A 224245-nucleotide genomic window follows, 5' to 3' on the forward strand; every position below is an offset into this window, starting at 1 on the left:
GAACCAGGCGGGTGAAGGTGCCACGCTCGGGGAAGTCACCGAGAAGGAAAGCCTCGACCGCCGAGATGTCGGTCTCCGAGGCAGATTCGACCCAATCACGGAACTCGTCCACTCCGAAGCCGGCCGAGGAGACGCCTTCCTGCGAGAAAAGCGACTTGTAGCCGTTGGTGACGAGTTCGCGGTTATCAACAACTACAATCATCTGGCCCCACCGAGTGTCTTGCGTTTCGTTAGGGAAAAGTTATCCGCCGGGGCCGAATCGGACTATCCCCAAAAATCACTATAGGGTTAACGGTTCCCAAAGGCGTTGCATAAAAGTCGCCTTGTTTTCAGGACGTTAACCATTTTGGCCGCGTTCCATCCACTTTGCTGCCATGCAAAAAGGCGGAAAGGGTTCCCCCTTCCCGCCTTTTCGATTTTTCCTGCGTCGTGAGGTCAGAGATAGGTGGAGGATCGGCGGCGCGACGGCGCTTCCTCGCGCTCGGCGCGGGAGCCTGCCTGATCCTGGGGCCTGCGATCCCCACGATCGCCCTCGCGGGCCGAAGACTCGTCCCTTGCGGTCTGCCCGGACGGCGAGCCCGACCCGGAATTGTCGCCGCCACCCGTGGAGGCGGAGCTGTCGGAGGCGCGAATGCCGTTCGGCTGCATGTCCTTAGCGACGACAGTGATCGACGCGTCGTCCACCGAGAAGCCGGCGCGCTCCAGAAGCTGACGCAGCGCGCCGCGATCTTCCGAGAGCAGCACCGCCGTGTCGGCGCGGCTGGCCGCGAGTTCCACGGTCAGGCGCCCTTCGGACAAGCGCATGGAAACGTCGAGCGTACCAAGATGCTCGGGCTTGAGCTGGATCGTGAGGGTCTTCAGCGCCGCGCCGCCAGCGCGCATGCGAAGATGCTCCTGGCTGTCCTGCGAGGCGTTGGCGGCCGGGCGCGGAGCCGGCTCGCCAAGAACTTCGAGCATCCGGTCCGCGATCTGCGTGGCCAGCCCAAGGCCCCCCGCCCCGCCCACGCCGAGCGCGCTCGCGCCATCGATGCTTGCCGCCTTGGCGGAGCCGGTCGCATCGGCCGCGCGGGCCGAAGCATCCGTTGCCGCCGATCGATCGGCGTCACCGCGCCGATCACCCCGTCGCTCGTCCGACCCAGACCTTGCCCCGTCGCGACCCGACAGGCGAGCCAGGGCTTCGTCGAAGCGAACGGGCAGCGCGGCTTCGTCGCCCGCAGCCTTGTCGGCAGCGGCGGCATCGCCCGCCGATTTCGCCGACGCGGCGGTCACGCGCTCGCCTGCCGCCGCAAGCTTGGCGGCCTTCTTGTCGGCGAGCCCGGCCAGAACGGCGGCCGTGTCGCTCGCCTTGCCGGCAGCCGCGAGATCCTCGCCCTCCCCGGCTTTGACCTTCGCCTCGCGTTCGGCGTCGGATCGCACGAGAACCATTCCGTCCTGATGTGGCTCGAAATGGGTTTCCATCTTCAGAACGTCGAGCCGTACGGCCTTGCCGCCCGACAGCGCGTCGGCGGCCGTGGGCTGCCCGTCCTTGGTCTCGTTCTCAGGAACGAGCGTCCGCACGAGCGCCTTTTCGTCGGATTGGGTCGACTTGTCCGCCGCACCCGCGACAGCGGTCTGCGTCAGGATACCGAGAAGCGTCTGAAGCGGACGCGGGTCGCTGCTTTCGGCCGGATCGGCCTCGTTACCATCGTCCTGCCCGTCCGCCGGCTTCGCCTTGGCGGGTGTGGTCGATCCGTCGTCAGTCGCGGTTGCGGATCTGGCCGATGAGGGCGCGTCGGGCTTCGACGTGTCGTCGGACTTAAGCGCGTCCTTCTGGGCCGGTTTGGCGTCGCGGATCGCGGCGTCGAAAGCGCGCCCCTGGTCGCGATGGGAATCATCGTCGCGCGGGGCCGTCTTGAAGGCCGGCTCGCGATCCAGAGGCGGCGGAGTGAAATCGATCTTCATGAGCGTCAGGGCTTCAAAACTTGAGAGGATTGGGCAAGCGCGGCTTCGGCGCGAGCGAGAACGGCAGGCACGGCCTCGGCCGGGGCGGCGCTCTCAGCGCCCGCCGGCATCTCGGCCAGCGTCGCGTCGATGGAATCGAGAACGGAATAGGCCGCGTCGAGAAGCTTCACATCTTCGGGGTGGAGCCTCGTGCGGTCGATCGCGTCCAGCGTGCGCCGCGCGTCGGCGGTCTTGAGGGACCCCAGCGCTGACGCCGTCTCGTAGAGTTCGGCCCGGTCGCGGTCGGCGTCGCCGAGACCAGGGATCGCCAGTGCGGCGTCGGCCGCTGCTTGCGCGAAATGCAGGTTGCCTTCCACCAGCGAGCGACGCGACGCCGCAAGATACAGCGTCTGGCGGCGCGGGTCGGGCAGGCTGGCGATGATGTCCGACATGTCGGCCAGCGTCTCGTCGGCCTTCTCCGCGGCGCGGCTCGTCACCATGGCCGTGAAGCGGGCTTCGAAATTGCCGGCATAGGCGCTGTTGGAGAAACGGTCGAAATAGCGGCGAGCCAGCTGATCGGCGCGGCCATGGTCGCCCGAGTCATCCACCAAGGTCGCGCCAAGCCGCAGCGATGCCTCCTCGATCAGCGTTCCCGGCGCGAGAAGCCGCGCCCGGTCGAGATGCGGAATGGCCACCTCGGGGTGGTCGACCTGGTTGATCTGGCCGAGCACCAGACTGAGCTGCGCGGCGAGAACCGGCTCCATGCCTTCGAGCTCGACGCCGCTGAGGCGCTTGCGCGCCTTTTCCAGATCGTTGCTGACATAGGCCAGCGTTCCCTCCAGAAGCGGCGTCTGCGCCTCGTCCAGAAGCTTTTCGCGCATCAGACGCTGGAGCACTTCGGGCGTGCCGCCGCTCAGCGCGAACAGCACTGCCGCGCGGAAATTTCGCGGGTCCTGCCACACGGCGGGGTCGGCTTCCAGAAAAGTCCGGCCGAAGCGGCGTAGGATGAGCGCCTGGACCCGGATCGCCCGGTCGTTGCCGCGCGCCACCTGATCCTGCAGGAACTGCACCGATCGCATGACGTCGAAAGGCATGGGCGTGCGCGTCTTGGCCCAGGCTGCCCCGGCCTCCTCGCCCTCCGCGCCGGGCGTTGCAGCCGCCGGTTCGGCGGCGACCTCATGGCCGCTCGAAGCGGCTGTCGCGTCATGTCCGCTCTCCTCGGCCCGGAGGGCTCCGGAACCGAGGATCAAGGCGCACAGGGCCACTCCGAGGACTGTCTTCACGCCGCTGGCTCTTTCAGAAGGATCTCGATGCGCCGGTTGCTAGCCGCTTCCGGGTCGGACTCATTGCTGGGTTTGCGGTCGGCAACGCCTTCGATCGCCTCGACGCGCTTGTCGTCGAGCCCGCCGCGCATCAGCATGTAGTAGGCCATGTGGGCGCGGTCGGTCGAAAGGCGCCAATTGTCGAGTTCGCCGCTCGAACGCGCATAGGGGCGCGCGTCCGTATGGCCGCGAATGACGATCGTGCCGGGCCGCGACTTCAGGATGCCGGCGATCTTCTCCATCAGGCGGATCGCATCGGCCGTTGGCCGGGCGGAGCCGATCTGGAACATGCCGGTGTCCAGCGTGTCGGCGAGCGAAATCGTCACCGTGCCCGAGCCTGGGTCTCCGGCCTTCACGGCGACATCGGCGGCGGCGCCTGGCGCGCTGGCCTCGATCTCGCGTTCCAGCTTGGCGGCGTCGAGTTCCTGCGCGGTGCGCGGCGCGGCCGTGGGGGCCGGTGCCGGGGGAACGTTCGCCGTTGCCACCGTCTTGAACTCGTCGGCGGCCGGGGGCGGCAGGTTGTCGCTCAGTGGCTTGTCGGTGAGATCGGACGCGCTCGCCACGGTGTTGGGCTGGAGCTGCCAGGAGGTCGGGTCGAACGGGTCGCGATAGGCGTCGCCGCCGTTCAGGCCCGGTAGCCCGCTGCCATCGGGCTTGCCCTTGATCGTGCCGTTCTGGGTCGCCGGACCGCCTTCGGCCACGATCTCGGCCAAAACCGCGTAGGGATCGCGGAACAGGGCCTGGTCCTCGCCGCCCTCGGCCGTGCCGCCGACGGGCTTGCCGCCCGGCTGGCCGGGCTGCGAGTTCGGGCCCGTCGCGGTTTCCGGCGTGCCCTTGGGCGCGTTGTCGGTCTTCGTCAGCCCGTCCGTCGGCGGAACGTCACTGTTCAGCTCGATCGGGTTGAAATACTGGGCGATCTGCTTCTTCGTGGACTGGTCGGACACGGCCGTCAGCCACATCACCAGGAAGAACGCCATCATGGCCGTCATGAAGTCGGCGAAGGCGATCTTCCACGCGCCGCCGTGATGGCCGTCCTCGTGCCCGCCACCGCGACGGACGATGATGATGCTCTGGTGCTCGTGGGCGGGATCGGATGCGCTCACGACAAAGCCTCTTCAACCGCCTTCAGCCAAGCCGCGAGGCGCGTTTCGATCACGGTCTGGTTGGCGTCGATGCGCACGTCCGTGTCGCTCTCGTTGGCGTCGAACGAGACGTGCCGCGCATGATCGCCCAGCTTGGTTTCCAAAGCCTGAAGAAGGTCGCTCGGGCCTGAGGCCGCGATCTTCACAGAGGCGCCATCGAAGGCGATCGTCTTCACCGCGCCGGCCAGCTCGTCCACCGTCTGGCGCTTGCGCGCGTCGAGAACGAGCGGACGGAGCAGTCCGTTCAGCGTCGATTTCAGCGCGTCCTCGAACACGGCCATCTGCAGGATCACAAGATCGGCCAGCCGGTCGCCCTCGTTGTCCACCCAGTGGCGACGCGTGTCGGAGAGCGTCGTCGCCTGCTCGGCGGCAAGCCGGCGACGAAGCTCCTCGATGCGCTCGGCCGACACGCGCTCCAGATCCTGGCGCAGCGTTTCGGTTTCCTCGGCGGCGAGGCGCCGGGCTTCCTCGAGCGCCGCCTCGCGCTGCTCGATCAGGGCCTCGCGCTCGGCCGCCCAGGCCTGGCGCTCGGCTTCGAGCTCGCGCAGGGGAACGCGCGGCTCGGTGACGGGGCGCAGCGGCGCCTGCTGGCGAGCCACCGGCGCGCCCATGGCGGGCGCCGCGAGAGCCCGGCCCGGCGTGGAGCCGCCGATGCGCGGCAGGGCGTTTTCCAAGGGGCGGGTGGCGGGCTTGGCGGGCGCGGCCTGGGCCGGGCGGCGCACCGGGGCGCGGAAGGGGACGAATTCGTCGTCGGACTGGTCGGCCAGGAGTTGAGCGAGAGGGATCATGGATTAGGCCGCTTCTTTCTCGTGGATCCACTGCTTCAGGATGGCCGCCGCTTGGGCTTCGTCGAACTCGACGAGCTTCTCCAGGCGGACCTTGGGCGAGTTGGCGCGGTTGCGTGTCAGTTCGTCGAGCAGGTCGTCGGAGTTGGACGGATCGCCGAAGCCGAGCGAGTTGGCGAAGTCTTCCGAGAAGGTCATGGCGCCAGGAATTCCCGTGATTTCGGGGACATCGAGCGAGGGGTTCTGGAGTTCGATCGACCCGTCGGAGCCGATCTGGACATTGTCGTTGGAGGCGGCGCCCGGGCCGGCGATGGCGCGGATGGCGGGCTTCAGGCCGAACCAGATGACCAGCACCGCGACCACGAGGATGGTGAGGGCGTTGACCACCGTGCCGGACTGCTTGAGCAGCATCTCGGCGTATCCGGGGGCCGGCACGGGCTCCAGATCCTGGCCGTTGGAGACGAAGTCCACCGCCGTGACCTCGAGCTGGTCGCCGCGCGTTTCGGAAATGCCGGCGGCGGAGGCGACGAGCTTGCGCACTTCGGCGAGCTTGGCGTCGATCTGTTCGGGCGTGGCGTTCTCGCCGATCGTGGCGGCGAGGCGCGCCCGGTTCACCACCACGGCGACCGAGAGCTTCTTCACGTCGTAGCCGTCGGAAACGGTCTGCGTCGTGGTTTCGTTGATCTCGTAGTTGGTGAGTTCCTCGCGGCGCTCCTTGGCCTCGGAGGAATTGTTGCCCGCAGCATTGGCCTGGGGCTGCGCCTGCGGCACGTTCTGCGCGGCGGTTGCCGGGTTGCTGCCAGAGGTGTCGTTGGACTGGCCGGTTTCCTTGACCGTGCGGGTCGAGCGCTCGACGCGGCCTTCCGGGTCGAAGGTGCGGGCGCTGGTCTGCTTGCGGTCGGTGTCGAGCCGGGCGATGACGGAGGACTGGAAGTTGCCGACGCCGAGATAGGGGGCGAGCGTGCGGCGGATCGAGTCCTCGACCGAGGAGGAGACAATCGACTCCATCCCGAGCTGCTTGGTGGAATTGGCGTTGCTGGAATCGTCGCCCGAGGCGAGAAGCCGCCCGTCGGTGTTGAGCACCGTCACCTGATCGACCTTCATACCGGGAATGGCGGAGGCGACGAGATGGCGGATGGCCTGTGCGTTGGCGAAGTCCTCGAAATTGTCGGTGCGGATCACGACGCTGGCGGACGGCGGCTGCTGTTCGCGGCGGAACGAGCCCTGCTCGGGCAGGACGATATGCACCCGGGCGGCGCGCACGTCCTTCAGCGTCTGGATGGTGCGGGCAAGCTCGCCTTCCAGCGCGCGAACCTTGGTCACCTCCTGCATGAAGGTGGTCAGACCCATCGAGCCCATCGTGTCGAAAAGCTCGTAGCCGGCCTTGTCGGAGCGCGGCAGGCTCTTTTCGGCCAGCAACATGCGCGCCGAGGCGGTCTGGGAGAAGTTGGTGGAGACCGTGTCGCCGGTGGCGTTCACGTCGAAGGGAATGCCGGCTTCCGTCAGCGCCGCGCCGATTCGCGCGACGTCCTGCCGATCGAGGCCGGAATAAAGGACCTCCATCGTAGGCTTGGACAGGGTCCAGGCCGCCAGGGTGACGAGGGCGATCGCCACGACGCCGACCATCGCCAGCGCGCCGAGCTTTCGGCCGCCGAGCGCCTGAAGGTTGGACAGGAGTTTCTGGGCCTCGGCCCGAGCGACCATCGCCATATACGTTCGCCTGCGGATGCGGGAAAGTGATGCGGCATCATTGGGCGACCAAGCTTGTGCGGGCGTGATGGTCTTAACGCGCCGGCAAGGTTTGGGGCAGCCGTGGCAAGCCTGCATCCCCTCCCCTGTCGAGGCGCCGATCCGGCACCCCGAAACCGAAAACGCCCCCCGGACCGCGAGGTCCGAGAGGCGCTTGGATTTTGGAGTGAACCGGCGGAGCGATCCGCCGGCCCTTGTTGCGTCGATCGATTAGCTGCGGAAGAGCGAGAGGACGCTCTGCGCCGACTGGTTGGCGATCGAGAGCGACTGCGTGCCGAGCTGCTGCTTGACCTGCAGGGCCTGGAGCTTGGTGGACTCTTCGGTCATGTCGGCGTCGATGAGGTTGCCGACGCCCTTGTCGATCGTGTCCATCAGCGTGTTGACGAAGGACTTCTGCATGTCGATGCGCGAAGCGACCGAGCCGAGGTTCGAAGCGGCGGTCGTGACCTTATTGATCGCCGTGTTGACCAGACTGATGTACGCGCTGAGCACGGTCTTGATCTTATCGCCCGAGTCAGCACCGACAGCGGCGAGACCGCTGGTGGAGATGTCAAGCTTGTCTAGCGAGATGGCGTTCGCACCAGCGCTGGCCACCAAACCGGACACCGCCACCGAGGCAGAGGAACCAGCGTTGACGGAGCTGATCGACAGCTTCCCGCCAGACATCGATGCAGTCACGCCAGACACGCCAGCCTGACCCATAGCGGCGTTGAGCACACGAGCATACTGATCTGCGTTCGAGATGGTGCCATTGGCCGATGCTACAGCGTCCTGACCGAACACCGTACCGCTCGCCTGGATACCAGCCGAACCTGCGTACGGGTTGGTGTTGGAAACGTCGTACACCTTGACAGTATGAGCCGCACCAGCTGTCTTGGCAGTGAACACAATCCGACCATTTTCGACCGAAGCCGTGCCCTTGCTGTTCAGCGCACCTGCAGCACCTGCAGTAGCCGTGGCCGCATTGAGCTTAACAACCACATCATCGATCGAGTTGTTCTTCGACAGACCAGTGATCTGGTAGGTCGATGCGGCCCCGTCCCAATCAACCGTGAAGTTGATCTTGTCAGTCGTGCTCAGGCCCGAAACATCGAACTGACCCATCACCGCCTTGGCGCTGGTGGCCGTAGCAAGCGTGGAGTTTACGAGCGCTGCATCGTAAGCGCTGTCCTCAGGCCACGGCTGCGAGCGCAGTCTCAGCGGATTTGAACCGCCACGGCATGAGTTCGTCGATGCCGCGGTTGGGATGGGCCTGAACGATGCGGGTGATGACATCGGCTAGGTAGACCTGTGGATCGACGCCGTTGAGTTTGCAGGTCTCGACGAGTGAGGCGATGACGGCCCAGTGTCGAGCGCCTGCGTCGGATCCAGCAAAGAGGGCGTTCTTTCGCGTCAGGGCGAGCGGACGGATCGAGCGCTCGACAACGTTGTTGTCCAGCTCGACGCGCCCGTCGTCGAGGAAGCGGGACAGGCCTTCCCAGCGTGAGAGCGCGTAGCGGATGGCCTCAGCGAGCTTGGTCTTCTGGCTGATCAGCGTGAGCTTCTCGCGCAGCAGGGCTTCGAGTGCGTCGAGAAGCGGCCGGGTGAGGTCCTGGCGCACGAGGCGACGCACCTCGGCGGATCGTCCGCGGATCTCGGTCTCGATCCGGTAGAGCGCAGCGATGCGCTCCAGCGCCTCCGATGCGATCGGTGCGGGACCGGCAGCGGCGAGTTCGTAGAACTTGCGTCGCACGTGCGCCCAGCAGAAGGCGAGCTTCACCTCGCCCTTGTCGGCCAACGCCCGATAGCCGGCATAACCGTCGACCTGCAGCGTGCCGGTGAAGCCCTGCAGATGCTCGACCGGACGCTCGGCCTTGCGGTCGGGGGCATAGACGAAGACAACGGCAGGCGGATCGGCTCCCTGCCAGGGGCGATCGTCGCGGGCATAGGCGAAGAGTTGGCCGGTTTTGGTCCGGCCGAGGCCGGGATCGAGCACCGGCGCCGTGGTCTCGTCGGCGAAGAGCTTGGAAGAGGCCTTCAGATGACCGAGCAGCCGTTCGTGGACGGGCCGCAGCAGGAAGGCGGCACGCCCGACCCAGTCGGCCAACGTCGAACGATCGAGATGGACACCCTGCCGGGCGTAGATCTGAGCCTGGCGGTAGAGCGGCAGGTGGTCGGCGAACTTGGAGACGAGCACCTGCGCAACGGTCGCTTCGGTGGGCATACCGCCCTCGATCAGCCGTGCCGGCGCGGGAGCCTGGACCACGACGCCCTCGCAGGCCCGGCAGCCGTAGCGCGGGCGCCGCGTCACCAGCACCCGGAACTGGGCTGGGACGATGTCGAGACGCTCGGCGACATCTTCGCCGATCACGTGCAGCGCATGCCGGCAGCAGGGACAGACCTTGTCCTCGATGTCGACGACGGTCTCGATCCGCGGCAGATGAGCGGGCAGCGAACCCCGGTTCGCCCGGCGGCGGACGGCCCGTTCGGCCTTCGCCTTCGGAGCGGAAGCTTCTTCGGCCGCTTCGTCGTCGGCCACGCCCTGCTCGACGTCTTCCAGCCCGAGCAGGAGCTGGTCCTCGGGCAGCGTCTCGGCGCGGCGGCCGAAGCGGTGACGCTGCAACTCCTTGATGATCTGCTCGAGCCGCTCGGCGCGCAGCCGCTCGGCGATCAGCATCGCCTTGAGCGTGCTGGGATCGTCGGGAAGCGTGTCGGCCGCTAGGGTCATAGAGCCAGTGAATCACCTCCCAATCCCAGCGGCAACAGGCTTTGCCGCTCCTACGTCAGCCTGGCAGAGCCGGCACACGGGTCTCCCGCACGGCATGGACGCGGCGCCAGTCGAGGCCTTCCAGGAGCGCCGAGAGCTGGGCCGCTGTCAGATGCAGCACGGCGTCCTGCGCCTTCGGCCAGCGGAACTCGCCGTCCTCCAGGCGTTTGGCGACGAGGACGACGCCCGTGCCGTCCCAGAACACCAGCTTGATCCGATCGGCCCGCTTGGCGCGGAACACGTAGACCGCGCCCGAGAAGGGATCGGCGCCCATCGTGTCGCGCACCAGGGCCGCCAGCCCTTCGGCGCCCTTGCGGAAGTCCACCGGCTTGGTCGCCACCATCACCCGGACCGAGCCCGAGGGGCCGATCACGATGAGCCCTTCAACGCCTGTATCACCGCCGTGATCGTGCGCGGGTCGGTGCCATTGGGGATCCGCACCGAGACGCCGTCGATCTCCAGTTCGATCGTTGGGCCTGCCTTGCCGGCGGAGCGCGGACGTCGCTTGCGCGCCGGACCCTTAGTCTCCACGCTCGCCGCCGCGACCACCACCGGCACGAAGCGTTGCTCGATGACCGGTGAGGGCAAAAGCGGCGAAGCTCGATCGGCGTCATTCATCGGTCCGCGAAGCTGGCGGCGCCAGGTGAAGAGCTGGGAATGGCCGAGCCCATGGCGGCGAGCCACCGCGCTCACGCTCTCCAGGCCCGAATAGCTCTCGGCAACGATCGCAGCCTTCACCTCATCGCTCCATTCGCGCCGACGGCCCGCGCCCGTGAACACCTCGAACCGCCGAACCGGCTCCGGGCCAGCATCGGCACATGACATCGACATAGCTCCAAGCCCTCCTGCAACGCGAAGGGCTCAGACTCGACGCCTACCTCGCCCTCAGCAAGGTGCGGTCGGGACGACGCTTACGCTGCATCGATCTTGACGTTCTTAGAAGAACCAGTTCCGACGGCGATGTCGAAGGAAATGTTGTCGTCAGCGTCGAGCGCGATGCCACCGACGGGAAGAGAAATCGTGTTGGCCGCCGAAGCTTCGACCGCGTTGGTGCCCTGCTTGATACCAGCCGCCTTGGTCAGACCAAAGGTGCTCGCGATTGCGGACGAAGGATCAACTGCCGTCAGCGAATTCACGATCAAGAGATCTTGACCAGCCACGCCTGGGCCGTTGCGCGTCAGCGTCAACGTAGTGGTGTTGCTGGAGACGGTGTAGTTACCGAAGATCGAGTTGGTCGCAGCCTGACGCGTAAACGCGGCAGAGAGCGCCTTCTGCATATCGCTCGCAGAGGTGCCACCATCAATGGTGAAGTTCGACAAACCAGCCGTCTGAAGATCCGCGCGGGTGATTTCGACCGTCTGAGTCGTGCCACCACCCACAAGGCTGTCCGTGAACTGGAACAGGATCTTGTCGTCCGCATCTGCGAAGACTGCGGTCGCACCACCACCGATGGTCAGGGTATCCTTCGCACCATTTGCCACATAGGCTTGAGCATCAACAGCCGTCGCAGTCGAATTTGCAGCCGTCGAGTTGATGGTGGTCGCTGTGGCCGTGCTAACCATCGTCGCGGACGGCTTATCACCAGCCGTCTTGTAGGTCAGCGTCAGAACGCCAGCGCCGTCATCGCTGGCAGTTACAAGCGCGCTGAGCGTGCTATTGCCATTGATGAAGGCTTTCACCTTCTGAGCTTGCACGATGGCTGTGTCGGCATTGGCAATAGCTACTGTTGCGCCGCCAGTCTCGCCGGTGCCAAGCGTGAACGTCAGAGTGCCGGCCGCGCTAGCAGTGGTAGCAAACGTGAAGGTTTGGGTTTCAGCCGTGAAAGCCTGACCTTGCGTGCCAGCAGCAGCCGTTACTGTCAACGCTCCCAAATCAAACGTCTTATCGGCGCCAGAGAACGCAGTGACTTCAACGGTCTTGTTCAGACCACCATCGGTGCGCTGCAGCGCAAAGCTGTTGCCGTCCTTGACAGCGGCAACGTTCGTGATGCCATTGCTCTTCAGAACGTTGTTGACGACGGTGGCGAGTTCGTCAACCGAGCCGATCGTCCCAGCCTTCGCGATGCCAGCGCCGGCAACATCGCCAACTTTGATCTTGACCGTCGTAGCGGAAGCAGCGTTGTCAGCCTTGAACGACAGGGTCAGTTCGTCATCGAGGTCGAGCGTCGTCGCCGTGAACGCACCGGTGAACGTGCTGGTCGCCTTGGTCGCGTCCGAACCCGTGACGGTAGCCTCAGTTAGACCGCCTGCGCTCTTGTTACCGGTCATCGCGGCACCACCGAAAGACAGGTCCTTGCCCTTGGCATCCTTCAGGGACACCGAAGCATCAATGATGCCGGACTTCGTCGTGTCAGCGTTCGCATCAAACAGGGCGGCGTTCGAAGCATCGAGCTTGATCGTGCCGATCGTGAGCGCGCCATTCGAATCGCGAGAGGCAGACGCCACGATGGTCTTGGTGGCGCTGTAGCCAGCGGCCGAACTATCCACCGAAAGCAGGTTTTCACCGGCAAACACGGAAGTGCTGGCAATCGACTTAAGCTGTTCCTGAAGCTGCTTGATCTCAGCCTGAATCGTATCGCGGTTAACGCCGTCCTGCGAAGCAGCCGTAAGCTTGGACTTGATCTCGTCGAGAACGTCCTTGGCTTTGGTAAGACCCTGATAGGCGGTATCGACGGTCGCAGCGCCAAGGCCAAGCGCGTCCTTGACGGTCGAGAGCGACTTGTTGTCGGACTTCAGCGTGGTGGAGATCGACCAGTAAGCCGCGTTGTCCTTGGCCTCACCGATCTTCAGACCCGTCGAAATGCGGCCCTGAACGGCTTCAAGCTGCTGGTTCGTGTTCTGGAGGGTACGCAGCGCGGTGAGAGCGGCGGCGTTCGTGTTCACGGAGGTCATGAGATTGTCCCGAAAAGAATTCGATGGGACAGACCGGATCGGGCCGGCATAGGAGCTCGGCATCATGCCTTTGATCGCGACTCCTTGGAGCGTTTCGGCGATCAATCTCCTATGCCGTCGAAATTAGGTCGTGACCTTTAAAACAAGGTAAAACGAGGCGAGAGAAAGACGATCATTTCTTGGCGGATGCTGGCGGAAGATCAGCAGGACTTTCTACATGAACGAGCGCACCAGGCTTCCCGTCAGCATGTTCCAACCGTCGATCAGCACGAAGAACAGGATCTTGAAGGGCAGCGAGATGACGGTGGGGGGGAGCATCATCATGCCCATAGACATGGTGAGCGTCGCCACGATCAGGTCGATCACAAGGAAGGGCAGAACGATCAGGAAACCGATCTCGAAGCCCCGGCGCAGTTCCGAGATCATGAAGGCGGGGACGAGGACGCGGAAGTCCACGGTGTCGCCCTCGCCGTCGCCTTGCTGCACTTCCGGCAGGCGGCTGCGGTTGGCCGTCTGGCTGAAGTCGGAAAACAGCGCCAGATCCTGCTTGCGCACCTGATCCAGCATGAACTCGCGGAACGGCTCGGCAATGCGCGGCAGCGCTTCCTCTTCTGTGATCTGCCCCTTCATCAAGGGCTGCAACCCGTCGCGCCAGCTTTGGTCGAAGGTCGGCATCATCACGAAGAAGGTGATAAAGAGCGATAGCGAGATGATGATGAGATTGGCCGGCGTCGTCTGCAGGCCAAGGCCCGAGCGCAGGATCGACAGGGCGATGACGACGCGCGTGAAGGCGGTGACCATAACCAGAAGGCCTGGCGCGACCGAGAGAACGGTGACGATGCCGAAAAGCTGTACGATGCGCCCCGACACCGCGCCGTCGCCGGCCGGAATCAGCGAGGCCAGATCGTTCGCCGCATTCGCCACCGCATCCTGCGCCTGAGCGGGGAGCGCGGCGGCGGCCGCCAACAGAACGCCGAGAAGAAGGGCGCGCTTCACTTCACCACCAGCGAGCGGACGGTGACGTCGACCACCGCGGGCGAGCGAAGGCGGGCGCGCTCCAGAAGGTCTTCCTTCAGGTGGAGAAGGCCGCGCGAGCCCTCGATTTGCGCCAGTTCCAGCGTACGCAGGAAGACCAGCGTGTCGGCCTGGATCTGCGAGCCGAGAACCGTCTCGTCCACCTTCTCCTCGCTGCGCAGAACGAGGCCCATCTCGAGGCGGACCTGCGCGCCCACGGGCGAGGCGAGATCGGTGAGAATCGCGGGGATGGTCACGAAGGATTCCTTGGGCGGCTGGCCCTTGGCTTCCTTGTTGGCGAGCGAGCCCCCCTCGCCCGTTTCCGCCTTGGCGGAATGCTCGCCCGGCTTGGCTTCGCCGTGCGCGGCGGCGGCCGCCGGATCGCTCGCCGCTGTCTCCGTCGCGGGCGCCGGCGCCGGCGCGGGCGCGGGCTTCAGGAGAAAGCCGAGGGCCGCCCCGCCGCCGCCGGCCAGAAGCGTCAGCCCCGCCACCACGGCAATGGTCTGCATCCGCCCGCCCTTCTTGGCTTGCGGATCGCCGCCCGCGAGAATGGCGAGCGCTTCGGGGGTCAGGTCGGTCATAGGCCGCTCCGGCGGGAAGGAATGCGCGAAAAATCAATTGGCCAGCATGCGGCCGCCCGGGGGCGGCCTGCCCTTTGGCAGCCTTAAGCGCCGCCGCGTTCGCCCAGGGGCGTGCGCGGAAGCACCGGGCCAAGTGTTAAGAAATCGTGCTGGCCCGAGCCTTGCGATCCGTCCAAACGCGAAAAAACGGGCCGGCAAGCCGGCCCGTTCTGTCGGGAAGCGGAGAAAGGGAAGCGCTGTGGGCCGGACGAGCCGGCCCCTGCCGCGAAGGCGTCAGTAGGGCAGCGCGTTGTCCAGGACCTGCTGGCCCCAGCCCGGCTGCTGCACCTCGGAGAGGCGACCGCGACCACCGTAGGAAATGCGCGCTTCGGCGATCTTCTCGTAGGAGATCGTGTTGTTGGGCAGGATGTCGCCCGGCCGGATGATGCCGGCGATCGACAGGACGCGGACCTCGAAATTGACCCGGATCTCCTGCTGGCCGGCAATATAGAGATTGCCGTTAGGCAGAACCTGCGTGACCACGGCGGCGACGGAGACGTTGATCTCCTCCTTGCGGTCCACGGTTCCCTTGCCGGTCGTCTTGGTGCCGTTCTTGAGGCCGAGCGTCGTGCCGACGGTGGGAAGGCCGTAGGAGCCGATCGAACCCTTGAGGTCGGCGCCGACGCTGACACCCGAATCGCGCGAGCGCTTGGTGTTGTTGTCGAGCGTCGCCTTGTCGTCGATCTTGATCTTGACCGTGACGATGTCGCCGACATTGAGCGCGCGCGTATCGCGGAAGAAGTCCGCATTGCGCCCGGTCCAAAGCGAGTTCACGTGGCGCGGCGGCTCGGCCGAATAGGCCGCCGTCGGCTGGACCACGGGCGGGAACTGGTGCAGGCCGGTGCCGACCGGGGTCAGGATCGGCTCCTTCATCAGGTCTTCGCGCGACGTGGTGCAGCCGGCGAGAACGCCGGTGGCGAGAAGGCAGGCGAGAAGTCTCACGATTTTTGTCCCCCGGCGGCGGGAGCCGCGCCGGCATTGTCCGCCTGGGCCGCTCGGTCTGTCTTCTGGGTGATGATGTTGGCGAGCTCGGCGGCGACGGGCGCCGACATCTCGGCGAGAATCGCGCTGGCCTGGCGCGACTTGAGGCGCGCCAGGAGCGAGGCCGCGACCGGGCGCTCCATGCCGGCGAGCTGGCCGGCGGCCGCGTCGGGCTTCATGCCGGAATAGATCTGGATCATCGTCTCGGACGTGGAGTCGATGAACTCCTTGCGCGCGGCGAGCCAGGTCTCGACCTCCTGGCGCTTGGTCTCCAGCTCGGCGATGCGGGCGCTGAGCTGATCCTCGGCTTCCTTGACCTTGGCGAGCTGCAGCGCGTTGCGCGCGTCCAGCGCGGGGTCGGCGATGTTGGAGCAGTAGCGCTGCACGTCCGTCACCGGCTGCACCGGCACGGAGGATTCGCTCCCGTCCGCGCCGATCACCCGCAGCTTGGCCGGCGTCGTCGGCGGGCCGACCGGCTCCTTGCCGCCGCCCTCGGCCGCCGCGCCGTGAAGACCGGCGAAGAGCAGCGCGCCGGCTAGAAGCGCGGTCGACAGGGAGGAGCGGCGGGCGATGGGCGAAAGGGTCATGGCGGGTCTCACTGAACCACGAGGTCGGCCTGAAGCGCGCCTGAGGTCTTGATGGCCTGGAGAATGGCGATGATGCCGGTGGGCTTCAGGCCTAGCCTGTTGAGCCCGCGCACCACGGCATCGAGATTGGCGCCCTGCACGATGGCGAGATTGCCGCCCTCCTGCTGGGCGTCCACCGTCGTGTCCTTGGTGACCACGGTCTGCCCGTTGGAAAGCGGGCCGGGCTGCGAGACGTTGGGTGTGTCGGTGATGCGCACGGTCAGGCTGCCGTGGGTGACGGCCACCGTCGAGATCTTGACGTCCTGCCCGATCACCACCGTTCCCGTGCGCTCGTCGATCACCACTTTCGCCGCCTGGTCGGGCGCGATCTGCAGATCGCCGAGATCGGCGATAAAGCGCGTGGAGGAAAGCTTGGCGGGCTTGGTCAGCGTGATGTTGCGGAAATCCTGCTCGCGCGCCACCGGCCGCCCATAGGCGCTGACGGAGAAAGCGTTGATCGCGTCCACGACGCGGATCGCCGTGCGATAGTCGGGGTTGCGCAGTTCCATCGTGATGGTCGGTGTTTCCACTGTGGCGCGCGGCACTTCGCGCTCGATCAGCGCGCCGCCGGCGATGCGCCCGGTGGTGGGCGTGCCCTGCGTCAGACTCTCGTTGGTGCCCTCGGACGAGAAGCCGCTGACCGCAAGCGCGCCCTGGCCGACGGCGTAGATCTCGCCGTCCGGGCCATAGAGCGGGGTCATCACGAGCGTGCCGCCCATCAGCGAGGAGGCGTCGCCGAGCGAGGACACGTTGACGTCGATGCGCGAGCCGATGCCGGAAAAGGCCGGCAGATCGGCCGTCACCACCACGGCCGCGACGTTGCGGGTGCGCGGGTTGGCCGAGCGCACGTTGACGCCCATCCGGTCCAGCATGGACTGGAGCGACTGTTCGGTGAAGGGCGAGTTGCGCAAACTATCGCCCGTGCCCTGAAGGCCGATCACCAGACCGTAGCCGACGAGCTGGTTGTCGCGCACGCCCTTGATCGTGGTGATGTCCTTGATGCGCACGCCGCCCGAAGTGCGCACGCGCGGAACCACGACGTTGAAACGCTCCTGCGCGCCGATGCCGGCCTGTCCGTAGGAGCCGGCGCCGTAATCGGCGGCGAAGGCCGTGGTGAGGCTGAGCGAGGCAGCAGTGGCTAACCCGAGAAGGCGAAGGTAACGGCTCATTGCGCGGACACCTCGATCGAGCCGTCTTCCATGGCGACGCCGGAAATCGTGACGCCGCTGTCGATATTGCGCACGCGCACCGCCTGCCCCGTGCCGGCGGACTGGAGCGGCGTGCCCATGCCGGTGATGAGAAGCCCCTCTTCCCGGTAGATCAGCTTGGCCGGCACGCCCGCCGTCACCGTGTCGGGAGACTTCAGGTCCGACAGAAGGATGGGCTGGTTGGGCAGGAGTGTGCGCCGCGCCAGGCGGTTGCGCAGCATGCCTTCCTCCACGACGTAGGCGGACAACTGCTCGCCCGGCACGGTGAAGCGCATGGGCATGACGCCTTTGTCGAGAACGCTCTGGCCGGGATAGACCACGGCGGTCGGCACCGGCAGGTTGAGATCCGCCGCCAGCGAGGGCGACGGCAGGAGTGATGGAGCGAGCCCCGCGCCCAGCGAAGCCGCGAGGAAGAGACGGCGGAGAAGCGAGGCTGCAAGCATGGCTTAGCGGAGGCCCTTGGAGACGACGCCGGCCATTTCGTCGGCGGCCTGGATGACCTTGGAGTTCATCTCGTAGGCGCGCTGCGCCGAGATCAGCTCGGAGATTTCCTTCACCGGATCGACGTTGGAGTTTTCCAGATAGGCCTGCTTGATGACGCCGTAGCCGGGGTCGCCCGGAATGCCGGCGATCGGCGCGCCGGACGCGGCGGTCTCGCGGAACAGGTTGTTGCCCTGCGCGGCGAGGCCCGGCTCGTTGGCGAAGTTGACGAGCGTGAGCTGGCCGATCAGCTGATCGGTGCCCTCGACCTTGGCATAGACCTCGCCGGTGTTGTTGACGCTGACCTGCGTGGTGTTCTGGGGAATGGTGAGGCCGGGGTCGACGGTGAAGCCGTCCAGCGTCACGATCTGGCCCGTGGCGCTTTTGTTGAAGGCGCCGTCGCGGGTGTAGAGCACCTCGCCGCCCGGGCCCTGGATCTGGAAGTAGCCCTGGCCGTTGATGGCCAGATCCAGATCGTTGCCGGTCTGCTCCAGAGCGCCCTGGATGTGCACCGAGCGAACCGCCGCCGTGCGCACGCCGAGGCCGATCTGCACGCCTTCGGGAACGACGTTCTCGCCGCCGCGCGCCGGAACGCCCTGGGCCCGCTCGACCTGATAGAGAAGGTCGGTGAACTCGGCGCGGGCGCGCTTGAAGCCGGTGGTGTTGATGTTCGCGATGTTGTTCGCGATCACTTCGACATTGGTCTGCTGGGCGTTCATGCCGGTCGCGGCGATCGCAAGGGCGCGCATTGGCTGATACTTTCGTTAGATCGACATGCGGGAAAGTTCGAGATAGGCGGAGACGACCTTGTCGCGGATAGCGATGGCCGTCTGGAGCGTGCGTTCGGCGCCCATCACCGCGTCCACCACGGCCTGGGTCGAGGCCTTGCCGTTGACGCCCTGGATCGAGGTCGCCTCGGCGCCTTTCATCGTGTGGCTGGCCTCGCGGGCCATGTCGGCCATGGCGGCGGCGAAGCCCTGCCCGGCGGAGGCGGCGCTGGATTCGGACGGGCCGGAGGTCAGCGCGGGGGCGAGCCCATCCAGGCGAAAGGTGTCGACGCGCGCGGCCGCGCTTCCGATGGCGGGGATCATGGCGTTCAGCCTCTCATGAGATCGATGGTCAGGTTGATCAGCTCGCGCGCCTGCTTGATGACCTGCAGGTTCGCTTCGTAGGAGCGGTTGGCCTCGCGCATGTCGGCCATTTCGACGAGCGGGCTGACATTGGGCATCTTGACGTAGCCGTCGGCATCCGCCGCCGGATTGCCCGGGTCGTATTCCGACTTGAACTCGGACCGGTCGACGCCGACGTCCTTCACATGGACGATCTCGGCGCCGGTCAGGCGGTCGATCTCGGAGGTGAAGGTCACGGTCTTGCGGCGATAGGGATCGGAGCCCGGCGTCTCGCCAGTCGAGCGCGAGTTGGCGACGTTTTCGGAAACGACGCGCAGGCGGGTCGACTGGGCTTCGAGGCCGCTGGCGGCGATGCGAAGCGCGGAGGAAATGGCGTCGGTCATCGCCCGTCAGCCTTTCACGGTCGAGAGATACATGCGGTGAAAGGCCTTGGCGATCGACGTGTCGAGCGCGTAGTCGCGCGAGATCTCGCCCGCCTTCAGCATTTCCTGCTCAAGGCTCACCGAGTTGCCGGAATGGGTGATGTCCCAAGGAGTCTGGCGGGCCTCGTCGACGCCGAAATCCTTGCCCGCCGAGGCCACGAGGTGGCTCGGGTTGGAGGCGGCCAGATCCAGCTTGGTGGTTTCCAAGACCGTCGTGAAGGCCGACACGTCCTTGGCCCGGTAGCCCGGCGTGTTGGCGTTGGCGACGTTTTCGGCGACCACGGCCTGGCGCTGCGAAAGCCAGTCGGCGCGCGTGGAGGAAAGGCCGAAGAGATAAAGATCGCTCATGGGGGGCGTTCATCCTCGAGAAACATCTCGTAACGCCGTTTTAAGAAAATCCACTTGTCCGAAACTGGTGAACGGAACAAAAACGCCTTATTAATCAATCGTTAACCGCGGTTAACGCACGTTAATACTTAAAGACAAAATAAAAGGCCCCGCCTTGCGGCAGGGCCTGGATTGGAACCGGGTGGTGCGAGAGGGCTCAGACGCGCGGCGCGGTGCGCATCCTGGCGCCCTCGATCGCGCGCGCCAGGCGCTGCGTGTTGACGCTGGGGTCGGTGTCCGGCTCGGAAAACGCGATGTAGTTGATATGGACGGAGGCCCGCGTCGAGGACAGGCTTAGGCGGAAATGGACGCTGACCTCGGGCAGGCGAAGCTCCATGTCGAGATCGATGGTCGGGGCCGAGCCCCAGGTCAGCTGCACTTCGCCTGAGTCCGCGAAGCGCAGCGCGCCGGGCTGGAGGTAGAGCTGCGCCGAGGATTCCATGATGTCGGCGATGTTGCCGTAGGCTTCCATACGCAGGAAGGCGACATAGTCGATCGCTTCCACCAGTCGCAGTTCCGCGACGACTTCGCGGATGCCGTTCGCCACCAGCCGTTCCCGATCCGCTGCGTGCTTGTTGCGAACGTTAAGCATGACTTGGGCGCCCATGGAGAACCTTTACTCGGGAAGAAGAACATGTCGGTCCGGACGCATGACGGTGTGCCACGGTCCGCTTAGGCGACCCCAATTTCCATGCGCGTGCCTGACCGCTCATGGAGATAGTAGATAACCTCGGCGACAGCTTTGAAGAACTGCGGCGGAATCATCTGATCGACTTCGACATGATCGTACATCGACCTTGCCAAGAGCTTGTCCTCCACTACGGGAATGTCATGCGTCTCGGCAATCTCGCGAATTTTCAAGGCCATGGCGTCGACGCCCTTGGCGACGACGAGCGGCGCGCCGCCTTCCTCGCGCACATAGCGCAGGGCGATGGCGTAGTGGGTCGGGTTGGCGATCACGACCGTGGCCTTGGGAACCGAGGCCATCATGCGCCGGCGGTTGCGCTCGCGGGCGATCTGGCGCTGGCGCGCCTTGACCATCGGATCGCCTTCCGACTGCTTCATCTCGTCCTTGATTTCCTGCTTGGACATGCGCAGGTCGCGCCGCCACAGGATGCGGGAGAAGAGAAGGTCGGCCGCCACGAGCAGGATCGTAGCCACCGACACGGCGGCCAGGAGCCGCATCGCCAAGCCGAGGATGGTTTCCGGCAACTGAAGAGGATCTGAGAACATCGTCGTCAACAAGAGGGGTAATTCCTCGGAAAGAATCCATCCGACGATGATTGTTACGCCAAAGAACTTGAACAAGGACTTAGCGAACTCGGTGAAGCCGCGCTTGCCGAACATGCGACCCCAACCTTGGCTTAACGAAACATTCGAAGCCTTGGGTCGAATTCGCTCAAGATTGATCTGCGGCGGATTCTGCAGGAGCGAGGCGAGAATGCCGGCCACGACAAAGAGGCCGGTGGCCGGCAGCACGAAATGGGCTGCCTGAAGCGTCGTGGCATGAAGAAAGCCGAGCGCGTCGTAGCCGTTGCGCAGCGGCCATTGCGTCGGGTTCTCGAAGGTGACCTTCAGATCGCTGAACAGCTGGGCGGCGTTGTTGCGCGCCTGGAAGATGACGACGCAGATGGACGCCAGGAGCGAGGCGAGGATCGGCGCCTCGCGCGAGACGGGAAGGTTGCCCTTCTCCACCGTGTCGCGAATGCGCTTCTCTGTCGGGTCTTCTGTTTGGGACTCTTTGTCCGCGCCGTCCGCCATGGTCCGCCCGCTCCCGATCGCGCATGAGAAAACGCCGGGAGAGGACCCTCATGGTCCCCGCCCGGCGTCCTTGGTTCACTCGCCCTTTTCGGTGAGGTCGAGACGACCTTCGGCCGAAAGGCGAAGGGCGGCCGCGGCGATGGAGCGCCGCGCGTCGTGGACGAGGTTCGCAGCCACCGCCTCGTTGCGGCCGAGCTCGGCTTCGACCATGCGCCGGGCGCGGGCGCCGAGCGCTGCCAGAACGGCCTCGCGCATGGTTTCGTCGGTGCCCGACAGGGCCTGCGTGACCGTTTCGGTCGGGATCGCGTCGAACAGGAGCAGGCGGGACTTCTTGGGAAGACCCGGAATGTCCTCGAAGGCGAAGAGCAGCTTGCGCAGCTCCTTGGCCTCTTCCGGCTCGCTGCTCTCGATCGATTCCAGGAGATCGTCGGTCTGCCGCTTTTCCATGCGGTTGACGATCTCGGCGAGCGTGGCGTGCCGGGCCTTGCGCTCGGCACCGTTGCCGGCCGCCACGAAGGACTCGCGGAAGCGGTGCTCGATGAGCCGCGCCATCTGCTCGGTCGGCGGCTTGGCCGAGAGCATGCGTCGCACCACGTCGTTGCGCAGCGGCCCGTCCAGCGCGGCGACGACCTGGGCGGCCACCTCCGCCTTCAGGCGCTGCACGGCATAGGCGATGATCTGCGGATGCTCCTTGAGAAGAAGCGCGGTGATGGCCTGCGCGCCGAGCTGTTCCAGCTCGTACCAGACCGGCAGCGCGTTCTCGTCCTCGAGACCTTCGTCGCGATCGAAGACCAGCGCCAGTTCCTCGCTCGACAGCGACGAGCGCAGGAGCTTGGACAGTTCGCTGTCGAGGGCGGCAAGGCCCGGACCGCTGCGGAAGGCGTCCTGGAAATCGGCGACGATGGCGTCGAGCTCGATCGCGGTCACCGGCTTCTGGTGCGAGGCGCCTTGGCGCAGGGTGCGGATCTCGTCGGGGGTAAAGTGCTTCAGGAGCTTGGCTGCGCCTTCGCCGCCAAGCGTGAGCAGCAGGATCGCCGCGCGAGCTGCGCCGGACTTGTTCGGTCCTTCGAGCTCCAAAGGTGAGTAGGCACCCAACATGGCGAGGCCGTCAGATGGCGCCGGCGGACTTCGAGCGCGGCTGGCGCACGGCCGGCGACACGATCTCCGTCAGCGTGATGCCGAACCGTTGGTCCTCGTTCTCGAGCACCACCACCTCGCCGCGCGCCACGATGCGGCCGTTGACCATCAGGTCCACCGGGTCGGACACGTTGGTGTCGAGCTTCACCACGGCGCCGCGCCCGAGCTTCATCAGGTTGGCGACCGGCATCACGGTGGAGCCGAGCACGACCTGCATGGTCACGGGGATGTTCATGATGACGTCGAGATTGGGCTGGGCCGGGGGCAGGTCCGCCGCGGCCGGCGCCATCTCCTCGTAGCCTTCCGCCATGAAGCCGTTTTCGGTGCCGAACTCGGTTTCGGTCTCTTCGGCGAACTCGGTGGCCTCCATGCCGAAATTGGGCGTGAAGGTCGTTTCGGTCTCGAGGTCGATCGTCTGGTTGGGCATGGAAGACAGGTCCTTCGAAATGTCGCCGGGTCGAAGCGACCCCATTTATTAACGAATAGCTGCTGGAACTGACGCGAAGCGGGACAGGGCGTCCACATCGTTGGCGGGCTGGGCGCGTCGGCGCTCGTAGCTGTCCAGGATGATGTCGAGGCGTTCGGTGAGCTCCTGGGCCTCGCCCATGCGCTCCTCGAGGCTGCGCAGCGTCTGCACGCCCTCGGTCTTCAGGAGGATCACGGCGTTGGCCGCCCGGTTGATCGACTGGTCGGCCTCCACCAGCGCCGCGCGCAGGGCCGACTCGTCGCCGCGCAGGCGGCGCAGCTCGCGATACATCGAGCCCGTGCGCCAGCTGGTAACGAGAAGGGCGCCGACCAGAACCGCGTCAATCAGAAAGGATGTCATCGATGAACTCCTCCGTCGGGTCGACCGATTCCTCGATCCGCACCATGTAGCTGTCGCGCGAGCGGCCCATATGGCCGCGGAACAGGCGCTGGCCCTCGCATTCGAGAACGAGCAGGCTTTCCATCGTCACATTGAGCGAAAGGGTCTGGCCGACCTGGAAGCAGGCGACCTCGCCGAGCGTCGTCGGGTGCTCGGCCAAAAGCGCGCTGACGCGCATGTCCGCCTTCTGGAAGCCCGCTTCCAGATCCTTGGTCCAGCTTTCGTCGACGATCGAGGGGCCGGCGTCCGGGATCACGGCGAGCGCGCGCTTGTGGAGCGAGAGCACCGCTTCGGGCACCGCGATCCTGAGCGCCGCCAGACAGCGGCCGATCGAGACCTCGAAGCGGAATTCCACGAACTGGCGCGCGTCCTTGAGCAGCAGCGCGTCGAGCTTTGGACCGATCTCCTCGGTGACGAGCCGGTCAGGCGCCATCTGCATCGGGGCGATGTCGCCGAACACGGCGTTGCCCGTATCGACAAAGGCGCGCAGGGCGTTGTCGGCGAAGAACTTGCCGACGCTGGTGAGCGGGCGGCCGAGCTCGGGCTTGTTGCGCCCGTCGCCGCCGAAGGCCGCTTCCGCCACTGTGTCGACGAAGAGCGGGCCGCCGGCCACCAGAACCGTCTCGCGCCATTTGGGTGAGCGCACGGTGAGCGCGATCTGCGTTTCGGCTTGCTCCATCGCCTTGGCGTCGAAGACGAAGTTCGAAAGGTCCGCGAACTCGATCTTCAGCTCGGAGGCGTAGGTCGCGTTCAGCTTGGCGCTCGCGGCCTCGGCCCAGGCGGCGCCGATGACCTTGAGGCGGGGGTAGCGGTCCGGCTCGATCCGGGCCGCCGAGCGAAGCCGCTCTCCGATGCGGCGGTCGGTGACGGTGTCCATGAAGCCTCCTTATGCCGCTGCCGGTGCGCCGCCGCCGATCGTCTCGGCCTCGACCTGATCGATCGTCGGGCGATCATGGGCGGAGATCGCCTTGCGGCCGTATTCGAGAGCGACCTGCGGAAGGGCGCCGTTCATGTAGGCGATGAGCGTCTGCTTGATGATGATGTACATGCGCATCTGCTTCTCGCGCACGCTCTTGATTTTGGCGGCCAGCGGGGCGAACACGCCGTAGGAGAAGAAGATGCCGGCGAAGGTGCCGACCAGCGCGGCGCCCACGAGATGGCCCAGCACTTCGGGCGACTGGTCCAGCGCGCCCATGGCGTGCACGATACCTAGAACGGCGGCGACGATGCCGAGCGCGGGAAGACCGTCGGCGACTTCCTGTACGGCATGCTTGGGCTTCAGCTTGTCGTGCTGGACGGTGTGGATTTCCTCGTCCATCAGCGCCTCGATCTCGTGCGGACGGGCGTTGCCGATGATGATGAGGCGGCAATAGTCGCAGATGAAGTTGGTCATCGCCTGGTTCTTCAGGATGTTCGGAAACGCGCTGAAGATCGCCGACTCGGCGGGGTTGTCGACATGAGCTTCCACTTCCGAGCGCGACTTGGAGCGCATCTCGCGCATCAGGGAGTGGAGGAGGCTGAGAAGGTCGAGATAGTCGCGCTGCTTGGGAACGGCGTCCTTGAACGCCTCGCCCATCGCCTTGCCCGTGTCCTTCACCACCTTCATGTTGTTGGCGATCAGGAAGGTGCCCAGCGAGGCGCCCAGAATGATCAGCAGTTCGTAGGGCTGCCAGAGGACGTAGAGATGGCCGCCCGAAGCGACGTAGCCGCCCAGCACGCAACCGATCGTGACGAGAAGGCCGAGAATGATACCCATCGGGTGCCCCTGGTGAGGAAAGAATTGGTTAACGCATAGGGGGGCCGACTTGCGCGAGACTGTGCGCTGCGGAAGGTTCCATGGGCCGCACGAAAGGGTCAGCTTCGATCCATTTGCTTAGGGTTATGGTGGGCTCGAAGGGAGGCATCCGCCACGTGCGGGGGCCGCCCGCCCGCTTCCCTCCGGGACCGGCACCCTCTCGCGATTCCCAAGGCCTCTCCCCCATGCAGACATCGCTCCCCGTCGCTCTTTCCGGCCAGCTCGCCACGGAAAAGCGCCTCGACACGATCGCCAACAATCTGGCCAACCTGCGCACGGCGGGCTTTCGCGCCGAAGAGGTGAAGTTCGAGAGCTTCCTGTCGCGCACCGCGCCCGAGACCGTGGCCTTCACCTCCGGCGGCGAGCGCTACCTGTCCACCCGCGCCGGCGAGATGACGCAGACCGGCAACGCGCTCGACATCGCGGTGGGCGGCGACGCCTTCTTCGCGATCCAGACGCCCAAGGGCACCGTCTATACCCGCGACGGCCGCATGCAGATGCGCAATACGGGCGAGCTCGTGACCGTGAACGGCGAGCCGTTCCTCGACGTCGGCGGCGCGCCCCTGCTGATCGACCCGGCGGGCGGCCCGGTCTCCATCGCGCGCGACGGCATGCTGACCCAGAAGAACGTGCAGGTCGGCGCGGTGGGCCTGTTCGAGATGCCGGTGGGCGCCAATCTGCAGCGCGCCGGAACCTCCGGCGTGGTGCCCGACAAGGCGGCCGTGCCCGTGGTGGACTTCGAGAAGACCTCGGTGCTCCAGGGCTATGTGGAAGGCTCCAACGTCAACCCGATCCTTGAGATGACGCGCCTCATCGAGGTGCAGCGCGCCTTCGAGCAGGCCGCCAATATGATCCAGACCTCCGAATCCTCGCTCAACAACGCCGTCACCCAGCTCGGAGCCGTGAAGTGACGGCAGGCCCGAGGCAGAAGGTCGATCTGTCCGGCTTGAGCGAGCCCCTGATCCGCGTCAGCGGCCATATCGTGGACGTGTCGGCGCAGGCCTTCCGCGTTGCAGGCCTCAGCCCCTATGTGAAGCTCGGCGACTGCGTGGTCTGCGACGGGCCCGAGGGCGAGGAGCTGGGCGAAGTGGTGCGCGTCGAGGAAGCGGCCGCGACCGTCAAGCCCTTCGCCGTGCGCTTCCAGAGCGGCGTGCGCTCGCTCGCCTGGCGCACCGGCCCGGTCACCGTCTCGCCCGCGGCCAGCTGGCGCGGGCGCACGGTGAACGCCTTCGGCCGCCCCTGCGACGATCTCGGCCCCCTTGAGCAAGGTCCCGTCGCCTATCTCACCGACACGCTGCCGGACGCGGCCATGCGTCGTGGCCGCGTCACCGCGCCGGTCCAGACCGGCGTCAAGGCGATCGACATCTTCACGCCCCTGATCCGGGGCCAGCGCATGGGCATCTTCGCCGGTTCGGGCGTCGGCAAATCGACCCTGATGGGCATGTTGGCGCGGGCCAAGGGCTTCGACACGGTGGTCGTGGCGCTGGTCGGCGAGCGCGGCCGCGAGGTGCGCGAGTTCCTCGAAGTCACCATGCAGGGCGAGCTGTCGCGCGTGGTGACCATCGTCGCCACCGGCGACGAGAGCGCCATGATGCGCCGCCTCGCGCCCAAGACCGCGATGACGGTGGCCGAATATTTCCGCGACCAGGGCGACCATGTGCTCCTGATCGTCGACTCGGTGACGCGCCTTGCCCACGCCGCGCGCGACGTGGCGCTGGCGGCTGGCGAGCCACCCGTGGCGCGCGGCTATCCGCCCAGCGTCTTTTCCGAGCTGCCGCGCCTTCTGGAGCGCGCCGGCCCCGGCGCTCCCAACAGCGGCACGATCACCGGGCTCTTCGCGGTGCTGGTGGACGGCGACGACCACAATGAGCCGGTGGCCGATTCCATTCGCGGCACGCTGGACGGCCATATCGTGCTCAGCCGCTCGATCGCCGAGGAAGGCCGCTTTCCGGCCGTGGACGTTTTGAAATCCATCTCGCGTCTGGCGGACCTGTCTTGGAGCACGGAGGAGCGCGAGCTCGTCTCACGCCTTCGCTCGATGATCTCCCGCTTCGAGGACACACGCGATCTTCGCCTGCTCGGCGGCTACCAGCGCGGCGCCGACGCCACGCTCGATCAGGCGGTGGATCTCGTACCGCATGTCTATGGCGCCCTGTTGCAGGGCCCGGCGGACGGGCCGACCGATCAGCCGTTCGAAGACCTCTCGCGCCGGCTGAAGGCCGGCATGACGCCCGGCTAATCTCGAACCGCCCCTCTCCTTGAGACCGCCGCTCAGGCCGACTTGCGCGGCCGGGTGGCGGGCGGGCGGCTCCAACCTTCCACCACGGCGCGCGGCGCATCGGCCGGCCCATCCCGCCAACCGATATCCCGCTTCAGCCAGTCCGGCATCTCCTCTTCCTGCAGGACGCAGACATGCTGCGCGAGACGCTGCCTGACCGAGCTGATCCATAAGCTGAGTTTGGCGAGAAGACCGGATGCAGTCCGACTCCTCGCCCGTTCGATCGATCTCGTCCGCATGGCCTGATCCTCCTGTTTGCGATGGAAGAGATCGCGCCGGAAGGCTTGCGGGTCCAATCGAAGCTCGGGCATGATGCAAAAGGAGGTTTTATGCATCATGTCGCGATCTCTGCCGCCGCTCGCTGCCCTACGCGCCTTCGAGGCCGCCGCGCGCCATCTGAGCTTCACCCGCGCCGCCGCCGAGCTCGGCATGACGCAGGCCGCCGTCAGCTATCAGATCCGCGTTCTGGAAGAGCGCGTTGGCACGCCGCTCTTCCTGCGCGGCAAGCGGCCGATTTCGCTGACCGACGCTGGCCGGCGCCTCGGCACGGACACGACCGGCGCCTTCGATCTCATCGCCGCCGCCTTCGAAGCGGCCAAAGGCGGAGCGTCCGGCGTCCTCACCATCAGCGTCATTCCGACCTTCGCCACTGGCTGGCTGGCGCGGCATCTCTATGCTTTCCAACTCGCCCATCCCGAGATCGCGGTGCGCCTCCATGCGACGCGCGACGTCAGCGATTTCGAGCGCGAACCGGTGGACCTCGCCATTCGGGGTGGCCCGCCTCCCTCCCCCGCGCTCGTCTCTCACAAGCTCCTGTCCGCCGACTTCACGCCCATGCTGAGCCCGGCGCTGGAAGCGAAGATCGGCTTGGCCCTGCGCGAGCCCGCCGATCTCCTGCGCTATCCCCTGATCGACCCGACAGATCCCTGGTGGAACGAATGGTTCGCCCATGCCGGCGTCAAGCGGCCGGGGTTCGACAAGGACGACGGCCACAAGATGGGCGGGCAGGATCTGGAGGCCATCGCCGCCATCTCGGGGCACGGCGTTGCGATCCTCACGCCCTTCTTCTATCGGGACGATGTCGCCGCCGGGCGGCTGCGCCCGCCCTTCGACCTTCTCTGCCCCAGTTCGCGCGGCTATTGGCTGTGCTATCCGCCCGGCCGGCGCAACGCGCCGAAGATCCGCCTTTTCCGCGAATGGCTGCTCGGCCACTTCCCCGAGGAGGACGGCGATCTTTCAAGCCGGAAAGGGATCGGCTAGAAGCCGGCCATGGCTCCTCCCCCGCTTCTTCGTCTCGACGGCGTGCGCCTCACCTTCGGCGGCACCCCCCTTCTCACCCATGTCGAACTCGGCGTCCTACCGGGAGACCGGATCGCATTGGTCGGCCGCAACGGCTCCGGCAAGTCGACCCTCCTGAAGATCGCGGCCGGCATCGTCGAGCCCGATGGCGGCGAGGTGTTTCGCCAGCCCGGTGCGACGATCCGCTATCTCGCGCAGGAGCCTGATTTCGGCGCGGCCGAGACGGTGGAGGCCTATGTCCTGGCCGGGCTCGGGCCGGCTGATGAGCCCTATCGCGTCACCCGCCTGATCGAGGGCCTCGGGCTTCGCGCCGACGCGCGGCCGGGCGATCTGTCGGGCGGCGAGGCGCGCCGCGCCGCGCTCGCCCGCGTTCTGGCGCCCGAGCCCGACATCGTGCTTCTGGACGAGCCCACCAACCACTTGGACCTTCCGACCATCGAATGGCTGGAAGAGGAAATCCGGGGCATGCGCTCGGCGGTCGTCACGATCAGCCACGACCGGCGCTTCCTTGAGCGCGTGACGGAGGCCACCGTCTGGCTCGACCGCGGCTCGGTGCGCCGGCTGAACGAGGGCTTTTCCGGCTTCGAGGCCTGGCGCGACAAGGTGCTGGAGGAAGAGGAGCGCGACCTTCAGAAGCTCGACCGCAAGATCGTTCGCGAGGAGCACTGGCTGCGCTACGGCGTCACCGCCCGGCGCACGCGCAACGAGCGGCGCCTCGCCGGCCTTCACCAATTGCGCGCCGACCGCAAGAACGCCCGGCGCGCCGTCGGCACGGTGGAGATGGCGGTCGGCGAGACGCGCGAAAGCGGCAAGCTGGTGATCGAGGCGAAGGCCATCTCCAAGCGCTATGACGAGCGCGTCCTGATCGACGGGTTCTCCACCCGCATCCAGCGGGGAGACCGGGTCGGCCTCGTCGGGCCGAACGGCGCGGGCAAGACGACGCTGCTCAAGATCCTGATCGGCGAGGCCGAGCCCGACAGCGGCACCGTGCGCCTTGGCACCAATCTGGATCTCGCCTTTCTCGACCAGAAGCGCGCCAGCCTGAGGGACGATCTGTCCGTGTCCGACGCGCTGACCGACGGGCGCGGCGATCAGGTCATGGTGAACGGCGAGCCGCGCCATGTCGCGGGCTATCTCAAGGACTTCCTGTTCCAGGCCGAGCAGATCCGCACCCCGGTCGGCAACCTGTCGGGCGGCGAGCGGGCGCGGCTGCTTCTGGCCAAGACCTTGGCGACGCCCGCCAACATCCTGGTGCTGGACGAGCCGACCAACGATCTCGACATGGAGACGCTGGATCTCCTGCAGGAGCTCATCGCCAACTATCCCGGCACCGTGCTTCTCGTCAGCCACGACCGCGACTTTCTCGACCGCACGGTGACGAGCGTCATCTCACCGGAAGAAAACGGCCATTGGCTGGAATATGCCGGCGGCTACTCCGACATGGCCTCGCAGAAGCGCGGCGCGCTGAAGGAAGCGCGCAAGGCCGACAAGCCCAAGGCAGCGGCCGGTTCGGGCGCGGAGAGCAAGGCCCCGGCGAAGACAGCCGCCGCCACGACCAAGCTGTCCTTCAAGCAGAAGTTCGCACTTGAGAACCTGCCCAAGGAAATCGCCAAGCTGGAAGCGGCGATCGCCAAGGCCGAAGCGGAGATGGCCGATCCCGCTCTCTTCACCAAGAACCCCGACCGTTTCGCCAAGCTCGCCGCCAGCAGCGAGAAGGACCGCGCTGCCCTCGCCAAGGCCGAGGACGAATGGTTGGAGCTGGAAATGCTCAAGGCCGAGATGGAGAGTTGAGAGGAAAGACGGGGCTCAGCGCCCCGTCACCGCCTTCCAGGCCGGGGCGAGCAGCTTGCCGACGATCGGGATCAGCGCGAAGCCGACGAGGAGGCCGACGATGCCGGAGCCGATCGCCGTGACGAGCCAGCCGAGGAACCCACCGAGCGCCGGCACGAGGGCGGACACCGCGACGCTGGCGTCGTGGATGACGTGTTCGATCCCCGTCAGGCCGTAGCCAGCCAAGCCATGGACGATGATGCCGCCGCCGACCCAGACCATGGCGGCGGTGCCGACCAGCGCTAGGAGGCGCAGGAAATGCGGCATGAAGCGCACGAGGCCGCGCCCGAAGGCCGCCGCCGCTCCGTTGCTCTGCCTTGCCAGGGCGACGCCCACATCGTCGGCCTTCACGATCAGCGCCACCGCGCCGTAGACCACCGCCGTGATGCCGACCGCGACGATCGCCATGACCACCGCCTTGGTCCAGATTCCGCTCTCTGGCAGGCCGGCCAGGGTGATCGCCATGATCTCGGCCGACAGGATGAAATCGGTCTTCACGGCGCTCGCGACCCGCTCGTCCTCCAGCGCCTGCGGCGCCTTGGCGGCCACCGTCGGCAGCGCCGCCTCGTGCCCATGGGCCTCGTGGGGCACCAGCTTCTCGTAGATCTTTTCCGCCCCCTCGTAGGAGAGATAGGCGCCGCCCAGCATCAGGAGCGGGGTGATGGCCCAGGGCGCGAAGGCGCCGAGCACGAGCGCGATCGGCAGGAGAAACAGGAGCTTGTTGCGCACCGAGCCCTTGGCGATGCGCCAAACGATCGGCAGTTCGCGCTCGGCCGCGAAGCCCACGACATAGCGAGGCGTCACAGCCGCATCGTCGATCACGACGCCGGCGGCCTTGGCGCCAGCCTTGGCCGCCTGCGCGCCGACATCGTCCAGCGAAGCGGCGGCGACTTTCGAAATCGCGGCGACATCGTCCAGAAGGGCGATCAATCCGATGCTCATGGTCTCTTAACATCCCCTCGAATGCACCCGGCGCGATCTCCAGCCCACCCCATGAGACCCCGCTTGCCGCTGGTTAAGCTGCGGCCTTGATGCCACTCATACACAGCCAACGTCTCTCCAACGAGATCGTGCGCGAAGAGTGCTTTCCTTTTCCGTTCGGCGATGCACTCTTTCGGTTCGAAGCCGCCCGCACGGGGCGGCTGGATGCGGCCGTGAGGGGGGAGACAGCCATGAGCTTCAGCGCAACGATCGAATCGCCGCGTGGGGCGAAGCGGGTCCTTGCTCTCGCGGCCCTCGTCCTGGCGCTCGCCCAGCCCGCGCTGGCGCTGGAAACCACCGCCCGAGCCGCTCTCATGGTTGATCTCGGCAGCGGCACGCTTCTGTTCGAAAAGAACGCCGACCAGGAAATCCCGCCCGCCAGCCTGTCGAAGCTGATGACGCTGGCGGTGATCTTCGACGAGCTGCGCAAGGGTTCGGTGCGGCTGGACGAGAGCTTTCCCGTGTCCGAAAACGCCTGGCGCACGGGCGGCGCGGCGTCCGGCGGCTCCACCATGTTCCTGCCGCTGAATTCGCAGGTCACCCTTGCCGACCTCATCAAGGGCATCGCCATCCAGTCCGGCAACGACGCGACGATCGTCGCCGCCGAGGGCATTGCCGGCAGCGTTCCGGCCTTTGCCGAGATGATGAACCGCAAGGCACGCGAGCTGGGGCTGACCCATTCGCATTTCGTCAATCCGCACGGCCTGCCCGACCCCCAGCAATATGTCTCCGCGCGCGATCTGGTGACCCTGGCAAGCTATCTCATCCGCGAGTTTCCCGAGCAGTACCCGCTCTTCTCGGAGGAGGAGTTCACCTTCAACGGCATTACGCAACGCTCGCGCAACCCGCTCCTGCCGCTCGGCGCGGACGGGCTGAAGACCGGCCACACGGCCGAGGCGGGCTACGGGCTCGTCGCCTCGGTGAAGGACGACACGGGCCGGCGCATCGTCTTCGCGCTGACGGGGATGAAGAGCGTGCAGGAGCGCGCCGAGCAGGCGCGCGCCATGATGACGGCGGGCCTGCGCGGCTTTGAATCCATCGTCGTGGCGAAGGCGGGGGAATCGCTCGGCGAGGTGCCGGTGCGCAACGGGGCGGAGGAGAGCGTGCCGGTGCGCCCGGGCGGCGAGATCCGCTTTCTCCAGCCGCGCGGCGAAGGCGGCGGGCCGGTGACCCACGAGATCGTGCCGCTCGGCATCGTGGACGCGCCGGTGCCCGAGGGGCGCCGCGTGGCGCAGCTGCGCGTCCTGCAGGGTGGGAAGGTGCTGCGCGAGGAGCCGCTTTTCGCCGCCCGCGCGGTCGAGGAGGCGAGCCTGCTGCAGCGCATCCAGAACACCGTGCTCGGGCATTTCCGCTGATGCGCGAGGCTTAAGGCGGCGCGTCGCCCGCGCCGCCGGCTTTGCCTCTCAGACCGTCGCCTGCGCCATGGCGCTCATCACGGCCTGATGGGGATAGGGCTTGAAGAAGAACAGGCTGTCTTCAGGCAGTTCGTCGCCGGCGGGCGGCCGCACGCCTGACGTCACCAGAATACGCACGTTCGGCCAGCGGCTGCGCACCGTGGCGGCAAGCCGGTAGCCGTCCATCGAGCCCGACATCTGCACGTCGGTGAAGAGGATACGGATATCGGGCTGGGCTTCCAGAAGGCGGATGGCCTCGTCGGCATTGCGCGCCCCATAAGCCACGAGCCCCGCCTCTTCCGCGATGTCCATTGCATCCATCATCAGAAGCGTGTTGTCATCGACAATCACGGCACCATGGCGTTGCGGAAAGCGAGAACGACCCAAGGGAAGCATCCTTTGATACGAAGAGGGTCGGCCTCGGCCGCCCGTTCGTATGACTATGATACTATAATCTTGCGCTCACCTTTCCATTCAACGTGAACACTAGACCTTGGGTTGCATAATCCAGCTTTGCTACACCTTGGAAATAGGGTGCCACGATCCGCTGGACGAGGCGCGTTCCAAAGCCTGACCGGACGGGAACCTCGACGCTGGGGCCGCCCGACTCCTGCCACCGGAAGGTGAAATCTCCGTCCGATTTGGCATCCCATTCTATCTCGACCTGACCCGTATCGTTCGAAAGCGCCCCGTATTTGACGGCGTTGGTGGCGAGTTCGTGCAGCGCCAGCGATAGGCCGAGCGCCTTCTGGCTGCTGAGCGTGACCGGGCCGCCGGAAATGCGGAACCGCCCGCGCGCATGGTCGAGCACGCTCAAGGCGGCATCCACCACCTCGCGAATGTCGGCGCTGTCCCAGTCCACCCTTGTCAGGATGTCCTGCGCGCGGGCCAGCGCGGCGATGCGGCCGGAAATGGCCTCCCGCCCCTCTTCCACGGTCTTCACCTGCCGCAGCGTCTGCGTGGCGATGGCCTGCACCATGGCCATGGAGTTCTTCATGCGATGGGCCATCTCGCGCATCAGCTCGATGCGCTGCTGCTCGGCCATGATACGCGATGTGACGTCGTAGCCCTCCACCAGAATGCCGACCACGGCATTCGCCTCGTCACGAACCGGCTGGTAGACGAAGTCGAGGAAGCGCTCCACCTGAGGCCCACCAGGCTCGTTTTGGGTCACGAAGCGCGCCCCGCTCTGCGCGTGCGCCTCGCCGCTGGCGAAGGCCTCGGCCAGAAGCGCGCCATAGCCCTGCTCCATCGCCTCCGGCAGCGCCTCGCCGATCGTGCGGCCAATGAGGTCACGATCGCCGACGAGCCTGAGATAGGCCGGATTGGCCCATTCGAACCGATGCTCCGGCCCGTTCATCATGGCCATGAAGCTCGGCGCCTGCTGGAACATCTGCTGAAACCGGGCGCGCTCGGCCGCCATCCGGCGCCGCGCGATGACCTCGCCCGTGGTTTCCGTGCAGGCGCAGAACATGCCCCCGACCTCGCCGTTTTCGACGCGCACCGGCGTATAGGAGAAGGCGAAATGCGTCTCCTCGGGATAGCCGTTGCGGTGCATCGTGAACTCGATGTCGTCCATATGCGTGGACACGCCGGCATAGGCCCGGTCCAGAATCGGCTTCACGACATCCCACAGGTCGAACCAGAGATCGTGGAACGGACGCCCCAGCGCGCGCGGATGGCGCTGGCCGCACATGGCGGCATAGCCGTCGTTATAGAGGGTGATCTGCTCGCGCCCCCAGACCACGAGCATGGGCTGGCGCGAACCGAGCATGATGCCGACGACCGTGCGCAGGCTCTGCGGCCACGCCTCCACCGCGCCGAGCGCGGTGGCGGACCAGTCGGTCTGCCGCATCAGCTCGCCGCATTCTCCGCCTCCCTCCAGAAACGAAAAGCCCACGTCGCCTGCGGCGCGCAGCACCGTTTCCCCTGACAAATCAGCTCGCCTTTCCCTATGTCCCCCTTTTGTTCATATCGGAGAGGCCCGCCGGAAATCCAACGGAAAAAAGGGGGCATGATTGTCAGGCTGGTGTCTTTCTGCATGGCTGGCAATCGCTGGCGCGCGCCGAAATGCCTTGACGCCCGGTCCGCATGCGCCGATATGGGAGCCACATACCCGCGTTTGCGCAGTGCCCGCTTCCCCCGACTATTTGGGGTCAGGCCATCGGGCGCCTGCTGGCTGCAATGTTTGCCAGCCGCGGTCCGTGCTGATCTGCTCCCGCGCAGGAACGGTCAGCCGTTTATCGGCCTCCACAGGCCGAAGCCAGTCAAAGGCACTCCTTGACCCAGACGAACTTCCAGGCGCTCGGCCTTGCCGACGCGCTTCTGTCCGCCCTTGCGGCGATGGACTTCACCGTGCCCACGCCGATCCAGGCGCAGGCCATTCCCGCCGTTCTGAAGAATCGCGACGTTCTCGGCATCGCGCAGACCGGCACCGGCAAGACCGCCGCCTTCTCGCTTCCCATCATCGACGCGCTGCTGCGCCAGGGCGCCCGGCCGAAGTCCGGCTCCGCCAAGGTTCTCGTGCTCGCCCCGACGCGTGAGCTCGCGATCCAGATCGCCGAGAACGTGAAGGGCTTCACGGCCGGCACACCGATCCGCCACATGACCGTCTTCGGCGGCGTTTCCATCCGTCCGCAGATGGAAGCGGCCCGTCGCGGCGTCGACATCGTGATCGCGACCCCCGGTCGCCTTCTCGACCTGATCGACCAGCGCGGCCTGACCCTGTCCGACATCAGCCACGTCGTGTTCGACGAGGCGGACCGGATGCTCGACATGGGCTTCATCCGCGACATAACCCGCATCGTGAAGATGCTGCCCTCCGACCGACAGTCGCTCCTGTTCTCGGCCACCATGCCGGACAACATCGCCTCGCTGGCCGCCAAGCTCCTGAAGAACCCGGTTCGCGTCGAAGTGACGCCGGAAGTCGTGACGGTCGAGAAGATCGAGCAGAGCGTCTTCCTGGTGCCGCAGAAGATGAAGAAGCACTGGCTGATCAAGCATCTGCCGGGCTTCGACAAGGCGGTGATCTTCACCCGCACCAAGCATGGCGCCAACCGCCTGTCGGAAGACCTGGAAAAGGCCGGTATCGGCGCGCTGGCGATCCATGGCAACAAGAGCCAGGGCGCGCGTCAGCGGGCACTGTCCGAGTTCCATGCCGGCAAGCTGAAGGTTCTCGTCGCCACCGACATCGTGGCGCGCGGCATCCATGTCGATGACATCAGCCATGTCGTGAATTTCGACCTGCCGGAAGAGCCGGAAAGCTATGTGCACCGCATCGGCCGCACGGCCCGCGCCGGCAAGTCCGGCATCGCGGTCACCCTGTGCGATCCGTCCGAGCGCTCCAAGCTGCGCCAGGTCGAGAAGCTGACGGGCCTTCGCTTCGACGTGCAGTCGAACGAGTTCTCCGACGCCTCCGGCGCCCCGGACGAGCCGCGCGGCGAGCGCGGCCCCCGGCCGCAGCGCTCCGGCCGCCCCGGCGGCGGACGCAGCGAAGCCGGTCGTGGCGGCGGTGGTGGTCGCGGCGGCCAGTCCGGCGAGCGCCGTCCGCATGGTGAGCATCAGCGCGGCGCTCAGCGCAGCGAGAATGCCGCGCCGCGTGGCGACGAGCGCGACGGCCAGCCGAACCGCAACCGCACCCGTCGGCGCAGCCCGCGCCCGCAGGGCGGGACTCGCGTCGCCGGCTGAGCCGGACCGCCATCCATCCGACAAGCGAAAGGGGCCGAAAGGCCCCTTTTTTCGTGTCCGCGCCGGGGCCGAGCCGGCAAGGTTGCGCGTCTGCCCCTGCCCCCCATATGCAGGGGCGAAGCAAACGCCAATCGAAAGACGGTGACATGGCCGAGACGGTGAAGGTCGACATCCCCCACAAGCTGACGCGCGAGGCGGCGCGGCAGCGGATCAACGAGGGGTTCGACCGCATTCGGTCCGAGGCCACCGGCGGCATGCTGAAGTTCGAGGACCAATGGTCGGGCGACCATCTCGACTTTCGCGCCGGAATGCTCGGCCAGCGCATCGTCGGCCGGCTCGACATTCTGGACGACCATGTCCATGTCGAGCTCGACCTGCCCGGCTTCCTCGCCTCGCTCGCCAACAAGGTGACGGGCAAGATCCGTTCGGAAGGAACCCTCCTGCTGGACAGCAAGAAGGCCTGAGGCCGCTAGCCGTCAGCGCGTAGCGGGCGCGCCGTGCAGAGTGGCGTTCTCGGCTACCACGGTCGGGCTTCCCGCCTCCGTGTCGATGGTGCGGACCAGTCCGAGCCCCGGCACGATCGAGCCCACCTTGACGCGCATCAGCTCGTTGCGCGTCGCCAGCAGCGCCTCGTTGTTGAACACCATCACGATCTGATAGTCCGCCGGCGTCGGCTCGCTCAGGCGCACGATCTGCGGCACCGGCATGGCGTTCTCCACGTCGATCGAGCCGGTTTCGATTCGGTCGAGCTTCGGCGGCATATTGGCGAGCGCGGCCTGCTGGAAATAGTCCGGCGACTTCATCGACACGACGAAGGACCAGCCGAAGAAGCCGGCGGACGCGATCGCCAGCAGGACCGAGGCCGAGCCGACAATCCAGTCCGCCGCCGTCCATTCGTCGGAAAAAGGCCCGAGCGACAGGCGTTCGCGCAAAGGTCGCGGCGCCTGCCCGCTCGCTTCGTCCAGTTCCATTGCCGTCATATCAGACATGGCGAAATCCTCGGTGCGTGGTTAGCCGAGGGTTGCGCCGAGCCCGTTAACGAAGATCGAGCATGGCGCATTGGCGCCGGGCGTATCTCTGCGTAGGGTTAGCCAAGTCTGAATCGACGCCGCCCGATGCGGCGTCCCGCCTCGGAGGTGATGGCCTGTGATGCACGATCGACGCCGGGAAGCGCGGCGCAGGACGCGCCTCAGACCCGCCAAGCTCCTGAGTCAGGCGGGGCGGTTCCTCTGCGACTGCACGATGGTGGAGCGCTCGCCCCATGGCGCGCGCGTGCGCGCTTTCGCGCCGGTTCAAACCGCGATCCCGGACGAGCTGTTTCTGTTCGACGAGGTCGAATCGCACAAGCATCGCGCGCGCATCGTCTGGGCGAACGGCGCCGAACTCGGCCTCGTTTTCGACTCGCTCGCGCTCGCGGTGGAAACGCAGGAGCGCCACCGCATTGCCGGGCGCTTCTACGCCGTCTCGCCCTGATGCGCGCGAGAGCGTGATGATCGGGCATCTGGCCGCGTCCGCCCGCTGCCGCATGTAAAAGGACTTGTTCTCCGACGCATCGAGGCCTTGCGGGTTTGATTCGAGTTCTGTTGCTGCTTCTCGGCCTGCTTGTCGTGGCTGGCCTCGCCTTTCTGGCCTATGCGCTGAGCCCGAAGGCCATGGAGCCCGTGCCGCGCCAGAGTCGCGCCGCCTTCTCGGAACTGGCGATCGAGCGCGGCCAGCGCGTGGCGCGGATCGGCAATTGCCAGGTCTGCCACACGGCGAAGGGTGGCCCCTCCTATGCCGGCGGCTACGGCGTCGAGACGCCCTTCGGCACGATCTACGGCACCAACATCACGCCCGACGAGGAGACCGGCATCGGCTCCTGGTCGCTCGAGGCCTTTTCGCGCGCCCTGCGCGAAGGCATCGGCCAGCGCGGCGAGCATCTCTATCCCGCCTTTCCCTACGACCATTTCACCAAGCTGTCGGACGGCGACGTTTCGGCGCTCTACGCCTTCCTGATGACGCGCGAGCCGGTGCGCCGCGCGGCGCCCGAAAACGACCTGCCCGCCCTTCTGCGCTTTCGCCCGCTTCTGGCGGGCTGGAAGCTGCTCGGCTTCTCCGAAGGGCGTTTCGAGCCCGACCCCGCCTCTGACGAGCGGGTGGACTATGGCCGCTATCTCGTGGAAGGGCCGGGCCATTGCGGCGCCTGCCACACGCCGCGCAATCTCATCCAGGCCGAGAAGAGCTCGCAGGCGCTGGAAGGGGGCCTATCCGCCGGCTGGTCCGCCCCGGCCATCGCAGGCCGGATCGAGGTCGCCGTGCCCTGGACGCAAGGCACGCTCGAAACCTACCTGCGCGACGGCTACTCGGTCGACCACGGCGCGGCGGCGGGGCCGATGCAGCCGGTCGGCGTCAATCTGGCCCGCACGCCTGGGGAGGATGCCGGGGCGATCGCGGCCTATCTTCTATCGGTGATGAATCAAGACGTGCGTCGGCAGGTGGAGCCGTCACAGGCGGAGGCCGCCGAGCGGCTGCCCGGCGCGGCGCTCTTTGCCGGCGCCTGCGCCCAGTGCCATGGCGGGGGCGCATCCGCGAGTGCGCAGGGCCTCCCCCTGGAGAGGAGCGGCGCGACCCATGCCGAAACGCCGCGCAATCTCGTGAACTTCATTCTGCATGGGCGCCAGCCCTCAGCCAGCGCGATCGGCCCGGCCATGCCCGGCTTCGCCGCGATCCTGACGCCGGCACAGGTGGCGGAGATCGCAGCTTATGTGCGCGCCCGCTATTCCAGCGAGCCGCCCTTCGCCAAGCTGGGCGAGACCGTGGACGAACTTGTCGCCAAGGCGGCGCGGCCGTGAAGCATAAGGAAACCGGGGCCATGGTGAGCTTCACCGTCAATGGACGGCGCGTCGAGACGGATGCCGATCCCGCCATGCCGCTTCTCTATCTCCTGCGGGGCGAACTGAAGCTGAACGGCGCGAAATATGGTTGCGGCGTCGGCCAGTGCGGCTCCTGCGCCGTGCTTGTGGACGGGCGCTCCACTTTTTCCTGCCTCCTGCCGCTGGCCGCGCTGGCGGGTCGCGAGGTGGTGACGCTGGAGGGGCTGGGCGCCGGCGACAAGCCAGGGCCGGTGCAGGCCGCCTTCATCGCCGAGCAAGCCGCGCAATGCGGCTATTGCATTCCCGGCATGATCGTCGCCGTGGAAGGGCTTCTGCGCCGGGATGCCTCGCCCGACGAGGCGGCGATCCGCGAGGCGCTGCAACCCCATCTCTGCCGTTGCGGAACGCATGCCCGCATCCTGCGCGCCGCCTTGCGCGTGACGACGCCACGCGCGCCCGCAGCCACGCCGGAGCCCAAGCGATGAGCGCCGGCCTGTCGCGCCGGGCGCTCCTGAAAGGCGGCAGCCTGACGCTCGCCTTTGCCCTCGTGCCCCGGCGGCTGCTGGCGCAGGAGGGCGATCCCGGCGGCGAAAGCAGGACGGCCGGCGGCGCACTTCCCGGCAGCCTGGAGGACACGCCGCGCCTCGACAGCTGGATCCGCATCGAGGCGGACGGCACGGCCACTGTCTTCACCGGCAAGGCCGAGTTGGGCCAGGGCGTGCGCACCGCGCTCTGGCAAATCGCGGCCGAGCAGCTCGCCATGGCGCCCGCCACGGTGCGGCTTCGAACCGCCGACACCGCCGAGACGCCCAATGAGGGGTTCACCGCCGGCAGCCAGTCGATCAGCGAAAGCGGCATCGCCATCGGTCATGCTGCGGCGGAGGTTCGCCAGAAGCTCCTCGCGCTGGCGGCGGACCGGCTCGGCGTCCCGGCCGAGACCCTGACGGCCGAGAACGGCGCGATCCTTGCGCCGGACGGGCGAACACTCGCCTATGGCGCGCTGGTGGAAGGGCTGGATCTCGCGGTGGAGGCGACACAAGGCGCGCCGCTCATCGCGGGCGCCGCCCGCCGCCTCGTCGGCCAGCCCCTGCCCCGGCTCGACATTCCCGCCAAGCTCACCGGCCGCGAGGCCTATGTGCAGGATATGCGCCCGGAGGGCATGGTGCATGGCCGCATCGTGCGCCCGCCCGTGCAGGGCGCCCGCCTGCGCGCGGTTGCCAGCGCCCAAGTCGAGGCGATGCCCGGCGTTCTCGCGGTGGTGCGCAATGGCAGCTTTCTCGGCGTCGTGGCGGAGACGGAATGGCAGGCGATCGCGGCGCGCCGCACGCTCGCAAGCCTTGCCGAATGGGATGCGCCGCCCGCCCGTCCTTCGCTCGCCTCCATCCACGACTGGCTGCGCCTCGCCCCGGCCGAGACGAGCGAGATCGCGGCTACGGGCGGTCCCGAGCCGGTGGGCGACCTCGTCACCGCGACCTATCGCCGGGCCTATCAGATGCACGGCTCGATCGGCCCGTCCTGCGCGCTTGCCGAAGCGCGAGACGGGCAGCTGACGGTCTGGACCCACACGCAAGGCGTCTTTCCCGACCGGGACGCCATTGCCGAGTTGACGCGCCTTCCGACTGGGCGAGTGCGCGTGATCCATGTCGAAGGGTCTGGCTGCTACGGCCACAACGGGGCCGACGACGCGGCAGGCGATGCCGCCCTCTTGGCGCTCGCCCTGCCCGGCCGGCCGGTGCGCCTGCAATGGATGCGCGAGGACGAGCACGGGTTCGAGCCCTATGGCTCGGCCATGATCTCACAGCTCGGCGCGCGGCTTTCGGCCGAGGGACGGATCACCAGCTGGCGCTACGACGTATGGTCCATGCCGCACTCGACGCGGCCGGGCACGGCCGGCAACCTTCTGGCGGGCCAGCTGGTGGAGCCGCCCTTCGCCCCGGAGGAGCCGCGCCCCATCCCGCAGCCGACGGGCGGCGGCGACCGCAACGCCATTCCCGGCTACGACCTGCCGAACCTTTCCGTGCAAAACCATTTCGTCGCCGAGATGCCGGTGCGGGTGTCCGCCCTGCGCTCGCTCGGCGCCTATCACAACGTCTTCTCGATCGAGAGCTTCATGGACGAGCTCGCGCTGCGCGCGAGCGTCGATCCCGTCGCCTTTCGCCTGGCGCATCTGGCCGACCCGCGCGGGCGCGCGGTCATAGAGGCGGCGGCAAAGCGCTTCGGCTGGGAACATTGGGCGGCAAAGGGCGAGATGGCCGGCCGGGGCTTCGGTTATGCCCGCTACAAGAACCTAGCGGCCTATTGCGCGGTGGCGGTCGAACTCGGGCTCGACCGAGACACGGGGCGGGTGCGGCTCGGCCGCGTGGTCGCGGCCTGCGACAGCGGCGAGGCGGTGAACCCGGATGGCATCCGCAACCAGATCGAGGGCGGGCTCGTCCAGGCCGCGAGTTGGACCCTGTTCGAGGAAGTGGCCTTCGACGCCGCCGGCCCCGCCTCGCGCGACTGGTCGAGCTATCCCATCCTGCGCTTTGCCGACGTGCCGGCCTCCGTCGAGGTGCATGTGATCGACCGCGTCGGCGAGCCCTTCCTCGGCACGGGCGAAGCCGCGCAGGGGCCGATGGCCGCCGCGATCGGCAACGCCCTGGCGCACGCTGCAGGGACCCGCATCCGCGACCTGCCGCTGCGGCCGGACCGGATCACCGCCGCGCTCGGCGCCTGACGATCCCTTCAAACGAAAAAGGCCCACCCCGATCGCTCGGGGCGGGCCTCGTCTTTTGGGTCGAGCCGTCCGCTCAGGCGGCGGGCGCGGCCTGGACCGTGCCGGTCTCGGCCGTCGCGGGGCCGATCGGCTTGATCTGGCCGTTCAGCGCGGCATGCAGACGATCGGTGTCGAGCTCGCCTTCCCAGCGGGCGACGACGAGCGTGGCGACCGCGTTGCCGACGAGGTTGGTCAGCGCACGGCATTCCGACATGAAGCGGTCGATGCCGAGGATCAGCGCCATGCCGGCGACCGGAACCGAGGGCACAACCGAGAGCGTGGCGGCGAGCGTGATGAAGCCGGCGCCCGTGATGCCCGCCGCGCCCTTGGACGAGAGCATGGCGACGAGGAGCAGGAGAACCTGTTCGCCCAGCGAGAGATGGATGTTGGTGGCCTGGGCGATGAACAAAGCCGCCAGCGTCATGTAGATGTTGGTGCCGTCGAGATTGAAGGAATAGCCGGTCGGGATCACGAGACCGACCACCGACTTCTTGGCGCCGGCCGCTTCCATCTTCTCCATCAGGGTCGGCAGCGCGGCCTCGGAGGAGGACGTGCCAAGCACCAGCAGCAGCTCTTCCTTGATGTAGCGGATCAGCGCCACGATCGAGAAGCCGTTGTAGCGGCAGACCGCGCCGAGCACGACGAAGACGAAGAGGAAGGCGGTGATGTAGAACGTGCCGACCAGCATGGCCAGGTTGGCGACCGAGGAGACGCCGTACTTGCCGATGGTGAAGGCCATGGCACCGAAAGCGCCGATCGGAGCGGCCTTCATCAGGATGCCGACGAGCTTGAACATCGGGGCCGAGACGGCCTGCAGGAAGTTGAGGACAGGCTCGCCCTTCTCGCCGACCATGCCGAGCGCGATGCCGAACAGGACGGAGAAGAACAAGACCTGGAGAATGTCGCCCGATGCGAAGGCGCCGACGATCGTGGTCGGAATGATGTTCTGCAGGAAGCCGGTGATGGTCTGCTCGTGCGCCTTCGTGGCGTAGTCGGCGACCGCCTTGCCGTCGAGCGTGGCGGGGTCGATGTTGAGGCCGGCGCCCGGCTGGATCAGATTGCCGACGATGAGGCCGACGATCAGCGCGAGCGTCGAGAAGGTGATGAAGTAGAGCATCGCCTTGCCGGCGACGCGGCCGACCTTCTTCAGATCGCTCATGCCGGCGATGCCGGTGACGATGGTCAGGAAGATGACGGGCGCGATGATCATCTTGACGAGCTTGATGAAGGCGTCGCCCAGCGGCTTCATCGCCTCGCCGGTCTGCGGATAGAAATGGCCGAGCAGGATGCCGATCGCGATCGCGGTCAGCACCTGAACGTAAAGCTGCGCGTAGAGCGGCTTGCGAGGAGCGGGCTCGCTCCGCACGACGGGTATGGATGCCATGAATGCCTCCCCAAAAGGTTTTCTTCGCGATCCATCCCGATCGCGTTGCAGAAGCTGGCGAACCCCGCAAAGCCTCTTGAGAACTGCATCTGCAAGCCGCGTGCCAACCGCTCTGCGCAAACGACATGCCGGCCATGCAAGGGCCCTTGGAACCTTTCGAAGCCGGCCCAACGGCGATTTGTGCGAATTTCCACTCACCTCGGGACCCGATTTGTGCGATAAACCGCACAGATGAACAGTGCCACCGTCTCTCTCGCTTCCGGCCCCCCCTTGTCGATCCGCAGGGCGATGGTTCTCCTGGCCGGCGCCGGGCTGCTCGTTCTCGTCTGGGCGGGCGCGGGTGAGGTCGGGCGGCGGCAGGCGGACGCGCAGCTTGCGAACCGCGCCGACAGCGCGCTCGCCTCCGCGCTTTCGGTGCTGCGCAGCGAGATCGCCAAGCAGCGCGCCGTGCCAAGCGTCCTGGCCGAGGACCCGGAAGTCGCGAGCGTGCTGCGCCAGCCGACCGAGGCCGGGCTCGACCGGGTGAACCGGCGGCTGAAGACCCTCGCCGACACGACCGGCGCGAGCGTCATCTATCTCGTGTCGCGGTCCGGCTTTGCCGTCGCCTCCAGCAATTATGCCGAACCGCAGAGCTTCGTCGGCAACGACTATCGCTTCCGTCGCTATTTCACCGCCTCGCTCAAGGATGGCGAGGCCGAGCAATATGCGCTGGGCTCCGTCAGCCGACGGCCGGGCCTCTATATCGCGCGCCGGGTCGGCGGAGCGGAGGCGCCGCTCGGCGTCGTGGTGCTGAAGGTCGAGCTCGACGCGGTGGAAGAAACCTGGCGGGCCGGTGGCTCGACGCTATTCGCGACCGACGAGCAGGGCGTCATCCTCGCCACGACCCGGCCGGACTGGCGCTTTCGCACGCTCACCCCCCTTCCCCCGAATGAGCGCGCCGCGATCCGCGAAACGCTGCAGTTCGGCGAGGCGCCGTTGACGCCGCTGGACGCGCTCGCCGCGCGCGGCGGCGCCTATTGGGAGTTGAACGAACGGCGCTCGGACGGGCTGGTCTTCGAGGCCGCCCGCCCCATCGCGGACCCGGCCCTGCCCTGGCGCCTTACGCTTCTGCTGCCGGCGGGGGACAGTTTGAGCGAAAGCCTGCGCTCCGCGCGGCTCGCCGGCTTCGCGCTGCTTCTGGCCGTCGCCGGCCCCGCCATCGCGCTTTATCGCAGGCGCGAGCGCTCGCATCGGCGCCAGCGCGAGCTGCGCGCCACGGCGGCCGAGTTGGAACGGCGCGTCGCCGAGCGCACCGCCGAGATCGCCGAGGCGAACCAGCGCCTGCGCGAGGAGATGGAAGCGCGCGAGCGCTCCGAGCGCCGGGCCGGCGAGTTGCGCGAGGAATTGGATCAGGCCGGGCGTCTCGCCACGCTCGGTCAGATCGCCGCCGGCGTCGCGCACGAGATCAACCAGCCGCTCGCGGCCATCCGCACCTATGGAGAGAATGCCGGCCTGTTCCTCGAAAGGGGCGACACGGCCCGCACGTCGGACAATCTGAAGCTCGTGGTGGGGCTGACCGAGCGGATCGGCGCCATCACCGGCACCTTGCGCAATTTCTCCCGGCGCGGCTCGCAGGCGCTCGGCCCCGTCTCGCTGCAGAGCGCGGCGGAAGGCGCCGAGATGCTCCTGCACAACCGCCTTTCCGTCGTGGCCGCCGCGCTGGCACGAGAGGGCGACGCCTGGGAGACGAGCGTCCTGGCCGAGCCGATCCGGCTGGAACAGGTGCTGGTGAACCTCCTGCAGAACGCGCTCGACGCGGTGGCCGAGCGGCCGGAGCCGCGCATTATCCTCGCCGCCGAATGCGACGGCGAGACCGTGCGCCTGTCGGTGTCCGACAACGGGCCGGGCATCGACCCGGCCGTCCTGCCTCGCCTCTTCGCGCCGTTTTCCACCGCCAAGCCGCGCGGCCTCGGCCTCGGCCTCGTGATCTCGCGCGACATCCTGGCCGAATGGGGCGGCGATCTCACCGCGAGCAACGATCCCGGGCGCGGCGCGCGCTTCACCGCGCGGCTGAAACTTGCGCCCGCAACGAGGAGCCCTTCATGAGCGACGCCCCGAGCCTGCCCGTCGCTTTCGTCGACGACGAGCCCGACCTTCGCGCCGCCAACGAGCAGTCGCTGCTTCTGGCGGGCTATCGCCCGCTCCTGTTCGACCGCGCCGAAGCCGCGCTCGCCGCGGTCGATGCCGGCTTCGAGGGCGTCGTCGTCACCGACCTGCGCATGCCCGGCCTCAGCGGGCTCGACCTGTTTCGCCGTCTGCGCGCGCTGGACGCCGATCTGCCGGTGATCCTCGTCACCGGGCACGGCGACGTCGCCACCGCCGTCGATGCGCTGCACGAAGGCGTCTACGACTTCATCGCCAAGCCCTATCCCGCCGCGCGGCTGATGGACGCCGTGCGCCGGGCGGGCGAGAAGCGCCGGCTCGTTCTGGAAAACCGCCGACTGCGCGCGCTGGCCGCGCAAGGCAGCGAGGCCGACGCGCCGCTGATTGGCGACAGCCCCTCCATGCAGCGCCTGCGCCGCACGCTGCGCCAGATCGCCGACGCCGATGTCGACGTTCTCGTGGAAGGCGAAACGGGCTCGGGCAAGGAGGTGGTGGCGAGCGCGCTGCATGGCTGGAGCCGCCGCGCGGCCCATCCCTTCGTGGCGCTCAACTGCGGCGCTCTGCCCGAGACGGTGATCGAGAGCGAACTCTTCGGGCACGAGAGCGGCGCCTTCACGGGCGCGGCCAAGCGGCGCGTCGGGCGCATCGAGCATTCCAGCGGCGGAACGCTGTTTCTGGACGAGATCGAGTCCATGCCGCTGGCATTGCAGGTCAAGCTCCTGCGAGTCCTGGAAACGCGCGAGGTGGAGCCGCTCGGCACCAACGAGCGCCGGCCGGTGGACCTGCGCGTCGTCGCGGCCGCCAAGGTCGATCTCGGCGGGGCCGAAGCGCGAGCCTATTTCCGCGAGGATCTGTTCTACCGGCTGAACGTCGTGACCGTGCAGATCCCGCCCCTGCGCGAGCGGCGGGGCGATGTGCCGCTGCTCTTCGCCACCTTTCTGGAGCGGGCGGCCAAGCGGTTCCGTCGCGAACCGCCGGCCCTTTCGCCCTCCGTCGCCCGGCATCTGCGCGAGCACGACTGGCCGGGCAATGTGCGCGAACTCGTTCATTTCGCCGAGCGCGTGGCGCTGGGCATCGAGGAACCGGCGGAGCCTGCCGATTGCGCTCGAACCGGCATGACCCTGCCGGAGCGGGTGGACGCCTTCGAGGCCGACGCGATCCGCGCAGCCCTCGAAGGGAGCAATGGAGACGTGAAGCGGACGATCGAAGCGCTCGGCATTCCGCGCAAGACCTTCTACGACAAGCTCCAGCGACACGGCATAAGCCGCCGCGACTTCGCGGGCGAGAGCTAGATCACCTCTGAATTGTCCGACAGCTAAGCGTGTCCGCTTTACCGTCGCAGGATGCTCTAGGCGCCCTGCCGAATGGCATCGAGCACCTTGCCGAGATGCTGCGAGCCGGCTTCGGTCAGCGTGCCCCGATCGCCTTCGGCCTCCAGGAGCCCGGCCTTTTCGAGTTCCTCGACGCCGGCCGAATCCGCCTTGTGCCCCTTGCCGTCGTCGAGCACGACGCGCGTCACCACCTCGCCGCTGACGAGCGAATGATAGGCCGCGAAGGTGAGGATGGAGAGGGCGTGGTCGCTGAGTTTCGTCTGGCTCATGTCGGCTTTCCCAAGCTGAGGTTCTGTCTCCAAAACCCAATGGAACGGGCGCCCGATGGCTCCGCCGGAGCGGCAAATTCACGCGCCCCGGGCAGGCCGTTCTGCTGCGAAAAAAGTCCCTCTCCCCTTTCTCGACAGCGCCACGATCCGTCGTTACCTCTGCCCGCGGAACTGCAAGGCATCGCATATGACGAAGATCGTAGACCCCGAGTTGAACGCCCTGATTCGCGAGGTGATCGACGCCCGGCTCATCAAGCCCGGCTCGCCCGAGCAGATCGTGGCCGCGCGCGTGGCGAGCGAAGGTCTGGGCGCTCTGGCGCCCGACGAGCGGGAACTGTTCGAAACGAGGGTGCTGCCCATTCTGGCCAAGCCGATCCGGGAGCAACTGGCGATCGCCTCGATCGTGCAGCGCGGCGGCTACGTGCCCCGCAAGATCGAATTCTAAGCCCATCATATTTTGGCGAGGCGGGCGGTTGCGCCCGCCTCGCCCCGTGGAAACCGGACGAGACGATCCTAGATTCAAAGGGATATCTGTTTCGGAGTGTTTCGATGCGTGCCGACCCCGAATTGTCGCAATTGATCGCCGACGTCATCGACGCCGGGCTTTTGAAAGCGGGGTCGCGCGAGATCGAGATCGCCCAGCTCGTGGCCCGTCAGGGCCAGCGTCGGCTGACGCCGGAGGACCGGCATATTTGGGAAAACGGCGTGTTGCCGGTCCTGGCGAAGCCCATCGACATCCAGATCGCCGTCCGCTCGCTGGAGCGACGCTCCTACGGCTTGGCGCCCAGACCGTTGGCCTGAGGGTGCGGTCTCAGGCGTGGTCGGGCGGGCGAGCGCGGGATCACGGCGTGTCCTTCTCATCGCCGTCCAGCGCGGAGAAATCCGCCGAGAGGCCGAGGGCGGGCGCGACTTCAGTGGTGAGAACCGTTTCCACCGTTTGGATGCGTGCCATGGCATCGCGCAGCACGGCCTCGCCCTCCGCCGTGCCGGCGGCCTGACCGAGATCGGGGCCGAGCGCGCGGATCGACACGGCGATGGCACCGAGCTCCTGCGCCGGGTCGAGCGACGTGCCGGGCTTGAGCGCCAGCAACCCCGAGTCCGCCAGGAGCGCCCGCAGCCCGTCGAGATCGGCCACCAGCATGGCGGTCGCGTGATCGCTGCGCCCGAACAGGAAGAGATTGGTCTTGGTCTCGCCGGGCAGCGCGTTGAGGCCCGGCAGGATGCGCAGCTCGCGGACCGCCGTCAGTCCGCGAACCACGGTGGCGAAGAGTTCCTGCAGCGAATCCTGCGTCGAGCGATAGGTCGGGTCGGAGGGTTTGGGCTTGGTCAGGCGCTCGACTATGCCGTGCGGATGGCGCCATTGCTCGGCCACCGCATCGGAAATCTGGCCGAGATTGCCGACGATCGTCGCGCCGTAGCGGCAGCGGAACGCGCCGGCCTGGCTCGCCAGCGCATCCGAGCCATTGCCGAACAGAACATATTCCAGCGCCGTCAGCCCCTGCACGGCGACGCTCTTGCGCGGCAGGAGATCGCTCGTCGCCGCGTCCGCGTCGCGCCGGTTGACGATGATCTGCGCCTGACGCTGGGCCGCGCCGCGCCGGTCGGGCCAGAACAGGTAGCGCTCGAAGCGACTGCCTTCGGTGATCGGCCCGAAGCGGATGAACTCCACCGCACCGAAGGCCTGCGCCAGATCGGCAAAGCCCTGGCGCGCCGCCTTCAACTTGGCTTCGTCGGGCTTGGCGCAAAGCTCGGTGAAGGCCTTGGCCTCGACCTCGCCGGCCTTGTCCAGTCGCTCGTAGCCCGGCCGGATCACGCTTTCGATCGCCCGCGCCACCACCGCTTCGCGCGTCGGCGCGGCAGGAGCGGTCTGCGCCAATGCCGCGCTGCCCGTGGAGAGAACGAGACAGGCCGCGATCGAGGCCCTGAAACTGTGCCGCATCTGCAAGGACTCCCGAAAGCGAAGCAGTGCGGCGCGATCCTCGGCCGACAGGGCCGCGCGCACCCACGCCGCCATGCCAGCGGATCGCCTCCGCTAAGCTTCTGGCGCGGCCATCATGAAGACACAGCGTGTGGCCGCCCACGGTCTGCGCCAGACCGATACCCCATAGCGTCGGCCTGCGCCACATTGCGAAGGGCCGACATCACTCATAGGCGGATGGTCGGCCAGCCCCCCGCCCCTGTCGAACAGCGGGAGGTCGGAAGAAGGCGGGATCGGTTGGAAGGCACGGTGCCTGTCGGTCTGACGGTTGGTGACGAGATCGAGCACCGGGTCCGGCGCCTCCCCCGGCCCAAGCTCTCTAGAACGCCGCTGCACGGAGAGGCAGCCAGCATCGGCCTGCGTGCAGGCGCGCGAGAGGCCGGCGGACACGGAAAATCGAAGGCGGGGCTTCGGCCGCGCAACGTGTTGAACATTGGCCCCAAAGCCACCGGTGGCAAAGTGGTGAATCTCGGGTTCGCCTCGGATCTCCAAGTTTGCGCAAGTGCGCTTTCCGTCTGAAATCGTTCCGAGATTCACGCCATTCGAGACGAGGCGCCAGGGCCGGCGATCGAGGCGAACACACTTGGATTCGGAGCCGTGCCGACGCGGCGAGGCCGACCTTGCGAAGAATCAATCTTCACGCGCTGGAACCGCCACAATTCGTCGCACATCTCTTCTCTCGTCCACCTAGATTCGGCTTCGAATCCGCGGCCGAGGACAAGCGAAGGCCGCCGCAGTGGCCTGTGAACGAGGGACCGAGATGAACAGCGACGAACGTCAGATGCTGCAAAGCCTCTTCACCCGCCTGGGGGACGCGGAACGGGGCGCCCCGCCCCGCGACGGCGAGGCGGAAAGCTTCATTCGCGACCGCGTTTCCAGCGCGCCGCACGTGCCCTACTACATGGCGCAGACGATCATCGTGCAGGAAGAGGCGTTGAAGGCGGCCCACGCCCGCATCGAGGAACTGGAGCGCGCCGAGCGCGAGCGCCCGGCCCAGAGCAGCGGCGGCGGCGGCTTCCTCAGCGGGCTCTTCGGCGGCGGCGGTTCCGCGTCGCGCGACAGCCAGTCCAATTCCCGCGACAGCCAGCCGATGGGCGTGCCGCAGGGCTATCGCGGCGGGCAGGATGCCGGCTACGGGCAGGCGCAGCCCGCGCGCGGCCCCTGGGGCGCCAGCCCCCCGCAGCAGGGCGGCGGCTACGCGCAAGCCCCGATGCCTCCGCAAGGCGGGTACGGCGCGCAGCCCGGCTATGGCCAGCCCGCCGCCTACCAGCCGCCCGCGCAGGGCGGGCGCGGCGGCGGCTTCCTGGCCGGCGCGGCGCAGACGGCGGTGGGCGTGGCCGGCGGCGTGGTGCTCGGCAACATGCTGGGCAACATGTTCGGCGGCTCGCATTCCTTTCTCAATCCTGGCGGCGCGGGCGGGGTCGTGGAGAACACCACGATCGAGAACACCGAGATCATCAACGAGGCGCCCGGCGCGCAGGACGTGTCGGCATCCGACTCGGGCGATAATTCCTATGACGACGGCGGGATGCAGGACGCCGACTACGACGATCCCGGCTTCGGCGGCGGCGACGATTTCGAGGACATCTGAGCCCTTTGCGGAACGGTTGAAACGAAGAAGGCCCGCCGGTCTCCGGCGGGCCTTCTTCGTGAGGCGTCGGACTTTCAGGAGCGCCTCAGTTGGCGCCTTCGCTTTCCAGGAAGGCGTCGATGCGCCCTTCCCGGCCCGCGCCGGTCGCGAAATACAGAAGCACGATGCCGAGGAGCAGGCTGCCGGCGATGATCGGGGCGGCCCAGTCTCCTTCCGCGATGCGCACGACGATCAGCGTGGCGCAAAGCGCGGCGCCCAGGATCGGCACGAGGCTCGGGATTTCGAACCGCCCCTTGGCCTCGCCCTTGCGGCGCTGGAGCACGAGAAGCGCGACATTGACCACGGTGAAGACCGTGAGAAGCAGGAGCACGGTGGAGGCGGCGAGCGCGCCGATATTGCCGACCAGCGACAGCGCGACGACGATCACCAGCAGCACGCCGATCGCGACATAGGGCGTGTGGCGCGTCTTGTGCACGCGCCCGAAAGCCTCGGGCAGGAGCCCCTGACGCGACATGCCGTAGAGCAGCCGCGAGGCCATGACGTAGTTGACCAGTGCCGTGTTGGCGACCGCGAAAATGGTGATGCCGGCATAGATGCCAGTCGGGAACCAGGGCGCGGCGCGCTCCACCACGAGAATGAGCGGCCCGGGCGCTTCGGCGAGTTCCCGCCAGGGCACGACGGACACCGCCGTCACCGCCACGGCGATATAGATCGCGGTGGCCGCCAGCATGGCGGCGAGGATGGCGATGGGCATGGTGCGCTCGGGCTCGCGCACTTCCTCCGAGACGTTCAGCATGTCCTCGAAGCCGATGAAGGAGAAGAAGGTCAGCACCGCGCCTTGCGCGACGAGCAGCATGACGGAGCCGCCCAGCGGCTCACCTCCCTCGCCGGTCGGAAACTCCAGGAGATTGGTCTCGCCCCAATAGGAGATGCCGACGGCGATGACGAGGATAAGGCCGAAGGCCTCGATCACGGTGCAGAGCGCGTTCAGCCAGAGCGATTCCGAAATGCCCCGGAACAGAACGCCGGCGAGCAGCACGAGGAAGCCGATGGCGAGAACGCTTTGCGGCGTGTCGATGCCGACGACGCTGGCGAAATTGCGCGCCACGACATTGCTTTGCGTGGCGATGGAGGTGAGGCCCGAGCACACGACGGCGAGGCCCACGACATAGGAGAGCATGGGCCGGCCATAGGCGCGCTGCGTGACATAGGCCGCCCCGCCGGCGCGCGGATAGCGCGAGGCGATCGAGGCATAGGACAGGCCCGTGAGCAGCGCCGCCACCATGGAGACAAGGAAAGCCATCCAAATGGCGCTGCCGAGTTCCTTCGCCGCCTCGCCGACTAGCCCGTAGATGCCCGCGCCGAGCATGGAACCGAGGCCGAACAGGGCGACCTGCGGCAGGCCCACCGCCCGCTTGAGCTTCGCTTCGCCATCCGTCTGCGTCATCGCGGCCCGTTCCTTTCCCGTGACTTCATCCGGGGAACGATAGCGGCGAGCGGTCGCATGGCGAGGGGGATTGCGGCGAAAAAGCGGCTGGACTAGCCCTTAAGCCCGGCGAGGCGGCCCGGAATCTCGTCCAGCCGGTCGAGCACGAGATCGGCGCCGAGTGCTTCGGCCGCATGCACGGTATAGCCGCCGCGCAGCGCGATCGCCTTCATGCCGGCGGCCTTTGCGGCATCCACGTCGTTTTCCGAGTCGCCGACGAAGACGACATCCGCCGGCTCCAGGCCAAGCTCCCGGGCGGCGAAGAGGAGGAGATCGGGCGCGGGCTTCTTGCGCGGGCCGGCATCGCCGCCGACCACGATCTCCATCCGCTCCAAAACGCCGAAATGCTTCAGGATCTCGTCGGTCTCGGCGCGCGGCTTGTTGGTGACGACGCCGAGCCGAAAGCCGCCCTCGCCGAGGAAGCGCAGCGCGTCGCTGGCGCCGGCGTTCAGCGTGGTCAGCTCTGTGGCGCGCGGGCCGTAGATCGAGAGGTAGCGGGCGACGACCTTGTCGCGCGTCGCCGGGTCGATCGCCTTGCCGAGCGCGGCATAGGCCCGCTCGATCAGGGCCTGCACGCCAGCGCCCACCATGGCGGCGACGGCCTCGGGCATGAAGGGCGGCTCGCCGTAGCTCGCCAGCGTCTCGTTCAGCGCGGCGTGAATGTCGGGCAGCGAGTCGATCAGCGTGCCGTCGAGATCGAACAGCACGGCCTTCGGCCAGGTTGCGTCTTGCATGGAACGGGTCTCCTCAGGCGGCGGGCGGCTCGATCACGGCGAGCGTGATCCAATGGGCGGTGAGCGCGGGCTTGGTCACGTTCTCGATCTCGATCGAGGCGTCCCAGGCGGACTGCACGGAAACGGCCCGCTCGGTGAGCCCGATCAGCCGGAAGCGCCCGCGCACTCGCGCGCCGGATTTGACCGGCGTCAGGAAGCGCACTTTCTCGAACCCGTAATTGATGCCCATCTTGGTGCCCTCGACGCCAGGCATGGCGCCATAGGCGAGGATCGACAGAAGCGAGAGCGTCAGGAACCCATGCGCGATCGTTCCGCCGAAGGGCGCCTCGGCCGCTGCGCGCGCGGGATCGACATGGATGAACTGGTGGTCGTGCGTGGCGTCGGCGAACGTGTCGATCATGCGCTGGTCCACCACCAGCCAGTCCGACACGAAGGCCTCGCCGTCGAGATGCGCGCGATAGACGTCCATCGGCACGAGGGTTGGGCCCTTGGGGCTCGTCGCGGTCATGATGCGTCCTGAAACGGTTCCAGACCCCCGCTCATAGAGAAGTCCGGCCGTCCTGACCACGGCAGGAGGTCACTTTGCCGGAGAGGCGGGCTTCCCTTCGCGTTCGGCCTTTTTGCTGGGATGCAGCAAAGGCCGCCCTAGCTAACGAACCCGACCCCGAACCCAAGACATCCCTGGAAAGGAAAACCATGTGCGGAATCTGCGGTGAAGTCCGCTTCGACGGCGGGTTCGCTTCGCCGGACCGGATCGGTGCCATGGCCACCTGCCTCGCCCCGCGTGGGCCGGACGGCGCGGGCCTCGTGGTGCGCGGGCGCGTCGGGCTCGGCCATCGCCGGCTGAAGATCATCGATCTCACCGAAAACTCCGCCCAGCCTATGGAAGACCCCGAGCTCGGCCTGACGCTCGCCTTCAACGGCTGTATCTACAATTATCCCGAGCTGCGCCGCGAGCTGCAGGGCATGGGCTATCGCTTCTTCTCGCATGGCGACACGGAAGTGATCCTCAAGAGCTACCACGCCTGGGGCCGGGACTGCGTGAAGCGCTTCCACGGCATGTTCGCCTTCGCCATCCACGAGCGCGAGACCGGGCGCGTGTGCCTGGCGCGAGACCGGTTCGGCATCAAGCCGCTCTATCTCGCTCAGGACAAGGACCGGCTCCTGATCGCCTCCTCCCTGCCCTCGATCGTGGCGGCCGGCGGCGTCGACACGTCGATCGACCCGGAAGCCCTGCACCACTACATGAGCTTCCACGCCGTCGTGCCGGCGCCGCTCACCATCCTGAAAGGCGTGCGCAAGCTGCCGCCGGCCACCACGCGCATGGTGGAGCCGGACGGTCGCTTCGACGACGTGACCTATTGGGCGCCCGCCTTCGGGCCGCAAGCGGGCGACGTGGGCAAGACGACGCGCGACTGGGAGGACGAGCTGCTCGCTCATCTTCGCCGCGCGGTGGAGCGGCGCATGGTGGCGGACGTGCCGGTCGGCGTGCTCCTGTCGGGCGGCGTCGACTCCTCCGTCATCGTCGGCCTCCTGGCCGAGGCCGGGCAGACCGGTCTCTCCACCTTCTCGATCGGCTTCGAGGACGCCAATGGCGAGGTCGGCAACGAGTTCGAATATTCCGACCTGATCGCCAAACATTACGGCACGAAGCACCACCGCATCTTCGTGCCCGGAGCGGAGCTTCTCCAGAACCTGCCGGCGGCGATCCGCGCCATGTCGGAGCCGATGGTCTCCTACGACAATATCGGCTTCTTCCTCCTGTCGCGGGAAGTGTCGAAGCACATCAAGGTCGTGCAGAGCGGCCAGGGCGCGGACGAGATCCTGGCCGGCTACCATTGGTATCCGCCGATGCAGGGCGCGGCCGATCCGCTCAAGGCCTATTCCGGCGCCTTCTTCGACCGCTCGCACGAGACCCTGCAAAGCCAGCTCGGCCCCAAATGGCGCGGCGGATCGAACGTGAGCCTCGACTTCGTGCGCCGACATTTCGAGCTGCCTGGCGCCGAGGACCCCGTCGCCAAGGCGCTGCGCATCGACAGCCAGATCATGCTGGTGGACGACCCGGTGAAGCGTGTCGACAACATGACCATGGCCTGGGGCCTGGAAGCGCGCGTGCCCTTCCTCGACCATGAATTCGCCGAGCTGGCCGCGCGCATTCCCTCGTCGGAAAAGCTGAAGGGCGGCGGCAAGGGCATTCTGAAGGACGTGGCGCGGCGGATCATCCCGTCCGAAGTGATCGACCGCAAGAAGGGCTATTTTCCGGTTCCGCAGCTAAAATATCTCGCTGGGCCGACGCTCGACATGGTGCGCGACACGATGGGCTCAGCCCGAGCGCGCGAGCGCGGTCTGTTCGACCCCGCCTATCTCGACCGGCTCTTCGCCGACCCCGCCGGCCACATCACGCCGCTCCAGGGCTCCGAGCTTTGGCAGGTGGCGCTTCTGGAACTTTGGCTGGGCGAACAGGGGCTTTGACCATGGCCGCACAAACCCCCATTGAGACCCCTGGCGAGCCCGCCGTGGACGTGTCCTTCGACTGCGGCTGGGGCCGGCTCTGCTTCGCGCAGACCTTCGCCGATCCCGCTCATCTCGCGCGCTCGCTGGAGGAGGAAGGGCCGGCGCGGCGCGACATCGCCTTCTACGTGTCGGAGCCGCACGTGCTTCTGGCGCAGGCGCCGATCGAGCTGTTTCTCGATCCCTCCCACACGTTCCGCTTGGATCTCGCCGCGCTCAAGCCCTCGCTGCGCCACCCCACCGGCTTTCGCATCCGCCCGATCGAGCGGGAAAGCGACGCGGCGGCGATCAACCGGATCTACCGCACGCGCCACATGGTGGAGATCGACCCCGACTTCCTCTGGCGCCACCGCGAGGGCACGGCGCTGACCTATCTCGTGGCCGAGGACGAGCGCACCGGCGCGGTGATCGGCACGGTGACGGGGATCGACCATGTCATGGCCTTCGGCGACAAGGAGAACGGCGCCTCGCTCTGGTGCCTCGCCATCGACGCGCAGGCCGTCTATCCCGGCCTCGGGGAGGCGCTTGTGCGCGCGCTGGCCGGCCGGCTGCGCGACGAGGGACGGCAGACGCTCGACCTGTCCGTCATGCACGACAATTCAGCCGCGATCGGCCTCTACGAGCGGCTTGGCTTCGAGCGCCTGCCGCTCTTTGCGGTCAAGCGCCGCAACCCGATCAACGAGCGTCTCTTCACCGGCACGGCCAGCGCCGACGAGGCGCTGAACCCCTATGCCCGCATCATCGTGGACGAGGCGCGAAGGCGCGGCATCCATGCCGAGATCGTGGATGCGGCCGGTGGCTTCTTCCGCCTGACCTATGGGGGCAGGAGCCTTCGCTGCCGCGAGAGCCTGTCCGACCTCACCTCAGCCGTCGCGCTGTCCATCTGCGACGACAAGAGCGTGACGCGCCGGCTGGTGGCCGATGCCGGCGTCGCGGTCCCTGAGCAGATCCTGGCCGGCGACGAGGCGGAGCTGGCCGGCTTCATCGAGCGGCACGGGCAGATCGTGGTGAAGCCTGCGCGCGGCGAACAGGGGCGCGGCATCGCCGTCGGCGTGGAAACGCTGGAGGATGCGAAAGCCGCGATCGAGACGGCGCGGCGCGAATGCGACCGGGTGCTGGTGGAAAGCTGCTTCCGGGGCAAGGACCTGCGCCTCGTGGTGATCGACTTCCGGCTCGTGGCGGCCGCGATCCGCGAGCCGCCGGTGATTACCGGCAACGGCACGGACGACGTGCGAACGCTGATCGAGCAACTGTCGCGCCGCCGCCAGAGTGCGACATCAGGCGAGAGTTCCGTTCCGCTGGATGCCGAGACCGAGCGCACCGTGCGCGCGGCGGGCTTTGCCATGGACGTGGTGCTGCCGGAGGGCGAACGGCTGACCGTGCGCCGCACCGCCAATCTTCACACCGGCGGCACGATCCACGACGTCACCGACATCGTGCATCCCCGCCTCGTTGATGCGGCGGTCGCGGCGGCGCGCGCCATCGACATTCCGGTCTGCGGCATCGACCTGATGGTGGAGGACCCCTCGCGCGAGTCTTACGTCTTCATCGAGGCGAACGAGCGGCCGGGCCTTGCCAATCACGAGCCACAGCCGACGGCCGAGCGCTTCGTCGATCTCCTGTTTCCGCTGTCCATTCCCTCCTCCGTTCGCACCGCGCGCTTGAAGCGCCGCCTGGACTAGAAGCCTCATGGCCCGCCATTCCATCGACACCGCCTATCTCGACGCGCAGCTGCGCGCCCTTCTCGCGATCCCGAGCCCGACCGGCTACACCGACACTGTGGTGCGCCACGTCACCGAGGAGTTGCAGCGCCTTGGGCTTGAAGTGGAGCTGACGCGGCGCGGCGCCATCCGGGCCATCCGCCAGGGCTCGCGCCGGGCGGCGGCCCGCGCCATCGTCAGCCATGTCGATACGCTGGGCGCGCAGGTGAAGGCGCTGAAGTCCAACGGGCGGCTCGAGCTCGTGCCGATCGGCACCTGGTCGGCGCGTTTTGCGGAAGGCGCGCGGGCCACGATCTTCGCCGAGGAGACCGCCTATCGCGGTACCATCCTGCCGCTCAAGGCCTCTGGCCACACGTTCAACGAGGAGATCGACACCGCGCCGATCGGCTGGTCGCATGTGGAGCTTCGCATCGACGAGATCGTGCGGAGCGAGGCCGACGTCGTGCGGCTCGGCATCGATGTCGGCGACACGGTGGCGATCGACCCGCAGCCGGAATTCATGGACAACGGCTTCATCGTCTCGCGTCATCTCGACAACAAGGCCGGCGTCGCGGTCATGCTGGCCGCGATCGAGGCCATGGAGCGCGCGGGCTCGGCAACGCCGGTCGACATCCACTGGCTTTTCACCATCGCGGAGGAAGTCGGCGTCGGCGCCGCCTCGATCCTCAAGCCCGAGGTCGCCTCCATGGTGGCGGTGGACAATGGAACCAGCGCGCCGGGCCAGAACTCCTCGGAATTCGGCGTCACCGTCGCCATGGCCGACCAGACCGGCCCGTTCGACTACCACCTGACGCGAAAGCTCGTGCGGCTTTGCCGCGAGGAGGAGATCCGCTTCCAGAAGGACGTCTTTCGCTATTATCGCTCGGATTCGGCCTCGGCCGTGGAGGCGGGCCACGACGTGCGCACGGCGCTCGTCACCTTCGGCGTCGACGCCTCGCACGGCTGGGAGCGCATCCACATGCACGCCCTGCGCTCGCTGGCCGAGCTTCTGACCGCCTATGCCGTTTCGCCGCTGGAAATCGAGCGCGACATGAAGCAGAGCGGCGATCTCGCGGGCTTCACCCGCCAACCGCTGGCTGAAGCATCCGAGGAATAATTTCGCGGCTATTTATAAGGACGAGGCAGGATTTATTTCCAATCCTACCCGCCACAACCTTGTCGTTCAGGGGAATGTAACCAGAGCGGGAGCGTTATTGAAACAAGGTCCGAACTATTAGCTAGGACTTATAATTTTCGATGAAGGTTTCTTATGCTTCGCTTTCCCCGAATGACTGTTCGCTTGAAAATGACGATGCTGCTGCTCGTCGGCCTGCTCGCGCTTTCGATGGTCAATTTCTGGCAGGTGCGGGACACGATGCTGCGCGATGCCGACCGAAAGGCGCAGACGCAGCAGGAAGCCAATCTGCGCGTCGCTTGGGAAGTTCTGGAGCGCTACGGCAAGGACTTCAGCCTCGTGAACGGCGAACTCTTCGTCGGCCAGCAGAAGCTGAACGGCTTCGTCGAGCCGGTGGACAAGGTGAAGGAACTGGTCGGCGGCGTCGCCACGATCTTTGCCGGCGACACGCGCATCACCACCAATGTCGTGAAGCCGGACGGCAGCCGCGCGATCGGCACCAAGCTGACGACAGCGCCCGTGATCGAGGCCGTCCTGAAGAAGGGCGTCAGCTTCCATGGCAAGGCCGATATTCTCGACAAGCCGTATTACACTGCCTACGACCCGATCAAGAACGCGGCCGGCGAGACGATCGGCGTAGTGTTCGTCGGCGTCGAGCAAGCTCAGTTCATGGCCGGCGTCCATGATCTCCTAATGCAGATGGCCGTGACGAACGGGGTGATCCTCTTGGGCGTCGGCCTTCTCGCCTATGTCGGGATGGGCCCGATGCTGCGCCCGCTCCGCATCCTGCGTGAGGACGTCCTGCACATGGCGGCCGGCGATCTGGCGCGCGGGGTGCGCCTCTCCAAGGGTCGGGACGAGATCGCCGAACTCCAGCGCGCCATGGGCGACATGACCACCAAGCTCTCCGAGATCGTCTCGGGCGTGCGCGCCTCCTCCTCGCTGGTGGCCGCCGGCTCGGCCCGCTCGGCCGAAACCGCCGACCGCCTGTCGTCGGGCTCGACGGAACAGGCCGCCGCCTCCGAGCAAGCCTCGGCCGCGATCGAGGAGATGACCGCCAACATCCGCCAGAACGCCGACAACGCCTCCACCACCGAGAAGATCGCCGCCCAGGCCGCCGAGCATGCCGGCACCACGGGCGCAGCGGTGGCGCAGTCCACCGAGGCGATGCGCGCCATTGCCGAGAAGATCGCCGTGGTGCAGGAGATCGCCCGCCAGACCGACCTCCTCGCGCTGAACGCCGCGATCGAAGCCGCCCGCGCCGGCCAGCACGGCAAGGGGTTCGCGGTGGTGGCCTCGGAAGTGCGCAAGCTCGCCGAGCGCAGCCAGGCGGCGGCGGCCGAGATCGGTGACTTGTCGAGCCGCACGCTGGTGGTGGCGGAGGATGCCGGGGCGCGGCTGGAGCGGTTGGTTCCGGACATTCGCAAGACGGCGGAGCTAGTGTCGGAGATTTCGGCGGCGTGCCGGGAGCAGTCGATCGGCATCGAGCAGATCAACCAAGCGATCGGGCAGCTGGATCAGGTGACGCAGTCGAACGCCGGTGCGGCCAACGAGATGGCGGCCACCGCCGACCAGCTGTCCACCGAGGCGGGCCGTCTGGAAGAGCGGGCGGGGTTCTTTCGCTTGTCGGACTCCGAACGCGAACGGCTTCGCCAGGCGGAGGCGGTGGAGATCGAAGCCACCAACCGCCGGCTCACAGCGCAGGGCGCCAAGGCCGCGAAGGGCAAGCCGCAGGACGCCTCGGCCCCTACCCGTGCCAGCGCCCGGTCCTCTTCGGCCAAACGCAGCCGGCCGAGCGCGACCAATCTCAATCTGGACCGTTCCGAGGAGGCGGCGGAAGACCAGTCCGGGTTCCAGAAACTCAGCGCCTGAGAACGGTGCGACCCACCGTTTCGTTCTCAGCGGGCCGCCCTTTTGGCGGCCCGTTCCGTTTAGGGCCGCTCAGCCCTGCCGCACGTCGCCGGTCACATGGGGATTGCCGTCGCCCTTGGGCTCGACGCGGCCGCGCTCGTCCTTCGGCTTGAGATCGCCCGACGCCGTGGAGCCCGGCGGCTTCTCGATCTGGCTTTCTCGCGACTCGTCCTCGGGACCGACACGCTTGATCTGTTCGTTCATGGGACTCACCCGTCTCCGTTTGAGGCCATAATCGGCATGGCGGCTCGGCGGTTCCGATCCAGCCTTTCGCCAGGCTTGCCGTGTGGGGATCGTCCCGACAGGGCGCGGCTGGACTTGGGCCCCCTCGCCGCCCATGTTCAGCACGCGAAGTCCTCCCACAGGATCGGCTCCTGCCGCGGCTCCCGACTGATCTGTCAGGGTCCCGCGACAGACCCACCATCGTCCGATCATCCACAGACACATCGCGCTTTGGCATCAAAATGTCATTTTGCGATTGCCCCGCCCGGTCTTCTTTGGTAACAGCGCGTCATTCCCCGGTAGCTCAGTGGTAGAGCAATCGACTGTTAATCGATCGGTCGCTGGTTCGAATCCGGCCCGGGGAGCCACCTTTCAAATTCTGATCGTTTGCCAGGTCATCGCAGGCCTAGACCGTTTGTGTCTGCACACTCAAAGCACTCTGGTCCGGGCTCGCGCGAGCCCTATGGAACGCTGACGAGCACGATGACGTTTCCCTTCGACAAGGCTCGGAGGATCGCCAACATGACGTCGCATAGCGTGGAAGAAGATCGCGTAATCTCGCACAACAAGCCGATGGGGCCGAAGCTGCGCATCGCGATCGGCGTCTTTCTGCTGGTCCTGCTCACGGCCATGATCAGCACGCTCGTGATCGGTGGCCCGACGGCCGACCCGGCCACCGCCAAGATTTCGCTGCAGCAGCAGGGAACGATCCCGACCAATCCCGGCGCCACGCCCAACGGCAGCCCCAGCGCCAATCCTTGACGCCAAGCGGCCGACGCCCTCAGCGTCGGCCTTCAGAGCGCCCAACCGGCCCGTCCAGCGCCCGCCGACAAGCTCGCGCCCACGAACCTCCTCGCAACCGCCTAGCGCTGAAAGCACGCTTCGACCGTGCTCTGCCCTTCCTCCGGCGAGCCTTCGATCCAGCGATTTTCGAGCGAGTTTATTCACCAAGTCTTAACCAGCCTGGGGCGAGGTTGGGGCATGTCGCCTCCGCTCGCCCGCGCCTTTGCCCGGATCGCCAGCACGCTCTTCGCCTTCGCGGCGTTGGTGCTGATCGGTTTCGTGACATCGCCGGCCGGGTTTGCCGCAAGCGATCTGCCGCCCACTCTTCTGGTCCATCAGGACGCTGCCACCCCGGACGATTCCGGCGCGCCGCAGGTCGCCGGGGATCAGGACGAGCCCTCGTCCTTCGAGGCCATGATGCCGGGAACCTGGCAGATCGCCGAGCGCCCGCAGTCCTCTTGGACGATGGCCGGTGCGCGTCTTGGTGCAGCCACCGACCTTTCCGGACCCGACAGGCCCCCTCCCCGCCACCGCTCCGATCTTCGGAGCGGATCGCTCGGGATGCTCTAGCTAGCCCCGCGAACCCGAAAGGTCGAAGCCGGCCGCCCGCTCCTCGCATCCGCGCCGCCGGCGCGAGCGGGGCCAGGGCGCGATCGGCTCGCCCAGCCGGCAGGCGCCCATAGTCCCTGCCCCTTCGGTTCGCCCAGCCGGCTTGTCTCGCCCGCGCCCCTCTCCGCGAACGCCCAGCGGCCGATTTCGGCCGGAAAGTTCCAGACGCGGACGACCCACCCATGCGCTTTCCCAACATTCGACGCCTGCTATCCGCCGCGCCCGCGCCCGAGCTCCTGTCGCGCCGTCCGGCCTATGTCCGCCTTCGCACCGGGCTGATCCTCGGGCTCTTCGCCGGCATCTACTGCGTCATCGGCGGCCGGCTGGTGATGCTCGGCGCGGTGGAGGAGCCGACGCCCGTCGCCTGGCCCTCGCCGCCCTCCAAGGCGCGGCCGAACATTCTGGACCGCAACGGCCAGGTGCTCGCCATGGATATCCCCAGCGCCTCGGTTTATGCCGAGCCACGCCGCATGGTGGACGTGGACGAGGCGATCGAGGGTCTGACGCGCGTCTTCCCCGATCTCGACCCGGCCGATCTGCGCAAGCGCCTGTCGAGCCGCTCGGCCTTCACCTGGATCAAGCGCACCACGACGCGCGCAGAGCGCGACGCGCTCTGGGCGCTGGGCATTCCTGGCGTCGGCTTCCGCGACGAACTGCGCCGGCTCTATCCCAATGGCCGCGCGGCGGCGCATGTCCTGGGCGCGGTCAATGTCGACAATATTGGCATCGCGGGCATGGAAAGCTGGGTGGACCGGCAGGGACTGCAGGTGCTGCGCGGCGCGGGTCTGGATCTCGACAGCGAGAACCTGGAGCCGATCCGCCTCAGCCTCGACCTGCGCGCGCAGCACGCGCTGACGGTGGAACTCTCCGAGGCGGTCAATAAGTTCAGCGCGATCGCGGGCGCAGGGCTTGTGATGGACGTGACGAACGGCGAGGTCATCGCCCTCGCCTCGCTGCCCGATTTCGACCCCAACGTGCCGACCGACGCCCTGAAGCCGGACCGCATCAACCGCGTCAATGTCGGCACCTACGAGATGGGCTCGACCTTCAAGGCCATGACCACGGCCATGGCGCTGGATTCCGGCCTGTTCGACCTGCGCTCGGTGGTGGACGCCAGCGCCCCCTTGCGCTTCGGCCGCTTCTCCATCCGCGACTATCGCGGCCAGAACCGGCCTCTGAACATTCCCGAATCCTTCATCCACTCCTCCAACATCGTCATGGGCAAGATGGCGATGGCGGTCGGCCCGGAGCATCACCGCTCCTTCCTCAAGCGGCTCGGCCAGCTCGACCGGCTGAAGACCGAACTGCCGGAAAGCGCCAGCCCGCTTTTCCCCGCCAAATGGGGCGATCTCAATACGGCGACGATTTCCTTCGGCCACGGCATCGCGGTGACGCCGCTTCAGGCGAGCATGGGCATCGCCGCCGTGGTGAATGGCGGCCGCCTCCTGCGCCCGACCTTCGTCAAGGGCGCCGACGTGGCGGAGCGGGTCGTGTCGGAAGGCGTCGTGTCGGAGCGCACCGGCGAGGCGCTGCGCTTCCTGATGCGGCTGAACGCCCGCGTCGGCTCGGCCGGCAAGGCGGATGTCGACGGCTATTTCGTCGGCGGCAAGACCGGCACGGCGGAGAAGGTCGTGAACGGGCGCTACGACAGCGGCACGGTGCTCACCGCCTTCATGGGCATCGCGCCAGCCCATGCGCCGCGCTATCTCTTCATGACGGTTCTGGACGAGCCCAAGCCCCTGCCCGAGACCTACGGCTTCCGCACCTCGGGCTGGAACGTGGTGCCGACCACGGGCAAGATCATCGCGCGCATCCTGCCGATTTTGGGCGTCGCGCCGACCGCCACACCCCCGGCCTCCCCCTTCCCCGCCATGGTCTCCGCCCGCGCCTGGGGCTCGAACCTCTTCGACGGACAGCGGCAGGTCGCGATCAATCAGCCTTAAGAGGCTCTCAGCCAGCGGGCGGGCGCGAGGCGCGCCCGCTGGTTCGGCCCGGACAATGGTGCTGGGTTAAAGACTCAGACGATCATAGGCGAAGACGCCGACGCAAAGTGGCAACGCCGTCAGGCATGGAGCATCGCCGCGATGTGCAACGCCCGTCGAACGGCCAACAGCTCGACGCGACAAAGCCACCGGCTCGAACGTGGAGAATTTGAATGTCTTGAGAAAACTGGAGCGGGCGATGGGATTCGAACCCACGACCCCAACCTTGGCAAGGTTGTGCTCTACCACTGAGCTACGCCCGCCCGCTCTTGTCTCCGCCGCCCCGTGAGGCGCTGCGGATGGGCGGCTTATGAGCCATCCCGAGGGGGAATGCAAGAGGGTTCGATTGGAAAAAGCGGCTGACGGCTTTCGATCGTCGCAGCCCAAGGCTGGCCCGTCTTCGGTCCTCCCTCGCCAGCCGAAACCGCGAGCCGAAGCCCGTTCGAATATCGAAAATCGGAAGGGAGATATTGGAGCGGGCGATGGGGATCGAACCCACGACATCCAGCTTGGGAAGCTGGCGTTCTACCGCTGAACTACGCCCGCGCTCACGCCCAACACGTAGCGGAACGGCGGTTTCCTGGCAAGAGCCGGCTGGCGGGAGGAAGGAGCATGCGGCGCTATCTCCGCCAGCGCGGCCCCGCCCCGTCTGGGCGCCCCGCCTCGGCGCACGCGCCGTCCGTCAGAAGGCGAAGGATCTCCGCCTTGCCGGCACCGGCCGGCACTTCTACCAGCGGAATGCCGACGCGCTCCAGCACGAGGCGCTTGACCGCCATGCGGTCCGCCGCATCCTCCGAAAGGTCGTGGCCGGTCCCGTGATATTCCACCACAAGCCGAGGCTGGCCGAAGCGGTCGATCAGCAGGAAATCCACCCGCTTGCTGTTGAAGGAGCTGAAGGCGGCCCGCAGGCGGCGATCGGAAGGGTCGTAGGCCGTCTTCACGAAGGCGCCCATGGCGACCTCGAAGGACAGACGCCAGTCCGGCCGCTGGTCGCGCACCCATTCGTCCAGCGCGTAGAGAACGCGCGAGGCTTCCTTATTCACGGGGCAGACGGCGCGCAGCTCAGCGCTCGCGATGAAGCGAAGCTGGTTCGCGGAGCGCGAGACGTCGTTCTCCTCGAAATATTGCCGGCGCCGCTCGGCCTCCTCCTCGCGGGCCGCCTCTTCGACGCGGAGAGCATCGATCTCGCGCCTCGCCTCGCGCGCGATGCGCCGGGCGCGGCGCGCGAAGAGCGCCAAAGCGATCGTGAAAGCGACCAGAAGCCCGATCAGCGCCGGCTGCATTCCGCTTCCCACCATGTCTCACTCGCGCTGCGCGTCAGACGAAATGCTTGGAAAGCTTAAGCCCCTGGGCCTGGTAGTTGGAATTGAGGTCGATGCCGTAGAGCCGGCTCGGCAGCGAGGCCATGCGCTCGTAGACGAGGCGGCCGACGATCTGGCCGTGCTCCAGAATGAAGGGCACGTCGTGGCTGCGCACTTCCAGCACCGCGCGGCTGCCCGTGCCGCCGGCCAGACTGTGGCCGAAGCCGGGGTCGAAAAAGCCGGCGTAGTGAACGCGGAACTCGCCGACCAGCGGGTCGAACGGCGTCATCTCGGCGGCATAGGCGGGGGGGACATGCACCGCCTCTTCGGACACGAGAATGTAGAACTCGTCGGGATCGAGCACGAGTTCGCCCGTGCCGGAGCGATGGATCGGCTCCCAGAAGTCGAGCACGGGCTGTGCGGCGCGCTTGTCCACGTCCACCACGCCCGTGTGGCGCTTGCCGCGATAGCCGACGAGACCGTCGGCATTGCCCAGGAGATCGATCGAGAGGGCGATGCCGCCACCCGAAATGTTGGCGTCCGCCGTGCTGGTCAGCCGTTCGCTGGCGTGAAGCGCGGCCAGCTCCGCTTCGCCGAGCTGCGCGTCTCCGGTGCGAAAGCGGATCTGGCTGAGGCGCGAGCCGGGCCGCACCACGATCGGAAAGGTGCGCGGGCTGATCTCGATGAAGAGCGGACCACGATAGCCGGCCGGCACCTTGTCGAACTCCTGCGCGCCGTCGACCATCACGCGGGTGAAGATGTCGAGCCGGCCCGTGGAGGATTTCGGATTGGCCGCCGCGCGAACCTCGGGCGGCAGCGCCAGGGCCTCCTGCAGCGGCACGACATAAACGCAGCCCGTTTCCAGAACGGCGCCGCCCGTCAGGTCGATCTCGTGCATGGAGAAGCGCGCGAGCTTGTCGGCGACGCAGGCGCCCCGCCCCGGCAGGAAGCTGGCGCGCACGCGGTAGGCCCTGGAGCCGAGCCGAAGGTCCAGGCTCGCTGGCTGAATCTGGTCGGCGTCGAAGACCCGATCGGCCGTGATGCCGCCCGCCTCGAACAGCGCCGCAATGTCTCGATCAGGAAGAATACCGCCGGTCATGCACGGGTCCTACAGGCGTCGCGGGGAAAAATCGAGATGGATCGACGCCCGACCTTGGCGTCACGGTAAAAATCCCGTCCCGCTGCGGCATGGCGGCGATTGATTTGTGGCCGGTCGCGGCTTATGCGTCTTGCCGTGGTGATTTTGCCGGCCGGCTTGCAGCCACGTTAAACAACTCGCTAAAGGGCCGTTTCTCGAGTTCTCCCGAGCGGTTCCGAAGGCGTAGCCCTTCATGAAGTCGGCCCTCGGAGTGATCCTCATGTCCAAGCCCGACGAGACATCGCGCCTGCGGCCCGCCACCCAGATGGTCCACGGAGGCACGATGCGCTCCGGGTTCGGCGAGACGTCCGAGGCGCTGTTCCTGACGCAAGGCTTCGTCTACCCCACCGCCGAGGCCGCCGAGGCGCGCTTCAAGGGCGAAGAGCCGGGCTATGTCTATTCCCGCTACGCCAACCCGACGACGCGCATGTTCGAAGAGCGGATGATGGCGCTGGAAGGCGCCGAGGACGCGCGCGCCACCGCCTCCGGCATGGCCGCGATCTCGACCGCGCTGCAATGCGCGGTGAAGGCGGGAGACCATGTGGTCGCCGCGCGCGCCTTGTTCGGCTCCTGCCGCTACATCATCGAGACCGTGCTCGGCCGCGCCGGCGTGTCCTCGACCCTGGTGGACGGGCGCGATCTCGACCAGTGGCGCGCCGCCGTGCGACCCGAGACCAAGCTCTTCTTCCTGGAAAGCCCGACCAACCCCACGCTGGAACTGGTCGATATCCGGGCCGTCGCCGAGATCGCCCATGCGGCGGGCGCGGTTCTGGTGGTCGACAACGTCTTCGCAACGCCCCTGCAGCAGAAGCCTCTGGAGCTCGGTGCAGACGTCGTCGTCTATTCCGCCACCAAACATATCGACGGCCAGGGCCGGTGCCTGGGCGGCGTCATCCTGTCCTCGGCCGAGTGGATCGAGAAGAACGTCCAGGACTTCTTCCGCCACACCGGCCCCTCGCTCTCGCCCTTCAACGCCTGGACGCTGCTGAAGGGCCTCGAGACCCTGCCGCTGCGCGTCGCGCAGCAAACGGCCAACGCCGCGCGCATGGCCGATGCTCTCGCCGCATCGCCCAAGGTTGCGCGCGTGCTCTATCCCGGCCGCGCCGACCATCCGCAGGCCGAGCTGGTGAAGCGGCAGATGACGGGCGGCTCGACGCTGATCGCGGTGGAGCTGGCGGGCGGCAAGGAGGCGGCCTTCCGATTTTCCAACGCGCTCCAGATCATCAAGCTGTCCAACAATCTGGGCGATGCCAAGAGCCTCATCACCCACCCCGCCACCACGACGCACAAGAGCCTGACCGACGAGGCGCGCGCGGAACTGGGCATCGGCCCCGGCCTCCTGCGCCTCTCGGCGGGGATCGAGGACGGCGCCGATCTGGTGGAGGACCTGGAGCGGGCGCTCGCCGCCGTCTAAAAACGCAGGCAGCACCTTCCCTGCCCTTCGCCTCGGCTTCGCCTTGGTCGGAAGGCAGAGAGGGCTTCGACAAATCCCATCGCGGGCCGCTTCGGCGGCCCGCCACCCGGCAGGCAAACGTTCAGACATGTACAAGGCGACGACGCGGCACATCACGGTTTGCGTGAGCCCGAGCTTTCTTCCCGACCAGTCCGACCCCGAAGACGGACGCTGGGTCTTCGCCTATCGCATCGAGATCGAGAACGGTTCGCGCGAGACGGTGCAGCTGCGCTCGCGCTATTGGCACATCACCAACGGGCGCGGGCAGGTGGAGGAAGTGCGCGGGCCGGGCGTGGTGGGCGAGGAGCCGATCCTCTCGCCGGGCGACAGCTTCACCTATACGTCGGGCTGCCCGCTGGGCACGCCGTCCGGCATCATGCGCGGCTCGTTCCGCATGGAAACGGCGGACGGACGGGCCTTCGACATCGAAGTGCCCGCCTTTTCGCTGGATGCCCCGGAGGGCGTGCGCGTCCTCAACTGACGCGGCGCCAACCGATCAGTGCTTGTCGCCGCGGCTCTGACCGTGGCTATGGCCCTGCTCGCTCTCCCGGCCATGATCGTGGTCGTGGTCGTGATGGAATTCGTCCGGCGAGAACGTGTAGGCCTCGCCGCAGAATTCGCAGGTCACGTTGATCGCCCCGTCCTCGACGCTTTCGGCGATGTCCTCGGGCGAGAAGTTCTCGAGCACGCCGCGGATCTTCTCGCGCGTGCAGGAGCAGTCGTCGCGCACCGGCACGCCGGGAAAGACGCGCACGCCGCGCTCGTGGAACAGGCGGAAGAGCAGCCGCTCGACGCCGACCTCGGGGTCCGCGAGCTCGGAGGGCTCGATCGTGCCGACAAGCGCCTGAACCTCGGTCCAAGCGTCGTCCTCGTCGAACTGAGGCTCCTGCGTCCCCTCCGGCGCATCGCCGCCCGGCAGATCGCGCAGGCGCATGCGCTCGGGCGAGGAGGGCAGGAACTGCGCGATCAAGCCGCCGGCGCGCCAGCTTTCCCGGAACCCGCCCGCCTCGGCGCGGCGCGCGATGCGCGCCACGGCCAGACGAATGGTGGTTGGGATCTGCTCGGACTGGCGGAAGTAGTTTTCCGCCACGCTTTCCAGCGAGTCCCCGTTCAGCTCCACGATGCCCTGGTAGCGCTGCGTGTGCGCGCCCTGGTCGATGGTCAGCGCCAGGATGCCCGAGCCGAGCAGCGAGGGCGGATCGGCCTGATGCGCCGCCACGGCTTCCGCCAGACGCTCGGCGTCGAAGCGGGCATAGGCGCGCACGCTGGAGGGCGCGGTGTAGTCCACCACCAGGAGATCGACGGGACCGTCGGTCTGGGTCTGGGCGATGAACTTGCCGTCGAACTTCAGCGAGGTGCCGAGCAGCACGGTGAGAACGATCATCTCGGCCAAAAGCTGAGCGACCGGGGCGGGATAGTCGTGGCGGGCCAGAATCTGGTCCACCATGGCGCCGAGTTGCACGGCGCGGCCGCGCGCGTCCAGCGCCTCGACCGCATAGGGCACGACCGCGTCGTCGCCGGCGAAACCGAATTCGCCGAGTTCCAGATGATCTTCAGCCATGCGTCGCCACGTTCCCGAACACCCAGGCAAGGATCGACTTCTGGGCATGAAGTCGGTTCTCGGCCTCGTCGAAGACCACGGACTGAGGCCCGTCGATCACCTCGTCCGTCACCTCCTCGCCGCGATGAGCGGGCAGGCAGTGCATGAAGAGGGCCTGCGGATCGGCATGTGCCATCAGCCGCTCGTTCACCTGATAGGGCATGAAGACATTGTGCCCGCGCGCCTGATCCTCGCGGCCCATCGACACCCAGGTGTCGGTGACGACGCAGTCGGCGCCCGACACGGCTTCCAGGGCGTCATGCGTGAGGTGCAGACGCGTGCCCGCAGCGCGCGCCGCCTCGACATAGCGCGGATCGGGCTCGGAGCCTTCGGGCGTCGCCACGCGCAGCGCGAAGTCGAACCGCCCCGCCGCTTCGATCAGGGAGTTCAGGACATTGTTGCCGTCGCCCGTCCAGGCGAAGGTCTTGCCCTTCACCGGGCCGCGATGCTCCTCGAAGGTCAGGAGATCGGCCATGATCTGGCAGGGATGCGTGTCGTCGGTCAGCGCGTTGATGACGGGCACGGTCGCCGCTTCCGCCATTTCCAGAAGGCGCGAATGATCCGTGGTGCGGATCATGATCGCGTCGACATAGCGCGACAGGACGCGCGCCGTGTCGGCGATCGTCTCGGCCCGGCCGAGCTGCATTTCCGAGCCCGACAGAAACAGCGTCTCGCCGCCGAGCTGGCGCATGCCGACGTCGAACGACACGCGGGTTCGCGTCGAGGGCTTCTCGAAGATCATGGCGAGCATGCGCCCTTCGAGCGGGCGCGGGCCCTGGCGGCCGAGCGCCTTGCGCTCCCGCGCGTCGTCCAGAATGGCGCGCAGATCCCCGCCCTTCATGGTGGACAGATCGATGAAGTGCCGGACGGCCGAAACGGCCGGCGGCGCGGAGGCGAGAACTTGGCTCATGCCGCGCTGCTTTCGGGATGGGACTGGGACAGGTCGGCGACGGCGGCCTCCAGCCGCTCCATCGCCTCGCGGATTTCACTCTCGGTGACGGTGAGCGGCGGCAGGAAGCGCACGACATTGTCGCCGGCGGGTGCCGCCAGCATCGAATGATCGCGCAGCGCCTCGATCAGCTTCGTGTTGGGCACCACGGCCTTGAGGCCGATCAGGAGCCCCTCGCCGCGAACTTCCGAGACCACGGCGGGATAGCGATCGGCCAGCGAGGCAAGGCTCTGCTTGAACAGAAGCGCGTTGTGGCGCACCTGGTCGAGGAAGCCCTCTCCCAGGACCACGTCTAGGACGGCATTGCCCACCGCCATGGCGAGCGGGTTGCCGCCGAATGTCGTGCCGTGCGTGCCGGGCGTCATGCCCTTGGCGGCCTCGTCCGTGGCAAGGCACGCGCCGAGCGGGAAGCCGCCGCCGATACCCTTGGCCGAGGCCAGGATGTCAGGCGTGACGCCGGTGATCTCATAGGCGAAGAAGCGCCCGGTGCGCCCGACGCCGGTCTGCACCTCGTCGAAGATCAGGAGCAGGCCGTGCTCGTCGCAGAGATCGCGGATCAGCTTCAGGAAGCCGGCGTCGGGCGCGCGGATGCCGCCCTCGCCCTGGATCGGCTCGATCAGGATCGCGGCCGTCTCGGCGCCGATCGCCGCGCGCAGCGCCGCCACGTCGCCGAAGGGAACCTGGTCGAAGCCCTCGACCTTCGGGCCGAAGCCTTCGAGATACTTGGCCTGACCGCCAGCGGCGATGGTGGCCAGCGTGCGGCCGTGAAAGGCGCCCTCGAAGGTCACGATGCGGAAGCGCTCGGGATGCCCTGAGACATACTGGTAGCGCCGCGCCGTCTTGATGGCGCATTCCAGCGCCTCGGCGCCGGAATTGGTGAAGAACACCTTATCGGCGAAGGACGCCTCGACCAGCCGGCCGGCGAGCTTTTCCTGCCCAGGCACGTGGAAGAGGTTGGACGTGTGCCAGAGCTTGCCCGCCTGCTCGGTGAGCGCCGCCACGAGATGGGGATGGGCGTGGCCGAGCGAGTTCACCGCGATGCCGCCGGTGAAGTCCAGAAACTTGCGCCCGTCCGACATGTGCAGCCAGACCCCCTCGCCTCGCTCCACTCGAAGGTCCGCGCGCGCGAAGGTGGCAAACAGCGGATTGTCGTGGGTCTCGGCCATGGCGATACTTCTCGTTGGCATGGACAATGGAGGGAACGGCGGCGCGAAGGCGGCCGGAGCGGCAGGCACAATAAGCCCGCGCGCAACGCGCTGCCTATACCATGGCCGGGGCGCGAATTGTCAACGAAAGCCGAAGTTTCGCCTTTTGCGAGCCTCTATGCTTCCGTAAACGTCGCTCCGCACCCATAAGCTGTTGAAAAGGGGGCGAAACGATTCGCCCGGCGGCGCCCACTCTTGCCGCCCTTCGCACTCGCGTTCTAGAACCCTCTCAGACACCAGATTTCGTGTGGGAAGTCCCGTCGATCCGCAAGGGGTCGACAGGGGCTATGGATGACGGCACCGGCCGCCCTCCCGCAGCGACAGAGTACGAGGAGTCTGTTCATGAGTTGGACCGAGGAGCGCATCGAGCTGCTCACCCGCCTTTGGGGCGAAGGTCGAAGCGCCAGCCAGATCGCGGCGGAGCTCGGCGGCGTGACGCGCAACGCCGTGATCGGCAAGGTTCACCGGCTGAAGCTGGACAACCGCCCCAAGGGCGGCGCGGACGAGAGCCCCGCCGAGGCCGCCCCCGTGGCGCCGATGCGCGTCGCGCCAGCCTTCGAGCCCGCGCCCCAGCCCGTGCCGGTCGCCGCCGCGCCCGTGCCGGAGCCGGTGGCCGCGCCGTCGATCGCGGCGGTGGAGCCGCCCGCCCCGCGCCGCGAGTTCGCGCCTGCGCCCGTCGCGGCTCCGGTGGCAACGCCCACCTCGGCCCCCATGCCGACGCCGAGCGCCGCGCCGCGCATCCTGACGCCCTCCATGCCCACTTCCGCCCCGCCGCGCGCGCCCATGCCGCTCCGCCAGCCGATGATCCATTCGGTGGGCGCCACGGCCCTTAAGATGGACCCGGACGCCGGCGCCTTCGAGGAGGCCCAGCCGTTCGGTCATTCCGAAGGCGGCGAGGTCGTGCCCATGTCGCGCAACCTGACGCTGGTGCAGCTTTCCGACCGCACCTGCAAATGGCCGCTGGGCGACCCGCTGAGCCCGGACTTCCGCTTCTGCGGAAACCATTCCCAGGACTCCTCGCCCTATTGCAAGCACCACGCGCGCATCGCCTTCCAGCCGATGTCGGAGCGCCGCCGCGTTCGCTAAGGGCGTTCCCCGGCAAGGCGGAAACGCTTTTCCGAGACATGAGACGAAATCGTGGACCTTGCAGCGTTCCGGCAAGCCGGAATGCTTCAGGCGCTTTCCATCCATCGCGGTTTAGAGCCCGGCCTTCGCGCCGGGCTTTTCTTTGCGCCGGCCGCTCCCCCGGCCTTCCTGCCAGAAAGCGTCTCCCGCTCGCGCCTGTCCTGCGTTATGAGGCAGGCCATGCGAGCGGAAGACGCTTTCTGATCTGGGCGCCGGTCCGGCCGGCGCGCGAGGCCCCTTTCGAAAAGGCTATGACATGACCGATACCCCCGCCCTTCCCGACCGTCTGGCGATCGACCCGGACAGCCCGTTCCATGACGAGGCGCTGCTGGCGCGCGGCATCGGCATCCGCTTCAACGGTAACGAGAAGACCAATGTCGAGGAATATTGCGTCAGCGAAGGCTGGGTGCGCGTGGCCGCCGGCAAGGCCAAGGACCGCCAGGGCAAGCCGCTCTTGATGAAGCTGAAGGGCACGGTCGAGCCCTATCTGAAGGACGAGAGCGCCGAGGGCTGATCGCCCTCGTCCGCCAAACGAAAACGCCGCGAGCAGCCGTTTGGCTCTCGCGGCGTTTTCGTTTTGGAAGGACGGCTGAGCCTCAGCTCGCCTCGGCCCGTTGCTGCACGGGCCGCGCGGCGGCGGTGAAGTTCTCGTCCAGCGAATAGCCCGCCCCGCGCACGGTGCGGATCGGGTCGCGCTGGCGGCCCCGGTTGATGGCCTTGCGCAGACGCCCGACATGGACGTCCACGGTGCGCTCGTCGACATAGATGTCGCGACCCCAGACGCCGTCCAACAGTTGCTCGCGCGAGAAGACGCGGCCGGGCGACTGCATGAGGAACTCCAGGAGGCGGAACTCGGTGGGTCCGAGCTTGACCTCGCGGCCGGCGCGGCGCACGCGATGCGTCTCGCGGTCGAGGTCGAGATCGCCCGCCACGAGCTGGCTGGAGATGCGCTCGGGCTTCACCCGACGCAGCATGGCGCGCACGCGGGCCATGAGCTCGGGAGTCGAGAAGGGCTTCACGACATAGTCGTCCGCCCCGACCGAAAGGCCGCGCACCCGCTCGCTTTCCTCGCCGCGCGCCGTCAGCATGATGATCGGCAGGCGTTCGGTCTCGGGCCGCGTGCGCAGGCGCCGGCAAAGCTCGACGCCGGACAGGCCGGGCAGCATCCAGTCCAGCAGAAGAAGGTCGGGCACGCCCTCTTTCAGCCGCAGGTCGGCCTCGTCGCCACGCGCGATCACGTCGACGTCGTAACCCTCGGCCTCAAGATTGTAGCGAAGGAGGACGCCCAGCGCCTCCTCGTCCTCGACGACGGTGATCCGGGCGCCCATGCGACTTACCCGTTCAGGCCGGAAGAGGGCGAGGCGATCGAGGGCGTCGAGTCGCTCTTGGGCCGCTCGACCTCCATCTGTTTGCCGGTCTTGATGTAGTAGACCGTCTCGGCGATGTTGGTCGCGTGGTCGCCGATGCGCTCGATGTTCTTGGCCGAGAAGAGAAGATGCGTGCAGGCCGTGATGTTGCGCGGATCTTCCATCATGTAGGTCAGGAGTTCGCGGAAGAGCGAGGTGTAGAGCGCGTCGATCTCGGCGTCCTGGGCGCGGATTTCCAGTGCCCGCACGTCGTCGCGCGTGGCATAGACGTCGAGCACGTTCTTCAGCTGGCCCAGCGCCAGTTCCGACATGTGCTCGATGCCGCGCACCAGCTGCACCGGCTGCTTGTGGTCGGTCACCGCGATCACGCGCTTGGCGATGTTCTTGCCGAGATCGCCGATGCGCTCGAGATCGTTGGAGATGCGGATGGCGCCGACGATCTCGCGCAGGTCGTGCGCCATCGGCTGGCGCTTGCCGATCGTGAGGACCGCGCGTTCGTCCACTTCGCGCTGCAGCGTGTCGAGAAGGATGTCGTCGGCAACGACGGACTGCGCCAGACCCCAATCGGAGCGGATCAGGGCGGAGACCGCCTGCTCGACCATGCGCTCGGCCTGGCCGCCCATTTCGGAAATGCGACGAAGGATGAATTTCAGTTCGTCGTCGTAGGACGAGACGATGTGATGTTCCATGAAACGAACTCTCCCTGTTTCGCGGAGAACGACTCCCGGCCCGATAAGGCTGCGGGAGCCGGGAGCGAGGTCAGCCGAAGCGGCCGGTGATGTAGTCCTGCGTGCGCTTGTCGTCGGGGTTCTGGAACATCTTTTCCGTGGAACCGACCTCGACGATCTTGCCGAGGTGGAACATCGCCGTGCGCTGCGAGACGCGGGCCGCCTGCTGCATCGAGTGGGTGACGATGACGATGGTGAAGTTCTGCTTCAGCTCGTCGATCAGTTCCTCGACCGTGGCGGTCGCGATCGGATCGAGGGCCGAGCAGGGCTCGTCCATCAGGATCACCTCGGGCGAAACGGCGATGGCGCGAGCGATGCACAGGCGCTGCTGCTGGCCGCCGGACAGACCCGTGCCGGCGTCATGGAGGCGATCCTTCACCTCCTCGAACAGGCCGGCCTTGCGCAGCGAGGTCACGACGACCTCCTCCAGGTCCGTCTTCGACTTGGCCAGACCGTGGATCTTCGGGCCATAGGCGACGTTCTCGAAGATCGACTTCGGGAACGGGTTGGGCTTCTGAAACACCATGCCGACCCGGGCGCGCAGTTCCACCACGTCGATCTGCGGGTTGTAAATGTCCTCGCCGTCGAGCGTGATGAGGCCCTTGACCTTGGCGCCCTCGACCGTGTCGTTCATGCGGTTGAGCGAGCGCAGGAAGGTAGACTTGCCGCAGCCCGAAGGGCCGATCAGCGCCGTCACCTGCCGCTCGTAGACGTCGAGATTGACCTCGAACAAGGCCTGCTTCGCGCCGTAGAAGACCGAGACGTTCTCGCCCTTCATCTTGGTGGCGAGGACGGGCGCGTTGGTCTTCGGGGCGGCGGTCAAATGAAGATTGTCCATCATAAGAAATCCGTTCTTTCCTACCAGCGACGCTCGAAGCGACGACGAAGCAGAATGGCGGTGATGTTCATGACCGCCAGGAAAAGGAGAAGCACGATGATCGCGCCCGACGTGCGCTCCACGAAGGCGCGCTCGGCCTCGTTGGCCCACATGTAGATCTGCACGGGCAGAGCGGTGGCGGGGTCCATCGGCGTCGCGGGGTAGTTGGCGACGAAGGCGACCATGCCGATCAGGAGCAGCGGCGCGGTTTCGCCGAGCGCGTGGGCAAGGCCGATGATCGTGCCGGTGAGAATGCCCGGCATCGCCAGCGGCAGAACGTGGTGGAACACCATCTGCATCTTGGAGGCGCCGAGGCCGAGCGCGGCGGCACGGATCGAAGGCGGCACGGCTTTCAGCGCGGCGCGCGTCGCGATGATGATGGTCGGCAGCGTCATCAGCGTCAGCACGAGGCCGCCGACCAGCGAGGCCGAGCGCGGCAGGCCGAACCAGTTGACGAAGACCGCGAGGCCGAGAAGGCCGTAGACGATCGAGGGGACGGCCGCCAGATTGTTGATGTTCACCTCGATCAGGTCGGTGAAGCGGTTCTTGGGCGCGAACTCCTCGAGATAGATCGAGGCGGCGACGCCGATCGGCAGCGCAAGGGCGAGAACGATCGCCATCATGTAGAGCGAGCCGATCAGCGCCACGCCGACGCCGGCCGTCTCGGCGCGCGAGGAGGCGCCGAAAGTGAAGAGGCCGGTGTTGAAGCGCTGGGTCAGCTCGCCACGGCTTTCCAGCTGGCGGATCCATTCCAGCTGCTGGTCCTTGATCGGCCGGCGCGCTTCGGGGATCGACAGGTCGAACTGGCCCTTCACCGCCGAGTCCACGGTGGAGTTGGCGTAGATCCAGATCTCCTGCGTGGTGCCGATGATCGAGAGATCGTCCATCACCATGTTGGCGAGCTGCGCGCGCACGCCCTGCGACAGGAGCTGCGAAGCGGCGGTGATGGCGGCGCGGTTGTTCGGGTCGATGCCGAGTTCCTTCACCAGCGCGTCCTGCACCAGGCGAGGATAGTTCGCCGTGCGCAGCACCGCCGGGTCGGCCTTGGCCCGGTCGTTCGGATCGATCACGCTCTTGGAGAAGGTGATCGGCAGACGGATCTCGGTCTGGAAGAAGGCGGTGTAGCCCTGCCCGATCACCGTCCAGAGCAGGATGGCGAGGAAGATCAGGCCGACGCCGATGGCCGAAAGGCCGTAGAGGCGGAAGCGGCGCTCGGAAGCGTAGCGGCGGCGCAGGCCGATGTCGCGACGGGCCGGACGGGCCGAGGTCGGGACGGCCGACCCTTGGGAAATCGTCGTATCGCTCATCAGTCGTACTGCTCCCGATACTTGCGCACGATGGCAAGGGCGATGATGTTGAGGATCAGCGTCAGCACGAAGAGCGTGATGCCGAGCGCGAAGGCCACCAGACTCTGCGGCGAGGTGAAGTCGAGATCACCGGTGAGCTGCGAGACGATCTTGACGGTGACTGTAGTCATCGCCTCGAACGGGTTGAGCGTGATGTTGGCGGCGATACCGGCGGCCAGAACCACGATCATGGTCTCGCCGATGGCGCGCGAGGCCGTCAGCAGCAGCGCCGACACGATGCCCGGCAGGGCGGCGGGCAGCACCACCTTCTTCACCGTCTCGGACGGCGTGGCGCCGAGCCCCATCGAGCCGTCGCGCAGAGAGCGCGGCACGGCGGTGATGATGTCGTCCGACAAGGAGGACACGAAGGGGATGAGCATGATGCCCATCACCAGACCCGCCGTCAGGATCGACTGCGCCTGGATGAAGCCGACATAATTGCCGGTGAGCAGGCCGTTGATGCTGGCCGAGATGTCGCGAAGGAAGGGGCCGACGGTGATGAGCGCGAAGAAGCCGTAGACGATGGTCGGAATGCCGGCCAGGAGTTCGAGCAGCGGCTTCACCACCGAGCGCACGCGGCTGGAGGCGTATTCGGCCATGTAGATGGCGGCGAAGAGGCCGACCGGCACGGCGAAGAGCATGGCCACGAAGGCGATGTAGAGCGTGCCCGCCAGAAGCGGGATCAGGCCGAACTGACCGGCGGCCTCGGAACCGGCGGCTGCGAAGCGAGGCTCCCAGACCGTTCCGAAGAAGAAGTCGACCGGGCGGATGCGGCTGAAGAAGTCGAGGGACTCGAACAGCATCGAGCAGACGATGCCGACGGTGGTGAGAATGGCGATCGAGGAGCAGACCACGAGGAAGGTCTTGACCACCCGCTCGACTTGGTTGCGGGCGCGAAGCCGGACCGCGATACGCGACAGGCCGAAGAGAAGGCCGCCGATCGCGAGAACCAGGGTCACGCCTGTCAGGGCGAGCCGGCTCATGTCCTCCATGTGGTTCTTTTCGAGCGCGATGGGGATCATCGCGTCGGTCGCGCCGCCCGGCAGCGGAATGCCGCGGCGCTCGAACAAAGGCTGGATGTCGGCGATGCGAGCGCTGGAAAGACCGGCCTGCTCGTCCGACGGCAAGGCGCGGATGCCCTGGCCGAGGGAGCGCACGAGCGAGCGGCCGAGCGAGACCGAGGCGGCCTGCGTGTCGGCCTCGAGGCGGCGCTCGACGGTGGCGAAGATCACCGCCGGCGAGATCGACAGCCAAAGCACCATGACGATCAGGGCGGGCACAACGGCCCAGCAGAAGACGAAGGACCCGTGATAGGTCGGGCGCGAATGCACCTTGGCGCCCGGCGAATCCGGCAGCGCGGCGCCCTTGCGGCGGCCAAGCCCATAGCCGACCAGACCGATCGCCAGGACAATCAGAATCAGAGCAAATGCGGACACCGTTCGCCGTCTCCCGGGAGAATCATGAGCAGGCGCCCGTTTCACGGGATGGCCGGCTCGCGGTGAATGTGAAGAAGCCGGCCCTTGTCGGGCCGGCCTCCGTCAAAGCTGAGAGATCAGCCCTTGATCGTGGTGCCGGCCTCGAAAGCCTTGCGGGCTTCCTCGCGCTGCGCATCCGGCGCCGGCACGAGACCGTACTGGGCGAGCGGGCCGCCGGGGCCGACCATCTGGTCGTCGAGGAAGAAGTTGACGAACTCCTTCAGGCCCGGAACGACGCCGAGATGCGCCTTCTTGACGTAGAAGAAGAGCGGACGCGACACCGGATACTTGCCGGAAGCGACGGTCTCGACCGACGGCGTAACGCCGGAAACGGTGGCGACCTTCAGCTTGTCCTGGTTCTGCTCGTAGAAGGCCAGACCGAACACGCCGACGCCCTGCGGGTTGGCGGCGATGCGGGCGAGCGTCTCGGTGTAGTCGCCAGCGATGTCCACCGCCTTGCCGTCGTTGCGGATCTGATGGCACTGCTTCTCGGCGGCCTTGTCGTCGAGGCCCGAGGTCTTGAAGGCTTCGAGCGCGCCCGAGGCCTTGCAGCCGGCGACGACGGTCTTCTCTTCGAAGACTTCGCGCGTGCCGTGGTTCTCGGCCGGGATGAAGGCGATGATGTCCTGGTTCGGCAGCGAGGCGTCGACGTCGGACCACTTGGCGGCGGTGTTGTCGACGACCTTGCCGTCCTTCACGACCTTGCCGGCGAGCGCCTTAAAGACCTGCTCGGGGGTCAGCGCGAAGCTCGGGCCCGAAGCGGCGGAGGCGAAGACGATGCCGTCATAGCCGAAACGCACTTCCTGGATCTCGGTGACGCCGGCGCCGGTGCAGGCCTTCTTCTCGGACTCCGAGATCGGGCGCGAGGCGTTGGCGATGTCGACCGTCTCCGGGCCAACGCCCGAGCAGAACTGGCGGAAGCCGCCGGAGGTGCCGCCGGACTCGACCACCGGGGTCGGGAAGTCGGGGAAGATCTCGCCGAAGTTCTGCGCCACGATCTGCGCATAGGGCAGAACCGTGGACGAACCGGCCGAATGGACGGGCTGCGCGCTCTGCGCGAAAGCGGCGCCCGTCGTCATGACGGCAGCGCCCAGGGCAAGGCTGGCGAGAAGGGATTTGCTCACAGGCGTTTCTCCATCGAAACGTTTCGAATGCGAACCGCCGGGCGAACTCGATTCCGCGGCGCTGTTCATGATCGGTCTAGCGGGCCGACGCAACCTATCTATGACAAATCCACATCCGATTTATGACAGCATAACCCTATGATTTATATTGAGATTTTTCGAAGGCCCCCGGAACGCGCAAACGGAAGCGGACCGAGAAGGTCGATCCCTGGCCGGGAATCGAGCTGATCGACAGCCGCGTGTTGTGCCGTATCAGGACGTTTCGCACGATGCTGAGGCCGAGCCCGGTGCCGCGCACGCGCCCGCTTCCGTCTTCCACGCGGTAGAATCGCTCGGTGAGGCGGGGCACGTGTTCCGGCGGAATTCCCTGCCCGAAATCGCGCACGAAGGCCTCCACCGTCTCGTCCGTTCGCGTCAGGCCGATCTGGATTCGCCCGCCCGCGTCGCCGTATTTCAGGGCGTTCTCGGCGAGGTTGCCGAAGACCTGAACCAGCTCGTCATGGTCGCCGTTCACCAGCGCCTCGCCCTCCTCCAGCCCGGTCAGTTCCAGGGCCAGGTTCTTCTCGGCGGCCGTGGGAGCGGCCTGCTGGGCGACGACGCGCATGACCGACACGAGATCGGTCAGCTCGTTCGCTTCCAACCGCCGGCGCATTTCGATGCGCGACAGGGACAGAAGATCGTCGATCAGGCGCGACATGCGCCGGGCCTGATCCTGCATGATGTCGAGAAACTGGGCACGCGCCTTGGGATCGTCGCGCGCCGGCCCTTTCAGCGTCTCGATGAAGCCGGAGAGCGAGGCGAGCGGCGTGCGCAGCTCGTGGCTGGCATTGGCGACGAAGTCGGTGCGGATGCGCTCCAGGCGGCGCATCTGCGTGCGGTCGCGAAACAGCGCCAGAAAGAAGACCGGCCGCGCCTCGCCGGGCATCGGCATGGGCAGGATGTCCACCGCCCAGGCGCGCTCGGAGGGCGCGCGCTCGGCATATTCGGTCATCTGCGCCTCGCCGCTCTCGATCGACTCGGCCATGGCGGCAATCAGCTCGGGCGCGCGAAAGCGCATCGCGATCGGATCGCCCAGCGCCATATTGCCGAAGGTCTGGATGCCGACCGCGTTGGAAAAGCGCAAAGCGAGGTTGCGGTCGAGCACGAAGGCGGGCTCGCGCATGGCGTCCACCACGCTCTTGACGCTGGCGTTCGGCCAGAGCGGCGAGGACGCGTCGGTCTTTACCGCGTTGCGCTGGCGCGAGGCGCGCGCGCCTCGCTGGATCAAGCCGACCAGGGCGGCCAGTGCCAGCGCACCGAGCGCCGGGGGCCGCGCATCGGGCACGAGATAGGCGACCAGCGCGAGGCCGATCGCCAGGGCGATGAGCGGGAGTGAGACGGCGGCGCGGCGGCGCGAGCCTTCGAAAGGAGGGGCTGTGTCGGCCATGCCGCTGCGATTCACCGCTTCGTTTCCGCATTCGAATGGGACAAGCGACACGCTTCGCACGTTCCCTCGTCAAACGCATGACAGCGACGGCCGACAGCCGAAAGAAGCCGCGGCCGGCCGGCGAAAGATGGCCTCAGCCGAGATCCCGCAGGCGCACGGAATAGATGTCGACGTCGCTCGCCCCGGCGCCCAAACCCGGCGCGATGGCTAGGCTCGTCACGTTGCTGGCCACCGCCGGCACGGTCACGTCGAAGACGAAGGCCTCTTCCGGCATGTCGGTGCTGAAGCGCTGCCGGTCGCAGATGCTCTGCTGGCCGACGAGGCAGCGCACGCCGAACTCACGCGGGCTGCCGTCCGGCGAGCCGGCGACGACCTCGATGCGCACCTGCCGGCCGGCGATCTGGCGCAGCGTGCCGGGGCCGATCGTCAGAAGCGCCTCGTTCTGGCTGCCGACGGGCGCGGAAATGCGCACGGCCTCCCGCTCGTCCGACTTGGCGACCGCCTCTATGCGCCCGCCCGCCGGGGTGGAAAGCGTTTCCAGGTCGTTGCCATCGAACACGTCGATCCAGGCGAGCTTGGGCAGGCCGTCGTCGCTTTCGATCGAGCCCGTCGTCGCCGGCGCCGTGTCGCCGCCGCGCAGGGCGCCGGTGATCGCATAGGCCAGAAGCGCAAGGCCGAGCGCCAGGAGAACCGCGAAGGCGGGAACCTTCCAACTGGGCTTCCGCGCGGCGACCTCACCCGGCGTGCGCACGCCGCCGGGCGTCCAGCCGTCCTCGTGCCGCGTTTCCTCACCCGCCTCGCCCGTCGGGGCATGGGGCGCGTCGTCATAGGGGGCGTCGAAGACCTCAGGCGCGGGCTCGGCGGGATAGCTGTTCGCAGCGAAGTCCGCTTCGACGCGGTTGATCGTCTCGGCCAGGCGCGTGCGCTGGTCCAGCGCGCTCGCCTCGTCCGCCCCGCGCGTCTCCAGCATGCGCTCCAGCGCGCGCTCGGACGCGGCATAGATGCTTTCGCGAAAGGCGGGATCGCGCGTGTCGCCGCCTTCAAGCGCCCGTCGCAGGCTGTCTTCCATCGCGCTCATGATGTCTCCGAACTGGGCAGACAGCGGAATAAGGCAGGCTTAATTCCGCCGCTTCGAACCGTGTGGATACTGCAAAGCAGGCCGATGGAGCAATTGAAAGGCGAGCGGGGCCGACGGGAAATCTCTTCTCGGCCACTCGCCCCGCTTCATCCTCTCTGAGTCCGGAGACGGGACGGCGCCGGCTTTACTTCCCGCCGGAGCGACCAATCTCCCAGCGCTGTCAGACGAACAGGCCCCGCCATGCAGTCCTCCGCCTCACCTCCCGCGCCCAATCCGATCTCGAACCATGGCGTCATCGGCGACATGAACACGCTCGCGCTCGTGGCGCAGGATGGGCGGATCGACTTCTTCTGCCATCCCAGTCTCGACTCGCCCTCGCTTTTCGCCGGGCTGCTCGACCCTGAAAAAGCCGGCGAGTTCCGCCTTTGGGCCGACGCCGACGGGCTGACCTGCCGGCAGATCTACCTGCCCGACACCAACATCCTTCTGACCCGCTTTCTCGGGCAGGATGGGATCGGCGAACTTACCGACTTCATGCCCACCGACGGGTCGGGCCGCATCGTGCGCCGCGCCAAGGCGATCATGGGGCCGGTGCGCTTTCGCGTTCTGATCCGCCCGCGCCCCGAATATGGCGCGGCCGAGCCAAGCTTCCGCGCTGTTGCCGGCGGCTTCGCGGCGAGTTGGACGCGGGCCTCGGACGGCGGGCAGGAGGAGGTCTTCTTCTATTCGTCCATCCCCTTGCGCGTGGAGGACGGCAGCATTCTGGGCGAGGCGGACCTTGCCGAGGACCAATCCATCTACGTCGTCTTCTGCCCCGGACGGGCGGACGCGCCGCCGATCCAGCCGGGCTATGCCCGCTCGGCCTTCTTCCAGACGCGCGAGTTCTGGCATCGCTGGGTGCGGCAGGGCCGCTACCCCACCTTCTGGCGCGAGCTCGTGGTGCGCTCGGCGTTGACGCTGAAGCTCCTGACCTCGGCGCGGCACGGCTCGATCGCGGCGGCCGGCACGTTCGGCCTGCCGGAAGTGGTGGGCGGCGAGCGCAACTGGGACTATCGGTTCTGCTGGGTGCGCGACAGCGCCTTCACGCTCTACGCCCTGTCGCGGCTCAACTATTTCGACGAGGCGGAGGCCTTCATCCACTTCCTGATGGAGCGGATCGTCGAGCCGCACGAGGACGTGCAGTCCGGCCTGCAAATCATGTATGCGATGGACGGCGCCGACAAGCTGCCCGAGGTCTCGCTCGACCACCTGTCGGGCTATCGCGGCTCGCGCCCCGTGCGCGTCGGCAACGCCGCCTACAGCCAGCGGCAGATGGACATCTACGGCGAGTTCATGGACGCGGTCTATATCGCGACCAAGGCGCGGGGAAAGCCGGCCTACGCCGTCTGGGCCAAACTTTCGCGGCTGATGGACTGGCTCTGCGACCACTGGCACCTACCAGACAAGGGCATCTGGGAAAGCCGGGGCGAGGACCGCGAATATCTCTCCTCGCGCCTGATGTGCTGGGTGGCGCTCGACCGCGGCATGAAGATCGCGAGCCGCGAGTCGCTGCCCGCCGACATCGCGCGCTGGCGCTCGGAGCGCGACGCCATCCAGCGCAGCATCCTGGAGGAGTTCTGGAACAAGGATCTCGGCGCCTTCACGCAGTTCAAGGGCTCCACGACGCTGGACGCGGTGGTCCTGCTCATGCCGCTGGTGAAGTTCATCAACCCGCGCGACCAGATGTGGACCTCGACGCTGAAGGCCGTGCAGGCCAATCTCGTCCATGACTGCCTGGTGAAGCGCTACATCAACACCGACGAGAACCATGACGGGCTGGAGGGCGAGGAAGGCTTCTTCACCATCTGCTCGTTCTGGTATGTCGAGGCGCTCGCCCGGTCCGGCTTCGTGTCGGAGGCGCGGCTCCTGTTCGAGAAGCTGCACAGCTACAGCAACCATCTCGGGCTCTACTCGGAGGAGCTTTCCTCCTCCGGCGACCATCTCGGCAATTTCCCGCAAGGGCTCACCCATCTGTCGCTGATCTCGGCCGCGATCTGGCTCGACCGCGCCCTGACCTCGACCAGCGGCGACCCCGCCAACGCCTCCCATCAAATGATCGAGGACCCCGATGGAATCTACTGACGCTTCGCCCTTTGCCGGCCTCCTCTCATTGAAAGGGCAAACCGCGCTCGTCACCGGCTCGTCTTCGGGCATCGGCGAGGCGATCGCCGTGGAACTGGCGCGCAGCGGGGCGGACGTCGTCGTCAACTATCACGGCTCGGCCGAAAAGGCGCTGGGTACGGTGGAGCGGATCGAGGCGCTCGGCCGGCGCGCCGTGGCCATCCAGGCCGATGTGGCGACGGAGGCCGACGTCGCGCGCCTGTTCGACGAGGGCGAGGCGGCGCTCGGGACCTTCGACATCGTGGTGTCGAATGCCGGGCTGCAGCGCGACGCCGCGATCTCGGACATGAGCCTCGACGACTGGAACAAGGTGATCGAGACCAACCTGACCGGCGGCTTCCTGGTGGGGCGCGAGGCGATCCGCCGCTTCCGCCGCAAGGGTCTGCGGGAAGAGGTCAGCCGGGCGCTCGGCAAGCTCCTGTTCGACAATTCCGTCCACCAGCGCATTCCCTGGGCCTTCCGCGCCAATTACGCGGCGTCCAAGGGCGGGCTGAAGCTTCTGATGGAATCGCTGGCGCAGGAGGTGGCGCCCGAGAAGATCCGGGTCAACGCGGTGGCGCCCGGCGCCATTGCCACGGCGATCAACGAGATCGAGCGCGACAAGCCGGGCGGCGTCGATGCCATGCTGAAGCTCATTCCCTATGGGCGGATCGGCGAACCCGCCGATATCGGCCGCGCCGCGGCCTTTCTCGTGTCGGACGCGGCGGACTACATCACCGGCCAGACCCTCTTCGTCGACGGCGGCATGACGCTCTATCCCGAGTTTCGCGGCAACGGTTGAGCTTGAACGAAAAAAGGCGGCCCGAGGGCCGCCCTGATTGGGTTCGCGAAGAAAGATCGGATCAGACGATCTCGTCTTCCTCGCCCTCTTCCGGCTCCTTGCGGCGCATGGAGGAGAGCTTGGCGAAGACGGCGGCGGCGTCGAGTTCCTCGTCCTCCTCGCGCGGGGCGGGGCGGTAGTTCTGGGTCTGCGCGGCCGAGAGCAGGCGCTCCTCCTCGGCCAGTTCCTCGGGTCGGGGCATGCCGCGCGAGGCCTTCTCGACTTCGAGGTCGAGGTCGATCTGCGAGCAGAGACCCAGCGTCACCGGGTCCATCGGCTGAAGATTGGCCGAGTTCCAGTGCGTGCGCTCGCGGATCTGCTCGATCGTGTGCTTGGTCGTGCCGACCAGGCGCGAGATGGCGTTGTCCTTCAGCTCGGGATGGTTGCGCACCAGCCAGAGGATGGCGTTGGGCCGATCCTGCCGCTTGGAAACCGGCGTGTAGCGCGGTCCCTTGCGCTTGGCCTCGGGCACGCGGACCTTCGGCGGCGCCAGCTTCAGCCTGTGGCGCCCGTCCTTCTCGGCGCGAACGATCTCGTCGCGCGTCAGCTGCCCGGTGATGATCGGGTCCATGCCCTTGATGCCCTGCGCCGCCTCGCCGTCGGCAATCGCCTTCACTTCGAGCGGGTGCAAGGTGCAGAACTCGGCGATCTGCTCGAACGACAGCGATGTGTTGTCCACCAGCCAGACGGCCGTGGCCTTCGGCATCAGGAGCTGCTGAGCCATGGGTAATAGTCTCCTAGTGGCCCACCCGGAGGAGCAGGCTGTGGTCATGCCACGAATGCGGGAATTGAAGGCGAACTATAGGGGCTACTTTCCGCAATCGCAAGGAAGTCTCCCTGGCCGGCGAGACGATCTATCGCCCGTCCCGCCTATCGCGCGTCCGGCAGCAGCACGATCTTGCCGATGTGATCGCGCTCCATGTGCCGGTGCGCCTCCGCCGCTTCGTGCAGCGGGTAGGTCGCCTCGATCAGCGGTTTCACCCGGCCGGCCTCCAGAAGCGGCCAGACATGGTGCTGGAGATCGGCCGCCAGCGCCGCCTTGAAGGCGTGGTCGCGGGCGCGAAGGGTCGAGCCGGTGAGATGCAGGCGCTTCTGCATCACGAGGTTGAGGTCGATCTCCGCCTTGTTGCCCCGCAGAAAGGCGATCTGCACGATCCGCCCGTCGGGGGCGGCCGCCTTCAGGTTGCGGTTGGCGTAGTCGCCGCCCACCATGTCGAGCGTGACGTCGGCGCCCCTCCCCTCGCGCCAACCGTGCATCGCGGCCACGAAATCCTCCTGGCGATAGTCGATGGCGAGATCGGCCCCCAGGCGGCGCGCGGCCTCGGCCTTGTCCGGGCTGCCGACCGTCGTCGCCACATGCGCGCCGAAGGCGTGGGCGAGCTGGATGGCGGTCGTGCCGATGCCGGATGTACCGCCATGGACGAGAAAGGTCTCGCCCTCGCGCAAGCCCCCGCGCTGAAAGACGTTGTGCCAGACGGTCAGGAAGGTTTCAGGGATCGCCGCAGCCTCGGGAAAGCCCAGGCCCGCCGGCACGGGCAACGCGCTGCCGGCGTCGGCCAGCGCGTACTCGGCGTATCCGCCGCCCGGCAGAAGCGCCATCACCGCGTCGCCCAAAGCCCAGGTCGTGACGCCCTCGCCCAGCGCCGCGACGAGACCCGAGACCTCCAGGCCCGGCCAATCCGGCGCGCCGGTGGGCGGGGGATAAACGCCCTGGCGCTGCAGCAGATCGGGCCGGTTGACCCCGGCAGCATGCACCTCGATGAGGATCTGGCCGGGGCCAGGCCGGGGCACCTCGGCCTCGCGCGGCACCAGAACCTCCGGCCCTCCATGGCCATCGAGGCCGACAAGCTTCATCCGGGTGGGCAGGCTCATGCTCGGCGACCTTTCTCGGGAATGGTTCCAGCCAAACTAGGGCAAGGCCAAAATTTTCCGAGAGTCGCTAACCCCGCATTTACCGAGTTCGCACAAAGCTGTGGGTGTCCAATTCGTTGGATGGCGACCCCTATGGTTGTCGACGTCTCCCTGTTGAAACTTGATAGAGCCGCCTCCGCGCGGCTCTCTTTTTCCCGTTCGAGGCCATCTCGGGACGGCCAACAAGGCGAACGGACGTTAACCAAATCGGCGCGAAGCGACTTGCGCGGGGCGAGGCTTGCGTAGAGGATTCCGGCATCAGGTTCGTCCGGCATTTCGCTGCATGGACCGTGCAACGATTCTTGCCCAGGCTGGTTGTCCCCGCATGTCACAAAAACCATCCGATCGAAGCGACTTCCAGACCGTGCGGATCGCAGAACGCCTCGCCTTCTCGGCGTCGTTCCAGCCGATCTTCGACGCTGGAATGAACTTGGTCGATGAAACCGCCGCCTATCTCGACGGCGAGGGACGGCGTGACGTGAAGACGCTGTCCAAGGGTGCGGCGACGCTTTACGCCGCCGAGTCCATGCGCTTGACGACCCGCCTCATGCAGGTCGCCTCCTGGCTGCTGCTCCAGCGCGCGGCCAACCAGGGCGACATGTCGCGATCCCAGGTCGAAGCCGAGAAGACCAAGGTGCGCCTCGACGGCAGCGCCGAGGGCGTCGATTCGCCCTTCTACGAGGAACTGCCGGCCAGCTTCCGCGGCCTCGTGGAGCGCGCCCTGCTTCTGGAGCGGCGCATCGCCATGCTGGATCGCGAAATCTACGGCTCCGCCGCCCCCTTGCAGACGATCGTGCCCAATCCGGTCGGCCAGCAGATCGACCTCCTGCGGACCGCCTTCGCGATCTGACCGCTCTTTCCCATTTGTAAGCCGACCGACGCCGCTGGAGCTTCTCCGGCGGCGTTTTTCGTTTGCCCGGCAGTAATGCGCACAACAAAAAGCCCGGCGCGAGGGCCGGGCTTTTTGCGAGTCGAAATCGGAGGCGATGGCTTAGATGCCGAGGCCTTCGTAGCGCTTGTTGAAGCGCGACACGCGGCCGCCGCGATCCAGCATCTGCTGGTTGCCGCCGGTCCAGGCCGGGTGGCTGGTCGGGTCGATGTCGAGGTTCAGCTTGTCGCCGGCCGAGCCGTAGGTCGAGCGGGTCTGATACTCGGTGCCGTTCGTCATCACGATGGTGATCGTGTGATAGTCGGGATGGATGTTCTGCTTCATGATGCCCTCACAGACAGTAACGCGCTCGCACTCACCAAGCCCGATGGGCCGCCCCGCGAGGGAAGCGGGCCGGTCGGGCCGGAATGAGGAGCGCGATCGCTTTCAAATTCAAGGGCGAGCCTATACATGAGGGGCCGATAGCGCACAAGGCCGCAAAGGCGATCCAATCTTGGCACGTTCCGACCGCACGAGCGCGAGCGAAAAATCGTCCCGCACGCTGAAGCCCCTCGCCCGCCTCTGGCCCTATGTCCGGCGCCAGCGCGGGCTGGTGGCGGGAGCGCTGGTGTTTCTCCTTCTCGCCTCAGTCACCACCCTGTCCTTCCCGCTGGCGGTGCGGCGCGTGGTGGATCACGGCTTCATGTCGGGCGACACGGGCTTCGTGGACACCTATTTCGCCATGCTGGCGGTGCTCAGCATCGTGCTCGCGCTGGCCAGCGCCGGGCGCTACTATTTCGTCATCACGATCGGGGAGCGCATCGTCGCCGAACTGCGCAAGGACGTGTTCACCCATGTGATGCGCCTATCGCCCGGCTTCTACGACCGCAACCTGTCGGGCGAGATCGTCTCGCGCCTCACCGCCGACACGACGCAGATCAAGTCCGCCGTCGGCGCCACCGCCTCGCTGGCCCTTCGCAACGTCATCCTCTTCGTCGGCGCCGTGGCGATGATGGCCTATACCAGCCCCAGCCTGTCGCTGATCGTGATCCTCGCCATTCCGCTCATCGTTCTGCCGCTCGTCGCCTTCGGCCGCTCCGTGCGCCGCCGCTCGCGCGCCGCGCAGGACCGGCTGGCCGGCGCCAGCGCCTATGCCGGCGAAGCCATCTCGGCGGTGCGCGCGGTGCAGGCCTTCACCGCCGAGCCCGCCGCGAACCGGCGCTTCGGCGCGGCGGTGGACGAGGCCTTCGAGGCCGCCCGTCGCTCGGTCAGCGCGCGCGCCTTTCTCACCGCCTTTGCGATCTTCCTGATCACCGTGTCGATCATCCTGGTTCTGTGGATCGGCGCGCACCGCGTGGTGGACGGCACGATGACCGCCGGCACGCTCGGCCAGTTCCTGCTCTATGCCGTGTTCGCCGCGTCGAGCCTGGGGCAGTTGTCGGAGGTCTGGGGCGATCTTACGGCGGCCTCCGGCGCCACCGAGCGCCTGTCGGAACTTCTGGACGAGACGCCCACCATCGCCTCTCCGACGAGCCCCAGCGCCCTCCGCTCGCCGCCTGAAGGAGCGCTCCGCTTCGAGCGCGTCTCTTTCCGCTATCCCGGCGCGCCGGAGCGCCCGACATTGAGCGGGATCGATCTCGACATCCGGCCGGGCGAAACGGTGGCGCTGGTCGGCGCTTCGGGCGCGGGCAAGTCCACCCTCTTCGCCCTGATCGAGCGATTCTACGATCCGAGCGAGGGGCGCATCCTCCTCGACGGCGTGGACATTCGCGATGTCGCCCTGGACGCGCTGCGTGGGCGCATCGCCTTCGTGCCGCAGGATTCCAGCATCTTCGCCGGCACGGTGGCCGAGAATATCGCCTTCGGCGCCGACGACGCGCCCCGCGCGGCAATCGTGGAGGCGGCACGAGCCGCGCAGGTCGACGGGTTCGTCAGCGCCCTGCCGGAGGGCTACGACACGTCCATCGGCGAGCGCGGGGTCACCCTGTCGGGCGGCCAGCGCCAGCGCATCGCCATCGCCCGCGCCATCCTGCGCGACGCGCCGATCCTGCTTCTGGACGAGGCGACCTCGGCGCTCGATGCCGAAAGCGAGGTTCTGGTGCAGCGCGCGCTGGAAGGGCTGATGGGCCATCGTACGACGCTGGTGATCGCCCATCGTCTGGCGACCATCCTAAAGGCCGATCGCATTCTGGTGCTGGATGGCGGACGCGTGGTCGAGGAAGGCACTCACGCCACGCTGATCGCCCGCGGCGGCCTCTACTCCCGCCTCGCCCGACTTCAGTTCGACGCGGGCCGCGAAGCCTTGGCTCCGGCGGCAGCGGAATAAAGCGAGGGCGGGACGCAAAACCCCGCCCCGATCGCTCGATTGCGCCGGCTTCGAGGGCATCGGCTACCGAGCGCCGCCGGCCTCTCCCAGCCTGGGCTCCTATCGCTCCGTGAGCTTCAGCTCGATGCGGCGGTTGCGAGCACGGGCCTCGGCATCGTCGCCCGCCGCCAGCGGCTGGAACTCGCCGAAGCCCGTGGCCGCCAGGCGCTGCGGCGGGACGCCGGCTGCCACGAGAAAGCGCACCACGGCGGCGGCGCGGGCGGTGGAAAGCTGCCAATTGTCGGCGAAGCGTCCGCTGCTCACCGGCACATTGTCCGTGTGCCCGTCGACGCGAATGATCCAGTTGATGTCGGAGGGGATTTCGCGGTTCAGCTGGATGATGGCGTCCGCCAGCTTGCGCATCTCGTCCTGGCCCGCCGGCTGCAACACGTCGGCGCCCGATGGAAAGAGCACCTCGGACTGGAACACGAAGCGATCGCCGACGATGCGGATGTTGTCGCGATCGGCCAGAATCTCGCGCAGGCGCCCGAAGAAGTCGGAGCGATAGCGCGCCAGTTCCTGCACGCGCTGCGCCAGCGCCACGTTGAGCCGGCGGCCGAGATCGGAAATCTGCGTCTGCGATTCGCGGTCGCGCTGCTCGGAAGCGCCGAGCGCGTCCTCCAGCGCGGCGATCTGCTGGCGCAGAGCCGACAATTGCTGGTTCAACAGGTCGATCTGGGCGCGCGCCTGGGCCGAAACGCGCTGCTCGCTCTGCACCTTCGCCTGAAGATCCCCCACCGACGCGCCGGCGACGGGCGCGGCGGACCGTCCCTCGTCCAGCGCCGTCTGGAGCCGCGAGCGCTCGGTCTCGGCGCCGGCCAGCGAAGCGCGGAGTGCGGCGATCTGATCCTGGAAATCGCCGGAATGCGAGCGCTCCAGCGCCAGAAGCTGGTTCAGCTCGGCGATCTGCGCATTGAGCCGGTCGAGGACATTGTCGCGCCCCGACAGGTCGCGGCTGAGAAGGAACTGCGCGATCACGAAGACCGACAAGAGAAACATGATGGCGAGAAGCAGGGTCGACAGCGCGTCGACGAAGCCCGGCCAATAGTCGATCTCGCGGCGGTGGCGGCGGCGCGACAGGGCCATCCGTCAGTTCCGCTCGATGTCGGACAGGGAGTGGTTCAAGCGATCCAGAGCCCGGCGCATCTCGCGCTGCTCGTCGGCCTGCGCTTCCACGAAATCTCGCAGCATCTGCTGCTCGCCGCGCATGTGCTGGACGAGGCCCTGGATGCTTTCGGCGAGACTTGCCATGGCCGCGCTGGTGCGCGGCGCGTTGCTCTGCTCCAGCACCAGCCGATTGATCCGGTCGGCCAGCACCCGGAACTCCTCGGCGCCGTTCGGCAGGTTCGGCATGTTGGGAAGCAGGGCGAGCGAGGTGGAGGTTTCGGCCTCGAAGGACAGGAGATCCTCCAACTCGGTATAGAAGCGCCCCTGCGCCCGGCCGACCTGCAGATCGAGAAAGCCGAGCACCAGCGAGCCGCTGAGGCCGAACAGCGAGGAGGAGAAGGCCGTGCCCATGCCCGACAAGGGCGCCGAGAGGCCGTTCTTGACCGAGTCCAGAACCGTCGCCGCGTCGCCCGCCGCCGGGTCGAGCGACTGAATCGTGGCGGAGATGGAGCCGATCGTCGTTAGAAGGCCCCAGAACGTGCCGAGCAGGCCGAGAAAGACGAGAAGGCCGACGAGGTAGCGTGCGGTATCGCGTGCCTCGTCGAGGCGCGTCGCGACCGAATCCAGCAGCGTGCGGCCGGAGGCCAGCGGCAGGCGCGGGCGGCCGCGCCGCCCTTGCATCATCGCCTCCATCGGCGCCAGCAGAACGGGATGGCGCGTGCGCCCGCCGCGCGCAGCGGCGTCGCCTTCGCGCAGGAGTCCGTTGACCCAGCGCACCTCGCGCGCGAGCTTCAGGATCTGCCCCAGCGCCAGAAAGATACCGATCGCGAGAACCGCAAGAATCAGCCCGTTCAGGCCGGGATTGGTGGTGAAAGCCTGCTGGACCTGACGGCCGAGGATCAACGCCACGAAGCCGGCCAGGGCCAGGAACACCAGCATCACGCCGAGATAGACCAGCGGACTGCTCAGCGGCTCCGCATGAGCGGGAGCCGCGGGAGGCGGCGCCTCGGGCGAAGGAGAGTGAACCTGCATGACGCCTCATCCGCTTGCCCGGCGGTCAAGCGCCGCGCGGCAGGACCGGAACGGTGGAACCTCCTTCTAACGCGCCAAAGGCGCGAGCGCCAGTCAATGTCGCGCTCGCACAACCCCTTGGTGAATCGGCTCTTGCCGACCCTCGCCGCAGAGGGTCAGGCCTTCTGCGCGGCCACCGGTTCGCCGCCGCCGCGATAGGCCGTGTTGGCCTTCTTCAGCTCGGCCAGAAGCTGGCGATGGATGAACTCGTTGCCGCAGGCGACATCGCCCAGCATCGGGTCGAACTTGTTACCCTCGGTATCGGTGATGAAGCCGCCGGCCTCGCGCACGAGGAGCGAGCCCGCCGCGATGTCCCAGGGCTGCAGCGCGTGCTCCCAGAACCCATCGAAGCGCCCGGCCGCGACATAGGCGAGATCGAGCGAGGCCGCGCCCATGCGGCGCACGCCCGCCGTCTCGGCCATAATCTGGCGCGATTCGAACAGGAAGCGCGCATGGTCGCCATGGCCGAGGAAGGGCATGCCGGTGGCGAGCACGGTCTCGTGCAGCTTGGTGCGCGCGGCGACGCGGATGCGACGGTCGTTCAGGAAAGCGCCGCCGCCCTTCTCGGCGCTGTAGAGTTCGTCCAGCGCCGGGTTGAAGACGATCGCCGCCACGATCTGCCCGTCGCGTTCCAGCGCGATGGAGATGGCGAACATCGGAATGCCGTGGAGAAAGTTGGTGGTGCCGTCCAGCGGATCGACGATCCAGCGGTGCTGGGGGTCGCGCCCCTCGACCGCGCCGCGCTCCTCCATCAGGAAGCCCCATTCCGGGCGGGCGCGGGACAGTTCCTGGAAGACGATCTCCTCGGCCTTGCGGTCGGCGTTCGAGACGAAGTCGGCCGGCCCCTTCATGGAGACCTGAAGGTTCTGGACCTCGCCGAAATCGCGGGTCAGGGAACGGCCGGCCTTCATGGCGGCCTGCGTCATGACGTTCATCAATGCCGAACGGGCCATGGCTGGAACAACTTTCTCTCTGTCGTGAAAAAGAACACGCGGCGCGCCGGGGGGCGCGGTCAGCGGAAGCGAAAACCGGCCGAGACCCGTCTGGGCGTCGGCCGGGCATGGAATGCGTCAGTCCGCGCGGCGGACGTAGGTGATCTCGTTCGTGTCCACCACGATGCGCTCGCCGGCGCCGACGAAGGGCGGCACCAGGACGCGCAGCCCGTTTTCGGTGATGGCCGGCTTGTAGGAGGACGCGGCGGTCTGCCCCTTCACCACCGGATCGGCCTCGGCGACAGTAAGCGTCACCTGATCGGGCAGCGAGATACCGATGGGCCGGCTTTCATAGGACTGGACCGTGACCTTCATGCCGTCCTGCAGAAAGGCGGAGCGCTCGCCCACGAAGTCCTTCTGCAGTTCGAGTTGCTCGTAGCTCTCGTTGTCCATGAAGACGAGGTTGTCGCCTTCCTCGTAGAGGAACTGGTAGTCCTTGAGGTCGAGATGGACGCGCTCGACGCTTTCCGAGGCGCGGAAGCGCTCGTTCAGCTTGGTGCCGTCGATGAGGTTCTTCAGCTCGACCTGATTGAACGCGCCGCCCTTGCCCGGCTTCACATGCGCCGTCTTCACGGCGGCCCAAAGCTTGCCGTCATGCTCGACGACATAGCCGGGACGGATATCGCTTCCGTTGATCTTCATGAAACGGGACGGCTTTCGGGACAGGTGCAGGAGGCCGCGAGGGGCGGCCGGAACGGGGTGAGAACCATAAAAGTCCCCCGCATTCAAGTCCGAGCGCGCCAGCCGGGGCGTTTGCGGCGATCTCGAATTGACCGCAAAGTCTCCGCGCCTGCGATTCGGCGGCAGCGTCAGGCGGCAAGGCGTGCCCGCCTCGCCCGCGCTTGCGCTATCCCGCGCGGAACCGGTTGGCCGCCTCCAGCGCGGCCTTCTGCTCGGCCTCCGGCAGACCCCGGAACCAACCGTCGAGGGCTGCGTCGGAGTTCGAGGCGCGGCGGGCCAGAACGGTCCATTTCGCCGCCTCGGCCCGGTCGCGGCTGGTGCCGACGCCGTCCTTGTAGAGATGGGCGATGCGGTTGACGGCGATCGGATTGCCGCGCTCCGCCGCGCCTTTCAGCCAGCGGAAGCCCTCGGCCGGGTCCGCCGCGCCGCCTCTCCCGTTGATGAGCCAGATGCCGAGTTCGATCTGCGCGAGATCGTGGCCCGAGCGCGCGGCCTCCGTCAGCCAGTGGCGCGCCTGCGCGTCGTCCTTCTCCACGCCCTTCCCATAGGCATGGAGCTGCGAAAGCGCGTATTGAGCGTCCGGCACGTTCTTATCCGCCGCCATGCGGAAATAACTCAGCGCCTCGCCGAAGCCGCCGGTGGGCGCGGACTGGATCAGCATCTGCCCGTAGTTGAAGGCCGCCAACGGATTGCCCGCGTCTGCCGCCGCCTTCATCAGGTCGCGGGCCGTCGCGTCGTCGCGCTCCACCGCGCGCCCCTCGATCAGGAGAAGCGCATAGCGAAACTGCGCCTCGGCAACGCCGGACTTGGCGGCGATGCCGTACCAACGCGCCGATTCCTTCTCGTCGCGCGGCACGCCGAGCCCGCGCGCGTAGATCTCGCCGAGCAGGGTCTGCGCCGCCGGATCGCCGAGATTGGCGAGCGGCTCGGCCAGCCGCAGGGCGGACAGGTAGTAGCCGCGCTGGAAGGCGCCATAGGCTTCTTCGGTCGGGGATGCGGGGGCCGCGCCGCTCGGCAGCGCCGGGGCGCTGGAGAGAGTGGCGCCGGCCAGCGCCTGGCCCGGCTCGGGCGTGAGGCCGAGCGGCGTCGGAAGAAAAACGGGAGCGGCGAGCGCGGCGGGCGTCTGCGAAGAGGGCGCTTGGGGGCCCGTCGCATCGCCGGGCGCGGCGGGCGCGAGTGTCGGGGGTAAAAGCGTGCTGGGGGGCAGAACCGCGCCATGCGCCTCGCCAGCGGAGGCGGGCGCGGCCGGCGGCGGAGCGCCACCCGCGTCTTGCGCGAAGGCCGGACCTGCCGCCATCGCGGCGAGAAGCGCGAACAGGGGAACAGGCGAGCCGGCGCGCATGGTCAGGCGGCCTCCCCTTTCGCCGCCGCATCGAACAGGCGGTTGGCCTCGGCGACGCGCGCGCCGACCCCTTCGGCCTCGCCGAAGATGGCGCGCGACAGAAGAATGAACTCGGCGCGCGTCGCGATCGCCAGCGGCAGCGTCGCCAGATCGGCGCCGCCCTGCAGGATGCAGGGAAGCTCGACGATCGAGGCCCACCATTCCGCCAGATCCAGATTGCGGCGATGCGGCTCCGCCTCGCCGTCGGCGCCGAGCTTTCCGAAGAGGATATAGTCGGGCATGCGCTCGCCCGCCTCCAGCGCCTCGTGGCGCGTGTTGAAGCCCGAGGCCCCGACGATGAGGCGCGGCGAGAAGCGCGCCATGGCCTCGCCCAGCGCCTCGATCGTGCCCTCGGGCGCGTGGAACCCGTCGGCCTTCACGCGGCCCGCGCAGCGCGTGTCTTCCACCACGATCGCAGCGGCGCCCGCTTCCTGCACCAGGGGCACGACGGCCTCGCAGAAATCCTGAAAGGCGGCGACTTCGCGGCCGGCGGGGTCGATCAGCACGGAGGCGATGTCGCCCCCTGCGAAGGCCTCGCGAAGCAGCTCAAGCCCGGGCTCGCCGTCGGGAAGCAGCGTCGTGGCGAGAACCAGTCGGGGGCGGATCGGCGCGTCGTCGGTCATGTCGTACTCACGGGCGGGCAGGCCGGGCTTGAGACCCGCGTGGCGGGCCGGGCGCCGGGCCAGGTTTTGGCCTCCTGTAGATACGCATTGCGGCAACACTACAAGAGTTTTGCCCCGCTCGACGCGGCACGCGCGCGAGGCACGACTTCGCCTCTTGAAGCCGCCGAGCGCCAAAAGAGACTACCTTCGATGCGCGCGAGCCGACATGGGCGGCTCGGGGCGCTATGGGCATCGAGAGCCCCGGAATCAGAAGGGCGCGGCCCTGACCGGCCGCGCCCTCCGCTTACGCAAACGTTGGGGTCGTCGTCAGTGAGGGGAGGCGCGCAGGCGCTCCATCTCGTCCTTCAGAAGCAGCTTGCGCCGCTTCAGGTCCTGCAACTCGGCGTCGCTCATGGCGGGCTTCGCCTTCGCGGTTGCCAGTTCCTGCTCCAGCGCGGTGTGGCGCTGCTGCAAAGTCGCAAGATGGGCATCCAAGGACATTCTTGAGCTCCTTCTGACTTCTTTCCTTCCACCGGCTCCAAGGGGTGAAGCCGCCGTGGACGATAGGAAAGTGTCACATAAGCTTTGCACTGTCGAATGAGGATCAAGTGCCGGGTTCCGATTTTCGAGCGGGACTGGTACGAGATTTCGTGAACACCATGCGCCCGGGCGGTCGGGCGCCGCCCGAGCGACCCGGCAACCGGGCCGGCGGGCCGTGTCAAGCGTTCGAGGGGACCCGAGTGGCGGATCAGGAACAGGCCGAGCTCAGACTGCAGTTGGCGCGACTGCGGCAGGAGCACATGGATTTCGACTTGGCGATCAACGCCATGGAATCGACCGGCTGCGACAGGCTCGCCGTCCAGCGCATGAAGAAGAAGAAGCTCGCCATCAAGGACCGGCTTCAGGACATCGAAGACCAGGTCATTCCGGATCTGACCGCGTGAGCGCCGCCCCTGCCCCCGTCGCCATCATCATGGGCAGCCAGTCGGACTGGCCGACCATGAAACACGCCGCCGACACGCTGGCGGCGCTGGACATCGGTTTCGACGCCCGCATCGTCTCGGCCCACCGCACGCCCGAGCGCCTGTTCGACTTCGCCAAGGGCGCTAAGGCGGAAGGCTTTCAGGTCGTCATCGCGGGCGCGGGCGGCGCGGCGCACCTGCCGGGCATGACGGCGTCGATGACGCCGCTGCCCGTGTTCGGCGTTCCCATCGAAAGCCGCGCCCTGTCGGGGCAGGATAGCCTCCTTTCCATCGTCCAGATGCCGGCCGGCATCCCGGTCGGCACGCTCGCCATCGGCCGCGCCGGGGCGGTCAACGCCGCGCTTCTGGCCGCCAGCGTCCTCGCGCTGCACGATCCCGCGCTGGCCGAGCGACTCGACGCCTGGCGTCGGCGCCAGACCGAGGCGGTCGCCGAGCGGCCGAGTTCAGAGCCAGCATCCGAGGTCGCCAAGGCGGGAGCGGCACATTGACGAACCGGTTTCCGCTGCCTCCCGGCGCCGCGATCGGCATGATCGGCGGCGGCCAGCTCGGCCGCATGATGGCATCCGCCGCCGCCCGGCTCGGCTATCGCACGGTCGTGCTCGATCCCGATGCCGGCTGCCCTGCCGCGCAGCTCGCCAGCGAGACGATCACCGCCGCCTATGACGACCGCGAGGCGCTGGCGCGCCTTGCCGGGCGCGTGTCGGTCGTCACCTACGAGTTCGAGAACGTGCCGGTAGAGCCGGTGCGCGCGCTCTCTCGAATCATTCCGGTCTTCCCCCCGCCCGAGGCGCTGGAAGTGGCGCAGGACCGTGTGGTGGAAAAAGCCTTCCTCAACGGCATCGGCATCCGCACCGCACCCTGGCGCGCGGTGGACGATCCGCAGGAGCTCGACCACGCCTTTCTGGATCTCGGCGGCGACTGCATCCTGAAGACCCGGCGCCTCGGCTATGATGGCAAGGGTCAGGCGGTGCTGCGCGAGAACGCCAGCCATGGCGAGGCCTTCGACGGCCTGGGCGGCGTGCCGGCGATTCTGGAAAAGAAGATCCCCTTCGAGCGCGAGATCTCGGTGATCGCCGCGCGCGGGCAGGACGGCAGCTTCGCCGCCTTCGACCCCGCCGAGAACGTCCACGGGCTTGGCATCCTGAAAAGCTCCACGATTCCCGCAGCCATCTCGCCCGAGCAGCGGCAGGCGGCCTGCGACATCGCGCAGAGCATTCTCGACAAGTTGACCTATGTCGGCGTCATCGGGGTCGAGTTCTTCGTGGGCAAGGACGGCGCGCTGCTGGTCAACGAGATCGCGCCGCGCGTCCACAATTCCGGCCACTGGACGGAAGCGGCCTGCACGATCTCCCAGTTCGAGCAGCATATCCGCGCGGTAGCCGGCCTGCCGCTCGGCAACCCGGCGCGCCACAGCGACGCCGTGATGGAGAATCTCATCGGCTCCGAGGTCGAGCGCGCCGCCTCGCTGCTCGGCGAAGCTGGCGTGATGCTGACGCTCTACGGGAAGTCGGAAGCGCGTCCAGGGCGCAAAATGGGCCATTTCACGCGGGTTTCACCCCGTTCCGAGGCGTGATAGCGCGGTTCGGCTCTTGTCGCATGGTTGACAGAAACCGCGACGGCCGTTATCGAACCACCCAGGCAAGCGCGCCCTTCGGGCGCGTTTTTCATTGTGCGGCAGAACGGATTTCCCGATCGTCGCCACCCTCATCGACGGTCAAACCCATGAAGATCAAGAACTCGCTGAAGTCGCTCAAGGGCCGCCACCGCGCCAACCGTCTGGTTCGTCGCAAGGGCCGCATCTACATCATCAACAAGCTGGCCCCGCGCTACAAGGCGCGCCAGGGCTGACGAGACAAAGGCCGGCTCCAGAAGCCGGCCTTTTCTTTTTGCGGCCATGCGGGCCGGATTTCGGGGCCGGCCTTTTCTTCTGCGGGCGATTGACGACGCGGGGAGAGCGCTTACTCTCCCCCGATGCGCACTTTCCTTCGCCTCGCCCTCGCCGCCTGCCTTCTTCCCCTGCCGGCCCTTGCGCAGACGCAAGGCACCGAGCCGGCCGCCCCTGCTCCGACGCCGCCGTCCGCAGCGCCCGCCCTGCCCGTGCCCCCTGCCCCCACAGCGTCAGTTCCCGCACTCCCCGCCGACCACGCCGGGCGTCTCGACGCGCTCTTCGCGCGGCTCAAGAAAGAGAGCGATCCGGCACGCGCGGAGGGAATCGCCAATCAGATCCAGGCCGAATGGCTGCAGAGCGGCAGCGCGACGATCGACCTTCTGATGCAGCGCGCCACGCAGGCCGTCGCGGCCAAGAACACCGCGAGCGCGCTCGATCTCCTCGATCAGGCCATCGTCCTGCGCCCCGACTTTCCCGAGGCCTGGAACCGGCGTGCCACGATTCACTATGCCGACGACCGCTACACGCTGGCGATCGCCGATGTCGAGGAGACGCTGAAACGCGAGCCGCGCCACTTCGCCTCGCTCATGGGCTTGGCCGCGATGCAGGAGGAGGTCGGCCGCAGCCGCGAAGCGCTCTCGACCTATTTGCGCGTGCTCGCCGTTTATCCCGCCTTGAAGGACGCCCAGGACGCCGCACTGAAGCTTTCGGACGCCTTGGCCGGGGACCGCGCCTAACGTGCCGAGGTCGCGCTATCGGCAAAGCCCGGACAGGGCAGAAACCCGGATATCAAAAAGGCCGCGTGGGACGCGGCCTTTCCTTTGTCTCGAGCTTGGCGGGACGCGATCAGGCGGCGTGGACGCCGTCCGAGCCGATCGTCGCGATGCGGATCATGTTGGTGGCGCCCGGCGTGCCCAACGGAACGCCGGCTGTCACGATGATGCGCTCGCCCGGCTGCGCGAAGCCCTGTTCCACGGCGAGACGGCAGGCCTTGTCGACCATGTCTTCCATGTCCACCGCATCCGGCGAGATCACGCAGTGCAGACCCCAGCCGAGGCTGAGACGGCGCACGGTGGCCTCGATCGGCGAGAGCGGCAGGATCGGGATCTGCGGGCGCTCGCGCGCCATGCGCAGGCCCGAATTGCCCGAACCCGTATAGGTCACGATCGCCGCGACCTTCAGCGTTTCGGCGATCTGGCGCGCGGCGAGCGACACGGCGTCCGCCCCGGTCGCCTCGGCCGAGGGGCGCTGCGCGAAAATGATGCCGGGATAGAGCGTGTCCTTCTCCACTTCGACCGCGATGCGATCCATCGTGGCGACGGCCTCGACCGGATACTGGCCGGCAGCCGATTCGGCCGAAAGCATGACGGCATCGGCGCCCTCGAACACGGCGATCGACACGTCGGACACCTCGGCGCGCGTCGGCACCGGGGCGGTGATCATGGATTCCAGCATCTGCGTGGCGACCACGACCGGCTTGCCCGCGCGGCGTGCGGCGCGCGTCATGCGCTTCTGAATGCCAGGCACCTGCTCCAGCGGCATTTCGACGCCGAGATCGCCGCGCGCGACCATGATGGCGTCGGAGAGCTCGATGATCTCGTCCAGCCGCTCCACGGCCTGCGGCTTCTCGATCTTCGACATGATGCCGGCGCGGCCGCGCGCCAGCTTGCGCGCCTCGATCAGGTCCTCGGGCCGCTGGATGAAGGACAGGGCCAGCCAGTCGACATTCTCGGACAGGACGGCTTCGAGATCGCGCCGGTCCTTCTCGGTCAGGGCGCCGCTGGTCAGCAGCGTGTCGGGCAGGCTAACGCCCTTCTTGTCCGAGATGCGCGTGCCGGCGACCACCATGCAGCGGATCGAACGCCCGTCCGATTCCAGCGCGACGAGATGCAGCCGGCCGTCGTCGATCAGAAGCCGGTGGCCGGCGCGGACGGATTCCAAAATCTCGGGATGGGGCAGGTAGACGCGCGTCGCGTCGCCCGGCTCGGGATTGTCGTCCAGCGTGATGATGTCACCCGGGGCGAGATCGACCTTGCCTTCCTTGAACTTGCCGACGCGCAGCTTCGGACCCTGGAGGTCGGCCAGGATGCCGATCGGGCGGCCGACATCGGCCTCGACACTGCGGATGCGCCGCACGAGCTCGCGCATCGCGTCATGCTCGGTGTGGCTCATGTTGATACGGAAGACGTCGGCGCCCGCGTCGAAGAGCTTGCGGATCATCGCCTCTTCGGAAGAGGCAGGGCCGAGCGTGGCGAGAATCTTGACCCGTCGATTGCGTTTCATGGCTTTGGTGTCTCCCCGCGAGGCGATTCGGTGAGCTGAACCATCCAGCTTCCCTGTCCGCCGGTGTCATACTCCCGGAACCCCATCTTCTGGAACCCGCGAGCGAAGCAATCCTTGACCCCGACGATGCGGAATTCATTCTCCGCGATGCACATGTCAACCGTACCGGCCCAGCGGCCGAGCCCCTCGGCATCCTCGGCGTAGAGATAGTAGTAGCGCGAGTGCAACTCCCCCTCGACCACGGAGCGGCACGTCGTCGCCGGGATACGCCACCAGCCCTCGCTGACCCAGCCTTCCGCCGTGCGCTGGCCGACCGCGACGCCGACCAGGGTCTGGGTGCCGTTGCAGACGCGAAAGTCCGCGCGGGCGGGGGAAGACAGCGCCGGGGCACCGAAAAACGAGGCGCCGAAGGCAAGACACAGGGCAACTGCCGGAGCACGCGGGCCCCTGAGCGAACGGAACGACATGGGCGGTCCTTGCGGGGGAGATGGGTCGAATTGTCTTCGTTCTGGCATAAGCGATCGGTCTGTCAACGCAAGGGCCGCGAAGGGGATCTCGAGGGCGGGATGCGCGAGCCGGCTCGCGGACGCGTCCTGCCCCGGCCACCTTGCGATGCCCGGCAGGCGGGCCGATATGCCAGCCAGGACATCTGAGCGCGCCCGCGCCCCAACCTTCAGGAAATTTTCCGATGAGCCTTTCGCGCGAACAGGAAACCGAGATCGAGGCCGCCGTCTTCCGCCGCCTGCGCGACCATCTTCTGGCGCGCGGCGACGTGCAGAACATCGACCTGATGAACCTCGCCGGCTTCTGCCGCAACTGCCTGGCCAACTGGTACCGCGACGCAGCGGAGGCCGGCGGCACGGCGATGACCAAGGAGACTGCCCGCGAGATCGTCTATGGCATGCCCTACGAGGAATGGCGCGCCCTGCACCAGAAGGACGCAACCGGCGACCAGCTCGCCGCCTTCGAGACCAACCGTCCGAAGGACGAGGAGCGGCATCGCTGAAGAGCGGCGATCCCGTCTCTCGCAGGACGCGGCGGGGGCGGGATCGGCGCGCCGGAGCCCGCTCGGTAAGGCTCCGGTAACCATTCCGCGTCATCGAAGAAGGAGGAAACGCGGCCGGCTCGTCCGGCGCCTTTGTCGTGATTTGAGAAGAGGCTCCCATGTCGAACGCCACCGATGACGTCGCCCAGGATCAGCTCCGCTCCTTCGTGGAACGGATCGAGCGCCTGGAAGAGGAAAAGAAGACGATCTCCGACGACATCAAGGACGTCTATGCCGAGGCCAAGGGCAACGGCTTCGACACCAAGGTGCTGCGCAAGGTGATCTCGCTGCGCAAGCAGGACGCGCAGGAGCGGCAGGAGCAGGAGGCCATTCTCGACCTCTATCTCCAGGCCCTCGGCATGGCCGCGAGCGCCTGAGCCGAACCGTCCGAAAATGGGCCGAAATGAATGCGCCGGTTATGCCGGCGTGTTCGATCCGACAGCCGCCCGCCAACTTTGCGAACCGGACCCATCTCGATCAAACCGTCTTGGGATATGTAGCGTCGGCTTCGAGGTCATATGGTGCGAGGGGCAAGACGAAGCCGCATCATCTTCGAGCAACCCGAACCTAAGTTCGAGCGAACGCGATGCAACAAAGCCCAGGCGGAGGGCTTACAAAGCCTGCCCTACCGAACTTGGACCGTCGCGTCGGGAAATTTTGGCGCTGTGTCAGCCGCGCGCGCGACGGCGCGTGTAACCCAGGCCCATCTGCTTCGCGAGGCGCGAGCGCGCCGCAGCATAATTCGGGGCCACCATGGGATAGTCGGCCGGCAGATCCCATTTGTCGCGGTATTCCTCGGGCGACATGTTGTAGTGGGTCATCAAGTGGCGCTTCAGCGACTTGAACTTCTTCCCGTCCTCAAGACAGATGATGTAATCGTCCGTCACCGAACGCTTCACCGACACGGCCGGCTTGGGCTTCTCGGCCTGGGGCGCGGGGGGCGCGACGCCGGCTTGGCTAAGAGCGGAATGGACGTCGAGGATCAGGGCCGGCAAGTCGCCGACCGGTAAAGAGTTCTTGCTGACATAAGCGGCAACCACTTCGGCCGTCAGCTCCATCAACATGTCCGAGTTGTCGACCTGGTCGATCTCGCTCATCTTTTCAACCTGTCTTGAGGCAACCCATCACGCTTGGAACGGCACCCATGCCCTTTACCATTCAAGCGGCTCGAACCAGCAAATATCTAGAAGCAAATCGAATGGCTTCCAGTCTATCAGCACCTGCTTTCGAGAAAAGGTGTCGGTTGCGACACCCAAGTCTTTCAAAGCGGACACGCCGTATTCAGTCAAACTTCACCCAATGTCAACGGGTGGATGACACAGGCAAGAATTTGGGGTGCCGAGCTCATATTACGGATTGGTAATCCACGCACAGCCTGCGAGAGAATTCCACATGCGTAGTGCAGGCGAAGGCCCGACGCCCGCGTTCAACTGCCACGGCGCTGGAACACAATAGAGCCGACGCAGGGTACGTGTCGGATCTTCCTAAGGATGTTAGGGACCAAATATTTCCCTTGCGAGAGAAGATCGCCCTGCCTTCCCACTACGGGCGTTCGGCCGCCCGGTCGTCTCCCTGTCCTGCGACGGTAAAGCGAAGCCTTCCATGCAACGGGAGGTTTCAAGGCGCGCCGCGCGGCGCCAGGGGATGGATCATGGGTGAGCGGCGCGAGCTGCCATTCCACTCTTCGCATTGCAAAACAAAAGGGCACCCCGGGAGGTGCCCTTCGATCCATTCAGACCTCTTACCGAGGCAACGGGGTCGTGCCCCGCAGCCCGGTCGGCGGCCAGAATCGGTTAGTCGATCTTGTGGACCGGCAGGAAGTTCACGGCATTGCCTTCGAAATGCTGAGGCCCTGCCGGCGAACCGCCCTTCTGCGAGAACCCGCGCGAGAAGACGGCGCTGGGAAGATTGCCGATCAGATTGTCGGCGACGGGCCGCGTCAGCTTCTCCTCGATCGCCCGGCGCTCCGGGCTGGTGATCAGGGAAGCGATGGCGATGCGCTTGGCGATCTGATCGGGACTCACCTTTCGCACGGTCTTGCCGACCGCTGCTTCGGCTTCGCCAACGACACGTCCGCCCCTTGCCGTTCGCGCAGTGGACTTGGCGGCCGGCGCGGCGGACATGGCATGGGCGAGGTTCGACCGGCTCGTCGGCGGCTTGGCCTCCAGGGAAGCCACGCGCAGGTTGGCATTCGCCTCCAGCGGCGGACTCGCCGCTTCCGCCGGCCGCGCAAGCGGAGCGGCGATCGCCGATTGCGGCCGGGCGGACGGCGTCGCGACATGCTGCGCCACGGCGATCGTGGCAGCGGCGGGAACCGGGGCGGCGGCCGGCGTTTGCACGGGGGCACTGACCGGCGCTTCCGGCATGGCGGCGGCGATGATGGCTTCCGGCGTCAAGGCGTCGTCTGCCTCGGTGATCAGAGCCTTCTCGCTCGGCACGGCGACCGGGGCGCCTCGCAACACGGCCTCGAAGGGCGGTCGCTCACGCGGCATGGGAACCGCATAGGCAAGCTGGCCCGGGGCAGCCGGCGGCGGCTCCGCCTCTTCCAGCGCGGCGACGAGCGTCGCGTCGAGCGCTTTTGCGGCGGCAGGGCGAGACGGCGCGCTGGAGGGCAAGGGAACGCGGGAGGGCGCCAGCGCGGCCACCTCGACCTCTTCCTCCTCCTCGCGGCGCGGGGGCGTGACGGCGGGAATCGCGGCGGGCGGGGTAGAGCGACGCGGCGCCGAACTATCGAACACGTCGCGCTCGGCCATGGGAACGCCGGCCGGCAAGGCGGCGGGCGCTGCGGGCCGGGTCGGCCGGACGCTCGCCACCTGGACCTCGGGCTCGGGCTGCGGCGCGGCGCGGGCCGGCGCGGGGGCACGGGCGGGCGCGGGCTTGCCGACCTGCGCGGCCTGAGCCTCCGCCTCGTCCTCGGCCTCCTCGTTGCCGCCGCCGAACAGCATGGCGAGCAGCGACCTGCCGCCGCTGGAGCGCGACGAGGCGATCTGGATGTCGTTGGAGCCCTTGCGCTTGTTGTAGGAGGCGAGCGCGGTCTCGTAGCCCGGCAGCGGCTTGCCGTCGGCGGGCAGATGGATCGTGTTGCCCTTCGGGAAGACGGAGGCGAGTTCCTGGCGGCTCATGCGCGGCCAGTAGCGACCCTTGCCGGTGTCGTAGTGGACGAAGGGCGAGCCGGAGCGCGGATAATAGCCGACGCCGCCGATCTGCATGCGAAGGCCGATGTCACGCAGTTTCTTCAGCGGCACGTCGGGCAGATACCAGTCCACCGCCTTACCGGCCATGTGCAGGCTGTTGCCCGCGACGCCGGACGAGCGCGAGCGCAGCATGGCATTGGTGCCGGACGAGCGATAACCGCCGATGATGTGGATGTAGCTGCGCGAGCCGGACTGGCGATACGCTTCCCAAAGCACGTCGAGAAGGTTCGGGTCCATGTTGGTCGGCTTGTTCTCGCGCCAGTCGCGCAGCGCCCAGTTGGCCTTCTTCAGACCGTCGGGCAGGAACTTGCCGTCCTTCTTGTAGGTGATCTCCGTCTTCTCGTTGAGATGGACGTGATAGAGCTTCAGGGTGCGGGTTTCGGCGCGCGCGGCCACCATTCCCGCCGAGGTCATCGCCATCAGGCCGACCAGGAAGACCACGGCGCGCTGAGCGGCGCGTCGCGATACGCATTCGGTCCATCCGAACATGCGGACAAATTCCCCCGGTGTGTGTGTCGACGCCCCTGCTGCGGTTCGTGCGACCTGTCCCCCGACCGGGCAACAGATCACAAGGGACTGCGGCATGAAAATGACACCTCTCCAATTTCTTTGCCACTACACAAGAAAATGGTTAACGACCAGTGAAAATTCTGTCTTGCCAACCCTTCGGGCAGGCTTACGCGGGTGATTCGGGCAGCGACAGCCCGTATTCCTTGAGCTTCCGATAAAGGGTCGTGCGACCGATTCTCAGCAGTCTCGCCGCCTTGGTCGGCTGGCCTTCGCAATGCTGGAGCGCGCGAAGGATATGCGCACGCTCGACTTGCGCGAGCGTTGGGAAGTCCTCGTCGGCCGTCTCCTCCATTGGTGAGGCAATGTCGGCGACCACCGATAGGGGCTTGGCTTTCTCCGGCGACCAGCTGTCCGCAAGCTCGAAATCCTCGGCCTGGAGAACTGCGCCGTCGGCCATCACGGCCGCGCGCCGGATGGCGTTTTCCAACTCGCGGATGTTGCCAGGCCAGCCATGGCGCTCGAGGCGCGCGAGCGCGGCCGGCGTAAGATCGGCGCCGGGCAGATGCTCGGCGGCGAAGCGTCGTGCCAGGGCGGCGATCTCCTCCCGCCGCTCGCGCAGCGGCGGAATCGAGATCGGAAAGACATGGAGGCGGTAGAACAGATCCTCGCGAAAGCGCCCCGCCGCCACGTCGGCGCCGAGGTCACGATGCGTGGCGGCGATGACGCGCACGTCCACCCGCACTGGACCGGTCGAGCCGATCGGGTCGATCTCGCCTTCCTGCAGGGCGCGCAAGAGCTTCACCTGCGTTTCGGGAGCGAGTTCGCCGACCTCGTCCAGAAACAGCGTGCCGCCGTCGGCCTGGGCGAACTTGCCGGGGCGGCTGCGCTCGGCGCCGGTGAAGGCGCCGCGCTCGAAGCCGAAGAGGATACTTTCGGAGAGATCGCGCGGAAGCGCGCCGCAATTGACCGCGACGAAGGGCTTGCTCGCCCGCGCGCTGGCGCGCGCGATGCGCCGGGCCAGCCATTCCTTGCCGACCCCGGTTTCGCCGAGCACCAGCACGGGGACCATGGAGCGCGACACGCGATCGGCCGCGTCGAGCACCGGGCGCATGGCCGGGCTCGGGGCCATCTCGGGCACGTCCGCCCCGCCATCCCTCTCGGCCTGGGCGCGGATCGCCGCCTCGATCGCGGCGCGCACCCTGGCTGGCGAAACCGGCTTCACCAGAAAATCCGTGGCCCCGGCGCGCATGGCCTCCACCGCGCGGTCGAGCCGCCCCTCCCCCGTCTGGACCACGACGGGAACGGAGTCGCCCGCGCCGCGCAACTGGCGCAGGAGATCGAGACCGTCGCCATCGGGCAGACCGAGATCGAGCAGGACGGCGGCAAAGCGCCCGCCGCCGCCTTCCCGCAGCAGCGCGCGCGCCGCCTGGAGGCTGGCGGCGGCGTCCGTCAGGCCGCCGGCGCGCGCCACATGCGCCTCGCTGAGACGCCGCTGCACGGGATCGTCGTCCACGATCAGGACACGAAACGCCCGGTCGGCAGAGGGTTCGCTTTTCACGCTCATCGCACCAATTTGACATGGCAACGATGAAGAGTTTTCTGCCACCCGAAGAGGGCGGGTTCGCCCGCCCTTCGGCTCAAGCGTTTCGCGAGGTGTTCATGACCCGATCGTCCGTTTCCCCGTCGCCCTCCGCATCGCAAGAGGAGGCGGATCTGGGCGCCCTGCCCCGCTGGAATCTGGCCGATCTCTACGCCTCGATCGACAGTCCGCAGATCTCCGCCGATATCGAACGATCCTCGGCGCGCGCCAAGGCCTTCAACGAGCGCTGGCGCGGCCGTCTTGCGGAAGAAGCTGAGAAGCCCGGCGGCGGAGAGCTCGGCGCGGCGATCGCGGAGTTCGAGGAGATCGAGGAGGTGCTCGGCCGCCTCGTCTCCTATGCCGGGCTGGTCTATTCCGGCGACACGTCCGATCCCGCCAATGCCAAGTTCTACGGCGACATCCAGGGCGAGGTGACGGACATCTCCTCCGTGCTGCTCTTCTTCGGGCTGGAGCTGAACCGGGTGGACGACGCGGCGATGGACCGCGCCATGGCGGAGAACCCCGCGCTCGGCCGCTATCGCCCGTGGATCGTGGATCTCAGGCAAGACAAGCCCTACCAGCTGGAAGACCGCGTCGAGGAGCTGTTTCACGAGAAGTCGGTGACCGGCCACGGCGCCTGGAACCGCCTGTTCGACGAGACCATGACCTCGCTGCGCTTCGAGGTGGACGGGCGCACGCTGGCGCTGGAGGAAACGCTGAACCTCCTGCAGGACGCCGACCGCGACGTCCGGCGCAAGGGCGCCGAGGCGCTGGCCAAGGTGTTCGGCGAGAACGTGCGGACCTTCGCGCTCATCACCAACACGCTCGCCAAGGACAAGGAAATCTCCGACCGCTGGCGCGGCTTCGGCGACGTGGCCGATTCACGCCACCTCGCCAACCGGGTGGAGCGCGAGGTGGTGGACGCGCTGGCCAAGGCCGTGTCGGACAGCTACGCCTCGATCTCGCATCGCTACTACGGGCTCAAGGCCCGCTGGCTGGGGCTGGACGCGCTGGAGTTCTACGACCGCAACGCGCCGTTGCCCGGCGCCTCGCGCCGCACCATCCCGTGGCTGGAAGCGCGCGACACCGTGCTTTCCGCCTATCGCGGCTTCGACCCCGAAATGGCCGAGATTGCCGGCCGCTTCTTCCAGGACAATTGGATCGACGCAGGCGTGCGGCCCGGCAAGGCGCCCGGCGCCTTCTCGCACCCGACCGTGCCCTCCGCGCACCCCTATGTCCTGATGAACTATCTCGGCAAACCGCGCGACGTGATGACCCTTGCCCACGAGCTCGGGCATGGCGTGCACCAGGTTCTGGCCGGGCCGCAGGGCGCCCTGATGGCCTCGACGCCGCTGACGCTGGCCGAGACGGCCTCGGTCTTCGGCGAGATGTTGACCTTCCGCTCGCTTCTGGAAAAGGCGCGGGACAAGGCCGAGCGGCGCACCCTCCTTGCCTCCAAGGTCGAGGACATGATCAACACGGTGATCCGCCAGATCGCCTTCTATCTCTTCGAGCGCGAGATCCACACGGAGCGGCGCAAGGGCGAGCTGACGGCCGAGCGGATCGGCCAGATCTGGGTCGAGGTGCAGACCCGGTCGCTCGGCCCCGCCGTGCGGCTCGGGCCGGGATACGAGAGCTTCTGGACCTATGTCCCGCACTTCATCCACTCGCCCTTCTATGTCTATGCCTATGCCTTCGGCGACTGCTTGGTGAACTCGCTCTACTCCGTCTACGAGCAGGCCGAGGAGGGCTTCCAGGAGCGCTACTTCGCCATGCTGCGGGCCGGCGGCACGAAGCACCATTCCGAGCTTCTGAAGCCTTTCGGCCTCGATGCCTCGGACCCGGCCTTCTGGCATCGCGGGCTTTCCATGATCTCCGGCTTCATCGACGAGCTGGAAGCGATGGACTGAGAGACCCCGGCGGGGCGTCAGGCGAGATCGATCGTCTCGCCCCAGTCGGCCCGGCGCGCACGGCGGAAGCTTTCGCCGTCGCGCTTGGTGAGGAGCCGGCGGCGCAGGGCGCCGTCCTCCTCGCAGAGCTTCAGCGAGACCTTGCCGCTGCCGGTGTCCGGCGGCGCAAGGATACGGGCCGGGCGCGGCGCGGCGGGCGCCGCCAACCGCGTCGCCGCCACATAGCTGAACTTCTCGTCCTCCCAGGGCACCTCGGCCGACTTGGTGCGCAGGTGGACGCGCGAGCGCGCCACGCGGCGCGAGAAATGGCACCAGTCCGGCGCCTCGACAGGACACTCGCTCTCGTGCGGACAAGGCGCGGCGATCGCGGCGCCCGCTTCGATCAGCGCCCGGCGCGCCTCCAGGATGCGCGCCCATCCGGCGGGCGTGCCGGGCTCGACGATCAGGAGTACGCCCTGCGTGCGCGCCCAGAGAAGCTCCACCAGTGCCCGGCGCGCGGGCGGTGCCAACTCGTCCAGCACATAGGACAGGGTCACGAGATCGGCGGCGGGCAGATCGGCGCCCGCGCGGTCGATCGTGCCGGCGCGCCAGTCCGGCTCGAAGCCGAACTGCCCCTGCCCCAACCTCTCCCCGAGCGCGCGGATCGGCGCGCTGGCTTCCAGCAGCGTCGCCTCTTGCAAGGTTTCGAACCGCTCGCCGGCCGCCCACAATGCGGTGCCCGGCCCAGCGCCGACGTCGAGCAGCCGTCGCGGCGCGAAATCCGGCAGGGCGCTCGCGGTTTCCGCCAGCGCGTCCGACAGGGCGGCGAAGGTCGCGGGCATGCGCGCGGCGACATAGGCCTTGGCGAAGAGATCGTCGGAAAGATGCAGACGCCCGTCGCGTGTCTCGGCCCGGTAGCGGCCGGACAGAACCTCGGAGGCCGTGCGCAGGGCTTCGGAGGGAACGCCCGACAGCTCGGCGTCGATCGCGGCGCGCAGGGGACGCGGCAGTTCCATCGGGTCGTCCTCCGGGCGGCGGGTGAAAGGCGGGCGAGCGGGCCGCAAAGCCCGGCCTGGGCCCGCAAAATGCAGCCCCGACGGGCTTGCATGGGTGCTCGGCTTCGGCCGACCCCTTTTATTTGACAGCGATCTGCTCTAGCCCGACCCGGAGACCTCAGTCCAGACCGAAAGGATTGCCGAATGGCGAACGAGAACCACCCGATCCATGCCGAGATCACCGGCCCGATCGTGATGATCGGCTTTGGCTCGATCGGGCGCGGCACGCTCCCGCTGATCGAACGTCACTTCACCTACGACAAGTCGCGCTTCACCGTGATCGACCCGCGCGACACGCATCGGCATCTGCTCGACGAGCGCAACGTCCGCTACGTCAAGGAATCCGTCACCAAGTCGAACTATCGCGACCTGCTGACGCCCCTCCTTACCGAAGGCGGCGGCCAGGGCTTCTGCGTCAATCTTTCGGTCGACACCGGCTCGGTCGACCTGATGCGCCTGTGCCGCGAGCTCGGCGTTCTCTACATCGACACCGTGATCGAGCCCTGGCTCGGCTTCTATTTCGACGACAAGCTCTCCAACGCGGACCGCACGAACTACGCGCTGCGCGAGACGCTGCGCAAGGAGAAGCGCAAGAACCCCGGCGGCACCACGGCGGTTTCCACCTGCGGCGCCAATCCGGGCATGGTCTCCTGGTTCGTCAAGCAGGCGCTGGTCGACATCGCGCGCGACACCAATCTCGACTTCGTGGAGCCCGGTCCGAACGACCGCGAGGGCTGGGCGAAGCTGATGAAGAAGGTCGGCGTCAAGGGCATCCACATCGCCGAGCGCGACACGCAGGTTTCTGCCAAGCCCAAGCCCCGCAACGTGTTCTGGAACACCTGGTCGGTGGAAGGCTTCCTGTCGGAAGGCATGCAGCCGGCCGAGCTCGGCTGGGGCACGCACGAGAAGTGGCGCCCGAAGAACGCCAAGGACCACGAGAAGGGCTGCAAGGCGGCGATCTATCTCGACCAGCCCGGCGCCAACACGCGCGTGCGCTCCTGGTGCCCGACGCCCGGCGCCCAGTATGGCTTCCTCGTCACGCACAACGAGGCGATCTCGATCGCCGACTACTTCACGCATCGCAACAAGGAGGATGAGGTCACCTATCGTCCGACCTGCCACTACGCCTACCACCCCGCCAACGACGCGGTTCTCTCGCTGCATGAGCTGTTCGGCGCGGCCGGCAAGATCCAGCCCGAGCATCACGTTCTCGACGAGAACGAGCTGGTGGAAGGCATCGACGAGCTCGGCGTGCTGCTCTACGGCCACGAGAAGAACGCCTACTGGTACGGCTCGCAGCTGTCGCTGGAGGAAACCCGCCGCATCGCGCCCTACCAGAACGCCACCGGCATGCAGGTGACCTCGGCCGTGCTCGCCGGCATGGTCTGGGCGCTGGAAAACCCGGAGGCCGGCATCGTGGAAGCGGACGAGATCGACTATCGCCGCTGCCTGGAAGTGCAGCGTCCCTATCTCGGCCCGGTCAAGGGTTACTACACAGACTGGACGCCGCTGACCGACCGTCCGGGCCTCTTCCCCGAGGACCTGGACGAGAAGGACCCCTGGCAGTTCCGCAACATCCTCGTTCGCTGACACCCGGCCAACGAAAAGTTGGTGAAAAGCCGCGGATTCTTCCGCGGCTTTTTCTTTAGGCGCTGGTCATGACAAGGACATGCACTACCCTTTGGCTTCGGTAACTGCTTGATGCGCCTTGGGAGTTGGTCGTGGGCGAAACGTCGGACGATACCCAGCGCAAGCGGATCGTGGTGAAGGAGATCATGGACGCGGTCATGTCCGGCTCGTCCGGATCGATTTCCCGCCACTTCGCGCCAGGCGCCATCTTCTCGAACAAGAACAACGCGGGCATCTTCGACGCGCCCTGGTTCGACCGGATGGAGGGAGAATACCGCCTGAACGGGGAGGAGGAGGCCAAGTCCTTCCTCAACGAACTCCTGAAACGGGCGAGCTACATCTCCTACAAGCCGCGTGGCACGATCGTGGAGGACGAGAACGCGGCCAGTCGGTGCGACTGGACGCGGCAGGACGAGAACGGCTCGCTGGTCACCGGCACGACCATGTACTGGTTCGGCTTCACCAGCGACGGCCGCATCCGCTCGATCGAGACCATCGCCTCCATCCATTCCGTCATCTCGGCGCGCCGCAACGACGCATCGGTCGCTTGACCGGCAGCGCGCAACGCGGTCTTTCGTCCGCAGTCCCAGTTCGACCTTTCAGCCCAACCTTGATCCCGGAGCTTTCGATCATGCGCCCCGCCCTCGTCCTCGCCAGCCTTGTCGGCGCCGCCAGCGCGCTTTCGGGCTGCCAGCTCGAACCGCAGAGACAGATCGCCCTCGCCCCGCCCCAGGCGGTGATCGAAGGCCAGTGGAACTCGGTCGGAGGCCCCGTCGCCTATATCTCGTCCTTCTCGGCCGGGCGCTTCACCTCCAAGACGGCGGACGGCGCGCGCGTCCTGGCGGACGGCTCCTACACCAAGACCAGCCCGACCCAGGTCGCGATCATCTTCACCTCCACGACGCGCAACACGCGGGAGTCGGTGAACTGCAACCTCATGTCGGCCGAGCGGCTGGCCTGCGTCAATTCCGCCGGCGCCCGCTTCGAGCTGGCCCGCCGCGCCGGAGTCTGATCTCGCGATCATTGCCGGCCGGCAGTCCGGCTCCCATATGCCCGGCGGCGCCTTCCAGAGCGGAAGGCGCCGCCGCTTTGCATTCGTCGGCCGCGCACGGCCCCTGTCCGGACCTTTCATGAACGCACCCGTTTCCCGCGCCGCCAGCACCGAAATCGGCCCCCTTCCCGTCGGCCATCCGCCGGTTCGCCCCAAGAAGATCGGCGTGCTTCTCGTCAATCTCGGCACGCCGGACGGGACCGACTTCAAGCCGATGCGCCGCTATCTCAAGGAGTTCCTGTCGGACAAGCGCGTCATCGAATGGCCGCGCGCCGCTTGGTATCCCATTCTCTACGGCATCGTACTCAATACGCGGCCCAAGAAGTCGGGCCATGCCTACGAGCAGATCTGGAACCACGAGCGCAACGAGAGCCCCTTGCGCACCTTCACCCGCGCGCAGGGCGAGAAGCTCGCCGCGCGCATGGCCGGGGATGCCGGCGTGGTGGTGGACTGGGCGATGCGCTACGGCAATCCGTCCATCGCCGAGCGGATGGACGCGCTGATGAGCCAAGGCTGCGAGCGCATCCTGTGCTACCCGCTCTACCCGCAATATTCCGCCTCGACCACGGCGACGGTGAACGACAAGTTCTTCGAGCACCTGTCGGCGCAACGCTGGATGCCGGCGTCCCGCACCGTGCCCGCCTATCACGACGATCCGGTCTATATCGACGCGCTGGCCCGCTCGATCGAGACGCATCTGGCCTCGCTCGACTTCGAGCCCGAGCGCGTGATCGCCTCCTATCACGGCATTCCGCAGAGCTATTTCCGCAAGGGCGACCCGTACCATTGCCATTGCCAGAAGACCTCCCGCCTCGTGGAGGAACGGCTCGGCTGGGCCAAGGGTCGCTTCATGACGACCTTCCAATCGCGCTTCGGGCCGGAGGAATGGCTGCAGCCCTACACCGACAAGACGGTGGAGGCGCTGGCCAAGGAGGGCGTGAAGCGCATCGCCGTGCTCAATCCCGGCTTCGTTTCGGACTGCCTGGAAACGCTGGAGGAGATCGCGGGCGAGGCCGGCGAAATCTTCCGCGAACATGGCGGCACGCATTTCTCGCACATCCCCTGTCTCAACGATTCCGAGCCGGGTATGGACGTGATCGAGCATATGGTGCGCCGCGAACTGCGCGGCTGGCTCGGCTGAAGCCATTCCCGTGAACCCTGCTTCACGGGAATGGCTTCAGGAAGGCGGGCGGTGGGACGGGATGCCCCGCCGCGCGCAAGCCTTCTTCTAGGCGCGGCGACGCACGGGCTCGGTGGCGGCGATCCAGGCTGGGTCTTCGGCACCTTCCAACGGCGTCGCCTCCTGTGGTGTGCCTGCGCCTTCGGGCGAACGCGCGGCCTGTTCGGTCCGCTCAGGCTCGCCGGTTTCGTTCAAGCGGAAGAAGGTCATGGCGTCCGCGAGCTGGCCGGCCTCGTTGCTGAGGTCGCTGGCCGTCGCGGCCATCTGACCGGCGGCGCCGGCATTGGCCTGCGTCACCTGATCGAGCTGCGTGATCGCGCGCGCGATCTGCTCGATGCCGATCGACTGTTCGTGGCAGGCCGACGAGATTTCCGACACGAGGTCGGCGGTGCGGTTGATCTCGGGCAGAAGCTCGGCGAGGCGGGCCCCCGCCCCTTGCGCGACGCCCAAGGTCTCGACGGAAATCTTCGCGATGCCGGCGGCGGCGATCTGGCTGCGTTCGGCGAGCTTGCGCACCTCCGAAGCCACGACCGCGAAGCCCTTACCGTTCGTCCCGGCGCGGGCCGCCTCGATGGCGGCATTCAGCGCCAGGAGGTCGGTCTGACGCGCGATCTCCTGCACCTCCCGCACCGCCGATGCGATGGTCTTCATCGCCTCGACGGACTGCGAGACCGCCTCGTCGGTGGACACGGCGTGTTCGCGCACCCGCCGCGCGATCGTTTCCGTCACCGCCGCGTTGTCGGCGTTCTGACGGATATTGGCCGTCATTTCCTCGATCGCGGCCGAGGCCTCCTCGGACGCGGCGGCCTGACGCGCCGAGCCGGCCGACAGCGCCTCGGCCGTTTCGGTCGAGCGGTTGGAGCCGGCTGCCACGGACGCCGACGAAGCGCGAACGCCCGCCACGATATCGGCGAGCTTCGCGGTCATGCCGGCCATGGCCTTTTGCAGATCGGCGATCTCATCCCCGCCCCTCGGCTCGACCCGCTGCGTCAGGTCGCCCGCGCCGAGTGCGTCGACGAGGCGCAAGGAGCGGCGCAGGCGCAGGGCGATGGAGCGGGTGAGCCAGATCAGGGTGCCGGTGCCGAACAGAAGCGCCGCGCCGACCAGCACGGCCAGCAGCGCCCGCATCCGGTGATAGGAGGCCTCCGCCTCGGCCTTGAAGCCCTCGGCGGCTTGCTGCGCCTCGCGCGTCAACGCATCGAGCCGGGTCTGAACGCGCTCGGCGGCCGGGCGCTGCACCGTGTCGAGATAGTGCGTCGCCTCCGTCGCACGCGCCTTCATCCCCTCGTCAACGAGCGGCTGCATCTGGGCGAGAGACTGGTTCCAGCTTTCCCCGATCTGGCCGATCAGGCGCTCGGTGCCGATCGGAGCAGCGCTCTTGAGATCGTCAAACTTGCGGGTGGCGAGCTTCTTCAAACTCTCGAACCGCTTGAACGCGGCCTGCCGTGTGTCGGCATCGGCCGTGGCCAGGACATCCACCAGGGAAAGCCGGGTCTCGAACATGTTGGTTTCGATGTCGGACAGGCTTAGGCGCGCGGCGAAGCTCGCGTCGCCTTGGCCCGTCAGCTGGCTGCGCAACATGCGCAGCTTGCCGGTCAGCTCCCTTTCGATCGGCACCAGCGCCTGACGCGCATGGGCGACGGCCCAGAGGTCGGTCACCTCCGCAAAACGGAAGGCTTCGTCGGAGACCGGGCGCAGGGTCCGCACGAGGTCGGCGAGATCCCCGCCGCCCGAGCCCGCCTCGCCGGACTTGGCCGCCTCATACCGCGCCAGTTGCGCCTCGAGCGACGCCCAGGCCGCCTCGTAGTCGGCGCTCATCTCCCCCGTCTGGTCCGAGGAATAGGCGGCGCGGACGATGCGATGGATGCGCTCCAGATCGGCGGAGATTCCGACCGTCGCCTGCACCATTTCGAAGGGTCGGCGGGTGAACTCCGCCATGGTGCGGCTGCTCTGGTCGAGCGAGGTCACGCTCAACAGGCCGACCCCGCCTGTCAGAAGAAGAAGAGTGCCGAACGTCGCGGCGAGCTTGGTGCCAATGGTCAGCTTCATGCGGATTTCCATCGTCTCGGACGGCCCCACGGGCTGGTGACCCGTTGGGATTCGCATGGTGTCTGCTCCCGAAGACTTATCGCGGGATAAAAGCCTTCACCGCATTTGTCGGCATCAATCCAGATGAAATAGCGTGAAACACGTCCGCGCTTCGCGAAATCCCGACGCTTCAATGCCTTGCGGAGCGGGGCGCTGTCATGAAAGTTTAATCATGAAATCTCGGCAGCTTGGTGCCTTTTCAGGCCAAAGCGTCGCCCAAGTGGGTTTAGAACCGGAACAGTTGCACATAACGACACATAGACGCCGTGCGCCTACTCCGCGCGAAACCGCCCGAGCAGGTTGAGCCCGGCGACGCAGAAGAAGGTCATGACCCAGAGCGTGTTGGCCCGCTCGAAAAAGAAGCTTTCCAAGAGCGCGTTGAGCAGCAGGAACAGGAGCGACATCAGGAAGAAGTCGGCGAGCCGTGTGCTTTCGCGCCCCGGACCGACGCCGAGGTAGGAGCGCATCGGCGCCCCGACCAGCACCCAGAGGCCGAGCACGAGGCCGGGCCAGCCGATCGACAGCGCGAGGTCGAGATAGCCTTGGTGCGCGTTCACCGCGCCGCGCGGGTCCCAGGCGAATTCCATCGGCACTTCGTGCTGCACCAGATTGACCGGCGTCCAGAAGGCGCCGAACCCGTAGCCCGTCCAGCCATGGCTGGCCAAGGCATCGAGGGCGAAGCGCCAGAGTTCGAGACGGCCGGTGAAGCTGGTGCCCGGCGCCACCATTTGAACCATGTCGTGCGACCAGGGAAAGATCACCGTTCCGACCGTGAACGCGGCTCCGCCCAGGAGCGCGGCGAGCGAGAGGAGAACGGGCGCGGCGCGCAGGCGCAGGACATGCGCCGACATGACGATGGCGAACACGATGCCCGTCAGGCCGAGCGAGGTCTTGGACCCCGTGCGCAGGATGAACAGGGCTGACAGAACCGCGATCAGCGCGCCGATGGCGTGATTGCCCATGCGAAACAGGTAGATGCCGGCGAAGAAATACACCGCCATGGCCGCGCCGGCGACGTTCTTGTGGCTGTAAACGCCGCGCCAGAGCCCGTCATGCACGTCGCCGACATGGCGCCCGAGGCTCGGCCAGACCACGACGCCGAGATAGGAAAGACCCAGGACCACGAGCACCGAGACGCCGAGCGCGATGCGCAGGGAGCGCCCGTCCGGCGGCAGGCAGAGCGCGCCCGTCGCCGCGATCATGGAAATCGTGGCGAAGACGACGCCGCGTAGCGTGTCCGGCGGATCGGCGGTCTGGAAGGCGGAGAAGGCGAACCAGGCCACCAGCAGGACCCAGCTCGGGCGCAGGAGCGACCGCACCACCCGGCGCTCGGTGAACACGAGATGCCCCACCAGCGCGACCACGGCCAGAAGCCCGTAGCCCAGCTGATTGAAGACGTTGCCACCCGTGTCGCCGGTATAGATGGAGGCGAAGGGGGTCAGGCTGACGAAGCCGACCGTGAGGATCAGGGTCGCCAGAAGCGTGCGCAACGCATAGACGGCTTCGACCGAAGCCTGCGAGCGCGGCGCGGCCGGAACGGCAAGCTCGCTCATGCCGCGCCCCGCGCGGCCCGCGCCGGCCCAATCCACCCCGCGAACGAAGACACTTCGAAAAACCCCTTGCGCGACGGCCCGGCCCGATCGCCGATCTTGGCGCATGAGGGTTAACGGCGCCTCACCGGAGCCTAACCGATGAAGCGGCGTTCGTGAGATCGACCCCGGCCTCGGACGAGCCGAGGCCGGGGTGCGGGACGATCAGTCCTTGGCGCGCTCGACATAGGAGCCGTCGGCGGTCATGACGACGATGCGCGTGCCCGTCGCGATATGCGGGGGAACCAGCGTGCGCACGCCGTTGGAGAGGACGGCCGGCTTGTAGGACGAGGAGGCCGTCTGGCCCTTGGTGGTCGGCTCGGTCTCGACCACTTCGTAGATCGCGCGCTGCGGCAGTTCGATCGAGATGGCGCTGCCGTCATAGACGGACAGCTGAACGGTCATGTTTTCCTGGAGATAGGGCGCGGCGTCGCCGATGACGGATTCGGGCACCGTCAGCTGGTCGAAGGATTGCGGGTTCATGAAGTGGAAGCCGTCGCCATCCGAGTAGAGGAACGTGTGGTCGCTTTCCTCCACGAAGGCGCGCTCGACCTGCTCGGTCGTGCGGTAGCGCTCGGAAACCTTGGTGCCGTCCGAGATGCGGCGCATGTCGAGCTGGGTGACCGGGGTGCCCTTGCCAGGATGGATGTTCTCGGCAAAGAGAATGACATAGAGCTTGCCGTCTTCGCGTTCGACGACGTTCCCCTTGCGGAGCGAGCTGGCGATCACCTTCACGGGTGGTGTTCCTTCGTATGGCTTTGGTTGGGAGCGCCGTAACGCATCTTCGCCCCATCCGCCAGCCGCCATCGCCTTTTCGAGTTCCGAGCCGCCATGACCGACCGATCGCCCTGGTGGGCGCCCCATGTCCATGCCGACCGCCGTCCGCGCCTTTTGCAGCGGGGCAGGATCAAGGCTGCGATCCGCCGCCATTTCGAGACTGACGGCTTCGTGGAGGTGGAGACCGCCGCGCTTCAGGTCTCGCCCGGCAACGAGGCGCATCTCTCCGCCTTCGCCACCGAGATGCTGCGCATCGACGGCGCGCGCCAGCCGCTCTACCTCCACACCTCGCCCGAATTCGCCTGCAAGAAGCTTTTGGCCGCCGGCGAAACACGCCTCTTCACCTTCGCGCCGGTCTATCGCAACCGCGAGCGCGGCGCTCTCCATTCGCCCGAATTCTCGATGCTCGAATGGTATCGCGCCGGCCAAAGCTACGAGTGCCTGATGGCGGACTGCGCCGCGCTCCTGCGCCTTGCCGCGCAAACCGCCGGCACGACGCAGTTCGCGTTCCGGGGGCGCACCGCCGATCCCTTCGCCGAGCCCGAACGGCTGAGCGTGTCGGAGGCGTTTCGCCGTTTCGTCGGCTTCGACATTCTGGACACGGTGGATGAGGCCGGCGCGACGGATCGCGGCGCGTTGGCGGAGGCCATGCGCCAAGCGGGCCTGCGCGCGACCGCCGATGACAGTTGGGCCGATCTGTTCAGCCGCGCCCTGGTGGAGCGGGTCGAGCCAGCGATCGGCAACGGCCGCGCGACGATCCTCGACGAATATCCCGTGGCGGAAGCGGCCCTTGCCCGGCGCTCGCCGCGCGACCCGCGCGTGGCCGAGCGTTTCGAGCTTTATGCCTGCGGCGTGGAACTCGCCAACGCCTTTGGCGAGCTGACGGACGCCGCCGAGCAGCGCCGCCGGCTTCTGGCCGAGATGGACGAGAAACAGCGCGTCTATGGCGAGCGCTATCCGCTGGACGAAGACTTCCTCGCGGCGCTCGCCGTCATGCCCGAGGCGAGCGGCATCGCGCTCGGCTTCGACCGACTGGCCATGCTGGCGCTGGGAGCCGCCCGGGTCGACGACGTGATCTGGACGCCGGTCGCGGAGTTCGACGCGTGAGCCGGGTTCTGCGCTCGGCCGAGGCGCTGGTGGAGGCGGGCCTCGCGCCGGCTGAGCGGCTGGACGCCCTGTCCGCCGTCGCGGCGCGCTATGCCGTTTCGGTGACGGCCGACATGGCCGCCTTGATCGAGGCGCCGGACGATCCGATCGCCCGCCAGTTCCTGCCCGACGAGGCCGAGCTGGTGCAGACGCCAGAGGAAGCGGCCGATCCGATCGGCGACGCCGCGCATTCGCCCGTTCCCGGCATCGTGCATCGCTATCCCGACCGGGTGCTCCTGAAGCCGCTGCACGTCTGCCCGGTCTATTGCCGCTTCTGCTTCCGGCGCGAGATGGTTGGCCCCGAAGGGCTCGGCACCTTGTCGGAGGCCGAGCTCGACGCCGCCTTCGCCTATGTCGCGAGCCGGCCCGAAATCTGGGAAGTGGTGGTGACGGGCGGCGATCCCTTCGCGCTGTCGCCGCGCCGCCTCGCCCATCTCGCCGAGCGGCTGGGCGCGATCGCGCATGTGAAGGTCCTGCGGTTTCACACGCGGGTTCCCGTGGTGGAGCCGGCGCGCGTCTCGGCCGAACTCGTCGCGGCGCTGAAGCGTTTCGGGGGCGCGGTCTTCGTCGCGCTTCACGCCAACCATGCCAGCGAGTTCACCCCCGCCGCCTGCGAGGCCGTGGCGCGTCTGGTGGATGCCGGCATTCCGTTGGTCAGCCAGAGCGTGCTCCTGCGCGGCGTCAACGACGACCCCGACGCCCTCGCCCTCCTGATGCGCCGCTTCGTGGAGAACCGGATCAAGCCCTACTATCTCCACCAGGGGGACCTCGCGCCGGGCACAGGCCATCTGCGCACGGGCCTTGCCGAAGGACAGGCGCTCATGCGCTCCTTGCGCGGGCGCATCTCGGGCCTTTGCCAGCCGACCTACGTGCTCGACATTCCCGGTGGCCACGGCAAGGTACCGGTGGGCCCATCCTACCTGATTGAGGCGCCGGGCGGCTGGCGGGTGGAGGACCCGTCGGGTCTCTTCCACCCCTACCCTCCCAAACCAGTCAAGGCGGACTGACCCGTTTCGCCGCAGCGCCTTGCGAGGGCGGCCCTCGCTTGCCAAATTCGGCCTATGCGCGCACCCGAGCCCACAAGCTGCTGGCTCTGCGCCCGGCCGCTCGGCCGGCGCGTCGAGTGGCACCATCCCCGCCCCAAGAGCCGGGGCGGGCGCGAGACCGTGCCGGTTCATCCGATCTGCCACCGCACCATCCATGCCAATTTCACCAATGTCGAACTGGCGCGTCTGGAGGCGGAGAGCGTGCCGCTGGCAAGCCACCCCAAGCTCGAGCGCTTCCTCGGCTGGATCGGCCGCAAGCCGCCCGATTTCCACGCGCCGACACGCTGACGGGCAATCCAGCCGAGTCGGTTTCGCGCTGGCACGCGCACGTTCCAAGGCAAGTCTCGGCCCGGCGTTTTCCAACGTTTTAACCGTCGCCGCATTGCGATTTAGCCGGGGAAATCCAGGGGCGGGCAAGCCACCTGAGGGCGCTCCATGCGATGGTCTCCCCTATCAGAATCGGAGATCGAGCCATGGCGAATCCCGCCCTTCAGACCCCGGACGACCTCGACCGCACGATCGAACAGGCACTTGCCGAAGTCGACGGCGACACGCTTCAGGCGCTTCGCAATCTCGTGCGCCGCCAGCGCGAGTTGGAATTGGAACTGAGCCGAACCGTTTCGGCCGGCTATGTCCGCCGCCGCCCGGCGGCCTAAGAGTCTGTTTGGAAATTCGGCGGCGGAGGGCCGGCGAGGGATTTTTGGGTGTCGCGAGGCGCCAAACGCAGTCGATGCGAGGGCGCATCGGCGAGGATTGGCAACGAAGTGACAGCGAAAAAGACCCGTCGGACCGACCCGACCGAGTTTCCAAACAGGCTCTAAGCTACACTCCACCCCGCCGAAGGGCGTCAGGCGCCCTTCGGCCCGATCGAGCCGCGCTGTTCAAACCGGCGTGACGGGCCTAAGAGGCGACAAGCGCAACCCGCTCTTCGGGTTTCGGGACGCTCGCAAAGGCCGGCCATGGACACGCCTCTCCTTCCGCTTCGGCATTTCCTTCTCGGCCTCGCGGTGGTCGCCGTGTGGGGGACGAATTTCGTCGTGATCCATGTCGGGCTGCAGCATCTGCCGCCGCTCCTCTTCGCCGCCCTGCGCTTTCTCTTCGCCGCTTTTCCGCTCGTGTTCTTCCTCCCGCGCCCGCCCGTGCCCTGGCGGCATCTGGCGGCCTATGGCGTCTTGATCGGGGCCGGCCAGTTCGGGCTTCTCTTCGTCGCGATGCGAAGCGAGATCTCGCCCGGCCTCGCCTCGCTGGTGGTGCAGGCGCAGGTCTTCTTCACCATCGGCCTCGCCATGCGCCTGTCGGGCGAAACCGTGCGGCCCTACCAAGGTGTCGCGCTGCTCCTGGGCATTGCCGGCCTCGGGGTGATCCTCACGCATACGGACGGCTCGACCACGCCGCTCGGCCTCGTGCTGGTGCTGCTGGCCGCCTTGTCCTGGTCCGGTGGCAACATCGTCGCGCGCGCCAGCGGGGTGACGAACATGCTGCCCTATGTCGTCTGGGCGAGCCTCTTCTCCGCCCCGCCCCTCTTCGCCCTTTCCTTCGCGCTGGAAGGCTGGCCCGCGATGCGCCAGGGGCTGGCGGCGGCCGATGGCGTCACCTGGGCCGCTGTGCTCTGGCAGACGATCGGCAACACGATGTTCGGCTATGCCGCCTGGGGCTGGCTCCTGGCGCGCCACCCTGCCGCGCTGGTCACGCCGCTGGCGCTGCTGGTGCCGCTCTTCGGCATGGGCGCCTCGGCGCTCTGGCTCGGCGAATCCCTGCCGTCCTGGAAGATAGCCGCCGCCCTGCTCGTCATGAGCGGTCTGGTGATCGGCCTGCTTTATCCCCGCTGGAAGTCGGCCCGCGCCTGACACCGCGAGCCGCGCGGACACTTTCGCCGCCCTTGCGCGTTGAGACCGGACAGACGGTCAGAAGGCAGCAAGCATCATGAGCGACGAACCCAAGCTCCAGTCGATCTCCGACGGCCCGAACAGCCGGCCCCGCGACACCAGCATCGCCCAAAGCGCGGGCGGACTGCCCGACGACACGGGCCGCCCGATCCCCCTCAGTGAGGCCGAGGAGCGGCGCATGGCGGACAAACTGGTGGGAAAGGACGAGGACGCCGAGCCGGAGGCTCATCCGTCCTGATCGCCGGGAGCCGAGAAGCCTGCGCTTCAAACTGTTCGAGTCGTGAAAAAGATGGGAAGGGACGGAACCCCGGAGGTCTCGTCCCGTTTGGTCGGGCGAGCCGTCATGGCGTACCCGTGTCGAAGCCTCAGCCGACCATTCGCAGGATGAACTGCGGCAGCGGCGGGAAGGCGAGACATGCGGCGGCGAAGATGCCGGCGGCCGTCAGGGCGAGAGCGGTCATGTCGACGACAAAGGTCATCACGCGATCAAGAAGCATGGTGGTCCATTCCTAGCTGGCGGACCCAAAATTCGGCCGATTCGGTTTAGGAGTGGTTAGGATCGTTGGCGGAAATCCGACATTGTTCCCCCTGTGTTCTCCGCGCCACAAGTTCCGCTCAAGCTCCAGAAATCCTTTGCGTCCGGGCGTTCGACGGGGAGATGCGCGCCCAAAGAGAGCGGACCGCGCCCCAGTCCACACGTGTCTTGGAAAGCGCTTCGGTAGGATATAAAATAAAATGGTCCCGCCGCTTGAAAAGCAGGGGACTGGTCCTCATAGTAATCGCATCGAACGATGGCCGGAAAGTTTGTCCCCGCGCTGCGGCCCAGCGCAAGACCAATCCATTTCTTAGCAGACTTCGATGCAGACGGGTGCACTTCCTGCGCCTTGAACGAACACGCCGATATAGAAAGGTATCCCATGGCTACGGGAACCGTGAAATGGTTTAATACGGACAAGGGTTACGGCTTCATCGCCCCGGACAACGGCGGTCAAGACGCATTCGTCCACATCAGCGCCGTTCAGCGCGCTGGTCTGCAGACCCTGCAGGACGGCCAGAAGGTCAGCTTCGAACTCGTCGCGGACCGTCGTACCGGCAAGATGTCGGCCGACAGCCTCAAGGCGATCTAAATCCCTTCAGGCGTCTATCCAGGTTTCGGCAAGCCGAACCGGATATCCAAGATCATCGCATCCCTCCCGCCGACCACGGATGTACTGGCGGCAGGAGGGGAGTGATAAGGCGGGTCGATCGTAAGATCCTCGCCCCCTGCGAACCCTGCGCTCACGCGAGCCGCAGGGTTTTGCTTTTTGGGCACCCCGTTCGTGTCGGCGCACCGATCCCAGCTCATGGTCTGCGTCCATCGCAGTGCTTCCAGCAGCCCCAGCCTCGCGCTCAAAGACGAGGCAATACGGCTCCGCTTCCAATGGGCCACCTCCCTTCGCACGACTTTGATCGCTGCTTGCCCCTTCACCCGCTTGTCGAAAACACGGCATGTCGGCGCGCCGGTGGTTAACATCTTCGTGAGTCCAGACCGCAGAGGCTCGCGCTTCGGCCTGGATTGCAGGAGCTAAAGCACGCCGATCCCCGCTGAAATGGCATGGGATCGCGCCTCCGAGCCCGGTTCCGCCGCTTTTTCCGTTCTTCGCCGAGCCTCCTTCGCGGCGATCCGTCGATGTCGGCCCGTGGCTGGACAAGCGCATTTGCTTGCCGTCCACTTGGCGCAACGCCGCTCGGCGGAATCGACATTTCTGGGAGGAAACATGTCGTTCTCATTCAAGGGGCTCCTGGCCTCGATCGCTCTCGCGTCCACGATCGCCCTGCCGGCCGGAGCTCAAGGTTCCTATCCCCAGCAGCCCATCACGATCATCGTCCCCTTCTCCGCCGGCGGGCCGACCGACACGGTGACACGCCTCGTCGCGCAGTCCATGTCGGCCGATCTCGGCCAGCAGGTTCTGGTGCAGAATGTCGGCGGCGCCGGCGGCACGCTGGGCGCGGGCCAGGTCGCCAAGGCCAAGCCGGACGGCTACACGCTGCTGCTCCATCATATCGGCATGTCCACCGCGCCGACGCTCTATCGCAATCTCGGCTTCGACCCGCTGAAGGACTTCGCCCCCATCGGGCTCGTCACCTCCGTACCGATGACGGTGGTGGCGCGCAAGGATTTCGCGCCCGCTAACGCCGCCGACCTCGTGGCCTATCTCAAGGAAAACGGCACCAACACAACTTACGCCAATGCCGGCATCGGCTCGGCCTCGCATCTCTGCGGCATGCTGCTGCAGGAAACGCTCGGCGTGCAGATGGTGACGGTGCCCTACCAGGGCGCCGCGCCCGCCATGACCGATATCGTGGGCGGGCAGGTCGATCTCCTGTGCGACCAGACCACCAACACGACCAACCAGATCAAGGCCGGCGAAGTGAAGGCCTATGCCGTGACCTCGCCCGAGCGCCTGGCCTCGCTGCCCGACCTGCCCACCACCAAGGAATCGGGACTGGACAAGCTCGATATCGGCGTCTGGCATGGGCTCTATGCGCCGGCGGGTGTCGATCCCGCCATCGTCGCGCGCCTGGAAGCCTCGTTGAAGAAGGCGCTGGAGAACGAGACGGTGAAGGCGCGCTTCGCCGAACTCGGCACTGCGCCCGTCCCTGCGGATCAGGCCACGCCCGAGGCGCTGAAGGCCGAGCTCACCTCCCAGATCCAGCTGTGGAAGCCGATCATCGAGGCCGCGGGCATCTACGCCAACTGACGCTCGCAAGCCGCTCGAAGGGGTGGGCCTCCGCGCTCGCCCGTCGAGCGGGCGGCCGGCATGACCCTCCGCCTTCGGCTCCTATGGGATCGAGACCGGAACACCCGCACCTTCGCCTTTGCCACGCCATGGTCGATCCATCGCAAAGGTCGGAGCCGATCCCTCGGCTCTCCCTGCCGGCCCAATCGCGGCGCGGCCAACGCTGATCCACCCGCCCCTTCGCCCTCGCAAAAAGGGAAGCTGCTTCCGATGCAGACGAGCGCCGACATCCGCTCCCGCCGCGATCTCTTCGCCGCCGCGATCTTCGTCACGGTCGCCCTCGCCTTCGCGCTGGAAGCCTGGACCTATCCGATGGGCACGGCGCTGCGCATGGGCCCGGGCTTCATTCCGCTGCTCCTGGCCATCCTCCTGGCCATCCTCGGCCTCGTGATCGGCATCACCAGCCTGCGCAAGCACGAACGCGTCGAGCGCACGCCCATTCCCTGGAAGGGCATCGCCCTCGTGTCGCTGGCGCTGATCGTGTTCGGCGAGTTTGGGGCGGCGCTCGGCCTCGTGCCCGTGGTCTTCGTCGGCACCGCCATCGTCGCGCTGGCCTCCGCGCGCAACACGCCGGTCTCCGCGCTCGCCATCGCGGGCGCGATGAGCCTTCTGTGCTGGGTCGTGTTCAAGATCGGGCTCGGCATCACCCTGCCGACCTTCGGTCCCCTCTTTTCCTGACGAGGCCAGCGCATGGAGCTTCTGTCCAATCTCGCCCTCGGCTTCGAGACGGCGCTGACCCTCACCAACATCTTCTGGTGTTTCGTCGGCGTGCTGCTTGGCACGCTGGTCGGCGTCCTGCCTGGCATCGGGCCGACGGCGACGATCGCCATGCTCCTGCCGATCACCTTCACCTTCTCGCCCGTCACCGCGCTGATCATGCTGTCCGGCATCTATTACGGCGCGCAGTATGGCGGCTCGACAACGGCGATCCTGATCAACCTGCCGGGCGAAAGCTCCTCGGCCGTCACCGCCATCGACGGCTACCAGATGGCGCGCCAGGGGCGGGCGGGCGCAGCGCTCGCCACCGCCGCGCTCGGCTCCTTCTTCGCCGGCTCGGTGGCGACGCTGCTTCTGGCCGTCGCCGCCCCGCCGCTGTCGCGCGTCGCGCTGAAGTTCGGCGCGCCGGAATATTTCGCGCTGATCGTGCTCGGGCTCCTCGTCTCGATCTCGCTCGCCCACGGCTCGGTCATCAAGGCGCTCGCCATGATCGTGCTCGGCCTCCTGCTCGGCACGGTCGGCCAGGACATCTACACCGGCACGCCGCGCTTCACGCTCGGCCAGCTCGAACTCTACCAGGGCATCAACTTCGTCTCGATCGCCGTCGGCGTCTTCGGCGTCGCCGAGATCTTCCGCAATCTGGAGAACGAGACGACGCGCGAGGTCGGCGTAAAGAAGGTCTCCGGCCTCTGGCTGACGAAGGCGGACTTCAAACGCATCGCCGCGCCCGTTGTGCGCGGCACCGTGCTGGGCTCGCTGCTGGGCGTCTTGCCGGGCGGCGGGCATGTCCTCTCCTCCTTCGCTTCCTATTCGCTGGAAAAGAACCTCGCCAAGGACAAGTCGGAATTCGGCCATGGCGCGATCGAGGGCGTGGCCGGGCCGGAAAGCGCCAACAACGCCGCCGCCCAGACCTCGTTCATCCCACTCCTGACGCTCGGCATTCCAGCCCATCCCGTGATGGCGCTGATCGTCGGAGCCTTCATCCTCCAGGGCATCACGCCGGGGCCGAACGTCATCAACACCCAGCCCGCGCTCTTCTGGGGCATCATCGCCTCCATGTGGATCGGCAATGTCCTTCTCGTCATCCTCAATCTGCCGCTGATCGGCTTGTGGGTGAAGATGCTGACCATCCCCTATCGCGTGCTGTTTCCCGCCATCGTCCTCTTCGCGGCGATCGGCTGCTATTCCATCAACAACAACCCGTTCGACGTCTATGCCATCGGCGTCTTCGGAATCCTCGGCTATGTCCTCATTCGCCTCGGCTGCGAGCCGGCGCCGCTTCTGCTCGGCTTCGTGCTCGGCCCGCTTCTGGAAGAGCATCTGCGCCGCGCCATGATCATCTCGCGCGGCGACCCCACCGTCTTCGTCTCGCGCCCCATTTCGGCGACGCTTCTGGCGCTAGGTCTGGCCGCCGTCATCGTGGCGCTGCTGCCCGCCATTCGCGCCAAGCGCAAGGAAGTGTTCGTCGAGGACGATTGAGCGTTGGGCCTGAAACGGCAGCCTGCCGCAGCGCAAAAGAAGCAGGCGGGCGCCGACGCGTTCGGCTAGATTGCGCTCGACTCATCCCGCCTGGAGCCCCTCATGTCGGACACGCACAGCATCGGCACGCCCTCCCTTTCCGTCTCGATCAAGGCCGAGGGGGCGGAACTGATCTCGCTGCGGGACGGAGCCGGCGAGGAGCTTCTTTGGCAGGCCGGGCCGGAATGGCCGCGCCATGCGCCGGTGCTCTTCCCGATCGTCGGCCGCCTGCCGGGCGACGCGCTGGAAGTGGACGGGCAGCGCTACGCGATGACCCAGCATGGCTTTGCCCGCGACAGCCTTTTCGAATGGCGCGAGCGGAGCGAAACCCGCGCCCGGCTGGTGCTGAGGGATAGCGAGGCGACACGGGCGCGCTACCCCTTCGCCTTCGAGCTGGAGCTAATCTACGAGGTGGCGGACCAGACGCTCGATGTGACGACGCGGGTGCACAACACGGGAGACCTGCCGCTCCCCTTCGCGGTCGGCGCCCATCCCGCTTTTCGCTGGCCCCTCGTGCCGGGCCTTCCCAAGGAACGCCATGTCCTGCGCTTCGAGGGCGCGGCGCCCAGCAAGGCCTCGGCGCTGGAGGGCGGCTTTCTGTCGGGCGAGCGGGACGTGCCCGTGGAGAAGGATGCGCTCGCCCTCTCCGAGGCGCTGTTCAGCGGCGACGCGCTGGTGTTCGGCGGGATCGGCGAGGGCGCCGTCCGCTTCGAGGCATTGGGTGAAGGCGGCCCGGAACGCGCCCTGCGCGTCGCCTGGAAGGGCTACCACGATCTCGGCGTCTGGTCGAAGCCGCAGGGCGCGCCGTTCCTCTGCATCGAGCCCTGGTTCGGCACCACGCCGCCGCTCGGCTGGAATGGCGACTTCACGCAAAAACCCGGCAACGCCACGCTGCCGGCGGGCGAGTCGCGCGACTATGTCTGGTCGGTAAGCGTCTAGAGCATTTTCAGGCAAGGCGAGACGATCGAAAACATAAGGCATTCCGGTGAATTCTGACTCGCGGGAAATGCTTTAGACGTCCGCGAAAGATCGGGCTAACCACATCACAAGGCTCTTCCTCGGAACGCCACCTGAAGGCGAGCATCACACGCTGTTTTAATGTTCGCAGGCGACACCATTTCGCAGTGCAACATGTGGGGCCGCAGAGATGCTACGTCGCCTGAGAGTGGGTCTGAAAGCCAAGATCATCGGAGGAATCGGACTGGGGCTCGCCATCGGCCTTCTGCCGATGGGAGGCTTCTTGGCCTACCAGACGCAGCAGCACTCCGATGAGGCCGCCGAACAGCTCATGTCGAGCGAGGCCGGCCGTGCCGCCGAATTCGTCAAAGGCGCGCTGGCGGAAATCTCCGCCACGGCTCGCCTTACGGCAGCCAATGTCGGCGAGCGGCATGCTCGGATCGACCTGACCCGCAAGGACATGGTCGAAACCCTGCGGGTCGATCTGGACTCGTCGCCCATGGCCTTCGGCGCCTGGTTCCTGGAAGCGCCCAAAGCCTTCGATGGCCAGCAGGACGAGGTGAAGAACAACACGCCGCAGGGCGCCAACAAGAACGGTTTGTTCTCCCCCTGGTGGCACCGGGTCGCCGGCGACGGGGTCACCTTCCAGACCTTCGACGAGGACTACAAGGCGCCCTGGTGGACCCTGGCCGCCGAAACCGGCAAGAGCGCCGTCACTCCGCCCTATGTCGAAACATCGTCCGGCATGAACAGCCTGCTGACCAGCGTGACGCAACCGGTCTACTCCGCCGGTCAGTTCATCGGCGTGCTCGGAATCGACATGACGCTGAACCAGCTCGGCCAGCATCTCCACGCGATCAAGCCCTTCGGCACCGGCAATCTCAAGCTTCTGTCGAAAGAAGGGCTCTGGCTCTACCATCCAGACCCCAAGCGCCTGGCCAGCCCCTATCTCAACACGTCCGGGAAAGCTGAACTGGCGGCGACCATGGCGGACAAGCAGCCGCGCGTGGTGCCTGGGATCGTCGATCTCGACGGCAACGTCATCCGGCGAATGTTCTATGCGTTCGATGTCCCGTCCTTGAACACGACGTGGATTGCGGTGGTGGACGTGCCGGAAGTGACCTTGGCTCAGCCGATGATGGAGCAGTTTCGCACATTGGCGATCGGCTTCGCGCTGGCGCTTCTGGTGATTCTGGTCGCGGTCTGGCTGACGAGCAATTTCGCCATCGTTCGCCCGCTGCGCCGCTCCGTCGATCTGGCGCGCTTGATCGGCTCGGGTGACTTGACGCACACGATCCGGGCCAAGGGCTCGGACGAGATCGCCGAACTCCAGCGCGCCATGGGCGACATGACCACCAAACTGTCCGAGATCGTCTCGGGCGTGCGCGCCTCCTCCTCGCTGGTGGCCGCCGGCTCGGCCCGCTCGGCCGAAACCGCCGACCGCCTGTCGTCGGGCTCCACCGAACAGGCCGCCGCCTCCGAGCAGGCCTCGGCCGCGATCGAGGAGATGACCGCCAACATCCGCCAGAACGCCGACAACGCCTCCACCACCGAGAAGATCGCCGCCCAGGCCGCCGAGCATGCCGGCACCACGGGCGCGGCGGTGGCGCAGTCCACCGAGGCCATGCGCGCCATTGCCGAGAAGATCGCCGTGGTGCAGGAGATCGCCCGCCAGACCGATCTCTTGGCGCTGAACGCCGCGATCGAGGCCGCCCGAGCCGGACAGCACGGCAAGGGGTTCGCGGTGGTCGCCTCGGAGGTGCGCAAGCTTGCCGAGCGCTCTCAGGCGGCGGCGGCCGAGATCGGCGACTTGTCCTCGCGCACGCTGGTCGTGGCGGAAGATGCCGGGGCGCGTCTTGAGCGGTTGGTTCCGGACATTCGCAAGACGGCGGAGCTGGTGTCGGAGATTTCGGCGGCGTGCCGGGAGCAGTCGATCGGCATCGAGCAGATCAACCAGGCGATCGGGCAGTTGGATCAGGTGACGCAGTCCAACGCCGGGGCTGCGAACGAGATGGCGGCCACCGCCGACCAGCTGTCCACCGAAGCGGGCCGGCTGGAGGAGCGGGCGGGCTATTTCCGCATGACCGACGCCGAGCGCGAGCGCCTGCTGCAGGACGAGGCGGTGGAGATCGAGGCGACCAACCGGCAGGCGGAGCGGCAGAAGACGCGCGCCGCCAGGGCCGAGACGGGTTTCGAGACCGCTGTGACACCGTCGCCCCGCCCTGCGGCGCCCAAACTCTCCGCTGCCAAACTCTCTCCGGTCAAGGCCGGCGGCCCTGCCGGCGCGCCGGAGCCGGCCGCACGCAACAGCGCCAAGGCGCCGGTGGCCGTGGCGACGGGCACGGAGGAAGGCTTGTTCGAAGGCGCGGGCGAGAATCCTGTCCATAGCCTTCAAGCCCAGGCGGCCAGCGCGCTGGCACGCCCGGCGACCGCTGCGGCAAAGGGCGGGTTCTCGCTGGATCTTGGCGGCGACGACAGTTTCGAGCGCATGAGCCGCTAAGCCGAAACCGAATTTCTTCCCCGTTCCGACATTCGAAAGGCCCGTGCGATCCGCGCGGGCCTTTCGCTTTTGCCGGAAGGATGCAAAGGCGAATTTCGGGCGGCAGGCGTGGGCGGACCTTTTCCGCGCCACAGTGCTGTGATCGACGCTCCGGGTTGGAGCATCTCCGAGAGCAAGGCGGGTACGCCCTGCCCTCGAAGATTGCGGCAAAATCAGAACCCTCGAGCCTTTCGGTGAATTCGTTTCGCCGGGAAAGCTCCGGGGACTTGGCGAGAGGGCACGGGCTTCGGCCCGTCTGCGGTGGTGATGGGTTTCTTGCGTCGTTTTTGTCTGATCCTTCCGCTGCTCTGCCTCCTCTTCGCACCGGCGGCGATGGCGCAGGCCCCGATCGCGGCCGGGGCCACGAGCGCCCAGATCATCGCCGATCTCGACAGCAAGAGCGCGGACTACGACGCCGCCAAGGCGGGAATGGGCCAGGCCCAGAAGAGCGAGGACCGCGCAGCCCTGCGCGAGCGCGTGCTCGCCATCCAGGGCTCGGCCGAGCAGACGGTGACGGCGCTCGCTCCCATGCTGGAGGCGATGGACAAGCGGATCGGCGATCTCGGCGAAGCCAGCGAGACCGAGGCGCCCGACATCAAGACGCAGCGCGAGGCGCTGAACAAGGAGCGCACCGATCTCGACTCCGCGATCAAGCGCGCCCGCCTTCTGGCCACCAACGCGCGCGACACGGTCGAGACGATCAACCGGATGCTGGCCGAGGAGTTCAACCGCTCGACCTTCGAGCGCGTCTCCTCTCCCCTCACCGGCCGCTTCTGGAACTCCCTGGCGCTCAGCATGCGCTTCGACGTCTTGCGCGCCACGGGCTTCGGCAGCGACACGTGGGAGGGGCTGAAGCACGGCGTGGAAGGAGCGAGCCCGCTTGTTCTGGTCGCGACGCTCGGTGCCAGCCTCGTCCTGCTCTTTCCCGTGCGCCGGCGGCTTCGCGCGCTCGGGCGGCGCTTCGCCATCTCGCAGGCGCCGGGGACGCGCTTTCGCCGTTCGGGCCTGTCGCTCTGGTTCATCCTCGTCGGCACGCTGACCGCCAGCCTCAGCTTCCTCCTGTTCGGCCAGGGGCTGCGCTGGGCCGGGATGCTGACCGACGAGGCGGACGCCCTCGTCACCGCGCTGGTCGGGGCCGCCTCGTTCGGCGCCTTCATCGTCTCGCTCGGCGGCGGTCTGCTCTTGGTGGACCAGCCGTCCTGGCGCCTCCTGCCGCTCGGCAACGATGCGGCGGCGCGCCTGCGCCCCTATCCCACATTCGCGGCGATTCTGGTGACGATCGGCATCACCGTGGTGGCCTTCAACCGGATCGTCGGCGCCAGCCCCTCCTCGACCGTCGCTGCCAACCTCGCGATCGCCACCGCCTACATGCTGCTGGTTCTTTCGGTGCTCCTGACGCTGCACCGCCTGCGCCGCGAGCAGCGCGAGGAGAACCAGACACCGACCACCCTGCGCAGCGTGGTAACGCTGACGACGCTTCTCTGCTGGCTGGCACTGATCGTCAGCGCCATCGCCGCGCTGCAAGGCTATGTGAACCTTTCGCTCTTCATCGGCCGGCAGACCGTCTGGATCACCGTGGTCTGCGCCTCGGCCTATCTCCTGCTCGTGGTGGTGGACGATCTCTGCACCACGCTTCTCTCGCCCGAGGCCTGGACGGGACGGGCCGCGCACGAAGCGCTGGGGCTGAAGCCCTCGACGGTCGGCCAGCTCGGCGTCGCCATGTCGGCGCTTCTGCGCATCGGGACGGTGCTGCTGGCGCTCGCCATGATCTTCGCGCCCTTCGGCCCGGGCACGGACGCGATCTTCTCGCAGCTTGGCGATCCGCTGCTGATCACCGTCGGCGGCTTCACGCTGGAGCCGGGCGCGGTTCTGCGCGCCCTGATCGCGCTGGCGCTCGGCATCGCCGCCATGCGCCTCGTGCGCCGCTGGCTGAACGAGACCTATCTGCCGACCACCGAACTCGACGCGGGCGCGCGCAACTCCGTTTCGATGATCGTGTCCTATGCCGGCATCATCCTCGCCGGCTTCTGGGCGCTGACCTCGCTCGGCATCGGGCTGGAGCGCATCGCGCTCGTCGTCAGCGCCCTGTCGGTCGGCATCGGCTTCGGCCTACAGGCTATCACGCAGAACTTCGTCTCGGGCCTCATCCTCCTCGCCGAGCGCCCGGTGAAGCTCGGCGACAGCGTGCGCATCGGCACGGACGAAGGCGATGTGCGGCGCATCAGCGTGCGCTCCACGGAGATCCAACTCCCCGACCGCTCGACCCTGATCGTGCCGAACTCGGAATTCATTACCAAGCCGATCCGCAACATGACGCTGGCCGACCCGGTGGGGCGGGTGCAGATCAATTTTTCGGTCGCGCCCTCGGCCGATCTTCTGCTCGTGCGAAAGACCGTCCTGGAGATTTTCGACGAGCATCAGGCCGTGCTGGACGATCCCAAGCCCAGCGTCTTCATCGACGGGATCACCGAGGGCCGGGTCAACTTCAACTGCCTCGCCTTCGTCGCCTCGCCCCGGCAGGCCTATTCGACGCGAAGCGCGCTGTTCTTCACGCTCCTGGAACGCTTCCAGACGCAGGACGTGCGGTTGGCCCCGACTGTCTGAGCGCTCACGTGCCCAGCGCGGGCGCCGGCGCGGCGCGCAGGTCGAAGCGCACCGTGATCTCGCGCCCCAGCCACTGCGCGGCCGGGTCGTTCTTGGTGCCGAGCCCGAAGGCGAGCCGGTCGATCACGCCCGAGCCCGCGACATGGGCGCTGCCGTCGGCCTGCGGCTCGAAGGTGAAGGGCACCTCGATCGGCGCGCTCTGGCCCTTGATGGTGACCGTGCCCTGCGCACGAAAGCCGGTTTCGCTCTTTTCGAAACGGTCCAGCGCGACCGCGAGGCTGGGATGGGCGGCGATGTCGAGCCCGTCCGGGCCCGGCGCGCTGGAGCGCACGAACGGGTCGCCGACCGTGATCGACGCGGCGTCGATCTCGATGCGGGCGGAAGCCTGTGCGAGATCGGCGGGGTCGAAGCGGATCGCGGCCGTCCAGCCGGCGATGTCGCCCGTCATCGGCTTGCCGGAAAAGCTCGCCTCGTAGGTGAAGCGGGAGGCGGCCTTGTCCACCACCCAGCCGCCGGCCTCGGCGGGCTGCGCAGCCGGCGCCTCGCGAGCGGCGAGCGCGGGAGCCTCGGCGCCCTCCCCCTGCCCGGCGGCGAGACCGCCGCCGAGAAAGAGGGTCGCAAGACCCACTGCCAGCGGGATCGCCAGAAGCGCGGTGGACTGGCGCGGCAGATGGCCAACCGGCATCATGCGTCGAAACGAGGCCTGCCGGTCGAGAACCGAATGTTTCAGCGCGCCGGCGACATGCAGGACCAGCAGGGCCAGGGTCGAATAGGCCAGCACCATGTGAAGCGTCGCGGCGACGCTCTCGCCGCCTTCGCTGCGCCAGGCGGCGGGGATCGGCAGGTTCGGCCAGGGCAGATGCTCCGACAGGAAGAGCAGCGTCGGGATCGCGGTCGGCGAAGCCGAGACCACGAACCAGCCCGACAGCGGCACCAGAAGCATCAGCGCATAGAACAGGCCGTGGACGAGATGGGCCGCGCCCGCCTCCACCCGGCTCATCGGCGCGTGGGCCGGCGGCGGGTTCAGCAGCCGCCACGCGATGCGCGCCAGCGTCAGCGTAAGGACGAGGAGGCCGACCGTCTTGTGCCATTGGAAGAAGGCGAAGCGTCCGGCGTCCGGCAGGACGTCCAGCCGCATCATCGCGAAGCCGCCGGCAAGCTGGAAGAGAATGGCAAGCGCAATCGCCCAGTGCAGGAGCATGGCCCCGGCATTGTAGCCCCTCACCTCGGCAGATCCGGTCCGCATGGTCTTCGCCCTTCAGCATGGGAGAGAAAGAAGGCCCGGCAAGCGATGCCGGGCCTCGGTTGGTTCAAATGTGGACGCGTGCCGAGATCAGGACTGCGGAACGAACTCGGTCTCGATCGTGAGCTTCACGTCGTCGCTGACCGGGCCGACCAGCGCCGAGACGCCGAACTCGGAGCGCTTGATCGTGCCGGTGGCGGAGAAGCCGACCACGGGCTTCTGCGTCATCGGATGCGGGTTCAGCGCGGCGTTCATCTTGACGTCGAGCGTGACCGGCTTGGTCACGCCATGGAAGGTCAGGTCGCCCGTCACCTTGCCGGTGTCGGTGCCGGTGGTCTCGATCTTGGTGGAGACGAACTTGATCGTGTCGAACTTGGCGGCGTCGAAGAACATCTCGCCGGCGATCTCGGCGTCGAAATCCTTGTCGTCGGAGGGGTAGTTCGTGTCGACCGACTTCGGATCGATCGTCGCCGTCAGCTTCGACTTGGCGGGGTCGGCAGGATCGAGGGTGAGCGTGGCGTTGATGTCGCCGAAGCGGCCGATATAATTCGAGGTGCCGAAATGGCTCACCGTCCAGAGCACGTTGGTGTGCGTGCGGTCCGCGACATAGGTGCCGGCGGGAACGCCGACGGTCTGCGCCGACGCGGTGCCGAGGCCAGCCAGCAGAACGCCGAGGGTGAGGGCGGATTTCAGAAGCGACATCGAAAGGTCCTTGTTCCGGGATCGGAAGTGGGGCGAACCTACGGGTCCTTTCGCAACCGCGAAATCCCTTCCGACGCGACACACTGTCTACGCGGAAGACCGGATTTTTGCGGCGCACCGCCAACAAAGCGTCGTGAAGCAGATGTGATCGCCGGCTCCGTTCCGGTGATTTTCCCGCTGCGATGCAGCGTCAGAGCGTGGCGAGCCGCCGCCGATTCTCGCGCCACCAGATATAGACACCGCTTCCCACCAGGATCACCGTTCCCGCCATCATGGCCGGGCGCAGCGGATCGCCGAACAGAGCGACGCTGAGGAGGCTCGCGCCCATGACCTGCGAATACAGGAAGGGGGAGAGCAGCGAGGCCGGCGCATGGGCGAAGGCGCGCACCAGGACGAAATGGCCGACCGTGCCGAGCGAGCCGATCGCGACCAGCAGCAGCCCGGTGCCGAGATCGGGCGTCTGCCAGCTCGGGCCGACGATGAGCGTCAGGATCACCGCGCCGGCCGCGGTCGTGTTGAACTGCGTTGCGGCCGCGTCCTCGCGCCCCGCCAGATGCCGCGTGAGCAGGAGATAGACGGCGTTCAGCACCGCGGCGACGAGCACCAGGACGAGCGCGGGGTGGAAAGTGCCGAAGCCCGGCGAGAGGATCAACATCATGCCGAGGAAGCCGGCGAGCACGGCGGCGATCCGATGCGGCCCGATCCGCTCGCCCAGCACCACGACGGACAGGATCGTCACCATGATGGGCGAGAAGAACAGGACCGCCGTCGCGTCCGCCAGCGGAACGCGCTTCAGAGCTTCGTACATGAGGAATGTCGTCGTAAGCAGGATCAGCCCGCGCAGGATCTGAAGGAACGGATGGCGCGTGCGCAGGAAGCCGGTGCCCGTGCGGGCCGAGAGGTAGACGGTGAGGATCACGGTCTGCACGAAATAGCGACCCCAGATGACCTGGATGACCGGAAGCAGCATCGTCAGATGCTTGCCGAGCGCGTCCATGCCCGAGAACATGATGCCGGCGCCGACCGTCAGGAGAATGCCGACGAGGAGCGGATTGTCTTTGTGCAAGGGTCGTGGGTCCCGGTGTCTGGAGGTTGGGCCTTCCGTTCCAGACGAAGCGGCAAAGCAGGGCGGGTCGTGGGTCGTCAGGGAGCCGGCGTCATGGCGAAGCGTCCGCGCCGCTGCGCTCCTCCGCGATATAGGGGAGCGGCGGCGGGCGGGCGCCCGCGCGGTGGCGGCCAAGTCGCTCGCAGCCCTTGTCTCGCGAGGCTCGCAGGTGCCCGGCCAGCGCCTCGGCCGCCACGTCTCCCTCGCCCCGGCCGAGCGCTTCCAGAATGGCGGCGTGCTCGCTGAGAAACGGGTCCACCGTGTCCGGCCCGCAGAGCATGTGCTGGAGATGCTTGCCGCAGACGAAGGAGGCGCGCGCGCGCGCCAGGGCCTCGACGAATTCGCCATTGGGACAGAAGCGCAGGAGCGTGACGTGGACATCCTCCTCCAGCGTGTCGAGCTCGCGCGTCGACAGGCGCGGGAAGCGCCGCTCGGCTCGGCTCAGGCGATCGCGCGCGGCGCCGAGCACGGGGGCCGGCAGCGCCGGGGCGGCAAGGCGCAGGGCGGCGGGCTCCAGAAGAAAGCGCAGGTCGTAGAGATCGGCCAGCCGTCGCTCGTCCAGCGGCACGGTCCACCAATGGGCGTCGCGCTTCTCGGCAAGGCCGGCGGCGCGGGCGCGCAGAAGAAGCTCGCGCGCCGAAGGGCGGCCAATGGCGTGATGGCGGGCCAGCGCCAGTTCGCTGACGCGGAAACGCCCGAACAGGGCGCGTTCCAGAAGCTCGCGCTCGACGCGGTAATAAAGATCGTCGTCGGCCTTGGGCTCGAGCGCATGGGCGCCGACCTGCTCGCCCGTCAGCTCGATGCGGCACGGCCCGCCCGCGCGGCCCGCCAGCACGCCGCGCCCCTCGAAGCGGCGCACCAGCCCTTCCGCCTCGAGTTCGGCCAGGGCCTGGCGCACCGGTTGGCGGCTGGAGCCGAACAGCGCGGCGAGCGGGCCTTCCAGAAGCACCGCGCCTTCCGGCAGGTCGCCGGAGAGGAGCTGCCCGCGCAGCGCCTCGACGATGCGCCGATAGGCCGGTCGCCGCGCGCCGGGCATGGAGCCGGACGAGGGGCCAGTCAGGGGGCCAGTCGCCGGGCCGGAGCCGCCGTCCATCGACCGATCCGTCAGGTGATCGCGCCGATCTGCCAGGGTACGAACTCGTTGTCGCCGTAGTCGTAGATCTCGCTGAGCGTGCGCTGGCCCGAGGCGACCGCCAGAATCGTCTCGAACATGCGCTGGCCGGACTCCTCGATCGACTCCTCGCCGGTGACGATGCCGCCGCAGTTGATGTCCATGTCCTCGGTCATGCGCTCGAACATCTCGGTGTTGGTCGCCACCTTGATGGTCGGCACCGGCTTCCAGCCCGACACGGAACCGCGCCCGGTGGTGAAGACCAGCATGTTGCAGCCGCCGGCGATCTGGCCCGTCACGGCCACGGGGTCGTAGCCCGGCGTGTCCATGAAGACGAAGCCCGAGCGGTCGATCGGCTCGGCATATTCATAGACCGCCTCGAGCGGCATGCTGCCGCCCTTGGCCACCGCGCCGAGCGACTTTTCCAGGATCGTGGTGAGACCGCCCGCCTTGTTGCCGTGGGAGGGATTGTTGTTCAGCTCCGCCCCGTGGCGCGCGGTGTAGCCGCGCCACCACTCGATGCGCTCCATCAGCTTTTCGGCGACGGCCGGCGTCACGGCGCGACGGGTGAGGAGATGCTCGGCGCCGTAGATCTCGGGCGTCTCGGCAAGGCAGGTCGTGCCGCCATGGCGCACCAAGAGGTCCGACGCGTAGCCCAGCGCCGGGTTGGCGGAGATGCCGCTATAGCCGTCCGACCCGCCGCATTCGAGCGCGAGCTTCAGGCCCGACAAGGGCTGCTCCGTGCGCTCGGCCGCGTTCACGGTGGGCAGCATCTCGCGGATGATGGCGGTGGCTTCCTCCACCGTGCGCCGCGTGCCGCCGAGCTGCTGGATCGTCATAGTGCGCAGGAGCGGGCCTTCGGCGAGGCCGTACTTGTCGGTGATGAGCGAGATCTGGTTGGTCTCGCAGCCCAGCCCGATCATCAGGATCGCGCCGAAATTGGGATGCCGGGCATAGCCCGAGAGCGTGCGCGTCAGCACCTCGTAGCCCTCGGTCTTGGTGGAAAGCGCACAGCCCTGGCCGTGCGTCAGCGCCACCACGCCGTCGACATTGGGAAAGCCGTCGAGCCCGCCCTTGTTGTTGAAATGGTCCGCGATGGCGCGCGACACCGTGGCCGAGCAGTTCACCGAGGACACGATGCCGATATAGTTGCGCGTGCCGACCTGCCCGTCCGCCCGGGCGTAGCCCAGGAAGGTGCGGCGCTCGGCCTCCGGCAGAAGCGGCGTCGCGCGCGCGTCGGAGGCGTAGTGATGGTCGGCGTGGCTGTCCTGCATGGCGAGATTGTGCAGGTGGACATGCTCGCCCGGCGCGATGGGCTGCGAAGCGGTGCCAATCACCTGCCCGTATTTCAGGACCGGAGCACCCTGCGCGATGGCGCGCAACGCCACCTTGTGGCCGCTGCCGATCTCGGCCGCCGCCCGAACCCCGCCGCCGATCGGCTCGCCCGCCTGCACGGGGCGGCGGGCGACGGCGACATTGTCCTCGCCGTTCAGGACGATGACGGGCGAAACCTCGGCGATGACGGACATGAAGCCTCCCAGGCGCCGGACGGGGCGGGACCCGAACGATCCCGCCGCCATCCGATAAATGTCTATTGCATGCAATAGTCATTTCATGCCGGACGGGGTTCCGTCAAGCGCCTGGAATGGTTCTCAATAGGCGGGACGCTCGCCGGCGATGACGCCCTTGCGCAGGAGGAAGCAGCCGTAGAAGCGGGGATCTGCCACCTGCACCACGGCGAAGCTCTTCTTGGCCGCCTCGTAGAAGGCATAACGCTCGATGGGCCGGATCAGCGTCTTCTCGCCGGCCGCCTCGATCTCGGCCCGCACCGCCGCGCGCGGCTCGGGCACTTCGTCCGGCTTGCCCACGACTTCCATGCAGCGCACGGGATCGTCCACGAACGCGTCCAGCGGCATGAGGCTGAGAATGGCGCGGGCGGCGCGCTCGATCGGCACGGCGGACAGGTTCACCAGCTTGCCGGACGTGGTTTCGGCGGCCACCGACTCGGCGGGGAAGTTGCCGTCCACGATGGCGATGTCGTCGCCATGGCCCATGGCGGCGAGAACCCAGAGAAGATCGGGGGTCAGAAGCGGGTCGAGGGATTTCAGCATGGCGGGTCTCCCGTTTTTAGCCTTTCCAGGCAAGGCCGACGCGCCTTGCCTGGGATCATGGGGCAGAGTCAAACGCCTGAAGCCTATCCGGCGGATGCGAAGCCGCCGGACACGAGGCGTCAGGCGCGGTGAAGATGGGCTTCGATGGACGCGGGCTTCATCTCGATGGAGAAGCCGGGCGCGCGCGGCGGGAAGTAGCGCCCGCCTCGGACGTCGCAGGGCTCGAAGAAATGCTCGTGCAGGTGATCGACATATTCGGCGACGCGCCCGTCCCAGCTTCCCGAGATGGAGAGATAGTCGATCATCGACAGATGCTGGACATATTCGCAGAGGCCGACGCCGCCGGCATGCGGGCAGACCGGCTTCTCGAACTTGGCGGCCATCAGCATGATGGCCAGGTTCTCGTTGAGGCCGCCGACGCGCGCGGCGTCGATCTGCACCACGTCGATCGCCTCGGCCTGGAGGAACTGCTTGAACAGGATACGGTTCTGGCACATCTCGCCGGTCGCGACCTTGACCGGGGCGACGCCACGACGGATCGCGGCATGGCCGAGAATGTCGTCGGGCGAGGTCGGCTCCTCGATGAACCAGGGGTCGAACTGGGCGAGTTCCTTCACCCAGTCGATCGCCTCGCCGACCTCCCAGATCTGGTTGGCGTCGATCATCAGCATCCGGTCCGGCCCGATCTCCTCGCGCAGGATGCGGCAGCGGCGGATGTCGTCCTCCAGATCGCGCCCGACCTTGAGCTTGAAATGCGACCAGCCCTCGGCAATGCCCTCGCGGCAGAGGCGGCGGATCTTGTCGTCGTCATAGCCGAGCCAGCCGGCCGAGGTCGTGTAGCTGGGATAGCCCTGGCTCGTCAGCTTCTCCAAGCGGGCGGCCTGCCCTTCCTTGGCGCGCTTCAGGATGTCCAGCGCATCGTCCTTGGTCAGCGCGTTGGACAGGTAGCGGAAGTCGATGAGGCGGACGATCTCCTCGGGCTCCATCTCGGAGACGAGCTGCCAGACCGGCTTGCCCGCGGCCTTGGCCCAGAGGTCCCACACCGCGTTGACCACGGCGCCGGTGGCCAGATGCATGACGCCCTTGTCCGGCCCGACCCACCGCAGCTGCGAGTCGCCCGTCACGAAACGCCAGAACTCGCCCATGTCGGCGGTGATCTCGGAGAGCTTCAACTCGTGCAGCTTGGGCGCGAGCAGGTCGATCGCCGCGCGGCAGAGATCGTTGCCCCGGCCGATCGTGAAGGTCAGCCCATGGCCCTGCGGCCCGCCATCGGTCTCGAAGGCGACATAGGCGGCGGAATAGTCGGGGTCCGGGTTCATCGCGTCCGACCCGTCCTTCTGCAAGGACGTGGGAAAGCGGATGTCGTAGGAGCGATGCGATTGGATCGTCCAGTCCTGAACCATGGTTCCTCCCCGAGCGGGCGCCCGACCAATGGACGCGCTCTTTGTTTCTGATATGAAATGGGTAATCATGAGTGAAACGGATCGTCAAGCGACAGGGAGCGAGCGAATGGCGAGGGAGGACAGCGTCGAGGGCTCGGACGGCGGCGACCGCGAGCGGCGCTACACCGCGCCGGCGCTGGAAAAAGGGCTGGATATTCTGGAGCTTCTGTCCGCCTCGCGCGAGGCGCTGACCCTGCAGCAGATCGGCCACGGGGTGGGCCGCACCAAGGGCGAGATCTTTCGCATGGTGAGCGTGTTGCAGGAGCGCCTCTATATCGAGCGCACGGAAAGCGAGGATCGGTTCCGCGTGACCGACCGCCTGTTCCGCCTCGGGCTCAGCCGTCCGGTGAACCGCTCGCTGGTGGAAACCGCCCTGCCCTTCATGAACGCCTTTTCGGACGCGACGGGCTATGCCTGCCACCTCGCCGTGCCCAGCGAAACGCAGATGGTGGTGATCGCGCGGGTGGAAAGCACCAGCCACATCGGCTTCACCGTGCGCATCGGCTATCGCCAGCCGCTGACGCTGACGGGCTCCGGGCGCTGCCTCCTCGCCTTCATGAGCGCGCGCCGCCGCCATCGCACGCTGCTCGACATCCACCGCGAGGAGCCGGCCTTCGACCTCGATGCGCTGGAGCCGGAACTGGCCGCCATTCGCGCGGCCGGCCATGTCGCGCGCCAGAGTGGCCTGTCGGAGGCGGTGGTGGACCTGTCGGTTCCCGTCACCGAGGCGCACGAGGGCGGCGCCATCGCGGCCCTCACCTGCCCCTATCTGCGCATTCGGCTGAACCCGTGGGAGCCAGACGCGCTGCTCGCCGAACTCGCCCAGGCCGCCTCGCGCATCGGCCAGGGTTTGGCGCTGCAGCGGGATTGATTTACCCGCGCATCCATGATGTACCCTTGAAACACTCAACGGGAGGAGACCAGCTGATGGCCGGACGGCTCGCAGGCAAGACGGCTGTGGTGACAGCCGCAGCGCAGGGAATGGGCCGCGCGGCGGCGCTGGAATTCGTGGCCGAGGGCGCGAGCGTTCTGGCGACCGACATCAACGCGGCGGCGCTGGAAGACCTGAAGGCTGATGGGATCGAGACGCAGGTCCTCGACGTGACCGACGCCGAGGCGGTGAAGGCCTTCTGCGCCGGCCGCGCCGCGCCCGACATCCTGTTCAACTGCGCGGGCTATGTCCACGCCGGCACGATCCTCGAATGCGAGGAGAAGGATTTCGACTTCTCCGTCGCGCTCAACGTGCGCTCCATGTACCGGCTCATCAAGGGCTTCCTGCCCGGCATGATCGACAAGGGCGGCGCCTCGATCGTCAACATGGCCTCGGTCGCCTCCAGCGTCATCGCCGCGCCCAACCGTTTCATCTACGGCACCACCAAGGCGGCCGTGGTCGGTCTCACCAAGTCGGTCGCGGCCGACTTCGTGACCAAGGGCATCCGCTGCAACTGCATCTGCCCCGGCACGGTGGAAAGTCCCTCGCTGGGCGACCGGATGCGCGCGCTCGGCGACTACGAGACGGCGCGCGCCGCCTTCATCTCGCGCCAGCCCATGGGCCGGCTCGGCACGCCCGAGGAAATGGCCAAGCTCGCCGTGTTCCTGGCGTCCGACGAGTCCGGCTTCATGACGGGTCAGGCGCTCGTGGTGGACGGCGGCTGGTCCAACATCTGACCGCGCGCCGCACAATTTCGAGAAAAGGGAGACTGCCATGAAACTGCTTCGCCACGGCGCGCCCGGCGCGGAAAAGCCCGGCCTTTTGGACGCGGACGGCCGCATTCGCGACCTCTCGGCCCATGTGAGCGACCTGTCGGGCCGCTGGCTGACGCCGGACGGTCTCGCCGAGATCGCCAAGCTCGACACCGCCTCGCTGCCGCTGGTGGACGGCGATCCGCGCCTCGGCGCCTGCGTCGCCGGCACGGGCAAGTTCATCTGCATCGGCCTCAACTATTCCGACCACGCCGCCGAGACCGGCGCCAGCGTGCCCTCCGAGCCGATCATCTTCATGAAGGCGACCTCGGCCATCGTCGGGCCGAACGACGACATCGAGATCCCGCGCGGGTCCGAGAAGACCGACTGGGAAGTCGAGCTCGGCGTCGTCATCGGCAAGACGGCGAAATACGTCTCGGAAGCCGAGGCGCTGGACCATGTCGCCGGCTATTGCGTCATCAACGACGTGTCGGAGCGCGCCTTCCAGACCGAGCGCCAGGGCCAGTGGACCAAGGGCAAGAGCTGCGACACGTTCGGCCCGACCGGCCCGTGGCTCGTGACCAAGGACGAAGTGGCCGATCCGCAGAATCTCGGCATGTGGCTGGACGTGAACGGCCATCGCTACCAAGACGGCTCCAGCCGCACCATGGTCTACGGCGTCGCCTTCCTCGTCTCGTACCTGTCGCAGTTCATGAGCCTGCAGCCGGGTGACATCATCTCCACCGGCACCCCGCCGGGCGTCGGCCTCGGCCAGAAGCCCAACGTCTTCCTGAAGGCGGGCGACGTGATCGAACTCGGCATCGAAGGCCTGGGCACGCAGCGCCAGACCTGCCGCCAGGGCTGACCCCTGAAGGACGCGGGGCCGGCGACGTCGTCGTCAGTCCCGCGTCCAGCGCTCGCGCGAGGCTTCGAGGTGCATCCGCATGGCCGCCTGCGCCAGGATCGGATCGCCCGAGCCGAGCGCCTCCAGGATCGCCTCGTGCTCGGCCAAGGCGACGCGCCAGGTTTCCGGCGTCTCGAAGCGCACGCGCATCTGCGCTGAGATCGGGCTGTGGCGATCGTCGAACAGCTCACGCACGATGCGCGTCAGCACGGCATTGCCGGTCTGCGCGGCGATCGTGAGATGGAAGAGCCGGTCCTGCTCCAGCGGCTTTCGGCCGGCGTCGATCTCGGCGCCCATGGCATTCAGCGCCTGCCGCAGCTGGGCGAGCGTGTCCGGCGTCATGCGCGCGGCGGCGAGCTGGGCCACTGTGCTCTCGATTGCGGCGCGCGCGCGCATGAGTTCCGACGGGCTTTCGCCGAGCGGACGCGTCGGCGCGTCCGCCTCCTCGCCCGGCGCGCAGACATAGACGCCGGAGCCCATGCGGATCTCGACGCTGCCGTCGATCTCCAGCGCGATCAGCGCCTCGCGCAGCGAAGGGCGCGAGACGCCGAGCTGGACCGCCAGTTCCCGCTCGGCCGGCAGGCGCGAGCCCGGGGGAAACTGGCCGGCGCGGATCAGGGCGCGAATCTGGTCGGCGACCTGCTGGTAGAGCCGGCGACCGTCGAGACCCTTGATGGCTTCGGACATGCATCCCTCCTGATTGGCCTGACCATAGCGACGATCCCGGCGCGTCGGAAGCGGAAATGAGCTCCTTCTTGCGATATGCATTCCTTAAAGTCTGACAAGTTGTGCTCGGCTTTCAAAACTGGCTTGACCAATTCCAAGGAGCATCCTAACCCTAGCTTCATCGGCCGAGAGGCCTGAGACGCCAGCCCGGGAGGAACGGGCGGCGCGGCGCTCTCAACGGGGCGCGGGAGGACAGGATGCAGCAGTCAGGTTCCAGCCCCGCCATGGCGGGTCGCACCGCCACGACCGGTGACGCGCAAACCGGCGCTGCCATGCCGGCTGGCGAAACGATCCTTCGCCTGCACGAGATCACCAAGGAATTTCCCGGCGTGAAGGCGCTCGGCGGCGTGTCCTTCGACCTGCGCCGCGGCGAGGTCCATGCCGTGTGCGGCGAGAACGGCGCCGGCAAGTCGACGCTGATGAAGATCATCAGCGGCCTCTACCAGCCGACCTCGGGCAGCATCGTCTACAAGGGCGAGGAGCGCCATTTCGCCTCCACCACCGAGTCCGAAGCGCTCGGCATCGCCATCATCCACCAGGAACTGAACCTCGTTCCGCACCTGTCGATCGCCGAGAACATCTATCTCGCCCGCGAGCCGCGCGTGGCCGGCCTGTTCGTGGACCGCGCCAAGCTGCGCCGCGACGCGCGCGCCTGCCTGGAGCGCCTGGGCCTTTCGCTCGATCCCGACCGGCAGGTCCGGGGCCTGTCGGTGGCCCAGTGCCAGATGGTGGAGATCGCCAAGGCCCTGTCGCTGAACGCCGAAGTGCTGATCATGGACGAGCCGACCTCTTCGCTCACCGAGAGCGAAACGGCGGTCCTGTTCGGCGTCATCCGCGATCTCAAGCGCTCGGGCGTCGGCATCGTCTACATCTCGCACCGGCTGGACGAGATGGCCGAGATCGTGGACCGCGTGACGATCCTGCGCGACGGGCGCTATGTCTCGACCGACGATTTCGCCGCCCTCTCGGTGGACGACATCGTCGCCCGCATGGTCGGTCGCTCGCTGGAGGAGAAGTTCCCCGACCGCCTTTCCGTGCCGGGCGACGATGTCCTGATGCGCGTCGAAGGGCTGACGCGGGCCGGCACGTTCCAAGACATCGGCTTCACGCTTCGGCGCGGCGAGATCCTGGGCTTTGCCGGCCTCATGGGCGCGGGCCGAACGGAAGTGGCGCGCGCCATCTTCGGCGCCGACCCGCTGGATTCGGGCACGGTGGAGCTGTTCGGCCGCCCCGTTTCGATCGGGTCGCCGCAGGACGCGATCCGCGAAGGGCTCGCCTATCTCTCGGAGGACCGCAAGAGCCACGGGCTCGCGGTCAAGATGCCGGTGGCCGCCAACATGACGCTGGCCCATCTCGGTGGCGTGTCGAAGAACGGCTTCATCGACTTCGCTGAGGAAGAGACGATCGCGCAGCGCTATGTCGATCTTCTCAGCATCCGCACCCCTTCGGTGCATCAGGTGACGCGGCTCCTGTCGGGCGGCAATCAGCAGAAGATCATCATCGGCAAGTGGCTGTTCCGCCAGTCGCGCATCCTGTTCTTCGACGAGCCGACGCGCGGCATCGACGTCGGCGCCAAGTTCCAGATCTACAAGATCATGGACGAGCTGGCCTCGCAGGGGATCGGCGTCATCCTGATCTCGTCCGAACTCCCCGAAATCCTCGGCCTGACCGATCGCGTCGCCGTGTTCCACGAGGGCCGCATCACCGGCATCCTGGAGACGAAGCAGACCTCGCAGGAAGAGATCATGCACTACGCCTCGGGCCACGCCCGCCGGGCGCCCAGTCTTGCGCATTGAGGACGCCATGACCACGATCCCCCAAGACAAGCCGCGCGGGCCCCTCCTCAGCGATCGGCAAAAGGACCTGATCCAGAAGTTCGCCGCGCTCGGCAGCCTCTTCGCCCTGGCCGTCGTCTTCTCGGCCACCTCCAGCGCCTTCCTGACCGTCAACAACGGCATGACGATCGCGCTTCAGGTGACCTCCATCGCGCTGCTCGGCATCGGCGCGACCTGCGTCATCATCACCGGCGGCATCGACCTGTCGGTCGGCTCTGTGCTGGCGTTGGCCGGCGTCGTCGCCGCGCTGGCGGTGAAGGAATGGGGCATGCCCGTGCCGCTCGGCATGCTGCTCGGCATCCTCGTCGGCACGATGTGCGGCGTCGTCAACGGGCTTGCCATCACGCGCGCCAAGCTGCCGCCCTTCATCGCCACGCTCGGCATGATGATGGTAGCGCGCGGTCTCGCGCTCCAGATCACCGGCGCACGCGCCGTCTCGGGCCTCGGCGACAGTTTCGGCGAACTCGGCAACGGCGCCCTGTTCCGCATGGTCGAGATCGGCGACGACGGCTTTCCCACGGTCACCTTCCCCGGCATCCCCTATCCCGTGATCCTCATGGTGGTGATCGCCATCGCGGTGGCCATCATGCTGCGCCGGACCGTGCTCGGCCGTCATATCTATTCCGTCGGCTCCAATGCGGAAGCGGCGCGCCTGTCGGGCGTCAACGTCGCCCGCGTCACGCTCTTCACCTATGTCCTGTCCGGCACGCTGGCCGGGCTCACGGGCTGCGTTCTCATGTCCCGCCTCGTCACCGCCCAGCCGAACGAAGGCGTGATGTACGAGCTCGACGCCATCGCCAGCGCGGTGATCGGCGGCACGTCGCTGATCGGCGGCGTCGGCACGATCTCGGGCACCATGATCGGCGCCTTCGTCATCGGCATCCTGCGCAACGGGCTGAACATGAACGGCGTCTCGGCCTTCACGCAGCAGATCATCATCGGCCTCGTGATCCTGGCGACCGTCTGGATCGACCAGCTCCGCAACCGCCGCTAACCCCATTCCCGCCCGCCCCCGGCGATACGGGGGCGGCGCGGGCGTCAAGCAGACCACTCGGGAGGAAATGTCATGCGCAATCTCGTCGCCGCCTTGGCCGGATCGGCCCTCGCCCTCGTCGCCTTCTCGGCCCAGGCCGCCGAAAAGGAAGTCGCCGTCATCGTGAAGACGGTGAACTCGACCTTCTGGCAGAACGTCCAGAAGGGCGTCGACGCCGCCAAGAAGGATCTGCCGGAAGGCACGACCACGACCTTCAACGGCCCGGCCTCGGAATCGGCCATCGCCGATCAGGTCAACATGGTCGAGAACGCGGTGAACCGTCAGGTCGCCGGCATCATCCTCGCCCCGTCCGACCCGGACGCGCTCGTGCCGGCCATCAAGAAGGCCTGGGAAGCGCGCATTCCCGTCGTGCTGATCGACAGCCAGATCGCCGAAAGCGGCGCGCAGTACTACCAGTCCTTCCTCGCCACCGACAACAAGAAGGCCGGCGAGATGTCCGCCAAGGCGCTGATCGACAAGGTCGGCACCGAGGGCAAGATCGCGGTCATGTCCTATGTCGCGGGCGCGGGCTCCGAGATCGGCCGCGTCGGCGGCTTCACCGACTACATCAAGGCCCATTCCAAGCTGCAGATCGTCGGCCCGTTCTATTCGCAGTCGCAGATGGCGACGGCGCTGAACCAGACCACCGACGTTCTGGCCTCGACCCCCGACCTCAAGGGCATCTTCGGCGCCAACGAGCCGACCGCCATCGGCATGGGCCGCGCGCTCGCGCAGTCCGGCAAGGCCGGCAAGGTGGTCGCCGTCGGCTTCGACGGCAACGAGGACCTTCAGGGCTTCGTGAAGGACGGCACGCTCTCGGCCATCGCCGTGCAGGGCTCGTTCCAGATGGGCGAACTCGGCACCCAGACCATCGCCAAGCTCCTCAAGAAGGAGAAGGTCGAGAAGCAGCAGGACACCGGCGTCGTGATGGTCACCAAGGAAAACATCGACAAGCCGGAAGCCAAGAACGTCCTTTACTGATCCGACGTCCCCGCCGGCGGCGCCCTGCCGCCGGCGGGTTTCCCTATCTCTTCCAACGAGAGCCTGACGTGATGAAGACGACGGACCGCCGCGAACTGCCCAATGGCAAGGTCAGCCTGACCGGGCTCGGCCTTGGCTGCGCGCAGATGGGCAACCTTCTGAAACTGATGCCCTTTTCCGACGCGCGCGAGACGGCCGACGCCGCCTGGGACGCGGGCATCCGCTATTTCGACACGGCGCCCTTCTATGGCTTCACGCGCTCCGAGCGCCGGCTCGGCGCCATTCTCGACGAGCGCGCGCGCTCCGACTTCGCGATCAGCACCAAGGTCGGACGGCTCATGGTGCCGGACGAGACCGTGGGCGCGGAGGCAGAAGGCTATGTCGACCCCTGCCCGTTCCATCAGGTCTACGACTACAGCTACGACGCGATCCTGCGCTCGTTCGACGCCAGCCAGCAGCGGCTTGGCATGGTGCGTTTCGACATTCTCTATGTCCACGACATCGGCCGCGTGACCCATGGCGAGCGCCACGAGCACCATTGGAACCAGCTGACCAAGGGCGGCGGTTTCAAGGCGCTCAGCGAACTGCGCTCGGACGGGCGCATCGGCGGCTTCGGACTCGGCGTCAACGAGTGGGAGGCGGTGAGCGAGGCGCTGGACGAATGCGATCTCGACGTGTCCATGCTCGCCGGGCGCTACACGCTCCTGGAACAGGAAAGCCTCGGTCTTCTCCAGAAGTGCGTCGATCGCGGCGCGCGCATCGTGGTGGCCGGTGCCTTCAACTCGGGCGTTCTGGCCGGCACCAACAATTTCAACTATGGCGACGCGCCGGAAGACGTGATCCGCCGCGTCGGCGAGCTGCGCGCGGTGGCGCAAGAGTTCGGCGTCGCTATCCAGGCCGCTGCCCTGCAGTTCGGCATGGCGCATCCCGCCGTCGTGTCCTGCGTGTCCGGCGCGCGCAACGCCCGGCAGATCCGCTCCAATGTCGAGTGGTTCGAAGCGGAGATTCCGGCCGAGTTCTGGGCGGCGCTACGCCAGCGCGGCCTCGTCGCCGAAGGCACGCCCCTGCCCGGCCTTCCCGCCTGACATAACTTCCGGCTCGGGGTCGCCCTTCGCCACCCCGAGCGTCCGACCTCCATTCGCGAGCCTGCCCCATGCTGACCATCGTGTGCGAAACGCCGGGAACCCTCCGCCCCCGCGAAGAGCCCAAGCCGACACGCGGCGAAGGGGAGGTTCTTCTCCGCATCCGGCGCATCGGCGTCTGCGGCACGGACCTGCACATCTTCTCCGGCAACCAGCCCTATCTCGCCTATCCCCGCGTCATGGGCCACGAGTTGGCCGGCACGGTGGAGGAGGCGCCGGAGGGCTCGGCGCTGCACCGGGGCGATCAGGCCTATGTCATCCCCTATCTCTCCTGCGGCGAATGCCATGCCTGCCGCCAGGGCAAGACGAACTGCTGCTCGCGCATCCAGGTGCTGGGCGTCCACCGCGACGGCGGCATGACCGAATACCTCAGCCTGCCCGAGCGCTTCGTGCGCAAGGCCGCGAGCATCACGCTCGACCAGGCCGCCATGGTGGAGTTCCTCGCCATCGGTGCCCATGCGGTGCGCCGCGGCGCGGTGATGGACGGGCAAAACGTGCTCGTCGTCGGCGCCGGGCCGATCGGCATCGCCGTCGCGATCTTCGCCCGGCTGCGCGGCGCGCGCGTCACCATGCTCGACACGCGCGAAGACCGGCTGCGTTTTGCCGGGGCGCATCTTGGCGTCCACGAGGTGGTGCAGGCGGGAGAGGGCGATCACGAGCGCCTGTCGGCGATCACGGGCGGCGACTTCTTCGACGTCGTCTTCGACGCGACCGGCAGCCCCAAGGCGATGGAGCGGGGCTTCGGCTTCGTCGCCCATGGCGGGGCCTATGTGCTGGTCTCCATCGTCGCCAGCGACATCCGCTTCAACGACCCGGAGTTCCATAAGCGCGAAACCACGTTGCTGGGCAGCCGCAACGCGACGCCGGAAGACTTCGAGACCGTGGTGGATGCGCTGCGCGCCGGCGACGTGCCGAGCGAGGCGCTGCTGACGCACAGCCTGACCCTTGCCGAAGTGCCCGAGCATTTCGCCGGGCTTCTCGACCCGGCCGCCGGCGTCATCAAGGCCATGGTACGGATCGACTGATTCCCCCTGCCACGACCGACAGGCCCCGCGCTTCGAACTCCGGTTCGAGGTGTCGGGGCTTTTCGGCGTTTCCAATCGGCCAATTCACGCTGCATTGCACAAGATTTGAGCCTGAATAAGGATTGACCAACCCTTTCCAACCCGTAAGATGTCAGACCAATTCCAATGGTTTGACGGCTCGGTTTTGGACGGTGTGTCTCCTCTTCCCGCGATGGATCGGCTGCGCGACACGCTGGACGCGCTCGGGCGGCATGTCGAGCGCGCCGGGCTCCGGGCCGGCGACCGGCTGCCAGCCGAGCGGGAGATGATGCAGGCGCTGGCGGTCGGCCGCTCCACCATCCGCGAGGCAGTGCGCCAGCTTCAGGCGCTGGGCGTCGTCGAGACGCGAAAGGGCAGCGGCTCCTATCTCCTGCGCCCGCTGTCGGCCGCCACCGTCCACATGCCGCTCTCGATCACCGCGACGGGCCTGCGCGAAGGGCTGCTCCAGACGCTCGACATCCGGCGCGGGCTGGAGGCGGAGGCGAGCGCCCTGGCCGCGCTTCGCCATACGAGCGAGGATCTCGCCCGCATGGAAGTACGCCTTATCGAGATGGAGCGGGTGCACCGGTTGAACGGCACGGCCGGGCCGGAAGACCTTCTCTTCCATCTCTCGGTCTATGAGGCCGCGCACAACCCGCTGTTCAGCCAGCTTCTGGAACAGATGCGCGAGGCCTTCGAGCGCTTCTTCCTCAAGCCCTTCGACAGGCCCGACTTCGCCGGCCGCTCCTTCCCCTTCCATCGCGAGATGTTCGAGGCGATCGCCGCGCGCGACCCCGGCCTCGCGCGGGAAAAGACCCTCGCCATTCTCGACATCGTCGAGGAGGACATCAAGGACATGTCGCAATGACCGATCCCGCCGCACTCGATCCGTTCTCGCTGATCGCGGCTCATGACGAGCGCCACGCCTTCGACGCCGTGGTGCCGCCGATCGCCCAGACCTCGCTCTTCACCTTCGGCTCTTTCGCGGAGATGGAGGAGACCTATCTCGGTCAGCGCGTGCGCCCGACCTATTCGCGCGGCCTCAACCCGACCGTTCGCCTGTTCGAGGAGAAGCTCGCCGCCATGGAAGGCGCCGAGGACGCGATGGGCTTTGCCAGTGGCATGGCGGCGATTTCCTCGGCGGTGCTGGCCTTCGCCGAGCCGGGTGATCGCATCGTCGCGGTGCGCCACATCTATCCCGACGCCTATCGCCTGTTCGAGATCCTCCTCAAGCGCATGCGCATCGAGGTGACCTATGTCGACGGGCGCGACGAAGAGGCGTTGGCCAGAGCCCTGCCCGGCGCCAAGCTCTTCTACATGGAAAGCCCGACGAGCTGGGTGATGGAGACCCATGATGTCGGCGCGCTGGCCAAGCTCGCCAAGGCGCAGGGCGTCCTCACCATGATCGACAACTCGTGGGCGACGCCGGTCTTCCAGCGGCCGATCGCGCTCGGCGTCGACCTCGTGATCCATTCGGCCTCGAAATATCTCGGCGGCCATTCCGATGTGGTGGCCGGCGTCGTCGCCGGCTCCAAGGCGCTGATCCGCGAAATCCGCGCCCAGACCTATCCCTATCTCGGCGCCAAGCTCTCGCCCTTCGACGCCTGGCTGCTGATCCGGGGCCTGCGCACCCTGCCGATCCGTATGCGGGCACACGAGGCGGATGCGCTCGCTGTCGCCCATCACCTTAAGGCGCAGGATTGCGTGGAATCTGTCCAGCACCCCGCGCTCGCCAACGCGCTGCCGCCGGGCCTGGAAGGCACGTCGGGCCTCTTCTCCTTCACCTTCAAGGAAGGGGTGAACGTGCCGCGCTTCGCCGACAGCCTGAAGCTCTTCAAGCTCGGCGTGTCCTGGGGCGGGCATGAAAGCCTCTGCGTGCCGGGGCAGGTCGTCCTGTCGCAGAACCAGGGGCCGAATTCCGGCCACGCCTTCGGCATCTCGCCGCGCTCCGTCCGCCTTCATGTCGGCCTCGAAGGCGCGAACGCGCTGAAGGCCGATCTCGATGCGGCCATCACCGCCGGCCTCGCCGCCTGACCTCGATCCCAACCCGACCCACAGGAGACATCGCAGACATGAAACGCATGATCCTCACCGCGTCCCTCGCCTCCTTCCTTCTGTCGGGAACGGCCATGGCCGACACGACGCTGAAGCTCGTCGAAGTCATCACCAGCCCCTCGCGCACCGAGACGCTGAAGGAAATCGTCGCCAAGTTCGAACAGGCCAATCCCGGCACCAAAGTCGAGATCACCTCGCTGCCCTGGGGCGAAGCCTTCGAGAAGTTCGCCACCATGGTCTCGGCGGGCGAAACGCCCGACGTCATGGAGATGCCTGATACCTGGGTCGCGCTCTACGCCAAGAACGGCGCGCTGGAGAGCCTGGAGCCCTATCTCGCCAAGTGGCAGGGCGCGGCCGACCTCAACGACCGGGCGCTGGAGTTCGGCCGGCAGGTGGACGGCAAGACCGCCTACATGCTGCCCTACGGCTTCTATATGGGCGCCATGTTCTACAACAAGAAGCTCTTCGCGGAGGCCGGCGTCGAGGGCCCGCCCAAGACCATCGCCGAGTTCCAGACGGCGTCCGAGAAGGTCTCCAAGCTGCCCGGCAAGTACGGCTACTGCCTGCGCGGCGCGCGCGGCGGCCTGAACGACTGGACAGTGTTCATGAACGCCATCGCCGGCAACAACACCTATTTCAAGGAAGACGGCACCTCGACCTTCGCAGACCCCGACAAGGTGAAGGGCCTCGCCTGGTACATCGACTATTACAAGAAGGGTCTGGCGCCCAAGGACTCCATCTCCTGGGGCTTCAACGAGACGGTGGCGGGCTTCTATTCCGGCACCTGCGCCATGCTCAACCAGGACCCGGACGCGCTGATCGCCATTTCCGAGCGCATGAAGCCGGAAGACTACGGGGTCGTGCCGCTGCCCAAGGGCGAGGCCGGCAAGGCCTTTCCGGTGATCGGCTATGCCGGCTGGTCGATGTTCCAGACTTCCGAACACAAGGATCTCGCCTGGAAGCTGATCGAGACGCTGCAGGGCACCGAAGGCAACGTCGCCTGGAACAAGAAGACCGGCGCGCTGCCGGCGCTGAAGTCGGCCGAGAACGATCCGTTCTATGCCGGCGACAAGTTCAAGGGCTGGTTCGACGAGCTGAAGGATTCCAACACCGTCCCGACGCCGCTGCCGAGCTATCTCGAGGAGTTCGCCTTCTTCAAGGACAGCCTCGTGCCGGCCTCCTCGCAGCGCGCCCTGCTCGGCGAGATCACGCCCGAGGACATGGCCAAGGAATGGGCGGACTATCTCACCACCGCCCAGCAGGCCTACCTCGCCAACAAGACCAAGTAACCCCTCTCGCGCGCGGCGGCGGGGCTCCCGCCGCCGCGCTCCCCTGGCCCTTCCCGAAGGGATGACCCGCCTTGACCACGACCACTGAAGGCATCGTGCCGTTTCAGGATCGCCGCACGCCCGGCCAGCGCTTTCTCCAGGCCGCCGAGCCCTATCTCTACAGCGCGCCGGCGCTGGTCCTGATCCTCGCCGTCATGCTGGTGCCGCTGGTGATCGGCGTGTCCTACGCGTTTCGCGACATCCGCCTGCTCAGCCCCTTCAGCGGCGGCTTCGTCGGGCTGAAGCATTTTCACGCGCTCTGGGTCGACCGCAATTTCTGGCTGGCGCTGAACAACACGCTCTACTGGACCGGCATTTCCGTCGCGCTCCAGTTCCTGCTCGGCCTGACGCTGGCGCTGCTTCTCAACCGGCCCTTTCGCGGACGCGGCATCGTGCAGGCGCTCTGCTTCCTGCCCTGGGCTGTGCCGACCTTCCTGTCCGGCCTCAACTGGGCCTGGATGTTCAACCCCGTGGTCGGGCCGATCCCGCATTGGCTCTTCGCGCTTGGGCTGATGGACGCGCCGACCAATATCCTGGCCGATCCGCAGCTCGCCATCTGGGGGCCGATCGTCGCCAATGTCTGGTGGGGCATTCCCTTCTTCGCCATCACCATGCTGGCCGCGCTGCAGTCCATCCCGCGCGACATCTACGAGGCGGCCTCGATCGACGGCGCCAATTCGGTGCAGCAGTTCTGGTCGATCACCCTGCCCTTCCTGGCGCCGACCATGGCGATCACGCTTCTTCTGCGCACGGTCTGGGTCGCCAATTTCGCCGACCTCATCGTGGTGATGACCGGCGGCGGTCCGGCCGACCGGACGCAGATCGTGGCGAGCTACATCTTCACCACCGCCTTCCGGAAGCTCGACTTCGGCTATGCCTCGGCGATCTCGCTGGTGCTGCTGGGGCTTCTCCTTCTCTACTCCCTCGCTCTGGTGTCGCTGCGCCAGATGCTGCTGCGCAAGGGCTGATCCGCATGGGCCATCACAGCCTTCTCGGCACGCTGGCGCATCGCTTCGCGCTGCTTCTCTTCGTTCTCTTCGCGCTGTTTCCGCTCTACTGGCTGGTGAAGGTCTCGGTGACGCCGAACGACCTCATGTATTCGGAAGGCGTGCGGATGTGGCCCTCGCGCACGAGCCTTGAGCATTTCCGCTTCGTCTTGGAGAACTCCAACTTCCCGCTCTTCTTTCGCAACAGCCTGATCGTCTCGCTCTCGACGGCCGCCATCGTCACGGTGATCGCGGCCTTCGGCGGTTACGCGTTCTCGCGCTTCGCCTTTCGCGGCAAGATGTGGATCACCGGCCTTCTGCTCGTCACGCAGATGTTTCCGCTGGTGATGCTGATCGCGCCGATCTTCCGCATGCTCTCGCCGCTCGGCCTTACCAACTCGCTGACCGGCCTTATCCTCGTTTACACCACGTTCAACGTGCCCTTCGCCATCTTCCTGATGCAGAGCTTCTTCGACGGCATTCCGAGGGATTTGGAGGAGGCCGCGCAGATCGACGGGGCGAGCCGCTTCCAGGCGTTTCGCGAGATCATCGTGCCCCTCACCCTGCCCGGCATGGCGGCGACGCTCGGCTTCGTCTTCACCGCCGCCTGGAGCGAGCTTCTCTTCGCGCTCATGCTGGTGTCGAAGGTGGACGCCTCGACCTTCCCCGTAGGGCTCCTGTCCTTCGTCTCGAAGTTCGGCGTCGATTTCGGGCAGATGATGGCCGCCGGCGTGCTCGCGCTCATTCCCGCCGTCCTGTTCTTCCTCCTCATCCAGCGCTTCCTCGTGCAGGGCCTGACGGCCGGCGCGGTCAAAGGCTGAAGGATTTCCCATGGCTGCCATCGACATCCGCTCCGTCCACAAGGCCTATGGGCCGCTCACCATCCTGCGCTCGGTCGACCTGTCGATCCGCGCCGGAGAGTTCATCGTGCTGGTCGGCCCGTCCGGCTGCGGAAAATCGACCCTGCTGCGCATGATCGCGGGGCTGGAGGAGGTGACGGGCGGCGAGATCGCCATTGCCGGAAACCGCGTCAACGAGCTGCCGCCCAAGGACCGGAACCTCGCCATGGTGTTCCAGTCCTACGCGCTCTACCCGCATATGTCGGTCAGCGGAAACATGAGCTATGCGCTGCGCCTGAAGAAGACGCCGAAGGAGCGCATTCTCTCCGCCGTGTCCGGCGCGGCCGAGAAGCTCGGCCTCACCAAGTTGATCGACCGGCGACCCAAGGCCCTATCGGGCGGGCAGCGCCAGCGCGTCGCCATGGGGCGGGCCATCGTGCGCCAGCCCCAGGCCTTCCTGTTCGACGAGCCGCTGTCCAATCTCGACGCGCGCCTGCGCGAGCACATGCGCGCGGAGATCAAGAAGCTGCATCAGGAACTGGGCGCCACCTCGATCTACGTCACGCACGACCAGATCGAGGCCATGACGCTGGCGGACCGGATCGTCGCCATGGAGGGCGGCGAGATCCGCCAGATCGGCTCGCCGCTCGATCTCTACGAACGCCCGGCCAACCGCTTCGTCGCCGGCTTCATCGGCTCGCCTGCCATGAACTTCCTGGAAGGACGCGTGCGGCGCGTCGGCGACGAGGTGTTTCTCGATCTCGGCGAAAAACGCCGCGTGCCCTTGCCCGCCACGGTCTCGGCCCCGGAGGGCACGCCGCTGACCCTTGGCGTGCGGCCCGAACACGTGCTGATCGGCGAAAGCACGGAAGGCTCCGGCCTCGACTGTCCGGTGGAGCTGGTGGAGCCGACCGGCATGGGCACGATCGTCCATTGCGATCTCGGCGGCGTTTCGGTGAAGGCCTTCGTGCCCGGCGTCAGCCGGCTTCGGGCCGGCGACCACGTGCCGATGCGCCTTGCCCCCGGCCATCTCCACCTTTTCGCGGCCGATGGCGGGGCGCGGCTGAACTAAGCGAGGAGCACCGCCTTCAACGCGCGCACCGTCGCCTCGTCGGTGCGCCGATCCCCCTTGCCGGCAAAGCCCAGCCGCTCGGCGGCGCGGCTGCGCAGCGTGGCCGGCGCCGAGCAGGAGGCGTGGACCTCTTGGATCGGAAGCCGACCGAGGAGACCCGGCAGCGTCGCGAGCGTGACGCCCGAGCCCGGCATGATCGCGATACGCCCGCCCGCCCGTTCGAACAGGCGCTCCAGAACCGAGATGCCGTCCGGCGCCGATCGCGCGCCGCCCGAGGTCAGCACGCGCTCGAAGCCGAGGTCGATCGCCTCTTCCAGCGCCGTTTCGAAATCGGGAGCGGTCAAGTCGAAGGCGCGGTGCAGCGTCCTGCCGAGCCCGGCCGAGGCCGCCGCCAGCCGTTCCAAGAGCGCCAGATCGAGCCGCCCGTCCGCCTGCCCGGCCCCGAGCACAACACCGGCAAGACCCGCCTCTCGCGCCGCCTCAATGTCGCGCAGCATGCTATCGGCCTCGCTTTCGGAAAACACGAAGTCGCCGCCGCGCGGCCGGATCATCGCATAGACCGGAACGGGCGCCCCGGCCGCCAGACGCATGAAGCCCTCAGAGGGCGTCAAGCCGCCCAGCGCCAGGGCGGAGCACAGCTCGATCCGGTCGGCCCCGCCACGGATCGCCGCTTCGAGCCCGGCGGGATCGTCGACGCAGACCTCCAGAAGCCGCGAGGCGCCTGCCCCGCTCACAGCGTTTCCGTCACCTTGCTGAGCTTGGCCGGCCGGTCCGGGTCGTGCCCGCGTCGGCGCGCCAGCGCTTCCGCCATGGCATAGAAGGCCGCGATCATCGGGATCGGGTCGGTCACGCCATGTCCTGTGGCCACCGAGGGCAGGTCGCGCCCTTCGCCGACCGTGAAGACCGCCCCGCCGAACCCGCGCAGCCGCTCCAGCGCTTCCAGGCTCGACGCTTCGGCCGCGTCGCGCGGCACGAAGGCGAGCACCGGCACGTCCGGCCCGATCAGCTGCATCGGCCCGTGCGCGACCTCGGCGGCGGAAAAGGCCTCGGCATGAAGCCCCGCCGTTTCCTTGCATTTCAGCGCCGCTTCCAGCGCGATGGCGAAGGCCGGTCCGCGCCCGACGGTGAAGAGCGAATGCGCCGTCACGAGCCGCTCCAGCGCGGGCGTCCAGTCCGCGCGCACGCTGCGGGCGATCGCGGCCGGTAGGTCCCGCACCGCGCGCTCCAGCGCCTCGTCGCCGCTCCAGACGGCGGTGATCGCGGCGGCCGCCGCGACGGAGGCGATGAAGCTCTTGGTCGCCGCGACGCTGCGCTCCTCACCGGCATGAAGCGGAATGACGATGTCGGCGCCCTCGGCCAGCGGCGAATCCGTCTGGTTGAGAAGCGCGACGGCGAGCGCCCCGCCGCGCTTGGCGTTGGCCTGGAGGGCCAAGATGTCCGGGCTCTTGCCCGATTGCGAGATGGACAGGACCACGCCGCCCGGAAGGCGCAGCTGCGCGCCGTAGACCGAGGCGATGGACGGGCCGACCGAGGCGACCGGCAGGCCGCAGGACATTTCCACGGCATATTTCAGGAAGCTCGCCGCATGGTCGGACGAGCCGCGCGCGCAGGTGACGACGGCGGCCGGCGGCATCATGCGCAGGCGCAGGCCGAGCTCGGTGATGGCCTGCCCCTCGCGCTCCAGAAGCCGCGCGACCACCTCGGCCGCCTCCTCCGTCTCCCGCCGCATGAAGGTCACGAGTGTCTCGCTCATGCGCTAGTCCTCACTTTACCGCGCCGACCGACAGGCCGCGCACGAGATAACGCTGCAGCCAGGCGAAGGCGATGGCGACCGGGATCGTGGCGACGAAGGTCGCCGCCATGACATGGTGCCATTCCACGGTGTAGCGCCCTGCCACCAGCGAAAAGATCTGGATCGGCAGGGTGTAGCTCGACTGCGAGCGCAGCATGGTCAGCGCGATGACGAACTCGTTCCATGCGTTGATGAAGGCGAAGATCGCCGTCACCACGATGGCCGGCACGGCCAGCGGCAGGAAGACCGAGACCAGCGTGCGCCAGCGGCTGGCGCCTTCCATCCAGGCCGCCTCCTCCAGATCGCGCGGGATGGTGGCGAAATAGCTCTGCAGCATCCAGACCGTGAAGGCGATGTTGAAGGCGCCGTAGACCAGCGACACGGCGCTGACATTGTCGATCAGCCCGGCCCAGGCGATGAGCCGGAACAGACCGATCACCAGGACGATGGGCGAGAGCATCTGCGTGATGATCAGAAACACCCGGAACGCACCCTGCCCCCGGAAGCGGAACCGCCCCAGCGCATAGGCTGCCGGGATCGACACGAGCAGCGCGGCCAGCGTCGAGACCACCGAGACGATCAGCGAATTGAGAAGCGCCGGGCCGAAATTCGTCGCGCCCCACATGGTCACGAAATTCTCGAAGGCGAGCCGCGAAGGCCACCAGGTCGGGTTCAGAACCTCGTTCTGGGGTTTGAGCGCCGTGATCCCCATCACCGCGAAGGGAAACAGGCCCGCCACCACGAAGGGCAGGAGGATCAGCCAGCAGACCAGGCTGCGCTTCAGCTTGCCGTCCATCTCAGGCCTCCCGCCGCATCGACAGGCGGACATAGACGAGCGTGAACACGAGCAGGATCGCGAACATCACCAGCGACACGGCCGAGGCCTCGCCGAGCTTTCCCAGCCGGAAGCCCATCTTGTAGAGATAGGTCACGAGAATGTCGGTCGAATTGGCCGGGCCGCCCTGCGTCGTCGCCCAGATGATCGGGAAGGAGTTGAACACGTAGATCGTGTTCAGGATCATCGCGATGTTGAGGAAGGGTTTCAGGAGCGGCAGCGTGATGGTGCGAAACATCGTCCAACGCCCCGCCCCTTCCAGCGCCGCCGCCTCGTATAGATCGTCCGGGATCGCCGAAAGGCCGCCGAGCAGGATCGTCACCGTGAAGGGCACAGTCACGATCACCGCGATGAAGATCTGCATGGGGAAGGCGGTGGACGCCTCCGCCAGCCATTGGATGTTCGTGCCGATGATCCCCATGCCCATCAGGGCCGAGTTCAGCATCCCGCTTTCGCCCGACAGCGCCCAGCGCCAGACGATCGCCGTCATGGTCAGCGACACCGCCCAGGGCAGCATCACGAGAACCCGCGCCAGCCCGCGCCCGTGAAAATCCTCGTTCAGCACCAGCGACACCGGGATCGCCGTCAAAAGCGCCCCGCCCACCACGCACACCGTCCAGACCAGCGTCCGCCACAGGCTCGCGATGAAGTTCGGGTCGTTCCACAGCGCCTCGAAATTCGCCAGCCCGACGAAATCGCGCAGCTGCCCGAAGCGGTTCACGCTGTGGCTCGCGATCTCGGAGAGTTCCACGATCGGCCAGACCACGATCGCCAGGGCCAGACACAGGCTCGGCGCGATCATCAGATAGGGCAGTATCGGCCGCTCGGCGGTCATGCGCGCTCCTTGAGGCTGTGGGCGTGGGTGTTTGCGGGGCTGCCGCCCCGATCCCCGCCCGGGAACGAGTTCCCGGACCCTTCCATTCTTTTGGGACTTCTTTTCCCAACCCGGGGAGGGCCAGCGGCCCTTCCCGGGTTGGGACACATGCCAAGAGAAGGAGGGGTCCAGGGGAAATCATTTCCCCTGGCAGGGGGTGCGGGGGACGGCGTCCCCCGCGAACGCCTCTGCCTACTGCTTCAGGATCGCGTCCGCCTTTTCGGCGGCGGCCTTGAGGGCCGGCTCGACCTCTTCCTTGCCGAGATAGATGCTCTGCAGGGCATTGGAGGTGAGGTCGGCGATTTCCTCCCAGCCGGGGATGACGGGCGCGAAGCGCGCGTCGGGCAGGAGGCTGGTGAAGACCTTGAGGTCGGCGCTGTCGGTGAAGTGCTTATCCTGCGCTTCTTCCTTTTCAACCGGCAGGAAGCCTTCGTTGACGGTGAAGGCGACGCGCTGCGGGGTCTGGAACAGGAAGTCGAGGAATTTGAACGCCTCGTCCTTGTTCTTGGAATTCTGGAACATGATGATCGAGTCGGTCACGCCGTAGGTGCCCTTGTCGCCCTTCGGACCGGCGGGAATGCCGGTGACGCCGTATTGGAGCTTCGGCGCCTCGTCGCGGATCTGGTTGGACAGGAAGGGCGCGGTGATGACCATGCCGAGCTTGCCCTGCTTGAAGAGGTTCTGCGTGTCCTCGCGCGAATAGGAGGTGACGCCGGGCTGGGTCGCCTTCTCGTCGATCAGGCGCTTGTAGAGCTTGGCCGCTTCGGCAGCTCCGGCCGAGGAGAGGCCGGACTTGCCGTCCTCGACGATCTCGGCTCCGTGCGACCACATGGCATAGTAGTAGTAGACGTCGGTCTCGATTTCCTTGCCCTGCAGGCCGAAGCCGTAGACCCCATCGCCCAGCGCGGAGATCTTCTTGGCGGCGTCTTCCAGCTCGGCCCAAGTCTTGGGCGGGTTGGCGACACCGGCCTTCTGGAAGAGATCCTTGTTGTAGTACATGGCGCGGGCCGAGGCGGCGATCGGCAGGCCGTAGGTCTTGTCGTCCATGACGGACGGCGTGAGGAAGGTCGAAATGAACCGGTCCTTGAAGGCCTGGTCCATGTAGCCGTCGAGCGGCTCGGCGATGCCCTGGCTCACGAAGTCGAGCAGCCAACGCGTGCCGATGATGGAAAGGTCGGCATTGGTGCCGGCCGAGATGTCGGTGGTCAGCTTCTGCTGAAGGCTGTCCCAGGGCACGACTTCGATCTGAATGTCGGTGCCGGGATTGGCGGTCTCGAAGTCCTTGGCCACCTTCTCGAAATAGGGGCCGGTCTTGGCGGAATACTCCGCCACCGTGACGCGCACGGTGCCGGCCTCGGCCGCAGCGGACAGCGCCAGAAGGGCGACGCCGGAGAGAGCGACGCGAACGGTGCGTTGGGCCCAGTGAGATGCGATGCGCATGCGATCCGATCCTCCTTCGCGGCGCGGGCCGATCGTTCGGCTCCCTTGCCAATGACGAACGGTCTGATCTTTTCGAATGTAAATCTTTTTCGCAAGCGCAATTTATGGGCAGGATGACCGGTTTTTTCCGTTGCTTTTTTTCATTTTGACGAACAGCATCGGTCCGACCCTCATCCGCTTCGAGACGCCATGTCGGATTCCTCCTCTCCTCTTGTGGTCATCACCGGCGCCTGCGGCGGCATCGGCGCCGCGCTGGTCGAGCGGTTCGGCCGGAGCGGCGCGCGGCTGGTGTTGTGCGATCTCGACCCGGCCGCGCTGGAGCGCGTGACCCATCCCGCCGTCGCGCTGCGCCTCGGCTTCGACCTTGCCGACCCCGCCGCCTGCCGCGCGGCGGCGGCGCGCATCGAACGGGACGTCGGCGTGCCCGACATCTTCGTCTCCAACGCCGGCTGGACGCGGGCCGAAACGCTGGCGACCACCGACGACGAGGCCTGGCGGCACGAGCTGGCCGTGAACCTCACCGGCACGCGCGATCTGGCGACGCCGCTGCTCGGCGCCATGCGGGCGCGGGGTTCGGGAGCCTTCGTCTTCGTTTCCTCGGTCAACGCGCTCGGTCATTACGGCAACCCCGCCTATTCCGCCGCCAAGGCCGGGCTTCTGGCCTATATGCGGGCGATCGCTGTCGAGGCGGGGCCGGACGGGGTGCGGGCCAACGCGGTTTGCCCCGGCTCGGTGCGCACGCCCGCCTGGGACCATCGCTTTGCCGAGAAGCCCGACCTTCTCGGCCGCATCGCGCCGCTCTATCCGCTTCGCCGCATGGTGACGCCGCAGGAAGTGGCCGAGGCCGTGTTCTTCCTCGCCTCGCCCCTCAGCTCCGGCATCACCGGCGTCGCGCTGCCGGTGGATGCGGGGCTGGGCGCCGGCAATCCGACCTTCGTCGAGGCTATTTCCTAGGAGCCCCCATGGCCGAACTCAGCCTTCACGCCCTGAAGAAACGCTACGGGCCGCTCGACATCCTGCATGGGCTCGATCTCGAGGTGCGCGACGGCGAGTTCATCGTGCTGGTCGGTCCATCCGGCTGCGGCAAGTCCACGCTTTTGCGCATGATCGCCGGGCTCGACACGGTGACTTCGGGCGAGCTGCGCATCGCGGGAAAGCGTGCCAACGACGTGGCGCCGCAGAAGCGCAACATCGCGATGGTGTTCCAGTCCTACGCGCTGTTTCCGCATATGAGCGTGCGCGACAACATCCTCTACGGCCCCAAGGTGCGCGGCGACGATGCCGGCGTGACAGAGGCGCGGCTGAAGAAGGCCGCCGAAATCCTCAATCTCGGTCCCTATCTCGACCGCAAGCCGGCGCAGCTTTCGGGCGGCCAGCGCCAGCGCGTCGCCATGGGTCGTGCGATCATGCGCGAGCCCGACCTGTTCCTGTTCGACGAGCCCCTGTCCAATCTCGACGCGCAGCTGCGCATGCAGATGCGCACCGAGATCAAGGCGCTGCACCAGACGCTGGGCTCCACCATCGTCTATGTCACGCACGACCAGATCGAGGCCATGACCATGGCCGACCGGATCGTGGTGATGAATGCCGGGCGGATCGAGCAAGTCGGCGCCCCGCTGGAGCTCTACGACCGGCCGGCCAACACGTTCGTCGCGGGCTTTCTCGGCTCGCCGCCGATGAACCTCCTGCCGGCGCAGCGCGGCGCGGACGGGCGGCTCGCCATGCCGGCCGGCATTACCCTTCCGCTGGCGCCCGAATCCAGCGGCGCGGAGTTCCTGGTCGGCATCCGGCCCGAGCGCTTCCGCCGCGCCAGCGATGGCGCCGGCCTGCCGCTGCGCGTCGGCGTGGTGGAGCCGACGGGCGCGGAAACCCATGTCTTCGGCACGATCGGCGAGACGGCGGTGCGCGTCGTCCTGTCCGAGCGCGTGGCGGCCCGGCCCGGCGAGACGCTGCCGCTGGAGGTTTCGCCGGACGACTGCCACCTGTTCGAGGCGGCCAGCGGTCGGCGCGTCGAAAGGGCGCTCGCCGCGTGAGGCCGGGCGGGCCGCGCCCCGCCGGGGCCGCACCCGGCTTCGACGTCATCGCTCGCCTGCGCCGTCTGGCGGAGGGCGGCACCAAGATGGAGAAGCGCCTTGCGGCCTTCGTGCTCGACAACGCGCGCCTCGCCTCCACCGGCACGATCGCCGAGATCGCCGAGCGCTGCGGCACGTCAGAGCCGACCGTCACGCGCTTTGCCCGCGCGCTCGGCTGCGCCGGCACGGCCGATTTCAAGTTTCGGCTGGCGCAGGCGCTGGCGCGCGGCGAGGCCTATCTCGGCGCCGCCACCACCGGCGAGCCGGGCGGCGAGCGCACGCAGGCGCTGGACACGATCTATGACGGCGCGGTCAGCGCCCTCGCCCGCCTTCGCACCGGGCTCGACGCGGCGGTTGTCGAGCGCATGGCGCTGCGCCTTGCCAACAGCCGCCGCATCCTTGCCTTCGGCTCGGGCGGCACGTCCTCCATGATGGCGCGCGAACTGGAGAATCGCTTGTTTCGCTTGGGGCTCGACATCCGGGCCGAGACGGACGGGCAGATGCAGCGCATGCTGGCGAGCGTCGCCGGGCCCGGCACGGTGGTTCTGGCCCTTTCCGTGTCCGGCCAGGGGCGCAGCGTCGTGGAAGCGGCCGCGATCGCGCGCGGCTACGGCGCCGAAACGCTGGCGATCACCGCGCCCGGCTCGCCGCTGGCGGCAAGCGCCGACGCGGCGCTGCATCTTCCCGCCTGCGAGGACGGCAATCTCTACAAGCCGAGTTCGGGCCGCTATGCCTTTCTGGCGCTGGTCGACATCCTGGCGCTCGCGACAGCCGAGGCGATCGGCCCGCGCCTGTTCGAAGGGCTGCGCCGCATCCGCCAGAATCTCAACACCCATGCCGCGCCCGACCCGGCCCTGCCGATCGGCGACTGAGAAAGCCCTCCCATGACCCTCGACGACATCGACACGCCCGCCGTCCTGATCGACCTCGCCAAGGCCGAGGCGAACCTGAAGCGCGCGCAGGACTATGCCGATCAAAACGGCCTGACGCTGCGCCCGCATATCAAGACGCACAAGCTGGTGCGCTTTGCCCGGCGGCAGGTGGAACTGGGAGCGGCCGGCATCACCTGTCAGAAGATCGGCGAGGCCGAGGTCATGGCCGATGGCGGCCTCACCGACATTCTCCTGCCCTACAACATTCTTGGCGCCTCGAAGCTAGAACGGCTGAAGGCGCTGGCCCGGCGTGTCACGCTGAAGGTGACAGCCGACAGCGCCGAAACCGTCGAGGGGTATTCCGCCGCCTTCGCCGGCGAGGCCGAGCCGTTGACGGTTTTGGTGGAATGCGACACGGGCGGCGGGCGTTGCGGCGTGCAGAGCGCGGCCGAGGCCATGGCCTTGGCCAAGACGATCAGTGCTGCAAAGGGCCTTCGCTTCGGAGGCCTGATGACCTACCCCGCCAAGGGCGGCACGGAGGCGAGCAATCGCTGGCTGGCCGAGGCGCGGCGCCTTCTGGAGGCGGCGGGGCTTTCGCCCACAGTCGTGACGACGGGCGGCACGCCCGATCTCTGGCGAGCGGCCGAGGTGAGCGCGGCCAACGAATATCGCCCCGGCACCTATATCTATCTCGACCGGTTCCAGGTGGCGGAGGGTGTCGGCACGGTGGACGAGTGCGCGCTCACCGTGCTCGCCACCGTCGTCTCGCGCCCGACCGAGACCCGCGCCATTCTCGACACCGGCTCCAAGGCGCTGACCTCCGACCTTCTCGGCATGGAAGGCTTTGGTCTGGTTCTCGAATATCCCGATGCCAAGCTCGTTTCGCTTTCCGAAGAGCACGGGACGCTGGACCTCACCAACAGCGCGGCCAAGCCCAAGGTCGGCGAGCGCGTGCGCATCCTGCCCAACCATTGCTGCCCCGTCACCAATCTCTTCGACGAGGTCGTGCTCGTTCATCCCGGCGGCGAGGTCGAGATCGCCCCGGTCGACGCGCGCGGCCGCCTTCGATGACAAGGACCCGACCCCATGCTCCCGACCGAAAACCCCTTTCCGCCCGGCGATGCCGACCGCCATTTCCTCTGGCAGATGCTGGTGGAGCGGGACATCGACGCCTTTCTCGCCGCCGACTGGGGAATGGTGGACGGCGACTTCGCGCATGATCGCTTCTTCGGCCTCCACGCGCACAAGTCGGAGATCCCCGATTCCTGGCGCCTCGCCTTTCCGACGCTGGAATCCTATCGCGACGAATGGCTGCGGCAGGCCGAGAGCGCCAAGCTCACGCGCTATGCCGAGCCGGTGCGCGAGGCGCTGTTTCGCGCCACGAACCTGCGCGACATCGACATTTCGGGCGACCGGGCCGTGGCGCACAAGAAGTTCGACGGCACGGTGGCGCTGGAGGGCGGCGGCGTCGAGGTGCTCAGCTGGCAGACGCTTTACTTCGCCAGCCGGATCGACGGACGCTGGAAGCTGACCGGCTTCGTCGGCTACATGCCCTTCCCGCTCGGCCGCGCCCGCACGGCGTGAGGAAACGGGGCGGCTTTTGGGCCGCCCCCGATCGCATCGAGGATCGCCCTTCCGCCGGCCGGGCCATCCCACGAAAGCTGTCGGTCGCCCCGTAAAGTGAGGGGTCGCTTGCGTCATCTCGCGCCGCGTCCCCCCTTGTGCGCCCCATGGGTCTGCCGGGCTGAAGGCGAGAGGTTCCCGGCAGGGTCCGCCGAATGGGCGCCGCGAAGGGATCACGGCTTCGCGAGGCACCGCCCAATCCGCAGAACGCCCGTCCGCACCGGCGCTTAGCCGTTGCCGATCGCCTCGCGCGCCATACCCTTTCCCGGCAGGTCCGGCCCCGGCCGGCGCGAGGCGATCCTGCGACGTGAAGGCCGGACATGACGCACAGTTCCATCCCTTATTGCGGCTTAGCCCCGGCTCCGGCCGATCTTCTTCTCGCCTGGAATCTCGACCCGGTCTTGCTGGCGCTCCTGTGTCTTGGCCTGGCGCTCGGCTGGCGGCATCTCGGCCGCACGGAGAATCCGGGCCGGGCGCGGCGCTTCCACGCGCTCGCCTTCGCCGTCGTGTTTCTCGCCTTCGTCTCGCCGCTCTGCGCGCTGTCCTCGGCGCTGTTCTCGGCGCGCGTCGCCCATCATCTCCTGTTGATCGCCCTTGCCGCGCCGCTTCTGGCGCTGGCCTGGCCGGGGCGACGCGCTTCGCTGCCGGGCCTCTGCGCGCTGGCGCTTCTCCATGTGGTTCTGGTCTGGGTCTGGCATGCGCCCGCGCCCTATGCGGCGGCACTGTCCAGCGACGCGCTCTATTGGCTCATGGAGCTGACGCTGCTCGGCTCCGGCGTGCTTCTCTGGCGCGCGCTGCTCGCGCCCGGCGCGCCGCTCGCCCGCGTGCTCCTCGTCCATCTCTGCATCGTAGCGCAGATGGGCCTCCTCGGCGCGCTCATCACCTTCGCCCCCGCTCCGCTCTACGCCCCGCATGTCCTGACGACCGAGGCTTTCGGACTTTCGGCGCTGGAGGACCAGCAGCTCGCCGGGCTCCTCATGTGGGTGCCGGCGAACCTGCCCTATCTCCTGGCCGCCCTGCTGGCGCTCGGGCTCCATCTTCGCACCGAGGAGCGCGCGGCTTGATTCTCGTCTGGATGAAGAGCCTCCACATCGCCGCCCTGGTGGTCTGGTGCGGCGGGCTGCTGCTCATGCCCATTCTCATGAACCAGCGCGAGGCGGCCGGCGCCGGCCCGCCGCTGCACCGGCTCCATGCCTTCACGCGCTTCGCCTATATCGTCGTGGTCTCGCCGGCCGCCTTTCTCGCCATCGGCTCGGGCACGGCGCTGATCCTGATGCGCGAGGTCTTCACCGTCTGGTTCGCGGTGAAGCTGCTCTTCGTCGGCGTGCTCACGGCGCTCCATGTCTGGACCGGGCTGGTGATCCTGTCGCTCTTCGAGGAGGGCCGGCATTTTCGAACCTGGCGCATGGTCTCGGGGCTCGGCGCGCTGTCGCTGACGCTGCTCGCCATTCTCTATCTGGTTCTGGCCAAGCCCGCGATCGATCTCGCCCTTCTGCCGGAGATGCTGCATCGGCCCGGCGCGTTGGGCGAGCTCGGGCACCACGTCATTCGTCGTCTGACACCATGATGCCGACGCCATGATGCAGGATCAGCTTGCCGCCATGCCAGCCCGCCAGCCCCGTGAGCCCGCCGCCGAGAACCGAAAGGAACAGGCCGAGCGGCAGCACGGCCTCGGGCTGCGTCAGCCGCAGGCCCCAGTTCATGCCGAGCACCGAGATCAGGGACATGGCGGCGATGGCGTGCGTCCAGCTCGCCGCCCGCGCGCGAATGCCGGGCACGAAGATCAGCTCCATCGTGCCGACCACGCCGGCCGCGACGCCCGTCAGGAAGGCGAAGCCCGCCGCCCAGAGGCTGCATCGCACCCAGAACGGATCAGCCGACCACCAGTAGAACACGTCGCAGCCGAGCGTCGCGATGGCGAGCGCGATCGGGAAATGCACGGCCATGGCGTGGATGGGATGGCCGGCGACGGCGATGGCCGAGGAAATGTCCTTTTCCGCCACCTTGCTGATGACCGGGCTGACGCCGGCGCCGGAAGAGGAGTTCGCTTGGCTCATGTCGTGACCTCGGCCTCGGGGCGGAAAGGGCGCGTCCTCGCGCCGGCTTTCGCTTCACTTGGGCTTTCCGGCTGCGCCGGCAAGCTGTCGATCCTCGACCCCGCCGGTCCCGCCGCCCAGTCCACCGCCCTTCTCTGGTGGGTCATGTTCGCCGGAGCCCTGGCCATCATGGCTCTGGTGCTGGGTCTCGTCGGCTTCGCCTTCCTCAAGCCCGGCTGGGGCCGCGACATCCCGCCCCGTCGCTGGCTGGTCTGGGGCGGTCTCGCCTTTCCCGGCGTCGTGCTGAGCGCGCTTCTCGTCTTCGCGCTGGCGACCGGCGAGCGGCTTCTCGCCCATCCCGGCCGGCCGGGCCTCGTGAGGGTGGAGGCGCTACCGCATCAATGGGCCTGGGAGTTCCGCTATCCCGGCCAGAGCGGCTCGACGTCGGGGGTCCTGCACCTGCCCGCCGGCCAGCCGGTGGATGTCGCGGTGATCGGAACCGACGTCATCCATGCCTTCTGGGTGCCGCGCCTCGCAGGCAAGATCGACGCCATTCCCGGCCACGTGAATGTGATCCGCCTCCAGGCCGACCGGCCTGGCACCTATGGCGGCGTCTGCGCGGAGTTCTGCGGCGTCGGCCATGCCGAGATGAGCTTTTCCGTCCTCGCCCATCCGCCGGAAAGCTACGGCGCGGCCCTGGCCGCAGCCCTTTCGCTGGCAACAACCGCTCAGCCAGAACCTCAGGAGACCCAGCCTTGAGCGAGACCCGCGCCGCCTCGACGCCCCTCTCGCCCGTCGCCCTGCATCAGGGGCTGGACCGCATCTGGAGCACGCCGAAGGGCTGGGGTCGGCTGTCGGCGGTGAACCACACGGTGATCGGCCGGCGCTTCATCATCGCCGCCTTCATCTTCTTCGCCATCGGTGGCCTGCTCGCCATGCTGATCCGCGCCCAGCTCGCCACGCCGCACAGCGGCTTCGTCGGGCCGGCGCTCTACAACCAGATATTCACCATGCACGGCACGGTGATGATGTTCCTCTTCGCCATCCCGATGTTCGAGGGCGTGGCGATGTATTTCCTGCCCAAGATGCTGGGCGCGCGCGACCTTGCCTTTCCCCGCCTCTCGGCGCTCGGCTTCTGGTGCTACGTCTTCGGCGGGTCGATCCTGATCGTAGCGCTCCTGACGGGCTATGCCCCCGATTCCGGCTGGTTCATGTACACGCCGCTGTCTTCGGGCAAGCATTCGCCGGGCATCAATGCCGATGTCTGGCTGCTCGGCATCACCTTCGTCGAGATTTCCGCCATGGGCGCGGCGATCGAGCTGACCGTCTCGATCCTGAAGCTGCGCGCGCCGGGCATGAGTCTCGCCCGCATGCCGCTCTTCGCCTGGTACATCCTCGTCACCGCCGGCATGATGCTGGTCGGCTTTCCCCCGCTCATCCTCGGCTCCATCCTCCTGGAGCTGGAGCGCGCCTTCGACCTGCCCTTCTTCGACCCCGCGCGCGGCGGCGATCCGCTTCTCTGGCAGCATCTCTTCTGGCTGTTCGGGCACCCGGAGGTCTACATCATCTTCCTGCCGGCGGCGGGCGTCATCTCCACCATCCTGCCGGTTCTCGTCGGCCGGCCGATCCTGGGCTATTCCTGGATCGTCGTGGCGGTGACGGCCATGGGCTTCCTGTCCTTCGGCCTCTGGGTCCACCACATGTTCACGGTGGGCATCCCGCATCTGGCGCAGGGCTTCTTCTCGGCCGCCAGCGTCCTCGTCGCCGTGCCGACCGGCATCCAGATCTTTCTCTGGATCGGAACGATGATGGCGGGCCGGCCAAAGCTCACCGTGCCGATGCTCTATCTCCTCGGCTTCTTCTTCGTCTTCGTCTGCGGCGGCCTCACCGGCGTCATGCTCGCCATCGTGCCCTTCGACTGGCAGGTCCACGACACGCAATTCGTCGTGGCGCACATGCATTACGTGCTGGTCGGCGGCTTCATCTTCCCCATGCTCGCAGCCGCCTATTACTGGTTGCCGCATTTCACCGGCCGCCAGCCGCTCTACAATGTCGGCACGCTGGCCTTCTGGCTGATCTTCATCGGCTTCAACGCCACCTTCCTGATCATGCACCTGACGGGGCTCTACGGCATGCCCCGGCGCTACTACACCTATGAGGCGGGCTACGGTTGGGGGGCGCTGAACCTCGTTTCCTCGATCGGCGGCTTCGTCATGACCATGGGCTTCGCGCTCTTTGCGGTGGACATGCTGTTCCAGTTCCGTCTCGGCCGGATCGCGCCGCGCAACCCCTGGCGTGCGGGCACGCTGGAATGGGCCACCGCGACGCCGCCGCCCTCCTACGCCTTCGCCTCGCTGCCCGACGTCACCTCGCGCGATCCGCTGCACGAGCGGCCCGATCTCGGACAGGAGCTGGCCGCGGGTGGTGGCTACCTCGCCGAGCCGCGCAACGGCTGGCAGGAAACGCTGGTGGTCTCGATGAACTCGGCGACGCCCCAGTCCATCGCCATCCTGCCCCGCCCGACCTTCCTGCCGCTCGCCACGGCGGCGGCGATCGGGCTTTTCGTCCTGTCGCTCCTGTTCAAGCTCTATTGGGCAGCCGCATTCCTGCCGATCGCGGTGCTCGCACTGTGCCTCGCTTGGACGCCGGCCTCCGGCGCGAAGGCCGATCTCGGCCCGGTGCCGGCCGGACGGGGCCTAGGCCTTCCCGTGCATTTCGAGGTGGAGCGACCGCTTTCCTGGTGGGCCATGGTGTTCCTGCTTCTGGCCAATGGCACGATCTTCGCCTCGCTCGTCTTCGGCACCCTATTTCTCTGGCTGGTCGCGCCGAACTGGCCGCCGCCGGGCGGGCTCGACCTTTCGCAGGGACGCCTCCTCCTGATCGGCTCGTTGGTGGTGGTCGCCGCGCTCGCCGCCCGGCTGGCGCAGCGCCCGCTTGGGCAGACGGGTCGGCCTTCGCTCCCGCTGCTGGTCGGCACGCTCGCGGCCGAGGCTCTGGCCGCCGGGCTGACGCTCGCCACACTGTTCGACGTGCCGACGCCGACGGGCCACGCGACCTTCGCCACGGTCTGCGCGCTGCTGGCCTATGTCGCGCTGCATGCAGTGCTGGGCGTGGTGTTCGCGGGCTTTGCCATCTGGCGGGTGATGGCGGGCTATGTCTCTGCCCGGCGCAGCGCCGATCTCGGCATCGGCTCACTGTGGCACGACTACACGGCGGTGTCCGGCCTCCTGGCGCTGCTTCTCGTCGCCGCCCTGCCCTTTCTCCTGCCGCTGCGGGGGAGTGTGGGATGATCGCCACCCGCTCGCTCTCGCTTCTCCTGCTGCTGGCCGGCTTCGTGATCTGGAGCTCGGCCTTCATCGCGCTCTATGCCGGGCTCTCGGTCGGCTGCGCCTTTGGCTGGGACCAGGCGCGTTTCGGCCCGGTGAGCCTGTTGCGAGCGCTCCTCGTCGGAATCTGGCTCCTGCATCTCCTGATGCTCGGCGCGCTCTGGCTTCTCTGCCGCCGCCGCGCCCGGCAAAGCGGCGAGGCCGAGCCCGACCGCTTCCTCGCCGCTGCCGCGCTGACCGCGAGTATCGCGGCCGTGGTGGTGACGCTCGTCAACTACGCGCCGATCCTCAACCTCACGATCTGCCTTTGAAACGAAAACGGCGGCCCGAAGGCCGCCGTCGCTTGAGGCTCGAAAGGGTGGCCGCGATTACTGCGCGGCGACTGCCGCCGGGTTGTCCTCGAGGCGCTTGGCGACGAGGCCGCGCAGCTCGCGCAGGTCCTTGGCGAAGGAGCGGATGCCCTCGGCCAGCTTCTCGGTCGCCATCGCGTCCTCGTTCATCGCCCAGCGGAAGGCGCGCTCATCCATCTTGATCGGATCGACCTTGGTGAACGTATCGGGCGAGAGCTTGCGCTCCAGCGTGCCCTGGTCGTTCGAGAGCTCCTTGAGCAGGGCCGGCGAAATGGTCAGCCGGTCGCAGCCCGCCAGGGCCTCGATCTCGCCCGCGTTGCGGAACGAGGCGCCCATGACGACGGTCTTGATGCCGTTGGACTTGTAGTAGTCGTAGATTGAGCGAACCGACAGGACGCCGGGATCTTCCTCGGGCGTGTAGGTCTTGCCGGTGGACTTGGCGTACCAGTCCATGATGCGGCCGACGAAGGGCGAGATCAGGAACACGCCGGCATCGGCGCAGGCGATGGCCTGGGCCTTGGAGAAGATCAGCGTCAGGTTGCAGTCGATCCCTTCCTTCTGGAGGATCTCGGCGGCCCGGATGCCTTCCCAGGTGGAGGCGAGCTTGATGAGGATCTTTTCGCGGTCGACGCCGCGTGCCTTGTAGTCCTCGATGATGTGGCGAGCGCGCTTGACCGAGCCTTCCACGTCGAAGGACAGATCGGCGTCGACTTCGGTCGACACGCGGCCGGGCACGAGTTCGGCGAGCGCCGCGCCGACCGAGACGGCCAGACGATCGGCCACCGCGTTGGCGACGTCCTTGCCGGACCCGCCCTTCGACTGGCCCCAGCTCAGCGCCTCGGCGAAGGCGTCGTCGAACATGGGCGTGCCGAGCGCCTTGAGGACGATGGTCGGATTGGTCGTGCAGTCCACCGGGCGAAGCTCGCGGACCGCCTCGATGTCGCCGGTGTCCGCGACGACGGTGGTCATCTCACGAAGTTGGTCGAGCTTGGATGCCATGGGATGTTCCATTCGTCGAAGTTGGTGTGAGTCGATAATCGCCGCCGCTTCCCTGATGTGTCGTCCGCGACGCCAGGACGCAAGGCGCAAAGCACGCACGATGTTTTCGGCAAGCAGCGGCCGCGATCCCTAAGCTCTTATGTAGTGCGCTCCGGCCCCGGCCACAATCGCAACCCGCATGCGCGGGCGCATCTCGTGTGGACGGCGCGCGCGATCCTTGCTGAAAGGTTGACAGCGCCCGAGCCGATCCGCTCTATCTGCAAGCGTCAGGGGACCTGTGGCCCTGAAGTGACAGTGGGAGGCCGGCAAACCCGTCGCCTCGATCCTGTCGCGAATCCGCCAAACTCGGGTTCGAAGCCGGTCGCAGTTCAGACGGGACGTGAATGCACCACGAACGTTACGCCAAACCGGACTTCGGCAACCAACCCCCACTGGTCGCGGACCGCCGGCGCAAGCCCGATCGGCGCCAAGTCTCGGCGCGCTGGCTGGCGGGCACGCTGCTCACCGGAATCACCTCCACCGCGCTCATGGGGATCGCCCTGTCGGCGGCCCATGACGGGCGCCGCATCCTGGTGCGCCCGGCCGTGGTCGGCGTCGCGGCGGCGGCCGTCAGCGACCTGTCGGAAAAGGGCGAGCGCGTCTTCGCGACCCCGATCCCGATCGATCGCAACCGCTCCACGATCGAAGTGCCGACCCTGATGCGCGAGGGCGACCGCGAGGTGCTGCGCACCCTGCCCTTCGCCTATGCCTCCATGCTGCTCGGGGCGCGCCACCCCACCACCGCCTCCTATCCCGCCTTCGACGCGATGAACGTCTTTGCCGACGGCGACGAGCCGGACGAAACGCCCCCCGCCCAGACCGGCCAGATCTACGAGGCCAAGGTCGAGGCCGACGTGGACGTGTCGATGGAGTCCTTCGACTTCGGCGCGCCGGCCGACACGTTCGCCGACATCGGCACCAAGGAGGCCGAGCTTCTGGTGCGCGCCGCCGCGCCCAAGCAGGACGCCGCGCCCGTGCAGGTCGCCGCGATCCAGCCCTTCGACGCCACGCGCTTCGGCGGCGCGGGCTCGGATGCCGACGAATACATTCCCGGCTCCGCCTTCCGCGTCATCCGCGAGAACGTCTCTGTCTCGGCCTCGGAAGGCGCGGGCGAGCGCTCGGCGCGCTATTTCGAGGAGATCGTGCCCTTCCGCGAGGAGCGCGGCATTCGCGAAGCGCTGCAGGATTCAGGCCATGCCGACGCCGACGCGGCCTCCGCCCGCCTCGCCTCCCTCCTGCGCCGCAAGGAGCTGGATGCCGGCGAGGTCCTGCGCCTGGGGTTGGAGCCGGATGGCCAGGGCTCGCGCATCGTGCGCCTGTCGGCCTATCGCGGCACGTCGCATCTGGCGACGGTCGGCCTCGACGATCACGGCGAGTTCACCGAGGCGCCCGAGCCCGCGCTCAGCCGCTCCGTCGCGGAAGCCTTCGACGAGAACGCCACCGAAGCGCCGCTGCGCCAAAGCATGCCCACCGTCTATGACGGCATCTATCAGGCCGGGCTCGCCTATGGGCTCGACAACCGCCTCTGCCAGCGGCTGATCCGCATCCTGGCGGCGGATGTGGACTATCAGGCCCGGCTCGACCGGGAGGATCGCCTCACCGTTCTCTACTCGCTCGAAGAGGGCGAACAGACCGCCACCGACGAGTCGCAGATCCTTTATGTAGAGGCCAAGTTCGGCGGCGAGACCAAGCGCTACTACCGCTTCTTCACGCCCGACGACGGGCAGGCCGACTATTACGACGAGGAGGGCCGCTCCTCGAAGCAGTTCCTCCTGCGCAATCCCGTGCCCAACGGGCGCTTCACCTCCCCCTTCGGCTCGCGCCGCCACCCGATCCTGGGCTATGCCCGCATGCATTGGGGCGTCGACTGGGCGGCGCCGCGCGGCACGCCGATCCTGGCCTCCGGCTCAGGCGTGGTGGAGCGCGCCGGCTGGTCCACCGGCAACGGCCAGCAGACGCTGATCAAGCACGCCAACGGCTACGAAACCTCCTATTCGCACCAGAGCCAGATCGCCAAGGGCGTGGTGGCCGGCGCCAGGGTCCGCCAGGGGCAGATCATCGGCTATGTCGGCTCCACCGGCCTTTCCACCGGCAACCATCTTCACTACGAAGTCAGCGTCAACGGCACGCGCGTCGATCCCATGCGCATCCGCCTGCCGAACGGACGCCAGCTCTCCGGCCCGCAGCTCGAAGCCTTCGCCAAGGAGCGCCAGCGCATCGAGAACATCCTGAAGGAAAGCTCCGAGGAAATGCACGTCGCCGGGCGGTGACGGCTCGCGCCTTCATGCGATCCATGAAAAAGGGCGGGGCCTCGCGGCGCCCGCCCTTTTCTTTGTTTTTGCACCAAGAGCCGGCCTATTCCTTCGGCTTGATCGCCGATTGCGAGCGCCAGAGGTCGATGCCGCCTTCGGTCGCGTGACGGTCGATCTCGGAGAGTTCCTCGCCCGAGAAGCTGGTGTTGGCGAGCGCGTCCAGCGAGGAGTCGAGCTGCTCCACCGTCCGCGCGCCGACCAGCGCCGAGGTGACGCGCTCGTTGCGCAGGACCCAGGCAATGGCCATCTGCGCCAGCGACTGGCCGCGCCGCTCGGCAATGGCGTTCAGCGCCTGGATGCGGGCGATGTTGTCCGGCGTCACCAGCCCCGAGGAGAAGGAGCCTTCCTTGGCCGCGCGCGAATCCTTCGGCACGCCGCCGAGATACTTGTTGGACAGGAGCCCCTGCGCCAGCGGCGAGAAGGCGATGCAGCCGACGCCGAGCTCCGTCAGCGTGTCGAGCAGCCCGTCCTCGGTCCAGCGGTTCAGCATGGAATAGGAGGGCTGATGGATCAGGAGCGGCGTGCCCATCTCCTTCAGGATCGCATGGGCGCGGCGCGTCAGCTCCGGCGAGTAGGACGAGACGCCGACATAGAGCGCCTTGCCGGAGCGCACGATGTGGTCGAGCGCGCCCATCGTTTCTTCCAGCGGCGTCTTGGGGTCGGGCCGGTGGTGGTAGAAGATGTCGACATAGTCGAGCCCCATGCGCTTGAGACTCTGGTCGAGGCTGGCGACGAGATATTTGCGCGAACCGAAATTGCCGTAGGGACCGGGCCACATGTCCCAGCCGGCCTTGGACGAGATCAGAAGCTCGTCGCGATAGGGCCGAAAGTCCTGATCCATCCAGCGGCCGAAATTCTCCTCGGCCGAGCCGTAGGGCGGGCCGTAATTGTTGGCGAGGTCGAAATGCGTCACGCCCCGGTCGAAGGCCCGGCGCAGGATGGCGCGGCCGGTCTCGTAGACGTCGGTTCCGCCGAAATTCTGCCAGAGGCCGAGCGAGATGGCCGGCAGGTCGATCCCCGATCGGCCGCAGCGCCGATAGCTCATCGCGCCGTAGCGCGCTTCGTCCGCGATATAGGTCATGGTCGCATCTCTCCCTTACGCGGCCGCCCCCGAAAATCGTGATCTGAGTCGGGGGCGGCTTCGGGGCGGACTATAAGGGAGGCGTGGCGTCTGACCAGGGATTACCGGCAATAGGTCGTGTCGTTGGACCGGGCCGCGATGTCGAGATGGAGATGCGTTCCATGGTCGGAATCCGTGCCGGGGCCGAGCACGGTGCGGAACGGGCCGCAGGCCGCGCGGCGAACGCTGGCGGCGAAACGATCTTCCGCCGTGCCGGGCTTGCCGGCTTCCACCGGCACGGTCTTGCCGTCGGAAAGCTCGAACCCCGCGATGTCGATCGCGCTGCCGCGCGAATGCTCGGAGATGCGCGACTCGCTCGCCCGCGCCCGGCAGACATAGGTCGAAGCCTGCGTCAGCGCCTTGACCTTAGCGCCGGCGAACTCGGCCTTGGCCGCCGGCTCGACGCCCTCCGACACCCAGATGTCCAGCGCCAGGGCCGTGCGGCAGAGGAACACCGTGCCGGGCGTGACCTTCACGCCGGAGGAGAGCTGCGTGACCGAGACGGGCCGCAGCACGCCGCACTGCCCTTCGGCTATCGTCTCGCCCACGGTGAACGTCGCGCCGCGTCGCTTCAGCTCCTTCTCGCAGGCCACGGCATCCTCCACGGCGGCCGCGGCCTCCACGGTCTGCGCCGGCGTCACCTCCATCTCGGGCACGGTCGGCGCGCCCGGCTCGGGCTCGGTGCGCGCCTTTTCAGGCGGCACATAGGCGGGTTGGGGCGCGGGCGGGGCCGGCGGGCCCTGCGTCTCGCCGGTCGCTGCCCCCTTCGCCGCGTCGGCGGGCGCGCTTGCCGGCTCGGACGGCGGCTGGTCCTTCGGCTGGTCGACCGGCCGCGCCTCCGGCTTGGGCGCGGCAGCCGCGTCGGGCAGCGGCGCGGGCGTTGCTCCGGCGGGCGGTGCGGCGGAGGCGGCAGGGTCCGGCGTCGGCACAGGCACGGGCTCTCCCGCTTCCGCGGGCGTCGGCTCGGGGCGGGCCTGCGGAACGGGAATGTCGGCGGGCGGCATGACAGATCCCGGCGCCAGCTCGCCCTGCTGCGTACCCTCGGACGGCGCGGAGGGTTTGGGCGCGCGATCCTGCGCCGAGGCGCCGGAGCCGAGGCCGAGGCATAGGACGAGCACAAGGGCCGCCTCTCGCCGCCTTGCCACTGTGAAAACAGCCGGGCTCCGAAGAGCGTGGTTCGCGCGAAGCGTCATGACGATATCCCCCGGCGCTCCCAACGGACCGAAGCGCCTTGAGGTTCCAGCCGAGGGAAGGTCGGCGGACGGTCGGCAACCCTGCGTGACGAAAAAGCCCCGCCAGATTCTGACGGGGCTTCGCGCATCGATACGCTTGGGAGAGTCTTGGGCAACATGCCGGGCCGCATATTTCGGCCACGTGCCGGCCCCACATCGCCGCGAAGGTCGCCAGCATCCTTGGAGCCTTGCTTCTCGTCCGCCTGCGGCCTTCGCTGGAACAGCTTAGTCGGTGAACTCGACTACCGTTCCCGGCTTCACCATCTTGGCCAGTTCCGTCGCGTCCCAGTTCGTCAGGCGGATGCAGCCATGGCTGTTGGTCTTGCCGATCTTGGAGGGTTCGGGTGTGCCGTGGATGCCGTAGGTCGGCTTGGACAGGGCGATCCAGATCGTGCCGACCGGACCGTTCGGGCCTGGCGGGATGGTCAGGATCTTGTCGTTGGTGCCCTGCTTGAAGTTGATCTTCGGATTGTAGGTGTAGTTCGGATCGAAGGCGATGCGCTTGACCTCCACGATGCCCGAGGGCGAGGGCGTCGAGGTCGAGCCGATCGAAGAGGGATAGGCTGCGACCAGCTGGCCGTTCGCGTCATAGGCGCGAACCTGCTCGCGGCCCTTGTCGGCGATGATCTTCACCACGTCCCCGGTGACCGGCTCGCCCGTCGCCATGACCTTGATGATCGTGCCCGGCCGGTTGAAGTCGGCGCCTGGATTGATCTCGCGCAGATAATCCTCGTCCATATGGAAGCGCTCGCCGAGCATTTCGGTGACGCGCGTGTAGGACATGGCCGGCAGCATGGCCTTGTGGCTGTAGTCCTCGGGGATGGAGGCGAGATAAGGCCCGCTCACATCCTCGTTGGTGATGGTGTAGGAGGTGACGGCCGGGCCGCCCGTCTCCATCAACTGCTCCATGAGGGAGCGCGCGTCGGTGGCGTCGATCGTGCGGCCGGTCTTTTCGGTATAGGCGGCCACGGCCTTGTCGACATTGGAGCCGAGGCGCCCGTCGATCACGCCCGGCGAAATGCCGGCGCGGTCGAGCAGGACCTGCAGCGCGGCGATCTCGGCCTTGGCGTTCTTGCCCTTCGGCCCAATCACCTTGGGCGCAGGATGGCTCTCGACCATGGTCGAGCCTTCGTGCGGCGCGCCATAGCCCGGCGTGCCGTTGCCGAGCGTGCCGGCATCGGGCGGGATCGCCCCGGTGAGGCCCTGGTCCTGGCCGCCGTAGTTATCGCTGCCCGGCGCGGGAAGCGGGGCGAACTCCACCGGCCCGTCGCTATAGCCGCCGCGCGCATAGGGATCGTTCAGGCTGGCGTCGTCGCGGCTGGCATAGGGATCGGCATAGGGGTCCGCGCCGCGCGGCACCTCGTAGGCGACGCCCGGCGGTGGGTTGTCGCGGCGCCGCTCGGGCCGCTGCGACCGGCGCGGGCGCTCCACGTCGATCACCCGGCCGTAGGAATCGACCGTGACGATGTTACCGTTCTCGTCCACGAAACGTTCCGTACCCGGACCATAGTCCTGGTAACCGGCATCGTAGGGCTGCGCCACGACGGGAAGCGGGGACGCGGACAAGCCGACCAGCGCCAGACAGGCCGCCGCCCAAAATCTTGCCTTCATGCTTATGCGTCCTTTCCCGATACCGGCGCATGCCCTGCAACGCGTCCGAGAGCAGATAAGGCCCTACACTGGCGCGAGGATGGTTAACGAGCCGTGAACGGACCCGGCTCTCCGGCCTTCGATCCCTTCCCGCCCGTTTTCGGCCGCTCAAGCGGCGCTACAGCCTGTGGGCGATGGGTCCGCCGGAAATGAGGCGGAGCGTTCAGAGCCTGTTTGGAAACTCGGTCGGGTCGGTCCGACGGTTCTTTTTCGCCGTCGCTTCGTTGCCAATCCTCGCCGATGCCGCCGGCATCGACTGCGTTTGGCGCCTTGCGACGCCAAAAAATCCCTCGCCGGCCCTCCGCCGCCGAGTTTCCAAGCAGCCTCTCAGATCATCGCGAGCGGCATCTTGCGCTCGGGCGGCGGAAAGGCCTCGTCCAGAAGCGCCCAGTCCTCGGCGTCGAGGCGGATGTCGGCGGCGGCGGCGTTCTCCTCGACATGGGCGAGCGTTCCCGCCTTGGGGATCGACAGAACGCCGGGCCAGCGCAGCGTATAGGCCAGCGCGATCTGCGCCGGGGTCTTGTCGTGCCGCTCGGCGACTTCGCGCAGTTCCGGCCGGCGTAGCAGCGCGCCGCCCTGGCCGATCGGCGAATAGGCCATGGGCGCCACGATGCGCTCGTCCAGCCAGGGCAGGAGATCGAATTCCGGGCCGCGATGGTCGAGATTGAGGAGGATCTGGTTCACGGCGCAGGCCCGCCCGCCGTCCACCTCCATCAGCTCCTCCATGTCCGAGACGTCGAAATTCGACACGCCCCAGCGCAGGATCTTGCCGGCGTCGATCAGGTCCTCCATCGCCGCAACCGTCTCGCCCAGCGGAAAGCGGCCGCGCCAGTGGAGGAGATAGAGGTCCAGCCGGTCGGTGCCGAGCCGGGCGAGGCTGGCCTCGCAGGCCGCCACCGTGCCCCGGCGCGAGGCGTGGCTGGGCGCCACCTTGGAAACGAGGAACACATCGTCCCGCAGCCCTTCGATCGCCTCGCCGACTAACTCCTCGGAGGCGCCGTCGCCATAGATCTCGGCCGTGTCGATCAGGGTCATGCCGAGTTCAATCCCGCGCCGGAGGGCCGCGACCTCCTCGCCGTGGCGCGCGCCGGTCTCGCCCATCATCCAAGTCCCCTGCCCCAGCATCGGCACGCTCGTTCCGTCGGCCAGTTCCACGGTTCTCATGAGAATCGTCCTTTCGCGGCAATTTTGTCCTGAACCTAAGGCTTCACGACCTTCTGAACACCCTGTTCCGGGAACGGCTCCCGGGCCGCAAGCGTTGTCTCGCCGAGAGTGATGGAACGCAAGGAGTTGCCAGGATGTCTTCGACAATGGGAACCGGACCGATCTCCGAGTTGCAGGTCGGCGCCGACAACATCGAGGCGAGCCGGGTCAACGGCACGCGCGTCTACAACACAGACGGCGACAATCTCGGCCATATCTACGACGTCGTGATCGGCAAGCGGGACGGGCGCGTGAAATACGCGATCATGTCCTTCGGCGGATTTCTGGGCATCGGCGAGGACTACCACCCGATCCCGTGGGAAGTCCTGAAATACGACGAACGCCAGGGCGGCTATGTCGTCGGCATCACGATCGACCAGCTGAAGAACGCGCCGCGCTACGCCGCCGACAGCGCGCCGGACTGGGTCGATCCCGCCTATGGCCGCCGCGTCGACGATTACTACGGCGTCTCGTACTGATCGAGCCGCATAGAATGCAAAAAAGGGGCGGCCCGCCGGGCCGCCCCTTTTCTTTTATCACTCAGCCGACGAGGTCAGGCGGCGACGCGCTCACCGTTTTCGGCCGTCTTGGAGCCGACTACATAGAAGTTCAGACGGTCGGTGCCGCCCGAGATCTTCACGCGGTCCTCGTCCTTGATCTGGCCGAGCAGGATGCGCTCGGCGAGCGGGTCCTGCACCTCGCGTTGGATCACGCGCTTCAAGGGGCGCGCGCCATAGGCGGGGTCGTAGCCGCGTTCGGACAGCCAGTCGCGCGCCGTCTCGTCCAGTTCCAGAACGATCTTGCGCTCTTCCAGCAGCTTCTCCAGGCGCTTCATCTGGATGTCGACGATCGCGCCCATGTCGGCCCGCTTCAAGCGGTGGAACAGGACGATCTCGTCGATGCGGTTCAGGAATTCCGGGCGGAATGCCGTGCGCACCACGTCCATCACCTGGCCGCGCACGCCGTCCACGTCCTCGTCGTCGCGAAGCGTGGTGAGATATTCCGAGCCGAGATTGGACGTCATGACGATCAGCGAGTTGCGGAAGTCCACCGTGCGGCCCTGCCCGTCGGTCAGCCGCCCGTCGTCCAACACCTGAAGCAGGATGTTGAACACGTCGGGATGGGCCTTCTCGATCTCGTCGAACAGGATCACCTGATAAGGCCGCCGCCGAACCGCCTCGGTCAGGACGCCGCCCTCCTCGTAGCCGACATAGCCCGGAGGGGCGCCGATCAGCCGGGCCACGGAGTGCTTCTCCATGAACTCCGACATGTCGATGCGCACCATGGCCGTGTCCTCGTCGAAGAGGAAGGAGGCCAGCGCCTTGGTCAGCTCCGTCTTGCCGACGCCCGTTGGGCCGAGGAACATGAACGAGCCGATCGGCCGGTTGGGGTCCTGCAACCCGGCGCGGGCACGCCGCACCGCCTTGGACACGGCCTGCACGGCCTCGCCCTGCCCGACCACGCGCTTGGCGATCGCGTCCTCCATCGACAGGAGCTTTTCGCGCTCGCCCTGCAGCATCCGGTCCACCGGAATGCCGGTCCAGCGGGAGACGACCTGCGCGACATGGTCGGCGGTCACCGTCTCCTCCACCATAGATACCTTGCCGTCGGCAGCCTCGGCCTCGGTCAGCTCGCGCTCCAGCCGCGGGATCTCGCCATAGGCGAGTTCGCCGGCACGCTGGTATTCGCCCTTACGCTGGGCGATGGCGAGGTCGTTGCGCGCCTCGTCCAACCGGCGCTTGAGATCGGCGGCGAGCCCAAGCTTCGATTTCTCGGCCTGCCAGCTGCTGGTGAGCCGGTCGGACTCCTCCTCCAGATTGGCAAGCTCGGCCTCCAGCCGCTCCAGCCGCGAGCGAGAGCCGTCGTCGTTTTCCTTCTTCAGCGCCTCGCGTTCGATCTTCAGCTGCACGACCCGCCGATCGATCTCGTCCAGCGCCTCAGGCTTGGAATCCACCGCCATGCGCAGGCGCGCGGCGCCCTCGTCCACGAGGTCGATCGCCTTGTCCGGCAGGAAGCGGTCGGAGATGTAGCGGTTCGAGAGCTGCGCGGCGGCCACCAGCGCGGAGTCCGAGATGCGCACCTTGTGGTGCTGCTCGTACTTCTCCTTCAAGCCGCGCAGGATGGAGATCGTGTCCTCCACAGTCGGCTCGGAAACGAAGACCGGCTGGAACCGGCGGGCCAGCGCCGGGTCCTTCTCCACATGCTTGCGGTATTCGTCGAGCGTGGTGGCGCCGACGCAGTGCAGCTCGCCTCGCGCCAGCGCAGGCTTCAGGAGGTTGGAGGCGTCCATCGCCCCGTCCGCCTTGCCGGCGCCGACCAGCGTGTGCATCTCGTCGATGAAGAGGATGATGCCGCCTTCGGCCGCCGTCACCTCGGACAGGACGCTTTTCAGCCGCTCCTCGAACTCGCCGCGATATTTCGCGCCGGCGATCAAGGCGCCCATATCGAGCGCCATCAGCTGCTTGTCGCGCAGGCTCTCCGGCACATCGCCGTTGACGAGGCGCAGCGCCAGACCTTCGGCGATCGCCGTCTTGCCGACGCCGGGTTCGCCGATCAGCACAGGGTTGTTCTTGGTGCGCCGCGACAGGACCTGAATGGTGCGGCGGATCTCGTCGTCGCGCCCGATCACGGGGTCGAGACGACCCTCGCGCGCATCCTTGGTGAGGTCGCGGGCATATTTCTTCAACGCGTCGTAGCCCTGCTCGGCGGAGGCCGAGTCGGCCGTGCGGCCCTTGCGCAGATCGTTGATTGCGGTGTTGAGGGCCTGCGGATTGACGCCCGCCTTGGCCAGGATCTCGGAGGTCTTGGCGCTCTTCTCCATGGCCAGCGCCAGGAGCAGGCGCTCGACGGTCACGAAGCTGTCGCCGGCCTTCTTGGCGATTTCCTCGGCCGTGGCGAAAACCTTGGCGGTGGGCGCGGCGAGATAGATCTGCCCGTTGCCGCCGGAAACGCGCGGCAGCGCGTCCAGAGCCGCGTCGACGCCAAGCCGCACGTCCTTCGGCCGTCCGCCGGCCCGCTCGATCAGGCCCGAGGCCATGCCTTCGCTGTCGTCCACCAGGACTTTCAGCAGGTGCTCCGGCAGGAACTGCTGGTGATCGCGCGACAGCGCCATCGTCTGCGCCGCCTGCATGAACCCGCGAACCCGCTCGGTGTAGCGTTCCATATCCATAAATCGGTCTCCTGTTCGGCGCTCCACCCGCCCTGCGGCATGGAGCCCGTCTCGTCAGAGTCGGCTGCCGTCCGGCCAGCCGCTACGTGGAAATATGGGGGCGGTTTTGCCCGATCAAAGAGGGTCGCTCGCCCGACACGAGGGCTCGAAGCCCAATTTTTTCACGCCGCCGTGAGCGGGACCGTCCACAAACGAAAAAGGCCCGGCGGGGTGCGCCGGGCCTTTCGATGCGGATGGGTCGTGCGGCTCAGCCGTGCGAGGCAAGCTCGAGATCGGAGGCACCGCCTTCGTTCTCACCGCCGTCTTCGCCCGCCTTCTTCTTGCGCGGACGGCCCGGCTTGCGCTTGGGCGCGCCATCGCCGGCATCCGACTCAGGCGCAGCCTCGGGGGCGGCCGCAGCGGGCGCTGCCGCGACGGCCGGGGCGCGCGTGCGGCGCTTGGGCTCTTCGCTGGCTTCTGACGCGGGGCCCATGGCCCCGACGGACGGTGCCTCACCTTCGCCCGGCACGGCTTCGCGGCGGGTTCGCGGGCGGCGGCGCTGCTCGGTGCCGGCGTCTTCGCCGATGGGGGCCGAGGTGGGGGCCGGAGCGGGCGCGGCGTGGGCCAGTTCGCTCTGTGTCACCACCGGAGCCGCCGGCGTTTCGCGATGCTCGGCAGCGGGCGCCGACATCGGAGCGGGAGCCTGCTGAGCCGGCACGGGCGCCGGAGCCGCCTCGTTGGCGGCGACGGGCGCGGGTGTCTCGGCTCCGCCCTCGGGACGACGCTCGTCGATGCGGCCGAAGCGCTCTTCGAAGCGGCGTTCGCCCGAGCGATCGTTGTTGAAGCGCGGGCGGTCCCGGTCGCGGTCGCGGCGGTTCTCGCGGCGTTCGTTGCGGTCGCCGCGCGGGCCCTGATCGTTGCGCTGACCCTGCCCTTCGGGACGCGGCGCGTCGCCGGTCTGCGCGGCGCGGGGCTCTTCGCCCTCGGCCGGGAAGGGTTGCGGTCCGACACCGGCCGGCGAATTCTGCCGGTCGCGATTGTTGTCGCGAGTGCCGTTGTTGTCGTTGCGGTCGCGATTGAAGTTGCGCTCGCCACGCTCGCCCCGGAATTCGCGACGCTCGCCCCGATCGTTCCGGTTATCGCGCTGACCACCTTCGCGATTGGAATTGTCGCGGTTCTGGCCGTCGCGATTGAAGTTCTCGCGGTTGCCCTCGCGACTGCCATTGTCGCGGTTCTGGCCGTCGCGGTTCTGGTAATCCCGGTTCTGGCCGTCGCGATTGGAATTGTCGCGCGCCTGGTAGTCCCGGTTCTGATGGTCCCGGTTCGGGCGCTCGCCGTTCTGGCCGCTATAGGGCTGCGGGTTGAAGCGGTCGCCCTGCTGGGGCGCGCCCTCACTGGAGCCGCCCTCTTCCATCTCGTCGTCGTACTCGTCGAAATCGCGCTCGGGCAGCGAGGGCTGGAACTGGCCCATCGCGGCGGCGACGATGCGTCCGTAATGCTCGGCGTGCTGGAGATAGTTCTCGGCCATCACCCGATCGCCGGAGGCCGAGGCGTCGCGGGCCAGGGTCGTGTACTTGTCGGCGATGTGCTGGGCGGTGCCGCGAATCTTGACGTCGGGACCATTCGACTCGAAGGAGCGGGACAGGGGATTGGGGCCTTTACGCCCGTTGCGCCCGCGCATCCGCTGCTGCTTGTTCTGCTGCTGTCCTGGCCTCATGAGCTTCCTGTCGTTTGGATAGCCGGCTCTCAAGCCGCTTGGGCTCGCCGGGTGGGCTCCATGGCGCGAATGCACGCTCGGCGGCTTCGCTCGGGTCTTTTTTCGGAGTCTGCCGGGCGAACGCTCGGGTTCGGCCTGCATCGCTCATCTGGGAAGTGTGCTGTCCATTGCGGCGATCCCCTTCGCCGCGTTGACGGACGGGACGGAGCTTCCTCGAGCGTCCCGTCTTCGGCTGGGTTCCTGTGACCCGGCCGATCGTAGGGGACGTCCCCCTCGATCATTCCGTCTATCCAAGACTTTAGTAGTGTTGCTTAAGCCGTCCCACAAGAGGGCTTGCGGTTATCCCCGTCAAGTTCACGCCAGTTTCGCGCTTTTTCCCGTGTTTTTTCTTAAAGAACGTCGCCCTGAAACCACAGCGCGCGGGGTGTGCCGCTCAAATCCGCAGAGGTTCGCCGCCAGGAAAATCCGCCCGCTTCGTTCAAGATTCGCACGTCGCTCTCCTGCCCGATTCCGATTTCGAGGAGAAGATCGCCGCCCGGCGCCAGGCAGCGGCGTGCGCCGTCGGCCAGGGCGCGATAGGCGTCGAGCCCATCCACGCCCCCGTCCAGCGCCAGCCGTGGGTCGTGCTCGCGCACGCCCCGGTCCAGCGTCTCGATGTCTCGGCTCGGAATATAGGGCGGGTTGCTGACCACGGCGTCGAGCGAGCCGGGCGAGAGCGAAGCGAGATAGTCGCCCCGCAGCGGCAGGAAGCGATCCGCCACGCCCGCCGCCCGCGCATTGCTCCAGGCCGTCTGCAGCGCCCCTTCCGACAGATCGATCGCCACGCAGCGGCTCAGGGGAAAGAGCGCCAGGAGCGACACGGCGATGGCGCCCGTGCCGACGCCGACATCGGCGAACAGGAGGGCGTCCCGCCCCTTGGCGCGAAACGCCTCCGCCGCGAGTTCCACGAGGATTTCCGTATCGGGCCGGGGCTCCAGCGTTTCTCGCGAGAGCTGAAACTCGTGCTCGAAGAAGAAGCGGCGGCCGAGAATGCGCCCCACCGGCTCGCCGGCGAGCCTGCGCGCCGTGCGCTGGCTCAGAAGCGCGGCCTTCGCGGGGTCGGCCGCCTCGCCCTCGCGTAGGATCAGCCCGGCGGCGTCGAGGCCGAACGTGTCGCAGAGGAGCAGCCGCGCGTCGAGGTCGGGCGTCTCGACCCCGGCCTCGCGCAGGTGCCGGCGAAGCGCACGATGCAGCGCGCCGATCGTCTCTCCCGTTATCGCCTGATCCGTCATAGGCGGGGTCAGGCGCCCATGGCGGCGAGGCGCGCAGCCTGATCGTCCGCCACCAGCGCGTCCACCAGCTCGTCCATCTCGCCTTCGATCACCCGGTCGAGCTTGTAGAGCGTCAGGTTGATGCGGTGGTCGGTGACGCGCCCCTGCGGGAAATTGTACGTGCGGATGCGCTCGGACCGGTCGCCCGAGCCGACCTGCGCCTTGCGGTCGGCCGAGCGCTCGGCGTCGATGCGCGAGCGCTCCATGTCGAACAGGCGCGCGCGCAGAACCTGCATGGCGCGGGCGCGGTTCTGGTGCTGCGACTTTTCCGATGAGGTCACGACGATGCCCGTCGGCAGATGGGTGATGCGCACGGCCGAGTCGGTCGTGTTCACATGCTGGCCGCCCGCGCCGGAGGAGCGCATCGTGTCGATGCGGATGTCCTCGTTGCGGATGTCGATATCCACCTCTTCGGCCTCGGGCAGCACGGCTACCGTGGCGGCCGAGGTGTGGATGCGCCCCTGCGATTCGGTGGCCGGCACGCGCTGCACGCGGTGGACGCCCGACTCGAACTTCAGCCGCGAGAAGACGCCGACGCCCTTCACCGAGGCGACGACTTCGCGATAGCCGCCTGCCTCGCCCTCTGAGGCTTCCAGCACCTCGACCTTCCAGCCGCGCCCGTCGGCATAGCGCTGGTACATGCGGAAGAGATCGCCCGCGAAAAGACCCGCCTCCGAGCCGCCGGTGCCGGCGCGGATTTCCAGGATGGCGCCCTTGGCGTCGGCCGCGTCCTTGGGCAGAAGCAGGATCAGAAGTTCGCCCGACAGCGTTTCCAGCCGCGCCTCGACCTCGCCGATCTCACTGGCGGCCAAGTCGCGCATCTCGCGGTCGGACGCCGGATCGCTCAACATGCCCTTCAGGTCGGCCAGCTCTTGCTCAGCGGCGCGATAGGTGCGGATGCCGGCGACCACGTCCTCCAGGCTCGACCATTCGGTGGCGAGCCTGGCATAGGTCTCGTGGTCGGGGCCGGACGCCATCTCGCCCTGCAGCTGGTCGGCCCGCCGCAGGATTTCCGTCATGGTGCTTTCGGGAAGAATGGCCATTCGTCGCCTTCGAGTGGGGCCGCGCGCAGCGACCCGATCTAGGACGGGAGGCTGGCAACGCGCGGTCCGTGCCTGCGCTCAGCAGGGGATGGAATTTTCCGCCGCGAACTCCTCCAGAAGCTGACGGAAGGTCTGCTTCGGGTGCTTGTCGGCGAGATGCGTGGAGATCCGGCGGTGCAGCTCGTCCGTGTCGAGCTCCACCAGCATGGCCTTGACCGGCCCGATCGAGGCCGAGGTCATGGAGATGGACCGGAAACCGAGGCCGATCAAGGCCATGGCCGAGATCGGACGCCCCGCCATCTCGCCGCAAAGCGTGACCGAGACGGAGTTGCGCCGGGCGGCGTCGAGAATGTCGCGCAGGGCGCGCATGAAGGGCGTCGACAGATCGTCGAAGCGCCCGGCGATCTGCGCGTTGCCCCGGTCCACCGCCGAGAAGAACTGGAACAGGTCGTTGGAGCCGATCGACACGAAGTCGACCAGCTGCATCAGCTCGTCCAGCTGGTAGAGCAGCGAGGGCACCTCGATCATGGCACCGAGCTTCAGGCGGCGCGGCATGACATGGCCGAAGCGGGTGAGATGCTTGAACTCGCGCGAAATGAGATCGCGCGCCTGACGAAGCTCGCTGAGATCGGTCACCATCGGGAACATGACGCGCAGCTCGCGCCCGCCCGCCGCCTTGAGCAGCGCGCGAAGCTGGGTGCGCATCAGGCCCGGCCGGTCGAGCGCCAGACGCAGGGCGCGGTAGCCGAGCGCCGGGTTCTCCTCCGGCGACTGGTGGAGATAGGGCAGCACCTTGTCGCCGCCGATGTCGAGCGTGCGGAAGGTCACGGGCTTGCCGCCCGCCGCATCCAGAACCGAGGAGTAGAGTCGCTCCTGATCGCTGGTCTTGGGCATGGTCGAGGCGATCATGAATTGAAGCTCGGTGCGGAACAGGCCGATGCCCGCCGCGCCCGCCGCTTCCAACTGCGGCAAGTCGACCAGAAGACCGGCATTCATCAGGAGATCGACATCAACGCCGTCCCGCGTGCGGGCCGGCACGTCGCGCAGCGCGAGATAGCGCTGTTGGCGCTTGGCGCGGAACTTCACGCGCTCGGCGAACACGCTCTCGATGTCGGAGGCGGGGCGCAGATGGACGCTGCCCTCCTCGCCGTCGACGATGATGGCGTCGCCCTTTTCCGACATGGAAACGGCGCCCTTGGCCTGCCCGACCACGGGAATACCGAGCGCGCGGGCGACGATCACCACATGGCTGGTCGGCGCGCCTTCCTCCAGAACGAGGCCGCGGATCTGGTCGCGCCGGTAGTCGAGGAGTTCCGCCGCGCCCATGGAGCGCGCCACGATCACCGCGTCGCCCGAGGCGCCTTCGGCGAACATGTCGCCCGAGCGGCCCATCAGCTCGCGAAGCAGGCGATTGGCCAGATCGTCGAAATCGTGCAGCCGCTCACGGAGATAGGGATCGGTCATGTGCATCATGCGCGCGCGCATGTCGTTCTGCACCTTTTCCACCGAGGCTTCGGCGGTCAGGCCGTTGCGCACGGCCTCTTCCAGCCGCCGCACCCAGCCGCGATCATGGGCGAACATGCGATAGGCCTCGAGCACGGCGCGGTGCTCGCCCTCGGCCGCCATGTCGCGCCGGGACAGCATGTCCTCGATCGAGATGCGAAGGTTGGAGACGGCGCGGTCGAGGCGCGAGACCTCGGCCTCGGCATCCTCGTTGAAGAGATTGGTGACGACGACGCGCGGCTCGTGCAGCACGACATGGCCGAGGCCGATCCCGTCGGCGAGCGCAATGCCCTTGAAATGGACCGGGCGCGAAAGGTCGAGCACGACGCCGGGCCGCGACAGCCCTTCCAGACTACCGGCCGCGATCATCTCGGCGACCACCATGGCGACGGTCTCGAGCGCTTCGGTCTCCTCGTCGCGGTAGGTGCGCTTTTCCTTGTTCTGCACGACCAGCACGCCCAGCGTGCGCCCGGCGCGCAGGATCGGCACGCCGAGGAAGGAGGTGAAGATCTCCTCGCCGGTCTCGGGCAGATAGGTGAAGGCGGGGTGCTTCTGCGCGTCCTGAAGGTTCAAGGCGCGGGCCGTGGCGGCAATGGTGCCGACGAGACCTTCGCCCAAGCGTAGCTGCGCCAAATGCACGGAGCCCGGGTTCAGGCCCTCGGTGGCGTAAAGCTCCAGAACGCCGTCCGCCCGCAGCACGTAGAGCGAGCAGACTTCGGCCACCATATTGGCGCCGATCTGACGAACGATCTCGTCGAGCCGGGCCTGTGGCTCCAGCGGCTCGGCCATGAGTTCCCTGATCCGACGCATCAACATGCGCGGTCCCGAGGAGTCGCTTCGCATCAGAGGCGTCTTCCGTCAGCGATGGGCCTTCCGAACCGGACCGTTCCGCTTCGGACGAGGGGGCGGGCGCCCACAGCGGGCGCCCCAGGGATCAAGCTTTGTCGAGACCGTAGACGGAATGCAAGCTCCGCACGGCGAGCTCGGTGTATTCGCCGTCGATCAGGATGGAGATCTTGATCTCCGACGTGGTGATGGCGCGGATGTTGATGCCCCGCGCCGCCAGCGCCTTGAAGGCCGTGGCGGCGACGCCGGTGTGCGAGCGCATGCCGATGCCGATCACCGAGACCTTGGTCATGCCGCGCTCGGACTGCACCACATCGAAGCGCATCTCGTTCTTGGCGGCCTCGATCACCTGCATGGCCTTGGCGAGGTCGCCGGCGGGAACCGTGAAGGTCATGTCGGTACGCGTGCCGTCTTCCGAGACGTTCTGCACGATCATGTCGACATTGACGCCCGCGTCGGCGAGCGGGCCGAAGATGGCGGCGGCGACGCCCGGCTGGTCCTCGACGCGGCGCAGCGAGATCTGCGCCTCATCCTTGGCGTAGGCGATGCCGGTGACGACCTGCTGTTCCACGATTTCATCCTCGTCGCAAATGAGTGTGCCGGGCGGGTTCAGGAAATCGCCCATGCCCGGCGCGTCCGGGTCCTCGAAGGAGGAGCGCACGAAGGTGCGCACCTTGTGGACCATGGCGAGTTCCACCGAGCGCACCTGAAGCACCTTGGCGCCGAGCGAGGCCATTTCGAGCATTTCCTCGAAGGACACGCGGGCCATGCGCCGAGCCTTGGGCTCGATGCGCGGATCGGTCGTGTAGACGCCGTCCACGTCCGTATAGATGTCGCAGCGATCGGCCTTCAGCCCCGCCGCGATGGCCACCGCCGACGTGTCGGAGCCGCCGCGCCCGAGCGTGGCGATGCGATTGTCGGGCGCCAGACCCTGGAAACCGGCGATCACCGCCACCTGCCCCTCGGCGAAGCGGCGCACGATCTCCGAGCCGTCGATCTCCTGGATGCGCGCGGCGCCATGGGTGCCATCGGTGCGGATCGGGATCTGCCAGCCCTGCCAGGAGCGGGCGTTGATGCCCATGTTCTGCAGCGTGATCGCCAGGAGGCCGGCCGTCACCTGCTCTCCGCTGGCCACCACGGCGTCGTATTCGCGCGCGTCGTGCAGCGAGGAGGCCTCGGTGCACCAGCCGACCAGCTCGTTGGTCTTGCCCGACATGGCCGACACGACAACGGCCACCTGATGACCCGCGTCGACTTCGCGTTTCACATGGCGGGCGACGTTGCGGATCCGGGCGATGTCGGCGACGGAGGTGCCGCCGAATTTGAGTACGAGACGCGCCATGAAACCATCGTGCCAGCATGGGCCGCCATCGCGAAAAAAGCGCGAGGTTGGCCCGCAAGATAAAGAAACGCCGGCCGGCGGCGTGTTCCCTTGAATGAAGCGAAGAAGCCGAGGCAGGCGCGCCGAGTTAACCGAACCGGCGCGGTTTCGCAAGCAGAGGGCCGCCCGGCGCCGCGCTTGACATTCGCCGGCCGGGCGGAACATGCGAAGGGACGAGACTGGACGTATCGGAGAGAAGCATGGCGGACGCAGCGCGGCAGACCACGGTGGACGCGGGCGAGGTGGAACGCTTCTCACGCCTGTCGGCCGAATGGTGGAACCCGACCGGCAAGTTCAAGCCGCTGCACAAGTTCAATCCGGTGCGGCTCGGTTATCTGCGCGAGCAGATCGCCATGAACTACGGGCGCGACCTCAACTCGCTGACACCCTTCACCGGCCTTCGCATGCTCGACATCGGCTGCGGCGGCGGCTTGATCTGCGAGCCGCTGGCGCGGCTGGGCGCCGAGGTTCTGGGCGCCGACGCCTCCGCCACCAATATCGAGGTCGCCCGGCTCCACGCCGCGCAGAGCGGCCTGACCATCGATTACCGCGCCGAACCGGCCGAGGCGCTGGATGCGGCGGGCGAGCGCTTCGACGTGGTGCTGGCGCTGGAAGTGGTGGAGCACGTTTCGGACGTCGATCTGTTCCTGCGCTCGGCCGCGCGCATGGTGAAGCCGGGCGGGCTTCTCTTCGTCGCCACGATCAATCGCACGATGAAGGCCATGGCCTTCGCCATCGTCGGGGCGGAATACGTCTTGGGCTGGCTGCCCCGGGGCACGCATCAATATTCCAAGCTGGTGCGCCCGGAGGAAATCCGCCGCCCGGTCGAGGCGGAGGACCTCGGCTTCATCGACGAGACGGGCGTCGTCTACCACCCCTTGGCCGACGACTGGCGCCGCTCGCGCGACATGGATGTGAACTACATGATGCTGGCGCGCCGGGCCTGAGATGGGCCGCAAAACCGCGCCCGTAACCCGGCAAATGCCTCTTCCGATCCAGCGGAAGCTCTGATAGAGAATGCTTCCGTTTGCAGTCAGGTTTTGCCGCATGGGTCCACCAGTGCGCCGCAGAGCCCGCCACGAAGGCAGAGCGATCGATGTCAGCCCTTGCGATGCGGTTCCACCCGGAGCGTGACGAGACCAGGGTTCTGGCCTTTCCGCGCTGCCCCACGGCGGAGCGGGTCGCCGCCGCGCGCGAGCTTTCGCCCGAACAAAGGCTGGATCTGGAGCGCCTGCGCTGGCTGGCGCTGCGCTCGCAGCTGGCGCCCAAGTCCGATCTGGAGCGCGCCTGCTACGTTCTGGCCGGCCAGCCCACAGCCTCGCTCGACCGCTACGCCACAGCCTTCTTTCGCGGCCTGTGCGATCAGGCAACCTCGGAAATGACGGTCTACCGCCCCGGCGCCGCCGAGGTCAGCGACGACGAATGTTGGCTGCTTCGCCTTGTCGGCGCCTGGCGCACCGGCCAGGAAGCCGCCGCCGGCGCGCTCGTGTCCTGGCGCGTGCGCCCGCCGGCCCGGCGCTGGATGCGCTTTCTCTCGCACGGCATGGTCCGCGCGCTCGACGCGGCGGCCTGACCCGGCCATGAGACCCGAACCGGCCCTGGTCCGCCGCCGGTTCGCCTCCGACCGCGCTCCCACGCCCGTCGTCCTCCCTTCACCTCCCTACCTCATGAACCGGACTGCCCCGCAAGGGCGGCCCTGGAAACAGCCTTCTCCATCTCGCAGTTTAGAATGATTCAAAAGTAGCTTGAAATCGGAGCGGCGCGAGGCTAGTTTAGAACCATTCCAGACGGGCCGATGCCGTCTGCCCCGAATCACAATGCCCCACCCGAAGGAGAATCCCATGGGTTTCGTTGCCGCCAAGATCGAGCCGAGCGCCAAGGAAGACATCGTCAACGGCCTGACGCAGGCTCTTGCCGAGACTGCCGTCGAGACGCTCAAGGCGCAGAACTTCCACTGGAACGTCACGGGCATGAGCTTCGGCGCGCTCCATGAGCTGTTCCAGGAGATGTACGAGGATCACTTCGAGGCGCAGGACCTTCTCGCCGAGCGCATCAAGGCGTTCGACGCCCATGCCGAAGGCCGCTACTCCCTTTATCTCGAGCGTTCCGCCGTGCCCGAGCATGACGGCCGCACCGACGCCAAGACCATGGTCGAAGTCCTGATGAAGGACCAGGAGACCCTGTCCTCGACGCTTTCGGCTCTGGCGCAGGTCGCCGAGCAGCATGGCGACTGGGCGACCAACGACATGGCCACCGGCCGCATCGAGAAGCACGACAAGTTCGCGTGGATGCTCCGCGCCCACCTCAAGACCACCGCCGCCTGATCGGCAGTCGGTCTCGACACATGAAAAAGCCCGCCGGAGCGATCCGGCGGGCTTTTTCGTTCGGGGGTCGAATGCGAACAGCGGAGCGAGGCGGCCTCGGTCAGGCCGCGCCCTCCTCCTCGTCCAGCGGGCAGGGCACGCCTTCCCGCTCGCATTTGCGCCGATAAGCGATGGCCCAGAAGGCGGGGTTCTTGTGCTCGGAGCGCAGGCGCTCCATCAGCCCGTCGAAGAAACCCTTCTTCGCCTCGGCGCTGCCCGAGCGCGGGAAGGAATCCTTCTCCATCTTCGTCATCATGCAGCCGACGCAGCGCCCGGCCCGCTTGTACTTGCAGACATCGACGCAGGGGCTCGGCGCGTCGGCCCAGATTGGGGAAACCGTCATGGGGTGGAATCGCCTGAGAGAACGTGACTTTTCCCTGAGCTAGGCCGCCTCGGGCACCTTGTCGAGGGTGCGCTCGGTCGCGGCCGGGCTCCCCTCCAGCTTGTCGAGGGGACAAGGCCGATCCTTCTTCGCGCAGCGCCGACGGTACATGCGCGACCAGTAGCCAAGCCGGCCGGAGCTTTCCAGCCGCGAAACGAGAAGCGTCAGGAACCCCTTCTTCTCGGCCTTTCCGCCCAGCTTCTTGAAGCGCTTCTTTTCCGGCTTGGTCATGCCGCAGCCGATGCAATGGCCGTTGTCGCGAAACTTGCAGACGGAAATGCAGGGCGAAGGGGCCTTCGCCCAGGTCTTGGATTTGGCCATCGCGTCAGTTCTTGTCCTCGGGCAGCGGCGGCAGCGGAATGGCGGCGATGCCCTCCTCCAGGAGAGCGTGGACGTCGCGGTTCGACGCCTCGCCGTAGATCTGCCGCTCCTCGACCTCGCCATAATGAATGCGCCGTGCCTCGTCGGCAAATCCCGCGCCGACATAGTCGGCCTTGGCGCGAACCTCGCGTGCCATCTCTTGCAGGCGAGAAACCATCTCGGCCATTTCGGGCGGCGCGCCGACCATGGCCGTGCCCTCCCGCAGAGGCGCCACGGCGCGCTCGGAAGTCGAGACCGCCGGTCGCATCAAAGCTTTCGCCACGTCGGCCGAGCCGCAGATGGGGCACTCGAGCAGGCCGCGCCCGGCTTGGGCCTCGAAATCGGCGCCCGAGCGAAACCAGCCGTCGAACCCGTGCCCAGCCGGCTCGCAGCGCAGCGAATAGTGGATCATACCTGCGCCAAACCCTTGTGCGGCGCCTGCGCCAAACCCTGGCGCGGCGCATCAACGAAATCCGCGCGCGGATCGGGCGCCTCGAAGCGGCGGCGGTTCTTGAGATTGGGAACCTTGGCGCGGATCTCCGCGACGCGCGCCGTGTCGATCTCGGCCAGGGCCACGCCCGGCTCGTCGCCCGCCACTTCCGCCAGGACCTTGCCCCACGGGTCGATGGCGATCGAATGGCCGAAGGTCTCGCGCCCGTCCTCGTGCAGGCCGCCCTGCGCCGCCGCCAGCATGAAGCAATTGTTCTCGATGGCGCGGGCGCGCAACAGGATGTGCCAATGCGCCTCGCCCGTCTGGCGGGTGAAGGCGGCGGGCGCGGTCAGGATTTCGGCGCCCGCCAGCGCCTCGGCGCGGAACAGTTCGGGAAAGCGCATGTCGTAGCACACGGCAAAGCCCAGCCGCGCCACGCCGCCGTTCACCGCGATATCGGCCACGCCCGCGCGCACGCCGGGCTGGTAGGTCGCCGATTCCCGCCAGCTTTCGCCGCCGTCGAGATCGACGTCGAACATGTGGATCTTGTCGTAGGTCTCCAGCGTCTCGCCATCCGGCCCGAACAGAAAGGCGCGGTTGGCCGCCATGCCGTCTGGCGCCGCCACGGCGGTGGAGCCCAAATGCAGCGTGATCGCATGCCGGCGCGCGAGCGCCCGCGCGGCGGCCACCACCGGGTCCGCCTCGGCGGGCTTCAGATGGTTGCGAAACGCCGCCTTGTCGCGGCACAGGATGCCGGTCATCTCCGGCGTCTGGACGTAATGCGCGCCGCGCGACACGGCCTCGCCGACCAGGCGCTCCATGGTCTCGGCATTGCGGGCCGGGTCGATCCCGGAGCGCATCTGAACGAGCGCGGCCTTGAACACCGTCATGGCGCGAGCCTCCTCAGGCGGCCAGCAGAGGATCGAGCTTGCCCGCCCGGTCCAGCGCATAGAGATCGTCGCAGCCGCCGACATGCGTTTCACCGATGAAGATCTGCGGGAAGGTCGAGCGGCCGGGCGCGCGCTGCATCATTTCCTGGCGGAAGGCCGGGTCCACCGTCGCGTCCTTCTCCTCGAAGGCAACGCCCTTGGACGACAGAAGCTGCTTGGCGCGCGCGCAGTAGCCGCAAAGCTGGCGGGTGTAGATCGTGACGGGGGGCATGGGGCGTCCTCGAGCAGGCAGACAGGCAAATCGACCATCCCATATGCGGTCAAGCGCGCCCGGCTGCAACCCTTGCGAAGACGAGCACATCGACCTCCCGCGCCCCGGCGCGCTTGAGCGCGCGCACCGCGCTCGACACCGTGGCACCCGTGGTGAACACGTCGTCCACCAAGAGCACTCGGCGTCCGCTCACCGCGCCCACCTCCCGCGCCGGCACCTCGAAGGCGCCGCGCACATTGGCGAGCCGCTCGGCCGGGCCGAGGCCGACCTGCGAGCGCGTGCGCCGGGTGCGACGAAGCGCCATGGGGGCGAAGGGTGGATGGCCGTTCGCCAACAGCCGGGCGAGCTCCGCCGACTGGTTGAAGCGCCGGCGGAACAGGCGCGTGCGGTGAAGCGGAACGGGCACGATCACCTCGGCATCGGCCAGAAGCTCCGCCCCCGCCCGCCGCATCCAGCCAGCCATGAGCGGGGCGAGGTCGGTGCGGTCGCCATATTTGAGGCGCGAAACGAGGCGGGCGGCCAGATCCTCGTAGATCACGGCGGCGCGCAGACGCGCGAAGGCCGGCGGCTCGGCGATCGCCTCCGCCGACAGGAAGCCCTTGCCGAGATTGAAGGAGAAGGGCAGGCCCAGCGCCTCGCAATAGGGCCGTTCGATGAAGCGCATGCCGCGCCAGCAGATCGGGCAGAGCGCCGCCGCCTCGCCCACCGCCACGCCGCAGCCCGGGCACACCGGCGGATAAAGAAAGCGCGTGAGCGAGCGCTGCACCAGCGTCCAACCCCGCAACATCGGCACCATGGCCTTTCTCCCTCCCCTGCCAGCAACCCAAGTCTTCGCCGACGATCGCAGCCTTTGGCCGGCCGCGCTGCGCACCTCGCCGCGCCGGGCTTGGAAATTCCGTTCGCCTTCCGGCCCAAACTCCACGATATAGCCCCTGCGGCCGGCTACAAGGCCGATGATCCCCCCTGCCGCGCGAGGCCTTCCGCGCGGCGCCGCTTGCCGAGGCTTTTCCATGACCGAAGCCGCCGCCGCTCCGTTCGACCGGTCCCTTCTCGATCAGCGCCGCCTGCGCGCCCATAGGAGCGCAGAGCCGGGCGCGGACTTTCTGCTCCAGGCCGTGGCCGAGGAGCTGGTGGACCGATTGTCGCTGGTGCAGCGCCGCTTCGCGATCGGCGTCGACCTTGCCGGCCACGGCGGCCAGCTTGCCGCGCGCCTAGTGGCGGGTGGTCAGGTCGAGCGCCTCGTTCGGGTGGAGCGCGACGCGCGCTTTCTCCGCGCCGGGGAGGAAGGGATCGTGGCGGACGAGGAGGCGCTGCCGCTGCGCGACGAGAGCATCGATCTCGTGGTGTCGGCCCTATCGCTGCATCTCACCAACGACACGCCGGGCGCTTTCGTTCAGATTCGCCGCGCGCTGAAGCCCGACGGCCTATTTCTCGCCGCGCTGCTCGGCGGTGAAACGCTGAACGAGCTGCGCTCCAGCCTGCTGGCGGCGGAGGCCGAGCTGATGGGCGGCGCCTCGCCCCGCGTTGCGCCCTTCGCCGATCTGCGAGAGGCCGGCGCGCTGCTCCAGCGCACGGGCTTCGCACTGCCGGTGATCGATCAGGACCGGCTGACGGTGCGCTACGACACGCTGTTCCACCTGATGCGCGACCTGCGCGCCATGGGTATGACCAACATGCTGCGGGCGCGCTCGCGCCGTCCGGTGAGCCGGCGCCTGTTTCTCAAGGCGGCGGAAATCTATGCCGAGCGTTTCGCCGACCCGGACGGGCGCCTGCGCGCCACCTTCGACATCGTCTATCTCTCCGGCTGGCGGCCGCACGACAGCCAGCAGAAGCCCCTGAAGCCCGGCAGCGCGCAGATGAGCCTGGCGGAAGCGCTGCGCCCCAAGGCAGAATGACGCCGTCGGAACGAGGTCTATTCGGACGACAGGACGGCGCTGATCTGGGCGAAGACGCTGCCCATCATGCCGCCGATCGACTGGCCCGTGGCCGACACGCCGCCGATCATGGCCATGGCGATCAAGGACGCGAGGAGGGCGTATTCGATCGCCGTCGTGCCCCGGACATCGCCGATGCCGCGCCGGATGTTGCGTCCCAGGGCGCTCAACACGCCCCCCGCTGCGAACCGTCGGGGAAATGGAGGCACGGGCCGATCTGCGAAGGCGCGGCCGGGCCGCCCATGGCGAAGGAGAAGCCCGACGGCTTGACCGAGCCGGTCATGGTCATGTCGATGCCGTCGCCGCTCAGGCTGCGCTCGGAGCGCGGCGAGAAACCGACGACCACCGCGAGCACCAGCGGGCCGAGAAGAAGCGTCGCGCGCAGGAGCGCGGACGCCACGCCCCCTTGGCGGCGGCTTCGACGTTTGATGCGGGATCGGGTCATGCGGCCCTCCAGGCGAATGCGGCCAAGTCTTCCCCTCAGCATCGCTCACGAGGGGTAAAGCGCGCTTTAAGCCCTATGCTTAACGCCCGAAGCTCCGTCGGATTAAGAGCGCCTAACAAAACCTCTGGGCGGAGGATGGTCGAGGGATTTTCCTCGGGGACGAGGAGCGAAGCTTAAGTGATGCTGGCGGCAGGGCCAAGCATTCGCGACGACGTCCACGGCGAAAAGACCCGACCAGCCGACCCCACGAGGTCTAGTTAGGTGCTCTAAAGCAGCTCTTCCAGGAACGGGATCAGAGGCAGGTCGGCCGGCGGCATGGGATAGGCGCGCAGATCGGCCGCGCGCACCCATTGGATCCGCTGCCCTTCCAGCCCCTGCGGAATGCCCTCGTAGCGCCGGCAGACATAGAGCGGCATCAGGAGGTGGAAGCCCTCGTAGGTATGGCTGGCGAAGGTCAGCGGCGCCAGACAGTCGGCCTTTGTCTCGACGCCGATTTCCTCGCGAAGCTCGCGGATCAGCGTTTCCTCCGGCGTCTCGCCCGGCTCGACCTTGCCGCCGGGAAATTCCCAGAGCCCGGCGAGGCTCTTGCCCTCCGGCCGTTCGGTCAGAAGAATGCGGTTGTCGGCGTCGAGAAGCGCGCAGGCCGCGACGAGGAGAAGGCGGGGCGTCGGCATGGCGGCTGCGCTTTCGAACGGAGGATCAGACAGTGACGCCCGGCGGGGCGCGGTAGACGTAGCGATAGGCTTCGCGGAAGCCGAGGCGGCGATAAAGCGCCAGACCCGCCGCATTGTCGGCCTCGACCTGCAGCCAGCCCGTGCGCGCGCCGCGATGGACCGTGTGGCGCAGCGCCGTGACCACGAGATCGCGCCCGAGGCCCTGGCCGCGCGACGCGGGCACCACGGCGACGTCCAGAATTCCGGCCAGATCGTTGTCGGTGATGGCGAGGGCCACGGCGGTCGGCGCGCCGGCCTTGCTCTCCACCACGAAGAAGGCGGCGGGCGGGCGAATGGCGCCGAGTACGGCCTCCAGCCCCGGGCGCAGGGCCGCCGGGCGCTCGTGAACGGCGAGCGAGGCTTCGAGATAGCGCTGCCCGTCATGGATCGGGATGCGATCGATCCCGGCGCTGAGATCGATCTCAGACAGATCGGCGGTGTAGACGAGCGACTCGCCGAAGCGCGACCAGCCGGCCGCGTCGAGATGGGCGGCGAGCTTGGGCGAGCAAAGCGGCGACTGGCGAAACAGGAGCGGCCGGCCGACCTCGGCGAAGCGCAGCCGCGCCGCCTCGATGCGCGCCTCGATATCGGCGTCGTCCGAACGGTCGAGCGGGTTCACCGAGTTCAGCCGCTTGGCCGGGAAGCTCGTCGTCAGGCGCACCGCCCAGGTGCCGTCGAAAAAGGTCGAGGAGGCCGGCCACGCCCGGAAGCCCGCCGCCTCGAGGCGACGGACCACGGACAAGCTCGCCGGCGCGTCAGCTCCGATAGTCGCCATTGATCGCGACATACTCCTTGGTGAGGTCGCAGCTATAGACCGTCCAGCGTCCGTCCCCGAGCCCCAGGTCAACGCGGATGGCGATCTCGTCCTTCCGCATCTCGGCGGAGGCGACGGCCTCCTCATAGGCCGGGTCGCGCTCGCCCTCGACGGCGACGCGGACGTCGCCGAAGGAGATCGCCAGCTTGTCGCGCTCGGCCGGCTCGCCGGCCTTGCCGACCGCCATGACGACGCGGCCCCAATTGGCGTCCTCGCCGGCCACCGCCGTCTTCACCAGGGGCGAATTGGCGATCGACAGCGCGATGCGCTTGGCCGAGCGATCGTCCACCGCGCCCGACACGGTGACCTGGATCTCCTTGCGCGCACCCTCGCCGTCGCGCGCCACCTGCCGCGCGAGGTCCAGGAGGACGGCGTTCAGTGCCTCGCGGAAGGGCTGGAGACGCGGATCGGCAGCGTCGGTCACCTGCGGATTGCCGGCCTTGCCGGTGGCGAAGAGAAGCAGCGTGTCGGAGGTGGACGTGTCGGAATCCACCGTCACCGAATTGAAGCTCGGGCCGACGGCCTCGGTCAGGAGCGTCTGGAGAACGGCGGGCGAAATCGCCGCGTCGGTGGCCAGGAACGAGAGCATGGTGGCCATGTCGGGCGCGATCATGCCGGCGCCCTTGGCGATGCCGTTCAGCGTCACTTGGGCCTCGCCCAGCGCGACGGTGCGGGTCGCGACCTTGGGATAGGTGTCCGTGGTCATGATAGCGTTGGCCGCCTCGCGCCACAGGGCTCCGTCGACGCCCGCGACAAGCGCCGGCACCTGCGCGTTGATCTTGGCCGGGTCCAGCGGCTCGCCGATCACGCCCGTGGAGGCGAGAAAGACCTCGTCCGGCCGGCAGCCCAGCGCCTCGGCCATCGACTGGGCCGTGGCCTCGCAGGTGGCGAGGCCCTTCTTGCCGGTAAAGGCGTTGGCATTGCCCGAGTTCACCAGGAGCGCACGGGCCGTGCCAGCTTTCAACGCAGCGCGGCAATGGTCCACCGGCGCGGAGGGGCATTTCGACGTCGTGAACACCCCGGCGACGCTCGTTCCCTCCTCGAAGCGCATCAGGAGGAGATCGGTGCGGTTCTTGTACTTGATGCCGCCTTCGGCGGTCGCGATGGCGACGCCGGGAACGGTGGGCATGTCGGGATAGGAGATCGGCGCGAGCGGCGAAACGGCGGTGGCCATGTCTGTTCCCTCTTGGGAGGATGGGGCGAACGCGCGCTTCCTGCCCGATGCGTCTTCGCGCCGCAAGAGCCGGCGCCGTGTTGGCCCGCATCCGGCAACGAAAACGCCCGCGACGGATCGCGGGCGCAAGGATTGGAAAGCCGGGCGGCGCGGGGAAATGCGCCGCGCCTGAAGCTCAGTTGGCCGTGGCGGGCGCCGGGGCGGGCTCGGCGGCCTGGTCGGCCTCGTCGGCGGCCGCTTCCGGGTCGCTTCCGGCCTTGCCGGACATGGCCTTTTCCATCGCCTCGACCTGGCCCTTCAGCGCCGGGTCGACATAGCTCACCTTCTCTTCCTCGCGGGCGGCCTGCACCATGGCGATGTACTTCTCGCGCATGACGATCTGGCGCACCTGATCCTTCACCTCGTCGAAGGCCGGGGGCTGCTGCTTGCGCTTTTCCAGGACCTTGATGACGTGCCAGCCGAACTGGGTCTGGATCGGCTCTTTGGTGTAGGAGCCCGGTTCCAGCTTGAAGGCGGCCTCCTCGAAGGCCGGCACCATCTGGCCGGGGCCGAAGAAGCCGAGATCGCCGCCCTGCGGGCCGGTCGGGCCGGTGGACTTCTCCGCCGCCACGGCGTCGAAATCCTTGCCGGCGTCGAGTTCCTTGATCGCCGCCTCGGCCTCTTCCTTGGTGGGAACGAGGATGTGCTTGGCGTGGATCTCCTCCACCGGCTTCATCGAGGCGACCTCGGCGTCGTAGCGCGCCTTGAGCTCGGCGTCGGTGATGGCCGAGATGCCGTTCTTCTCGAAATAGGCGTTGTGCAGCGCGCGCTCCCGCAGGAAGGCGATGCGGCGCGCGACGTCGGGTTCGTCGCCGAGCTTGGCGGCCTCGGCCTTTTCGGCCAGCGCCTTGATGTCGATCAGGGCCGAGAGCACGGCGAGGCGCTGCTGCTCGGGCGGCAGCTGGCCGAACTGGCCGGCGAGATCGGCCGAGGCGGCCTGAAGATCGGCCTCGGTGATCTCCTGCGAGCCGACCTTGGCGAGCACCGTCTCGGGCGGGATCGGGGCGGGTGCGGGCGCCGCCGCGGGGGCTGCCGCGGCGCCTGCCGCGGGCGCGGGGGCCGGCGCGGGCGTGTCCTGCGCGAAGGCGGGCGCGGCGAAGGCGAGCGAGGCGGAAAGCAGGGCGAGGCCGGAAGCGGCGCACCGGAAGCGGGTCAGGGACGGCATGGCTTGAATGAGCCTTTCAAGAAAGCGGCGCCCAACGAAGACGAATCGCGAAGCACGGCAGGGTCTATCCCATAGCGCAAAGAAGGGGCTTTGCGGTGTTTTGAGGGCCGTCGCGCGCCGGGGCGCGGCGTTGACATCGATCAGGTGCCCTCTTATCTCTCGCACGTTTTAGAAGTCCAGCCGCCTTCATCCTGGCTGCATCCGTCGGATGCTGTGGCCGATGCCGGCCATCGGCGGTGGACGGCGGGCGCTCCGCGCCCGATCGAAGTTTCCTGGAAGGACGTTACGGATGGTGAGTTTCGGTGGCCTAGCCCGCAAGCTCCTGGGGTCGGCCAACAGCCGCCGGGTCCGCAAGTTCGAGCCAACGGTGCGCGAGATCCTGGCGCTGGAGCCCGAGATGGCCGCGCTCAGCGACGAGGCGCTGCGCGCCCGCACGAGCCAGTTCCGGGACGAGATCGCCAAGGGCCGCACGATCGACGACCTTCTCGTGCCGGCCTTCGCCACGGTGCGCGAGGCGGCCAAGCGCGCGCTGGGCCTTCGCCCCTTCGACGTGCAGATGATCGGCGGCATGGTTCTGGCCGGCGGCTCGATCGCCGAGATGCGCACGGGCGAAGGCAAGACGCTGGTCGGCACCCTGCCCGTCTATCTCGCAGCGCTAGAAGCCAAGGGCGTCCACGTCGTCACGGTGAACGACTATCTCGCCCGACGCGACGCGGCCACGATGGGCCGGGTCTACAATTTCCTCGGCCTCAGCGTCGGCGTCATCATGCACGGGCTGACCGACGAGGAGCGTCGCGCCGCCTACGAGTGCGACATCACCTACGCCACGAACAACGAGCTCGGCTTCGACTATCTTCGCGACAACATGAAGTACGAGCGCTCGCAGATGGTGCAGCGTGGGCATCATTTCGCGATCATCGACGAGGTGGACTCGATCCTGATCGACGAGGCGCGCACGCCGCTCATCATCTCGGGCCCGCTGGACGACCGCTCCGATCTCTACCGCACGATCGACAGCTTCATTCCGCAGCTTTCGCCCGAAGACTACGAGGTCGACGAGAAGCAGCGCCAGGTCTCCTTCACCGAGGACGGCACGGAAAAGCTCGAGCGGCTTCTGGAATCGGCCGGCCATCTCGTGGGCGACTCGCTCTACGACATCGAGAACGTCACGATCGTCCACCACGTCAACAACGCGCTGAAGGCCCACAAGCTCTTCAACCGCGACAAGGACTACATCGTCCGCAACGACGAGATCGTCATCATCGACGAGTTCACCGGCCGCATGATGCCCGGCCGCCGCTTCTCCGAAGGCCTGCACCAGGCGCTGGAGGCCAAGGAAGGCGTCACCGTCCAGCCCGAGAACCAGACGCTCGCCTCGATCACCTTCCAGAACTATTTCCGCATGTACAAGCGCCTCGCCGGCATGACCGGCACGGCGGTGACGGAAGCGGCCGAGTTCGCCGACATCTACAATCTCGATGTGATCGAGATCCCGACCAACCTCCCCGTCAAGCGTCTGGACGAGGACGACGAGGTCTATCGCACCAACGAGGAGAAGTTCCGCGCGATCGCCAAGGAGATCCGCGCGACGGCCGAGCGCGGCCAGCCGATCCTCGTCGGCACGACCTCGATCGAGAAGTCGGAAATGCTGGCCGAGCGCCTGCGCCAGGAAGGCCTGAAGGACTTCCAGGTCCTGAACGCGCGCTATCACGAGCAGGAAGCCTATATCGTCGCCCAGGCCGGCGTGCCGGGTGCGGTGACGATCGCCACCAACATGGCCGGTCGCGGCACGGACATTCAGCTCGGCGGCAATCTGGAAATGCGGGTCGAGCGCGAGCTCGCCGAGGTGCCGGAAGGGCCGGAGCGCGAGGAGGCGATCGCCGCCATCCGCACCGACATCCAGCGCCTCAAGGAAAAGGCGCTTGCCGCCGGCGGCCTCTACGTGCTCGCCACCGAGCGCCACGAGTCGCGGCGCATCGACAACCAGCTTCGCGGCCGTTCCGGCCGCCAGGGCGACCCCGGCAAGTCGAAATTCTACCTGTCGCTTCAGGACGACCTGATGCGCATCTTCGGCTCCGAGCGCATGGACACGATGCTGACCCGCCTGGGGCTCAAGGAGGATGAGGCGATCGTCCATCCCTGGATCAATAAGGCGTTGGAGAAGGCGCAGAAGAAGGTCGAGGCGCGCAACTTCGACATCCGCAAGAACCTTCTGAAATACGACGACGTGATGAACGACCAGCGCCGCGTCATCTTCGAGCAGCGGCTCGAACTGATGGACGCGGAGTCGCTCGACGAGACCGTCGCCGACATGCGCCACGAGACGATCGAGCTTCTGGTCGCCCGCCGCATGCCCGAGCGCGCCTATCCCGAGCAGTGGGAAACCGCCGCGCTGACCGAGGAGATCCGCGAGTTTCTCAATCTCGACCTTCCCATCGCCGCCTGGGCGGAGGAGGAAGGCATCGACGAGGGCGACGTTCGCACCCGGATCGTCGAGGCGGCGGACAAGGCCTTCGCCGATAAGGAAGAGCGCTTCGGCGCCGACATCATGCGCTATATCGAGCGCTCGATCGTGCTGCAGACGATCGACGCCCTGTGGCGCGAGCATCTGGTCAATCTCGACCATCTGCGCTCGGCCGTCGGTTTCCGGGGCTATGCCCAGCGCGATCCGCTGAACGAGTACAAGTCGGAAGCCTTCGAGCTCTTCCAGTCCATGCTCACCAGCCTTCGCGAGCGCACGACGCAGCAGCTCATGCGCGTCGAGATCGTCCGCCCGGAGGACGAGGCGCCGAGCCTGCCGGAAATGCAGGCCCATCACATCGATCCCACCACGGGCGAGGACGAGTTCGGCCAGGGCGCCGCGCGCCTCACCGCCGACTTCACGCCGACCGAAGAGTCCCCGCTCCAAGTGGACCCGAACGATCCCTCCACCTGGAGCTCGATCAGCCGCAACGCCCTCTGCCCCTGCGGCTCGGGCAAGAAATACAAGCACTGCCACGGCGCCTACGAGCAGATCGCCTGAGGCAGGCAGGATTGAGCGAAACGAGGCCGGCGGCGACGCCGGCCTTTTTTGTTTCCGGAGGCAGACTGAAAAAGGACGGCCCGTTTAGCGGGATGGCGGCTCGATCGGGAAGGACGTTCTCTTCGGCGCCGGTGGAAACCGATCTCGGCATTCGAGCTCTCCAGGCCGACTGACAGAATGTTGCGACCTGCGCGATCAGAGGCGTACATCGCATGTATGAACGTGGACCCCTGCCCCTCGCCCTCCGAGGTCTTTGCTATCGCCGAGGCAGCGTTTCGTTCTCGGTCTGAAGGGGCATCCTGTGCGTTTGTCGCAGGCTCGCTCATGCGAGGACTAGGCACTCCCCTGTCCGACATCGACATGGTCGGTTCTGTACGCCTCCCCTGAGGCCGAGAGCCGCGAGTCCCTCATTCATGAAGGCGTCCCCGTCGACGCGTTCGTCCACGACAGGAAGACGCCGGCATGGTTCGTGGATGACGACGTAGCGCGGGGTCGTCCCTCCCTCCTCAACATGATCGCAGAAGGCACGGTGACCGGCGATGCGCCTCGCCACGCCGAATTGTTGCGACAGACCGTATCGGAGCGGCTCCATGCGGGGCCGGCCCCGCTAACCCAAGGCGAGTTGAACGCTTGGCGTTATGAAATCACCGATGCGATCAACGATCTGAAGGGTGAGCGCAGCACCACCGAGGCTCTGGCCATCGGCGCCATGCTTTATCCGAAGCTCGTGGAGCTTGCGCTACGGGGCCGAGGTCGCTGGTTCGACGGAGACCGCCGCGTCGCTCGGCCATCCTGGCACGCATGAAGCAGGAAACTCGCTCAACACGTTGCGGCGGCCACGATCGGTCGGCCGTCTACTTGTCCCGCGAGGCGTCCGAGACGTTGCGCTTCTGGAGCAGGGCTTTGAACATCGAGCTCTTGGCGGTGGCGATCGGCTTGCCGTCGCGGTCGAAGCCTTCGCGGCGGTGCTGCTCGGCGGCGTAGGCCTCGGCGGAGATCGGCGAGCCGGTCTTGTAGACCAGATTCGGCGTCGTCGCGAACTCTTCCGGGGCGAGCGTCGAAGCGATCTGCTTTTCCAGTTCGTCGTCGGCTTGGCGCTTGGCGACCAGCTCGGCGGGCTCGGCCACGGCGGGGCAGGTGCCGTCGGGATCGAGCACGCGGCCGTCGCTCAAAGTGGCGTCGAAGACGTAGCGCTTCTCGCAGGTGGCGACGGCGACGGGCTTCTTGGTCAGTTCGAACCGGTCCGTGCCTTCCTTCAGCATCTTCCAGAAGGCGTAGTGCTCGGAATTCTTGTGACGCGCCATGTTCTTGGGCGTCATGCGGAAGGGCAGCGCCTGGAACTGGATCGACCGCTGGCCGCCCTGGAAGGCATGGCGGGCGAGCGCGTAGAGCTCCTCCATCTGCCAATTGTCCATGGCGTAGCAGCCGGACGAATTGCAGGAGCCATGCACCATCAGGTTCTGGCCGGTGGAGCCGTTGGCCCGGTCATAGGCGTTGGGATAGCCCATGTCGAAGGCGAGATGGTAGTTCGAGTTCGGGTTGAGATGGCCGGGCGTGACGGAATAGAAGCCCTCGGGCGCCTGCCGGTCGCCCTCTTTACGCTTGGGGCCGAGCTTTCCCGACCAGGCGCAGATCGGATAGGTCTTCAGCAGGGCGAAGCTGCCGTCGCTCTTCTGCTTCCAGACCTCGAGCTCGGATTCCTCCTTGTAGATCCGCACCATGATAGCGGAGTTCTCGCCCATCTGGTTGACGCGGATCAGCTTGACGAGGCTGGGCGGCAGCGGCGCGTCGGCGCCCATGAGATCGCCGAAGTCGGCGCCGCCCTGGCAACCGGCCAGCACCATGAGCGTGCCGGCGAGGAGAGTTGCTGCAGCAAGGCGGCGGCGTGCGGACATGTCCCTCTCAACCCCTCAGGCCGGCCACGTGCCCCGATCGGCAAGCCGGCGAACCGATCGTCTCCGAACGGGCGGGCCAGACCCGCACCGTCGCATGATCCCTTCCTTGTCGATCCAAGACGGTTTCCAATCCCTTAACGACGGATGAAAAATGCGTGACTTTCCTCGGCCGAACCTGACGTCGCATCCGATGGAGCCGAGGCCAAGCGGAAACGCCCGGGGGCACCGCCGCGCGGCAACCCCGGGTTTCTTCCCTACAGGAAATTCGTGCTCGACAAAAGCTGGTATCAGACCTTGAGGTCGCGGCCGATGGCGAGGAACTTCTCGCGGCGCTCGCGGCGCAGCGCCGGTCCGTCCAGCTGAGAGAGCTCGGTCAGCGCGACCTCGATCCGGTCGGCCGCCGTTTCGATCGCCACGTCCTTGTCGCGATGCGCCCCGCCCAGCGGTTCCGAGACGATCTCGTCGATCACGCCGAAACCCTTGAGGTCCTGCGCGGTGATCTTCATGGCCTGGGCCACGTCCTTGGCGCGCGCGGCGTCGCGCCAGAGGATGGACGCGCCCGCCTCCGGCGAGATGACGCTGTAGATTGCGTGCTCCAGCATCAGGACGCGGTTGGCGGCGGCGATCGCGATGGCGCCGCCCGAGCCGCCCTCGCCGATGATCAGCGAGACCAGCGGCACCTCGAGGCGAAGGCAGGTCTCGGTGGAGCGGGCGATGGCCTCGGCCTGGCCGCGTTCCTCGGCGCCGATGCCGGGATAGGCGCCGGCCGTGTCCACGAGGGTCAGGACCGGGATGCCGAAACGCTCCGCCATTTCCATGACGCGCACGGCCTTGCGGTAGCCCTCGGGCCGCGCCATGCCGAAATTGTGCTTGAGGCGGGTCTGCGTGTCCGCGCCCTTTTCCTGCCCGATCACCGCGACCGAGCGGCCGCGAAAGCGGCCGAAGCCGGCGATCACCGCATAGTCCTCGGCAAAGTACCGATCGCCCGCCAGCGGCGTGAAGTCGGAGATGAGCTTGCCGATATAGTCCACGCAATGGGGCCGGTCGGGATGGCGGGCGACCTGCGTCTTCTGCCAGGGCGTCAGCTTGCGATAGAGCTCGACCAGCGCGTCGGACGAGCGCTTTTCCAGACGCTGGATGTCCTCCGAAACGTCGAGACTGTCCTCGCCCGAGCCGATCTTCTTGAGTTCGATGATCTGGCTGTCGAGATCGGCGACGGGTTTTTCGAAGTCGAGATAATTGTGCATCCAGCAGCGGCCCGGAGCCGTCCTCGTGGCAGGGCCAGCGGCGCGCGGGCCTCGTTGGTCTGAAGCACCGGCGGTCTTCGGCCGGGTGGCGCCGCCGTCCCGCAGGGGGTGTTCGCGTCGGCCGGCAAACTGGCGATCCGCCCACCCTTTGTCAAGGAAAGGCGCCGGGCCGGCGCCTATTCCTCCGCCGCCAGGGCCGAGAGCGGGTGGTGGTCGGTGACGAGGCGCATCAGGCGCTCTTCCAGAACATGGGTGTAGATCTGCGTCGTGCCGATGTCGGCATGGCCCAGAAGCTCCTGCACGGCGCGCAGATCGGCCCCGTTCTGCAGGAGATGGCTGGCGAAGGCGTGGCGCAGCACATGCGGCGAGACGCGGGCCGGGGCGATGCCGGCGCGGAGCGACAGGAGCTTCAGGTCCCTGGCGAAGCTCTGGCGCGTCAGGTGGCCGCTTTCCGACAAGGCCGGAAACAGCCAGGGACTGTCCGGCGCCCCCTCCCCCCCGGCGCCCGGCAGCGCCTTCAAGGCCGCGCCGAAGCGCTGGAGCGCATCGCGCGCCCGCTCGCCGACGGGCACCATGCGCTCCTTGTTGCCCTTGCCGCGCACCACGATCAGCCGCTGGCGCGAGCGCAGGACGGCGCGCGGCAGCGACACGAGCTCGGACACGCGAAGCCCCGTGGCGTAGAGAAGCTCCACCAGCGCATGCATGCGCAGCGCCCGCGCGAGCGCTGCGTTGCTGAGCTTGGGATCGGCCGCGTCCCGCTCCGCCTGGCCGATCAGAGCGTCGACCTCCGCCTCGGACAGGATCTTGGGCAAGCTTCTCGCCTTGCGCGCGCCCTCGATCGGCGAGGTCGGGTCGTCCGGCCGGATGCTCTCGGCATAGAGAAACTTGAAGAACTGGCGCAGCGCGCTGAGGCGGCGCGACAAGCTGGAGGGCGCGAAACCCTCCTCGTCGAGCTGGTCGATATAGTGGCGAATCGCCTCCGTGGTGGCCGCGCAGAGGCTCATGCCCTCCCCCACAACGAACTCGCGCGCGTGGTCGAGATCGCGGCGATAGGCCTGGAGCGTGTTCTCCGCCGCGCCCCGTTCCACCGCCATCATTTCCAGAAAGCTCTCGATCCGCGCTCCGTCCAGCGTGCCACCGCTCATCGAAGGCCCTCCCCAGGCGCCGCCTCGGGCGCGGGTTGCGCGGCCGGGGGCGGCGCGGCCGGCCGCTTCTCCTGAAGGGCGGGAATCGGCACGGGCATCGTGATGGGTCCGATCTCGGGCCGGACAAAGGTCACGAGCGCCCACATGACGGAAAGAACCGCCCCCGCCAGAAGGGCGAGAACCAGGAGAAGACGGGTGAGTGTCGGCATGTGTCGGCTTGGCTTCCCTTTCGCGGCCGTCTCGCGAGCGACGCCGCGTCTCGTCCCCCGCGCCTATCTAGAGGTTGGCGCGAAACAGCGACAGGCGTTTTCTCGCAAGCTTCCCGTGGACGGGCGGGCGGCTGCCGGGTTCGCCGTCCGCCGAACCGTCCGGTTCGCTTGACGGCATTGGGGTTTTCTGGTCTCAGACCATCGCTTTACAAGCATTTTTGAAGCTTTCGTTCCATGACCGGTGCCGACCACGAGCCTTTGCATCATGACGCCGTCGCCCGGTTGAACGGGCGCTCGGTGGTGCTCGTCGGCCTCATGGGCGCGGGCAAGACCACAGTCGGCAAGCGGCTGGCCGCGCTGCTCGACCTGCCCTTCGCCGACACCGACCAGGAAATCGAGGAAGCGGCGCGCATGAGCGTGGCCGAGCTCTTCGCCGCCTATGGCGAGCCGGAGTTCCGCGCGCTGGAAGCGCGGGTTGTCGCGCGGCTGACGGAAGGCGCGCCGCGCGTCATCGCCACCGGCGGCGGCGCCTTCATGAACGAGGACACGCGGCGCATCCTGAAGGAGCGCTCGATCACGGTCTGGCTCAAGGCCGATCTCGACACGCTGATGGAGCGCGTTCTCAAGCGCCCGACGCGCCCGCTCCTGAAGACGGCCGATCCGCGCGCCACAATGAAGAGCCTGATGGACGTGCGCTATCCCGTTTATCGCACGGCCGACATCCACATCCACTCCCGCAACGGAAAGCGCGACACGATCGCGCGCGAGATCATCCAGTCGCTCATGCGCCGACCGGGCCACAGGCCGGACCAGCGCAAGCCCGGACAGAAGAAAGCCGCGTCATGACCGACGAGACCCGCCAGAGCGTTCGCGTCGAACTGGGCGAGCGGTCCTACGACATCCTGATCGGCTCGAGCCTCCTGGCCGAGGCGGGCGCCGAGATCGCCCGCCGCCTGCCCGGCGCGCGGCTCCTGATCGTGGCCGACGAGCGGGTGGACGATCTGCATGGCGAGGCGCTGCGCGCCTCTCTCGACCGCGCCGGCCTCGGCCACGCCACGATGCGCCTGCCCTCGGGCGAGCCCACCAAGAGCTTCCGCCATTTCGAGGCGGTGGTGGACCGCATCCTGGAAGAGCGGCTGGAGCGGGGCGACGTCGTGGCCGCGTTCGGCGGCGGCGTGGTGGGCGATCTGGCGGGCTTTGCGGCCGGCGTCGCGCGGCGCGGCATGCGCTTCGTGCAGGTGCCGACTTCGCTTCTGGCTCAGGTCGATTCCTCCGTCGGCGGCAAGACCGGCATCAACTCCCCGCGCGGCAAGAATCTCGTCGGCGTGTTCCACCAGCCGGCGCTGGTGATCGCCGACACCGACGTTCTGGAAACGCTGATCCCGCGCGAGTTCGCCGCCGGCTATGCCGAGGTGGTGAAATACGGCCTGATCGACCGGCCGGACTTCTTCCACTGGCTGGAGGAGAAGCGCGGCGCGATCTTCGCCGGCGGGCCGGAGCGGGCCGAGGCGATCGCCGCGAGCTGCCGCGCCAAGGCCGAGGTCGTGGCCGGCGACGAGCGGGAGGACGGCGCCCGGGCTCTGCTCAATCTCGGCCACACGTTCGGCCATGCCTTGGAATCGGTGGCGCGCTACGATGCCGAGCGGCTGGTGCATGGCGAGGCCGTGTCGATCGGCATGGCGCTCGCGCATCGCTTTTCCGTGCGCCAGGGCCTCTGCCCCGGCCAGGATGCCGAGCGGGCCGTGGCGCATCTGCGCTCCGCCGGCCTGCCGACCCGCATTCAGGACATTCCCGGCCCCGCCTTCGGGCCGGACGCGCTGATGGGCAAGATTGCGCAGGACAAGAAGGTCGTGCGCGGCGCGCTGACCTTCATCCTGACGCGCGGCATCGGCCGCTCCTTCGTGGCGCGCGACGTCGACCCCGCCGAGGTCGCCCGCTTCCTGGAAGCGGAACTCGCAGCTTAAAGCCACTCCGGGAACAACGGTCTAGATCGGCTCGCTCGCCGCGTTCGCCCCGCGCGGCTCGGCCTTGCGACGGAACGGCTTGCGGGCGAGCCAGACGCGGCGCCAGCCCGGCGGCACGAGAAAGCCGACGAGTGCGAGGATCAAGGCGAGCCCCGCCACGGCGAACACCGCCGCCCCGCCCCAGCGATGGGTGAGAAGCGCGCCGGTGAGCGCGCCCGCCACCATGCCGACCCAGGGCACGATCTGCACCCACCATCCCCTCGCGTGGTGCCCGATCAGAAAGCGCCCGAGCCCCCGGCCAAAGCGCGACAGGGCGCCGGACACATAGGTCACGCCGAGTGGCTGCCCCTCAACCTCTTCGAGGGCCGCGTTGAGCGCGCCCATGGCGAAGACCAGCGCGGTGACGCCGTGCGAGGGCTCGCCGAACAGAAGCGGCACCAGCGCCAGGATGCCGACGAGCGAGAGAAGCGCCGGCTGGCTGCCTTTGGTCCAGCGCATGAACAGAACGCCGAATGCATTGCCGGCCACGAAAGTCGCAACCACGAGCGCCAGGCGCAGGACGCCCGAGCCGTCGCCGGTCGAGAGGGCGATGGCGAGCCGCGTCGTGTTGCCGCTCATGAAGGACACGAAGTCGCCGGCCAGGATGAAGCCGACGACGTCGGTCAGCCCCGCCAGGAAGCTGAGGCTCGCCGCGAACAGGAGCCCGGCGGCGAAGCGAAGCCGGTTGCGCCGGCGAAGCCGCGTGCGCATCTCCAGCGCTTACCGGCGCGTGGGTTCGCCGGGGGCGGACGCCTCGATGGCGAGCGCGTGGACGCCGCCGGCCAGCTCTACGGCCAGCGCGGTGTTTACCGCGCGGTGGCGCTCGACGCGGCTCTGGCCGGCGAAGCGCTGCGACACGATGCGCACCCGGAAATGCGTCTCGCCCGTGCCGTCGAAGCCGCCATGATGGTCGCTTCCGCCGTGGTGATGGCCGGCATGGAGATGGCTCTCGTTGACCACGGCCAGGGTTTCGGGCGAGAAAGCCTCGCGCAGCTTGGTTTCGATACTGGCCTGGATGGTCATGATCGCGCCTCACAATTGTTGAAACGGGCGGGTGATCCGACGCCCGGATCGACACGCCCGCGAGCCTTCGGGATTGCGGGCCTGTTGTGGACGGGTTTTCGCGTCTGTCAATTCTTGTTCGCGTCCCTGCGGGGCCCCATAATCCGGCCGTGATGACACTCGACAACAAACTCTTCGACCAGATTCGCGTCAAACCCGCCGGCAAGAAGGCTGCCGAGAAGGTTCGCGCGCCCGAATGCATGTGGGAGGGCTGCGACCAGCCCGGCACCCACAAGGCGCCGCGCGGGCGCGACCACGAGGGCCAGTACCTCAATTTTTGCGTCGATCACGTGCGGCTCTACAACAAGTCCTACAACTACTTTTCGGGTCTCGGCGACGACGACATCCAGAAGTATCTGAAGGACTCGCTGACCGGCCACCGGCCGACCACCCCGATGGGCACCAACAGCTCGGCCGGCCCGCGCGCGGCCTCGGCCATGCCCTCCACCAGGCCGAGCGGGCGCCCACGCCGCTTCAATGCCAAGGTGCAGGACCGGTTCAACCTGTTCGAAGAGGCCGGGGCCGGCGCTGCCAAGGCGCCGGTGGCGCCCGCGCGCAAGCCGCGCACGCTGGAGACCAAGGCGCTGGAGACCTTGGGCGTGCCGCACAATGCCGGCGCCGAGGCGATCCGCGTCCAGTACAAAGCGCTGGTGAAGCAGTACCACCCCGATTCCAACGCCGGCGACCGAAGCTCGGAAGACCGCCTGCGCGAAGTGATTCAGGCCTACAAGCTTTTGAAGCAGTCGGGCTTCTGTTAATCCGGGTCGAATCGGACCGCCCGGTCCGCGTTCGCTCCGCCCGGGTCCCGTCCCGAAACCGATGATGACAGTGGTGGCGCCTCGCCCGCAACGGGTTCGCAGCGCCGTTGGAGGTATGATGAGTGCAGCGGAACTGGAAGTGGCGAACCTCCCCGACGCCATGATCTCCGTCCGCGAGACCTTCGGTTTCGAGAGCGACCTGAAGGTGCCCGGTTTCAGCAAGTTCGACCCGCACGTTCCCGAGATCGACCCGGACTACCTGTTCGACAAGCAGACGACGCTGGCGATCCTGGCGGGCTTCGCCAAGAACCGGCGCGTCATGGTCTCGGGCTCGCACGGCACGGGCAAGTCGACCCATATCGAGCAGGTGGCGGCGCGGCTGAACTGGCCCTGCGTGCGCGTCAACCTCGACAGCCACGTCTCGCGCATCGATCTCGTCGGCAAGGACGCGATCACGGTTCGCGAGGGCAAGCAGGTCACCGAGTTCCGCGACGGCATCCTGCCGTGGGCCTACCAGAACAATGTCGCGCTGGTGTTCGACGAATACGACGCCGGACGGCCGGACGTCATGTTCGTGATCCAGCGCGTTCTGGAATCCTCGGGCCGCCTGACGCTGCTCGATCAGGCGCGCGTCATCCGGCCGCACCCCGCATTCCGCCTCTTCGCCACCGCCAACACGGTGGGCCTCGGCGACACGACCGGCCTCTACCACGGCACGCAGCAGATCAATCAGGCGCAAATGGACCGCTGGTCCATCGTCACCGTCCTGAACTACCTGCCGCACGACAACGAGGTCGGCATCGTCCTGGCCAAGGCCAAGCATTTCCAGACCGATAAGGGTCGCGGGCAGGTCTCGAAGATGGTGCGCGTCGCCGATCTCACGCGCTCGGCCTTCCGCAACGGCGATCTCTCCACCGTGATGAGCCCGCGCACGGTCATCACCTGGGCCGAGAATGCCGAGATCTTCGGTGATATCGGCTTCGCCTTCCGGCTGACCTTCCTCAACAAGTGCGACGATCTGGAGCGGCCGCTCGTGGCCGAGTTCTACCAGCGCGCCTTCGGCGAGGACCTGCCGGAATCGGCCGCCAACCTGGTGCTCGACTGATCCCATGGCGCGCCCCGGAGACAATTCCGCCAAGGGGCAGCGCCCCAAGACGCCGGACCGCGAGCCTTTCCGCCGGGCCGTGGCAGGCTGCATGCGCGCCATCTCGGGCGATGCCGAGCTCGAGGTCACCTATGGCAACGAGCGGCCGGGCCTGACGGGCGAGCGTGCGCGCCTGCCCGAACTGCCCAAGCGCGCCGGCCAGACCGAGGTGGCCGTGGTGCGCGGCCTGTCCGACGCGATGGCCCTGCGCAAGGCGCGCCACGACGCGCGCATCCACGCCACGCTTTCGCCCGACGGGCGCGGCGCGCGGGCCGTGTTCGACGCGGTCGAGCAGGCGCGGTGCGAAGCGATCGGCGCCAACGCCATGCCGGGCGTTGCAGACAATCTGGCCTCCATGCTGGAGGACAAGTATCTTCGCACCAACCTCTCCGAGGTGACGGACCGCGCCGAGGCGCCACTGGAGGACGCCGTGGCGCTTCTGGTACGCGAGCACCTGACCGGGCGCCCCGTGCCGGCCAGCGCGCGGGCGATCGTCGATGTCTGGCGCGACTGGATCGACGAGAAGGCCGGCGCCAAGTTCGAGCGGCTGGGCGAGACGATCGAGGACCAGCGCCTCTTCGCGCGCGCGCTGCGCGACATGCTCGTCTCCATGGAGATGGCCGAGGAGTTGGCGGACGAGGCGGACGAATCCGACGAGGAGACGCCCGAGGAGGCCGGCGACAACCAGTCCCGCGACCAAGAGGACAGCGGCGCCGAGAAGGAAGCCGGCCAGGACGAGGCCGAGCCGCAGGAAGCCGAGGGCGAGGCCGAAAGCGAGGACGCCAGCGAGGCCGAGACCTCCGAGCAGACCAGCGACGAGCCGACCGAAGAGGAGGACGTCGATTCCGAGACGCCCGGCGAGTCGCGCCGGCCGAACCAAGCCCTGCCGCGCGACGTCGGAGACACCGACTATCAGGTGTTCGACGAGAGCTTCGACGAGACCGTGGGCGCCGAGGAGCTTTGCGACGAGGCCGAGCTCGACCGGCTGCGCTCCTTCCTCGACAAGCAGCTCGCCTCGCTTCAGGGCGCGGTCGGGCGGCTGGCCAACCGGCTGCAGCGCCGCCTCATGGCGCAGCAGAACCGTTCTTGGGACTTCGACCTCGAAGAGGGCTATCTCGACACCGCGCGCCTGACGCGCCTCGTCACCGATCCGCTGCAGCCGCTCTCCTTCAAGATGGAGCGCGACACCGACTTCCGCGACACGATCGTGACGCTCCTCATCGACAATTCCGGCTCGATGCGCGGGCGGCCGATCACGGTCGCCGCCACCTGCGCCGACATCCTGGCCCGCACGCTGGAGCGCTGCGGCGTGAAGGTCGAGGTGCTGGGTTTCACGACGCGGGCCTGGAAGGGCGGCCAGTCGCGCGAGGCGTGGCTGAAGGCCGGCAAGCCGCAGCGGCCGGGCCGGCTCAACGACTTGCGGCACATCGTCTATAAGTCGGCCGACGCGCCCTGGCGGCGTGCCCGGCGCAATCTCGGCCTGATGATGCGCGAAGGGCTGCTCAAGGAGAATATCGACGGCGAGGCGCTGATCTGGGCGCACAACCGCCTGCTCGGACGGCCGGAGCAGCGGCGTATCCTGATGATGATCTCGGACGGCGCGCCGGTGGACGATTCCACGCTCTCGGTGAACCCCGGCAATTATCTGGAGCGGCACCTGCGCGCGGTGATCGAAGAGATCGAGACCCGCTCGCCGGTGGAACTGCTCGCCATCGGCATCGGCCACGACGTGACGCGCTACTACCGCCGCGCCGTCACGATCTCGGACGCCGAGGAACTGGCCGGCGCGATGACCGAGCAGCTCGCCGCCCTGTTCGAGGACGAGGGGGCGATGCCGACCGGGCGACGGCGCGCCGCCGGCCGCAGGTGAAGCGCGCGCGGCTTCGCGCCGCCGCGGCTCTTCTGCTTCTCCTGCCGCTCGGCCCCGCCGGCGCGGCGGCAGGGCCAACGAACGTCACGGCCAACCCGATCCCCCAGTTCCGCATCGGCTCGCCCGAGACGCGCTTCGGCCAACTCGATTATCTCGGCGGCTTCAGCTACCGCTCGAGCGACCGACGGCTGGAAGGCGTTTCGGCCATCCGAATGCGCGAGGGCGGGCAGCGCTTTCTCGCGGTCACCGACACCGGCTTCTGGTTTCGCGGCGCGATCCGGCGCGACGGGGAAGGCCGGCCGATCGGCATCGAGGATGCCGAGATGGCCCCGATCCTCGATCGTCTAGGCCGCCCTTCCGCGCGCAAGGGCGATGCCGACGCCGAAGGCCTGGCGCTGGACGGCGATCACGCCCTCGTTTCCTTCGAGCGTGACGCACGGATCGAGCGCTTCGACGCCGACCGCCCGGAGCGCGGCACGCCCGTTCCCCTGCCGATCCCGAAGCGCGAGCTGCGCTCCAATGGCGGGCTGGAGACGATCGCCGTCTCGCCCCGCTCCTCGCCCCTGAAGGGCGCGGCCATCATCGTGGCGGAACAGTCGGTCGATGCTGAAGGAAATCTCCTTGCGGCGATCCTGGGGCTGGGGACGAAGGGCCTGTTCACGGTGCGAAAGGACGCGGTCTGGTCGGCGACCGACGGCGCCTTCCTGGCGAATGGCGACTTCCTGCTCCTGGAGCGGCGCTACGAGGGCTTCGGGCGCATCGGCATGCGCATCAGGCGCATCGCGTCCGAAATGATCCGCCCTGGAGCGCTGGCGGACGGGCCGGTCATCATGGAAGCCGATTTCGGCAACGAGATCGACAATATGGAAGGGCTCGACGTCTGGACCAACGCGGCGGGCGAGACGATCCTCAGCCTCGTGTCGGACGACAACGGCTCATTCTTCCAGCGCAATCTCTACCTGGAATTTCACCTGCGCGAGAGCGGCGAGGCGAGCTTGCCGAATGAGGGCCGGACGCGCTGAACGCGCCCGGCTTCACTCATGCATCAGGCCGTGGCGGGCGCGGCGTCGCGATAGGGCAGGACGCTGTTGATCACCACGCGGTACGGCACGAGGCCGAACACGGCGATCGCGAGCTTCACGCCGAAATCGCCCAGCGCCCAGGAGAGCCAGCGCGGCGCGTCCACCGACAGAAGCCCGAAGAGCGGCGCGTGCTCCAGCGAGAAGGCGTCGTTCGGCCCGAGGAAGACGAAGAGCGGCGCGAAGGCGAGCGTGAAGAAGGTCAGCGTGTCCAGCACCGTGCCGAGAATGCCGCTGGCGAGCGGCGCCTTCCACCACGACAGCCGACGCAGGCGGTTGAAGACGAGAATGTCGAGAAGCTGCGCCATCAGGAAGGCCGTGCCGCTGGCCAGCGCAATGCGGAGGATACGACCCGCCTCCGTTTCGAAGGGTACGAGGCCGAGCCGATAGAGAATCGGCGGAAACAAGACCGAACTGACGACGGCCATGAGAAAGCCGAGATAGACCACGCGGCGCGCCATGGACGGGCCATAGAGCCGGTTGTTCACGTCCGTCACGATGAAGGCGAAGGGATAGACGAAGGCGCCCCAGGTCAGGAGATCAGCCAGCTGAAGCGGCCCGACCTGCCCCTGCACGGGGAACTGCACGGAGACGTTGGAAAAGAGCACGATGATCGTCATGGCGATCACCGGCAGCACGTAGCGGCGCGAAGGATTCACGGCTTTGGTCCATTTTTTTAGGCTGGGGTATGGCACCAGCGATCGGATCGGGGAGCCCCGGACGAAGCCGGGACGGCGGGCGGCGGCGGGACGCGATGCTCTCAAATAAGAGAAACGTCCCCTCTAAACGGCAAAAGCGCCATCGCGGACGATGGCGCTTTCCGAACGATCCCTTAGGATCGAAACCTTAGGCGGCCTGCACTTCGCTGGCGATCTTCTTGGCGATCTGGCGCTTGAGAAGACGGGCGCGGTGCGACAGCTCGAGCTCGTTGGCCTTGGCCAGGAAGGCGTCGAGACCGCCGCGATGCTCGACCGAGCGCAGGGCATGGGCCGAAACGCGGAGGCGGAAACGCTGGCCGAGCGCGTCGGAGATCAGCGTGACCTGGCACAGGTTCGGCAGGAAGCGACGACGCGTCTTGTTGTTCGCGTGGCTGACATTGTTACCGGTCAGGACGGCCTTGCCGGTCAGTTCGCAAGCGCGCGACATGGGATCACCTTTCAAACAATCGATACGGCCTTGCGGGGCGCGCCGCCGCCGGACGGCAGCGCGATCATCGACCCCATGGCATGATCGGAAAATCGAGGGTTCCTATAGTCGCGGGACGCCGCCGCGTCAACCCGCCGCCATAAAGCGGTGCAATGGATTGACCTTCCTGCTCTTCTCCCCTCGCCCGCCTACCGCGCCTCCTCTCCTCGTTGTGAGAAGACCGGGGCGCTTCCCTGATCGACACTGGCCGAAGCCCCTGCCCAGGAGCCCCCGGCCAAGAAGGCCGCTCAGCCCAAGGACCCTTCATGCTGCCACGACTCGCCTTGTTTCTGATCGCGCTTCTCGCCGCCTTGCCGGCGCGGGCGGACGACGTGCTCCAGACGGATTATCGCATTTCCCTGATCGGCCTGCCGGTTGGCCGCGCCCATTTCGAAACCCGCCTGTCGCCGACTCGCTACAGCGTGTCGGGCACCCTGTCTTCGGCGGGCCTTGCGGAACTTGTCTCATCCACGCGTGGCACGAGTTCGGTCTCGGGCCGCATCCGGCCCGACCGGCTCCTGGCCGAGCGCTACCGCCTGCAATACACGAGCGACAAGAAGTCCTGGCGCGCCGACGTGCGCTTTTCCGGCGGGCGCGCCCTGTCCTCAGAGGTCGCGCCGCCCGCGCCCTCCCCGCCGCCCTCGGACTTCATTCCGGTCAAGCCCGCGCAGCTTGCCAACGCGGTCGATCCGCTGGGCGGGCTGATGCTGAAGCCGGGCAGCGATCCGGCCTCGGTTTGCCGGCAGACCGCGCCCTTCTACGACGGCTGGTCCCGCCTCGACCTCGTTCTGTCGCCCGGCGACGGCGCGCAGGATTTCACGGCCGACGGGTTCACCGGCAAGGCCATCGCCTGCAACGCCCGCATCCGGCCCGTGTCGGGCTATCGCACCTCGTCCAACGGGCTGAAATACCTGCGCGATCGCACGATCCAACTCTGGTTCGCCGAGGTGCGGGACAGCGGCATCTACGCCCCCGTCTATGTCCGCATCCCGACGCAGGTCGGGCCGCTGACGCTGACGGCCACGCGATTCGCCAAGCCTTAGAAGCCGGGACAAAACCTGCCAGGCTGGGCTGGCCGGGTCTCGTCCCGAGTTCTCAGAATTCCAGCGTGCCTTCGATCAGGATCCGCACGTCGCCGCCGATCATCACGTCCGATCCGCGCGGGCTTACATGGACGCGGCCGTGCCGGCCGATGCGCGTTCCCTGCGCGGCGACATAGGGCGCGTCCAGCCGGCCCTCCGCCTGAAGCCAGCAGGCGATGGCGGCGTTGAGCGAGCCGGTGATCGGGTCCTCCTTGATGCCGTGCCAGATGTCGATCATGCGCACCTCGACATCGGCCTCGCTGCCCGCCGGGTGGGCGCCGAGAAGGCCGATCGCCCGCTCCTCGGGGAAGCTCGCGCCGGTGGCGTCGGCGGCGAGAACGGCGGCGGCATCGCGCAGCTCCAGGAACTCCCAGACCGGGCCGTTGGTCAGAAGCGCCGAGCGCAGGACATCGGCGGGGTCGATGCGCAGGGCCTTCACGGCCGAGTCCAGCCGCGCGGCGTCCAGCGGCTCGACGCGGGTCGGCGGCGCGACGAAGGCCGGCCGCTCGCCCGAAACGTCGATCTCGATCAACCCGACAGCGCATTCCTGCCGAACCACGCCGGGTGTCCTGGGCCGACCTCCCGCGTGAAGCCAGCTCATGCAGCTGCCGAGCGTCGGATGGCCGGCGAACGGCAGTTCGCGACTCGTGGTGAAGATGCGCACGCGATAGTCGGCTTCGGCGTCGGTCGGTGGAAGAAGGAAGGTCGTCTCGGCCAGATTGGTCCAGACCGCGAAACGCTGCATCGCCTCGTCCGACAGGCCCTCCCCATCCAGCACCACGGCAAGGCCGTTGCCCCGCGTGGGCAGGTGAGAAAACACGTCGCACTGGATGAAACGCCGTTGCATGGCCGATTCCCGATTCGTTAGATGATGAGGGAAGACTATCGCATCTTGTCGCAGGCGGCAGCCATCGGGCCCCATTCCACACGCTCAAAGCGAAGGGGCAATGGAACGAACCCGCATGGTCACGCTGGCGCAGGGGAGCTAAGCGTAGGATGAGCGCAACCTAGAGGCCGTGCTCCCCATCGGCCGATCCATTCGGAAGGCGAAACGACGAGCATGTGCGTCCTGTGCGGCAATCTTCTCCATCAGGCGTCCGGCGCTCTCGCCGGCGATCTCTCGTTTCAGGCGCTCGGAAATGCCGATCGCGGCGGCACCGCCTCCAATGGCAAGCCGTCGCTGGCATCGGACGCGGCCGGTGCGCAGATCGGCCGCTACGACTTGACATGGAACGGCCAAGGCGCGGGCGCCCTCGGAAAGGCGGCCAACCTCACCTACGACTTTCGCACCGTGGCGCCGAGCCAGATGCCGGGCGACACGAGCGGCTTCTCCGCCTTCACGCCGCAACAGGCCGCCCAGGCCGAGATCGCGCTCCAGTCGTGGGCCGATGTCGCCAACCTGACGTTCAAGCATGTCAGCGCAGGCGCGGCGACGAAGGCGGGCGCGGCCGACAGCGCGCAGATCCTGTTCGGCAACTATAGCAGCGGCATGGCGGGGGCTGCGGCCTTTACGTATCTCCCCGCCAACGCCGGCAAGTCCAATCTCGACGGCGACGGCTGGTACAACTCGTCCTATGGCTACAACACCAGCCCGGAAAATCTGGCCTTCGGGCGCTACGTGCTGACGCACGAGATCGGCCACGCGCTCGGCCTCGCCCATCCCGGCGACTACAATGTCGGCACCGGCACCCCGACCTATGCCTCGAGCGCGGTGTATTACGAGGATTCCGGCCAGTACACGATCATGAGCTACTGGTCGGAGATGGAGACGGGCGCCAATTTCGGCGGCGCCGATCCCTCCTCGCCGATGATGGACGACATCAGCGCCATTCAGCGCCTCTACGGCGCCAACATGAACACCCGCACGGGCAACGACACCTACGGCTTCCATTCCAACACGGGGCGCGACTTCTTCTCGGCCGCGAGCGCCAGCTCGAAGTTGGTCTTCTCGGTCTGGGACGCGGGCGGGCAGGACACGTTCGACTTTTCGCTCTACACGCAGAATCAGGTGATCGACCTGCGTGACGGCTCCTTCTCGAATGTCGGCGGTCTCGTCGCCAATGTCTCGATCGCGCGCGGGGTCGTGATCGAAAACGCGCTCGGCGGCGCGGGGGACGATCGGATCATCGGCAACGCGGCCGACAACGTCCTACGCGGCAACGCCGGCAACGACATCCTGATCGGCGGCGGCGGGAACGACACGCTGGACGGCGGCGCGGGCATGGACACGGCGGTGTTCTCGGGCACCCTCGCCAGCTACGTGCATCAGCTGGCGATGAACGCGACGGTTATCCTGCACGAGAACGGGGCGACGGATCGGGCTCAGTCCGTGGAGCGCTTCGAGTTTTCCGACGGCGCGGTGCGGCTCGACGCCAGCCAGCCGCTGTTCGATCCGTTCTTCTACCTGAAGACCCAGCGCGACGTTTACGCCTCGGGCTCGGACGCGCTCGCCCATTTCCAAAGTTACGGCGCGCGCGAGGGGCGCGATCCCAACGCCTATTTCAGCGTGTCGGGCTATCTCGCGGCCAATCGCGACGTGGCGGCGGCGGGGGCCGATCCGCTCCGGCATTTCGCCGCCTTCGGCCAGAAGGAAGGGCGCGATCCCTCGCTCGCTTTCGACGTCAAGCTCTATCTCAAATTCAACCCGGACGTCGCGGCCTCCGGCATGGGTGCGCTCGAGCACTTCCTCCTGGCGGGGAAGGCCGAAGGGCGGGCGAGCTACAAGATGATCGGCGACGGGTTGGGCGCGGACGGGTTCGACGCGACCTATTATCTCTTTGCCAACCCGGACGTCGCCGCCGCCCATGTGGACCCTCGTCAGCACTACACCACGAGCGGCTACCTCGAAGGGCGCAAGCCCAACGCCTTGTTCGACACGCGCTTCTACCTGAAGACCAATCCCGACGTCGCCGCCGCGCATGTCGACCCGCTCGCCCATTACAACGCGAGCGGCTGGCGCGAAGGGCGCGACCCCGCCGCCGCCTTCCACACGGCGGACTATCTCTCCAAGAACACGGACGTGGCGCTCGCGGGCATCAACCCGATGGACCACTATCTCGCCAGCGGCATCTATGAAGGCCGCGGGATCGCCGACTTCAGCGCCATGATCTCCTGACGTCCAGGCGCGGCTGCGACACGCCGCCGCGCCGCGCATCCGGGAAACACCGAGACCGTTGGGTGGCCAAGGAACCACCGACACTCGGGAGACCCCCATGTCCACCACGGCTGAGCATACCGACCCCAAGCTTTGGGAGAAGGTCAAGGAAAAGGTCACGAAGGGCGCCAAGGGCGGCAAGCCCGGCCAATGGTCCGCCCGCAAGGCGCAGATGGCGACCGCCGAATACGAGCGCGAGGGCGGCGGCTTCAAGGGCGAGAAGCGCAAGGACAACAGTCTGAAGCAATGGCAGGAAGAGGACTGGGGCACCAAGTCCGGCAAGAAGAGCGGCGAGACCGGCGAGCGCTATCTGCCGAAGGAAGCCCGCAAAGCGCTCTCGGACGACGAGTACAAGAAGACGAGCGACAAGAAGCGCCGCGACACGAAAAAGGGCAAGCAGCACTCCGCCCAGCCCAAAGACGTGGCCGAGAAAACGGC

General features: G+C 67.4%; 217 protein-coding genes, 3 tRNA genes, 1 pseudogene and 1 riboswitch (2 of these 222 running past the window's edge). Of the genes and pseudogenes, 99 read left to right on the forward strand and 122 right to left on the reverse strand.

Translation table 11 applies throughout. The features are described from left to right. The 28 genes from M673_RS15190 to motA all read right to left on the reverse strand — a co-directional run. Positions 1-202 carry the 5' end (the start) of a response regulator transcription factor gene (locus tag M673_RS15190; RefSeq protein ID WP_061976815.1) on the reverse strand. Its footprint begins 470 nt before the window's first position, so 202 of the gene's 672 nt are visible here — the first part of the coding sequence; the start codon lies at positions 200-202; its stop codon lies beyond the left edge, outside the window. A 233-nt stretch (positions 203-435) separates the two neighbouring features. Next, positions 436-1941 (reverse strand): flagellar hook-length control protein FliK, encoded by a 1506-nt coding sequence (locus M673_RS15195; protein ID WP_061976816.1) that lies wholly within the window; start codon positions 1939-1941, stop codon positions 436-438. 5 nt (positions 1942-1946) lie between these two features. Then, the gene (locus M673_RS15200) at positions 1947-3203 is read right to left on the reverse strand and encodes a hypothetical protein (protein ID WP_061976817.1); all 1257 of its coding nucleotides are present in this window, start codon (positions 3201-3203) and stop codon (positions 1947-1949) included. Further along, a complete protein-coding gene (locus M673_RS15205; RefSeq protein ID WP_061976819.1) occupies positions 3200-4345 on the reverse strand; it encodes a flagellar motor protein MotB in 1146 nt (381 codons plus the stop codon). Before M673_RS15205 ends, M673_RS15200 begins: the two co-directional genes overlap by 4 nt. Further along, positions 4342-5172 (reverse strand): hypothetical protein, encoded by an 831-nt coding sequence (locus tag M673_RS15210; RefSeq protein WP_061976820.1) that lies wholly within the window; start codon positions 5170-5172, stop codon positions 4342-4344. The genes M673_RS15205 and M673_RS15210 overlap by 4 nt, the downstream gene beginning before the upstream one ends. A gap of 3 nt (positions 5173-5175) precedes the next feature. Continuing rightward, positions 5176-6879 carry a flagellar basal-body MS-ring/collar protein FliF gene (gene fliF / locus M673_RS15215; RefSeq protein ID WP_148640089.1) on the reverse strand — a complete coding sequence of 568 codons (1704 nt, stop codon included), beginning with the start codon at positions 6877-6879 and terminating at the stop codon, positions 5176-5178. 249 nt (positions 6880-7128) lie between these two features. Beyond that, complete coding sequence (locus M673_RS23715; protein ID WP_082657498.1) at positions 7129-8022, reverse strand: flagellin; 894 nt, start codon at positions 8020-8022, stop codon at positions 7129-7131. A 67-nt stretch (positions 8023-8089) separates the two neighbouring features. Next, on the reverse strand, positions 8090-9625 hold the full coding sequence (gene tnpC / locus M673_RS15225; RefSeq protein WP_061976823.1) for an IS66 family transposase: 1536 nt from the start codon (positions 9623-9625) through the stop codon (positions 8090-8092). Between the two features lie 55 nt (positions 9626-9680). Next, positions 9681-10037, reverse strand: a complete 357-nt coding sequence (gene tnpB, locus M673_RS15230) for an IS66 family insertion sequence element accessory protein TnpB (protein ID WP_061976826.1) — start codon at positions 10035-10037, stop codon at positions 9681-9683. Next, complete coding sequence (gene tnpA, locus M673_RS15235) at positions 10034-10489, reverse strand: IS66-like element accessory protein TnpA (RefSeq protein ID WP_148640090.1); 456 nt, start codon at positions 10487-10489, stop codon at positions 10034-10036. Before tnpA ends, tnpB begins: the two co-directional genes overlap by 4 nt. Positions 10490-10575: 86 nt before the next feature. After that, positions 10576-12555 carry a flagellin N-terminal helical domain-containing protein gene (locus M673_RS15240; protein ID WP_061976829.1) on the reverse strand — a complete coding sequence of 660 codons (1980 nt, stop codon included), beginning with the start codon at positions 12553-12555 and terminating at the stop codon, positions 10576-10578. Positions 12556-12768: 213 nt separating this feature from the next. Then, positions 12769-13551: a flagellar type III secretion system pore protein FliP gene (gene fliP, locus M673_RS15245; RefSeq protein ID WP_061976831.1), complete on the reverse strand. Its 783-nt coding sequence runs from the start codon at positions 13549-13551 to the stop codon at positions 12769-12771. After that, the gene (locus M673_RS15250; protein WP_061976834.1) at positions 13548-14150 is read right to left on the reverse strand and encodes a flagellar basal body-associated FliL family protein; all 603 of its coding nucleotides are present in this window, start codon (positions 14148-14150) and stop codon (positions 13548-13550) included. The genes fliP and M673_RS15250 overlap by 4 nt, the downstream gene beginning before the upstream one ends. A gap of 273 nt (positions 14151-14423) precedes the next feature. Further along, a complete protein-coding gene (flgH, locus tag M673_RS15255) occupies positions 14424-15131 on the reverse strand; it encodes a flagellar basal body L-ring protein FlgH (protein ID WP_187301275.1) in 708 nt (235 codons plus the stop codon). Further along, complete coding sequence (locus M673_RS15260) at positions 15128-15757, reverse strand: MotE family protein (protein WP_061976838.1); 630 nt, start codon at positions 15755-15757, stop codon at positions 15128-15130. The genes flgH and M673_RS15260 overlap by 4 nt, the downstream gene beginning before the upstream one ends. 8 nt (positions 15758-15765) lie before the next feature. After that, a complete protein-coding gene (locus M673_RS15265) occupies positions 15766-16965 on the reverse strand; it encodes a flagellar basal body P-ring protein FlgI (RefSeq protein ID WP_082639509.1) in 1200 nt (399 codons plus the stop codon). Beyond that, positions 16962-17447, reverse strand: coding sequence for a flagellar basal body P-ring formation chaperone FlgA (gene flgA, locus M673_RS15270; protein WP_061976840.1), 486 nt, complete (start codon positions 17445-17447; stop codon positions 16962-16964). Before flgA ends, M673_RS15265 begins: the two co-directional genes overlap by 4 nt. A 3-nt stretch (positions 17448-17450) precedes the next feature. Beyond that, positions 17451-18233: a flagellar basal-body rod protein FlgG gene (gene flgG, locus M673_RS15275; protein ID WP_061976842.1), complete on the reverse strand. Its 783-nt coding sequence runs from the start codon at positions 18231-18233 to the stop codon at positions 17451-17453. Between the two features lie 15 nt (positions 18234-18248). After that, entirely contained in the window at positions 18249-18575 is a 327-nt protein-coding gene (locus M673_RS15280; RefSeq protein WP_061976844.1) for a flagellar hook-basal body complex protein FliE, read from the reverse strand. 5 nt (positions 18576-18580) lie between these two features. Further along, the gene (flgC, locus tag M673_RS15285; RefSeq protein WP_061976845.1) at positions 18581-18997 is read right to left on the reverse strand and encodes a flagellar basal body rod protein FlgC; all 417 of its coding nucleotides are present in this window, start codon (positions 18995-18997) and stop codon (positions 18581-18583) included. Positions 18998-19003: 6 nt separating this feature from the next. Then, complete coding sequence (gene flgB, locus M673_RS15290) at positions 19004-19384, reverse strand: flagellar basal body rod protein FlgB (RefSeq protein ID WP_061976848.1); 381 nt, start codon at positions 19382-19384, stop codon at positions 19004-19006. Between the two features lie 196 nt (positions 19385-19580). Then, positions 19581-20030 (reverse strand): hypothetical protein, encoded by a 450-nt coding sequence (locus M673_RS15295; RefSeq protein ID WP_061976850.1) that lies wholly within the window; start codon positions 20028-20030, stop codon positions 19581-19583. A gap of 65 nt (positions 20031-20095) precedes the next feature. Further along, positions 20096-21184 carry a flagellar biosynthesis protein FlhB gene (gene flhB / locus M673_RS15300; RefSeq protein ID WP_061976852.1) on the reverse strand — a complete coding sequence of 363 codons (1089 nt, stop codon included), beginning with the start codon at positions 21182-21184 and terminating at the stop codon, positions 20096-20098. A 75-nt stretch (positions 21185-21259) separates the two neighbouring features. Next, positions 21260-22282, reverse strand: a complete 1023-nt coding sequence (locus tag M673_RS15305; RefSeq protein ID WP_061976854.1) for a FliG C-terminal domain-containing protein — start codon at positions 22280-22282, stop codon at positions 21260-21262. Positions 22283-22292: 10 nt separating this feature from the next. Further along, positions 22293-22631 carry a flagellar motor switch protein FliN gene (gene fliN, locus M673_RS24925; protein ID WP_061977886.1) on the reverse strand — a complete coding sequence of 113 codons (339 nt, stop codon included), beginning with the start codon at positions 22629-22631 and terminating at the stop codon, positions 22293-22295. A 165-nt stretch (positions 22632-22796) separates the two neighbouring features. Further along, the gene (locus tag M673_RS15315) at positions 22797-23147 is read right to left on the reverse strand and encodes a DUF6468 domain-containing protein (RefSeq protein WP_061976857.1); all 351 of its coding nucleotides are present in this window, start codon (positions 23145-23147) and stop codon (positions 22797-22799) included. Further along, a complete protein-coding gene (locus M673_RS15320; protein ID WP_061976859.1) occupies positions 23128-24063 on the reverse strand; it encodes a FliM/FliN family flagellar motor switch protein in 936 nt (311 codons plus the stop codon). Before M673_RS15320 ends, M673_RS15315 begins: the two co-directional genes overlap by 20 nt. A 9-nt stretch (positions 24064-24072) precedes the next feature. Then, the gene (motA, locus tag M673_RS15325; RefSeq protein ID WP_061976861.1) at positions 24073-24942 is read right to left on the reverse strand and encodes a flagellar motor stator protein MotA; all 870 of its coding nucleotides are present in this window, start codon (positions 24940-24942) and stop codon (positions 24073-24075) included. Positions 24943-25166: 224 nt separating this feature from the next. Between motA and flgF the strand changes: the two genes are divergently transcribed. Continuing rightward, positions 25167-25892, forward strand: coding sequence for a flagellar basal-body rod protein FlgF (gene flgF / locus M673_RS15330; RefSeq protein WP_061976863.1), 726 nt, complete (start codon positions 25167-25169; stop codon positions 25890-25892). Beyond that, positions 25889-27220, forward strand: coding sequence for a FliI/YscN family ATPase (locus M673_RS15335; RefSeq protein WP_061976865.1), 1332 nt, complete (start codon positions 25889-25891; stop codon positions 27218-27220). Before flgF ends, M673_RS15335 begins: the two co-directional genes overlap by 4 nt. A gap of 32 nt (positions 27221-27252) precedes the next feature. Here the strand turns inward: M673_RS15335 and M673_RS15340 are convergent, their stop codons facing one another. After that, positions 27253-27498 carry a hypothetical protein gene (locus M673_RS15340; RefSeq protein WP_148640091.1) on the reverse strand — a complete coding sequence of 82 codons (246 nt, stop codon included), beginning with the start codon at positions 27496-27498 and terminating at the stop codon, positions 27253-27255. A gap of 97 nt (positions 27499-27595) precedes the next feature. On the opposite strand from M673_RS15340, the gene M673_RS15345 reads away from it, so the two are divergent. Further along, positions 27596-28519: a LysR substrate-binding domain-containing protein gene (locus M673_RS15345; protein WP_061976869.1), complete on the forward strand. Its 924-nt coding sequence runs from the start codon at positions 27596-27598 to the stop codon at positions 28517-28519. A gap of 9 nt (positions 28520-28528) precedes the next feature. Next, complete coding sequence (locus tag M673_RS15350; RefSeq protein ID WP_061976871.1) at positions 28529-30349, forward strand: ABC-F family ATP-binding cassette domain-containing protein; 1821 nt, start codon at positions 28529-28531, stop codon at positions 30347-30349. 15 nt (positions 30350-30364) lie between these two features. Here the strand turns inward: M673_RS15350 and M673_RS15355 are convergent, their stop codons facing one another. Further along, positions 30365-31330: a DUF808 domain-containing protein gene (locus M673_RS15355; RefSeq protein ID WP_061976873.1), complete on the reverse strand. Its 966-nt coding sequence runs from the start codon at positions 31328-31330 to the stop codon at positions 30365-30367. Positions 31331-31560: 230 nt separating this feature from the next. Here M673_RS15355 and M673_RS15360 point away from each other — a divergent pair, with 230 nt between their 5' ends. Continuing rightward, entirely contained in the window at positions 31561-32724 is a 1164-nt protein-coding gene (locus M673_RS15360; RefSeq protein ID WP_061976875.1) for a D-alanyl-D-alanine carboxypeptidase family protein, read from the forward strand. A 48-nt stretch (positions 32725-32772) separates the two neighbouring features. Here M673_RS15360 and M673_RS15365 read toward each other — a convergent pair whose 3' ends face one another. Further along, positions 32773-33159 (reverse strand): response regulator, encoded by a 387-nt coding sequence (locus M673_RS15365; RefSeq protein WP_061976876.1) that lies wholly within the window; start codon positions 33157-33159, stop codon positions 32773-32775. 52 nt (positions 33160-33211) lie between these two features. Next, positions 33212-34684 (reverse strand): sensor histidine kinase, encoded by a 1473-nt coding sequence (locus M673_RS15370; RefSeq protein WP_061976878.1) that lies wholly within the window; start codon positions 34682-34684, stop codon positions 33212-33214. 359 nt (positions 34685-35043) lie between these two features. On the opposite strand from M673_RS15370, the gene M673_RS15375 reads away from it, so the two are divergent. Both M673_RS15375 and M673_RS15380 read left to right on the forward strand, forming a co-directional pair. Continuing rightward, the gene (locus M673_RS15375; protein WP_061976880.1) at positions 35044-36450 is read left to right on the forward strand and encodes a DEAD/DEAH box helicase; all 1407 of its coding nucleotides are present in this window, start codon (positions 35044-35046) and stop codon (positions 36448-36450) included. Positions 36451-36596: 146 nt separating this feature from the next. Continuing rightward, the gene (locus M673_RS15380; protein WP_061976882.1) at positions 36597-36914 is read left to right on the forward strand and encodes a polyhydroxyalkanoic acid system family protein; all 318 of its coding nucleotides are present in this window, start codon (positions 36597-36599) and stop codon (positions 36912-36914) included. A gap of 12 nt (positions 36915-36926) precedes the next feature. Here the strand turns inward: M673_RS15380 and M673_RS15385 are convergent, their stop codons facing one another. Further along, positions 36927-37439 carry a hypothetical protein gene (locus M673_RS15385; protein WP_148640092.1) on the reverse strand — a complete coding sequence of 171 codons (513 nt, stop codon included), beginning with the start codon at positions 37437-37439 and terminating at the stop codon, positions 36927-36929. A gap of 160 nt (positions 37440-37599) precedes the next feature. On the opposite strand from M673_RS15385, the gene M673_RS15390 reads away from it, so the two are divergent. The 4 genes from M673_RS15390 to M673_RS15405 all read left to right on the forward strand — a co-directional run bounded on the left by M673_RS15390 (position 37600) and on the right by M673_RS15405 (position 42018). Continuing rightward, positions 37600-37923 (forward strand): PilZ domain-containing protein, encoded by a 324-nt coding sequence (locus M673_RS15390; RefSeq protein ID WP_061976886.1) that lies wholly within the window; start codon positions 37600-37602, stop codon positions 37921-37923. A 95-nt stretch (positions 37924-38018) separates the two neighbouring features. After that, a complete protein-coding gene (locus M673_RS15395) occupies positions 38019-39281 on the forward strand; it encodes a cytochrome c (protein ID WP_148640093.1) in 1263 nt (420 codons plus the stop codon). Between the two features lie 20 nt (positions 39282-39301). Continuing rightward, complete coding sequence (locus tag M673_RS15400) at positions 39302-39787, forward strand: (2Fe-2S)-binding protein (RefSeq protein ID WP_061976890.1); 486 nt, start codon at positions 39302-39304, stop codon at positions 39785-39787. Further along, positions 39784-42018: a xanthine dehydrogenase family protein molybdopterin-binding subunit gene (locus M673_RS15405; RefSeq protein WP_061976892.1), complete on the forward strand. Its 2235-nt coding sequence runs from the start codon at positions 39784-39786 to the stop codon at positions 42016-42018. The genes M673_RS15400 and M673_RS15405 overlap by 4 nt, the downstream gene beginning before the upstream one ends. Positions 42019-42091: 73 nt before the next feature. On the opposite strand, the gene M673_RS15410 is transcribed toward M673_RS15405, so the two are convergent. Then, positions 42092-43441, reverse strand: coding sequence for a dicarboxylate/amino acid:cation symporter (locus tag M673_RS15410; RefSeq protein WP_061976894.1), 1350 nt, complete (start codon positions 43439-43441; stop codon positions 42092-42094). Between the two features lie 231 nt (positions 43442-43672). On the opposite strand from M673_RS15410, the gene M673_RS15415 reads away from it, so the two are divergent. Both M673_RS15415 and M673_RS15420 read left to right on the forward strand, forming a co-directional pair. Continuing rightward, a complete protein-coding gene (locus tag M673_RS15415; RefSeq protein WP_082639512.1) occupies positions 43673-45526 on the forward strand; it encodes a sensor histidine kinase in 1854 nt (617 codons plus the stop codon). Beyond that, positions 45523-46875, forward strand: coding sequence for a sigma-54-dependent transcriptional regulator (locus M673_RS15420; protein WP_061976897.1), 1353 nt, complete (start codon positions 45523-45525; stop codon positions 46873-46875). The genes M673_RS15415 and M673_RS15420 overlap by 4 nt, the downstream gene beginning before the upstream one ends. 56 nt (positions 46876-46931) lie before the next feature. On the opposite strand, the gene M673_RS15425 is transcribed toward M673_RS15420, so the two are convergent. Next, positions 46932-47183: a hypothetical protein gene (locus M673_RS15425; protein ID WP_061976899.1), complete on the reverse strand. Its 252-nt coding sequence runs from the start codon at positions 47181-47183 to the stop codon at positions 46932-46934. Positions 47184-47370: 187 nt separating this feature from the next. On the opposite strand from M673_RS15425, the gene M673_RS15430 reads away from it, so the two are divergent. After that, positions 47371-47628, forward strand: a complete 258-nt coding sequence (locus M673_RS15430; protein WP_061976901.1) for a hypothetical protein — start codon at positions 47371-47373, stop codon at positions 47626-47628. A 104-nt stretch (positions 47629-47732) separates the two neighbouring features. Continuing rightward, the gene (locus tag M673_RS15435) at positions 47733-47984 is read left to right on the forward strand and encodes a hypothetical protein (RefSeq protein ID WP_061976903.1); all 252 of its coding nucleotides are present in this window, start codon (positions 47733-47735) and stop codon (positions 47982-47984) included. 40 nt (positions 47985-48024) lie between these two features. Here M673_RS15435 and M673_RS15440 read toward each other — a convergent pair whose 3' ends face one another. Together M673_RS15440 and M673_RS24930 are read right to left on the reverse strand one after the other, a co-directional pair. Next, positions 48025-49197 carry an imelysin family protein gene (locus tag M673_RS15440; RefSeq protein ID WP_061976905.1) on the reverse strand — a complete coding sequence of 391 codons (1173 nt, stop codon included), beginning with the start codon at positions 49195-49197 and terminating at the stop codon, positions 48025-48027. Positions 49198-49243: 46 nt separating this feature from the next. Continuing rightward, a pseudogene (locus M673_RS24930) lies at positions 49244-49309 on the reverse strand (hypothetical protein); the annotation flags it as partial. Between the two features lie 89 nt (positions 49310-49398). On the opposite strand from M673_RS24930, the gene M673_RS24300 reads away from it, so the two are divergent. Continuing rightward, positions 49399-49680: a hypothetical protein gene (locus tag M673_RS24300; RefSeq protein WP_148640094.1), complete on the forward strand. Its 282-nt coding sequence runs from the start codon at positions 49399-49401 to the stop codon at positions 49678-49680. 241 nt (positions 49681-49921) lie between these two features. Continuing rightward, positions 49922-50752 (forward strand): DUF2076 domain-containing protein, encoded by an 831-nt coding sequence (locus M673_RS15445; protein ID WP_061976907.1) that lies wholly within the window; start codon positions 49922-49924, stop codon positions 50750-50752. Between the two features lie 85 nt (positions 50753-50837). Here M673_RS15445 and M673_RS15450 read toward each other — a convergent pair whose 3' ends face one another. The 3 genes from M673_RS15450 to M673_RS15460 all read right to left on the reverse strand — a co-directional run bounded on the left by M673_RS15450 (position 50838) and on the right by M673_RS15460 (position 53480). Continuing rightward, entirely contained in the window at positions 50838-52199 is a 1362-nt protein-coding gene (locus M673_RS15450; RefSeq protein ID WP_061976908.1) for an APC family permease, read from the reverse strand. Positions 52200-52291: 92 nt separating this feature from the next. Continuing rightward, positions 52292-52972 (reverse strand): phosphoglycolate phosphatase, encoded by a 681-nt coding sequence (gene gph, locus M673_RS15455; RefSeq protein ID WP_061976910.1) that lies wholly within the window; start codon positions 52970-52972, stop codon positions 52292-52294. Positions 52973-52985: 13 nt separating this feature from the next. Next, positions 52986-53480 (reverse strand): MaoC family dehydratase, encoded by a 495-nt coding sequence (locus tag M673_RS15460; protein ID WP_374755572.1) that lies wholly within the window; start codon positions 53478-53480, stop codon positions 52986-52988. Positions 53481-53668: 188 nt separating this feature from the next. Here M673_RS15460 and M673_RS15465 point away from each other — a divergent pair, with 188 nt between their 5' ends. The 4 genes from M673_RS15465 to M673_RS15480 all read left to right on the forward strand — a co-directional run bounded on the left by M673_RS15465 (position 53669) and on the right by M673_RS15480 (position 60190). Further along, the gene (locus M673_RS15465; RefSeq protein WP_061976912.1) at positions 53669-55444 is read left to right on the forward strand and encodes an N-acetylglutaminylglutamine amidotransferase; all 1776 of its coding nucleotides are present in this window, start codon (positions 53669-53671) and stop codon (positions 55442-55444) included. A 2-nt stretch (positions 55445-55446) separates the two neighbouring features. Next, positions 55447-57165, forward strand: coding sequence for an N-acetylglutaminylglutamine synthetase (gene ngg, locus M673_RS15470; RefSeq protein ID WP_061976914.1), 1719 nt, complete (start codon positions 55447-55449; stop codon positions 57163-57165). A gap of 7 nt (positions 57166-57172) precedes the next feature. After that, on the forward strand, positions 57173-58300 hold the full coding sequence (locus M673_RS15475) for an osmoprotectant NAGGN system M42 family peptidase (protein ID WP_061976915.1): 1128 nt from the start codon (positions 57173-57175) through the stop codon (positions 58298-58300). A 189-nt stretch (positions 58301-58489) separates the two neighbouring features. Then, positions 58490-60190, forward strand: coding sequence for a methyl-accepting chemotaxis protein (locus M673_RS15480; protein WP_244510302.1), 1701 nt, complete (start codon positions 58490-58492; stop codon positions 60188-60190). 69 nt (positions 60191-60259) lie between these two features. On the opposite strand, the gene M673_RS24675 is transcribed toward M673_RS15480, so the two are convergent. Beyond that, positions 60260-60433, reverse strand: coding sequence for a hypothetical protein (locus M673_RS24675; protein ID WP_156421145.1), 174 nt, complete (start codon positions 60431-60433; stop codon positions 60260-60262). 311 nt (positions 60434-60744) lie between these two features. Between M673_RS24675 and M673_RS15485 the strand changes: the two genes are divergently transcribed. The 4 genes from M673_RS15485 to M673_RS15500 all read left to right on the forward strand — a co-directional run bounded on the left by M673_RS15485 (position 60745) and on the right by M673_RS15500 (position 63786). Continuing rightward, positions 60745-60819, forward strand: a tRNA-Asn gene (locus M673_RS15485). 154 nt (positions 60820-60973) lie between these two features. Continuing rightward, positions 60974-61213 carry a hypothetical protein gene (locus M673_RS15490; protein ID WP_148640095.1) on the forward strand — a complete coding sequence of 80 codons (240 nt, stop codon included), beginning with the start codon at positions 60974-60976 and terminating at the stop codon, positions 61211-61213. 219 nt (positions 61214-61432) lie between these two features. Then, positions 61433-61804 carry a hypothetical protein gene (locus tag M673_RS15495; protein ID WP_061976921.1) on the forward strand — a complete coding sequence of 124 codons (372 nt, stop codon included), beginning with the start codon at positions 61433-61435 and terminating at the stop codon, positions 61802-61804. Between the two features lie 221 nt (positions 61805-62025). Further along, positions 62026-63786 carry a peptidoglycan D,D-transpeptidase FtsI family protein gene (locus tag M673_RS15500; RefSeq protein WP_061976923.1) on the forward strand — a complete coding sequence of 587 codons (1761 nt, stop codon included), beginning with the start codon at positions 62026-62028 and terminating at the stop codon, positions 63784-63786. Positions 63787-64013: 227 nt separating this feature from the next. Here the strand turns inward: M673_RS15500 and M673_RS15505 are convergent. The 4 genes from M673_RS15505 to M673_RS15520 all read right to left on the reverse strand — a co-directional run bounded on the left by M673_RS15505 (position 64014) and on the right by M673_RS15520 (position 66225). After that, positions 64014-64088: transfer RNA gene (locus M673_RS15505), tRNA-Gly, on the reverse strand. Between the two features lie 208 nt (positions 64089-64296). After that, positions 64297-64371: transfer RNA gene (locus M673_RS15510), tRNA-Gly, on the reverse strand. A gap of 74 nt (positions 64372-64445) precedes the next feature. Continuing rightward, the gene (locus M673_RS15515) at positions 64446-65123 is read right to left on the reverse strand and encodes a DUF2726 domain-containing protein (RefSeq protein WP_148640096.1); all 678 of its coding nucleotides are present in this window, start codon (positions 65121-65123) and stop codon (positions 64446-64448) included. A 19-nt stretch (positions 65124-65142) separates the two neighbouring features. Continuing rightward, positions 65143-66225 carry a 2'-deoxycytidine 5'-triphosphate deaminase gene (locus M673_RS15520; RefSeq protein ID WP_061976927.1) on the reverse strand — a complete coding sequence of 361 codons (1083 nt, stop codon included), beginning with the start codon at positions 66223-66225 and terminating at the stop codon, positions 65143-65145. A 125-nt stretch (positions 66226-66350) separates the two neighbouring features. Beyond that, a riboswitch (SAM riboswitch) is annotated at positions 66351-66428 on the forward strand. A gap of 29 nt (positions 66429-66457) precedes the next feature. Here M673_RS15520 and M673_RS15525 point away from each other — a divergent pair. Then, positions 66458-67678 (forward strand): O-succinylhomoserine sulfhydrylase, encoded by a 1221-nt coding sequence (locus M673_RS15525; protein WP_244493278.1) that lies wholly within the window; start codon positions 66458-66460, stop codon positions 67676-67678. A 127-nt stretch (positions 67679-67805) separates the two neighbouring features. Then, on the forward strand, positions 67806-68198 hold the full coding sequence (apaG, locus tag M673_RS15530) for a Co2+/Mg2+ efflux protein ApaG (RefSeq protein ID WP_061976929.1): 393 nt from the start codon (positions 67806-67808) through the stop codon (positions 68196-68198). A gap of 15 nt (positions 68199-68213) precedes the next feature. On the opposite strand, the gene M673_RS15535 is transcribed toward apaG, so the two are convergent. From M673_RS15535 to M673_RS15545, 3 genes are read right to left on the reverse strand one after another with little or no spacing between them, the layout of a single operon-like run. Continuing rightward, entirely contained in the window at positions 68214-69278 is a 1065-nt protein-coding gene (locus M673_RS15535) for an Hsp33 family molecular chaperone (protein WP_061976931.1), read from the reverse strand. Beyond that, positions 69271-70227 (reverse strand): ornithine carbamoyltransferase, encoded by a 957-nt coding sequence (argF, locus tag M673_RS15540; protein ID WP_061976933.1) that lies wholly within the window; start codon positions 70225-70227, stop codon positions 69271-69273. Before argF ends, M673_RS15535 begins: the two co-directional genes overlap by 8 nt. Next, complete coding sequence (locus M673_RS15545) at positions 70224-71432, reverse strand: aspartate aminotransferase family protein (RefSeq protein ID WP_061976935.1); 1209 nt, start codon at positions 71430-71432, stop codon at positions 70224-70226. Before M673_RS15545 ends, argF begins: the two co-directional genes overlap by 4 nt. Before the next feature lie 381 nt (positions 71433-71813). On the opposite strand from M673_RS15545, the gene M673_RS25160 reads away from it, so the two are divergent. After that, complete coding sequence (locus M673_RS25160; protein WP_061976937.1) at positions 71814-72557, forward strand: GcrA family cell cycle regulator; 744 nt, start codon at positions 71814-71816, stop codon at positions 72555-72557. Positions 72558-72852: 295 nt separating this feature from the next. Further along, positions 72853-73110: a DUF3297 family protein gene (locus M673_RS15555; RefSeq protein WP_061976939.1), complete on the forward strand. Its 258-nt coding sequence runs from the start codon at positions 72853-72855 to the stop codon at positions 73108-73110. An 82-nt stretch (positions 73111-73192) separates the two neighbouring features. Here M673_RS15555 and phoB read toward each other — a convergent pair whose 3' ends face one another. The 8 genes from phoB to M673_RS15595 all read right to left on the reverse strand — a co-directional run bounded on the left by phoB (position 73193) and on the right by M673_RS15595 (position 82017). Then, entirely contained in the window at positions 73193-73924 is a 732-nt protein-coding gene (gene phoB / locus M673_RS15560; protein ID WP_061976941.1) for a phosphate regulon transcriptional regulator PhoB, read from the reverse strand. 5 nt (positions 73925-73929) lie between these two features. After that, on the reverse strand, positions 73930-74652 hold the full coding sequence (gene phoU / locus M673_RS15565; RefSeq protein WP_061976943.1) for a phosphate signaling complex protein PhoU: 723 nt from the start codon (positions 74650-74652) through the stop codon (positions 73930-73932). A 70-nt stretch (positions 74653-74722) separates the two neighbouring features. Further along, positions 74723-75532: a phosphate ABC transporter ATP-binding protein PstB gene (gene pstB / locus M673_RS15570; protein WP_061976945.1), complete on the reverse strand. Its 810-nt coding sequence runs from the start codon at positions 75530-75532 to the stop codon at positions 74723-74725. 17 nt (positions 75533-75549) lie between these two features. Continuing rightward, a complete protein-coding gene (gene pstA / locus M673_RS15575; protein ID WP_061976947.1) occupies positions 75550-76875 on the reverse strand; it encodes a phosphate ABC transporter permease PstA in 1326 nt (441 codons plus the stop codon). Further along, entirely contained in the window at positions 76875-78350 is a 1476-nt protein-coding gene (pstC, locus tag M673_RS15580) for a phosphate ABC transporter permease subunit PstC (RefSeq protein WP_061976949.1), read from the reverse strand. The genes pstA and pstC overlap by 1 nt, the downstream gene beginning before the upstream one ends. Before the next feature lie 116 nt (positions 78351-78466). Further along, positions 78467-79513 carry a PstS family phosphate ABC transporter substrate-binding protein gene (locus M673_RS15585; protein ID WP_061976951.1) on the reverse strand — a complete coding sequence of 349 codons (1047 nt, stop codon included), beginning with the start codon at positions 79511-79513 and terminating at the stop codon, positions 78467-78469. Positions 79514-79649: 136 nt separating this feature from the next. Beyond that, entirely contained in the window at positions 79650-80939 is a 1290-nt protein-coding gene (locus M673_RS15590; RefSeq protein ID WP_148640097.1) for an ATP-binding protein, read from the reverse strand. A 133-nt stretch (positions 80940-81072) separates the two neighbouring features. Further along, entirely contained in the window at positions 81073-82017 is a 945-nt protein-coding gene (locus M673_RS15595) for a hypothetical protein (protein WP_061976955.1), read from the reverse strand. A 240-nt stretch (positions 82018-82257) separates the two neighbouring features. On the opposite strand from M673_RS15595, the gene M673_RS15600 reads away from it, so the two are divergent. Further along, positions 82258-84138, forward strand: a complete 1881-nt coding sequence (locus tag M673_RS15600) for a glycoside hydrolase family 15 protein (RefSeq protein WP_082639515.1) — start codon at positions 82258-82260, stop codon at positions 84136-84138. After that, entirely contained in the window at positions 84125-84958 is an 834-nt protein-coding gene (locus tag M673_RS15605) for an SDR family oxidoreductase (RefSeq protein ID WP_061976957.1), read from the forward strand. Before M673_RS15600 ends, M673_RS15605 begins: the two co-directional genes overlap by 14 nt. 61 nt (positions 84959-85019) lie before the next feature. On the opposite strand, the gene M673_RS15610 is transcribed toward M673_RS15605, so the two are convergent. Both M673_RS15610 and M673_RS15615 read right to left on the reverse strand, forming a co-directional pair. Then, positions 85020-85721 (reverse strand): DUF1013 domain-containing protein, encoded by a 702-nt coding sequence (locus M673_RS15610; protein WP_061976959.1) that lies wholly within the window; start codon positions 85719-85721, stop codon positions 85020-85022. Between the two features lie 146 nt (positions 85722-85867). Continuing rightward, positions 85868-86869 carry an NAD(P)H-quinone oxidoreductase gene (locus tag M673_RS15615; RefSeq protein WP_061976961.1) on the reverse strand — a complete coding sequence of 334 codons (1002 nt, stop codon included), beginning with the start codon at positions 86867-86869 and terminating at the stop codon, positions 85868-85870. 364 nt (positions 86870-87233) lie between these two features. On the opposite strand from M673_RS15615, the gene rcdA reads away from it, so the two are divergent. Continuing rightward, complete coding sequence (rcdA, locus tag M673_RS15620; RefSeq protein WP_061976963.1) at positions 87234-87758, forward strand: protease adaptor protein RcdA; 525 nt, start codon at positions 87234-87236, stop codon at positions 87756-87758. A gap of 141 nt (positions 87759-87899) precedes the next feature. Here the strand turns inward: rcdA and rpmE are convergent, their stop codons facing one another. Then, positions 87900-88121, reverse strand: coding sequence for a 50S ribosomal protein L31 (gene rpmE, locus M673_RS15625; protein ID WP_061976965.1), 222 nt, complete (start codon positions 88119-88121; stop codon positions 87900-87902). Between the two features lie 169 nt (positions 88122-88290). Here rpmE and M673_RS15630 point away from each other — a divergent pair, with 169 nt between their 5' ends. Then, complete coding sequence (locus M673_RS15630; RefSeq protein ID WP_061976967.1) at positions 88291-90102, forward strand: ABC transporter transmembrane domain-containing protein; 1812 nt, start codon at positions 88291-88293, stop codon at positions 90100-90102. Between the two features lie 99 nt (positions 90103-90201). On the opposite strand, the gene M673_RS15635 is transcribed toward M673_RS15630, so the two are convergent. From M673_RS15635 to M673_RS23725, 7 genes are all read right to left on the reverse strand, one after another. After that, positions 90202-91227 (reverse strand): peptidoglycan -binding protein, encoded by a 1026-nt coding sequence (locus tag M673_RS15635; protein ID WP_061976969.1) that lies wholly within the window; start codon positions 91225-91227, stop codon positions 90202-90204. Positions 91228-91230: 3 nt separating this feature from the next. After that, a complete protein-coding gene (locus M673_RS15640; RefSeq protein ID WP_061976971.1) occupies positions 91231-92280 on the reverse strand; it encodes a hypothetical protein in 1050 nt (349 codons plus the stop codon). Between the two features lie 155 nt (positions 92281-92435). After that, entirely contained in the window at positions 92436-93272 is an 837-nt protein-coding gene (locus M673_RS15645; protein WP_061976973.1) for an inositol monophosphatase family protein, read from the reverse strand. Between the two features lie 117 nt (positions 93273-93389). Beyond that, positions 93390-93953: an elongation factor P gene (gene efp, locus M673_RS15650; RefSeq protein WP_061976975.1), complete on the reverse strand. Its 564-nt coding sequence runs from the start codon at positions 93951-93953 to the stop codon at positions 93390-93392. Between the two features lie 205 nt (positions 93954-94158). Then, positions 94159-95334: a tetratricopeptide repeat protein gene (locus M673_RS15655; protein ID WP_061976977.1), complete on the reverse strand. Its 1176-nt coding sequence runs from the start codon at positions 95332-95334 to the stop codon at positions 94159-94161. A 2-nt stretch (positions 95335-95336) separates the two neighbouring features. After that, a complete protein-coding gene (locus tag M673_RS15660) occupies positions 95337-95996 on the reverse strand; it encodes a thiamine phosphate synthase (protein WP_061976979.1) in 660 nt (219 codons plus the stop codon). Between the two features lie 306 nt (positions 95997-96302). Next, entirely contained in the window at positions 96303-96476 is a 174-nt protein-coding gene (locus M673_RS23725; protein ID WP_082639518.1) for a YdcH family protein, read from the reverse strand. 239 nt (positions 96477-96715) lie between these two features. Here M673_RS23725 and M673_RS15665 point away from each other — a divergent pair, with 239 nt between their 5' ends. From M673_RS15665 to M673_RS15685, 5 genes are all read left to right on the forward strand, one after another. Continuing rightward, complete coding sequence (locus M673_RS15665; RefSeq protein WP_061976981.1) at positions 96716-96919, forward strand: YdcH family protein; 204 nt, start codon at positions 96716-96718, stop codon at positions 96917-96919. Between the two features lie 29 nt (positions 96920-96948). Continuing rightward, positions 96949-97446 carry a 5-(carboxyamino)imidazole ribonucleotide mutase gene (gene purE, locus M673_RS15670; RefSeq protein ID WP_061977890.1) on the forward strand — a complete coding sequence of 166 codons (498 nt, stop codon included), beginning with the start codon at positions 96949-96951 and terminating at the stop codon, positions 97444-97446. Continuing rightward, positions 97443-98531 carry a 5-(carboxyamino)imidazole ribonucleotide synthase gene (locus M673_RS15675; RefSeq protein ID WP_082639521.1) on the forward strand — a complete coding sequence of 363 codons (1089 nt, stop codon included), beginning with the start codon at positions 97443-97445 and terminating at the stop codon, positions 98529-98531. Before purE ends, M673_RS15675 begins: the two co-directional genes overlap by 4 nt. 149 nt (positions 98532-98680) lie before the next feature. Next, positions 98681-98806 (forward strand): type B 50S ribosomal protein L36, encoded by a 126-nt coding sequence (ykgO, locus tag M673_RS15680; RefSeq protein ID WP_019998227.1) that lies wholly within the window; start codon positions 98681-98683, stop codon positions 98804-98806. A gap of 123 nt (positions 98807-98929) precedes the next feature. Further along, positions 98930-99583, forward strand: a complete 654-nt coding sequence (locus M673_RS15685) for a tetratricopeptide repeat protein (protein WP_061976983.1) — start codon at positions 98930-98932, stop codon at positions 99581-99583. 109 nt (positions 99584-99692) lie between these two features. Here the strand turns inward: M673_RS15685 and pyk are convergent, their stop codons facing one another. Both pyk and M673_RS15695 read right to left on the reverse strand, forming a co-directional pair. Further along, on the reverse strand, positions 99693-101129 hold the full coding sequence (gene pyk / locus M673_RS15690) for a pyruvate kinase (RefSeq protein WP_061976985.1): 1437 nt from the start codon (positions 101127-101129) through the stop codon (positions 99693-99695). Further along, positions 101126-101596, reverse strand: a complete 471-nt coding sequence (locus M673_RS15695) for a DUF1036 domain-containing protein (protein ID WP_148640098.1) — start codon at positions 101594-101596, stop codon at positions 101126-101128. Before M673_RS15695 ends, pyk begins: the two co-directional genes overlap by 4 nt. 221 nt (positions 101597-101817) lie before the next feature. Between M673_RS15695 and M673_RS15700 the strand changes: the two genes are divergently transcribed. Together M673_RS15700 and M673_RS15705 are read left to right on the forward strand one after the other, a co-directional pair. Continuing rightward, positions 101818-102135 carry a DUF1244 domain-containing protein gene (locus M673_RS15700; RefSeq protein WP_061976987.1) on the forward strand — a complete coding sequence of 106 codons (318 nt, stop codon included), beginning with the start codon at positions 101818-101820 and terminating at the stop codon, positions 102133-102135. Positions 102136-102293: 158 nt separating this feature from the next. Next, the gene (locus M673_RS15705; RefSeq protein ID WP_019998232.1) at positions 102294-102551 is read left to right on the forward strand and encodes a DUF2312 domain-containing protein; all 258 of its coding nucleotides are present in this window, start codon (positions 102294-102296) and stop codon (positions 102549-102551) included. Between the two features lie 291 nt (positions 102552-102842). Here M673_RS15705 and M673_RS15710 read toward each other — a convergent pair whose 3' ends face one another. The 3 genes from M673_RS15710 to M673_RS15720 form a co-directional block, all read right to left on the reverse strand. Beyond that, positions 102843-103271: a MucR family transcriptional regulator gene (locus M673_RS15710; protein ID WP_148640099.1), complete on the reverse strand. Its 429-nt coding sequence runs from the start codon at positions 103269-103271 to the stop codon at positions 102843-102845. 696 nt (positions 103272-103967) lie between these two features. Further along, positions 103968-105857 carry a DUF882 domain-containing protein gene (locus tag M673_RS15715; protein WP_061976989.1) on the reverse strand — a complete coding sequence of 630 codons (1890 nt, stop codon included), beginning with the start codon at positions 105855-105857 and terminating at the stop codon, positions 103968-103970. A gap of 187 nt (positions 105858-106044) precedes the next feature. Then, entirely contained in the window at positions 106045-107442 is a 1398-nt protein-coding gene (locus M673_RS15720) for a sigma-54-dependent transcriptional regulator (protein WP_061976991.1), read from the reverse strand. A 95-nt stretch (positions 107443-107537) separates the two neighbouring features. On the opposite strand from M673_RS15720, the gene M673_RS15725 reads away from it, so the two are divergent. Beyond that, positions 107538-109367: a M3 family oligoendopeptidase gene (locus M673_RS15725; RefSeq protein WP_061976993.1), complete on the forward strand. Its 1830-nt coding sequence runs from the start codon at positions 107538-107540 to the stop codon at positions 109365-109367. A 17-nt stretch (positions 109368-109384) separates the two neighbouring features. On the opposite strand, the gene M673_RS15730 is transcribed toward M673_RS15725, so the two are convergent. Then, entirely contained in the window at positions 109385-110362 is a 978-nt protein-coding gene (locus tag M673_RS15730; protein ID WP_061976995.1) for a small ribosomal subunit Rsm22 family protein, read from the reverse strand. 183 nt (positions 110363-110545) lie between these two features. Here M673_RS15730 and M673_RS15735 point away from each other — a divergent pair, with 183 nt between their 5' ends. The 4 genes from M673_RS15735 to hemH all read left to right on the forward strand — a co-directional run bounded on the left by M673_RS15735 (position 110546) and on the right by hemH (position 114222). Further along, positions 110546-111991, forward strand: a complete 1446-nt coding sequence (locus tag M673_RS15735) for a homospermidine synthase (protein WP_061976997.1) — start codon at positions 110546-110548, stop codon at positions 111989-111991. A 131-nt stretch (positions 111992-112122) separates the two neighbouring features. After that, entirely contained in the window at positions 112123-112581 is a 459-nt protein-coding gene (locus M673_RS15740; RefSeq protein WP_061977894.1) for a hypothetical protein, read from the forward strand. An 80-nt stretch (positions 112582-112661) separates the two neighbouring features. Next, positions 112662-113042, forward strand: a complete 381-nt coding sequence (locus tag M673_RS15745) for a hypothetical protein (RefSeq protein ID WP_061976999.1) — start codon at positions 112662-112664, stop codon at positions 113040-113042. A gap of 118 nt (positions 113043-113160) precedes the next feature. Continuing rightward, positions 113161-114222: a ferrochelatase gene (gene hemH / locus M673_RS15750; protein ID WP_061977895.1), complete on the forward strand. Its 1062-nt coding sequence runs from the start codon at positions 113161-113163 to the stop codon at positions 114220-114222. A gap of 87 nt (positions 114223-114309) precedes the next feature. Here hemH and M673_RS15755 read toward each other — a convergent pair whose 3' ends face one another. The 3 genes from M673_RS15755 to efp (M673_RS15765) all read right to left on the reverse strand — a co-directional run bounded on the left by M673_RS15755 (position 114310) and on the right by efp (M673_RS15765) (position 118673). Further along, positions 114310-116310, reverse strand: coding sequence for a methyl-accepting chemotaxis protein (locus M673_RS15755; protein ID WP_244493280.1), 2001 nt, complete (start codon positions 116308-116310; stop codon positions 114310-114312). Positions 116311-116621: 311 nt separating this feature from the next. Beyond that, complete coding sequence (locus tag M673_RS15760) at positions 116622-117902, reverse strand: O-antigen ligase family protein (protein WP_187301277.1); 1281 nt, start codon at positions 117900-117902, stop codon at positions 116622-116624. Positions 117903-118103: 201 nt separating this feature from the next. Continuing rightward, a complete protein-coding gene (efp, locus tag M673_RS15765) occupies positions 118104-118673 on the reverse strand; it encodes an elongation factor P (protein WP_061977004.1) in 570 nt (189 codons plus the stop codon). A gap of 96 nt (positions 118674-118769) precedes the next feature. On the opposite strand from efp (M673_RS15765), the gene epmA reads away from it, so the two are divergent. The 6 genes from epmA (at position 118770) to M673_RS15795 (ending at position 123031) form a co-directional block, all read left to right on the forward strand. Beyond that, positions 118770-119822, forward strand: a complete 1053-nt coding sequence (epmA, locus tag M673_RS15770; RefSeq protein WP_061977006.1) for an EF-P lysine aminoacylase EpmA — start codon at positions 118770-118772, stop codon at positions 119820-119822. Next, positions 119819-120868, forward strand: a complete 1050-nt coding sequence (locus M673_RS15775) for a lysine-2,3-aminomutase-like protein (RefSeq protein ID WP_061977008.1) — start codon at positions 119819-119821, stop codon at positions 120866-120868. The genes epmA and M673_RS15775 overlap by 4 nt, the downstream gene beginning before the upstream one ends. A gap of 54 nt (positions 120869-120922) precedes the next feature. Beyond that, positions 120923-121195 (forward strand): hypothetical protein, encoded by a 273-nt coding sequence (locus tag M673_RS15780; RefSeq protein WP_061977010.1) that lies wholly within the window; start codon positions 120923-120925, stop codon positions 121193-121195. Positions 121196-121380: 185 nt separating this feature from the next. Next, positions 121381-121563, forward strand: a complete 183-nt coding sequence (locus tag M673_RS15785) for a hypothetical protein (protein WP_061977012.1) — start codon at positions 121381-121383, stop codon at positions 121561-121563. Between the two features lie 303 nt (positions 121564-121866). After that, positions 121867-122754 (forward strand): EamA family transporter, encoded by an 888-nt coding sequence (locus M673_RS15790; RefSeq protein ID WP_061977014.1) that lies wholly within the window; start codon positions 121867-121869, stop codon positions 122752-122754. Between the two features lie 76 nt (positions 122755-122830). Beyond that, the gene (locus M673_RS15795) at positions 122831-123031 is read left to right on the forward strand and encodes a hypothetical protein (protein ID WP_061977016.1); all 201 of its coding nucleotides are present in this window, start codon (positions 122831-122833) and stop codon (positions 123029-123031) included. Between the two features lie 127 nt (positions 123032-123158). Here the strand turns inward: M673_RS15795 and M673_RS25110 are convergent, their stop codons facing one another. Next, positions 123159-123290: a hypothetical protein gene (locus M673_RS25110; RefSeq protein WP_274534660.1), complete on the reverse strand. Its 132-nt coding sequence runs from the start codon at positions 123288-123290 to the stop codon at positions 123159-123161. Positions 123291-123710: 420 nt separating this feature from the next. Here M673_RS25110 and M673_RS15800 point away from each other — a divergent pair, with 420 nt between their 5' ends. The 7 genes from M673_RS15800 (at position 123711) to M673_RS15830 (ending at position 133908) form a co-directional block, all read left to right on the forward strand. Further along, positions 123711-123920: a cold-shock protein gene (locus M673_RS15800; protein ID WP_061977018.1), complete on the forward strand. Its 210-nt coding sequence runs from the start codon at positions 123711-123713 to the stop codon at positions 123918-123920. Between the two features lie 630 nt (positions 123921-124550). Beyond that, positions 124551-125534: a tripartite tricarboxylate transporter substrate-binding protein gene (locus tag M673_RS15805; RefSeq protein ID WP_061977020.1), complete on the forward strand. Its 984-nt coding sequence runs from the start codon at positions 124551-124553 to the stop codon at positions 125532-125534. A 249-nt stretch (positions 125535-125783) separates the two neighbouring features. Continuing rightward, complete coding sequence (locus tag M673_RS15810; RefSeq protein ID WP_061977022.1) at positions 125784-126251, forward strand: tripartite tricarboxylate transporter TctB family protein; 468 nt, start codon at positions 125784-125786, stop codon at positions 126249-126251. Positions 126252-126263: 12 nt separating this feature from the next. Further along, positions 126264-127769, forward strand: coding sequence for a tripartite tricarboxylate transporter permease (locus tag M673_RS15815; RefSeq protein WP_061977024.1), 1506 nt, complete (start codon positions 126264-126266; stop codon positions 127767-127769). A 102-nt stretch (positions 127770-127871) separates the two neighbouring features. Beyond that, positions 127872-128747, forward strand: coding sequence for an aldose 1-epimerase family protein (locus tag M673_RS15820; RefSeq protein ID WP_061977026.1), 876 nt, complete (start codon positions 127872-127874; stop codon positions 128745-128747). Between the two features lie 226 nt (positions 128748-128973). After that, on the forward strand, positions 128974-131265 hold the full coding sequence (locus M673_RS15825) for a methyl-accepting chemotaxis protein (protein ID WP_061977028.1): 2292 nt from the start codon (positions 128974-128976) through the stop codon (positions 131263-131265). A gap of 315 nt (positions 131266-131580) precedes the next feature. Beyond that, entirely contained in the window at positions 131581-133908 is a 2328-nt protein-coding gene (locus M673_RS15830) for a DUF3772 domain-containing protein (RefSeq protein WP_187301278.1), read from the forward strand. A gap of 4 nt (positions 133909-133912) precedes the next feature. Here the strand turns inward: M673_RS15830 and M673_RS15835 are convergent, their stop codons facing one another. The 7 genes from M673_RS15835 to M673_RS15865 form a co-directional block, all read right to left on the reverse strand. Continuing rightward, positions 133913-135154, reverse strand: a complete 1242-nt coding sequence (locus M673_RS15835) for a cytochrome b/b6 domain-containing protein (RefSeq protein ID WP_061977033.1) — start codon at positions 135152-135154, stop codon at positions 133913-133915. Positions 135155-135241: 87 nt separating this feature from the next. Continuing rightward, complete coding sequence (locus M673_RS15840; protein ID WP_061977035.1) at positions 135242-135853, reverse strand: YceI family protein; 612 nt, start codon at positions 135851-135853, stop codon at positions 135242-135244. 190 nt (positions 135854-136043) lie between these two features. Continuing rightward, positions 136044-136919: a DMT family transporter gene (locus M673_RS15845; RefSeq protein ID WP_082639530.1), complete on the reverse strand. Its 876-nt coding sequence runs from the start codon at positions 136917-136919 to the stop codon at positions 136044-136046. 91 nt (positions 136920-137010) lie between these two features. After that, on the reverse strand, positions 137011-138051 hold the full coding sequence (locus tag M673_RS15850) for a GntR family transcriptional regulator (protein WP_244493285.1): 1041 nt from the start codon (positions 138049-138051) through the stop codon (positions 137011-137013). A gap of 11 nt (positions 138052-138062) precedes the next feature. Next, on the reverse strand, positions 138063-139598 hold the full coding sequence (locus tag M673_RS15855; protein WP_061977037.1) for a UxaA family hydrolase: 1536 nt from the start codon (positions 139596-139598) through the stop codon (positions 138063-138065). A gap of 123 nt (positions 139599-139721) precedes the next feature. After that, entirely contained in the window at positions 139722-140180 is a 459-nt protein-coding gene (locus M673_RS15860; RefSeq protein ID WP_061977039.1) for an RbsD/FucU family protein, read from the reverse strand. 119 nt (positions 140181-140299) lie between these two features. Then, a complete protein-coding gene (locus M673_RS15865; RefSeq protein ID WP_061977040.1) occupies positions 140300-141583 on the reverse strand; it encodes an L-fuconate dehydratase in 1284 nt (427 codons plus the stop codon). 106 nt (positions 141584-141689) lie between these two features. On the opposite strand from M673_RS15865, the gene M673_RS15870 reads away from it, so the two are divergent. The 3 genes from M673_RS15870 to M673_RS15880 are packed head-to-tail and all read left to right on the forward strand — an operon-like array spanning position 141690 to position 144170. Next, a complete protein-coding gene (locus M673_RS15870; RefSeq protein ID WP_061977042.1) occupies positions 141690-142493 on the forward strand; it encodes an IclR family transcriptional regulator in 804 nt (267 codons plus the stop codon). A gap of 56 nt (positions 142494-142549) precedes the next feature. Then, a complete protein-coding gene (locus tag M673_RS15875) occupies positions 142550-143290 on the forward strand; it encodes an SDR family oxidoreductase (protein WP_061977044.1) in 741 nt (246 codons plus the stop codon). Between the two features lie 37 nt (positions 143291-143327). After that, positions 143328-144170, forward strand: a complete 843-nt coding sequence (locus tag M673_RS15880; protein WP_061977046.1) for a fumarylacetoacetate hydrolase family protein — start codon at positions 143328-143330, stop codon at positions 144168-144170. 33 nt (positions 144171-144203) lie between these two features. Here M673_RS15880 and M673_RS15885 read toward each other — a convergent pair whose 3' ends face one another. Then, on the reverse strand, positions 144204-144896 hold the full coding sequence (locus tag M673_RS15885) for a FadR/GntR family transcriptional regulator (protein ID WP_061977048.1): 693 nt from the start codon (positions 144894-144896) through the stop codon (positions 144204-144206). 311 nt (positions 144897-145207) lie between these two features. Between M673_RS15885 and M673_RS15890 the strand changes: the two genes are divergently transcribed. The 11 genes from M673_RS15890 to M673_RS15940 all read left to right on the forward strand — a co-directional run bounded on the left by M673_RS15890 (position 145208) and on the right by M673_RS15940 (position 157249). Beyond that, complete coding sequence (locus tag M673_RS15890; RefSeq protein ID WP_061977898.1) at positions 145208-146731, forward strand: sugar ABC transporter ATP-binding protein; 1524 nt, start codon at positions 145208-145210, stop codon at positions 146729-146731. Between the two features lie 7 nt (positions 146732-146738). Next, positions 146739-147764 (forward strand): ABC transporter permease, encoded by a 1026-nt coding sequence (locus tag M673_RS15895; RefSeq protein WP_061977051.1) that lies wholly within the window; start codon positions 146739-146741, stop codon positions 147762-147764. A gap of 72 nt (positions 147765-147836) precedes the next feature. Then, on the forward strand, positions 147837-148784 hold the full coding sequence (locus tag M673_RS15900) for an ABC transporter substrate-binding protein (protein WP_061977053.1): 948 nt from the start codon (positions 147837-147839) through the stop codon (positions 148782-148784). A gap of 71 nt (positions 148785-148855) precedes the next feature. Then, a complete protein-coding gene (locus M673_RS15905; RefSeq protein ID WP_061977055.1) occupies positions 148856-149869 on the forward strand; it encodes an aldo/keto reductase in 1014 nt (337 codons plus the stop codon). 68 nt (positions 149870-149937) lie between these two features. Continuing rightward, positions 149938-150951, forward strand: coding sequence for a zinc-binding alcohol dehydrogenase family protein (locus tag M673_RS15910; protein ID WP_061977057.1), 1014 nt, complete (start codon positions 149938-149940; stop codon positions 150949-150951). Positions 150952-151099: 148 nt separating this feature from the next. Continuing rightward, complete coding sequence (locus M673_RS15915; protein WP_061977059.1) at positions 151100-151837, forward strand: FadR/GntR family transcriptional regulator; 738 nt, start codon at positions 151100-151102, stop codon at positions 151835-151837. Further along, positions 151834-153003 (forward strand): PLP-dependent transferase, encoded by a 1170-nt coding sequence (locus tag M673_RS15920; RefSeq protein ID WP_061977061.1) that lies wholly within the window; start codon positions 151834-151836, stop codon positions 153001-153003. The genes M673_RS15915 and M673_RS15920 overlap by 4 nt, the downstream gene beginning before the upstream one ends. A gap of 38 nt (positions 153004-153041) precedes the next feature. Next, the gene (locus M673_RS15925) at positions 153042-154313 is read left to right on the forward strand and encodes an ABC transporter substrate-binding protein (protein ID WP_061977063.1); all 1272 of its coding nucleotides are present in this window, start codon (positions 153042-153044) and stop codon (positions 154311-154313) included. Between the two features lie 92 nt (positions 154314-154405). Then, on the forward strand, positions 154406-155320 hold the full coding sequence (locus tag M673_RS15930; protein WP_244493288.1) for a carbohydrate ABC transporter permease: 915 nt from the start codon (positions 154406-154408) through the stop codon (positions 155318-155320). A 5-nt stretch (positions 155321-155325) separates the two neighbouring features. After that, entirely contained in the window at positions 155326-156159 is an 834-nt protein-coding gene (locus M673_RS15935; protein WP_061977067.1) for a carbohydrate ABC transporter permease, read from the forward strand. Positions 156160-156169: 10 nt separating this feature from the next. Beyond that, the gene (locus M673_RS15940) at positions 156170-157249 is read left to right on the forward strand and encodes an ABC transporter ATP-binding protein (protein ID WP_061977069.1); all 1080 of its coding nucleotides are present in this window, start codon (positions 156170-156172) and stop codon (positions 157247-157249) included. Here the strand turns inward: M673_RS15940 and M673_RS15945 are convergent. From M673_RS15945 to M673_RS15965, 5 genes are all read right to left on the reverse strand, one after another. Further along, positions 157246-157983 (reverse strand): copper homeostasis protein CutC, encoded by a 738-nt coding sequence (locus tag M673_RS15945; RefSeq protein ID WP_061977071.1) that lies wholly within the window; start codon positions 157981-157983, stop codon positions 157246-157248. The genes M673_RS15940 and M673_RS15945 overlap by 4 nt on opposite strands. Next, positions 157980-159002 carry an SIS domain-containing protein gene (locus M673_RS15950; RefSeq protein WP_061977074.1) on the reverse strand — a complete coding sequence of 341 codons (1023 nt, stop codon included), beginning with the start codon at positions 159000-159002 and terminating at the stop codon, positions 157980-157982. Before M673_RS15950 ends, M673_RS15945 begins: the two co-directional genes overlap by 4 nt. 10 nt (positions 159003-159012) lie before the next feature. Beyond that, positions 159013-159837, reverse strand: coding sequence for a carbohydrate ABC transporter permease (locus M673_RS15955; RefSeq protein ID WP_061977076.1), 825 nt, complete (start codon positions 159835-159837; stop codon positions 159013-159015). Position 159838: 1 nt separating this feature from the next. Beyond that, positions 159839-160711: a carbohydrate ABC transporter permease gene (locus tag M673_RS15960; RefSeq protein ID WP_061977078.1), complete on the reverse strand. Its 873-nt coding sequence runs from the start codon at positions 160709-160711 to the stop codon at positions 159839-159841. A gap of 231 nt (positions 160712-160942) precedes the next feature. Beyond that, positions 160943-162190, reverse strand: coding sequence for an ABC transporter substrate-binding protein (locus M673_RS15965; protein ID WP_061977080.1), 1248 nt, complete (start codon positions 162188-162190; stop codon positions 160943-160945). A 189-nt stretch (positions 162191-162379) separates the two neighbouring features. On the opposite strand from M673_RS15965, the gene M673_RS15970 reads away from it, so the two are divergent. From M673_RS15970 to M673_RS16000, 7 genes are all read left to right on the forward strand, one after another. Further along, a complete protein-coding gene (locus M673_RS15970; protein ID WP_061977082.1) occupies positions 162380-163144 on the forward strand; it encodes an SDR family oxidoreductase in 765 nt (254 codons plus the stop codon). An 8-nt stretch (positions 163145-163152) separates the two neighbouring features. Further along, on the forward strand, positions 163153-164223 hold the full coding sequence (locus M673_RS15975; RefSeq protein WP_061977084.1) for an ABC transporter ATP-binding protein: 1071 nt from the start codon (positions 163153-163155) through the stop codon (positions 164221-164223). After that, positions 164220-165134: a MurR/RpiR family transcriptional regulator gene (locus M673_RS15980; RefSeq protein ID WP_082639532.1), complete on the forward strand. Its 915-nt coding sequence runs from the start codon at positions 164220-164222 to the stop codon at positions 165132-165134. The genes M673_RS15975 and M673_RS15980 overlap by 4 nt, the downstream gene beginning before the upstream one ends. A 12-nt stretch (positions 165135-165146) precedes the next feature. Beyond that, the gene (locus M673_RS15985) at positions 165147-166205 is read left to right on the forward strand and encodes a D-TA family PLP-dependent enzyme (RefSeq protein ID WP_061977085.1); all 1059 of its coding nucleotides are present in this window, start codon (positions 165147-165149) and stop codon (positions 166203-166205) included. A 15-nt stretch (positions 166206-166220) separates the two neighbouring features. Beyond that, positions 166221-166718 (forward strand): hypothetical protein, encoded by a 498-nt coding sequence (locus M673_RS15990; RefSeq protein ID WP_061977087.1) that lies wholly within the window; start codon positions 166221-166223, stop codon positions 166716-166718. A gap of 359 nt (positions 166719-167077) precedes the next feature. Beyond that, on the forward strand, positions 167078-167821 hold the full coding sequence (locus M673_RS15995) for a cytochrome c oxidase assembly protein (RefSeq protein ID WP_061977089.1): 744 nt from the start codon (positions 167078-167080) through the stop codon (positions 167819-167821). After that, entirely contained in the window at positions 167818-168324 is a 507-nt protein-coding gene (locus M673_RS16000; RefSeq protein WP_061977091.1) for a CopD family protein, read from the forward strand. The genes M673_RS15995 and M673_RS16000 overlap by 4 nt, the downstream gene beginning before the upstream one ends. Here the strand turns inward: M673_RS16000 and M673_RS16005 are convergent. Then, the gene (locus M673_RS16005) at positions 168302-168814 is read right to left on the reverse strand and encodes a DUF2231 domain-containing protein (RefSeq protein ID WP_061977093.1); all 513 of its coding nucleotides are present in this window, start codon (positions 168812-168814) and stop codon (positions 168302-168304) included. The two genes, M673_RS16000 and M673_RS16005, sit on opposite strands and share 23 nt — an antisense overlap. Here M673_RS16005 and coxB point away from each other — a divergent pair. From coxB to M673_RS16020, 3 genes are read left to right on the forward strand one after another with little or no spacing between them, the layout of a single operon-like run. After that, the gene (gene coxB / locus M673_RS16010; RefSeq protein WP_244493286.1) at positions 168806-169552 is read left to right on the forward strand and encodes a cytochrome c oxidase subunit II; all 747 of its coding nucleotides are present in this window, start codon (positions 168806-168808) and stop codon (positions 169550-169552) included. The two genes, M673_RS16005 and coxB, sit on opposite strands and share 9 nt — an antisense overlap. Then, positions 169549-172083, forward strand: a complete 2535-nt coding sequence (gene ctaD / locus M673_RS16015; protein ID WP_061977096.1) for a cytochrome c oxidase subunit I — start codon at positions 169549-169551, stop codon at positions 172081-172083. Before coxB ends, ctaD begins: the two co-directional genes overlap by 4 nt. Further along, positions 172080-172430, forward strand: coding sequence for a hypothetical protein (locus tag M673_RS16020; protein ID WP_061977098.1), 351 nt, complete (start codon positions 172080-172082; stop codon positions 172428-172430). Before ctaD ends, M673_RS16020 begins: the two co-directional genes overlap by 4 nt. A 57-nt stretch (positions 172431-172487) precedes the next feature. Here the strand turns inward: M673_RS16020 and tal are convergent, their stop codons facing one another. Then, positions 172488-173468 carry a transaldolase gene (gene tal, locus M673_RS16025; protein ID WP_061977100.1) on the reverse strand — a complete coding sequence of 327 codons (981 nt, stop codon included), beginning with the start codon at positions 173466-173468 and terminating at the stop codon, positions 172488-172490. A gap of 383 nt (positions 173469-173851) precedes the next feature. Between tal and M673_RS16030 the strand changes: the two genes are divergently transcribed. Continuing rightward, complete coding sequence (locus M673_RS16030; protein WP_061977102.1) at positions 173852-175777, forward strand: M23 family metallopeptidase; 1926 nt, start codon at positions 173852-173854, stop codon at positions 175775-175777. A gap of 85 nt (positions 175778-175862) precedes the next feature. On the opposite strand, the gene mgrA is transcribed toward M673_RS16030, so the two are convergent. The 4 genes from mgrA to M673_RS16050 form a co-directional block, all read right to left on the reverse strand. Beyond that, positions 175863-176900 carry an L-glyceraldehyde 3-phosphate reductase gene (mgrA, locus tag M673_RS16035; RefSeq protein ID WP_061977105.1) on the reverse strand — a complete coding sequence of 346 codons (1038 nt, stop codon included), beginning with the start codon at positions 176898-176900 and terminating at the stop codon, positions 175863-175865. Between the two features lie 101 nt (positions 176901-177001). After that, positions 177002-178057 (reverse strand): extensin-like domain-containing protein, encoded by a 1056-nt coding sequence (locus M673_RS16040; RefSeq protein ID WP_061977107.1) that lies wholly within the window; start codon positions 178055-178057, stop codon positions 177002-177004. Positions 178058-178396: 339 nt separating this feature from the next. Continuing rightward, entirely contained in the window at positions 178397-179782 is a 1386-nt protein-coding gene (locus tag M673_RS16045) for a L,D-transpeptidase family protein (RefSeq protein WP_082639536.1), read from the reverse strand. A 366-nt stretch (positions 179783-180148) separates the two neighbouring features. Beyond that, the gene (locus M673_RS16050) at positions 180149-180985 is read right to left on the reverse strand and encodes an aldo/keto reductase (RefSeq protein ID WP_061977109.1); all 837 of its coding nucleotides are present in this window, start codon (positions 180983-180985) and stop codon (positions 180149-180151) included. Positions 180986-181119: 134 nt separating this feature from the next. On the opposite strand from M673_RS16050, the gene M673_RS16055 reads away from it, so the two are divergent. Next, a complete protein-coding gene (locus M673_RS16055) occupies positions 181120-181503 on the forward strand; it encodes a PRC-barrel domain-containing protein (RefSeq protein WP_244493287.1) in 384 nt (127 codons plus the stop codon). Positions 181504-181577: 74 nt separating this feature from the next. On the opposite strand, the gene clpB is transcribed toward M673_RS16055, so the two are convergent. The 6 genes from clpB to M673_RS16085 form a co-directional block, all read right to left on the reverse strand. After that, the gene (gene clpB / locus M673_RS16060) at positions 181578-184193 is read right to left on the reverse strand and encodes an ATP-dependent chaperone ClpB (protein WP_061977112.1); all 2616 of its coding nucleotides are present in this window, start codon (positions 184191-184193) and stop codon (positions 181578-181580) included. Positions 184194-184440: 247 nt separating this feature from the next. Further along, positions 184441-185889, reverse strand: a complete 1449-nt coding sequence (locus M673_RS16065; protein WP_082639539.1) for a DUF4167 domain-containing protein — start codon at positions 185887-185889, stop codon at positions 184441-184443. A gap of 389 nt (positions 185890-186278) precedes the next feature. Further along, positions 186279-187160 carry a peptide chain release factor N(5)-glutamine methyltransferase gene (gene prmC / locus M673_RS16070; protein ID WP_061977115.1) on the reverse strand — a complete coding sequence of 294 codons (882 nt, stop codon included), beginning with the start codon at positions 187158-187160 and terminating at the stop codon, positions 186279-186281. Between the two features lie 8 nt (positions 187161-187168). Further along, positions 187169-188242: a peptide chain release factor 1 gene (gene prfA, locus M673_RS16075; protein ID WP_061977117.1), complete on the reverse strand. Its 1074-nt coding sequence runs from the start codon at positions 188240-188242 to the stop codon at positions 187169-187171. Between the two features lie 78 nt (positions 188243-188320). Next, positions 188321-190588, reverse strand: a complete 2268-nt coding sequence (ptsP, locus tag M673_RS16080) for a phosphoenolpyruvate--protein phosphotransferase (protein WP_061977119.1) — start codon at positions 190586-190588, stop codon at positions 188321-188323. Positions 190589-190679: 91 nt separating this feature from the next. Further along, a complete protein-coding gene (locus M673_RS16085) occupies positions 190680-191933 on the reverse strand; it encodes an aspartate kinase (RefSeq protein ID WP_061977121.1) in 1254 nt (417 codons plus the stop codon). Between the two features lie 239 nt (positions 191934-192172). On the opposite strand from M673_RS16085, the gene ubiG reads away from it, so the two are divergent. The 3 genes from ubiG (at position 192173) to M673_RS16100 (ending at position 194296) form a co-directional block, all read left to right on the forward strand. Further along, entirely contained in the window at positions 192173-192919 is a 747-nt protein-coding gene (gene ubiG / locus M673_RS16090) for a bifunctional 2-polyprenyl-6-hydroxyphenol methylase/3-demethylubiquinol 3-O-methyltransferase UbiG (RefSeq protein ID WP_061977123.1), read from the forward strand. 149 nt (positions 192920-193068) lie between these two features. Beyond that, complete coding sequence (locus tag M673_RS16095) at positions 193069-193545, forward strand: hypothetical protein (protein WP_148640101.1); 477 nt, start codon at positions 193069-193071, stop codon at positions 193543-193545. 268 nt (positions 193546-193813) lie between these two features. After that, entirely contained in the window at positions 193814-194296 is a 483-nt protein-coding gene (locus tag M673_RS16100) for a Dps family protein (RefSeq protein WP_061977127.1), read from the forward strand. Positions 194297-194396: 100 nt separating this feature from the next. Here M673_RS16100 and M673_RS16105 read toward each other — a convergent pair whose 3' ends face one another. From M673_RS16105 to M673_RS16130, 6 genes are read right to left on the reverse strand one after another with little or no spacing between them, the layout of a single operon-like run. Next, a complete protein-coding gene (locus M673_RS16105) occupies positions 194397-194678 on the reverse strand; it encodes a DUF1289 domain-containing protein (protein WP_061977129.1) in 282 nt (93 codons plus the stop codon). Between the two features lie 39 nt (positions 194679-194717). Continuing rightward, entirely contained in the window at positions 194718-195038 is a 321-nt protein-coding gene (locus tag M673_RS16110) for a DUF1289 domain-containing protein (protein WP_061977131.1), read from the reverse strand. Between the two features lie 4 nt (positions 195039-195042). Next, entirely contained in the window at positions 195043-195489 is a 447-nt protein-coding gene (locus tag M673_RS16115) for a DUF1178 family protein (RefSeq protein WP_061977133.1), read from the reverse strand. Beyond that, a complete protein-coding gene (locus M673_RS16120; protein WP_061977135.1) occupies positions 195486-196397 on the reverse strand; it encodes a carbon-nitrogen hydrolase family protein in 912 nt (303 codons plus the stop codon). The genes M673_RS16115 and M673_RS16120 overlap by 4 nt, the downstream gene beginning before the upstream one ends. A gap of 13 nt (positions 196398-196410) precedes the next feature. After that, positions 196411-196668, reverse strand: coding sequence for a glutaredoxin 3 (grxC, locus tag M673_RS16125; RefSeq protein WP_061977137.1), 258 nt, complete (start codon positions 196666-196668; stop codon positions 196411-196413). A gap of 49 nt (positions 196669-196717) precedes the next feature. After that, positions 196718-197464: a ComF family protein gene (locus tag M673_RS16130; RefSeq protein ID WP_061977139.1), complete on the reverse strand. Its 747-nt coding sequence runs from the start codon at positions 197462-197464 to the stop codon at positions 196718-196720. A 214-nt stretch (positions 197465-197678) separates the two neighbouring features. Here M673_RS16130 and M673_RS16135 point away from each other — a divergent pair, with 214 nt between their 5' ends. Continuing rightward, positions 197679-198563: a methyltransferase domain-containing protein gene (locus M673_RS16135; protein ID WP_061977141.1), complete on the forward strand. Its 885-nt coding sequence runs from the start codon at positions 197679-197681 to the stop codon at positions 198561-198563. 17 nt (positions 198564-198580) lie between these two features. Here M673_RS16135 and M673_RS16140 read toward each other — a convergent pair whose 3' ends face one another. The 6 genes from M673_RS16140 to M673_RS16165 form a co-directional block, all read right to left on the reverse strand. Next, positions 198581-198772 (reverse strand): Flp family type IVb pilin, encoded by a 192-nt coding sequence (locus M673_RS16140; protein WP_061977143.1) that lies wholly within the window; start codon positions 198770-198772, stop codon positions 198581-198583. Continuing rightward, positions 198769-199047: a hypothetical protein gene (locus M673_RS16145; RefSeq protein WP_148640102.1), complete on the reverse strand. Its 279-nt coding sequence runs from the start codon at positions 199045-199047 to the stop codon at positions 198769-198771. Before M673_RS16145 ends, M673_RS16140 begins: the two co-directional genes overlap by 4 nt. 266 nt (positions 199048-199313) lie before the next feature. After that, complete coding sequence (mutT, locus tag M673_RS16150; protein ID WP_061977147.1) at positions 199314-199721, reverse strand: 8-oxo-dGTP diphosphatase MutT; 408 nt, start codon at positions 199719-199721, stop codon at positions 199314-199316. A 25-nt stretch (positions 199722-199746) separates the two neighbouring features. Further along, a complete protein-coding gene (locus M673_RS16155; protein WP_082639545.1) occupies positions 199747-200496 on the reverse strand; it encodes a GNAT family N-acetyltransferase in 750 nt (249 codons plus the stop codon). Positions 200497-200515: 19 nt separating this feature from the next. After that, positions 200516-201748, reverse strand: coding sequence for a bifunctional glutamate N-acetyltransferase/amino-acid acetyltransferase ArgJ (argJ, locus tag M673_RS16160; RefSeq protein ID WP_061977151.1), 1233 nt, complete (start codon positions 201746-201748; stop codon positions 200516-200518). A 175-nt stretch (positions 201749-201923) separates the two neighbouring features. Continuing rightward, on the reverse strand, positions 201924-202952 hold the full coding sequence (locus M673_RS16165; protein WP_061977153.1) for a peptidylprolyl isomerase: 1029 nt from the start codon (positions 202950-202952) through the stop codon (positions 201924-201926). A 289-nt stretch (positions 202953-203241) separates the two neighbouring features. Between M673_RS16165 and secA the strand changes: the two genes are divergently transcribed. Then, positions 203242-205974, forward strand: a complete 2733-nt coding sequence (gene secA / locus M673_RS16170) for a preprotein translocase subunit SecA (protein WP_061977154.1) — start codon at positions 203242-203244, stop codon at positions 205972-205974. Positions 205975-206443: 469 nt separating this feature from the next. Then, the gene (locus tag M673_RS23730) at positions 206444-206779 is read left to right on the forward strand and encodes a hypothetical protein (protein ID WP_202814334.1); all 336 of its coding nucleotides are present in this window, start codon (positions 206444-206446) and stop codon (positions 206777-206779) included. A 49-nt stretch (positions 206780-206828) separates the two neighbouring features. Here M673_RS23730 and M673_RS16180 read toward each other — a convergent pair whose 3' ends face one another. The 4 genes from M673_RS16180 to M673_RS16195 form a co-directional block, all read right to left on the reverse strand. Then, entirely contained in the window at positions 206829-207869 is a 1041-nt protein-coding gene (locus tag M673_RS16180) for a L,D-transpeptidase family protein (RefSeq protein ID WP_061977158.1), read from the reverse strand. Between the two features lie 287 nt (positions 207870-208156). Continuing rightward, positions 208157-209116 carry an acetyl-CoA carboxylase carboxyltransferase subunit alpha gene (locus M673_RS16185; RefSeq protein ID WP_061977160.1) on the reverse strand — a complete coding sequence of 320 codons (960 nt, stop codon included), beginning with the start codon at positions 209114-209116 and terminating at the stop codon, positions 208157-208159. 176 nt (positions 209117-209292) lie between these two features. Further along, positions 209293-210261: a site-specific tyrosine recombinase XerD gene (locus M673_RS16190; protein ID WP_061977162.1), complete on the reverse strand. Its 969-nt coding sequence runs from the start codon at positions 210259-210261 to the stop codon at positions 209293-209295. Beyond that, a complete protein-coding gene (locus M673_RS16195; RefSeq protein WP_061977164.1) occupies positions 210258-210470 on the reverse strand; it encodes a hypothetical protein in 213 nt (70 codons plus the stop codon). Before M673_RS16195 ends, M673_RS16190 begins: the two co-directional genes overlap by 4 nt. A 234-nt stretch (positions 210471-210704) precedes the next feature. Between M673_RS16195 and M673_RS16200 the strand changes: the two genes are divergently transcribed. Next, the gene (locus tag M673_RS16200) at positions 210705-211316 is read left to right on the forward strand and encodes a shikimate kinase (protein ID WP_061977166.1); all 612 of its coding nucleotides are present in this window, start codon (positions 210705-210707) and stop codon (positions 211314-211316) included. Beyond that, positions 211313-212434, forward strand: coding sequence for a 3-dehydroquinate synthase (aroB, locus tag M673_RS16205; RefSeq protein ID WP_061977168.1), 1122 nt, complete (start codon positions 211313-211315; stop codon positions 212432-212434). The genes M673_RS16200 and aroB overlap by 4 nt, the downstream gene beginning before the upstream one ends. A 21-nt stretch (positions 212435-212455) precedes the next feature. Here the strand turns inward: aroB and M673_RS16210 are convergent, their stop codons facing one another. Next, entirely contained in the window at positions 212456-213184 is a 729-nt protein-coding gene (locus tag M673_RS16210; RefSeq protein WP_061977170.1) for a YoaK family protein, read from the reverse strand. Between the two features lie 9 nt (positions 213185-213193). Next, the gene (locus M673_RS16215) at positions 213194-213496 is read right to left on the reverse strand and encodes a BolA family protein (protein WP_061977172.1); all 303 of its coding nucleotides are present in this window, start codon (positions 213494-213496) and stop codon (positions 213194-213196) included. A 152-nt stretch (positions 213497-213648) separates the two neighbouring features. Between M673_RS16215 and M673_RS16220 the strand changes: the two genes are divergently transcribed. The 4 genes from M673_RS16220 (at position 213649) to M673_RS16235 (ending at position 218329) form a co-directional block, all read left to right on the forward strand. Further along, the gene (locus tag M673_RS16220) at positions 213649-214293 is read left to right on the forward strand and encodes a J domain-containing protein (RefSeq protein ID WP_061977174.1); all 645 of its coding nucleotides are present in this window, start codon (positions 213649-213651) and stop codon (positions 214291-214293) included. A gap of 118 nt (positions 214294-214411) precedes the next feature. Continuing rightward, positions 214412-215398, forward strand: coding sequence for a cobaltochelatase subunit CobS (gene cobS, locus M673_RS16225; RefSeq protein WP_061977902.1), 987 nt, complete (start codon positions 214412-214414; stop codon positions 215396-215398). Between the two features lie 4 nt (positions 215399-215402). After that, entirely contained in the window at positions 215403-217307 is a 1905-nt protein-coding gene (gene cobT, locus M673_RS16230) for a cobaltochelatase subunit CobT (protein WP_061977176.1), read from the forward strand. Beyond that, positions 217304-218329 carry an esterase-like activity of phytase family protein gene (locus M673_RS16235; protein WP_061977178.1) on the forward strand — a complete coding sequence of 342 codons (1026 nt, stop codon included), beginning with the start codon at positions 217304-217306 and terminating at the stop codon, positions 218327-218329. Before cobT ends, M673_RS16235 begins: the two co-directional genes overlap by 4 nt. Positions 218330-218352: 23 nt before the next feature. Here M673_RS16235 and M673_RS16240 read toward each other — a convergent pair whose 3' ends face one another. Next, entirely contained in the window at positions 218353-219045 is a 693-nt protein-coding gene (locus tag M673_RS16240; protein WP_148640103.1) for a queuosine precursor transporter, read from the reverse strand. 187 nt (positions 219046-219232) lie between these two features. Further along, the gene (gene rpmB, locus M673_RS16245; RefSeq protein ID WP_061977180.1) at positions 219233-219532 is read right to left on the reverse strand and encodes a 50S ribosomal protein L28; all 300 of its coding nucleotides are present in this window, start codon (positions 219530-219532) and stop codon (positions 219233-219235) included. A gap of 305 nt (positions 219533-219837) precedes the next feature. On the opposite strand from rpmB, the gene M673_RS16250 reads away from it, so the two are divergent. Beyond that, positions 219838-220614, forward strand: a complete 777-nt coding sequence (locus M673_RS16250; RefSeq protein WP_061977182.1) for a DUF3108 domain-containing protein — start codon at positions 219838-219840, stop codon at positions 220612-220614. A gap of 52 nt (positions 220615-220666) precedes the next feature. Here the strand turns inward: M673_RS16250 and M673_RS16255 are convergent, their stop codons facing one another. Further along, positions 220667-221500, reverse strand: coding sequence for a PhzF family phenazine biosynthesis protein (locus M673_RS16255; protein WP_061977184.1), 834 nt, complete (start codon positions 221498-221500; stop codon positions 220667-220669). A 213-nt stretch (positions 221501-221713) separates the two neighbouring features. On the opposite strand from M673_RS16255, the gene M673_RS16260 reads away from it, so the two are divergent. Both M673_RS16260 and M673_RS16265 read left to right on the forward strand, forming a co-directional pair. After that, entirely contained in the window at positions 221714-223768 is a 2055-nt protein-coding gene (locus M673_RS16260; protein WP_061977186.1) for a M10 family metallopeptidase C-terminal domain-containing protein, read from the forward strand. Positions 223769-223865: 97 nt separating this feature from the next. Continuing rightward, on the forward strand, positions 223866-224245 hold the 5' portion of the coding sequence (locus M673_RS16265) for a hypothetical protein (protein ID WP_061977187.1). Its footprint extends 136 nt past the window's final position; the window shows 380 of its 516 coding nt (coding positions 1-380); the start codon lies at positions 223866-223868; the stop codon falls past the right edge of the window.

It is taken from the genome of Aureimonas sp. AU20, assembly GCF_001442755.1.
In the GTDB taxonomy this organism is placed as follows: domain Bacteria; phylum Pseudomonadota; class Alphaproteobacteria; order Rhizobiales; family Rhizobiaceae; genus Aureimonas.

Excerpts from the sequence above, each read along its gene's own strand:
- M673_RS15195 (WP_061976816.1), bottom strand. The coding sequence starts at position 1,941 with ATGAAGATCGATTTCACTCCGCCGCCTCTGGATCGCGAGCCGGCCTTC.
- M673_RS15210 (WP_061976820.1), bottom strand. The coding sequence starts at position 5,172 with ATGATCCCTCTCGCTCAACTCCTGGCCGACCAGTCCGACGACGAATTC.
- fliF (WP_148640089.1), bottom strand. The coding sequence starts at position 6,879 with ATGGCGATGGTCGCTCGGGCCGAGGCCCAGAAACTCCTGTCCAACCTT.
- M673_RS23715 (WP_082657498.1), bottom strand. The coding sequence starts at position 8,022 with ATGGGTCAGTTCGATGTTTCGGGCCTGAGCACGACTGACAAGATCAAC.
- tnpC (WP_061976823.1), bottom strand. The coding sequence starts at position 9,625 with ATGACCCTAGCGGCCGACACGCTTCCCGACGATCCCAGCACGCTCAAG.
- tnpA (WP_148640090.1), bottom strand. The coding sequence starts at position 10,489 with ATGTCATGTGCCGATGCTGGCCCGGAGCCGGTTCGGCGGTTCGAGGTG.
- M673_RS15240 (WP_061976829.1), bottom strand. The coding sequence starts at position 12,555 with ATGACCTCCGTGAACACGAACGCCGCCGCTCTCACCGCGCTGCGTACC.
- M673_RS15250 (WP_061976834.1), bottom strand. The coding sequence starts at position 14,150 with ATGACCGACCTGACCCCCGAAGCGCTCGCCATTCTCGCGGGCGGCGAT.
- M673_RS15260 (WP_061976838.1), bottom strand. The coding sequence starts at position 15,757 with ATGACCCTTTCGCCCATCGCCCGCCGCTCCTCCCTGTCGACCGCGCTT.
- M673_RS15265 (WP_082639509.1), bottom strand. The coding sequence starts at position 16,965 with ATGAGCCGTTACCTTCGCCTTCTCGGGTTAGCCACTGCTGCCTCGCTC.
- flgA (WP_061976840.1), bottom strand. The coding sequence starts at position 17,447 with ATGCTTGCAGCCTCGCTTCTCCGCCGTCTCTTCCTCGCGGCTTCGCTG.
- flgG (WP_061976842.1), bottom strand. The coding sequence starts at position 18,233 with ATGCGCGCCCTTGCGATCGCCGCGACCGGCATGAACGCCCAGCAGACC.
- M673_RS15280 (WP_061976844.1), bottom strand. The coding sequence starts at position 18,575 with ATGATCCCCGCCATCGGAAGCGCGGCCGCGCGCGTCGACACCTTTCGC.
- flgC (WP_061976845.1), bottom strand. The coding sequence starts at position 18,997 with ATGACCGACGCCATTTCCTCCGCGCTTCGCATCGCCGCCAGCGGCCTC.
- flgB (WP_061976848.1), bottom strand. The coding sequence starts at position 19,384 with ATGAGCGATCTTTATCTCTTCGGCCTTTCCTCCACGCGCGCCGACTGG.
- M673_RS15295 (WP_061976850.1), bottom strand. The coding sequence starts at position 20,030 with ATGGGCGCCCAAGTCATGCTTAACGTTCGCAACAAGCACGCAGCGGAT.
- flhB (WP_061976852.1), bottom strand. The coding sequence starts at position 21,184 with ATGGCGGACGGCGCGGACAAAGAGTCCCAAACAGAAGACCCGACAGAG.
- M673_RS15305 (WP_061976854.1), bottom strand. The coding sequence starts at position 22,282 with ATGTTGGGTGCCTACTCACCTTTGGAGCTCGAAGGACCGAACAAGTCC.
- fliN (WP_061977886.1), bottom strand. The coding sequence starts at position 22,631 with ATGGCGGAAGGCTACGAGGAGATGGCGCCGGCCGCGGCGGACCTGCCC.
- M673_RS15315 (WP_061976857.1), bottom strand. The coding sequence starts at position 23,147 with ATGACATCCTTTCTGATTGACGCGGTTCTGGTCGGCGCCCTTCTCGTT.
- M673_RS15320 (WP_061976859.1), bottom strand. The coding sequence starts at position 24,063 with ATGGACACCGTCACCGACCGCCGCATCGGAGAGCGGCTTCGCTCGGCG.
- motA (WP_061976861.1), bottom strand. The coding sequence starts at position 24,942 with ATGGGTATCATTCTCGGCCTTCTCGTCACGATCGGTTGCGTGCTGGGC.
- flgF (WP_061976863.1), top strand. The coding sequence starts at position 25,167 with ATGCAGACATCGCTCCCCGTCGCTCTTTCCGGCCAGCTCGCCACGGAA.
- M673_RS15340 (WP_148640091.1), bottom strand. The coding sequence starts at position 27,498 with ATGCGGACGAGATCGATCGAACGGGCGAGGAGTCGGACTGCATCCGGT.
- M673_RS15345 (WP_061976869.1), top strand. The coding sequence starts at position 27,596 with ATGTCGCGATCTCTGCCGCCGCTCGCTGCCCTACGCGCCTTCGAGGCC.
- M673_RS15350 (WP_061976871.1), top strand. The coding sequence starts at position 28,529 with ATGGCTCCTCCCCCGCTTCTTCGTCTCGACGGCGTGCGCCTCACCTTC.
- M673_RS15355 (WP_061976873.1), bottom strand. The coding sequence starts at position 31,330 with ATGAGCATCGGATTGATCGCCCTTCTGGACGATGTCGCCGCGATTTCG.
- M673_RS15360 (WP_061976875.1), top strand. The coding sequence starts at position 31,561 with ATGAGCTTCAGCGCAACGATCGAATCGCCGCGTGGGGCGAAGCGGGTC.
- M673_RS15365 (WP_061976876.1), bottom strand. The coding sequence starts at position 33,159 with ATGCTTCCCTTGGGTCGTTCTCGCTTTCCGCAACGCCATGGTGCCGTG.
- M673_RS15380 (WP_061976882.1), top strand. The coding sequence starts at position 36,597 with ATGGCCGAGACGGTGAAGGTCGACATCCCCCACAAGCTGACGCGCGAG.
- M673_RS15385 (WP_148640092.1), bottom strand. The coding sequence starts at position 37,439 with ATGTCTGATATGACGGCAATGGAACTGGACGAAGCGAGCGGGCAGGCG.
- M673_RS15390 (WP_061976886.1), top strand. The coding sequence starts at position 37,600 with ATGCACGATCGACGCCGGGAAGCGCGGCGCAGGACGCGCCTCAGACCC.
- M673_RS15400 (WP_061976890.1), top strand. The coding sequence starts at position 39,302 with ATGGTGAGCTTCACCGTCAATGGACGGCGCGTCGAGACGGATGCCGAT.
- M673_RS15405 (WP_061976892.1), top strand. The coding sequence starts at position 39,784 with ATGAGCGCCGGCCTGTCGCGCCGGGCGCTCCTGAAAGGCGGCAGCCTG.
- M673_RS15410 (WP_061976894.1), bottom strand. The coding sequence starts at position 43,441 with ATGGCATCCATACCCGTCGTGCGGAGCGAGCCCGCTCCTCGCAAGCCG.
- M673_RS15415 (WP_082639512.1), top strand. The coding sequence starts at position 43,673 with ATGAACAGTGCCACCGTCTCTCTCGCTTCCGGCCCCCCCTTGTCGATC.
- M673_RS15420 (WP_061976897.1), top strand. The coding sequence starts at position 45,523 with ATGAGCGACGCCCCGAGCCTGCCCGTCGCTTTCGTCGACGACGAGCCC.
- M673_RS15425 (WP_061976899.1), bottom strand. The coding sequence starts at position 47,183 with ATGAGCCAGACGAAACTCAGCGACCACGCCCTCTCCATCCTCACCTTC.
- M673_RS15430 (WP_061976901.1), top strand. The coding sequence starts at position 47,371 with ATGACGAAGATCGTAGACCCCGAGTTGAACGCCCTGATTCGCGAGGTG.
- M673_RS15435 (WP_061976903.1), top strand. The coding sequence starts at position 47,733 with ATGCGTGCCGACCCCGAATTGTCGCAATTGATCGCCGACGTCATCGAC.
- M673_RS15440 (WP_061976905.1), bottom strand. The coding sequence starts at position 49,197 with ATGGCGGCGTGGGTGCGCGCGGCCCTGTCGGCCGAGGATCGCGCCGCA.
- M673_RS15445 (WP_061976907.1), top strand. The coding sequence starts at position 49,922 with ATGAACAGCGACGAACGTCAGATGCTGCAAAGCCTCTTCACCCGCCTG.
- M673_RS15450 (WP_061976908.1), bottom strand. The coding sequence starts at position 52,199 with ATGACGCAGACGGATGGCGAAGCGAAGCTCAAGCGGGCGGTGGGCCTG.
- gph (WP_061976910.1), bottom strand. The coding sequence starts at position 52,972 with ATGCAAGACGCAACCTGGCCGAAGGCCGTGCTGTTCGATCTCGACGGC.
- M673_RS15460 (WP_374755572.1), bottom strand. The coding sequence starts at position 53,480 with ATGACCGCGACGAGCCCCAAGGGCCCAACCCTCGTGCCGATGGACGTC.
- M673_RS15465 (WP_061976912.1), top strand. The coding sequence starts at position 53,669 with ATGTGCGGAATCTGCGGTGAAGTCCGCTTCGACGGCGGGTTCGCTTCG.
- ngg (WP_061976914.1), top strand. The coding sequence starts at position 55,447 with ATGGCCGCACAAACCCCCATTGAGACCCCTGGCGAGCCCGCCGTGGAC.
- M673_RS15475 (WP_061976915.1), top strand. The coding sequence starts at position 57,173 with ATGGCCCGCCATTCCATCGACACCGCCTATCTCGACGCGCAGCTGCGC.
- M673_RS15480 (WP_244510302.1), top strand. The coding sequence starts at position 58,490 with ATGACGATGCTGCTGCTCGTCGGCCTGCTCGCGCTTTCGATGGTCAAT.
- M673_RS24675 (WP_156421145.1), bottom strand. The coding sequence starts at position 60,433 with ATGAACGAACAGATCAAGCGTGTCGGTCCCGAGGACGAGTCGCGAGAA.
- M673_RS15490 (WP_148640095.1), top strand. The coding sequence starts at position 60,974 with ATGACGTCGCATAGCGTGGAAGAAGATCGCGTAATCTCGCACAACAAG.
- M673_RS15495 (WP_061976921.1), top strand. The coding sequence starts at position 61,433 with ATGTCGCCTCCGCTCGCCCGCGCCTTTGCCCGGATCGCCAGCACGCTC.
- M673_RS15500 (WP_061976923.1), top strand. The coding sequence starts at position 62,026 with ATGCGCTTTCCCAACATTCGACGCCTGCTATCCGCCGCGCCCGCGCCC.
- M673_RS15515 (WP_148640096.1), bottom strand. The coding sequence starts at position 65,123 with ATGGTGGGAAGCGGAATGCAGCCGGCGCTGATCGGGCTTCTGGTCGCT.
- M673_RS15520 (WP_061976927.1), bottom strand. The coding sequence starts at position 66,225 with ATGACCGGCGGTATTCTTCCTGATCGAGACATTGCGGCGCTGTTCGAG.
- M673_RS15525 (WP_244493278.1), top strand. The coding sequence starts at position 66,458 with ATGAAGTCGGCCCTCGGAGTGATCCTCATGTCCAAGCCCGACGAGACA.
- apaG (WP_061976929.1), top strand. The coding sequence starts at position 67,806 with ATGTACAAGGCGACGACGCGGCACATCACGGTTTGCGTGAGCCCGAGC.
- M673_RS15535 (WP_061976931.1), bottom strand. The coding sequence starts at position 69,278 with ATGGCTGAAGATCATCTGGAACTCGGCGAATTCGGTTTCGCCGGCGAC.
- argF (WP_061976933.1), bottom strand. The coding sequence starts at position 70,227 with ATGAGCCAAGTTCTCGCCTCCGCGCCGCCGGCCGTTTCGGCCGTCCGG.
- M673_RS15545 (WP_061976935.1), bottom strand. The coding sequence starts at position 71,432 with ATGGCCGAGACCCACGACAATCCGCTGTTTGCCACCTTCGCGCGCGCG.
- M673_RS25160 (WP_061976937.1), top strand. The coding sequence starts at position 71,814 with ATGAGTTGGACCGAGGAGCGCATCGAGCTGCTCACCCGCCTTTGGGGC.
- M673_RS15555 (WP_061976939.1), top strand. The coding sequence starts at position 72,853 with ATGACCGATACCCCCGCCCTTCCCGACCGTCTGGCGATCGACCCGGAC.
- phoB (WP_061976941.1), bottom strand. The coding sequence starts at position 73,924 with ATGGGCGCCCGGATCACCGTCGTCGAGGACGAGGAGGCGCTGGGCGTC.
- phoU (WP_061976943.1), bottom strand. The coding sequence starts at position 74,652 with ATGGAACATCACATCGTCTCGTCCTACGACGACGAACTGAAATTCATC.
- pstB (WP_061976945.1), bottom strand. The coding sequence starts at position 75,532 with ATGATGGACAATCTTCATTTGACCGCCGCCCCGAAGACCAACGCGCCC.
- pstA (WP_061976947.1), bottom strand. The coding sequence starts at position 76,875 with ATGAGCGATACGACGATTTCCCAAGGGTCGGCCGTCCCGACCTCGGCC.
- M673_RS15590 (WP_148640097.1), bottom strand. The coding sequence starts at position 80,939 with ATGGCCGACACAGCCCCTCCTTTCGAAGGCTCGCGCCGCCGCGCCGCC.
- M673_RS15595 (WP_061976955.1), bottom strand. The coding sequence starts at position 82,017 with ATGAGCGCGATGGAAGACAGCCTGCGACGGGCGCTTGAAGGCGGCGAC.
- M673_RS15600 (WP_082639515.1), top strand. The coding sequence starts at position 82,258 with ATGCAGTCCTCCGCCTCACCTCCCGCGCCCAATCCGATCTCGAACCAT.
- M673_RS15605 (WP_061976957.1), top strand. The coding sequence starts at position 84,125 with ATGGAATCTACTGACGCTTCGCCCTTTGCCGGCCTCCTCTCATTGAAA.
- M673_RS15610 (WP_061976959.1), bottom strand. The coding sequence starts at position 85,721 with ATGGCTCAGCAGCTCCTGATGCCGAAGGCCACGGCCGTCTGGCTGGTG.
- M673_RS15615 (WP_061976961.1), bottom strand. The coding sequence starts at position 86,869 with ATGAGCCTGCCCACCCGGATGAAGCTTGTCGGCCTCGATGGCCATGGA.
- rcdA (WP_061976963.1), top strand. The coding sequence starts at position 87,234 with ATGTCACAAAAACCATCCGATCGAAGCGACTTCCAGACCGTGCGGATC.
- rpmE (WP_061976965.1), bottom strand. The coding sequence starts at position 88,121 with ATGAAGCAGAACATCCATCCCGACTATCACACGATCACCATCGTGATG.
- M673_RS15635 (WP_061976969.1), bottom strand. The coding sequence starts at position 91,227 with ATGGCCCTGTCGCGCCGCCGCCACCGCCGCGAGATCGACTATTGGCCG.
- M673_RS15640 (WP_061976971.1), bottom strand. The coding sequence starts at position 92,280 with ATGCAGGTTCACTCTCCTTCGCCCGAGGCGCCGCCTCCCGCGGCTCCC.
- M673_RS15645 (WP_061976973.1), bottom strand. The coding sequence starts at position 93,272 with ATGGCCCGTTCGGCATTGATGAACGTCATGACGCAGGCCGCCATGAAG.
- efp (WP_061976975.1), bottom strand. The coding sequence starts at position 93,953 with ATGAAGATCAACGGAAGCGATATCCGTCCCGGCTATGTCGTCGAGCAT.
- M673_RS15655 (WP_061976977.1), bottom strand. The coding sequence starts at position 95,334 with ATGCGCGCCGGCTCGCCTGTTCCCCTGTTCGCGCTTCTCGCCGCGATG.
- M673_RS15660 (WP_061976979.1), bottom strand. The coding sequence starts at position 95,996 with ATGACCGACGACGCGCCGATCCGCCCCCGACTGGTTCTCGCCACGACG.
- M673_RS23725 (WP_082639518.1), bottom strand. The coding sequence starts at position 96,476 with ATGTCCTTGGATGCCCATCTTGCGACTTTGCAGCAGCGCCACACCGCG.
- purE (WP_061977890.1), top strand. The coding sequence starts at position 96,949 with ATGGGCAGCCAGTCGGACTGGCCGACCATGAAACACGCCGCCGACACG.
- ykgO (WP_019998227.1), top strand. The coding sequence starts at position 98,681 with ATGAAGATCAAGAACTCGCTGAAGTCGCTCAAGGGCCGCCACCGCGCC.
- M673_RS15685 (WP_061976983.1), top strand. The coding sequence starts at position 98,930 with ATGCGCACTTTCCTTCGCCTCGCCCTCGCCGCCTGCCTTCTTCCCCTG.
- pyk (WP_061976985.1), bottom strand. The coding sequence starts at position 101,129 with ATGAAACGCAATCGACGGGTCAAGATTCTCGCCACGCTCGGCCCTGCC.
- M673_RS15695 (WP_148640098.1), bottom strand. The coding sequence starts at position 101,596 with ATGTCGTTCCGTTCGCTCAGGGGCCCGCGTGCTCCGGCAGTTGCCCTG.
- M673_RS15700 (WP_061976987.1), top strand. The coding sequence starts at position 101,818 with ATGAGCCTTTCGCGCGAACAGGAAACCGAGATCGAGGCCGCCGTCTTC.
- M673_RS15705 (WP_019998232.1), top strand. The coding sequence starts at position 102,294 with ATGTCGAACGCCACCGATGACGTCGCCCAGGATCAGCTCCGCTCCTTC.
- M673_RS15710 (WP_148640099.1), bottom strand. The coding sequence starts at position 103,271 with ATGAGCGAGATCGACCAGGTCGACAACTCGGACATGTTGATGGAGCTG.
- M673_RS15715 (WP_061976989.1), bottom strand. The coding sequence starts at position 105,857 with ATGTTCGGATGGACCGAATGCGTATCGCGACGCGCCGCTCAGCGCGCC.
- M673_RS15720 (WP_061976991.1), bottom strand. The coding sequence starts at position 107,442 with ATGAGCGTGAAAAGCGAACCCTCTGCCGACCGGGCGTTTCGTGTCCTG.
- M673_RS15725 (WP_061976993.1), top strand. The coding sequence starts at position 107,538 with ATGACCCGATCGTCCGTTTCCCCGTCGCCCTCCGCATCGCAAGAGGAG.
- M673_RS15730 (WP_061976995.1), bottom strand. The coding sequence starts at position 110,362 with ATGGAACTGCCGCGTCCCCTGCGCGCCGCGATCGACGCCGAGCTGTCG.
- M673_RS15735 (WP_061976997.1), top strand. The coding sequence starts at position 110,546 with ATGGCGAACGAGAACCACCCGATCCATGCCGAGATCACCGGCCCGATC.
- M673_RS15745 (WP_061976999.1), top strand. The coding sequence starts at position 112,662 with ATGCGCCCCGCCCTCGTCCTCGCCAGCCTTGTCGGCGCCGCCAGCGCG.
- hemH (WP_061977895.1), top strand. The coding sequence starts at position 113,161 with ATGAACGCACCCGTTTCCCGCGCCGCCAGCACCGAAATCGGCCCCCTT.
- M673_RS15755 (WP_244493280.1), bottom strand. The coding sequence starts at position 116,310 with ATGAAGCTGACCATTGGCACCAAGCTCGCCGCGACGTTCGGCACTCTT.
- M673_RS15760 (WP_187301277.1), bottom strand. The coding sequence starts at position 117,902 with ATGAGCGAGCTTGCCGTTCCGGCCGCGCCGCGCTCGCAGGCTTCGGTC.
- epmA (WP_061977006.1), top strand. The coding sequence starts at position 118,770 with ATGACCGACCGATCGCCCTGGTGGGCGCCCCATGTCCATGCCGACCGC.
- M673_RS15780 (WP_061977010.1), top strand. The coding sequence starts at position 120,923 with ATGCGCGCACCCGAGCCCACAAGCTGCTGGCTCTGCGCCCGGCCGCTC.
- M673_RS15785 (WP_061977012.1), top strand. The coding sequence starts at position 121,381 with ATGGCGAATCCCGCCCTTCAGACCCCGGACGACCTCGACCGCACGATC.
- M673_RS15790 (WP_061977014.1), top strand. The coding sequence starts at position 121,867 with ATGGACACGCCTCTCCTTCCGCTTCGGCATTTCCTTCTCGGCCTCGCG.
- M673_RS15795 (WP_061977016.1), top strand. The coding sequence starts at position 122,831 with ATGAGCGACGAACCCAAGCTCCAGTCGATCTCCGACGGCCCGAACAGC.
- M673_RS25110 (WP_274534660.1), bottom strand. The coding sequence starts at position 123,290 with ATGCTTCTTGATCGCGTGATGACCTTTGTCGTCGACATGACCGCTCTC.
- M673_RS15800 (WP_061977018.1), top strand. The coding sequence starts at position 123,711 with ATGGCTACGGGAACCGTGAAATGGTTTAATACGGACAAGGGTTACGGC.
- M673_RS15805 (WP_061977020.1), top strand. The coding sequence starts at position 124,551 with ATGTCGTTCTCATTCAAGGGGCTCCTGGCCTCGATCGCTCTCGCGTCC.
- M673_RS15810 (WP_061977022.1), top strand. The coding sequence starts at position 125,784 with ATGCAGACGAGCGCCGACATCCGCTCCCGCCGCGATCTCTTCGCCGCC.
- M673_RS15815 (WP_061977024.1), top strand. The coding sequence starts at position 126,264 with ATGGAGCTTCTGTCCAATCTCGCCCTCGGCTTCGAGACGGCGCTGACC.
- M673_RS15820 (WP_061977026.1), top strand. The coding sequence starts at position 127,872 with ATGTCGGACACGCACAGCATCGGCACGCCCTCCCTTTCCGTCTCGATC.
- M673_RS15835 (WP_061977033.1), bottom strand. The coding sequence starts at position 135,154 with ATGCGGACCGGATCTGCCGAGGTGAGGGGCTACAATGCCGGGGCCATG.
- M673_RS15840 (WP_061977035.1), bottom strand. The coding sequence starts at position 135,853 with ATGTCGCTTCTGAAATCCGCCCTCACCCTCGGCGTTCTGCTGGCTGGC.
- M673_RS15850 (WP_244493285.1), bottom strand. The coding sequence starts at position 138,051 with ATGGACGGCGGCTCCGGCCCGGCGACTGGCCCCCTGACTGGCCCCTCG.
- M673_RS15855 (WP_061977037.1), bottom strand. The coding sequence starts at position 139,598 with ATGTCCGTCATCGCCGAGGTTTCGCCCGTCATCGTCCTGAACGGCGAG.
- M673_RS15860 (WP_061977039.1), bottom strand. The coding sequence starts at position 140,180 with ATGCTGAAATCCCTCGACCCGCTTCTGACCCCCGATCTTCTCTGGGTT.
- M673_RS15865 (WP_061977040.1), bottom strand. The coding sequence starts at position 141,583 with ATGGTTCAGGACTGGACGATCCAATCGCATCGCTCCTACGACATCCGC.
- M673_RS15870 (WP_061977042.1), top strand. The coding sequence starts at position 141,690 with ATGGCGAGGGAGGACAGCGTCGAGGGCTCGGACGGCGGCGACCGCGAG.
- M673_RS15875 (WP_061977044.1), top strand. The coding sequence starts at position 142,550 with ATGGCCGGACGGCTCGCAGGCAAGACGGCTGTGGTGACAGCCGCAGCG.
- M673_RS15880 (WP_061977046.1), top strand. The coding sequence starts at position 143,328 with ATGAAACTGCTTCGCCACGGCGCGCCCGGCGCGGAAAAGCCCGGCCTT.
- M673_RS15885 (WP_061977048.1), bottom strand. The coding sequence starts at position 144,896 with ATGTCCGAAGCCATCAAGGGTCTCGACGGTCGCCGGCTCTACCAGCAG.
- M673_RS15890 (WP_061977898.1), top strand. The coding sequence starts at position 145,208 with ATGCCGGCTGGCGAAACGATCCTTCGCCTGCACGAGATCACCAAGGAA.
- M673_RS15895 (WP_061977051.1), top strand. The coding sequence starts at position 146,739 with ATGACCACGATCCCCCAAGACAAGCCGCGCGGGCCCCTCCTCAGCGAT.
- M673_RS15900 (WP_061977053.1), top strand. The coding sequence starts at position 147,837 with ATGCGCAATCTCGTCGCCGCCTTGGCCGGATCGGCCCTCGCCCTCGTC.
- M673_RS15905 (WP_061977055.1), top strand. The coding sequence starts at position 148,856 with ATGAAGACGACGGACCGCCGCGAACTGCCCAATGGCAAGGTCAGCCTG.
- M673_RS15910 (WP_061977057.1), top strand. The coding sequence starts at position 149,938 with ATGCTGACCATCGTGTGCGAAACGCCGGGAACCCTCCGCCCCCGCGAA.
- M673_RS15915 (WP_061977059.1), top strand. The coding sequence starts at position 151,100 with ATGTCAGACCAATTCCAATGGTTTGACGGCTCGGTTTTGGACGGTGTG.
- M673_RS15920 (WP_061977061.1), top strand. The coding sequence starts at position 151,834 with ATGACCGATCCCGCCGCACTCGATCCGTTCTCGCTGATCGCGGCTCAT.
- M673_RS15925 (WP_061977063.1), top strand. The coding sequence starts at position 153,042 with ATGAAACGCATGATCCTCACCGCGTCCCTCGCCTCCTTCCTTCTGTCG.
- M673_RS15935 (WP_061977067.1), top strand. The coding sequence starts at position 155,326 with ATGGGCCATCACAGCCTTCTCGGCACGCTGGCGCATCGCTTCGCGCTG.
- M673_RS15940 (WP_061977069.1), top strand. The coding sequence starts at position 156,170 with ATGGCTGCCATCGACATCCGCTCCGTCCACAAGGCCTATGGGCCGCTC.
- M673_RS15950 (WP_061977074.1), bottom strand. The coding sequence starts at position 159,002 with ATGAGCGAGACACTCGTGACCTTCATGCGGCGGGAGACGGAGGAGGCG.
- M673_RS15955 (WP_061977076.1), bottom strand. The coding sequence starts at position 159,837 with ATGGACGGCAAGCTGAAGCGCAGCCTGGTCTGCTGGCTGATCCTCCTG.
- M673_RS15960 (WP_061977078.1), bottom strand. The coding sequence starts at position 160,711 with ATGACCGCCGAGCGGCCGATACTGCCCTATCTGATGATCGCGCCGAGC.
- M673_RS15965 (WP_061977080.1), bottom strand. The coding sequence starts at position 162,190 with ATGCGCATCGCATCTCACTGGGCCCAACGCACCGTTCGCGTCGCTCTC.
- M673_RS15970 (WP_061977082.1), top strand. The coding sequence starts at position 162,380 with ATGTCGGATTCCTCCTCTCCTCTTGTGGTCATCACCGGCGCCTGCGGC.
- M673_RS15975 (WP_061977084.1), top strand. The coding sequence starts at position 163,153 with ATGGCCGAACTCAGCCTTCACGCCCTGAAGAAACGCTACGGGCCGCTC.
- M673_RS15985 (WP_061977085.1), top strand. The coding sequence starts at position 165,147 with ATGACCCTCGACGACATCGACACGCCCGCCGTCCTGATCGACCTCGCC.
- M673_RS15990 (WP_061977087.1), top strand. The coding sequence starts at position 166,221 with ATGCTCCCGACCGAAAACCCCTTTCCGCCCGGCGATGCCGACCGCCAT.
- M673_RS15995 (WP_061977089.1), top strand. The coding sequence starts at position 167,078 with ATGACGCACAGTTCCATCCCTTATTGCGGCTTAGCCCCGGCTCCGGCC.
- M673_RS16005 (WP_061977093.1), bottom strand. The coding sequence starts at position 168,814 with ATGAGCCAAGCGAACTCCTCTTCCGGCGCCGGCGTCAGCCCGGTCATC.
- M673_RS16020 (WP_061977098.1), top strand. The coding sequence starts at position 172,080 with ATGATCGCCACCCGCTCGCTCTCGCTTCTCCTGCTGCTGGCCGGCTTC.
- tal (WP_061977100.1), bottom strand. The coding sequence starts at position 173,468 with ATGGCATCCAAGCTCGACCAACTTCGTGAGATGACCACCGTCGTCGCG.
- M673_RS16030 (WP_061977102.1), top strand. The coding sequence starts at position 173,852 with ATGCACCACGAACGTTACGCCAAACCGGACTTCGGCAACCAACCCCCA.
- mgrA (WP_061977105.1), bottom strand. The coding sequence starts at position 176,900 with ATGACCTATATCGCGGACGAAGCGCGCTACGGCGCGATGAGCTATCGG.
- M673_RS16045 (WP_082639536.1), bottom strand. The coding sequence starts at position 179,782 with ATGAAGGCAAGATTTTGGGCGGCGGCCTGTCTGGCGCTGGTCGGCTTG.
- M673_RS16050 (WP_061977109.1), bottom strand. The coding sequence starts at position 180,985 with ATGAGAACCGTGGAACTGGCCGACGGAACGAGCGTGCCGATGCTGGGG.
- M673_RS16055 (WP_244493287.1), top strand. The coding sequence starts at position 181,120 with ATGTCTTCGACAATGGGAACCGGACCGATCTCCGAGTTGCAGGTCGGC.
- clpB (WP_061977112.1), bottom strand. The coding sequence starts at position 184,193 with ATGGATATGGAACGCTACACCGAGCGGGTTCGCGGGTTCATGCAGGCG.
- M673_RS16065 (WP_082639539.1), bottom strand. The coding sequence starts at position 185,889 with ATGAGGCCAGGACAGCAGCAGAACAAGCAGCAGCGGATGCGCGGGCGC.
- prmC (WP_061977115.1), bottom strand. The coding sequence starts at position 187,160 with ATGACGGATCAGGCGATAACGGGAGAGACGATCGGCGCGCTGCATCGT.
- prfA (WP_061977117.1), bottom strand. The coding sequence starts at position 188,242 with ATGGCCATTCTTCCCGAAAGCACCATGACGGAAATCCTGCGGCGGGCC.
- ptsP (WP_061977119.1), bottom strand. The coding sequence starts at position 190,588 with ATGCGAAGCGACTCCTCGGGACCGCGCATGTTGATGCGTCGGATCAGG.
- M673_RS16085 (WP_061977121.1), bottom strand. The coding sequence starts at position 191,933 with ATGGCGCGTCTCGTACTCAAATTCGGCGGCACCTCCGTCGCCGACATC.
- ubiG (WP_061977123.1), top strand. The coding sequence starts at position 192,173 with ATGGCGGACGCAGCGCGGCAGACCACGGTGGACGCGGGCGAGGTGGAA.
- M673_RS16095 (WP_148640101.1), top strand. The coding sequence starts at position 193,069 with ATGTCAGCCCTTGCGATGCGGTTCCACCCGGAGCGTGACGAGACCAGG.
- M673_RS16100 (WP_061977127.1), top strand. The coding sequence starts at position 193,814 with ATGGGTTTCGTTGCCGCCAAGATCGAGCCGAGCGCCAAGGAAGACATC.
- M673_RS16105 (WP_061977129.1), bottom strand. The coding sequence starts at position 194,678 with ATGACGGTTTCCCCAATCTGGGCCGACGCGCCGAGCCCCTGCGTCGAT.
- M673_RS16110 (WP_061977131.1), bottom strand. The coding sequence starts at position 195,038 with ATGGCCAAATCCAAGACCTGGGCGAAGGCCCCTTCGCCCTGCATTTCC.
- M673_RS16115 (WP_061977133.1), bottom strand. The coding sequence starts at position 195,489 with ATGATCCACTATTCGCTGCGCTGCGAGCCGGCTGGGCACGGGTTCGAC.
- M673_RS16120 (WP_061977135.1), bottom strand. The coding sequence starts at position 196,397 with ATGACGGTGTTCAAGGCCGCGCTCGTTCAGATGCGCTCCGGGATCGAC.
- grxC (WP_061977137.1), bottom strand. The coding sequence starts at position 196,668 with ATGCCCCCCGTCACGATCTACACCCGCCAGCTTTGCGGCTACTGCGCG.
- M673_RS16130 (WP_061977139.1), bottom strand. The coding sequence starts at position 197,464 with ATGGTGCCGATGTTGCGGGGTTGGACGCTGGTGCAGCGCTCGCTCACG.
- M673_RS16135 (WP_061977141.1), top strand. The coding sequence starts at position 197,679 with ATGACCGAAGCCGCCGCCGCTCCGTTCGACCGGTCCCTTCTCGATCAG.
- M673_RS16145 (WP_148640102.1), bottom strand. The coding sequence starts at position 199,047 with ATGACCCGATCCCGCATCAAACGTCGAAGCCGCCGCCAAGGGGGCGTG.
- mutT (WP_061977147.1), bottom strand. The coding sequence starts at position 199,721 with ATGCCGACGCCCCGCCTTCTCCTCGTCGCGGCCTGCGCGCTTCTCGAC.
- argJ (WP_061977151.1), bottom strand. The coding sequence starts at position 201,748 with ATGGCCACCGCCGTTTCGCCGCTCGCGCCGATCTCCTATCCCGACATG.
- M673_RS16165 (WP_061977153.1), bottom strand. The coding sequence starts at position 202,952 with ATGCCGTCCCTGACCCGCTTCCGGTGCGCCGCTTCCGGCCTCGCCCTG.
- secA (WP_061977154.1), top strand. The coding sequence starts at position 203,242 with ATGGTGAGTTTCGGTGGCCTAGCCCGCAAGCTCCTGGGGTCGGCCAAC.
- M673_RS16180 (WP_061977158.1), bottom strand. The coding sequence starts at position 207,869 with ATGTCCGCACGCCGCCGCCTTGCTGCAGCAACTCTCCTCGCCGGCACG.
- M673_RS16185 (WP_061977160.1), bottom strand. The coding sequence starts at position 209,116 with ATGCACAATTATCTCGACTTCGAAAAACCCGTCGCCGATCTCGACAGC.
- M673_RS16190 (WP_061977162.1), bottom strand. The coding sequence starts at position 210,261 with ATGAGCGGTGGCACGCTGGACGGAGCGCGGATCGAGAGCTTTCTGGAA.
- M673_RS16195 (WP_061977164.1), bottom strand. The coding sequence starts at position 210,470 with ATGCCGACACTCACCCGTCTTCTCCTGGTTCTCGCCCTTCTGGCGGGG.
- M673_RS16200 (WP_061977166.1), top strand. The coding sequence starts at position 210,705 with ATGACCGGTGCCGACCACGAGCCTTTGCATCATGACGCCGTCGCCCGG.
- aroB (WP_061977168.1), top strand. The coding sequence starts at position 211,313 with ATGACCGACGAGACCCGCCAGAGCGTTCGCGTCGAACTGGGCGAGCGG.
- M673_RS16210 (WP_061977170.1), bottom strand. The coding sequence starts at position 213,184 with ATGCGCACGCGGCTTCGCCGGCGCAACCGGCTTCGCTTCGCCGCCGGG.
- M673_RS16215 (WP_061977172.1), bottom strand. The coding sequence starts at position 213,496 with ATGACCATCCAGGCCAGTATCGAAACCAAGCTGCGCGAGGCTTTCTCG.
- M673_RS16220 (WP_061977174.1), top strand. The coding sequence starts at position 213,649 with ATGACACTCGACAACAAACTCTTCGACCAGATTCGCGTCAAACCCGCC.
- cobS (WP_061977902.1), top strand. The coding sequence starts at position 214,412 with ATGAGTGCAGCGGAACTGGAAGTGGCGAACCTCCCCGACGCCATGATC.
- cobT (WP_061977176.1), top strand. The coding sequence starts at position 215,403 with ATGGCGCGCCCCGGAGACAATTCCGCCAAGGGGCAGCGCCCCAAGACG.
- rpmB (WP_061977180.1), bottom strand. The coding sequence starts at position 219,532 with ATGTCGCGCGCTTGCGAACTGACCGGCAAGGCCGTCCTGACCGGTAAC.
- M673_RS16250 (WP_061977182.1), top strand. The coding sequence starts at position 219,838 with ATGCTGCCACGACTCGCCTTGTTTCTGATCGCGCTTCTCGCCGCCTTG.
- M673_RS16255 (WP_061977184.1), bottom strand. The coding sequence starts at position 221,500 with ATGCAACGGCGTTTCATCCAGTGCGACGTGTTTTCTCACCTGCCCACG.
- M673_RS16260 (WP_061977186.1), top strand. The coding sequence starts at position 221,714 with ATGTGCGTCCTGTGCGGCAATCTTCTCCATCAGGCGTCCGGCGCTCTC.